Origin of the sequence: Roseateles puraquae (assembly GCF_002205845.1) — a bacterium.
In the GTDB taxonomy this organism is placed as follows: domain Bacteria; phylum Pseudomonadota; class Gammaproteobacteria; order Burkholderiales; family Burkholderiaceae_C; genus Pelomonas; species Pelomonas puraquae.
The window spans coordinates 1-224,554 of the sequence record NZ_NISI01000005.1 but is presented as its reverse complement, the minus strand read 5'-3'; the positions used below and the strand labels follow the sequence as shown (position 1 = coordinate 224,554).

Below are 224,554 nucleotides of genomic sequence, written 5' to 3'. Positions count from 1 at the left end.
TAGATGAGCGGGCTCATGCCGATGACGAAGCCCAGCGGAATGGCCACCAGCGCCGCCAGCAGATAGCCCAGGCCCACGCGACCGAGGGAGTAGGCCAGTTGCAGGCCCAGGCCCTTGTCATTGGGGCCGCGGTCGTAGAAGGGGTCGGCCAGTTGCCGCGCGATGGTCGCGCCCATCTGCGCCGGGGTTGGGAAGCCGCTCTTCGTGGTGGCGGGGACGGCATCCACCGGCTTGCCCATCAGCTTGGCGTACTCGATCTGCTCGGGCGTCATGGCCGCTGCAGGCGCGGCGCTGGCGCTGCTGCCCTGCGTGGCGAGCTGCCACAGGCCGAGCAGGCAGGCGAGCAGCAGCAGCGAGAGCAGTGCAGCGCGGAAGGTCAGGGACTTCTGCATGTCATGGAGGCGCTTGGCCTGTCGTGAGTCGGAAGAACACAGCCACAGAGGCACAGAGCCCCAGAGAGATCGGGCTGGTGGCACTGGTCCGAGCGCCTCTGAGCCTCTGTGTCTCTGTGGCTGTGTTTCATGGCTCGTGGCGACATGGTTCAGCTGCGCTTGATGGCAAAGCTGTCGATATAGGCCTGCGGTTTCGCTGGGTCGAAGGTCTTGCCCATGACGGTGAACTTCGGGTAGCCGCCCGCCTTGTCCTCGGGCACCGCCAGGTCCAGGGCCTTCATCTGCTTCTTCGCATCGGTCAGCAGGAAGACCTTCTCGGCGACGGCCTTGTAGTCGACGTCACCCTTGAGGTAGCCCCAACGCTTCATCTGCGTGAGCATCCACACGGCCATGCTCTGCCAGGGCATGGGGTCGAAGTCGGCGCGGTCGGGCACGACCTTGACGTTGCCCAGGCCATCGGCGAACTTGCCGGTGAGCACCTGCGCCACCACCGTCTCGGGCTGGTTGAGGTAGGCCTGCGGCGAGATCACCTTGGCGATCAGCTCACGGTTCCGCGCCTCGCGGGCCATGGCGGCGGCATTGAGCACCGCGCGGTAGAGCGCGATGAAGGTGTTCGGGTTCTTCTGGATGAAGTCCGCGCTGGTCCCAAACGCACAGCACGGGTGACCGTTCCAGAGGTCTTTGGTCAGTAGGTGGATGAAACCCACCTCCTCGAACACCGCGCGCTGGTTGAACGGGTCCGGCCCGAGGAAGCCGTCGATGTTGCCCGCGCGCAGGTTGGCCACCATCTCCGGCGGCGGCACCACGCGGATCTGGATGTCGCGGTCCGGGTCCAGGCCAGCTTCTGCCACGTAGTAGCGCAGCAGGAAGTTGTGCATCGAGTACTCGAAGGGCACGGCGAACTTGAAGCCCTTCCAGTCCTTCGGGTCGCGCTTGTCCTTGTGCTTGACCGCCAGCGTGATGGCCTGGCCATTGGTGTTCTGGATGGTGGCCACATGCATCGGCGTGGCCGGCGCGCCCAGGCCCAGGCTGATGGCCACCGGCATGGGGCTCAGGAAGTGCGTCGCGTCGTACTCCTTGTTGAGCATCTTGTCGCGAATCAGCGCCCAGCCCGCCGTTTTCACCACCTGCACGTCCAGGCCCTGCTTGCTGTAGAAGCCCAGCGGGTGGGCCATGATCAGCGGGGTGGCGCAGGTGATGGGGATGAAGCCGATCTTCAGGTCCTTCTTCTCCAGCGGCCCCTTCTCCGCCGCCATGGCCTGCAGGCTGGCCACCGGCAGCACGCTGGAGATGGCCGCCATGGCCGTGCCCCGGCCCACCGCCTTCAGGAAGCGACGGCGCACGGCGTCCTGCGGAAACAGGGCCTTCACCAGCGCCGCCTCGACGAACTGCCGCGACTCGGCCTCCACGTCGGCCTGCTCGCTGCGCGTCTTGAGCTCGGCCACCGCGTGCTCGGCAGCGCTGGCATGCCGGCCGCAGCTGCAGTGCATCAACAGGGGCCGGTCGGCGTCGTAGGGATCGTGGGACATGGGGATGCTCCTGAGGGTGACCGGACTCTAGGAGCCGGCGTCTCAGGCCGGAATCGAGCAGAGCCGCGACTTCCTGTAGTGCTGGCACTACGCAGCCGCAGCAACCGCTCGGCCCCAAATTTGGAAGCTTGGCCCCCGGCAAACGAAGTTCCGTCGACTCACCATCCCAAGGACGGAGGCAGCACCACAAACTTTTGGCAACTCACGGCCGACACCACCATGCGCAAGCTCTTCATCTCCCCGCTGATCTGCCTCCTCCTGCCTACCCTGGGCCACGCCGAATCCACCACCACCAGCAGCGCGGCTGCCGCCTCCACGGCCACAGCGCGGGTCGATTTCTCCATCACGGTGCCCGCCGTGCTGTTCCTGCGCATCGGCACGGGCAGCGGCGTCGGGGCCGCCAACAACACCACGGTCGACGGGCTCACCTTCACGGTGCCCGCCACCAACATCGGCGACGGCACCACGGTCGCCGCCTCCGCCGCCAGTGGCGACCTGACCAACGGCGCCGTCACCGTGCGGGTCTTCAGCAACGTGGGCAGCAACGTCACCCTCAATTCGAGCGTCACCGGCCAACTCAAGACAACGGCGGGCGACACCATCAACTGGTCCCAGATCGGCGTGACCGCCGCCGCATTGACCACCGGCACCGCCGGCTACACCAACGGCGCCATCACGCACCCGGCGTTCTCCGCCACCACCGGCTCGGGCACCGCCACCACTCTGACGGCGGCAAGCAAGCTGGTGCGGCAGGAGGGCCGCTGGACCTTCTCCTACCTGAACGCCAACACCGTGCCGGCGGGCACCTATGGCAGCACTGCGGCCAACAACGGCCGCGTGACCTACACCGCCACCCAGCTCTGACCCCTGGGCCGCCCGGGCTGCGCCGCCCACGCACTCTGTCCATCCCCCGCCTTCACGGAGCCTTCGCATGAAACCCTCGTTCGCTTCCACCACCCTCGCCGGCCTGCTGATCGGCGCGCTGCTGCTGACCCCGCTGGCCACCTTGGCCGAATCCACATCCACCACCTCCGCTGCCAGCGGCTCGACCGCCACCGCGCGCCTGGACTTCACCGTCGTCATTCCCGCCGTGCTGTACCTGCGGATCGGCACCGGCAGCGGCGTCGGGGCCACCAACAACACCACGGTCGACGCCATCAACTTCACCGTGCCCGCCGGCAATGTGGGCGATGGCACCGTCATCAATGCCGCCGCCGCGAGCGGTGACCTGACCAACGGCGCCGTGACGGTGCGCGTCTTCAGCAATGTGGGCAGCAATGTCACGCTGAACTCCAGCGTGTCGGGCCAGCTCTCCAACGGGTCGGGCGACACCATTCCCTGGGCCCAGATCGGTGTGGCCGCCGCGGCCTTGACCACCGGCACCTCCGGCTACACCAACGGCGCCATCACCCACCCGACCTTCTCGGCCACCACGGGTGCAGGCACCGCCACCACCCTCACGGCTGCGAGCAAGCTGGTGCGCCAGGAAGGCCGCTGGACCTTCACCTACACCAATGCCAACGTCGTGCCGGCCGGCACCTATGGCGCCACCGTCGCCAACAACGGCCGCGTCACCTACACCGCCACGCAGCTCTGACGGTCACGCCCCACGATGACCGGCTCGCCCGCCGCCCTGCGCCGCCGTGCCGGGTGGCTCATCGCCAGCATCGCTTGCGCCGCCTCGCACGCGCAGGCTTTCACGGTGAACATCTCCTCCGGCTCGCGGTCGCTCTACATGGTGGTGGGCAACGGCAACATCACCGCGCGCTATGACCAGGGCGGCACGCCGGGCAACAACGCGACCATCAACACCGTCTCCACCAGCGTGAGCGCGGCCAACCTCGGCGGGGGCCCGGTGGCCATGACCACCAACAGCAGCACCACCAACAGCCTGTACGACAACTTCGTCTTCTGCTCGGTGCCCGCCGAGGTCTACGTGGCCGGCTTCTTTCGCGGCCCGGGCAATGCCGGCTCGGCCAGCCTGACGGTGACCGCGCCGGCCAATCTGGTGAGCGGCAGCAACACGCTGCCGTTCAACACCATTTCGTGGCAGTCCGGCGGCATTGGTGACGTGACGCCCACCATTCCGAGCGGCAGCTTCGTCGGCGGAGCCTCGCAGACCTTGCTGGCCGTGCCGGCCAACACCTGGTTCGAATCGTGCCTTGCCTTCCGCTACGCCAACAACAGCATGCCCGCCGCCGGCACCTACACGGGCCGTGCCACCTACACCATGACGGCGCCATGAGCCCAGGCTCGGTGGCGCGGTGGCACCGCAAGAGGGCCTTCTGGTGGCAAAGCCGCGCCGCCGCATGCAGCCTCGTCCTGCTGGCTGCGGCAGGCCCCGCGACGGCGCTTTCCACGCCCGTGCGGGTGGACGACCAAGGCACCGTCGTCGCCCGGCCGGTCACACCCATGCAGTGGCGCCAGCCCGTGCCTGGGCGGCAGACCGATGCCACGCTGCAAGGCGCCGTGGAGGTGCGTGTCCGCCTGAACACGGCGCCGTGGCTGGGAAAACCGGTGCGGCTGTACCTGGCGCTGGCGCCCTTGCCGGGCCGCCGCGTGCAGGCGAGTTGGGCGGGCGCGGGCCTGCTGCTGCCCGGCACGCTGGTCTCCGGGCAGCGAGCCCTGGTCTTCACAGGCGTGATGCGCACGCCGGTGCTGACCGACACCCTCGCCCTGCAGTTGCTGGCCGACGGGCGCACCTGGGACGGCACCAGCCCGCTGGCCTTCCACTTCGAGGCCGAGGCCGCATGACGCCGCGCCAGACCTGGATGACCCTGACCGCAGCCCTGCTCTTGACGGGCATGCCTGCCGCCCGGGCCGATTTCGCCATCGCGATCTCGCCGCCGCGCTTCGAGGTCGAGGGCCGGGCCGGCCAGGTTTCGCGGCATGCGCTCACCCTGAACAACGGCAGCGCCCTGACCACCGTCCTGCAGGTGTCCACGGCCGACTGGCGCCTGGCCCCTGATGGCACCGCCGCCTTCACCGACGAACTCGCCCCCGACAGCTGCCGCCCGTGGGTGGCCATCGAACGCCGCAGCGTGAGCCTGGCACCCGGCGGCCAGTACAAGTTCCGGTTCGAGGTCACGCCACCCGCCGACACCCCGGCCCGCGAATGCCGCTTCGCGCTGATGTTCGGGGGTGATGGCGGCGCCGCGGATGTGAACGGCCTGCGCCTGCCGATCGCGGCCCAGGTGGCGGTGATCGTGTACCTGCGCGTGGGGGACGCCCGCCCGGTGCTGCGGGTTGCCGGCAGCACCACCGGCACCTTGAACCAGCTCGGCACGCCTGCCCTGCTCGTGCGCAACGACGGCCTGGCGCACGGGCGCGTGGCGGGCTTTCTGAGCGGCACCGATGCCGCCGGCACGCCGCTGGACTACCAACCCGCCACCACCCCCATCCTGCCGGGCGAGACCCGTGTGATCCCGCTGGTGCCTTCACGCCAAGGCGGCGGTGGCCAGCAGGTGGCGGTGCGCTTCCCGGTCACGGTGAAGGGCCGCCTGGAGCTCAGCGAGGCCCCGCCGGCAGACCTCGACCTGCGCATCGGGCCGTGAGCCGGCGCGGCTGGCCTTCGCCGGCCCCGCGCCGGGCCGCCCACCGACTCACCGTACGGGCTCGCGGGCTGCTGGTCACGCTGCTGGGCCTGGCGATGGCTGAGCGCGCGTGGGCACAAGCGGCTGTCGCGCCGGCGGCGCCGGCGCCCTATGTGGACCGTGTGCTCGACGACGGTCCGCAACCCGACCCCGCCCCGGGCGCCGGTGCCGACGCACGCAGCGGCTGGCCGCGAGGCGTGGTGATGGACTATGCGTTGACCCAGGCCACGGGGCTGAATGCGCCCGCGCAGTCGCTGTCCTTGCGCGCCTACCTGGAGCCACCCGGCTACGGCGCCTTGTCGCTGGCCTGCCTGGCCGAGTTCGGCCGCGCCGATCGCCGCCAGGCGGGTTGCGCCAAGGCCCGCTTCGACTGGCGCCGCGTGCCGATGGATGCCGACGCCTGGGCCGACCTGGCTGCCGGGGACATCCTGGCCCTCGCACCCGACGTGGGCCAAGGCTATGCCCGCGTGCTGGCGCCCCCGTTGCCGCTCACCGGTGCCTCGGCGCAGTGGCATCGGGGTGAAACGGCGAGCTTGAACCTGGCGGCCGGCCGGGCATCGTCACCCACGGCATTCAGCCCCATCAGCGCCTGGGCGGGCAGCGATGAGGCCGCCGGGTGGCCCCTCGCCGTGCGGCGTGCCCGTGTCGTCAGCGGTGGTGGGCAACTCCGCCTGGGCGACCCGTCGCCCGGCGCCACGCACCTGGACCTCGCGGCGCAGCTGCTCGACGCCCGGGACGTGCCCGCCGACACGAGCGGCCAGAACCGCCCTGGTCTCGCGCGCACCCGGGCCGTCTGGGTGACGGCAGCCTGGGAAGGCAACGCGCCCTGGAGCGGCACGGCGGCATCGGCCGAGCTGCCGCCGGCGGAGCGGCCGGGGGGCATGCGCGTTCAGGCCAGCCTGCTGCGCAGCCAGACCTCCGCGGCGCTCGACCGCGCCCGCGCGGCGCCCTGGGGCGGGTGGCTCGAAGCCGACTGGCGCACGGAACGACTGAGCCACAACGCCGGCGTTTACCACCTGCAACCGGGCCTGCAGTGGGGCACCGCACCCGTGCTCGCCGACCTGCAAGGCGGGTACTGGCGAGCCCGCATGCAGACCCGGCGCTGGTTCGCCGGCTGGACGGTGGAGGCCAGTCGCCCAACCACGCGAGCGACGGCCGGCAGCCGCTACGCGAGCGCCTACGGCAGCTGGCGGCTCGACGCCCGCCAGTCCGTGGGCGCGACCGTGAGCGCCCGCGACGGCAGTGGCCGCGGGCAGTCCCTGCAGCTGCGCTGGGATGCGCTGTCCTCCTGGGGCCAGACGACGGCCCGCCTGGAGCGCCTGGACACCGCCGTCGGCCGAACCCAGTTCATCGGCGCTGACCACGCCTGGCACAGCACCACCACGCGCCTGCTCACCACGTCGCTCGGCTGGCAGCACAGCGGCATCGCGGGCAACACCGGGGGTGAATGGAGCTGGGGTGTGCTGTTCAGCGATGCGCCGCTGTCGCGCCTGCAGATCGACCTCTCCCTGACCGGCACCCTCGGGCCGCAGCGGCGCACCTGGTTCGCGGATGTCGCCGCGCAGTGGCAGCTGCACCCCGACTGGTCGCTGGCGCTGCGATACGCCCGCACCGGCACCATCAGCAACGCCCCAACGGTGACGTCACCGTTGGAGACCGCATTGACCCCGGCCGCCACGTCGACCCAACAACACTTTGCCCAGGTGCTGCTGCGCTTCCAGGCCCAGGCAGGCCTCGCCGTCGCGCCGCTGGGCGGCCGGGCGGGCGATGGCGCGGGCGACATCCAGGGCACGGTCTACCTCGACGCCGATGCCAACGGGCGGCAGGACGCCGGCGAACACGGCGCGGCCGACGTGGTGGTCGTGCTCGACGGCCGCTACCTGACCCGGACCGACGGCGCCGGGCAGTTCAGCTTCGGCCCGGTGGCGGCCGGCCGTCACACCCTGCAGGTGCAAACCGAGACCGTGCCGCTGCCCTGGGCACCGCCCCAGCCCAGCCTGCAGACCGTCTGGGTGCCGGTGCGCAGCGTGGCGCGGGTGCCGCTCGGGCTGCCGCCCTTGCGCTAGCGAGGCAAGCGTGGGCCGGGCTCAGCCGGCCGCTCGGGTGATCTGCACCCGCACCTCGCCCACGCCGGCAAACACGTGCCGCGACTGCTGGCCAATGCGGATGTCGTGCACGCCGGTGATCATGCCGGTCGAGATCACATCACCCGCCTTGAGCACCGCCCCTTGCTGCGCGCGCTTGTTCAGCGTGAAGGCCAAGGCACCCAGCGGGCCCGGCTTGATGACGGCCTTGCCGGTGCCGACAGAAACGCCATCGATGAAGGTCTCGGCCTCGATCGTCTCCAGCTCGCGCCAGTTCGGGATCTCGGGCCCGACTACCACGCCCCAGTTGTTGCCGAAGTCGGAGATGACCGCACCGGGGCCGATGTCGTTGAGCGTGGCCAGCGGGCTGCTCGCGACTTCCACGCCGATGTGCATGGACTGGACGAAGGGCAGCACGGTGTCTGCCGTCCAGTCGGCCTTGCCGACCGGCGCATCTTGCGCGACGACGATGACGATCTCGGCCTCGACCGCGGCGAATCCGCCCTCGAACACCGGGCAGGAGGCGACGGCGCCCACCGCAGGACGGTGGATGTTGGGCGCAAAGGCCGGGCCGATCAGGCGCTCTTCCGGAAACTGCGTCGCGAAAGCCGGGCCCACGCGGGCGACCTTCCAGCCCGCCACCGCGTCGGGCCAGCGCGCGATGGCCGCGGCCTGCACCGCATACGCCTCAGCCAGGGTGGCGGGCGGCGTACCCGGGTAGGCGGGCAGCGACCGGCCCGCTGCGCGCGCGGCCGTGAACTGGGCAGAGATCTCTTGGGGGTTGCTCATGATGTGTCTGGCTGCGCCGCGGCGCCCGGTGAGTTGCGGCGGGCAATGTAGCGCGAACGGTGCCGCTCCCGGCTTTGCATCTGATCAAGCCGGTGATCGCTCGACCAGCGGGCGCGGCATGTCAGGCGGGGCCCGCCGACTGCTCCAGCCGCACCGCGAACAGGGCGAGCTCCACGTCGTTGCGCACGCCGATCTTCTCCAGCACGCGCGCACGGTAGGTGGACACGGTGTTCGGCGACAGCACGAGTTGCTCCGCGATCTCTCCCACGCTGCGACCCGCGGCCAGCAGCTGGTAGACCTGGTGCTCCCGGTGCGACAGGCGCTCATGCAGCGGCTGCGCGTCGTCCACCGCATGGCGCCCACCGGCCCCCACGGCACCGGCCAGCAGCTCGGCCACGCTCGGCGTGATGAAGAGCTGGCCTCGCGCGACCTGGCGGATGGCGTCGATCATCTGCTCACTGTCAGCACTCTTGTTGAGGTAGCCCGCGGCGCCCAGCTTCAGGCTGCGTACCGCGTACTGACGGTCGGGGTAGGTCGACAGCATCAGCACGGGCAGCTTCGGGAACTCGCTCTTCAAGGCCTTCAGCACATCCAGCCCGTCGCGCTGGGGCATGGCGATATCCAACAGCACCACGTCCGGCCCCTGCCCGGCCTCGCGGCCGGCTCGCACGCCGCGCAGGGCATCGGCACCGTTGGCCGCCTCGCCCACCACGCGCAGGTCTTCCGCTTCCGCCAGGATCTGCTTGATGCCCTCACGGACGATGAGGTGGTCGTCACAGATGAGCACGCGGATCATGGCGCGTCACCAATCGGCATCACCAGCCGCACCGTCGTGCCCCGGCCCGGCGCGCTGTCGATGCCCAGGCGCCCGCCGAACTGGGCGGCACGCTCTCGTATGCCCATCACGCCATAGCTGCGCGGGTCGGCCAGCGCCTCGGGCGGCGCGCCCCGGCCATCGTCGCGCACCTGCAGATAGAGCACCGGCGCCGGCGGCGCATCGACGTCGATCCGAATGGCCACCTGGCGCGCCTGCGCATGCCGGGCGATGTTGGACAGCACCTCCTGGAAGATGCGGAACACCGCGATCGCGAGGCCGCCGCCAGGTGGCGCCACGTCGGCGGCCACATGCATCTTGAAATCGACCGCCGTGTCGTCACTGCAGGCGCTCTCGAACTCCTGCGCCTGCCACTCCAGGGCTGCCCACAGGCCTTGATGGTCGAGGATGCTCGGGCGCAGGTCGGTGATGATGCGCCCGACCGCATCCACCGCCGTGTCGACCAGGCCGCCCATGCGATGGCACTTGGCCTGCATGGCCTCACGCTGGGCTGCGTCGCCGACGCGGCGCTCCAGCCAGTTCACATCCATCTTGAGGGCCACCAGGATGGAACCCAGCTCGTCGTGGATCTCGCGGGCGATGCGCTTGCGCTCGGTCTCGCGCATCGCCTCCAGGTGATGCGCCAGCTCCCGGATCTCCGCGGTGCGCTCGGCCACCCGACGCTCCAGCTCGTCGTGGCTGGCCCGCAGCAGCGCCTCGGCCTGCTTGCGAGCGGTGATGTCGACAAAGCTCGCCACAGCCCCCTGCACCACGCCGTTCTCGACGATGGGGTGGCTCGCGTACTCCACCGCGAACGGCGTGCCGTCAGCCCGCCAGATCACCTCGTCGTCGATGCGGCAGGGCATGCCGCGGCGGAACGCGTTGAAGATCGGGCAGTCGCACTCGGGGTAGTGCCGGCCGTCGGCATAGGAGTGGTGGATGAGCTCGTGCATGTTCCGCCCGAGCACCTCCTCGGTGCGCCAGCCGAGCATCTCGCAGGCCGCGCGATTCACGAAGGTGCATGCACCGCTCATGTCCACGCCGAAGATGCCCTCGCCGGTGCTTTCCAGCAGCAGGGCCAAACGGCGCGCGGCGTCGTGGGGCGGGAGGTCGATGACGGCGGCAGGCATGCCCCGTTGCAGTGCAAGGGGCGTGCCATCCGCGCGCGCGGCCGTCATCGGCCGCATCCACGCCGATCAGTTCAATGCCGGCCCAGGGGCCCGACCTGCGCCAGCGGATGCTCGCGCGGGAAGATGATCAGGTTGTTGCCCATGAACCCATCCTTCTGGCCGAAGTTCTGCGGCGCGGCGTGGATGTCGGGCTGGAAGCTGTCCATCGGCACCCAGGCGCCCGAGAACCAGAACCAGGCGCAGTAGCCCTTGTCGAGCACGAAGGAGAACTCCTCCTGGATGGGCTTGTCGTACTTGAGCGGGTAGACCTCGATCAGGATGATCGGCCGGCATCTCTCGATCGTCGCCAGGCCGCCACGCAAGACTTCGCGCTCGTGCTGTTCGACGTCGATCTTGATGAACCCGACGTCGCCCAGCGCCTCGGAATCGATCGTGATGCACTGGACCGGAAACTGCCGCACCTGCCCCGAGAAGGCCTGGGCCACGCTGCCCAGCTCATGGCTGGGCCGGCCTGCTTCATCGACCGGCACCGAGAACATCAGCTCGGCCGGCTTGTCCGACAGCGCCACCTGCCGCACCTTGACCGTCGGCATGGCCTGCCTGAGCGCGGCCGCCAGATCCGGGTTGGGCTCGTAGGCAAACACCTCGGCGGCGTACTTGCGCAGAAAGTAGGAGTAGGTGCCGATGTTCGCGCCGGCATCGATGGCCGGCCGCTTGGGATCGACCAGTGTCTTGAGCAGCCTCAGCTCGGGCTCGCCGTTGAAGTAATGGTCCAGCGCCTTCAGGTGCATCACCGTGGACGGCGCAAGGTGGTCAAGGAGCTTGTGCTTGATCGACTTCATGAGACCCCGGTGCAAGACACTCCGACTCGGGCAGAACGCCAAGTCAGCGTCGGAAACCTGCCGTCAAGCGCTACTCCCTGATGCATCAAAAAGCGCGCACAACGGCACCCCGCCGGGCACTCTGCCAGCGGTTCGAGCCCGTGGCAATCCGGGTTCCTCTGATCGGGCCATCGTCCCTGGCCTGCCCCGTCGGCGACGGGCCTTCAAAACGCCAGCAGGACGCCTTCGGCGCCACCAGCTGCCTGCGCCGCAGCCCTGAACGACGCCAGGCGCTGCGCATACGGGTCCAGCACATCCGGATCGCGCCCCAGGGCCAAGCCGGTGACCTGCGCAAAGCGCGTCGGCGTCATCTGCCCCTGGCGCAGCAGTTCATCCACCAGGCCCAGCAGCTCGCGCCGGTGCCCCCGCAGCAGCCGCAGCGCGCGTTCATGTTCGACCTGAAGCAAGGCCTCGATGGGCGCATTGCTTGCCTCCACGTCGGTACACAGGTTGTCTTCGCTCGCGCAGGACACGTCGGTCCGGCCGATGCGCTCCCCGTGGCCCAGGTGCCGCAGCATGCGCGCCGCCGACTCGGTCGCCTTGCGCAGGTCGCTCTCCGCGCCGCTGGAGGCCATGCCGGGGCCGAACACCAGCAGCTCCGCCGCGCGGCCGGCCAGGCTCGTGCAGATCGAGTCCAGCTGGTTCTGGCGCGACCAGACCTTGCGCGAGCTGTAGGCGTTGTAGCCACCCTCGAAGCTCGCCACATGGATCTTGATCTCGGTCGGCGCACGCCTGAACAACAGCGCATGCACCAGCCCGTGACCCGCCTCGTGCACGGCGAGCAATGCGCGGAAGTCAGGGTTGTTGCGCTGGCGCAGCCGCGTGATCTCGAACGGCGCTGCAATGGACTGCATACGGTCGCGCCACTGCACGACGACGGCACGCTCGTCGGCCGTCAGCGCCACAAGATCGCCCGGCGCGGCGCCCTGCTCCATGGCCCACAGCGCCGCCTTGGGCAGGGTGGCACCGAGGATGGCGTGCAGCGACGAAAACAGCGGCCGCGTGCCCTGCGCCGGAAAGACGCCATTCGCATAGATCTGCTCCCGCACGCTCGCACCCACGTCGATCTGCAGACCGCAGCGCTCGCCCGTGTCGCGGGCGTAGCGCATGCAGCCCTGCTCGATCAACTGCTCATAGGCACGACGTGACAACGACGGATACACCACATGCTCATTGCCCAACCGGGCCACCTGTTCCGGCTTGAAGCGCTGGTTCAGCGCCTGCTTCACGTCGATGACGCTGAGCTTGGCCGTCATGGCGTGGAAGGTGTCTGCGTCGCTGTCGCAGTCGTCCACGCTGGTGGCGAGGTCCTCGTACATTTCATCGAGGTTGCCGCACACGAAAACCAGCAGCCGGCTGTAGTCGGTTTCCCATTGCTGCTGGCCGCTGTCGCGAAACTCTCGCAGTCGCTGCTGCAGCTGCTCGGGCGTCCACGCCATGATTTCCATCAGCGGCAGGTCCAGCTTCAGGTTGCGCTGCAGTTCCTGGGCCTCCCAGGGGCGCAGGCGAAAGCGGTGCCGCGACTCGTCGGCATCGGCCCGTTCGGCATCGAAGGCCGCATCGGCCAGTGACGCCTCGATATCGCCCAGCAGAGACAGCGAAGGTGGCAGCCGGCCGTCCGACAGCAGCGCCCAGACATCCTGAAATCGCTCCACGCGCATCTCGTTGCGCTTGCCGTCGATGGTGCGAAAACGCTGGAACTCGTCGAGGGCCAGGATGCCGGGTTCACCCTCCCGCACCCCCGACTGCGACAGCATGCCGGAGATGCTCTGCGCGCCGCGCCAGGACGCGCCGTGCGAGAAGCCGTCCATCTGCACCTCGACGAAACGGTCATAGAAACCCAGCAGCTGCGCGAGGCGCCGCACCAGCTGGGTCTTGCCGGTGCCGGTCAGGCCCCACAGGCAGACGATGACGGGCCGCGTCACGAGTTCGGGCATCACCACCCAGGCGCGCACGGCGTCGATGACGCGGTCGATGATGGCATCGATGCCGAACAGCTCGCGCTTGAGCTGCGCGGCTACCTCCTGCAGATGCCGGTTCTTGTGCGCGAGCTTGGCGCGCAGTTCGTGTCGGGAATCACTCATCCCAGTCCTTTCGTCGCAGCAGCGCCTGCAGCGCGATGCGGTCGGCGCGGCGCTGGGCGCCGCGGCTCTGGATGTGCTCGCCCGCACCTCGCAGGCCACGTGAACGCAGGGCGCGGGCGACGGGGTCGCGCGCACCGGTGCTCGTCTCGAGCACCAGCGTCATGGGTTGCTTCATGCGGCGCAGCGCCTTGACCCGGCCTTCTTGCAAGGCGCGGGAGCGGAGTTGGTCACTCATTCGGTTTCCGAAAAGCAAAAGCCCCGGCTCATGGGAGCGCACGGGGCTTTGGCTGCCGCGCGGTCTGAGGCCGTATCTGTGAACAGACACGGTTCAGCCGGGGCTCGGGAACCGTGTTCAGTCGATCGTCGAGATGAACAGGGAGGACATAGCAGGGATCTCCAACATGCGGGCGCTGTCGTGGGCGCCTTCAGCAAGGGCGCGAATGATGGGGGCGTTAGCAACCGTACGCAAGCGCGTCGGCAACGGGGCGTTGCGGCGCACCAACGCCCCTGTCGAGCTCAGAACCGCCAGCTCGCCCCCACCGTCAGGTAGCGGCCGACGGCGCCCTCCTGGTGCAGCGACGGGTTGTAGTGCGCTCCGCCCGACGACACGCCGCCGCCCGTGGAGCCCGATGCAAAGGCGTCGATGGGCGCCGTGCGGTCGAACAGATTCGTGACCGACGCGCGCAGGCTCAAGCCCGGGGTGACCTGCCAGCTGGCGTTGAGGTTGAAGGTGGTGAAGGACGGCACGCGGCACAGCGGCGAGCCGCCCGCGGGCAAGCCGTTGGGGTAGATCGTGGAGAGGGCCGCGGCGCAGTCGGGCAGGTTGTAGCTGCTGTCTTCCACCTTCATGCCGCTGATGTAGTTCAGCGTGCCGCTGAGTTCCACCGGCCCGCGCGACCAGGCCAGGCCCAGCGAGGCGCGGTCCTTGGGCGTGCCCGTGTTGGTGGAGACGAAGCTGGGGCCGTGCGTGCCCGCCATCTCGTAGACCTGGCCGGGGCCGCGGTCGATGGTGTAGCGGATCATGTGCGACCACTGCAGCTGCGGCGTGAACTCGCCCCAGGCCCCGGCGTTGAGCTTCATGCGCAGGTCCACGTCCACGCCGCTGGTGCGGGCGCTGCCGAGGTTGATGAAGGGATAGGTGCCGTAGAGGATGGTGTCGTCGGCGCTCGTCGGCGCGGCATTCGGCGTGGTGGGGCTGTTCACGCGGTAGAGCTTGGTGCCGTAGGCATCGGGCGTATCGATCTGGCCCTGGCCGAACAGGCCCACCGAGACGATCTGGTTGCGGATCTTGATGTCGTAGTAGTCGACCGACACGTTCATGGTCGGCACCGGCTCCAGGATGAAGCCGAGCGTCATCGAGCGCGACTTCTCCGGCTTCAGGTCCTTGCCTGGCAGTTGCAGCTGGGTGCCGCCCACGCCGATGTCGCAGGGCTGGCCCGGCTTGACGAGGTTGCACAAGGCGGTGTCCACCAGCGGCGGCAGGTAGCCCGCGCTCGACCCGCTGGTGCCGATCTCCACCGGGTTGGGCGCGCGAAAGCCCCCTGCCCAGGTGCCGCGCAGCGTGAGCTCCTTGATCGGCACGTACTTGGCGCCGACCTTGGGCGTGACGGACGAGCCGTAGGTGTCGTAATGGTCCACGCGCGCTGCGGCGTCGACCTCCAGTTGCCGGGTCAGCGGCGCTGCCAGCTCCACATAGGCGGCCGAGATGGTCTGCTTGCCCACACCGAAGGCGTAGATGTTGCTGGCCTGCGCACCGCTGGAGAAGCCGTCGGGGAAGCGCTCGTCCAGAGACCGCTTGCTGAATTCGACGCCCGTGCCGAGCGCCAGGTTGCCACCGCCGAGCTTCATCAGGTCGCGGCTGGCGCGCAGCGAGATGAAGTTCAGCGTGTTGGTGGACGTGGACCGGCCTTCAGGCGTAAGGCTGGCCAGCACGGTGGCCGGGTTGTTGGCGCCGATGACGTACTTGCCACTGTTCAAGGCGGCTTGCAGCGCGGGCAGGCTGATGAAGTGCTTCAGCGTGAGGTCGGTCGCCACGCGCGTGAGGCCGAGCGTGGCCTGCACATCCCAGCCGCCAATGCCACCGGACAGCTCGGCCACCAGGCGCTGGGATTGCGTGGACGTCTGTGAGCGCTGGGCCGGCAGGTCGCCGAACTCGTTGTCCACCGGGCTGCCGGTGGCCGGGTCGATGACATTCGTGCCGTTCAGCGCCGTGGGCTGCGGGTTCGGGTGGTTGGGGCCGAAGTTGAAGGTCGTGATGCCGCCCTCGGGCGACACCCAGTTGAGCAGGCCCACCTGCGTGGCCCGGCTGCCCAGCACCGACGCGGCGACCGACAGCGTCCAGTCCTGCGGCAGCAGGGCAGTCACCTTGCCGAGCAGGCTGTAGGTGCGGGTCTCGGGCGCCACCTGCAGCTCGGGGTTGGCCACGAGGCCCAGGTCTTCGCCCCCGTAGCGCGTCCAGTCAGAACCGCCCAGCGCCGGCCGGTCGCTCAGCAGCACGCTGCCCTGGCGCCGGAACCCTGCGCTGAGATAACCCGCCACGCCGTCGCGCGTCAGGTCGCCAAAGCCGCGGATGCCTGACACCTTCACCATGCGCCCGTCGCCGCGCGAGGAGCTGCCGATCTCGGCCTGCAGCGCCGTGCCCTCGTGGCTGCGCTTGAGGATGACGTTGACCACACCGGCCATGGCGTCAGAGCCATAGATGGCCGAGGCACCGTCTTTCAGCACCTCCACCCGCTCCACCGCCTCGACCGGGATGGACGCGATGTCGACGAAGTCCCGCTGGCCGTCGTCCGGCAGCGGGTACGACGCCATGCGGTGGCCGTCGATCAGCACCAGCGTGGCGCCCACCGTCAGGCCGCGCAGCGAGATGCCGCTGCCGCCCGCACCGAAGGCGCCGGGCGTGGCCTGGCCGAGCGAGCCCATGTTGTTGGCCGACAGGTGCTGCAGCACCTCGCCCAGCGTGCTGTAGCCGGTGCGGGCGATGTCGGCCGCGGTCAGGTTCTGCACCGGGCTGGGCGTCTCGGCGCTGGCGCGCCGGATGTTGGAACCCGTGACCGTGACCCGCGCGAGCGACGCCTTGTCGGCTCCTTCACCACCCGCCGCACCATCACCGCTCGTGGCCTGGGCCCACAGGGCCGGGGAGAAACAGGTCAGCAGGGCTGCGGCCAGCGGCAGCAGGGGCAGGCGGCGGGTCGTGTTCACAGTGGAGTCACCTCGTCGGGTTAAGGAAGCGAGAAAAAGTGCGCGATTCTGGAACCAGCAAGAACTGCGCCGCACACCGCGCCGCACGAAAAACCCGAAGCGTCGGCTGGCCGCAACAGGCCGGGCGCCGCTAGCATCGGCCCGACCCATCTCGGGAGGTGTGCATGCGACCAGAGTCCCTTTTCCAGGCGCTGGGTGGCCTGCCGGGCGTGCAGCGGTTGGCCCAGGCCTGGCACCGGCGCGTGCTGGCCGACGAGATCGTGGCGCACGCCTTCAGCCACGGCTATCACCCGGCGCATACCGAACGGCTCGCGGCCTATTGGAGCGAGGCCTGGGGCGGACCGCCGCTCTACACCGCCGCCCTCGGCGACGAGAGCCGTGTCGTGCGCATGCACAGCGGCAATGGCGAGCACGACGAGATGGACCGCCGAGCCGTTGCCTGCTTCACCCAGGCCCTGGACGACGCCGGTGTGCAGGACATCGCGCTGCGCGAGGCCTTGTCCCGCTACTTCGCGTGGGCGACACACGAACGGATGACGGCCTACCCCCGCAGCCCCAGAGACGTGCCCCCGGGGCTGAAGATCGTGCGCTGGGGCTGGCACGGCCCCATGCCGGCCCCCGACGGCAACGCTCAGGCGCCGACGATCCAGCCTTCCAGCGGGTCCACGCCCGCCGGCCAGCCATAGCGCGGCTGCTGGGCCGCCCACGCGGCCTGCACCATGGCGAGCACGGCATCCAGCGCGTCGCCGCTGGCGTCGGCCACCAGTTCGTCACGCTGGGCATGGCTGAGCTTGAGCCGCAGGCCGAGCCGCGTGCGGCCCTGCTCCAGCGCGTCGACCATGTCTTTGCGCGCGATCAGCCGCTCGGGCGTCTGCGCGGCCTTGGTGTCGCTCTTGTATGAGCGCCTGCCGATCAGCTCGCGCGCCAACAGGCCCGGGTAGGCCTCCAGCGCGATGCGCGAGTCGGTGCCCGGCAGATGCCCGGGCAGCTGCACGCCGGCAGCCAGCAGACGCGGTACGCCGGCATGCAGCATGAAAGCCACCGGCGGATTGACCCATTTCATGCTTGGGCTGGACCCCGCCGGCCCGTCGCAGGCCCGATGGGCGAACTTGCCGCCCGCGGGTCGCGCATCGCAAAAGGCAGCGAAGCGCTCGCGGATCTCATCGCGGCCCAGCGCGGCGTAGTGGGCCATCAAGGCGGCGTAGTCGGTCGGCCACCCCAGGTGCTCGACCAGCTCGCGCGGCAGCCCGAAGGGCAGGTCGAAACCGCCCACCCAGGGCCCCGGCGTGGACAGCCAGGCAGAAAAATCCTCCAGCGTGAGGTGCGCTACCACTCCGCCCAGCCGAACGACGGCACCGTGGCGCAGGCCTTCGGCCACCCGGATCGGCTTGGCCCGGCGGGGCGCACTCGTGAAGTCGACCCCAAAAACCCGAATATCAGACATGGCCGGCATTCTGGGGCTGGGCAAGAATCCTGGCTCCCATGGCAGTTCTGCTTGAACACCCCTCAGCACGCGGAGACGACGCCGGCTTCGATGCGGCAGCCTTCGACGCCGCCTTGCTGACCGAGCGCCAGCGCGCTGCCGCGGGCGGCTATCAAGCGTCCTGCGATGCGCTGGAGGCCCTGCTGCTGACCTGCCCGCCCAGCCAGGCAGCCCGCCGCGCCGAGGTGCTGGCCCTGCTGGCGCACCAGTACCCGCGGCTGGGCAAGTTGACCTCCAGCGCCCGCTGCGCCACTGAAGCCCTGACCCTGGCCGAGCGGCTCAACGACGATGGCCTGCGCGCCGACGCGCTGACGAGCCAGTGCTATGTCTATGCCCAGCTGCTGATGGGCCGCGAGGCGCTGGAATCGGGCATGCGGGCGCTGTCCGCCGCGCGCCGCCTGGCCGACCCGGTGCGCGAGGCCTGGGCCCTCAACCGCGTGGCTGCGGCCTACTGCAGCCTGGAGAACCCGACGCAGGCTTGCGCCTCGGTGCAGCAGGCCATGGAGATCGCCGCGCTGGGCGACTCGCAGGAAGTGCGCTTTTCCTGCTGCAACAACCTGGCCTACTTCTGGCTGCGCCGGGTGGATGAAGCCAAGACGCTGGGCGGCGACAGCACGATGCTGGCCGCCGCGCTGGCCAATGCCCGCCGCACTGCCGAGCGGGCGCTGGACCTGGCCCGCGAGGCCGGCAGTCCCTTCCAGGTGGCGGTGGCCCTGTCCAACCTCGTCAATGCCCTGCTGGCCGGCGACCTGCTGGACGACGCCATGCCGCTGCTCAACGAGTTCGGCCACATCGCGCACGACAACGCCTACCGCAGCCTGGCCATCGAGGCGGATGCGCAGCGCGCCGTGTTCCTCGGCCGCAAGGGCTCACCGCTGCAAGCCGCGCAGATGCTCGAAGCCCTGCTGCACGCCAGCAGTGAACCGCCGCCGCAATTGCGACGGCTGCTGCTACGCAGCCTCTACGAAACCTACAAGGCCAGCGCCCAGTACCGCCAGGCCCTGGCCTCGCTGGAAGAACTGGTCGCGCTGGACCGCCAGATCGCCCGCGACAACCTCGTGCTGCAGACCGAGGTGATCCTGATCCGCGACCAGGTCGAGCAGGCCCAGGCGCGGGCCGACAGCGCCGTGGCCGACGCCCGCCGCGAGCGCGCCCGCGCGGCCCACCTGGAGAGCGAGCAGCAACGCCTGCGGGAGCACGCCATGGCCCTGGATCGCGCTGCCCATGAAGACGTGCTGACGGGGCTGCACAACCGCCGCCATGCGGAGTTCGCGCTGCCGCTGCTGATCGAAGGCGCCCGCGTGGCCGGTCAGGTCATCAGCGTGGCGGCGCTGGACGTCGACCACTTCAAGAAGATCAACGACACCCACGGCCACGCGGTGGGCGACGCGGTGCTGCAGCAGCTCGCCCAGCTGCTGCGCCACCGCCTGCGCAGCGCCGACCTGCTGGGCCGCATCGGCGGCGAGGAGTTCGTGGCGGTGCTGGTGGGCATCGCCGCACCGCAGGCCGCCGAGATCTGCGAGCGGCTGCGGCTGGCCGTGGTGGAACACGACTGGGCGGCCATCACGCCGGGCCTGGTGGTGCGCATCAGCGTGGGCATTGCCGGCGGCTCGCCCCAACAGCACCTGCCGGGCGACACCCTGCTGCACCGCGCCGACCGGGCGCTGTATGCGGCCAAGCGCGGCGGGCGCAACCGGGTGCACGTGGACTGAAGCCGGTGGCGCGTCAGTCGCGCAGCCGGCGGTACAGGGTGTTGGGTTCGGGCGACAAGGGAAGGGGCGCCCCAGCGGGCAGGTCCACGACACGCACCCCGCGAGGCAGCGCCTGCGCGGCCGACGCAGGCTCCGAGCCGATCGTCGGCAGCCCACGCAGTTCAAGCACGCGGGTGTCCCCCACCTGGCGGACCGACAGCGGCAACGCCCTGCCCGGCACCGCGGCAGCGGCCTCCTCACGCCCCGCTGCCATCAGCACATTGCCGTTCTGGACGAGCTTCAGCCCCGCGGGCACCGTCGCGGTCGCGCTCGCGGTGCGGGCAGCCGAAGTGGCCGGCAAGCCTCCATCGCCCGGCAAGCGCTTGATCAACGACCCGTCGGGCGTGCGCACGACCTGGAGACCCGGCGGGTCGGGCAGGGGACGCGGTGCTGGTTGGTCGGGCGAGGGCAGCACAATCTGCGCGCTGCACAGGCAAGGCAGCAGGGACGCGGCCATCAGCCAGCTCAGACCTGCGACCCGGCGACAGGGAATGGTTCTCATGACCCACTCCTCAGGGGGTGATGGTGTGTCCGGTCACCGTGGCCCGGCAGCTCGGGCGGGCCGTGAAATCGGAGTGGAAGATGTTCACGTAGACGGCCCCGGACCCATCGGGGTTGAACCCGTTGGCGTCCGAGTAGGCCTTGAGGATCGTGTGGCTCGTCCAGACGGCGCCGCCGAAGGCGCCGGGCCCGGTGCGCACCAGAGGCGAAAGGCTGAGGGTGTAGCCGACCGACGACGAGCTGGTGGTCATCTTCAGCACCGACAAGTAGGCCTGCGGAAAGCTGTCGGACGTGGACGGCGAGGCGCACGAGAGGTTCACGTTCTCGATCACATAGCGCTTGCCGGGTGGCGTCGGCAGCTGGATGAAGTTGTTCTGGAAGTTGAGGTCGATCTGCATGGACCCGCTCTCCATGTAGGGCGAGCGGTCCGGGTTCTCGACATCACGCATGGGCGTGGAGTACTGGGCGAAGGCCGACAGCGGCAGCAGGCAGGCGGCCAGGGCTGCGCGGCGAGCGAGGCAGGTGTAGTGGCTCATGGCGAGGTCTCCGGTCAATGGAATGAGGAAGCAGGAAAGCGGCATCGGCTCAGTGCGAGCCGCGCCGGGCGCGCACGCCAGCCGCCCAGGCCAGCGCAAGGGCCAGCAGCAGTGCAGGCGTGGCCGGCTCGGGCACGGTGTTGCCACCGCCCCCGCCCTCGCCAGCTCCGCCGCCGCCACCGGCTGCAGGCCCGATCGCCAGCCCGGCATTCAGGAAGCCGAAGCCGAAGCTGCCCCCCAGTGCGGTCAGGCTGGCCGAGCCGGTCAGGTCAAAGCTCATCAGCGTGCTCGTCGCCACCGCGTCGTTGGCAATCACGTTGAAAAGGTCGGCCTGGTCGTCGTACGCCAAACCGCCGTTTAAGCTGACGCTGCCATCGCCGAGGCGAAAGAGCTCCACATCGCTGACGCCACCGCCCAAGCTGATGCGCCGCACCGAGCGGCCGATGCCGAACTCGTCGGCAGCGATGCCGTAGAGCAGACCGTCGTCGGCATCGAAGGTCAGGCCGGTGTACAGGGCCCCGCTGAGCGCGCCCAGCAGCGTGAGGCTGCCGCCGGTGAGGTCCAGGCTGTAGAGCGAACTGCTGCCGTTGAAGTCGGTGCTGACCGCATACAACGTGCTGCCCGCCAGGGCCAACCCACCGGTGAAGCCGCCGACCGACAGGCCCTGGTTCAGCGTGAAGGTCCCAGGCGCGGCGGCGCTGAACGACACCAGGCTGGAGTTACCCAGCCCGTCGTTGCCGATGGCGAAGAAGCTGCCCGTGGCGCCGCGGTACACCAGGCCGCCGTTGAACGCCACGCTGCCATCACCCAGCGTGGCGAGTGAGGTGGAAGTGCCGGGTGCGACCGTGCTGAAGACACGGCCGATGCCGAAGCCATCGGGGCCGAAGCTGTAGGTCGGCGCGGCCTGGACCGACGTCGCTGCGCAGGTGAGCAAAGCCCAGGCGAGACTGCAGGCCGAGAGTGCACGGGTCAGTGTCATGGCGCCCCTTCGAATGGTGGTTCGTTCGCTGCCGGGCTTGGTGCCGGCTGCAGTCGATTGGGACAGGTCCACGTCCACCGCACAATGCGCCGGCGCCCACGACTTAGGGACGGCCCCCGCGACCGGGTCATGCCTGGCCTGCGAGCTGTGGAAGACCCCCGCAGTCGGGGCGGGCGCCGTCATCAAGCTATCGGAGACCCCTGTGGCCAACCCCGTCCTGATCGAAGTCCTGCGCGGCACCGCCGTCGAGTCTTGCCACACTGGCGCCATCGCCGTCGTCGACGCCTCCGGTGCCGTGCACACCGCCCTTGGCGACATCGACCGCCCCGTCTTCCCGCGATCGGCCGTGAAGATGCTGCAGGCCCTGCCCTTGGTGGCCAGCGGCGCGGCCGACACCTTCGCGCTGACCGATGCCGAGCTGGCGCTGGCCTGCGCCTCGCACAGCGGGGAGCCCGAGCACGTGGCGACCGCAGCGGGCGTGCTGGCCAAGCTCGGGCTGGACGCCACTGCGCTGGAGTGCGGCACCCAGTGGCCCAGCCGCGAGCCGGTGCTGCGCGCCATGGCGGCCCGCGGCGAGCAGGCCACGCCGCTGCACAACAACTGCTCCGGCAAGCACAGCGGCTTCGTCTGCCTGGCCTGCCTGATGGCGCGCCACGCGGGCGCCGAGCCCGCCGCTTTCGCGCGCGGCTACGTGGCGGCCGAACACCCGGTGATGCGCGAAGTGACGGCGGCCCTGTCGGCCACGACCGGCGTCGACGCCGACAACGCGCCCCGGGGCACGGACGGTTGCTCCATCCCGACCTATGCCCTGCCCTTGCGGTCGCTGGCCCTGGCCTTCGCCCGCTGCGGCACGGGCGTGGGCCTGTCCGAGGGCCACGCGCGGGCGGCCCGCCGGCTGCGTCAGGCGGCGGCCGCGGCGCCCTTCATGGTGGGCGGCACCGACCGATTCGACACCCGCGTGATGCAGGCCTGGGGCGAGCGCCTGTTCTGCAAGATCGGGGCCGAGGGCGTGTACTGCGCGGCCCTGCCTGAACTCGGCCTCGGCGTGGCCCTCAAGATCGACGACGGCGCTGCCCGCGCCGCTGAAGCCGCCATGGCCGCCGTGGCGGCGGCCTTGCTGAAGAGCGACGACGACCTGCTCGCCAGCTACAGCCACCTGCGCCTGCGCAACTGGCGCGGGCTGGATGTCGGCTCCCTTCGACCCGCCCTGACGCTCGCGATCAGGGCCTGAGGCCGCGGTTGTGCCGGGATTGGCGACAAGCCCGCGCGCTACACACGCTCCACGCGCCGGCGAGGACTGCAAAACAAACCAAGCAAGCGCTTGGTTGGTCTGCTACAGTCCGCCGCCATGCCCGCCCCGCGCCCTCCATCCGCCGCCGTTGACGCGCCGCTGCCGCCGCGCGAGCGCCTGTTGCTTGAAGCCATGCGCCTGTTCGGCGAACGCGGCGTGGACGCGGTGCCCACGCGCGAGATCTGCGCAGCGGCCGGGGTGAATCCTGGCGCCATCCACTACCACTTCGGTGACAAGGATGGCCTGTACGCCGAGGTGCTGCGCCAGCCCGTGCAGGAGCTGAAGGCACAACTTGAAGGCTTCGATGATCCGGCCCTGAGCCTGCACGAGTCCATCTGCCGCTTCCTGCGCCCCTTCCTGTTTGAGGATGACGGCTGCCACGGACTGCTGTTCTTTCGCGAAATGCAGGCACCAAGCACGGTCTTCATGCAGACGGTGGCGCAGGAGGTGGGCCCGCTGTTCGACCGCTTCGCCCGCCTGCTGGCGCGGCATGCAGGCCTGGACGAACCGACTCCCGCCCTGCATCAGTTGGCCATGGGCCTGCAGACCATGGCGCACGACTACTCCATGTCGCGCCCCCTGCTGAACGCCTTCCACCCCGAGTTGCTGGCCGACGACCCGCAGCTCGAGAAAACCTGCGTGCGCCTGGCTGACTGGGGCTGTGCCCTGGTGGCCTACGAACGCGAACGCCACGCCCAGCCCCGATGACTCCACGCGCCCTCCTGGCCGCGCCGCTGCTGGCGCTCCTGACCGCCTGCATGACACCGCCCCCGGCGCCCCCCAAGCCACCGGCAGCGGTGCCTGCTGCGTGGCGCTCGCCGCTGCCGCATGACGGCAGCAGCACCGCCCTGCAGGCCTGGTGGCAGGCTTTCGATGACCCGCAACTGGCCCGACTGATCGCGCGTGCCGAAGCCGCCAGCCCGACGCTGGCCCAGGCGGCCGCGCGCCGCCGCCAGGCCGAGGCGAGCGCCGCACAGGCCCGCGCCGGCCTGCTGCCGCAAGGCGGCATCGGCGCCCAGGTGCAACGCGGCCGCGCGCTCAACGGCGTGGCGGGTGACAGCACCCAGGCCAGCGTGCAGTTCAGTGCCAGTTGGGAGATCGACCTCTTCGGCGGCCAGCGGGCTGCCGCTGAAGCCGCCGCCGCCCAGGCCACGGCCGCCTCGGCCGACTGGCACGCCGCCCGTGTCAGTCTGGCTGCCGACGTGGCCCAGGCCTACGTGCAGCTGCGTCTGGCGCAGGCGCGCGAGGAGTCCGCCGAGCTGGACCTGCGCTTCGCCGAGCAGATCGCGCAGTGGGGCCGCCAGCAACGCGAGGCAGGCCTCATCAGCAGCAGCGATGCCGCGCTGCTCAACACCGACCGCGCCGCAGCTTCGGCCGCCCGCAGCCAGTGGCGCGCCGAAGCGCAGATTGCGCTGCACAGCCTGGCCCAGCTCTGTGCCGAACGCGCTGACGCCCTGGCCGCCGAACTCGCACCGCCACCCGTGGTGGCCGAAGGCTTCGAGCTGCGACGCACACAGCCCCACGCCCCGGGCTTCGACGTGACGGCCCTGCCGGCCCATCTGCTGGCGCAGCGCCCCGACCTGGCAGCCGCCCACCAGCGCTGGCTGGCCGCCGTGCAGCAGATCCGCAGCGTGGACGCGCAACGCTACCCCCAGCTGAGTCTGGCGGCCATGGCGGGCGACACCCGGCTGCGCGTTGGCGGCAAGACCACCCAGGGGTCGACCTGGTCGTTCGGACCGAGCCTCACGTTGCCGATCTTCGATGGTGGGGCGCTCGTGGCTGCGGGCGACAGCGCCCGGGCCGCCGCCGACGAGGCTGCCGCGGCTCTGCAGGCGCAGTGGCTGCTGGCCGTGACCGAGGTGGAGGACGCCCTGCAACGCCTCGCCGCCAGTGCCGAGCGAGCCCGCGAGATCGAGGCCGTGCGCCGCGAATGGGAAGGCATCGCCCGACGCAGCTTCGCCCAGGCCCAGGCCGGACTGCAAAGCGGCGTGCAGCGCAACACCACCTTCCGCAACGCCCTGGCCGCCAACGATGCGGTGCTCAGCGTGCGCGCCGAGCAGGCGCAGGCCTGGATACGCCTGTACCGCAGCCTGGGTGGCGGCTGGAACGCCGACACCCTCACGAACCCCGCCCCGAACCCGCCTGCCGCCCGCTGACCATGAAGACCCGACTGCCCTCCCTGCCCACGGTCCTGACCGCTGCCGCCCTGACGCTCGCCCTGGCGGCTGCCTGCGTGCTGGCTCTCTCCGGCCCGGCCACCGCGCAAGCCCCGGCGGCCAGCGCCGGACCGAAGCCTGCCCTGACCGTGAAGCAGGTGCTCGCCCAGAGCAGCACCTGGCCCCAGACGCTCTCTGCCACCGGCTCGATCGCCGCCTGGCAGGAGGTCATCATTGGCGCCGAAATTGGGGGCCAACGTCTGGCCGAGCTGAAGGTGGACGTCGGCGACCGGGTGAAGAAGGGCCAGCTGCTCGCCCGGCTCAGCCCCGGTACGCTGGAGACCGACCTGGCGGCCAGCAAAGCCGCACTGCTGGAAGCCGAGGCCTCGGCGCGCGAGGCGCGCCAGACCGCCGAGCGCGTGAAGACGCTGCAGGGTAGCGACGCCCTGTCACCCCAGGCCATCGACCAGGCGCTCGCCGCCGATGCGGCCGCGCAGGCGCGGGTGGCTGCGGCCCGAGCGCGCGTGCAGGCCGACCAACTGCGGCTGGCCTACACCCAGATCACCGCGCCTGACGACGGGGTCGTCAACGCCCGCCTCGCCACGCCCGGCGCCCTGGTGCAGCCGGGCCAGGAGTTGTTCCGGCTGCAGCGCCAGGGACGACTGGAATGGCGCGCCGAAGTGCCGGGGCCTGAGCTGGCCCGGCTGAAGGCCGGCCAGCTCGTGCGGCTTGCGCCCAGTGGTGCACCCGCCGTCGAGGGCCGCGTCCGCCGCGTGTCTCCGCAGATCGACACCCAGACCCGCAACGGCCTGGTCTACGTCGACCTCAAGGCGGGTGAGGCGCTGCGCGCCGGCCTGTTCGCCCGCGGCGACTTTGTGCTCGGCGAGAGCCCGGCCCTGACCCTGCCTCAGACCGCCGTGCTGCTGCGCGACGGCTTCAGCTACGTGTTCCGGATCGACGGCAGCAAGGTGCGCCAGACCAAGGTACAGGTGGGCCGCCGGGAAGCGGACCGGGTCGAGATCCGCAGCGGCCTGAGCGCTGGCGCGGCGGTCGTCGAGTCCGGCGTGGGCTTCCTGGCGGACGGCGACACCGTGCAGGTCCAGAAGTAAGCCGGGAGCCGCCATGTTCAACGTCTCCCGCTGGTCGATCGCCAACCCGGTGCCGGCCATCATGCTGTTCATCATGCTGACCGCAGCCGGCCTGCACGGCTTCAGCAAGATGAAGATCCAGCAGTTCCCCGATATCGAGCTGCCCACCATCGTCGTCACCGCCTCGCTGCCGGGCGCGGCACCCGCGCAGATGGAAACCGAGGTGGCCCGCAAGATCGAGAACTCGCTGGCCTCGGCCCAGGGCCTCAAGCATCTCTACAGCAAGGTGCAGGACGGCACGGCCACCATCACGGCCGAGTTCCGGCTTGAGAAGCCGCTGCAGGAAGCACTGGACGACACGCGCGATGCGGTCAGCCGCATCCGCGCCGACCTGCCGGCCGACCTGCGCGACCCGGTCATCACCAAGATGAACCTGTCGGGCGCTCCCATCCTGACCTACACCGTCGCCAGCAACCGCATGGACGACGAGGCCCTGTCATGGTTCGTCGACAACCAGGTGACCAAGCGCCTGCTGTCGGTCCGTGGGGTCGGCTCGGTGGCTCGCGTGGGCGGCGTGAGTCGCGAGCTGCGCGTGGAGCTCGACCCGTCGCGCCTGCTGGCGCTGGGCGTCACGGCCGCCGAGGTCTCGCGCCAGCTCAAGCAGGTGCAGCAGGAAGCCCCGGGCGGGCGGGCTACGCTGGGCGGCGCCGAGCAGTCGCTGCGCACCATCGCCACGGTGCAAAGCGCCGAGCAGCTCGCGGCCATGGACATCCCGCTGACCGATGGCCGCCGGGTGCGGCTGGACCAGGTCGCGACCGTCAGCGACACGGTGGCCGAGACGCGCTCCGGCGCCTTCCTGGACGGCAAGCCGGTGGTGGGCTTCGAGATCGTGCGGGCCAAGGGTGCCGGCGAGATCGAGGTGACCGAACGCATCCGCGCCGCGCTGGAGGAGCTCAAGGCCGCCCACCCTGACATCACCGTGACCGAGGCCTACAACTTCGTGGACCCGGTCATCGAGAACTACCACGGCAGCGTCTACCTGCTGCTGGAAGGCGCCTTCCTGGCCGTGGTGGTGGTGTGGTTCTTCCTGCGCGATTGGCGGGCCACGGTGGTGAGCGCGGTGGCTCTGCCGCTGTCGGCCATCCCGACCTTCTGGATCATCGAGATGATGGGCTTCACGCTCAACGTCGTGACGCTGCTGTCGCTGTCCCTCGTCATCGGCGTGCTGGTGGACGATGCCATCGTCGAGATCGAGAACATCATGCGCCACCTCACCATGGGCAAGACGCCCCTGGAAGCAGCGCGCGAGGCGGCTGACGAGATCGGCATGGCCGTCATCGCCACCACCTTCACGCTGATTGCGGTCTTCCTGCCGACTGCCTTCATGAGCGGGGTCGTGGGCAAGTTCTTCGTGCAGTTCGGCTGGACGGCGTCGATCGCGGTGTTCTTCTCCCTTGTGGTGGCACGACTGCTCACGCCGATGATGGCGGCCTACCTGCTGCGCGCCCCCAAGCGCGAGCACAAGGAGCCGTTCTGGATGCCGGCTTACCTGCGCGCGGCCCGCTGGGCCTTCACGCACAAGGGCAAGACGATGGCCATCACCGCGGCGCTCAGCATGGCCGCCTGCTCGCCGCTCTTCCTGGGGAAGATTCCCGGCGCCTTCCTGCCGCCGGACGACCTGAGCCAGACCCAGATCAACCTGGAGCTGCCGCCGGGCAGCACGTACGCCGAGACCCTGGCCGTGGCCAAGCAGGCCTATGCCATGGCTGCGGCCCACCCGCATGTGAAGCTGGTCTATACCGCCATCGGCGGCGGTAGCGCCGGCGCCGACCCCTTCGCCATGGGAGGTGCGCCCGAAGCCCGCAAGGCCGCCCTCACGATCAACCTGACGCCCCGCAAGGAACGCCGCGGCACCAGCAAGCAGCAGATTGAGCAGGAGTTGCGCGAGAAGCTCGCCGGCATTGCGGGCGCCCGCATCAAGGTGAGCCTCGCGGGCTCCAACAACAAGTACCAGCTCGTTCTGGCCGGCGAGGACGGGGAGCAGCTGTCAGCGCACGCAGCCAAGGTTGAACAGGAGTTGCGCACCCTGCGCGGCATCGGCCAGGTCACCAGCAGTTCGAGCCTGCAGCGGCCCGAACTCATCATCCGGCCGGATGCCGCGCGGGCGGCGGATCTCGGCGTGTCGACGGCCTCGATTGCCGACACCCTTCGCATCGCCACCGCGGGCGACTACGACCAGTTCCTGCCGAAGCTCAACCTGGCCCAGCGACAGGTGCCGATCGTGGTTCGCCTGCCCGACCACGCACGGGCTGACCTGGCCCTGCTCGGCGAGCTGACCGTGCCTGGCGCGCGCGGCCCGGTACCGGTGCGCCAGGTTGCCGAGCTGAGCCTGACCAGCGGCCCCGCGCAGATCGACCGCTACGACCGCTTGCGCAACGTGACCTTCGAGATTGAGCTCAACGGCCAGCCGCTGTCCGAAGTGCAGGCGGCCGCCAACGCGCTGCCCAGCGTGGTGAACCTGCCGCCGGGCGTCAGCAAGGCGGAGATCGGCGATGCCGAGGCCTTTGCCGAGCTCGGCCAGGGCTTCGCGCTGGCCATGGGCACTGGCGTGGCCTGCATCTACATCGTGCTCGTGCTGCTCTTCCATGCCTGGGTGCAGCCGGTCACCATCCTCGGGGCGCTGGTGCTGTCCATCCCCGGCGCCATCCTGGCCTTGTTCGTGACGCAGACCGACCTCAGCATGCCGGCCATGATCGGCATGATCATGCTGATGGGCATCGCGACCAAGAACTCCATCCTGCTGGTCGAGTACGCCATCGTTGCCCAGCGCGATCACGGCCTGTCACGCCTGGACGCGCTGCTGGATGCCTGCCACAAGCGCGCCCGGCCCATCGTGATGACGACTTTGGCCATGGGCGCAGGCATGCTGCCGATCGCGCTGGGCTTCGGCACGGACCCGAGCTTCCGTGCCGCGATGGCAATCGTCGTGATCGGCGGGCTGATCACCAGCACCTTCCTGAGCCTGCTGGTGATTCCGGTGCTCTACGAGATCGTCGACGACCTGATCCAGCGCTTCAGCCGCAAGCGCCGCCTCGCGCCGGGCAAGACGACAGCGGCATGACGCCGGGGGCCGTGCCGGCCCTGGCCCTCAGCGCTTCTGCAGCGCCGCCATCTCGGCGTTGAGCAGCCGTTCGCGCACGCCCGTGCCCATGAGGCTGGCCAGCGTGCCCACGCCGTGGGCGAGCAGGCCGATGCCCCAGCCCCACACCGGGTAGGGCACCTGGAAGCTGCCGCGGGACAGGAGGTGAAACAGCGCCAGCCCGCCGTTGACGGCCGCGAACACGCAAAGGTGGCCGATGAAGCCCATCTTGATGTCCACGCGGCGTTGGGCGAGGGCGCGCAGGTCGGTGTCGGGGGTCGAGGTGTTCATGAGGGGCTCCGTGGGGTTGTCAATGAGCGCATCGTGCGCCGCACCCCGCCCCGCCGCGAGCGGCTGGCGACGAATGGCCAAGCCGGGCGCCGAATCGACAGCCGGCGGCGTGGACGGCGGGCTCCGAGCCCCCTCACCCGCTCCCCCAGGCGCCCTTTCAACCCAGGCGGAACACCGCGACCGAGCGGGACAGCTCGTCGGCCTGCTGCTGCAGGCTTTGCGCCGCCGCGGCAGATTCCTCGACCAGCGCCGCGTTTTGCTGGGTCATCTGGTCGAGGTTGGCGATCGCCTGGCCGATCTGGTTGATGCCGGTGCTCTGCTCGCCGGTCGCGTGGCTGATCTCGCTGACGATGCTGCTGACCCGCGCAATCGCCGAGATGATCTCGTGCATGGTCTCGCCCGCCTTGGCCACCAGCGTCGTGCCGCTTTCCACGCTCTCGGCGCTGCTGAGGATGAGGGACTTGATCTCCTTGGCCGCCTCGGCTGACCGCTGCGCCAGCGTGCGCACCTCGCTGGCCACCACAGCAAAGCCGCGCCCCTGCTCGCCGGCCCGCGCGGCTTCCACCGCGGCGTTGAGCGCGAGGATGTTGGTCTGGAAGGCGATGCCGTCGATCACCGAGATGATGTCGCCGATCTTGCTGGACGAAGCGCTGATGCGGCCCATGGTCTGCACCACTTCATCCACCACCGCACCACCGCGCCGCGCCACTTCGGCCGCGTCGGTGGCCAGCTGGTTGGCCTGGCGGGCCGACTCGGCGTTGTGCGTGACGCTCGCCGTGAGCTGCTCCATGGCCGACGCGGTCTCCTCCAGGTTGGACGCGGCCTGCTCGGTACGGTCGCTCAGGTCCTGGCTGCCGACCGCGACTTCGCGCGAGGCGTGGGCGATGCTGTCGGTGCTGCGCCGCACGCCGCCGACGATGCCTGAGAGCGCCGTCTGCATGGCCTCCACGCCCCGCATCAGCGCCGCCGTCTCGTCGCGCCCCTCGACCCGCACCGGCTCGCTCAGGTCCTGGCCGGCGATGCGATCGGTGGTGCGCACCGCATACGCCAGCGGCGCCAGGATGGAGCGGATGTTCACCGCCGTGTAGCCCACCAGCAGCAGCACCGCCACGATCACCACCAGCACCAGGTTGCGCCGGATGGCCTGCTCGTGCTCGTCCAGCGCGGCCACCTGGGTGTCGGAATGCTTGTCGATCAGCGTCGTCATCTCGCCCAGCGTCTTGTCGACCGCCCGCACCGGGCCCTTCACCGGCTCCATGGCCTGGTTGGCCGCGGCCGTGTCGGCGAACTCGCCCTTGGCCAGGCGCTCGACCAGCGCCGAGAAGCCGCTGCGGTAGTCCTGCAGGGATTTCTGCAGTTCCGGGGGCATGCGCTGGATATCCGGCGGCAGATCGAGCTTGCCCATGCGGGCGAGGCTCTCGTCGACCTTGGCGAAGGTCTCGGTCCAGTCCTTGCGGTAGCGCTCCACGGCCTTGGCATCCGCCAGGTTGATGAGGAGGTCCTTCTCGTAGCGTCGCAGATTGCCCACACCAGCCCGCACGCCCGCAAGCTGAGTCAGAGCCGCGACGTCGTTGTCGACGTAGTGCACGAACTCGGCCTTGGATTGGGCCAGGCTGCGCAGCCCCTGGATGCCCACCACCCCCATCGCCAGCACCGCCAGGGCGGCCAGCGCGAGCAGCCGCGCCTTGATCGTGAAATCGCTCAGCCTCATCGCACCCTCCGCAGATGTTGTGCGCAAAGCCTAGCCGCGTCGGGCTGGATCGCCAAGCTCAGGTGGGTGGAGTGCCGCCTGCGCACCACAGCGCCCGCATCGCCGCTTCGAAGGCGTCACCCACGCGCTGTGGCGCCCGCCAGGGGCGCGCCCGGCCGGCCACCCAGACGGACTGCCAGGGCGAGCCGTTGCTGCCGAAAACGACGGCATCCAGCAAGGTGTCGTCGGGCAGGCCGCGCAGCGCATCGGCTTCACGGTTCAGCACGATGAAGTCGGCCCGGGCGCCAGCCTTCAGGCCCCAGGCCGCGAAGCCCGCCGCGGCGGCACCGCCGGCGACCGCCGCGTCGAACAAGCGCGCGCCGCTGGACGGCTGCTGCTCCGGCAAGGACGCCACGTTGCGCTGGCGCAGCACCAGGCGCTGGCCATATTCCATCCAGCGCAGCTCTTCCACCCAGCCGCGGGTGACCTGGCTGTCGGAGCCCACCGTGAGCGGCACCCCCGCGGCCAGCCAGCGTGGCAGGTCGGGCAGGCCGTCGCCGAGGTTGGCTTCGGTGCCGGGGCAGATGACGATGCCGGCGCCGCGGGCCGCCACCGCGTCGATCTCCGCAGGTTCGGCATGCGTGGCGTGCACCAGTTGCCAACGGGCATCCAGGTGGCCGGCTTCGGCCAGCCACTGCAGCGGGCGCTTGCCCGTGGCGGCCAGGCAGTCCGCCACCTCGGCCGTCTGCTCGGCGATGTGCATATGCACCGGCACGTCATGGCTGCCGACCTGCTGCAGCAGCCGGGTGATGTCCTCAGGGGAGGCGCCGCGCAGGGAATGCAGCGCGACGCCGGCGTTCACCCGCGGCACACCGGCGGCCAGCACGCGCTGGCAGGCACGCCAGGCCCAGTCGGCGCTGGCTGAAAAGCGATGCTGGTCAGGCCGCAGGCCTGCCGCGCCGAAGCCGCTGCGCGTGTAGACCACCGGCAGCAACGTGAGGCCGATGCCCGCGTCCTGCGCGGCCTCGACCAGAGCCCAGGCCATGTCGAGTTCGTCTTCGAAGGCCTGGCCCTCCGCGGGATGGTGCAGGTAATGGAATTCGCACACCTGGGTGTAGCCACCGCGCAGCAGCTCGGCATACAGCTGGGTGGCCACGGCGCGCAGTTGCTCGGGCGAGATGCGCAGCGCCAGCGCATACATGCGGTCGCGCCAACTCCAGAAGTCGTCCTGCCCGGCCTCGCGGCGCTCCGCCATGCCGACGAAGGCGCGCTGGAAGGCGTGGCTGTGCGCATTCACCAGGCTCGGAATGACCGGCCCGGCGAGCTTTTCGGCGTCGGGCGCCGCCGGCTGGTCGGCCGCAATCTCCGACCAGAGCCCCGTGGCGTCGACCGTCAGCAGGACATTGCGTTGCCAGCGGCCGTCCAGCCAGGCCAGTGGCGCGTGCAGGCGTTTCAGGGATGCCATGCGAGCATCTCCTGCAGCAGCTGTTCGATGACGGGCAGCACCTGGGCCGCCCGGGCTTCGTCGTAGGCACCGGCGGGGTCGGCGGCCTCGTCCATGTAGCAGCGCTGGCACATCTCGAGCTGCACCGCATGCAGGCCGTCACCGGGCCGACCGTAGTGGCGCGTGATGAAGCCGCCCTTGAAACGGCCGTTGACCACATGGCTGTACTGCGCCTGCCCGGCCAGCACACCAGCCAGTCGAGCCGTCATGCCCGGGTCGCAGGCGTCGCCGTCGGCGGTGCCTAGATTGAGGGCCGGCAGCTCGCCCTCGAAGAGCCAGGGCAGCTCGGAGCGGATGCTGTGGCCATCGAACAGCAGGCCACGGCCATGGCGGTCACGCAGGCGCATCAGCTCGGACTGCAGCGCGTAGTGGTAGGGCTGCCAGTAGGTCTCGCGGCGGGCGGCCACTTCGTCGGCCGCGGGCTCGGCGCCGGCGCGGTACAGGGGGTCGTCGGTGAAGAAGCGCGTGGGCACGAGGCCCGTGCCGCCGCTGGCGCCGGGGTAGAGCGGTGCATCGTTGGGTGGCCGGTTCAGGTCGATGACGTAGCGGCTGTAGCGCGGCACGATGAGGCTGGCGCCGAGCTTCTCGGCCAGGGGCGCATACAGGCGCTCCAGATGCCAGTCGGTGTCCTCGCTGGCCAGGGCCCGGGGCACGAGGCGGTCGTGCAGCTCGGGCGGAATCTCGGTGCCGACATGCGGCAGGCTGATCAGCAAGGGTCCGCGGCCCTGCTGGAGGCGAAAGACGCTCATGGTTCTCCCTGTGGAGCCTGTTCGGCCTGACAGACCCGTTCTATCAGCGGGTTGTGCCCGAAGCATGCAGCCAGCTCGCGTGGGTGTCCAGCCGCCCAAATACAGAAATCGGCACGTTGACCTGCGACCAATTGCCCCCTCTCATGCAGCCCGAGCGCGCGTGCGCCGTTGACCGTCAGGCCCCGCAACGCCTCCTCCGGCGTCAGGCCGAACAGCACGCAGGCCATGTTCAGCATCAGCAGCGGCGACAGCGTAGGCGAGCTGCCCGGGTTGTGGTCGGTGGCCAGGGCCATGGGCACGCCGGCAGCGCGCAAGGCATCGATGGGTGGCAGCTTCGTTTCGCGCAGCGCGTAGAAGGCACCGGGCAACAGCACCGCCACCGTCCCGGCGGCGGCCATGGCCTGCACGCCGGAGGGGCTCAGGTACTCGAGGTGATCGCAGCTCAAGGCGCCATAACGCGCTGCCAGAGCGGCGCCACCCTGGTCGCTCAACTGCTCGGCATGCAGCTTGACCGGCAGGCCGAGGCGCCGCGCCGCCTCAAACACGCAGGCGACCTGGGCCGGGCTGAAGGCCAGGTGCTCGCAGAAGGCATCGACCGCGTCGACCAGGCCGGCCGCGTGCAGCTCTGGGAGCCAGGCACAGACGGCGTCGATGTAGGCCTGCGCGTCGGTGAACTCGGCCGGCAGCGCATGCGCGCCCAGGAAGGTGGTGCGCACGTCAACACCGAGCGCACCGAGCTGCCGGGCTACGCGCAGCATGCGTGCCTCGGTGGCCGCCTCCAGGCCATAACCGGATTTGACCTCCAGCGTCGTCACGCCTTCGGCCAGCAGCGCTCTCGCACGCCGCTGGGCTGACGCCAGCAGCTCCGCCTCGCCGGCCGCCCGCGTGGCCGCCACCGTGGACTTGATGCCGCCGCCGGCCCGGGCGATGTCGGCATAACTGACGCCCTGCAGGCGCTGCTCGAACTCGTGCGCGCGGTTGCCGCCATAGACCAGGTGGGTGTGGCAATCGACCAACCCGGGCGTGACCAGCGCGCCCTGCAACTCCACCACCTCCGCCGCCGCCGGCGCCTCGGCGCTGGGCCCGACCCAGGCGAGCCGACCGGCGTCGTCCACCAGCAGGGCGCCGTCCGGGATGAGGCCCCAGCCGCTGTCGCCTGCCAGGGTGGCGAGCAGACCGCCGCGCCAGAGCTTCATGGCCTCACGCCTCATCGCTCCAGGTCAACCACCAGGCATTGCCCTCGCCGGTGAACACGCAGCTCTGCGCCACCGGGTTCTCGCACCAGGCCAGGGTCAGCGGCGCCATGGGCATGGCGCGGTGACCGTGCTCCAGCAAGCCACCGCTGACGGTGAAGAGCCCCACCCAGGGCGTGCGCGGCAGCAGCACGTGGTGGGCTGACTCGACTTCCAGGTTGCCGCGTCGCTCCATCACGTTGAACACGTCGGTCTCGCCGCGAATCAGCTCCGCCTCCGGCGCCAGGCCGCCGTCAAAGCGCAGGGGCTCGTCACCCACCGACTGCGGCCAGTCGAACAGGCGCAGGCCGGCGCCGCGGATCACGGCCATCCAGCGGTGCACGCCGGGGTAGGCCGAAAACGGCCCATTGCGTTCCACACGCGCGACGCTGATGCGCAGCGCCCAGTCATGGGCATGGGGCCACGCGAGCAACTCGCGGGTCGTGCCACCCTGGTTCTTCCAGGCCTGCGGCGCTACGTCAGCCGCGATGACCCTGCTCCAACTCATGTTCTTGTCCTTGCGCTCTTGGCTGTACAGGCAACCGCACATTGTCCGCAGCTCCGTGCGGATCAGCTCATGCCGAGAAGCTCCCTTGCAATTGGTAACGTGCGCCAGGGTGGGTCAATTTCACGGAAGTGACGGCCACGCCACGGCTGTAGGTGATGCGCTTGACCACCAGGCAGGGGTCGCGCCGGGCGATACCCAGCAGCCGCGCCTCCACCTCACCGGGCAGCGCGGCCTCGATCATGTAACGCGCCTCGGACAGCGGCGCCACCTCCAGCAGGTAGTGCGTGGGGGTGATGCGGGTGAAGTCCTGCGACAGGTAGTCGGGCGCACAGGCCGGGTTCACCGCCCGCTCCTCGCACTGGATGGGCACGCCGTTCTCCAGGTGCACGATCAGGCTCAAAAACACCGGCGCGCCCCGCTTAAGGCCCAGTTCCGCCGCCTGCTGCGGCGTGGCCTTGCCGCGCACCAGGGCCTGCAGCACCGCCTCGTGCTGGCCGCCGCGCTCGACGATCTCCTCATGCACATCGCGCACGTTCAGTGTGCTGGAGATGCGGTGCAACTGGGCCACGAAGCTGCCCACGCCCTGCACGCGGTCGATCAGCCCCTCCTGCACCAGCTCGCGCAGCGCGCGGTTCACCGTCATGCGGCTGACCTCGAACTGCGTGACGAGTGCGCCCTCGCTGGGCAGCAGGTCGCCCGCCACCCAGTGGCCGCTGGCAATGCCTTCGCGCAGATGGTTCTTGACCTTGAGGTACTGCGGCTCGGGAGACGTGGCTCTGGACATGGGCCGGATGCTAGTTGACCTTACTTGTATAGACAAGTAGAGTCCCCCGACCTTCCAGGAGACGTCATGACCGCCCTGCCCCGCCCCGTGAAAGCCCCCACCGGCAGCCAGCTGCACTGCAAGAGCTGGCTCACCGAAGCCGCCTACCGCATGCTGCAGAACAACCTCGACCCGGACGTGGCCGAGAACCCCGACGCGCTGGTGGTCTACGGCGGCATCGGCAAGGCGGCGCGCAACTGGGACGCCTTCGAGGCCATCCTGAAGAGCCTGCGCGAGCTGAACGACGACGAAACCCTGCTGGTGCAATCGGGCAAGCCGGTGGGCGTGTTCCGCACGCACCCCGATGCGCCGCGCGTGCTGCTGGCCAACTCCAACCTGGTGCCCGCCTGGGCCACGTGGGAGCACTTCCACGAGCTCGATCGCAAGGGCCTCATGATGTACGGCCAGATGACGGCTGGCAGCTGGATCTACATCGGCAGCCAGGGCATCGTGCAGGGCACCTATGAGACCTTTGCCGAAGCCGCGCGCCAGCACTTCGGCGGCATCGCCAAGGGCAAGTGGATCCTCACGGCCGGCCTGGGCGGCATGGGCGGGGCGCAGCCGCTGGCCGCCACGTTCGCGGGCTTCTGCTCGCTGAACATCGAGTGCCAGCAAAGCCGCATCGATTTCCGCCTCAAGACCCGCTATGTCGACGAGCAGGCAACGGACCTCGACGATGCGCTGGCCCGCATCGCCGCGCACACCGCGGCGGGGCGGGCGGTGTCGGTCGCGCTGCTGGGCAATGCGGCCGAAGTGCTGCCGGAATTGGTCAAGCGCGGTGTGAAGCCGGACCTCGTCACCGACCAGACCTCGGCGCATGACCTCATCCACGGCTACTGCCCGCCGGGCTGGACGGTCGAACAATGGAAGACCGCCGCCGCCGACCCGGCCCGCCACGCCGAATTGAAGGCCGCAGCCGCCGCAGGCTGTGCCACCCATGTGCGCGCCATGCTGGCCTTCAAGGCCCAGGGTATCCCGACGGTGGACTACGGCAACAACATCCGCCAGGTCGCCAAGGATCAGGGCGTGACCAACGCCTTCGACTTCCCCGGCTTCGTACCAGCCTACGTGCGCCCGCTGTTCTGCGAGGGCAAGGGCCCGTTCCGCTGGGTGGCGCTCTCGGGCGACCCCGAGGACATCCGCAAGACCGACGCCAAGCTTAAGGAACTCTTCCCGCACCACGCGGCCCTGCACCGCTGGCTCGACATGGCGGCCGAGCGCATCGCCTTCCAGGGCCTGCCGGCGCGCATCTGCTGGCTGGGCCTGGGCGAGCGCCACCTGGCCGGCCTGGCCTTCAACGAGATGGTGAAACGCGGCGAGCTCAAGGCGCCCATCGTCATCGGCCGCGACCACCTCGACAGCGGCTCGGTGGCCAGCCCCAACCGCGAGACCGAAGGCATGCGCGACGGGTCCGACGCCGTCTCCGACTGGCCGCTGCTCAACGCCCTGCTCAACACCGCCGGCGGCGCCACCTGGGTGAGCCTGCATCATGGGGGTGGCGTGGGCATGGGCTACTCGCAACACTCGGGCGTGGTCATCGTGTGCGATGGCACCGACGCCGCCGCGCAGCGCCTGTCGCGCGTGCTCTGGAACGACCCCGCCACCGGCGTGATGCGCCATGCGGACGCCGGCTACGACACCGCCCAAGCCTGCGCCCGCCAGCACGAACTGAACCTGCCCTCGCTATGAAGCTCATCCCCGGACACCTCACCCTGGCCCAACTGGCCGACATCGCCGCCGGCCAGGCGCGGCTCGAACTGGACGACTGGTCCGCCGTGGATGCCAGCGCCGCGCGCGTGGCCACGGCCGCTGCGGGCGATGCCCCGGTCTACGGCGTCAACACCGGCTTCGGCAAGCTGGCCAGCACCCGCATCGCGAAGGACCAGCTCGCCGCGCTGCAGCTCAACCTGATCCGCAGCCACGCCGTGGGCGTGGGTGCACCGATGTCGCCCGACGTGGTGCGGCTGATGCTGGCCACCAAGGCCGCCAGCCTGGCGCGCGGCTACTCGGGCGTGCGCGGCGTGGTGGTGCAGTCGCTGCTGGACGCCTTCAATGCCGGCTTCATCCCCTACGTGCCCGCGCAGGGCTCGGTGGGCGCCAGCGGTGACCTCGCGCCCCTGGCCCACCTGACGCTGGCGCTGATGGGTGAAGGCGAAGCGCTGGTGAAGGGCCAGCGCATGCCAGCCCGCGGCGAGCTGGACCGCCTGGGCCTGGCACCCCTCACGCTGGCTGCCAAGGAAGGCCTGGCCCTCATCAACGGCACGCAGGCCAGCACCGCGCTCGCGCTGCATGCGCTGCTGCGCTTCGAGGGCCTGTTCGCCACGGCCCTGGCCAGCGGCGCAATGACGCTGGACGCCGCCCGTGGCAGTGACGGCCCGTTCGATGCGCGCATCCACGCGGTGCGGGGCCAGCCGGGCCAGATCGAAGTGGCGGCTGTGTACCGTGAGCTACTGGCCGGCAGCGCCATCCGGGCCAGCCATCGCGAGGGCGACGAGCGGGTGCAGGACCCCTACTGCCTGCGCTGCCAGCCCCAGGTCATGGGCGCTGCGCTGGACCAGGCCCGCCACGCCGCCCAGGTGCTGATCCGCGAGGCGAATGCGGTAACGGACAACCCGCTGGTGTTTGACGACACCATGATCAGCGGGGGCAACTTCCACGCCGAGCCCGTCGCCTTCGCGGCCGACAACCTCGCCCTGGCCATCGCCGAGGTCGGCGCCATCGCCGAGCGCCGCATCGCCATGCTGATCGACCCGGGCATCTCGCGCCTGCCGCCTTTCCTGACGGCCGATGCCGGCCTGCACAGCGGCTTCATGATCGCCCACGTCACCGCGGCCGCCCTGGCCAGCGAGAACAAGAGCCTGGCCCACCCGGCCAGCGTCGACAGCCTGCCCACCAGCGCCAACCAGGAGGACCATGTCTCCATGGCCACCTTCGCGGCACGGCGGCTGCACGCGATGATCGACAACACGGCGCACATCGTCGCCATCGAGCTGCTGGCGGCGGCCCAGGGCATCGACTTCCTGCGGCCGCTGCAAAGCTCCGCGCCCGTGGAAGCCCTGCACACCCGGCTGCGGGCCGATTGCGCCAGCATGCCGGCCGACCACTACCTGGCCCCCGACATCGAGCGCGCCGCGGCGCTGGTGCAGGCCGGCGTGCTGAAGGCCCCGGGCGCACCAGGGTTCGGGGGGTGAGGCTGCCAGCGGCGGCCTGAGCGGCGCAGAATCGGCGCGGCACCTGCCGCTGTCCCATGCTGCGCCACCTCCTGCCCGCCCTGCTCAGCGCCTTGCTCAGCGCCATGATGGCCGCGCCGGCGCCGCTGCGGGCGCAGGAGGCCGTGATGCCCGTGCAGCACATCCCGCTGCCAGGCAGCGGCCCGGACGGCACGCCCCCACTGCCGATGGCCGGCCGCACCACGGTCTGGGCCCAACGGGCGGGGCTGGCGCTGACCTGGGAGGCCGTGCCGCTCAAGCGCAGCCTGCAGGAGCTGGCGCGCAATGAGCGCCCGTTCTGCGTGCTCGGCCTGTTCGACACCCCGGAGCGCCGCCGTTTTGCGCGCTTCTCCCTGCCCATCCACCAGGAGGAGCAGCAGGTGTTCATCGCGGCGCGGCGGGCCGAGGCGACGTTGCGTTCGATCGGCAGCGCCCGCGAGGCCGTGCTGTCTGCGCCACTGAGCTTGCTCGTCTACGACGGCGTGGCCTACGGGGGCCCGCTGGACGACTGGATCGCCCAGCGCCGCCCACCGCCGGTGCGAGCGAGCGCCGGGGCCTCGCGGCTGTCGACCATGCTGGCCCGCGGGCATGCCGACTTCTCGATCGGCGTGGCCTCGGAGCTGCGCGATCTGCAGCGCCAGGGCGTGGCTGACGCGGGAGACTTGGTCAGCGTGCTGCTGCCCGGCATGCCGCCGCCGCCGCGCCGCCACCTGGCCTGCAGCCTGAAGGTGCCGCCGGCCTGGCTGCAGCGCTTCGACGCCCAGGTGCGCGCCAGCCCGCCCCCATGACGGCTGGCATGCCGGCCGGCGCGGCGTAGGCTTGCGCGCATGCGACACCTTGCCACCGCCCTGCTCGCCGCCGCTTTCTCAGCCGCCGCGTGGGCAGACACCACCCTGGTCTTCGACCTCGACCTGCGCGCCGAGATCGCTGCCGGCCGCTTCGACCCCGCGCGAGACCGCATCGGCCTGCGCGGCGGTGCGGCGCCACTGTCCTGGGACCGCCCGCTGCTGGCGTCACCGGCTGGCAGCGCCGGCCGCTACACCCTGCGGCTGACCCTGCCTGACGATGCCGCCGGCGGCCAGCCGCTGGCCTACAAGTTCCGCATCGAGCGCGGCGCCGGCCAGGACATGAGCGACGGCTGGGAGCCCGGCCGCAACCATGCCGTGCTGCTGAGCGGCGGCGAGGTGCGCGTGACGCGAGCCTTCGGACCGCCGGCGAGCGACGCTCCCATCGTGCGCACCGGCCGCATCGAGCAGCTGGGCACCGTGTCCTCGAAACACGTGCGGCCCCGCGAGGTTCAGGTGTGGCTGCCGCCCGGCTACGAAGCGCAGCCGCAGGCACGCTACCCCGTGCTCTACCTACATGACGGCCAGAACGTGTTCGACGCCCAGGCCGCCGGCGCCGAATGGCAGGTCGACGAGGCCGCCCAGCAAGGCGTGCTCGCGGGTCGACTGCGCGCCTTCATCGTGGTGGCCGTGGCCAGCACCGGCACCCGCACGCTGGACTACACGCCCTCGCCCATGGGGCCGCCGACCGACCGCCAGGGCGGCGGCGTGGCGGCGTACGGGCGCTTTCTGGCGGAGGAGCTCAAGCCGCAGATCGACGCCCGCTTCCGCACGCGCCCCGGCCCGGCGGACACCACCATCGGCGGCTCGTCCTTCGGCGGCATCGCTTCGCTGTGGCTGGCCCTGCACCGGCCCGAGACCTTCGGCAGCGCGCTCGTGGTGTCGCCCTCGGTGTGGTGGGACGACGGCTGGGTGCTGCGCGACGTGGCCGCCACCTCGCCCCAGCCGCGCCCCCGGCTGTGGGTGGACATGGGCGCCCAGGAAGGCGAGCAGGCCGTGCAGCTCGCGCGGGCGCTGGAGCAGGCCCTGCGCCGCCGCGGCTGGCCGGCCGATCAGCTGCGCTTCGTGGAAGACCCCCGCGGCAGCCATGACGAAGCCAGCTGGGCGCGCCGCGTCCCGGCGATGCTGGACTTCCTCTACGGCAGCGCTCAGTAGCGCCCCGCCGCCCCGGCCACGCGCAGGAAGACGTAGGCAAACCAGGCCACCACGGCGCGGCGCAGCATCGCGCGCAGCCCGCTGCCACCGGCCTTGCTGACCCGCTGCGACACCGCGATGGCCGTGTCGATCTCACCCGCCAGATGAGCCGCGAAGGCGGTGTCCAGCACCACCACGTTGGCTTCCAGGTTCACCAGCAGGGACAGCGGGTCGATGTTGGAGCTGCCCACCGTGGCCCACACGCCGTCCACCACCGCCACCTTGGCGTGCAGGAAGGCCGGCGTGTACTCATAGATTTCCACACCATGGCCCAGCAGCTCCGCATACAGCGCCTGTGCGGCCCAGCCGGCAATGCGGTAGTCGAGCTTGCCCTGCAGCAGCAGGCGCACCCGCACGCCGCGGTCGGCCGCGCGGCGCAGCGCGTGGCGGATGCGCTGGCCCGGGTAGAAGTAGGGGCAGATGATGTCGACGCTGCGGCGGGCCTCGTTGATGGCGTCGGCATAGGCGTGTTCGATGGTGCGGCGGCGGCGCAGGTTGTCGCGCAGCACGAAAGCCGCGCACATGGGCGCCAGCCGCGGGTCGGGCTCATCCAGGTCCTGGCGCAGCCGCTGCGGGCCGCGCCAGACCTGGGTCAGCCACAGGCCCAGGCGGCGGCGCAGCGGCACGTAGTCAAGCAACGCATCGTCGAAGTCGCGCCCCAGCCAGGCGCGCGACCAGATGGCGCGCACGCTCTGGCCGACGAGGTCGACCAGGCCGCCCCGCAGCGCCACCGCGAAATCCAGCCGCGGCTGCTCGGTGCGGCCGTGGTGCAGGTCGAACCGGTCGTCGATGACGTTGATGCCCCCCACGAAGGCCACCTCGCTGTCGACCATGCAGAGCTTCTGGTGCAGCCGCCGCAGCTGCCCGGGCTGCAGCCATCGCCACCAGCGGTCCATGGGCCGGAACACCGCCATCGCGACGCCGCTGCCGGAAAAGCGCGCCTGCAGTTCGCGCAGGCTGGCATTGCTGCCGAAGCCGTCGATCACCAGCCGCACGCGCACGCCGCGGCGGTCGGCGGCGATGAGCGCATCGGCCAGGGCCATCGAGGTGGCGTCGCTGTGGAAGATGTAGGTCGCCAGCCAGACTTCATTGCGCGCGTGGCGGATGGCCGCCTGCATGCGCGGGAAGAGCTGGTCCCCGCCGCGCAGCAGCTCGACCTCGTTGCCGCCGGTGAAGCCGCTGTCCTGGGCCGCATGGCGGCGCCGCCGCAACCGGCGCGGGAGCGCGAGTCGCCTCATTCCAGCGCCAGCTCCACCAGCAGCGGCAGGTGGTCGGACATGCGCGCCCAGCTCGGGCCGCGCGGCACCTGCACGCCCACGCAACGCAGGCCGACGGTGTAGACGCGGTCCAGCGAGAACACCGGCAACCGCGACGGGAAGGTGGGCGCCCGCGGCCGGCCGACCGGCGGCGCTGCGCGGTGCAGGCCATGGGCGCGCATCGGCACGTCCAGGCGCTCGCCCCAGTCGTTGAAGTCGCCCGCCACCAAGGCTGGCGCGCCGGCCGGCACGTGTTCGCGCAGGAAGGCTGCCAGCCGGTCGACCTGGCGCATGCGGCTCGAATGAATCAGCCCGAAATGCGCCACCACCACGTGCACCACCGTGCCCCGCCACTGCACCGGCACATGCAGCAGACCGCGCTGCTCGAAGGCGTGGTCCGACACATCGTGGTGGCCGATGTCGCCCAGCGGCCAGCGCGACAGCAGCGCGTTGCCGTGCTCGCCGTACTTGGTCTTGGCATTGGTGCGGTAGGCCACCTCGTAGCCCGCGGGCGCGAGGAACTCGGCCTGGCCCTTCTCGGGCCAGCCGAACCAGGTGTGGTCGAAGAAGGCCGCCTCACGGTGGTGGAAGAGCCGCACCTCCTGCAAGCACACCAGGTCGGCGTCCAGCGCCTGCACGCCCATCTGCAGGTTGTGGATCTCCAGCCGCTTGGCCGGGCCCAGGCCTCGCACGCCCTTGTGGATGTTGTAGGTGGCCACACGCAACACGTCGCCGGGGGCGTGGGGCGTCGGGCGGGCAACGGATCTCATGTCGGGACGGGGCTGAAGCGGGACAGTTGCAGTACGGCTTCGGCGTTGGACGGCGAGAAGCAGCGATCGGCCGCCTCATGCCAGGGCAGCCAGACCCAGGATAAGTGCTCGCGCGGCGCCAGCGTCGGCACCAGGGGCGCGGGCAGCTGTAGGCCGAAGACGTGTTCGGTGTTGCGCGTCACGCCCGGCGCGTAGCGGTGGCGCCAGTGCGGGTAGATCTCGTAGACGTTGGCCAGCTGCCAATCGCGCAGCTCGCCCCCGACCGCCTCGATGTCGAAGCCCGTTTCCTCCAGCACCTCGCGGCGGGCCGTGGTGGCCAGCGGCTCGTCCGGCGTGTCCTTGGAGCCGGTGACGCTCTGCCAGTAGCCCGGATGGTCGGCCCGCTCGATCAGCAGCACCTGCAGATCGGGCGTGTGGATGACGACGAGGACCGATTCGGGAATCTTGTACGGCTTGGCGGCGGTCATGCAGGAAGCATAGCCGCGCGCCCGGGCACCGCAGGACGTCAGGGCTTGGACGCCTCCAGACTGGCCGCCGTGAACTCCGGGTAGCCCGCAGGCCGGTAGGTGTTCAGGTTGGTCAGGAAGTTGTTGTCGCGCAGCGGGATGGTGGCCGAACCGTAGTCGTAGGCATTGAGCTTGTTGCGCATCTGCTCGTTGGTCAGGCCGTCCCCGCGCAGCTCGTACCAGCTGATGATCGTGGGCGTGACGAACTGGCCGTAGCCGTTCTCGGCCACCTCGCCGGCCTTGGCCATGCGCATCGCGTGGGTGGTCACGCCGTCCTTGTGATAGACGATCTTGACGTGGCCGTACTGCGGGGGCAGCTGCGCCACCTCGACGTTGTAGAGCTTGCCGTGTGCGCTGTAGCCGGCGTGCGTGACCACGCCGTTCTTCGTCCAGACCGCCGCATGCTCCCAGTCGTGCCGGTGACCACCGCCGAGCACGGTGGCCTGATCCTTCAGGAAGTACAGCGCGTAGAAGTGCCCGCAGTAGGTGTCAGTGCCGCTGCGCAGGCAGGCGTGGCGGTGCAGGGTGTTGGAGAGGTCCAGAAAGTTGCCAGCACGGCAGCCGCCGGTGATGCTGCCGGTGGGCTTGAGGCCGCTGTTTTGCCGGCCGTCTCGGGCGATGCCGGCACTGGGCAGGCAGCCATCGGTGTCGAAATCAAACACCGGGTAGGTGCTTCGGATGTCGACCGTGCGAGGCAGCGCCTCTTCCAGGCGAGGAAAGTCGTCTCCACGGGCGGCAGAAACCAGAATCAACGGCAGCGTGAGCGCGGCGAAGGCCTTCATCGATGTCTCCGGCAAGGTCAAAACCAGCCGGCACTCTGGCAGCGCCGCGTGTCGAGTGCGTGTCGGCGCCGTGACCGCGCCGCGAGGGTCAGCCGCCTTGCGCCTTGCGCGTGGCCACTGGCGGCGGCAGGGCCTTGGCCTGCAGCTCGCGCACCTGGGCGACGAGCTGGTTGTGCGCGTCCAGGAAGGCGGCCGCGATCACCTTGCCTTCGTTGGAGTTGCTCCACCCCGCGCCGGCCGCGCCGCCGAGCTTGCCCACCACGGCGCCGCCCACGCCGAGGTCGGCCACTTCCACCGAGCCGGTGGCGGCGGCGATCTGCTCGGTGGTCTCGTTGTCGGTCAGCAGCAGCGCGGCCTGGGCCTGCTTGAGCTTCACATGCTCCGCCGCCCCGACGAGCTTGTTCAGGAAGGGAATGGCCTGCATCAGCCCGCCGATCTGGCGCCCGGCGTCCTGCTCGCTGAAGGTGAGGCTCGGGGTGAGGCTGTACTGCGCCTCGTAGCCCTTGCCCTTGTGCACCGTGTTGCCCTCCTGGCGCAGGATGCCCGCCTCCTTCAGCTCCTGCTCCCGCACGGTGGCCTTCAGGCCAGCGGCACGGTCCACCACGCGAAAGCACCCGCTCTGCTGCGCCAGCAAACGCACCAGCGGCACCGGGCTGGAGGGCAGCTGGTAGCTGCTGGAATAGCTGTAGCCATTGGGGTTCTCGACCAGGGCCATCGTCGCCACCGGCGCATCGCACTTCACCAGCTCACGGCTGGCCTTGTGCGCGCCTGCAGGGCCGGCCGAGCCGCTGATGACGGAGCCGCCTTCGCCGAGCGAGGTGGACGATTTGCCGCAGGCGGTGAGGAGGGCGGCAAGGCCGATGAGGGCGAGGGGGCGGAGGGTCATGCGGGTCATGTCGGTGAAACCGGACCGAAGTCTGCCTCGGGCGTCGGCCGCGCTTGACCTCGGAAGAAGGGACAGGGCGGCGTGAGTTTCACCCTCGACTGGGTGGGGGCCTCCAAGAACGAAAAACCCCGCCGAAGCGGGGTTCTCGTCAGGCAGCGGCGGTTTACTGCGCGGCCGGCTGCACGTTGCGCAGGCGGATGTGAAGTTCGCGCAGCTGCTTCTCGTCGACCAGCGACGGGGCGCCGGTCAGCAGGCACTGGGCACGCTGGGTCTTGGGGAAGGCGATCACGTCCCGGATGGACTCGGCCTTGGTCATCAGCGTGACCAGGCGATCCAGGCCGAAGGCCAGGCCGCCGTGCGGGGGCGCGCCGTACTGCAGTGCGTCCAGCAGGAAGCCGAACTTGATGCGCTGGTCTTCCGGGCCGATGTTCAGCGCGTCGAACACCTTGGCCTGCACTTCGGCGCGGTGGATACGCACCGAGCCGCCGCCCAGCTCCCAGCCGTTGAGCACCATGTCGTAGGCCTTGGCCACGCACTTGCCGGGGTCGGTGGTCATGAAGTCTTCATGGCCGTCCTTCGGCGCGGTGAACGGGTGGTGCACGGCGTTCCAGCGGTTGGCTTCGTCGTCGAACTCGAACATCGGGAAGTCGACCACCCACAGCGGCGCCCAGCGGTCGTCGAACAGGCCGGCTGCCTTGCCGAACTCGCTGTGGCCGATCTTCAGGCGCAGCGCGCCAATGGCGTCGTTGACGATCTTGGCCTTGTCGGCACCGAAGAACAGTAGGTCGCCGTCCTGGGCGCCGGTGCGCTTGAGCACCTCGGCCACGGCCTCGTCGTGCAGGTTCTTGACGATGGGCGACTGCAGGCCTTCGCGGCCCTTGGCCACTTCGTTGACCTTGATCCAGGCCAGGCCCTTGGCGCCGTAGATCTTCACGAACTCGGTGTAGGCGTCGATCTCGCCACGGCTCATGGCGGCGCCACCCGGCACGCGCAGGGCCACGACACGGCCGCCCGGCGTGGTGGCCGGGCCGCTGAACACCTTGAAGTCGACGGTGGTCATGGCGTCGGTCAGCTCGGTGAACTCGAGCTTCACGCGCAGGTCGGGCTTGTCCGAACCGAAGCGGTGCATGGCCTCGGCGTACTTCATGACCGGGTAGTCGCCCAGCTCGACGTTCATCGTCTTGCGGAAGACGTGGCGGATCATGCCCTCGAACATCGAGCGGATCTCTTCTTCGGTCAGGAAGGAGGTCTCGATATCGATCTGCGTGAACTCGGGCTGGCGGTCAGCGCGCAGGTCCTCGTCGCGGAAGCACTTGGTGATCTGGTAGTAGCGGTCGAAGCCCGCCACCATCAGCAGCTGCTTGAAGAGCTGGGGCGACTGCGGCAGCGCGAAGAAGTGGCCGTCATGCACGCGGCTGGGCACGAGGTAGTCGCGCGCGCCTTCGGGCGTGCTCTTGGTGAGCATGGGCGTCTCGATGTCGACGAAGCCGTGCTCATCCAGGAACTTGCGCACCTCCATCGCCACCTTGTAGCGCAGCATGAGGTTGTTCTGCATGTAGGGGCGGCGCAGGTCCAGCACGCGGTGCGTGAGGCGGGTCGTCTCGGAGAGGTTGTCCTCGTCGATCTGGAAGGGAATGGGCACCGACGGGTTCAGCACCTCGATCTCGTGGCACAGCACCTCGACCTTGCCGGACACGAGGTTGGCGTTCTCGGTGCCGGCCGGGCGCGCGCGCACCTTGCCGACGATCTTCAGGCAGAACTCGCTGCGCACGTCTTCCGCCACCTTGAACATGTCAGGGCGGTCGGGGTCGCAGACGACCTGGACGAGGCCTTCGCGGTCGCGCAGGTCGATGAAGATGACGCCGCCGTGGTCACGGCGACGGTGGGCCCAGCCCATCAGGGTCACGGTCTGGTCGAGCAGCTTCTCGCTGACTTGGCCGGCATAGCAGGTACGCATGGAATTACTCCGGATTCTTCTTGGGGGATGTTTTTGAGGAGGCGCGGATGAGCTCGTTCGGCTCTCAGGATTGGACGCGGGCCGGGGCGTCCAACCCTAGGGATTTCGGCCCGCGTCTGCCGGCGCGCAGGGCGTGTCGGGCTGGGTCAGCGGCGCCACCGTGCCCATGGAGATGATGTATTTCAAGGCCTCGTCCACCGACATCTGCAGCGGCCGGATGTCGGCCGTGGGGACGATGAGGAAGAAACCGGAGGTGGGGTTGGGCGTGGTGGGCACGTACACGCTGGTGTGCTCGCCGTCGAGGTGGCAGGCCACCTCGCCGCTGGGCGTGCCGGTCACGAAGGCGATGGTCCAGCTGCCGGCGCGCGGGTACTGCACGAGCACCGCCTCGCGGAAGGCATTGCCGCTGCTCGAGAACAGGGTGTCCGAGACCTGCTTGACCGAGCTGTAGATGCTCTTGACGATGGGAATGTGGGACATCAGGCGGTCCCACTGCGTCAGCAGCCACTGGCCGAAGATGTTGGCCACGAACACGCCGGTGGCCAGCAAGCCGCCGGCCACGATGACCAAACCCAGGCCGGGCACATGCTGCAGGCCGAGCAGCCCTTCGCGCCAGGAGCTCGGCAGCACCAGGGTCAGGGCCGTCAGCAGGGAACCAAAGACGCCGTTGACGACGTCCAGGGCCTGGCCCAGCACCCACACGGTGATGGCCAGCGGCAGCCAGACCAGCAGGCCGGCAACGAGGTATTTGCGAAGGGAAGCGCCCACGTCGACCCGATTCAGTGGCAAGCGCAGGAGCCGCCGCAGGGCGTAGACGACGAGGTGGAGGCCTCACTCGCGCTGCTGGTGCTGGACTCCGACTTGGCCGGCTCGGCACTGGCCGCCGGGGCGGCCGCGCCTGTGGCGGCGGCGGCTCCGCCGCTGCCGCCGCGGAAGTCGGTCACATACCAGCCGGAGCCCTTGAGCTGGAAGCCGGCGGCCGTCACCTGCTTGCCGAAGGCGTCCGCGCCACAGGCGGGGCAGGTGGTCAGCGGGGCATCAGAAAGCTTTTGCAGCACGTCCTTGGCATGGCCACAGGCGCTGCAGCGATAGGCGTAGATGGGCATGGTGGTGCAAAAGGTGGGTTGGGCAAAACCCGCGATTTTAGGGCCACCGGGCCGGCTTCAAGCCCCGGCAGCCCAAATGAGGCGCGCCCGTGTCATCGGGCCGAGCGCCGGGCCGCCCCAAGCCGGCCCGGCCGGCGATGTGCGAGCGGCTAGAGGCCGCGAGCATCGCCGCCCCCTCGGGGGGCGGGCCAAGGTACGCCTTGGCCCGGGGGCCAACAGTTCACGGATGCGGCTGCAGATGGTGGCTGACGTGCTCGTGGCGGTTGGTCAGGATCTGCGGCATCAGCGAGCCGACCAGCATGCCGATCAGGGCCGCGATGAGGCCGGCCAGCTGGCCCGGAAAGAACTCACCCCAGGTGGTGACCTGCGGGAAGTAGGCCACCCAGACCGCGATGCCGGCAAAGATCGAGAAGATGGCGCCTTGGGTCGTGGCGCGCGACCAGTACAGCCCGAACACCAGCGGCACGAACGCCGCCACCAGCGTCACCTGGTAGGCCGCGCTCACCATTTCATAGATGGGCGTGCCCTGCAGCGCGATGGAGTAGGCCAGCACGCAGGCCGCGAAGATGACCAGCGTCACCCGCATGGCCACCAGCTGCTGGCGGTCGCTCATGCCGGGGCGGATCTGCTTCAGGATGTTCTCGACGAAGCTGGTGGTGGGCGCCAGCAGCGTGGCCGACGAGGTGCTCTTGATGGCCGACAGCAGCGCGCCGAAGAAGAGGATCTGCATCAGCAGCGGCATGTGGCCCATGATGAAGGTGGGCAGCACGCGCTGGTAGTCGTTCTGGGCCAGGTCCAGCGCCTTGTCGCCCATGACGGCCACGGCGGCCAGCACGATGAACATTGGCACGAAGGCGAAGGCGATGTAGCTGAAGCCGCCGATGATGGCGCCGCGCTGGGCGGTCTTGGCGTCCTTGGCGGACATGACGCGCTGGAACACGTCCTGCTGCGGGATGGAGCCCAGCATCATGGTCAGCGCCGCGCCCAGGAACATCGCGATCTGCGTGAAGCTGGGTTCGGGCAGGAACTTGCCCAGGTCCTTGGAGGCCGCCAGGTTCAGCACCACACCGGCGCCGCCAGCGAGGTCGGCCGAGAACACCGCGATGACGCTCAGCCCGATGACCAGCACGATCATCTGGATGAAGTCGGTCCAGGCCACGGCCAGGAAGCCGCCGATGACCACGTAGATCAGCACCGCCAGCAGGCCGACGATCATGCCGGTCTGCGGGCTCATGGCGCCGTTGGTCAGGATGTTGAACACCAGGCCCAGGGCCGTCACCTGTGCGGCCACCCAGCCGAGGTAGCTCAGGATGATGGCCAGGGAGCAGAAGATCTCGACGCCCTTGCCGTAGCGCTGGCGGTAGAAGTCGCCGATGGTCAGCAGGTTCTTCTGGTAGAGCTTGGCGGCAAAGAAGGCACCCACCAGCACCAGGCACAGGCCGGCGCCGAAGGGGTCTTCGATGATGGCGTTCAGGCCGCCCTGCACGAACTTGGCCGGGATGCCCATCACGGTCTCGGCACCAAACCAGGTCGCGAAGGTGGTCGTGATGACCATGATCAGCGGCAGGCTGCGGCCGGCCACCGCGAAATCGCTGGTGTTCTTGACCCGGGTGCCGGCCCAGACGCCGATGGCGAGCGTGCCGAGCAGGTAGAGCACGACGAAAACGATCAGCGTGGTGTTCATGGCGTCAGGACGAGGGGGCCGGAAAATTAGGCGCGGATTATGAAGGCCCCGCCGCCCTGCGGCCCGGCCAGGATCTAGAGGCCCAGATTCAGAAAGCGCAGTGCAAGCCAAGCAAGGGTGATGCCCAGCGCAAAGCCGCCAGCGCCCCACAGCAGGCTGGACAGCAGCCGGTTGGTGCTGCGCAACTCGCGCACCAGCGCGCGCAGTTCATCGTCGCCACCGCGGCGGGCCTGCTGCTTCAGGGCGTCGTGCAGCAGGCGCGGCAGTTCGGGAATGAGCTGGGCGAAGCGCGGCGCTTCTTTCATGATCTGGCGGTTGAAGGCGGGCCAGCCCACCTGCTCCTGCATCCAGCGCTCCAGGAAAGGCTTGGCCGTGGCCCAGAGGTCCAGCTCGGGGTCGAGCTGGCGGCCCAGGCCCTCGACGTTGAGCAGCGTCTTTTGCAGCAGCACGAGCTGCGGCTGGATCTCGACATTGAAGCGGCGTGAGGTCTGGAACAGCCGCATCAGCACCTGGCCGAGGGAGATGTCCTTCAGCGGGCGGTCGAAATGCGGCTCGCACACCGCCCGCACAGCGCTCTCCAGTGCATCCACGCGGGTCTCGGGCGGCACCCAGCCCGAGGCGATGTGGAGCTCGGCCACACGCTTGTAGTCGCGCTGGAAGAAGGCAATGAAGTTCTGCGCGAGGTAGTCCTTGTCCACCTCGGTCAGCGTGCCGATGATGCCGAAGTCCAGCGCGATGTAGCGGCCAAAGGTCTCGGGCGCCAGGCTCACCTGGATGTTGCCCGGGTGCATGTCGGCGTGAAAGAACCCGTCGCGGAAGACCTGGGTGAAGAAGATGGTCACGCCGTCGCGCGCCAGCTTCTTGATGTCGATGCCCGCTTCCTCCAGCACGGCGCGCTGGGAGATGGGCACCCCCTTCATGCGCTCCATGACGATGACGGCCGGGCTGCACAGGTCCCAGTGCATCTCGGGCACCATGACGAGGTTCAAGCCGTCCATGTTGCGGCGCAGCTGGGCCGCGTTGGCGGCCTCGCGCACCAGGTCGAGTTCGTCGTGCAGGTAGATGTCGAACTCGGCGACCACCTCGCGGGGCTTCAGGCGCCGGCCGTCGCTGGAGAAGCGCTCGATCCACACCGCCAGCTGACGCATCAGGGCCAGGTCGTCGTCGATGACGTCCAGCATGCCTGGGCGCAGCACCTTCACGGCGACTTCGCGGCCGTCCTGCAGGGTGGCGAAATGCACCTGGGCGATGCTGGCGCTGGCCACCGGCTCGGCATCAAACGTCGCAAACAGCGCCTCCAGCGGCCGGCCGAAGGCACGCTCCACCAACTCGCGAGACAGCGCGGCCGGGAAAGGCGGCACGCGGTCCTGCAGCTTGGCCAGCTCCAGGGCCACGTCCTCGGGCAGCAGGTCGCGCCGGGTGGACAGCACCTGGCCAAACTTCACGAAGATGGGGCCCAGGCCTTCCAGCGCCAGGCGAAGGCGCACGCCACGCGGCTCCTGCCAGCGCCGCCCCAGGCGAGTCAGGCGCCTCAGGATCTGGAAACGCCGGTGGCTCAGCCCCGACAGCGCCAGGTCATCCAGGCCGAAGCGCCAGACCGTCCAGAGGATGAACAGCAGCCGCGAGACGAACCTCATGCGCCGCTGCCGGGGGTCGTGGCGGTCGCAAAACGGGCGGCCACGCCCGACAGGCTGCGGCGCAGCGCGCGCCCGAACTGGGCCAGCTGGCGCGCCGGCATCGGGCCGACGATGCCGGCCAGGTCGTCCTCGATGTCCCAGCGCAGGTTGTCCATCAACCAGTGCATCTCGCCTGCGAAGGCGGCATCACCCTGGACGCTGACCGAGGGGGCATCCCCGCTCAGGGCCCCCAGCGCCAGACGTGCCGGGTTGGAGGCGTCGATCTCCACGCGCAGCCCCCCCGCGCCCGGCGGCGGCACTTCCAGCCGCTCGAACAGGCCGGCCGCTGTCACACCCAGTATCAAATCCGGCGCAGGCGGCAACAGCCCCGGCCAGCCGGCCAGATGGACCGTCAGGCCCCGCCCCGCCAGGGGCCGCAGGCGCTGCGCGGCAATCGGCTCGCGCGACACCACATGGTTGATCAGCAGCACGAGGCGGTCCTGCAGGGCCGGCATCAGCAGCGGCGACAGAGACGGCAAGGGAGGCAGGGGCCAGGGTGAAGACATGCGCAAGATTGTAGGCAGCGGACCCTGAACAAGGGACGTCGTCACCATGTTCCCCAATATTGTTGGTACAGAATCCCCCCTCGTTTCCCCTGCCCCTGCCCCTGCTCCGCACCGCGGGCCCGAGGCTCAAATGACCCGCCACGATGTTTGAGGACCGCAGCTACAAGAGGACGTTCTACAGCGCACCGCAGTCGGTCGAGTCCCTCATTGCCGCCTTTCTTGAGCCCGGCATCATCGTCCTGACCTTTCTGCTGGTGAACGGGCACTTCGAAGAGCCGGTCATGCGCCCGGCGCTGACGCTGTGCCTGCTGGTGTTCGCCCTGACCTTCCCGGGGCGCAACCGGTTTGGTGACCATCCGGCCAGCGCGCTGGTGGACGTGCTGTCGTCCTGGCTGGTGCTGCTGGGCATCCTGATGCTGTGCGGCTATGCCACGAGCAGCCTGCACTATTTCGACGACCAGGTCCTGATCTGGTGGAGCATCGTCACGCCGATCGCGCAGATCGCCGCCATCGAGATCGGGCGGCGCATCCAGAAGTGGCGTGCCAGCGACCCGAGCGCCCGCCGCACGGCGGTCATCGTGGGCGCCGGGCCGCTGGGCCACAAGGTGGCAAGAGCCCTGCGCGAAGCCCAGGGCGTGATCTGCCTGGGCTATTTCGACGACCGCAGCCGTGACCGGCTCCACCCGGAGGCAGGTTCAGCCCTGCTCGGCACCCTGGCGCAGCTGAGCGACTTCGTGCGGGACAACGGCGTGCGCGAGGTCTACATCACCCTGCCGCTGGGCTCGCAGCCGCGCATCGTGCAGCTGCTGGAGCAGGTGCAGGGCACCACCGCCTCCCTGTTCTTCGTGCCCGACGTGTTCGGCATCAGCATCATCCAGGGCCGGCTGCAGGACATGAACGGCGTGCCCGTGGTGGGCATCTGCGAAACCCCGTTCACGGGCACCAACCAGCTGGTGAAGCGCCTGAGCGACATCGTGCTGGCCTCAATCATCCTGGTGCTGATCTCGCCCGTGCTGCTGGCGGTGGCGATCGGCGTGAAGCTGAGCTCGCCCGGCCCCATCATCTTCAAGCAGCGCCGCAACGGCCTGGACGGCGAAGAGATCATCGTCTACAAGTTCCGCTCGATGCGCTCGCTGGACAACGGCAGCGTGGTCAAGCAGGCCACCAAGGGCGACCCGCGCATCACCCGCTTCGGCGCGTTCATCCGCCGCACCTCGCTGGATGAACTGCCGCAGTTCATCAACGTGTTGCAAGGCCGCATGAGCATCGTGGGCCCGCGCCCGCATGCGGTCGCGCACAACGAGGAATACCGCAAGCTCATCAAGGCCTACATGGTGCGCCACAAGGTCAAGCCGGGCATCACGGGCTGGGCGCAGGTCAACGGCCTGCGCGGCGAGACCGACACCATCGACAAGATGAAGGCACGTGTCGAATACGATCTGGAATACCTGCGCAACTGGTCGCTGGCCCTGGACCTGCAGATCATCCTGCGCACCGTCAGGCTGGTGGCTTTTGACCGACATGCGTACTGAGCTGCTCCGCCTCCCCCGCCCTCACCCGCGTGTCGCAGCGCTCGTGTGCCTGATGGCGGTTGCGTCGGGCGCCAGGGCCCAGACCGATGACGCCGCGCCGTTCTACACCGGCGTCTCGGTCGGCGTGACGCATGTGTCCAATGTCTACCGCGTGGGCGGCGCCACCGCGCTGCCGGAAGGCACCACCAACAGCGACAACGTCACCACGGCGGCCCTGCTCGCCGGGCTGAACACGCGCCTGGGCCGGCAGCGCCTGAGCTTCGACGGCTCGCTGCAGGACAACCGCTACGCCAACAACAGCACGCTGAACAACAGTGCCTACTCCCTGCGCGGCGCGCTCGACTGGGAGACCGTGGGCGATCTCTCCGGCACGCTGAACGCGCAAGCCAGCCGCTCGCTCGCGCAGTTCAACCTCGGCAACGGTGCCGAACTCGTGACCCAGAAGAACCTGGAGCGCAGCCGGGAAGTCAATGCGGTGGCCCGGCTCGGCGCCAACTTGCGTTACTCGCTGGAGGCCGGCCTGAACCACCGCTCGCGCGACTACACCGCCGAGCAGTACGACCGCTTCGTCTACTCCCAGAACACCGCCACCCTGGGCGCGTATGCGCGACCGGGTGGCAATGTGCGCCTGGGCCTCGTGGCACGGCGCACCGAGGGCGAGTACCCGCGCTACCCGATCTATATCTCGATCTTCCGGGTCGGCAGCCAGACCATCGACTACCGCCGCAACGACGTCGACCTGACGGCCAACTGGACCACCGGCGGCAGCAGCCAGCTCTTCACCCGCATCAGCACCAGCCGGGTGCACCACGACCCGGTCAACGGGCCGCTGCGCGACTTCCATGGCACCACCGGGGCCGTCAACTGGACGTGGCAGCCCACCGGCAAGATCAACCTCGGCGTGCAACTGGTGCGCGATACCGGCCAGGAGACTCTCCTGAGCACCACCAATGTCAACCGCGTGGGCACCAGCTGGCAGCTCAACGGCGTCTACGCGCTGACCGGCAAGCTCAGCTTCAACGCCACCGCCACCGGCAGCCGCAGCGAGCGCGACGACGGCGGCTTCGACAGCGAACGCACCCAAGGCATCGGCCTGCGCTGGGCCTACTCGCGCGGCCTGAGCCTGGCCTGCCAGTACAACCACGCCAGCCGCGACAGCAGCGTGCTGCAGTACGTGTACACCGCCAGCAGCTACGGCTGCACCGGGCAGGCCCTCTTCTTCTGATGAACACCATCCTGCTGACCGGCGCGGCCGGCTACATCGCCTCCCACACCTGGCTGGCCCTGCAGCAGGCGGGCTACCGCGTCGTGGGCGTGGACAACTTCGCCAACAGCTCGCCCGTGGTGCTGGAGCGCCTGGCCGAGCTGGCAGCCGCCCCCATCGAGTTCGAGCGCGCCGACGTGTCTGACGCGGCCGCGCTGGACGCCGTGTTCGCGCGCTACCAGCCCGCCGCGGTGGTGCACTTCGCCGCCTTCAAGGCCGTGGGCGAATCGGTGGCCCAGCCGCTGGCCTACTACCGCAACAACCTGGGCGGCCTCGTCAACACCTGCGAGACCATGCAGCGCCATGGCTGCAGGCGCATGGTGTTCAGCTCCAGCGCCACGGTCTACGGTGCCCCCGAGACCCTGCCGCTGCGCGAAGACGCCCCCACGTCGGCCACCAACCCCTACGGCGCCACCAAGCTGATGGGCGAGCAGATCCTGCGCGACCTCGGCGTGAGTGACCCGGCCTGGCAGACCGCCTGCCTGCGCTACTTCAACCCGGTGGGCGCGCATGACAGCGGCCGCATCGGCGAAGACCCGCGCGGCACGCCCAACAACCTGATGCCCTACGTCGCCCAGGTGGCCGTGGGCCGGCGCGAGAAGCTCTCGGTGTTCGGGGGCGACTACCCCACGCCCGACGGCACCGGCGTGCGCGACTACATCCACGTGACCGACCTGGCCGAGGGCCACGTCGCAGCGCTGAACCGCCTGCTCGGCCAGCCCGGCTCGCTGACCGTCAACCTCGGCACCGGCCAGGGCTACAGCGTGCTCGATCTCGTGCGCGCCTACGAAATGGCCAGCGGCCGCCCGGTGCCCTACGAGATCGTCGCGCGCCGCCCCGGCGACGTGGCCGCCTGCTGGGCCGACCCATCCGCCGCCCGCGAACAACTGGGCTGGACAGCGAAACTCGACCTGGCCCGCATGTGCGAGGACAGCTGGCGCTGGCAGCAACTCAATCCCCTTGGCTTCAACCCCTCCTGACAACATGATCCAGGTCCAACCCGTCATCATGGCCGGCGGTTCCGGCACGCGCCTGTGGCCGCTGTCCCGTGCAGGCTACCCGAAGCAGTTCCTCGTGCTCGCGGGCAACGAGAGCCTGTTCCAGCTGGCTGCGCGCCGCCTGGCCGCCCTGGGTGGACCGGGGCTGGAGCTGGCCGCGCCCTGCATCGTCGGCAACGAGGAGCACCGCTTCCTGGTGCTCGACCAGCTGCGCGAGACCAAGCTCGAACCCAGCAGCGTGCTGCTGGAGCCCTTGGGCCGCAACACCGCACCGGCCCTGACGCTGGCTGCGCTGGCGGCCCTGGAAGGCGGGCGCGACCCGGTGCTGGTCGTCACCCCGGCCGACCAGACAGTCACGCAGCCCGCAGCCTTCACCGCGGCCTTGCAAGACGCCATCCGCATCGCGGCCGACGGCGCGATCGCCATCCTGGGCATCACGCCGGACCGCCCGGAGACCGGCTACGGCTACATCCGCACCACCGCCGACGCGGGCGGCCTGGCAGTCGCCCAGTTCGTCGAGAAGCCCAACCTCGAGACCGCCGAGCGGTATCTCGCCGAAGGCGGCTACTACTGGAACAGCGGCATGTTCGTGCTGCGCGCCAGCGTCTGGATGAAGGCGCTGGAGCGCTTCCGCCCCGACATCGCCACCGCCACCCGCGCGGCGTGGGACGCCCGCAAGGTCGACAGCGTGTTCGTGCGCCCCGGCAAGGCCGAGTTCGCCGGCGTGCCGAGCGAGTCGGTCGACTACGCCGTCATGGAACGCTGCCCCGGCACCGACCTCCCGCTGCGCATGGTGGCCCTGGACGCCGGCTGGAACGACCTCGGCGCCTGGGAGGCCGTCTGGCAGGTGGCCGACAAGGACGATGCCGGCAATGCGTCCGTGGGTGACGCGCTGATCGCCGACTGCAAGGACACCCTGGTGCATGCCACCAGTCGCCTGGTCGGCGTCGTCGGCCTGACCGACATCGTCGTGGTCGAGACGCCCGATGCCGTGCTGGTCAGCGACCGAGCCCGCAGCCAGGAGGTCAAGCAGATCGTCAACCGGCTGGGCGCCGAGCAGCGCGGCGAACAGGCCCTGCACCGCAAGGTGCACCGTCCCTGGGGCTGGTATGACAGCATCGACAACGGCCCGCGCCACCAAGTCAAGCGCATCATGGTCAAGCCGGGCGCGTCCCTGAGCCTGCAGATGCACCACCACCGCGCGGAGCACTGGATCGTGGTGAGTGGCACCGCCGAGATCGTCAACGGCGACAAGACCATCCTGCTCACCGAGAACCAGTCCACCTACATCCCGCTGGGCCAGACCCACCGCCTGGCCAACCCGGGCAAGGTACCGCTGGAGATCATCGAGGTGCAGTCGGGCTCCTACCTCGGCGAAGACGACATCGTCCGCTTCGAAGACACCTACGGGCGGGCTTGACCCCCTGATTTCCGGGCATCGCGGGGGGCGAGCGGCGTCTACGATGGCAGCTTGAGCCCTACGAGAACGACAAGATGACGATCCTGGTCACCGGCGGCGCCGGCTTCATTGGCAGCAACTTCGTGCTCGACTGGCTGCGCCAGTCGGACGAACCCGTCGTCAACCTCGACGCGCTCACGTACGCGGGCAACCTCGAGAACCTGGCCGCACTGCAGGGTGATGCCCGGCATGTGTTCGTGAAGGGCGACATTGGCGACCGGGCGCTGGTGGACCGCCTGCTGGCCGAACACCGCCCGCGCGCCGTGGTGCACTTCGCGGCCGAGAGCCATGTGGACCGCTCCATCCACGGCCCCGGCGCCTTCATGAAGACCAACGTCGAAGGCACCTTCACGCTGCTGGAAGCCAGCCGCGCCTACTGGGGCGCACTGGCAGACGACGCCCGCGCGGCCTTCCGCTTCCACCATGTCTCGACCGACGAGGTCTACGGCTCCCTGAAGCCCGAAGACCCGCCCTTCGCCGAGACCCACCCCTACGAGCCCAACAGCCCCTACAGCGCCAGCAAGGCCGCCAGCGACCACCTGGTGCGCGCCTGGCACCACACCTACGGGCTGCCGGTGGTCACCACCAACTGCTCCAACAACTACGGGCCCTATCACTTCCCCGAGAAGCTGATCCCGCTGATGATCGTCAACGCGCTGGCCGGCAAGCCGCTGCCCGTCTACGGCGATGGCCAGCAGATCCGCGACTGGCTCTACGTGACCGACCACTGCAGCGGCATCCGCGCGGTGCTGGCCGGCGGCCGTGTAGGCGAGACCTACAACATCGGCGGCTGGAACGAGAAGGCCAACATCGACATCGTCAAGACCGTCTGCGCCTTGCTCGACGAACTCCGGCCCTCGGCCGACGGCCCCTACGCGCGCCTCATCACCTACGTGAAGGACCGCCCCGGCCACGACCGCCGCTACGCCATCGACGCCCGCAAGATCGAGCGCGAACTGGGCTGGCGCCCGGCCGAGACCTTCGAGACCGGCATCCGCAAGACCGTGCAGTGGTACCTCGACCATCCCGAGTGGGTGGCCCGCGTGCAAAGCGGCGCCTACCGCGAGTGGCTGGACAAGCAATACGGCTGAACGATGAAGATCCTGCTGCTCGGCAAGAACGGCCAGCTCGGCTGGGAACTGCAGCGCTCGCTGGCCGTGGCCGGCGAGGTGGTCGCGCTCGGGCATGAGGACGGCGGTGATTTCAACCAGCCCGACGCGCTGCTGGCGCGCGTGCAGGCGGTCGCGCCGCAGGTCATCGTCAATGCGGCGGCCTACACCGCGGTCGACAAGGCCGAGAGCGAGGCCGAGGTTGCGCGGCAGGTCAATGCCCTCACGCCCGCGCTGCTGGCCATCGAGGCCAAGCGCACCGGCGCGCTGCTGGTGCACTACTCCACCGACTACGTGTTCGACGGCAGCGGCAGCCAGCCGCGCGACGAAGACGCCGCCATCGCCCCGCTCAATGTCTACGGCAGCACCAAGGCCGAGGGCGAAGACGCCATCCGCGCCAGCGGCTGCCAGCACCTCATCCTGCGCACCAGCTGGGTCTACGCGGCCCGCGGCGGCAACTTCGCCAAGACCATGCTGCGGCTGGCGCAGGAGCGCGAGCAGCTCAAGGTGATCGCCGACCAGATCGGCGCGCCCACCGGTGCCGACCTGCTGGCCGACCTGACCGTGCCCATGCTGCGCGCCGCGCGCGTGAACCCGGCACTCGTCGGCACCTACCACGCGGTGGCGGGCGGCGAAACCAGCTGGCATGACTACGCCCGCTACGTCATCGAGTTCGCGCGCAGTCGCGGTGTGAACATCCGCGTCGCCTCGGACCTGATCCTCGCCATCCCGACGACCGACTACCCCACGCCCGCCCGGCGCCCGCTCAACTCGCGCCTGTCGACCACCAAGCTGCAGCAGCGCTTCGGCCTGCACCTGCCGCACTGGCAGCAAGGCGTCGAACGCATGCTGATGGAGACGCTATGACCCAGGCCCGCAAAGGCATCATCCTCGCCGGCGGCTCCGGCACACGGCTGCACCCGGCCACGCTGGCCATCAGCAAGCAGCTGCTGCCGGTGTACGACAAGCCCATGGTCTATTACCCCCTGAGCACGTTGATGCTCTCGGGCATTCGGGACATCCTGCTCATCAGCACGCCGCAAGACGTGCCGCGCTTCGAGGCCCTGCTGGGCGACGGCGCGCGCTGGGGCCTGAACATCCAGTACTGCGTGCAGCCCAGCCCCGACGGCCTGGCGCAGGCCTTCATCCTCGGGCGTGACTTCATCGATGGTGCGCCGAGCGCCCTGGTGCTGGGTGACAACATCTTCTACGGCCATGACTTCGCCGCCCTGCTCGGCAGCGCCACCGCGCGCACCGACGGCGCCAGCGTGTTCGCCTACCACGTGACCGACCCCGAGCGCTACGGCGTCGTCGAGTTCGACGCTGACCGCCGGGCGCTGTCCATCGAAGAAAAGCCCAAGGTCCCGAAGAGCAACTACGCCGTCACCGGCCTGTACTTCTACGACCAACAGGTGTGCGACATCGCTGCCAGCATCAAGCCCAGCGCCCGGGGCGAGCTGGAGATCACCGACGTGAACGCCCAATACCTGCGCCAGGGCGAACTGAATGTCGAGATCATGGGCCGCGGCTATGCCTGGCTCGACACCGGCACGCACGACAGCCTGCTGGAGGCCGGCCAGTTCATCGCCACGCTGGAAAAGCGCCAGGGCCTGAAGGTGGCCTGCCCCGAAGAAATCGCCTTCCGCGCCGGCTGGATCAACGCCGAACAACTCGAAGCCCTGGCGCGGCCCCTGGCCAAGAACGGCTACGGTCAGTACCTGCTCAAGCTGCTCAACGACAAAGCCTTCTGATGAAAGTCACCGCCACCGCCCTGCCCGAAGTCCTGCTGATCGAACCCCAGGTCTTCGGTGACGCGCGCGGCTTCTTCATGGAGAGCTGGAACGAGGCGCGCTTCAACGCCGCCGTCGGTCACGACGTCCATTTCGTGCAGGACAACCATTCCCGCTCCGCCAAGGGCGTGCTGCGCGGTCTGCACTACCAGCTCGCGCCTCATGCACAAGGCAAGCTCGTGCGCTGCGTGAGCGGCGCGGTGTTCGACGTGGCCGTGGACATGCGCCGCAGCAGCCCCCACTTCGGGCGCTGGGTGGGCTTTGAGCTCTCGGCCGAGAACCAGCGGCAGATGTGGATCCCACCAGGCTTTGCGCACGGCTTCCTGGTCATCAGCGACACCGCGGACTTCCTCTACAAGACCAGCGGCCGCTACGCCCCCGAGTGCGAAGGCGCTGTGCGCTGGGATGACCCCACCCTCGGCGTGGCCTGGCCGCTGGGCGGCGAAGCACCCAAGCTCTCGGCCAAGGACGTCGACGCGCCGCTGCTGGCCGACGCCAAGACCTTCGACTGACCCCGCCCGCCGGCCGCAGCCGGCGGCCAGGCGTCAGGCGCCGCGGCCGATGCCGCTGTAGCTGATGCCCAGGGCCTTCATCAGCTTGGGGTCGTAGAGGTTGCGGCCATCCAGGATGACCGGCTGCTTGAGCGCCGCCTTGATGGCATCGAAGTCCGGCGTGCGGAACTCCTTCCACTCGGTCACGATCAGCAACGCGTCGGCGCCCTGCAGGGCCGACTCGGCGCGCTCCACCAGCTTCACGTCGTCACGCGGGCCGAGCACGCGGGCGGCCTCGGTTGCAGCCACCGGGTCGTAGGCGGCCACGGTGGCGCCGCGGCGCGTCAGTTCGTCGATCACCACCAGCGACGGCGCCTCGCGCATGTCATCGGTGTTGGGCTTGAAGGCCAGGCCCCAGATCGCAAAGTGCCGGCCCTTCAAGTCGTTGCCGAAGCGTGCCGTGACCTTGTCCACCAGCACGCGCTTCTGGCGCTCGTTGGCGGCCTCGACGGCAGTGAGCACCTGCAGCGGCAGGCCTTCATCGGCCGCCGCCTTCACCAGCGCCTTCACATCCTTGGGGAAGCAGGAGCCGCCATAGCCGGCACCGGCGTACAGGAACTGGTAGCCGATGCGCGGGTCCGAGCCGATGCCACGGCGCACCAGCTCGATGTCGGCGCCCACCTTCTCGGCCAGCAGGGCCAGCTCGTTCATGAAGCTGATGCGGGTGGCGAGCATCGCGTTGGCGGCGTACTTGGTGAACTCGGCGCTGCGCACGTCCATCACCAGCATGCGGTCCTGGGTGCGGTTGAAGGGGGCGTACAGCGCGCGCATCAGCAGCGTGGCCTGTTCGTCGTCAGAGCCCACGATGATGCGGTCGGGCTTCATGAAGTCTTCAACCGCCGCACCTTCCTTCAGGAACTCGGGGTTGGACACCACCGCGTACGACATGCTGCCCAGGCCGCGCTTGACCAGCTCTTCCTGGATCGCCTCGCGCACCCGGTCGGCCGTGCCCACGGGCACCGTGCTCTTGTCGACGATGACCTTGTAGTCGGTCATGCGCTGGCCGATGGAGCGCGCCGCGGCCACCACGTATTGCAGGTCGGCCGAGCCGTCCTCATCGGGTGGCGTGCCCACGCCGATGAACAGCAGCGTGCCGTGCTGCACGGCCTTGTCCACGTCGGTCGTGAACTGCAGGCGGCCCGCCGCCACATTGCGGCGCACCACCTCCAGCAAGCCCGGCTCGTGGATGGGGATGTCACCGTCGTTGAGGATGCGGATCTTGTCCGGATTCACATCCAGACACACCACGTGATTGCCCATCTCGGCCAGGCAGGCGCCTGTGACCAGACCGACGTAACCGGTCCCGATGGCGGTGACTTTCATGCTTCGTACCCGTTCATTTGCAGATCACGCCTTTGTAATGCACCTGCATGACGGCACGATGCAAATCAGACCTTGTAGTAGTCCCTGTACCAGGCGACAAAGCGCTGAATACCGTCGGGCACAGGCATCGCCGGGCGGAAGCCTGTCCATTCGGCCAGCTCTTCCACGTCGGCATGCGTGGCGGGCACGTCGCCGTCCTGCATGGGCATGAAGTTCTTGATCGCCTCGCGGCCGACTGACTTCTCGATGGCCTCGATGAAGCTCATCAGCTGGATGGGCGCGTGGTTGCCGATGTTGAACACGCGGTAGGGCGCGCTGGAGCGGGCCGGGTCGGCCGTGGCGGGGTCGTAGGCCGGGTCGGCGGTGGCGGTACGGTCGAGCACGCGCACCACGCCTTCGGCGATGTCATCGATGTAGGTGAAGTCGCGGATCATCTTGCCGTGGTTGAACACGTTGATGGCCCGGCCTTCGATGATGGCCTTGGTGAACAGGAACAGCGCCATGTCCGGCCGGCCCCACGGGCCGTACACCGTAAAGAAGCGCAGGCCCGTGGTGGGCAGGCGGAACAGGTGCGAGTAGGTGTGCGCCATCAGCTCGTTGGCCTTCTTGGTGGCCGCGTACAGGCTGATGGGGTGGTCGACGCTGTGATGCTCCGAGAAAGGCATCAGCGTATTGCCGCCGTACACGCTGGAGCTGGAGGCATAGGCCAGGTGCTGCACGCCGCTGTGACGGCAGCCTTCCAGGATGTTGGTGAAACCGACGATGTTGCTGTCGATGTAGGCGTGCGGGTTCTCGATGGAATAGCGCACCCCGGCCTGCGCGGCCAGGTGCACCACGCGGTCGAAGCGCTCGGCGGCAAACAGTTTGGCCATGCCATCACGGTCAGCCACGTCCATCTGCACGAAGCGGAAGCCCGGCTTGGGCGTGAGGCGCGCCAGGCGGTCGTGCTTGAGCTGCACGCTGTAGTAGTCGTTCAGGTTGTCCAGGCCCACGACCTCGTCGCCGCGCGCGAGCAGGATATGGCTGACATGCATGCCGATGAAGCCGGCTGCGCCGGTGACGAGAACTTTCACTGCGGTGACCCTCCGAATATCAGCGCCGGATTGTCGCCGCTTCAACCACGCAGGAGTTGTCTCGCGGCCCCCCAGATGAAGAGGCTGTTCGTCACCAGATAGCGCCGCCACAGGCGCCGCGGCTCGCTCAGCAGGCGGTGAAGCCACTCCAGGCCCGACCGCTGCATCCAGGGCGGCGCCCGGCGGATGGTGCCGGCGTGATAGTCGAAGGCCGCACCCACGCCGATCATCACGGCCTGCACCCGGCCACGCTGCGCCGCCATCCACAACTCCTGCTTGGGGCAGCCCAGCGACACCCAGACCGTACCGGCGCCGGAGGCATTGATGGCCTCGATGTCCCGCGCCAGCTCGTCAGCCGTGAGCTTGCGAAATGGGGGCGACACCGCGCCGGCGATCACCAACCCCGGGAAGGCCGCGCGCAGGCGCGGCTGCAGCAGGGCAAGGGTCTCGTCGGTGCCGCCGTACAGATAGATGCTTTCGCCGCGCGCCGCCGCCAGCGCGCAATAACGCCACATCAGATCGGGCCCGTTGATGCGCTGCTGCCCGGGCGCGCCCAGGCGGCGCATCATCCAGGCCACCGGCGCGCCATCCGACGTGACCATGTCGGCCTCGCGCAGCACCGCGCCAAAAGCGGGGTCCTGGCTGCCGGTCACCACCGAGTGTGCATTGCTGATGCACACATAGCGGCTTTCCCGCCGGGCCGCCCAGGCGCTGACGCGACCGAGGGCGTCGTCCCAGCTCAGCACATCCAGCAACTGGCCGAGCACGGCAATGCGGCGTCGCTCAGTCACGGCGCGGGCCCTCCTCGATGGCGGACTGGTAGATGGACATCAGCTGAGCGTGATTGCGGTCGGCGGTGTAACGCGCCTCGTACACCCGCCGCGCGGCGCGCCCCATGGTGAGCATCGCTTCGGGATGCTCCTGCGCCCAGGTCAGCCGCTGAGCCAGGGCCTGCGCGTCACCAGGCGGAAATGCCAACCCGGTCACGCCGTCCTGCACGATCTCCATCATGGGTTCCATTGCGCTGCAGATGGCGGGCAGACCGCAAGCCATGCCCTCGATAAGGGTGCGCGGCCCGCCTTCCAGCCACACGCTTGCCACCACCTGAGCGGATGCGGTGCACATTCGGGCATACACCTCCTGCAGGGGCAACGCGCCATGCAGGATCAGCCCCGCCGACGCCCGCAGCACCTCCTCGAGCGGGCCGCGCCCCACGACATCGATCGGCACGCCGCTCAAGGCACTCGCCTGAGCAATCGTCGGCCAGCCCTTTTCCTCGGAGAGTCGCCCCACCGCGAGCACGCCTGCCCGAGAGGTGTCCCGGGGCTCCGGCAGGTCGACGAAGTTCTGCTTCACCACGAAACGCTCAGCTGGGAAGCCCGCCGCAACGAAGCGGCTCCGATACGCCTCGTTCAGCACGATGAATCGATTCACACGCCGCTGCCACGTGCCCTTGGCCCGATGCAGCATCAGCATGCCGGCGAGCACGGAACTCTGGGCGACCGAGCCCCGGTAGCAGCCCCGGACCGCACCACGCCACGGCACGCGGCCGACGCAGTCTTCACAAACCTGGCCTTCTCGCAACAACATGGCCTGCGGGCACACGAGACGAAAGTTGTGCAGGGTCTGCACGACCGGCACACCCGCCTCCTGCGCGGCCCAGTGGATGGACGGCGACAGCAACGGAAAGCTGTTGTGCACATGCACTACATCGGGGCGAAACCGCTCGCACAACCGCCGCATCTCGGTAGCCGCCGGGTGCGACCACAGCGTGCGGCCCAGCAAGTCCAATCGCCCCATGCCGCCAATGTCATCGTTGCTGGCGTGAAAGAGCTCGACCTCAGCACCGCGAGCCCGCAGCAGGGCCACCTCGTCGTCCACCACACTGTCTTCACCACCCCGCTGTTGATAGGCGTTGTGGGCGACAAGAATCTTCATCGTCAGCCTCTGCGGATAGGGGCTGCCAGCGCCGCCACCACGCCCTGCGTGAAGTGCCTGGACATCTGCTCAATCGTGTAACGCGCCCCATCGGCCAGGCAGGCCGCGCGCATTGCCTCCCGGGCGCTGCGGTCTTGCAGCAACGCGGCCGACGCCTGCACAAACGCGTCGAGCGAGTCGGCCGTCATCACGCCGTTGCGGCCCGACGCCAGGTAGGCGATCTCGGGCGAATGCAGGCCACAGTCGGTCGTGATCATGGGGGTGCCGCCGACGAAACTGTCGAGGATGTTCAACCCCACCAGCCCCGGGTTCAGCATCACATCAGCCAGTGAGGCGGCCAGCGCCTTGTCGGCCCCTTTGCGAATGCCGAGGACCTTGATCCACGAGGCGCCCTGCGCCGCAGCATCCACCAGATGCTGCTGCGGCCCTCCCCCGATGATCAGCAGCTGAAAGCCGGGCACGCGCTGCCGCAACGCACGCGCGGCTTCAAGCAGGAACTCGATCCGCTTTTCTGTGTACAGCGAGCCCACGTAAAGGCCGACTGGGCCCTCCGTCAGGCCCAACTCGGCCCGGAGCCGCTGCTGCGCCTGCGGCGTCACCGCCTGGAACTGCGCACTGAGCTCCGCCGTGTCGACCGCGTTCTGCAGCACCGTGATGCGATCAGAAGGAAACCCGAGGGCTCGAACCAAGTCCCGGCTCATGTCGGTGTAAGCCAGCCACCAGTCGGCGCGCAACGCGACGCGCGCCTTGAAGCGCTCGCGCAGGCTGTCGCGATTGCCCTGAAGGTTGGCACCGTGACCCCACAGCAGGACGCGGCGGTTGCGCGCCAGGAACTGCTCACCCAGGTTGCAGAGCATCTTGTTCTCAGCCGTGATCACGGTCACGGCCGCATCGCGCGCGAGGTGCCCAAACGGTTGCCAGCAGATGCGGCCGTCGAGGAAGTAGCGCGTCGGCAACCGAACGGCCCAACTCAGCTCACCACTGTCCCGTTTGGTGGCCTCCTGCGCCGTGGGCTCGCCGTGCGCCAGGCACAGCTCCAGGCCCGCATCGCGCAGGTCGCGGCGCAGCAATTCAAAGAAGGGGACACGGTAGTGGGTGAGCCGCCGTTGGACGACGAGAACCCGTCGCGCGACGGCGGAGGTCATGGACATGAAATGGGGCTTCCTGAGGCGCCAAGAGTGTAGGACTGCCGGTTTGCGACTTTCGGTTACACGCGTGAGTTCGTGTCCCTGTGTGAGGCTTCACAAGTCGACTCTCACGGTGCATCGACAGCCGGCTTGTGCATCGCAACAATGCCAAGCGTTGTACCCCGCTGACCTGAGGATCTTCATGAAACTGCCCCCCGCCCCCCTGCCCCTGACCCTGGGGGTGCTCCTCTCGGCAGCGATGACCGCCTGCGGCGGCGGTGCCAGCGGCGACAAGCCCTCCGCCTCGGCCCTCGTCACGCCCGTGTCCGACCCCGCCAGCGCCGTGGTGGCCGCGGCTGTGAGTGCCGATGCTGCGAGCATCCCGGCCAGCGCGGCCAGTGGGGCCGACAGCGCCTCGGCCTCCGCCTCTGCCGCAGAGGCCGGCCCGACGGCAGCAGCCCTTGCGCTCAAGCGAGCCGCGTTGCCCCCGCCGCCCGTGTCCCCGGCCCCTTCCGCTGCGCCAGCCACGGCCACGACCGCAGCGCCGGCGCCCACCCCCAAGACCGAGAACGCGGCGGGTGTTGCGACCGTCGTGACGGCAGCCGCCACCACCGCCCCGGCTCCCGCCACGGCCATCTCGGCGGTGGCCCCCAGCCCAGCGCCCAGTCCTGCCACGGCTACGGCCACGGTCAGCGCCACGGCCGCCGCCGCCCCCAGCCCTGACCGCACCATCCTGGGTGCCTCGGCCGACATCGTCGGCCTGCAATCGACCCTCCTCACCAGCACCACCACCCCCGGCGTGTCCCTGCTGACCGCCGCGGCCGCCGCCACGCCGCCGGCCACCAATGTGCTCACCGCCACCACCACCACCAGCACGGCCAACGCCAGCTGCAAGGTGTCGTACGCCGTGCCCGCCAGCCTCACCACCACCACGCCGGCGCCACGGCCTTCGGTCGGTGGCGTGTTCTACACGAACGCTGAGCTGGCGGTCTGGAAACAGCGCCTGGCCAGCGGCCCCTTCCTGAAGGCGAACGATTTCACGAAGGGCTCGCCGGGCGACTGGGAGCGCATCAGCCAGAACGCTGCCGACTTCATCAAGAACGGCGACAAGGGCCCCTTGACCACGTCCGCTGCTGACGAGTACTCACGTCTCGGCACCGGTGCCCGCGACGCCGCCTTCCTGTTCCTGATGACCGCCGACGGCAATGCCTTCACGGCCGTCAAGACCTACCTGCTGGCCCAGGTCAAGAACCCCGTGGTGGACTTCCCGGCCCGGCTGTGCCTGACCGACAACAGCAACTGGAACCCCGACAGCTACTACTACCAGGCCAGCTGGCTGCTGCGTTATGTGGCCACCTACGACTTCGTGCGCAGCGCGCTGTCCAGCGCCGACCGCGTGACGGTGGAGAACTTCATCCGCCGCAACGCCTACATGCTGGCCACGCAGATGGATGCGGCGCTGGCCAACCTCTTCCCCAATCGGCTGAAGGGCGACTACAGCAAGAAGCTCTGGGTCGCCACGGCCACCAACGGCATCGTGTCATGGTGGTCCAAGCGCTACGACACCAATGGCGACTGCAAGGTCGACAGCAGCGATATGGCCAGCGCGGCACCGGTCTATGCCTATGTGCGGGCCGATGGCGTGGTGGGGCCGCGCATCACCGAGCTCTCGCAGTTCTACAACAACCGCCGGGCCGCGACTGCGCTCACCTTCGGCGCGGCGGGCCTGGTGTTGGGCGATGCCGTGCTCATCAGCAGCGCCAAGCGCTACGTGTTCGAGTGGCTGACATATGGCGTCTGGCCGGACGGGAGCCAAGGCGAGTACGCCCGCAATGGCGACTACTGCATCCCGCAGCAGGGGGTGATCTACAGCGCCGCGAACACGGCCAGCGCCGCGCTGCTGGCCACCCTGCTCTCGCGCCAGAACGACACCACCCTCACCGCCTTCAAGACCCGCGACGGCCTATTTGGCAGCGAGAGCACCGGCACCGCCCCAGACAAGACGCTCGCCCTCGCCGTGCAGACGCAGCTCGGCCTGATCAATGGCACGATCAAGTGGTACTACCACAAGCCCTGGCTGCCGAAGCAGACGCCGGTGGAAGCCGATGCCATGACGGGCTTTCGCAGCTATTACATGAAATCCACCAAGCCGCTGGAGAACTACCAGGAGCTGGGCCTGCTGCCTGCCGCGAAGATCCTGCCGAGCACCAACATCGCCGGCATCGCGCTGCGCGACAAGGCCGTCACGAGCCTGCCCTTCCCCGGCGCCACGGGCAACTCCGTGACCACCGGCTGGGGCAACTGGAACGACCCGTTCAACGCCCTGCCCGCCGCGCTGCTGATTCGCCCCTGAGGCCGCCTCGCTCGGCCCAGCCCCGCCACTTGCGGGCAGGGTCAGGCGTTGACGATGCCCTGCTGGCGCATCCAGATCTCGGCATTCATGAAACGCCACACCGGGAAGCCTCGCGCCGCCGCCTGAGGGTCGAGCAGCGTCTTGGCCAGCCGGTCGGCGTTCCAGATGCGGCGCGAGCGAAACTCGGGCGAGTGCACCAGGGCGGCCACCATGGCGCGGCTGGACGGCTCCCGCATCCAGCGGTCAAACGGCGTGGCGAAGCCGATCTTGTTGTGGTTGTGCAAGATGCTGGCCGGCAGCCGGTGCGCAAAGGCCTCGCGCAGCACGCGCTTGGTGATGCCGCCGCTGAACAGCGCGTCGTCGGGCAGCGAGAAGGCGAACTCCATCAACCGGTAGTCGATGAAAGGCGAGCGGATCTCGACCGACTCGCTCATCGACGACTGATCTTCGTAATGCAGGATCTGGTTGAAGCCAAAACTCAGCAGCTGTGAGCGCAGGTGGTGGCGCAGGTTGGCGCCGCCACGCTGCATGGTGACCTCGGGCAGGCGCCCGTGGTGGCTGGCATGGAAGGCACCGTCCAGCACCGTGGAGGCCCGCTCCACATAGCGCGCGCGGTAGGCGGATGCGGCGCGCCGGCCCAGCATGGCCTTGGCCGTCTGCATGGCCAGCTGCGTGAAGCCCATGCCCATCAGGCGCTGCATGGCGCGGGCTTCGTTCAGGGCGGCGGCGGGGCGGGTCTGCAGCAGGTCGAGCAGCCGGTAACCCACGATGTAGCGGCCGTAGCCGGCCAGCGCCTCGTCGGCCCCTTGCCCATTGATGACGACCTTGATGCCCTGTTGGCGAATGGCCGCCATCAGTTGCTGGTGCACGAAGGACGTGGAGCTGGCCACCGGCTCCTGCATCCGGCGCACGAAATCCTCCATGCCGGTGCTCAGGCTCTTGCCACCGGGCGTGAGCAGCACCGAGCGCACATGGCCGCAAGTGGCCATCAGGTCCTTGACGGCCGCGCTTTCATCCTGCGGCTGGCCGGGATAGACGGCGGTGAAGGCCGTGACGTCGGTCTGCGCGAGATGACCCGCGTCGATTGCATCGTTCACGGTGGCGCAGATGGCCGACGAATCCAGCCCGCCGCTTTGCAGCAGCGCCACCGGCACATCGCTGCGAAAGCGCAGGCGCACCGCGTCAGTCAGCAGGGCCCGGTAGGCCTCGGCGCGCTCGGCCGGCGGCGGCGCGGCCTGGCTGCCGCGCTGCGGCAGCTCCCAGTGCGGCCAGCTGCGAAACTGCCCGGCGGCATTGAGCACGCCGCTGTGGCCCGGCAGCAGCTCCTGCACACCGTCAAAGAAGGTGTCACCGTCGGAGATGCGGTAGCCGTAGGCCAGGTAGGCATGCAGCTTGGTGAGGTTGGCCTGGCCGTTCATGCAGCCGGCCGCCTTCAGGCCGGCGGGCTCGCTGGAGAAGCTGAAGGCCTGCGGCGACTGATGAAAGTAGAACGGCTTGACGCCGAAACGATCGCGCGAGACGAACAACTGCTGCGCGCGGCGGTCCCACAGCGCAAAGGCCCACATGCCGTTGAAGCGCCGCACACACTCAGCGCCCCACTGCTCGTAGGCGTGCAGGATGACCTCGGAGTCGCTCTGCGAGCGAAAGACATGACCCGCCGCCTTCAGCTCGGGCATCAGCTCCAGGTAGTTGTAGATCTCGCCGTTGAACACGAGGGCCAGCGAGCGGTCCTCGTTGAACATGGGCTGGTTGCCCGCATCGGACAAGTCGAGGATGGACAGCCGGCGATGGCCCAGGCCCACACGGGCTTCGTCAATGAACGCCCCGTCGCCATCGGGCCCACGGTGCGCCAAGGCATCGTTCATGCGCCGAATCAGCGCTTCGAGCGGTACGCCGTCTGACCTGCCTTGCAGGCGCACCACCCCATTGATTCCGCACACGTGACACGCCCCCCCGAAGCAACTCAGCGGACGCGACTCAGGCCTCGCACCCCCTCGAACAACACCTTGACGTAGGGCCATGCGAAATAGGCGGGCCAGCGCCATCCCCCATGGCGTCGTGTCAACACCAACCAGGAGCGCCAAGGCAATCCCTTACGCCCCAACAGGTGTAACCAACGTTTGCTCAATGGTAAAGAAACATCCTTGAAAGTTCCGTTAACCGGGTTGTTACTGCAAGCCCCCTGAAAGCCAGGGGCCAGGAGCAGGCGCACGCCCAGGCGGCGGGCGCGCAGGCCGTAGTCGATGTCGCCCATGGCGTGCTCGAAGGCGGGGTCGAGCAGACCCACCTGCTGCACCACGGGCCGCGGCAGCAGCACCACGTTGCCGTTGAAGGTTTCCACCTCCTGGGCTTCATCGGTGGGCGGCACCAGCACGAAGGACAACGGGCGGCCAGGCGCACGCACCCGTTCGCCACCGTAGCTGTGCCGCCCCGTGGCAGCGTCTTGCGTGCTGCCCACAACGATCACGCCGCCCGGCTGGCTGGCGGCGGGTAAGCAGCTGAACATCACGGCCAGAGCCTGCTCGTAGAGCATGGTGTCGTCATTGAGCAGCAGCAGGTAGTCGGCCGGCGTCTGCAGCCCGAGTTCCATGGCGCGGTGCATACCGCGGCACCAGAACAGCGGCGTGCCCCGGTTGACCTCCACCGTCACCCACGGATAGCGCTCGCGCACCTGCTCGGCCGTGCCGTCATTGCTGCCGTCGTCCACCAGCACGGCCGACAGCTCGACGCCGGCACGGGCGGCCGACACCTGCAGCGCGGCCAGGCTGGCCAGGGTCTTGTCGGCGCGGTTGAAGCAGGTGAGCAGCGCGCACAGGCGTGGTGCGGCAACTGGGGTTCCTCGGTCATTCATCGGAAGGTTCATGCGGGGCGGGGTTTGTAGGTCGCGTAGGGCGGATGGCCCACCGGGCGGGCGGCCGGCCGCAAACCCGCCACTGCGGCGATCGCCATGCCCAGCACCAGCAACTGCATGAAGTCCACCGCGTAAGCCACGTAGTAAGCCATCTGCACGGCCAGCAGCATCAGCAGCAGGGCCGCCCAGTCGGCGTCGCCGCCGTCTGAGCGTCGGCAGGCGCGCCACAAGCCGCGCAGGGCGCTGCCCAAGGCCCACAGCAGGCCGGCAAAGCCGAGCACGCCGGTGCCCACCAGTTGGCTGACGTAGTTGTTGTGGGCGCCGAAGCCGATGCGCACCAGCCGGCCGTCCTTGTCGGCCACCAGCCGCGTGGTGTCACCTCCCAGCGGCTTGCCCACCAGGATGTGCCGCAGGCCGCCCTGCCGCCAGTCGGTCAAGGTGGCACGCCAGTTCTCGAATCGCGCCTGGACGGTGCCCTCGCCCGCGGCCGCCCGCTGGGCACTGCTCACCACCTCCTGGCTGACGCGCCCGCCCACAGACAGACCGCCCACCACCAGCAGCGCCATCACGCCCAGCGCGCCGAGTTGCTGCCAGACCGGCATGCGCTCCGCACGGGCCAACAAGATGCTCACGCCCACGCCCACCATCGTGGCCAGCCACACCGAACGGTGCTGCAGCGCCACCACCAGCCCCAGCATCAGCGGCAGCATGACGCGCAGCACGACACCGGCACCGCTGATGTGGGCAAAGTACAGCCCCAGCAGCAGGGCCTGCGCCAGCAGAAGTGTGTGCTGCGATCCGATGACACGAATGGCTCCGTCGATGTTGTAAGTGCCTCCCGGCGGGAGCAGGTCCGAGATCTGCAGGTAGTACACACACCACCGGTAGACCGTGAGGGTGGCCAGGCCCACGGCAAGCCACGCCAGCGCCCGCACCAGCAACCGCACTTGCGGCCGGGCCATCGGGAAGCTCATCGCATAGCTGGCGGCAACGATGGCATAGAAATCGCCCCGTGCCTGCACACCGGCCGCCGTCCCCTGCGTGGCCAGGCCCCAGGCCAGGTTGCCCAGAAAGACCAACACGTAAAGCACCCAGCCGGGGTGGCGCCAGGGCACGTCTTTGGCCACCAGCCAACGCAGGCCGGTCACCGCCCCCAGCAGGATCAACGGCACGTCGGCCACATAGAGCCGCACGCCGAGCTGAAGCACCGGCGCCGACTGCGTGGACGCATCCAGCCACGACGTCACGGCCAGCAGCGCCAGGCCGAAGCCGAAGCTGCGATAGCTGCCCAGGAAGAGCACGATGAGGCTGACGGCGGCCAGGAAGGCCACCACGTAGGGCAAGGTCTGAAGCGCCCAATAGAGTATTTGCATCAGATCCCTCTCATTTCCAACGACGGTCCACCCCGAGGCCTTAGTGTCCCGCGGCGGCGCGTGCCGGCAAACCGGCCTGCGTCCCGGCGAGCAGCGACGCATAGTGCGCCGCATAAGCCTGTGCCACGCTGGCCGCCGAAAAATTGGCGGCGACCCGCTGCACGCCCAGCGCCGACCGCTCGCCATAGCCAGGCCCGAAAGCCTGCGTCAGCCCGTCCACGATCGCGGGCACGGAACGCACATCGACCAGAATGCCCGGTGCGCGAGCGTCACCCGGACGGGGGCCGAGGACCCACGGCACCGCGCCGCTGTGCCGCCCGGCCACCACGTTCAGCCCCATGCCCATCGCCTCGGCCAGGACGACACCAAATGATTCCTCTAGGGCGGGGTGCAGCAGCACATCCATCTGCGCGACTTGCTCCAACAAGCGCGCATGCGGGCACGGGCCATGGAAGACGAATCGCCCGGCCAGTCCCTGCGCGGTCACCCACTGATCCGCCTCCTGCCCGGGGCCGAAGCCGTGACCGAACAAGTGGAACTCCGCCGCCGGCTCAACAACGGCAAAGGCAGCACACGCCTGCAGCCCAAGTCGCGGGTTCTTGAGATCGTCCCAGCCGTTGAAAACCATGGCGACCCGGCGGGAGATGGGCGCAGGCCGCACACGTCGGCGGTCCATGACACCTGCGGCGACCGGGTTCGGCACCACACCGATCCCGTGCGTTGTGTAGGACTGCAATGCCTCGGCCAGGTAGGGTGACACGGCCGTGAAATATCGCCCCCGCCGGAAGACCTCGCGCGCCATCACATAGCGCACCGCGCGATAGACGCTCCGGGTGTGGCGCAACACAGCCGCCGGTGCGTCGTGACAGGTCAGCAGCGTGGGCAGGCCCGCATCCAGGCTGCCGAGGGCGAACTCATACGTCCAATGCGCATGCACCACGTCGGGGGCAGCCGCCTGGACGGCATCGCGCACGGCCTGGCGTTCCAGTGCAAAGGCGTCCACAGCACGGCCCAGTCGCCACCCGCCGGGCTCCGCCTCCACGCGGTTGGGGCGCCAGGCACGGCGGCGGGCAGCAGCCACAACGTACTCGAACCTTGGGCCCGTCAGCCGCACTGGCGCACTGCCCAGCGGCAAGGCCGAGTCGGTGGTGATGGCCGTCACGCGGTGCCCGAGTTGCAACAACTCGCGCACCAGCACGCCCATCAAGGGCGCGCCGGTATAGCCCGTGGGAACGGCCCCCTGGCCCGGATCGAGCAGCCCAGCGACGTCTGCGCCCGCCACATGCCCCACGATGGCCACATGCAGGCTCATGCGGCCTCCACGGGCACCACACCGTAGCGCACCAGATCCGTGGCGCGTCGCGCCGACCGCGCGGCGAGTTGCTCGATGGCTGCGGCAGGTACCGCACCTTCAGCGGGCACCGCCCAGGCGCGGGTCGGCGCGGGCCGCACCCCTCCCCGCGCACGCACCAGCGCCTGCAAAGTGGGCGACCCCGGTGCCTGCTGGCCCGGCTCATGCCCCCAGATCGACCCCCATCCCTCGTCATGCAGGCTCAGATTGGGGCCGTACCAGAGGTAGGGCGCATCGGTCAGGAAGGCGGCCCAGACGCTGTACGACGACACCGAACACACCAGCAGGTCGCAACGCGCCAGCGCGAGCAGGTCGGAGCAGTCAGCATCTGCCAGGTCTGAGGTGTAGACACACTGCAGCCCGGCCATCAGCCCGCGCAGGCGGTCGGCAGGCGCGTCAGACACCACCAGAAACTGCACCTGGCCCTGCATCTGCTCTTGGATGCTCCAGGCCACATCCCGGTACCACTGCGGCGGCAGGGCGACATTAAATCTGCCACGGTAGGCGTCGGGCGCGAGCGGCTCACCGAAATCGCCCATGCGCACATGGATGCCCACCACCGGCAGCGACGGCTGCAGCCGGTGGCGCACGGCAACGAGGTTGTGCGCGGCAAAGCGACTGCGGTAAAGCGTGCTGAGCGCGAAATCGCGCGCCGCGTCGATGTGCCCGAGGCCACCCCACATGCCCTGGGTGGTCAGCAGCCATGTCGAACGCTGAGACAGGCCGCGATCCTCGCCAAATCGCTTGATCGCCAGGGTCACGTCGCCGCCACCGTGGGCCAGATAGTCCGCCTCGGTGAACTCCACATGCGGCAACACCGCCCGCAAGACACGGTGGCCGAGCCAGTCAAACCGGGAGGTGCCGAAATGCCGACGGTAATTGCGCTGGTTCAGGCCGAACGCCGGCGGTAGGCATCGGGCTCCCAGCACCTGTGCAGCCAGGAAGGCGCGACACCAGGGCACCAGCTCATTGCCGAGGCCCGCGCCGCGGCCATGCACCCAAGGAAGGCACAGCTTCAGCATACGACCTCCAACTTCAACAGCCGGCAAAGCCGCTTCAAGGCGGGCACGCGAGTGGCGTGCTCTTGCAGCAGGCCGGCGAGCGGTCCCAGGAGAAACCGCGCTTGCCAACGTAGCAGGACAAGCCAGACTGGAAGCCCGACAACCACGGTCACAAGCAGCACAGCCCACGTCTGAGGTAGCCGTTGCGACTGCCACGCCAAAAGGCCCGCAAGGCATGTCAAAAGAAGGCCTCCCCGCAGTGCCCGCAGCACGTGCATCAGCGACACACCCAGAGCTTGCGCCAGACGCGCCGTCTGCCACAGGCTGCGGGCGAGATAGGCGGGCAGCACGACCCAGGCAGCCTGATGAAGTGGCAACGCCGAGAAGAACCAAAGACCTGCCAGCAAGAGCACCACGGTCAACAGCTGGCCCTGAAGGTCTGCTCCCACCGCGTTGATGGCCCACAGCAACGGTCCCGCAACGCCGAGAAGCGTCATGGGCAGCAGCGCCAAACTGAAGATGGCGAACAGGGGCCCCGCATCAGACCAACGATGCCCGTACAACAGCGAAATGATGAGGTCTGCGTGCACTGCCATGGCAACGAAGATGGGCCAGGTGAACAGGCTCACGCCGGCCACCATACCCAGGAAAACACTGGCGAGGCGATCTCGCGAATCTTGCAATCGCGCAGCCGAAGCAAAGGCGACCGACTGCAGCGAGCCCAACAGAAAACCCGCTGGCGCACGCGAAAGATTCGCTGCGGCACCGTACGCGCCCAGGGCAGCACTCCCCCAGAAACGAGAGACCAACATGCGGTCCACGTTCTCGGTCGCCCAGTTCGCCATATTCGCCAGGGTCACCTTCAGGCCGAAGCTGCGCAAACCACCATCGCCTCTCAGGCTCGGGCGCAACGGGCAACGAGTGATCCAGCAACCGACAACCAGCCCGAACAGACTGTGAACGCCGAATGCTGCGATCAAGGCCCAGGGGCCTGCCCCCAGCCACGCCGAGGGTAGGCCCACGGCGCCATAGGCGACCGCATAGCCGGTCAGGTACATGGCCTGCGCCCGCTTGGCATCCAGATTGCGACGCATCAGGCTGGAAGGAATGTTGGACACCGCCTGGATGGGGATCAGCGCGCCTGCCGCGGCGAGCAGCGGCCAGGCGTGGGCGTCACCCAACCAGCGGGCGCACCACGGTGCCGCCAGTGCGATACAGGCACCGGCCAGCACAGACGCGAGCAGCACCCAGCCCAGCGCGAACCGGATGTCCTGCGCGCTGATCTCGGACTTCTGAATCAGGGCCGAGCCAAAACCAGCCTCCGACAGGATCCATCCGAAGCCCAGCACGATGAGCGCCAGCGATGCCTGCCCGAAAGCCTCCGGGCCCAGCAGCCGCGCCAGCAGCAGTTGGAACACCAACTGCAGCAACACGCGGCCTACGGCACCGGCATAGGTCCAGACCAGCGCCGCCAGCGTGCGGCGGCCGAGATCAGCCTTCGGCGTCATGGGCGCCGCCGGAGATGGCGAGACGAGCTGCACTCACCTCACGCGCCGGCCGCGCCAGCGGCGAATCGCTGCTTGAAATCAGCGTAAGCCAGCGCGATGCCCTCGCGCAACGCGGTGCTCGCCTTCCAGCCCCGGCTCGCCAACAGGCTCACGTCCATCAGCTTGCGCGGTGTGCCGTCCGGCTTGCTGGTGTCAAACACCAACTCGCCGCCAAAGCCCACCACCTCGCACACCAGCTGCGCCAGGTCGCGGATGCTCACGTCCTCACCCACGCCCACGTTCACAAGCACGTCTTCAGCGCCGGTTTCCATCAGGTGCACGCAGGCGTCGGCCAGGTCGTCCACGTACAGGAACTCGCGCAGCGGCGTGCCCGTGCCCCAGACGACGAGCTCTTTGTCGCCGCGCTGCTTGGCCTCGTGGGCCTTGCGGATGAGCGCCGGCAGCACGTGGCTGTTGTTGAGGTCGTAGTTGTCGTTGGGGCCGTAGAGGTTGGTCGGCATTGCGCTGACGTACTGCCGGCCGTACTGGCGGTTATAGCTTTCGCAGAGCTTGATGCCAGCGATCTTGGCGATGGCGTAGGGCTCGTTGGTGGGTTCCAGCGGGCCGGTGAGCAGGCTGTCTTCACGCAGCGGCTGCGGTGCCAGCTTGGGATAGATGCAGGAACTGCCCAGGAACATCAGCCGCTGCACGCCGGCCAGGTGGGCGCCATGGATGAGGTTGGCCTCGATCATCAGGTTCTGATAGAGGAACTCGGCGCGGTAGACGTTGTTGGCCTGGATGCCGCCCACCTTGGCCGCGGCGATGAAGAGGTAGTCGGGCTTCTTGGCTTGCAGCCAGTCATGCACGGCGCGCTGGTCCAGCAAGTCCAGCTCCTGGCGGGAGGCGGTCAGCACCTGGGTGTAACCGCCTGCCTGCAAACGGCGCACGAGCGCCGAGCCGACCATGCCGCGATGGCCGGCGACGAAGATGGAGGCGTCTTTGTTCATGTTGATCACGGCAATCCGTTCAATGTTCTTCCGGGCTGTGGGTAGCACTCAGCCGCTCTTGTTTGATGCGCGCAACCAGCCCGGCGCCCGTGGCGGAGCCCACCTTGCGAACGAAGTATTTGTCGGAGGCAGACAGCGTTGGCCAGTCGTCTTCAATGAACCACCGCTGCAGAGAGGGATCGATCACGTGGAGATTGGCCATGCGATAGGTGCCCACCCCCTCGAAGGGCTGCAGCCCATCCGCGGCCGCGGCAAAGGGCGAGTTGCCGACGATGGTGTGGAAGAAGTGCTCATCCGGAGAAAAGCTCAAACGGTTCGCCTCGACAAACTCGGGGTGGCGACCGACAAAGTCCAATACGTACCGACAGCAGTCCGCCGTGAGCGCCCACCACTGCGAGCCGAAATAGGGCACGACACCTTCAGGCCACGCATTGGGCAGTCGAAGCATGTTGCCCACGCGACGCACGGCCTTGTCGAGCAGCACCAGGGGCCTGACACGACCTCGGTACATCGGCCGCTTGAACCAGCGACGGTTGATGTGCCGCATGTAGTGCGTCGCACTCTCGCGCATGTCCAAATAGCGGATCACCTGCCGACCGGGGGTGCGGGCCAGGTGGCGGTTCAGTTCCTCCAGAGGCCTGAGCGGAAAACACGAACCAGACAGCAGGACGAGATACGCGTACGGCGTGGACGCAGCCAAGGCGTCGCGCATCAGTCCCAGCGTAGCCTCCACCATCGAGAAGCCCGCCCAATCGATGGCGTGCCTGTGCGTGGCAAAGCGCACCCCAGGCATCTCTTTCAACGCGGCGAACGACGACAGATCGGCCTTGGCATCGATGTGCAGGTACACATCACCCGCCGGCACGAGCTGCGCCACGAGGGCCTGCAGGTGTGCCGCGTCGGCGTGGGCCAGCACGAGAAAAGCAAGGCGACTCATCGGAACTGCAACGCTCGGGCCTCGGCGCGAACGCTCACTCGTTGTAGTCGTAGGCCTGGAAGCCCGCCAGCTTCACAAGGCTGTCGCGGCGGGCAGAGGTGTAGTCGGCCTCGACCATCTCGGCCACCAGCTCGCGCAGGGTGGTCTTGGGCGTCCAGCCGAGCTTTTCCTTGGCCTTGGTGGGGTCGCCCAGCAGGGTTTCGACTTCGGTGGGGCGGTAGTAGCGCGGGTCCACGCGCACGATGACGTCGCCGACCTTGCACTTGGCCTTGTCGCCCTCGACCTTGGCCACGCGGCCGATCTCCTGCTCGCCGTGGCCCTCGAAGGCCACGGTCACGCCCAGCTCGGCCGCCGCGAACTCGACGAACTGGCGCACGCTGTACTGCACGCCGGTGGCGATGACGAAGTCTTCGGCCTGCTCCTGCTGCAGCATCATCCACTGCATCTCGACGTAGTCCTTGGCGTGGCCCCAGTCGCGCAGCGCGCTGAGGTTGCCGAGGTACAGGCAGTCCTGCAGGCCCAGCGCAATGCGGGCGATGGCGCGGGTGATCTTGCGGGTGACGAAGGTCTCGCCGCGCAGCGGGCTCTCGTGATTGAACAGGATGCCGTTGCAGGCGTACATGCCGTAGGCCTCGCGGTAGTTCACCGTGATCCAGTAGGCGTACATCTTGGCCACCGCGTAGGGGCTGCGCGGGTAGAAGGGCGTGGTCTCCTTCTGCGGGATCTCCTGCACCAGGCCATACAGCTCGGAGGTGGAGGCCTGGTAGAAGCGGGTCTTCTTCTGCAGGCCCAGGATGCGGATGGCTTCCAGCAGGCGCAGGGTGCCGATGCCGTCGGCGTCGGCGGCGTATTCGGGCTGGTCGAAGCTCACGGCCACATGGCTCATGGCGCCGAGGTTGTAGATCTCGTCGGGCTGCGTCTCCTGGACGATGCGGATGAGGTTGGTGGAGTCGGTCAGGTCGCCGTAGTGCAGCTTGAAGCGCTGGTTGTCGACGTGGGGGTCTTGGTAGAGGTGGTCGACGCGGTCGGTGTTGAACAGGCTGCTGCGACGCTTGATGCCGTGGACCTCGTAGCCCTTGGACAGCAGGAGTTCGGCGAGATAGGCGCCGTCTTGGCCGGTAACGCCGGTGATCAGGGCGGTCTTGGTCATGGGATGAACAACTTCGGTGGGGGGATGGGAAACGGGGGGCGAGCCGGACCTCAACGCCCGCTCACGGCGCTGCCGAAGGCCAGCGTCCGGTCTTCGGGCCGCATGGCGGCGTAGAGGTCGTTGATGAATCTCGTCTGCAGGCGGTAGCCGGCTTCGGGATCCAGGTCGATGGACGAGACGCGCATCAACAGGCCATCCGGAATCAGCCCGCGCATGCTGTAGCGCAGCTCGGCGTATTTCTGCTGCGGGCTGGTGGTGGCGACGTACTCGCCCACCACGAACCAGAAGGTGACGGGCTCATGCCGCTGGCCGAGCTTGGCAAACATGTGCCGCACCGACAGCTCGCCTTGCCCGACACGCAGGCTGGCATCGTCGTTGGCCAGGATCTGGAAGCCCTGCACCGGGTAGCACACGTCAGGCCGGTGCGCCCGCGTGGCCTCGGACTGGTCGCCGCCGTAGGCCACCGACAGCATGATGCGCTCCCCCTGGGGGCCGATGTAGGTGCGCGACACGGTCTGCGCATACAGCAGCTTGAGCAGCTCGGCCTGGTCGGGCGAGACGATGGTGACGGGGCGGTTGGGGTCTTGCTGCCAGCCGTTGAAGCTGGCGGGGAAGATCTGTTCCAGGTCGACCTTGGGGTGCAGGTCAGCCAGGTGCTTGGTGGGCTTGGTGGCCTCGGCCAGCACCGAGGCGCTGAGCAGCAGCGCCAGCGCCAGCAAGGCACGCAGCCGCACGCCAGTCAGCCAGGCCGTCATGCCTGCGCCCCCCGCTCCGACTTGAAGAAGAAGCCCAGCACGCGGTCGGCGGCGAGCATCAGCATCAGCGCCAGCATGAACAGCACCATGCCGGCAAAGCCATGCACGAAGCCCTGCCCTGCCGCGTCACCGAAGAAGTAGGTGACAAGCACGAGGATGATCACGCGGCCGATGTTGGCCGCGAAGGCGATGGGCACGAGAAGCAGGGCCAGCGTGACGTTGCGGGCCACCGAGGTGTAGCGCATGAGGTTCATGTACAGCATGCCCAGCGCTTCGAGGGTGAACATGGAGTTCAAGCCAGCGCAGGCGTCGGCCACCAGGAGCTGGTACTGGCCAACGGTCAGCATGACGCCTGAACGACCGATGGGCAATCCCATGTTGTAGAGCAGGCCGCTGGCCACGTAGGAGACCGCGGTCTTGAGTGGCGCCGTGACGGCCGCGACGAGGGCCTCGGGCAGCGGCACCATGAAGAGCATGAAGAACAGCGGGAACCAGATCAGCCGCAGGCCGCGCCAGCCCTTGAAGATCAGGGCCAGGCCGGCCAGCACCCAGATCTGCGAGCCGATGGAGAAGATCCAGATGCTCTGCGAGCGGCCGAAGGCGTAGAGCAACGCACCGAACGCAAGCACCAGGCTGCCGCTGATCGTGGCGGGCCGGCTGTCCAGCTCGGCCAGCTTGTGGCGCTGCTTGAAGAGCAGCCACAGCGAGACCGCAAAGATGATGGGGCCGTGCCCTTGCTCATCGGTTCGCCACAGGCCGCGAAAGAGCTCTGCGTACTCGGGCACGTAGACGACCAGCAACCCCAGCAGCACCAGCAGCAGGGACGGCAGGTCGACACGTGCGGGCAAAAGGGCCGGACGGCCTGCCTCAGGTGCAGTTGCAGACATCACGGCACCGCTCGGGCTCAGAACTCGTTGACGACCGCGCCCAGCAGTTGCACCGAACTGCCGGCCATGCTGGCCACGAGGTCCTGCAGACCCGACACCTTGTTCTTGTGCTTGCGCGTGAGCACCAGGGCCGCGCCGCACTTGGCGGCCACCACGCAGGCGTCTGACCCCAGCGAGCCGGCGGCCGTGTCGATGACGACATGGTCGAACTTGGCCGTGAGCTCGCGCACCAGCAGCCCGAAGGCCGGGCGCTCGATCAGCTCCAGCGGGTTGGGCGGGATGGGGCCGCAGGGCAGCACGAACAGGCCCGGCACCCCTTCCACCGACTGGATGACCTGGGACTCGGTGCGGCCCGACAGCAGCGACGACAGGCCGGCTGCGTTGCTGACCTTGAACACCTCGTGCTGGCGCGGGCCGCGCAGGTCGGCATCCACCAGCAGGGTGCGCCCACCCAACTGGGCCAGGGCCACCGCGAGGTTGGCGGCGAAGTAGGTCTTGCCGTCGCCGGTGTCGGGGCTGATGACGGCCAGGGCCTGGCGGGGCGCGTCGGCCTTGGTCAGGCGCATGGTGACCTGGCTGCGCACCGCGCGGATGGCCTCGGCCTGCACCGAGAAGGGCTGCAGCAGCGTGACCAGCTCGGGGCTGGCGATGCGGCGCTCGGCGTTGGCCAGCGGGTAGTGGAACTGCTGGGCAAGTGCGTTGAGCACATCGTCGGGGCTGGCCAGGCCGAGCGTGACCGCGGCTTCACCGAAGCGCACGCCATGCTGGCGCTGGTAGCTCAGCACCTTTTCAACTTCAGCGGCGCTCAGGTTGCGCGCATCACGGATCAGATCGCCAATCGGGCGGTCATGCAGGTCGGCAGCGTTCACGGAAGCTCCAGAGGTGGGGGCGTTCATCGGCGCGGGCTCACTTGCCCGACGCCTGGCCGAGCAGGCGCTGCTGCATCAGGTTGGCCGACGTGGCCTTGCCGAACAGGCGGCGCGCGGTGGGCGAAGGCAGCACGCCCAGGACGGGCAGGGCCACCGCCTGGGCCACGTCCTCGGCGCTGCGCACGCGGCGGTCGAGCATTTCCATCGCGATGACCAGGGCCACCGCCAGCAGCGTGCCAGCAAACACGGCCACGGCCATGTTCAGGGTCAGGCGCGGCGAGGTCGGCGTGATGGGCGCGACCGCCTGCGACAGCACCGACACATTGCTCTGCGTGGCGAGGCTCTCCATGGTGGACTGGTTCAGCCGGGTCATGACCTGGTCGTAGGTGCGTTGGGCGTTCTCGACGTCGCGCACGAGCACGGCGCCGTCATCGCGCACGGCCTTCATCTGCAGCACCTTGGCGCGCTGCGCCTCCAGCTGCGCCTTGATCTCGCCAGCGCGCTGCTGGTTGATGCTGTTGGCGATGCCCAGGGAGCTGCCGACCTTGACGGTCTCGCTGTCGATGCGGGTCTTGAGCTCGGCGAGGTTGGCGCGCGTCTCGATGACCTGCGGGTTCTTGTCGCCGAGCTTGGCGGTCAGCTCCTGCAGCTTGGCTTCCAGGCGCGCCTGGTCGGCCTTGAGGCCGGCGATCAGCGGGTTGTTGAGCACTTCCTGCATGCGGTCGGCACCGTTGCCGCGCGCGGCGGCCTGGCGGCTGACCGAGTCGGAGGCCAGCGATTGCAGGCCGACGTACTGGCTGGACAGCTCGGTCAGGCGGGCGTTCTCGACGTCCAGGCGCTCATCGGTGGCGATGATGCCTTTTTCCTTCTGGAACTCGGACAGGCGGCTCTGGGCCTTTTCGAGCACGTCACGGGCTTCCTTGGCGCGCTGGTCGAAGAAGGACGAATACAGGCGCGCCGGCTCGACCTTCATCTCGATGTTGGTCTCGAGGTAGGCCTGCACGAAGGCGTTGGCCAGGGCTGCGGCGAACTTGGGGTCGGCCGCCTTGTAGGTGACCGTGACCACGTTGGACTCGCGCGAGGGTTTCACGTCCAGCGCGCGCTGGAACACGGTGCCCAGCCACTGCTCGATGGAGCCTTCGCCCTTGGTGGCGTCTTGCCACTGTTCGCGGATCTGCGGGTTCTCGGTGAGCTTGAGGTTGCGCACGACCTTGAAGGCCACGCGGTCGCTCTGGATCACGTCGATCTGCGTGGCGATCACGCTGGGGTTCATGCCGCCGGGGTAGAGCACGGCGGCCAGCGGGTCAGGCTTGGAGGCATCGATGACGACCGAGGCCGACGCGGTGTAGCTCTTGGGCCAGACCAGGCTGAGCACGAGAGCCACCAGCACGATGACGCCGAACACGCCGAGCGCCAGCTTGTAGCGCGCTCGCAGGATGGCCAGGAATTGGACGAAGTTCATTGCAGGGCCCTCGGGTTCAGAACAGGCTTTCCTTGACGTACACGACGTCGCCGTCCTTCAGGCTGTCGTCCATGCCGGGTTGCATGACCTGGACCTTGCCGTCAGCGCCCTTGCGGTGCACGCGGATGCCGCGCTCGGTGCCGCGCGGGTTCAGGCCGCCGCCGGTGGCCAGGGCCTGCATGAGCGTCATGCCGCGCTCCAGGCGCATCGGGCCGGGGCGCTGCACTTCGCCGTAGATGTAGACGATGGGGGCGCGGTCGACCCAGAGCACGTCGCCGTTCTGGATGATGACGTCGTTGGCCCGGCCAGCGTCAGCCGTGGGACCGAAGACGCTGGGCAGGTCGACTTCCAGCCGGTAGGGCTTGCCGTTGCGGGTGCCGCTGAGCACGAGGATGTCGCCGCCGCTCGTGGCCACGCCGCCGGCATTGGCCAGCAGGTCGGTCAGGCGCATGTCGGTCGTCTCGATGGGGTAGCGGCCCGGGCGGTTGACCTGGCCCAGCACGCTGGCCTGGTTGCCCTTGATCTGCAACAGGATGAGGGTGACCTGGGGCGACTTCACGAAGCTGCCGTTCTTCAGGCCGTCGGCGATCAGCTTTTCAGCAGCGCTGACCGCCAGCCCGCCGATGCGCACACTGCCCAGCAGCGGGTAGCTGATGACCCCGGTCTCGGAGACGCGCGTCTCCAGCGTGAGGTCGGGGTTCTGGTAGACGACGATGCGCACCACGTCGCCGGCGCCCAGCCGGTACTCGGCATTGGCATTGGCGTTGGCCGCCGCCGCAGAAGGCTGGGCCTGGGCCTGTACGCCGAGGGCTGCGAGCCCGAGCGTGGCGGCGATGAGCAGGTGAGGGAGTCGGATCATTTCAGGCCCATGCCCTTGGAGATGGAAGCGGGGTCGAGCCCGCTGGCGGCCGGCGCGGCAGGCGCGGCGGCATCGGTGGCGGCCGGCAGCACGGGCGCCGAGGCGGCACCGGCGGGTGCCGGCTGGGCGAACTTGCCCACGTATTCGATCTTGGAGCTCTCGCGCAGGGCCTTGAGGTCCTTCTGGATGGCTTCGGCCTTGCGCTGGTTCAGCAGGAAGGCTTCGATGGCGGGGCGCGCGCGCGACTCGTCGACCGGTTCGCTGCGCGAGCCCACCAGGAACAGCACTGTCAGGCCCGCCGGGTTGGCGCTGATCATGGAGTCGCCGTCCTTCATGCGCGAGATCGCGTCGACGCTGGCCAGCGGCAGCTGCTCGGCGGCACGCACGGCCTGGTTGCCGCTGAAGCGCAGGTCGGCCGACTTGAGGTACTCGGCGAACTCGTTGAGGCTCTTGGCCCCGGCCAGCTTGGCGCGGATGGCCTCGAACTGCTCGGGCTTGGCCTGGATCTGCAGCTCTTGCAGGCTGTAGATGCGGCGTTCCTTGAACAGGGCGGGCTTGTCGTTGTAGTACTTGCTGACCTCTTCCGCGCTGGGCTTGGTGACGGTCTCACCGACGCGCTCGGCGTAGGCGCGGGCGATGATCTCGCGCTTGGCGGCTTCGATCTGCTGCACGACGCGCGGGTCGCGGTCGACCTTCTGCTCCTGGGCCTTCTGCACGGCCAGTTCCTGGTCGATCAGGCGCTCCAGCACCTGGCGGCTCGCGGCTTCGGCCTGCTCGGGCTTGAGACCTTGCTGGCGCTGCAGCACGAAGTTGATCTGGTGGACGGTGATCTCTTCCTTGTTGACCTTGGCGGCCGTCTGCGACGCCTTGTCGCCCTTGTCGCCACCACAGGCCGCGAGCATTGCCGCCGCGGCAACGATGGCCAGCAGCAGAGGGGCCCGGTGGTTGATCAGTCGCGTTGCCATCTTTTGTCGGTCCTTGTTATGGAGAAGAGGGCTCCTTGCCCATAGGAGCAAACCAGTGTAGCGGGGGCATATGTCGGGTCTGGGGCACGCACGAACCCATAACAGGGGGCGTGCGCAGCCGCATTCAGCCGACCGCGGTTAGAGCGATTTCAAGACGTAAGTTCCGCAGGCCCCCACGTTCTTGGGGGATGCCATCGCCGGCGGATGAGGATATCGCCGTCCCGGCGTGCGGCCTAACCCCTGGGCAGGGGTGGTCAGGGCCCGCGGGCGGCGCCCCGGGCCGGTGCATCAGCGCCGCACGGCGCGGCGGGTCAGCACTTGATGCCGGCGTGCAGCGCGACGATGCCGGCGCTGAGGTTGTGCACGTCCACGTGGCCGAAGCCGGCCGTCTTCATCATGGCCTTGAGGGTGGCCTGGTCGGGGTGCATGCGGATGGACTCCGCGAGGTAGCGGTAGCTGTCGGCGTCGCCCGCGAACAGCGACCCGAGCTTGGGCAGGATGTTGAAGGAGTACCAGTCGTAAGGCTTACGCAGCGGCTCCGCGATGCGCGAGAACTCCAGCACCAGCAGCCGCCCGCCCGGCTTCAGCACCCGGCACATCTCGGCCAGGGCCAGGTCCTTGTGGGTCATGTTGCGCAGGCCGAAGGCCACGCTCACCAGGTCGAAGCTCTCGTCCTTGAACGGCAGCTTCTCGGCGTCGGCGAGGCTCGTGGGCAGGATGAGGCCTTCGTCCAGCAGCCGGTCACGGCCCTGGCGCAGCATGGCTTCGTTGATGTCGGTGTGCACGACCATGCCCGTGTCACCCACCTTGCGCGCAAAGGCGCGGGACAGGTCGCCCGTGCCGCCCGCGATGTCCAGCGCCCGCTCGCCCGGCTTGAGGTTGGCCACCTGCACGGTATAGGCCTTCCAGGCCCGGTGCAGGCCGGCCGACATCACGTCGTTCATGAGGTCGTACTTGGACGCGACCGAGTCGAACACGCCCCGCACCTTGCGGGCCTTCTCGTTCTCGTCGACCTGCTGGAAACCGAAATGGGTGGTGCTCATGGTTCAGTGCGAATGGCAGCTGCCGCCGCTCTTGTCGGGCATGGGGTCGTCGCGGCCCTTGCCGGCGGCGGCGAGGCGGGCTTCGTAGTCGCGCCAGAGGGCGTCCTGCTGGCTGCCGAGCTTGTAGAGGTAGTCCCAGGCGAACAGGCCGCTGGCGTGGCCGTCGGAGAACTCCGGGCGCACCGCGTAGTGACCCACCGCCTCAAGGTTGGTGATCACGACGTCGCGCTTGCCGGTCTGCAGCACTTCCTGGCCCGGGCCGTGGCCCATGACCTCGGCCGAGGGGCTGTAGACGCGCATCAGCTCGAACGGGATGCGAAAGCGCGCGCCGTCGTCGAAGGCGATCTCGAGCACGCGCGACTGCTGGTGGACGGTGAGTTCGGTAGGCGCTGGCATGGCGGGAGTGTCCCTCAGAACGACTGGTACACCGGCAGCGCGCCATCCCGCGGCTTGACCTGCGTGAAGCGTCCGGCCAGGCGCGACTGCACGCTCACCGGCAGCGGCGCAAAGCCCGTGCCGCGGGTGAGGTCGTCTCCGTGCATGAAGCACCAGTACAGGAACTTGAGCGCGCCCTGCACCTGGGCGCCCTGGGCCGGCTCGGCGTCCACCAGCACGAAGCTGGTGAGGGTGATGGGCCAGGCCTCGGGGCCCGGGCGGTCCAGCAACGTGGCGAGGTCATCGCCCGAGCGGTGCATGTCGCTCTCCAGCACCGCCACGGCAAAGCCGCGCTCGGAGGGCAGCACAAAGCGGCCCGCCGCGTTGCGCAGCTTGACGGCGGCGAGCTTGTCGCGCAGCACGCGGTCGTAGGAGACATAGGCGATGCCGCCGGACGTGGCGCGCAGGGTCTGCACCATGCCGTCGTTGCCTTCGGCCTTCAGCGGCTCGCCCGGCCAGGCCGGCGCCTGGCTGGCGCCCACCTCGGCCTTGAACGCGGGGGAGACGCCCGAAAGGTAGCGGCTGAAGCCGTCGCTCGTGCCCGATTTCTCGGCACGCACGATGCGCTTGATGGGCTGGGCCGGCAGGCTCAGCCCGGGGTTGAGTGCGGCGATGCGGCCGTCGTTCCAGAACTTGATGCGGCCCAGGAAGATGTCGGCCAGCGCGGGGCCGTCCAGCTGCACCGCGCCGCCCAGGCCGGGCAGGTTGACCACCGGCACCACGCCGCCCACGAGCATGGGGATCTGCACCAGATGCTGCTTGGCCAGCTCGGCCGGCGGCAGGGGGGAGTCCGTGCCGCCAAAGTCAACCTTGCGGGCGGTGATCTGCTTGATGCCGTCACCCGAGCCGGTGCCCTTGTACAGAACGGCCACGCCGCCCGCCTTGGCGAAGGCCTTGGCCCAGGTCTCGTAGACCTTGGACGGGAAGGTCGCGCCCTGCCCTTGCACGGTCTGCGCGGTGGCGCCCCAGGTCAGGGTCAGGGGGACGGCGAGGCACAGGGCAGCGCGCAGGAGACGCAGGGAACGGAACATGGCCGGTACAGCAGGCTTGGTGAAAACCCGTAATCATGCCCTGTGTCTTCCGTCCCCTGGGTTGAGGGGCCGGTCTAATCGCACGTTCTTCCTGCCATCTGCCTGTCACCCCATGACCCGATTCGCCCGCCACCGCCTCGCCGCCGCAGCGACCCTGCTGGGCCTGGCTGCCACCGCCCACGCCCTGGACCTGAAGGGCCTGTCCAAGGAGGTCCAGCCCTGTGACGACTTCTACAGCTTCGTCAACGGCAACTGGGAGGCCGCCACCGAGCTGCCGGCCAGCCGCGCCCGCATCGGCAGCTTCGAGCAGCTGCGACAGGCCAACGACGAGCTGCTGAACCGGGCGCTGAAGGAACTGGCCGACCAGCCCCGGCTGCAGACCACGCCGGGCCTGAAGCTCATCGCCGCCTACTACGCCTCCGGCATGGACGAAGCCGCCATCGAGGCACGCGGCCTGACGTCGGTCACGCCGCTGCTCAACCGCATCGACAGCCTGCAGCGCCGCGAAGACCTGCCCACGCTGCTCGCCCTGCTCGCCCGCAGCGGCGTGGCCGCGCCGCTGGGCTACGGCGTGTCGCCCGACCGCAAGGACACCCGGCGCAATGTGCTGAACCTCGGCCAGTCGGGCCTGGGCCTGCCTGACCGGGACGACTACTTCCGCACCGATGACCGCACCCGCGGCCTGACCACCGCCTACCGCCAGTTCGCCAAGACCGTGCTGGCCGCGGCCGGCCGCCCAGCCGCCGACGCCGACCTGGACGCGCTGATGGCGTTCGAGACCCAGCTGGCCGAAGCCTCGCGCGAGCGCGCCAAGCTGCGAGACCCCAATGCCAACTACAACCCCATGAGCGCGGCCGATCTGGCCACCGCGGCCCCGGGTCTGGACTGGAACGCCTACCTCGCGGTGCTGACGGCAGGCGCCAAGCTGCCACAGCGCTTCATCGTGGCGCAGCCCGAGTTCGCCACCCGCGTGGCCAAGCTGGCCGCTGACACGCCGCTGGCGGTGTGGCGCAGCTACCTGGCCGTGCGGGTGCTCGATGCCGCCGCGCCGCGCCTGCCCAAGGCCTTCGCCGATGCGTCGTTCGAGTACCGCGGCAAGGCCATCACCGGCCTGCAGGCGCCGGCGCCTCGCAATGAAGAGGTCATCCAGCAGATCGGCGGCCGCTACGGCAACGAGCCCGTGGCGCTGGCCCTGGGCGAGCTGTTCGTGGCCCGTGCCTTCTCGCCCGAGGCGCAGAAGCGATCGCTGCAACTGGTGGAAGACGTGCGCGCCGCCATGAAAGCCCGCATCGAGAAGCTCTCGTGGATGACCGCGCCCACCAAAGCCAAGGCCCTGGAGAAACTTGCGCAGATGCAGCCCATGATCGGCGCGCCCGCCAAGTGGCCGCAGTATGAAGGCCTGCAGCTCAGCGCCAACGACTACGCGGGCAACTGGCTGAAGGTCGCGCTGTGGCACAGCGACCGCCAGATCAAGGACCTGGACGCGCCCGTGGAGCGCAACCGCTGGCGCACCAGCCCGCACATCGTCAACGCCTTTGCCGGCGGCCTGAACCAGATCACCTTCCCGGCCGGCATCCTGCAGCCGCCCTTCTTCGACGCCAAGGCCGACGACGCCAGCAACTACGGCGGCATCGGCATGGTGATCGGCCACGAGATCACCCACCACTTCGACGACAGCGGCCGCAACTTCGACGCCACCGGCTCTCTGACCGACTGGTGGACGCCCGCGGACGCCGAGGGCTACAAGGCCCGCGCCGACAAGGTCGCCGAGCGCTACAGCGCCATCTCGCCCCTGCCCGGCTACAACATCAACGGCCGCCTGACGCTGGGCGAGAACATCTCCGACATGTCGGGCCTGCCCATCGCCTACGAGGGCCTGCAGCTGGCGCTGAAGCGCACCGGCGGCGCGGACCGGAAGATCGACGGCTACACCCCGGCGCAGCGCTTCTTCATCAGCAATGCGCTGGTGTGGCGCAACAAGGTGCGCACCGAGTTCCTGATCAACCAGCTGCGCACCGACTCCCACTCACCGGCCAAGTACCGCGTGCTGACGCCGATGAGCAACTCGCCCTACTTTGCGCAGGCGTTTTCGTGCAAGGCGGGGAGTGCGATGGTGGCGACGGATCCGATCACGGTGTGGTGATCGGGTTGCAAGCGTTGGTTTGAGAACGGGGCTGCGGCCCCGTTTTTGCTGGGCTTGCACTTGGTCCTGAACCGTAGGCTTTGCCAAGAGCCTTTGGCACTCGGTGCACCGTGCCGGGAGTTCTGCCTTGCCGCTTGCAAGCGGCAAGGCCTTCGCCAGGCACAGGACAGCCCGCAGTGGGCTGTCCTGTGTCCGGGCTCAGCCCCGGCGGGCGGGTAACTTTCTTCTGCTGCGCCAGAAGAAAGTCACCAAAGAAGAGGCGCTGAACCGCAAGTCGCCGCTGGCCTGCGACGGACATCGCGCGAAAACGAACGCTCGAAGCCTCAGCCGAAGCGAGCCGCTGCGCTCTCGCTGCTGTCCCTGTCCAGAGACCGAGTCATCCGCCGCTTGTGCGGTCAACGTCGGCTACACGCCGAACTCACGAGTTGAAAACCAAGCGCCGTCGACGGCGCGTCGTGCGGGTTGGTGCCTTCACTGGTGAGCCCGGCGTGCAGCCGGCGTTAACGGGCGTGAAGGTGCGATGGATGGTGCTCGTGACAGGGACAGCAGCGAGAGCGCAGCGGGTCGCTTCTTCGCACACGCTGAGCGCGAGTTTTCGCGCGTGAGCTTCAGCACCAGCCCGATGGCTTGCGGTTCAGCGCCTCTCTTTTGGTGACTTTTCTCTGGCGCGACAGAGAAAAGTTACTCGCCCGCCGGGGCGAACTCCCGGCACGGTGCACCGAACGACTAAGGCTTCTGGCAAAAGCCTCCAAACAGGAGCTCTCCGCCAATGCAAAAGGGGCAAGGCCCAAAGCCCTGCCCCTTCCTCAATGCGGCAAGCCGCTCATCACCATTGCAGCTTCAGCGTATACGCCCCCGTACCGCTGTACCGCAGCACCTGCACATACAACGTGACCGAGGTCGAGCCGCCGTTGGCGTAGGTGGTGCTGTCCGCCTGGCCCGCCGACTTCTCGCTCTGGGCCAGCGTCGTGCCCGAGCTGTTCTTCACGTACAGGTCGAAGTCGTTGCTGGTGCTGGCCGCGGTCAGCGTGGCCGTCAGCGTCTTGCCGGCCGGCAGCACGACCTTGAAGTAGTCGGTGTCGCTGGTGGAGCCGATGCTGCCCGACACGTTCGACGGGGCCGAGACGGTGTTGGCCGTGGCGATGCTGCCGTTGGACTCGGTCTCGTTGAAGGTCGGCAGCGTGCCGGTGCCCGAGCCGGTGATCGCGGTGATCGCCGCAGCTGCATCCAGGATGCCCGAGCCGCACTGCGAGCAGGTGCCCGGGAAGGCGCGCGCGCTGCTCTGCAGGGCGGCCTTGATCTGGTCCGGTGTGGCGCTCGGCTTGGCGCTCAGCATCAGGGCGACCACGCCGGCCACGTGAGGCGTGGCCATCGAGGTACCCTGGTAGTACGCGTAGCTGTCAGCCCCCGGCGACTTCGTGCCGGCATTGAGCGTGCTCAGGATGCCATTGCTGCTGCTGGAGCGCACATCACCACCGGGCGCGGCCAGGGTCACGACCGAACCGTAGTTGGAGTAGTAGGCACGCGCGCCGTTGCGGTCGGTGGCCGCCACGGTGATGACGCCCGAGCAGTTGGCGGGGCTGGAGTTGCTGGCGTTCTGGTTTTCGTTGCCGGCAGCCACCACCACCACGGTGCCGCGCGAGCGGGCACCGTTGATGGCCGTCTGCGTGGCCGTGTCGCAGGCCCCGCCGCCGCCCAGCGACATGTTGATCACCCGGGACGGCGTGGCATTGACGGCACTCAGGCCCGAGACGGTGCCGCCCGAGGCCCAGGTGATGCCGTCGGCGATGTCGGAGGTGTAGCCGCCGCACTTGCCCAGCGCACGCACGGGCTGGATCTTGGCGTTGAAGGCGATGCCGGCGATGCCCGCCGAGTTGTTGGTCTTGGCGGCGATGGTGCCGGCCACGTGGGTGCCGTGCCAGCTGGAGTTGCTGGCGGGGTCGCCCGCGGCGCATTCATTGGCGGCGGTCCAGTCGCCGGGGTCGCTCGGGTCGCTGTCGCGCGCATTGCCGTCGTTGGCCACCGTCGCGTCGTTGATCATGTCGTAGCCGGCCACCGTCTGGCCCGACAGGTCGGCGTGCGGACGGATACCGGTGTCAATGACCGCCACCACGATGCCCGTGCCGGTGGCCAGGTCCCAGGCGGCCGGGGCGCGGATGCCGCCGGTGGTCTCGTAGAGGTCCCACTGCGAGCTGTAGCTCGTGTCGTTGGGCGTCATCATCGGGTACATCTTGCGGTCGGGCTCGGCGTAGGCGATGTTGGCGTCAGCCGCCTTGAGGTCGCTCGCCACGCGCTGCAGCTCGGCCAGCGTGAAAGCCTTGTCCAGCTTGAACACATGGCCGCCGGTGCCCATCTGGCGCAGCACGCGCGCCTTGGCGCCGCGCAGGGCCAAGGCAGCGTTGAGGGCGCCGAGGCGGTTGTCGAGCGTTGCCGCGTTGACGGTCACGGCGCGCAACACGGTCGCGTCGCGAGCGTCAGCCTGGGCGGCATCGCGGTAGCCAATGATCAGGCGGTCGGTGGTGCTACCGCGCTGCAGCAGGCTGGTGACGCCGCTGTCGACCTGCGCCGTGGAGACGCCGGCCTGACCAACGCTGGCGGCGAGCAGGCCGCAAACCAGGGCAACGGCCCGGCGGCGATTCGTGGAGGAGAAATGCATAAGGGTGATTCCGTGAGTTCGCCGTGGCGGACGGCATGCCGGCTCGGCCCATGGGATCTCCACGCGAAGCGCCGCCGTGTCGACAGCTGGCCGGCGGCGCCCGTCTTCCCAACGACGTGAGCAGCGCACCGGCCGGGCGCATTCCGAAGCGGGACCGAGTGTGGACAAAGCGGCGCCAGACGCCTGTCACCCACCGCAGTGACGGAGGCCACCCTAAGGGGCAAGCCCTGATTGGCAGACACCGTGACGAGTGGCACGGGCAGGTCGCCGTGCATGCCATTTCGGCACTTGCAGTTCAGCCGCGGTTTTCTGCGGATCGTCGCAAGCCACCCGCAGCTCATCGCTTGCGCCTTGGGTGCGCTCGGTCAGGCGCCTAGCCTGACGACAGGTCGACGCGATGGGCGCCGACTTCAGCCCACCACCCACAGGAGCTCGTCATGTCCACTCGCTACTCGATCGCGCAACGCACCCCGCTGCTCAACAGCCTCTTCGCGGGCCTGGCCTGCGCCGCCACACTGGCCCTGACCGCCGGCCCGGCGATGGCCTCACCCGACAGCCTTGAACGCGTGGAAGTGCGCGGTCGTGTCATCGAGGCACCAGTGCGTTTTGACGTGACCGCCTCCTGCGCCGGCATCGAGCATCAGCTGCAGGACGCGCTGCAAACCACCTGGCTGCGCGAGCGCATGGCCGGCCGCGTGCGCGTGCAGTTCGTCATGCAGGACGGCGAGATCGAGACGGTGCGCGCCCGCGGTTGGGGCAACAAGGTCGAACGGTCGGTTCGCGATGCCGTGCGCGCGCTGAACTGCGGCCCACAGGCGTCCGCCGATGCGCGCATCTACCGCTTCAACATCGACTTCATCGACCCCTACGACCCGAACTACCGCGCCGCACCGTCGGGCACGGCCACGGCCGCCGCTCAACCGAGCGTGCGCGTGGCGCTGGCCAAGGACTGAGCGATTGCCGCGTCCACCTCGGCCAGCGGCCGGGCGAGCGCAGGCACGGTGTCGCGCTGGGCGGCCGCCCAGACCGGTGCCGGAAAGTGCGAGTCACCTTCGAAGCGGGCAATGACGTGCCAGTGCAGATGCGGCACGACGTTGCCCAGCGAGGCGAGGTTCACCTTGGTCGGCGACAGCAAAGACCTCAGAACCCGCTCGATCTCGGTGACAGCCTCCATGCACGCGTGACGATCCGTGACCGAAAGGTCACTGAACTCGGCGACATGCGTGGCCCAGATGAGTCGGTAGAACGCCGGAAAGCGGCGGGCTTCGTCGCCGTCCACCACCCGCACCACGCGGAATTGCGGCGCGCGGGCGACAACGAGACCACCGTCGGTGGCGCAAAGCGGGCAGGTCATGTCGGTCGGTCCTTCAGCACCCAGCCCACCGACAGCACATAGCGGCTGCCGCCCTCGACACGCGTCACGCTGTGTTCGCAGGCGTCGGGCCGGAAGAACTTGATACGTCGGCTTTGCCAGATCGGCGTCGCGCAGATGAACTCACCGCCGCGCGGTGAGGCCTTCACGACGATGTTGAGCCGGTAATGGCGCCCCGTCTGCACGGGGTCGGTATGCGGCGGGATGGCGCTGCCCTCGGGGTAGCGGATCAGGTAGCTGTCGAACGGCAGCGGCCAGCGGGCGGTGAGCAGCAGCATCTTGTCGTAGCCGCTGCCCTGGCGCCCTCGCTGCCACCGGAAGGCGGTGCGCAGGTAGCCGCTGAGCGTCGTCATACCAGCACGCGCTCGATGCCTCCGGCGTTGGCCTTGGCCACGTAGTCGGGCATCCAGTTCTCGCCCAGGATCTGCCGCGCCATCTCGACGACGATGTAGTCGGCTTCCAGCAGGCCGTTCTGCAGGTCATTGCCGTAGCGGCTCAGGCCCTGCAGGCAGCTCGGGCAGGAGGTGAGGATCTTGAGGTTGTCCTCCGCGCCCACCTTGCCGCTCGCGCGCAGCTGCGCCTCGGTCTTGCGCAGCTCCTCCTCCTTGCGGAAGCGAACCTGCGTGGAGACGTCAGGCCGCGTGACGGCCAGCGTGCCGCTCTCGCCGCAGCAGCGGTCACTCTTGACGACGTTCTCACCCACCAGCGCCTTGACCGTCTTCATCGGCTCCTGCTGCTTCATGGGCGAATGGCAGGGGTCGTGATAGAGGTAGCTCTGCTTGGCGCCCAGCGTGATGCCCTTCTCCAGCAGGTACTCGTGGATGTCGATGATGCGGCAGCCCGGGAAGATGTCTTCGAACTTGTAGCCCTGCAATTGGTCGAAGCAGGTGCCGCAACTGACCACCACGGTCTTGATGTCGAGGTAGTTCAGCGTGTTGGCGACGCGGTGGAAGAGCACCCGGTTGTCGGTGATCATCTTCTCGGCCTTGTCGAACTGGCCCGAGCCGCGCTGCGGGTAGCCGCAGCACAGGTACCCAGGCGGCAACACGGTCTGCACGCCGGCATGCCAGAGCATGGCCTGCGTGGCCAGGCCCACCTGGCTGAACAGGCGCTCCGAGCCGCAGCCCGGGAAATAGAACACGGCCTCGGTCTCGCTCGGCGTGGCGGGCGGCCGGATGATGGGCACGTAGTCCTTGTCCTCGATGTCCAGCAGCGCGCGAGCGGTCTTCTTGGGCAGGCCACCCGGCAACTTCTTGTTGATGAAGTGGATGACCTGTTCCTTGACCGGCGCTGCGCCGACGGTGGCCGGCGGTGCGCTCGACTGCTTGCGGCCGGCGGGCTTGAAGAGGTCGACCGCCAGACGCTGGGCCTTGTAGCCGATGCCCACCACCGCACTTCGCGCGAGCTTGATCGTCTCGGGGTTGGTGGCGTTGAGCATGAACATGGCCGCGGCATTGCCGGGCCGCCAGGTCTTCTGGCCCATCTTGCGCAACAGGTTGCGCATGTTCATCGTCACGTCGCCGAAGTCGATCTTCACCGGGCAGGGCGAGGCGCACTTGTGGCAGACCGTGCAGTGGTCGGCCACGTCCTCGAACTCCTGCCAGTGCTTGATCGACACGCCACGGCGCGTCTGCTCCTCGTACAAAAAGGCCTCCACCAGCAGCGAGGTGGCCAGGATCTTGTTGCGCGGGCTGTAGAGCAGGTTGGCGCGCGGTACGTGCGTGGCGCACACCGGCTTGCACTTGCCGCAGCGCAGGCAGTCCTTGATGGAGTCGCTGATCGCGCCGATGTCGCTCTGCTGCATGATGAGCGACTCATGCCCCATCAGGCCGAAGGACGGCGTGTAGGCATTGCGCAGGTCAGCCGGCAGGCTCGCGTCTTTCAGCAGCTTGCCCTTGTTGAAGCGACCTTCCGGGTCCACACGCTTCTTGTACGCCGTGAAGTTGGCCAGTTCGTCATCACTCAGGAACTCGATCTTGGTGATGCCGATGCCATGTTCGCCCGAGATCACGCCGTCGAGCGAGCGCGCCAGCGTCATGATGCGGGCCACGGCCTCGTGGGCCGTCTGCAGCATGGCGTAGTTGTCGCTGTTGACGGGGATGTTGGTGTGCACATTGCCGTCGCCGGCATGCATGTGCAGGGCCACCCACACCCGGCCGCGCAGCACGTCCTTGTGGATGCGGCGGCACTCGGTGAGCAACGGCTCGAAGGCGGCGCCACTGAAGATGGCCTGCAGGGGCTTCAGGATCTGCGTCTTCCAGGACGCGCGCAGCTCATGCGTCTGCAACTGCTCGAAGAAGCCCGCGTCCAGGCCGTCCAGCCATTGCTGCCACAGCGCGCCGACCTCGCGCAGCAGCGCCAGGGCCTGCTGCACGCGGTCTTCCAGCAGCTCAGCGCTCGGGATGTCGCCCGCGTCGTCCGTCTTGCCCAGCGGCAGCTTGCCGGTGGTGAAGAGGGCCTGCAGCGCGCTGACGAGTTCGAGCTTGTTGCGCAAGCTGAGCTCGATGTTGATGCGCTCGATGCCCAGCGTGTACTCGCCCATGCGCGGCAGCGGGATCACGACGTCCTCGTTCACCTTGAACGCGTTCGTGTGCTTGCTGATGGCCGCGGTGCGCTTGCGGTCGAGCCAGAACTTCTTGCGCGCATCGGCGCTGACGGCCACGAAGCCCTCGCCCGAGCGGCCATTGGCCAGGCGCACCACCTCGCTGGTGGCGCGGGCCACCGCATCGGGGTCGTCGCCGACGATGTCGCCGATCAGCACCATCTTCGGGAAGCCACCGCGCTTGCTCTTGGTGGCGTAGCCCACGGCCTTGAGGTAGCGGTCGTCCAGGTGCTCCAGGCCCGCCAGCAGCACACCGGTGGACGCGATCGAGAACATGTAGTCCTTGATGTCCACGATGCTCGGCACGCAGTCGCGCGGGTTGCCGAAGAACTCCAGGCAGACGGTGCGGGTGTGCGCCGGCATGCGGTGCACGATCCAGCGGGCGCTGGTGATCAGGCCGTCGCAGCCTTCCTTCTGGATGCCCGGCAGGCCGGCGAGGAACTTGTCGGTCACGTCCTTGCCCAGGCCCTCCTTGCGGAAGACACGGCCCGGGATGTCCAGCCGCTCGGTCTTCTCCAGCGTCTTGCCCGAGGCATCGAAGTAGCGCAGCTCGAAGCTCGCCATCTCCACGTCGTGGATCTTGCCCAGGTTGTGGTTCAGGCGCACGACCTCCAGCCACTTGGCTTCGGGCGTGACCATGCGCCAGCTGGCCAGGTTGTCCAGCGCCGTGCCCCACAGCACGGCCTTCTTGCCGCCGGCGTTCATGGCCACGTTGCCGCCGATGCAGCTGGCCTCGGCCGAGGTCGGGTCCACCGCGAACACGAAGCCGTTCGCCTCGGCCAGGTCGGCCACGCGCTGCGTGACGACGCCGGCTTCGCTGAAGATGGTCGGCACCTCGCGGTCCAGGCCTGGCAGCTGCAGCATCTCGACGCCGCGCAGGGCTTCGAGCTTCTCGGTGTTGATGACGGCGCTGTTCCACACCAGCGGCACGGCGCCGCCGGTGTAGCCGGTGCCGCCGCCGCGCGGGATGACGGTCAGGCCCAGCTCGAAGCAGGCGCCCACCAGGCCGGCCATCTCAGCCTCGGTGTCTGGCGTGAGCACGACGAAGGGGTACTCCACGCGCCAGTCGGTCGCGTCCGTCACGTGGCTCACGCGGGCCAGGCCGTCGAACTTGATGTTGTCCTTGGCGGTATGGCGGGCCAGGGTCTTGGCGGCGCGCTTGCGCAGCGCTGCCGTGCTGTCGAAGAACTTGGCGAACTCGGCCACGGCGCCGCGCGCCGCCTCCAGCAGTTCGCCCACGGCCGCGTCGCGCACCGGGTCGCTGGCGGGGTCGCGGCGCTTTTGCACCTCGGCCAGGCGGTGGTGCAGGGCCTCGATCAGCAGCGCGCGGCGCTTGGGGTTGTCCAGCAGGTCGTCCTGCAGGTAGGGGTTGCGCTGCACCACCCAGATGTCGCCCAGCACCTCGTACAGCATGCGCGCGGATCGACCCGTGCGGCGCTCCAGCCGGAGCTGGTCCAGCAGCGCCCAGGATCGCGCACCCAACAGGCGGATGACGATCTCACGGTCGGAGAACGACGTGTAGTTGTACGGAATCTCGCGCAGGCGGGGGGCGTCGCGCGAATCGTGGACATCGGCTGCGGCAGCGGCAGCCGGCATCAGGGGATGCGGGGCGTTCATAGAGGAGCGGGATCGTATCGCAGGGGGGGTTTTGCACCGATTGCCCTCAGAATCCGAAGGATGAAGCCCTGGCCCTATCCGCTGTGGCTGGCGCACCGCGGCGCCGGCAAGCTTGCCCCGGAGAACACCCTGGCCGCCTTCCGCGTGGGGGCCGGCTTCGGGTATCGAGCCTTCGAATGCGATGTGAAGCTCAGCCGCGACGGCGAAGCCTTTTTGCTGCATGACGACACCCTGGACCGCACGACAAGCGGCCAGGGCTCTCCCGCCGAACAGGACTGGGCGGCGCTGGCCCGGCTGGATGGCGGCGCCTGGCACAGCCCGCCTTACACCGGCGAGCCCCTGCCCCGTTTTGCCCAGATCGCTGCGTTCTGCCAGGCCAATGGCTGCGCGCTGAACATCGAGATCAAACCCTGCCCCGGCGAGGACGCCCGCACCGGCGCGGCGGTCGCACGCGAGGCCGCGCGCCTGTGGGCAGGCGCCGCCGTGCCGCCGCTGCTGAGCAGCTTCCAGCCCGACGCGTTGGCCGCCGCCCGCGACACCGAGCCCACCCTGCCCCGCGGCCTGCTGCTGGACGAACTCTGGGCCGGCTGGCAAGAGGCGGCCGAGGCCCTGGGCGTGGTGGCCGTCATCACGAACTGGCGGCTGATGGACCGTTCACTGATTGAGCAGCTGCACGCCCGCGGCTGGCGGGCGCTGGTCTACACCGTCAACGACGCCGCCGTGGCCGAGCGGCTGATCGCCGACGGCATCGACGGGATCATCACCGACGCGGTGGACCGGCTGGGGCCGGGTGCGATGGCCTAGGAGGCTGCGCGGCCTCTCGCCCCGGCGCGGATGCCACGCTCTGCCGCGCGGACTCCTAGGGCCGGTTGATGATGTCCCGGTACATCGGCGCCAGGCGCGCCAGCATCGCATTCTGGGCAGCGAACGGGATGCCCTTGGCCTCCATGCTCTGCTGCAGCACCTCCACCAGTGCATTGAAGTCACGCCGGCCGATGTCCATCGATTCGTGGGCCTCCTTCATGGGCACGCCCTTGTAGGTGCAAGGCCCGCCGGACTGCTGGCAGAGCTGCTCGGTGAGCTGCGTGACGAGGTGCTCGCGGTTGGCGTTCTTGAAGAACGGCGCCATGCGGGCATCGGCCTGCAGACGGGTGACGAAGTCCTGCATCACGGCCTGGATGCCGGCCTTCTCGCCCCAGGCGCGGTAGACGCTGTCGTCAGCGGTGCCCTGGGCATGGGCGGTGGACAGCAGCAGGGTGACGCCGAAGGCAGCCAGGGCACGGGTCATGCGGGTCATGAACATCTCCTTGAAATACGCGCGCAGCCTCAGAAGGCCAGTTGGGCAGAAAGGTAGGCGCCGGTCTGGCGGCGCGGCTGGACGGCGGGGGCGATGCGGCCGAGGTCGACATAGGCGGCGGTGAGCGACACCTGCTTGGTGGGCGCCCAGGCCACGAAGACGTCGAACCAGGCGTTCTCCTTCAGCGCGCCCTCGCCCAGCACGGAGCGGTTCAGGTTGTCGGGCTTGGCGCGGAACTCGGCGCCCACCGCGACCCGGCTGGACAGGAGCTTGGCCACCGAGATCTCCGGCTTGAGCTGGTAGCCGCGGCCCTGGGCGCCACCGAAGCCCAGCAGGCCGTTCTGGTTGGCCTTGGTGGCCCGCAGGGTGCCGTTGACCAGGATGCCGGGCGCGAGAAAGAGCTTGGTGGCGCTGACATACACATCGGTGCCGGAGCGGCTTGCGCCCAGCGGCCCGAACAGCGTGGGGCCCAGCGCGCCGGCATGCGTCATCTTGTGTTCCAGGCCGATGGCCACCTGGGGCATCCAGGTGTCGGCGTCCAGCACCGCGTCGCCGGCCACGCGCAGCTTGGCGCCGAGGATGTCCTGCTTCAGGTGCAGGCCTGGCAGGCCCAGCGGCGCGAGGTTGTCGCGGGTGTCCAGGTCCTGCCGGGCCAGGGACAGCTCGAAGCGGTCTTCCCAGCTCACCGCCACGCCAAAGGTGCGCAGCGCGTAGTCGCCGGTCTTCACGCCCGTCAGGAACGCCGTGCCGCCGACCTCGCCCGAGGTCGCGTAGCTGCCCGTCACGGCCCACGGCGTCAGGCCGCCCCCGGCAGCCCCGTCGATGGAGCTGACCCCGCCGGTCAGCAGCAGCTTGCCGTCGGCCGCATGCGCGCCCGTGGCGGCCAGCGTGGCGGTCAGGGCAGTCAGGGCGGTGAGGGCATTGAAGCCCCGGGAAACTCTCGGCGTCATGGGTCGGCTCCTGAAGGAATCAGCGGTCATGGGTCCAGCTACGCCGCCGCCGAACAAATGGATGCAAAATTTTTTTGGAGCAAGCCCTGCATCCGTGAAGAAGCCGGCGACGTAGCTGGGTCATGGCCGTCCTTTCTGTTCCCGGTGCCCGCCATGGCGTCAACAATCGGCCCCGAGCGCGGGCCCCCGTCCGTGCCGCTGCCCGCCCCGCCCTCATGACCGACACACCCCGCCCCGGTGATGCTGCCGCCGAAGCCCTGGACACCTGGATGGCCCGCACGGCCCTGGGCGACCGCCAAGCGTTCGAAGCTCTCTACAAGGCCACCAGCGGCACCTTGCTGGCCGTCATCGCCCGCCTGGTGGGCGACCGCGGCCAGGCTGAAGAAATCCTGCAGGAGGTCTACGTCACCGTCTGGCGATCGGCCTCCGGCTACAACCCTGCGCTGGCGCGGCCCATGACGTGGCTGATGAGCATTGCCCGCAACCGCGCCATCGACGGCCTGCGCCGCCGCAGCCGCGAGCCCGAGACCGTGAGCCGCTACGCCGGCAGCCCCGACGGCGATGCCGAGACCGACCTGCTGGACCAGGTGCCCGACACCGCCGCCGGCCCGCTGGCGCTACTGGAGCAGGCCAGCACCCAGCACACGCTGGAGCGCTGCATGGAACACCTGGTGGAACGCCAGCGCGCCAGCCTGGCGCTGGCCTACTACGACGGCCTGTCGCATGCCGAGGTGGCCGGCCAGATGGCCCAACCCCTGGGCACCGTGAAGAGCTGGATCCGCCGCGGGCTGCAGAGCCTGCGCGACTGCCTGGACCGCGCCGCGCGCGGCAGCCAACCCCAGGCCGGAGCGCACTGATGGACTACAGCAAGCGAGAACTGGCCGACCGACTGGCCGCCGAATACGCCCTGGGCACCCTGCGCGGCGGTGCGCGCCGCCGCCTGCAGCAGCTGCTGCCCGCCCACCCGGCCCTGGCCGCCGCAGTACGCGGCTGGGAAGCCCGCATGCAGACCCTGGCGGCCCCGTTGCCGGAGATGGCCCCGAGCCCCCGGGTGTGGCAGCAGGTGCAAGCCACGTTGTTCACGCCCGCCGGGGCGCCGCAGCGTTGGTGGCAGGGCCTGGCGGTCTGGCGTGGCTTGTCGGCCGTGGCGGTCGCTGCGACGCTGGCGCTGGCCGTCGTGGTGGTGCAGCCGCCGCCGGTGCAGCCACCGCTGGTGGTGGTGCTCAACGGCACACCGGATGGCGCCGCGCTGGTGTCGGCGGGCTTCGTGGCGAGCATCAGTGCCGACGGGCGCGCGCTGGTGCTCAAGCCCCTGGGCACCGCCCAGGTGGCGGACGGCCGGGCGCTGGAGCTCTGGGCCGTGCCGTCGGGCGCAGCACCCCGCTCGCTGGGGCTGGTGTCGGCCCAGGGCTCGACCACGGTGCTGCGCAACGAGATCCTGAAAGGCGCCCAGGCGCTGGCCGTCAGCCTGGAGCCGGCTGGCGGCTCGCCCACCGGCGCTCCGACGGGGCCCATCGTCTCGGTCGGGTCCATCTGAGCGGCGGCGACAGCTCGCGGGCATCGGCATGCATCCAGATGCGCGCGGCGGGCGTAGGTCTCGGTCATCGTCTGACCGGAGCCTTCCGATGCGCCCCCTGCCCTGTGTGCATGCCTTTCTGACCGCCAGCCTGTTGGTGCTGGCCACCGCCACCCCGGCCGCCGACCTGTCGGTGCGGGTGCTCGATAAATCGGGCCAGCCCCTGGCGGATGCCGTCGTGCTGGTGGACAGCACGGTGCCCGGCAGCCAGCCCCCGCCCGTGATGGAAGCCACCATCCGCCAGGAAAAGATGCGCTTCAAGCCCTATGTGACCGTGGTTCACACCGGCGCCCGCGTCAGCTTCACCAACCTGGATGCCTGGGACCACCACGTCATCCTCGGCCCGGTCGGCCCGGGCGGCTTCTATCTCGATGCGACCCAGAACCAGCAGATGCGCCTGGCCGGCAAGGTTGGCGAGACGGTCGCGCGCGACAGCCGCGTCGTGGCCAAGCCCGGCGCCTACCTGCTGGGCTGCCATCTGCACAGCTCCATGCGGGGGCATCTGTACGTGGCCGACAGCCCCTGGTCCAGGGTCAGCGAGGCCGACGGCCAGGCGGTGCTGACGGGTTTGCCCGCCGGGCCGGCGCGGGTCCGGATCTGGCACCCCGATCAGGTGCTGGAAGGGGCGCCGACCGCCGTGGAGGTCAGTGCCGGCGGCAGCGCCGTGACGGTCAATACAGCCATCATCACCGCCAGACGCCGGTAAGCCAGGCAGGTGATCCCGCCGCTGTTTCGGCATAGCATCCGGCGCCGCCTGCAACGCCGCTGCGGCGCGGCCCACCTGCTGCTGAAGCGACTGCAACCCGTCATGACACGCTCCGCCAGACGCGATGAACCGACCACCCCGCCCGGTGCCGGGCACCGGCTGCTGGCCATCGGCGCCTCGATCCTCATGGGGCTCGTCGCGTCATCCGCGGCGGCGGCGGAATGCTCGGAGGCGAGCCCCGAGACCTTCAGCGCCTTCCTGTCCATCTTCTCGACCAGCCCGGCATTCGTGCTGAGCCGCACCGAGTTCCCGCTGCATGAGCGCCAGTGGGCCGACGACGACTGGCTCGAAGATTCGCCGGCCTACACCGAGCGCTGGATCGCCCGGGATGCCTACGCCCGGCGCCCATCGCTTCAAGCCCAGGCCCAACAGAGCGGCTTGACGATCGACGTGGCGGCGTCGACTCGCACCTCGGCCACCGTCGAGTTGCGAGACCACCTGCGCTTCCCGGTCCGGGCCTACCACTTCAGCATGGACCGGGGCTGCTGGCGGCTCACGGACGAAGACGTCTTCGAGCACCGCTGATCGCCAGCGCCCCCGTCAGGCGTCGGCGCGCGCGAACTCGTAGCGGTTCCGGAAGCTCTCGCGGCCGTCCGCCTCGACTTCGAATTTCTCGATGTGCAGCGTCTTGGGCCCCAGCCGCAGTCGCTGGCGATAGGTCTTGCCGTCCTGAAGCCGGGTCAGCAACACGGCCGTCTCGCCCGCCGCAGCGGGCATGGGCGTGAGGTCGTACGTTGACGTGTCCTTGCCTGAAGCCCACGCGAACGTGTCACCGGCCTCGCTGACCGTCCAGCGGTCGTAGGAGTGCACCACCTTGCCCGGGCCATCCTGGAACACGAAATACAAGCTGGCCTGCGAGGGCGAGTTCAAGGCCACGAACAACTCGCAGGGCAGCGACACGAGGGCATGCGGTGGGCTCCAGTCCCGGTAGGTGAGCGACCCGCGCCAGCGGCCCGGCAGGCTCCTGAAGAGCGCCATCGGCTCCGGTTCATACAGGGCCCGCGCCTGCGGGCTGAGGATCGCGACCAGCGATCCCAACAGGTGACGACGATTCATGGCGGCTCATGTTCTGGCAAAGGGAGGACTCATCCTCGGCCCGCCGCCCCATCGCCCGTGGCGCCATGCGACCACCTGATGCCCCGAGGGGTTGAATTGATGAATCCGGACGCTGACCTCAGGGCCCCGCCAGCAGCAGCCGGCCGATGGCCGTCTGACGGTCGGCAACGGCCCGATTCAGCGCGGGCACGAGGTCCGCCAGCGCCGACCCGCGGCGGGCCGCGATGTAGACCGGAAGTTCCTTCAGCGCCCGCCGGCCGATGGCGAGTCTGTCGGGGTCGAACCCGGCATCACGGACCCGACGCAGCAGCAAGGCCGGCTCGTCATTGAAGTGCGTCACGAGCAGCACATCGCAGCGACCCGCCTCCAGCATGCGCAGCCGGCTGCCGAGATCACCTGGCGCCGCATGCAGTTGAAAGTCCCGCCCGGCAGCCATGTCCAGTTCGGCGCCCAGACGCGCAGGCCGTACGGCACAGACCTTCCGACCCTTCAACCCCGCCACGCTGGTGATGGGTCCATCGCCCGCGGCGCGCCCGATGGCCCACACGCCCGAGCGAAAGACCGGCTCGCTGAACACCAACTGTGCCTCGCGCTCCCGCGACGGCGACACGCCGAAGCCGAACGCCTCACCTGCTTCCGCCATGCGCAGCACCCGCGAGAAGGGGACGCGGCTGACCTGCCAGCGCCAGCCCGCGGCCTCGGCCAGCTCGCGCAGCAGGGCCTCGGCAAACGGCTGGTTCAAGCCGTCCGACAGGGCCATGGGCACCACGGGCACCGTCGCGAAGGCACCGGGCGTCGCCATCAGCAGTGATTGCACAAGCCAGGCCCGGCGTTGCCACGGCCTGCCAGCCATCCCCTCACCCACCTTGCCGCCTTCCATGGGCCGGATGATGGCCGAAGCCACCGCCTGCGGGAACCCCGCTTCGTTTCAAATGTCATCCAGCCTGCAGGCAGGGTGTTGATGCTGCAACAGCCCGGGCGGAGCATCCCGGCATGGACCTGCTCCGGCTCTGGCGCGACCGCCACACGGCTCCCCTTCCGCCCCCTGGGCGGGCAGCCGGGATGCACGCACGGGCGCGCGTCGCAACTTCGGCGCTGTCGGCGGCGCTGGTGGCGGCGCTGGTGGCGGCGCTGTTTGCGGCGTTGTGGGCAGCCCTGTTGGCAGCCAGCCTGGGCGCACTGCCCGCGCAGGCGGCCGTGCTGAGTGCAGCGCCCGCCGCCAGCGCAGCGCCCGGGGCTTCGGCCCGGCAGGTGTTGCACGAGTCCCGCGGCGCTGCGGCCGAGCCCGCGGCGCACCCGGCCGCACCGCCTGCATGGCAACGCTGGGGCGAACGGCTGCTCGCGCTCGGGGTGGGCGCCGGGGTCGGCTGGTTGTTGCTGCGCCTGGGCCGCGAAGGCGACGGCGCACGCACCGGCCCCGCCGACCCGGGATGAGCCCGACGGCGTCAGTACAGGGTGTCGACCTGCGTGTCGAAACGGTAGCCGGCACCGCGCTCGGTGACGATCAGGGACGGCTGGAGCCCGTCGCTGCCGAGCTTGCGGCGCAGGCGCAGCACCTGCACGTCAACGGTACGGTCGTACACCTCGGCGCTGTGCATGCGCGTCATGGTGAGCAGCTGGTCCCGGCTCAACACATGCTGCGGCGCGCTGCAAAACGCCACCAGCAGGCTGAACTCATGGTTGCTCAGGTCCACCAGGCGGCCGTCGGGCGCGGTGAGCCGGCGGGTGCGCAGGTTCAGCTCCCAGCCAGCGAAGCGAAAGGCGCGGCGCTTGTCGTCCTGGGGGTCGAGTTCCACCTTGACCTGGTAGCGCCGCAGCACGGCGCGCAAGCGCGCCAGCAGCTCGCGGTTGCTGAAGGGCTTGGTGACGTAGTCGTCGGCGCCGAGCTCCAGGCCCATCACGCGGTCGGCCTCCTCGGCGCGGCCGGTGAGCATCACGATCGGCACGGTCGCCCGCTCGCGCAGCGCTCGCGCCAGTTGCAGGCCGTCCTCGCCGGGCAGCCGCATGTCGAGGATGACGATGTCGATGGCCTCTCGGTCGAAGGCTTCGCTCATTTCAGCCCCGCTGGCCACGGCCGTGACGCGCATGTCATTGCTGCTGAGGTAGTCGGTCAGCAGGTCGCGGATGGCGGGGTCGTCATCCACCACCAGCACATGGGGCGGAGCCTGGTGAGTCTCGGTCGGGGCCATGAGGGGTTGCGCTCTAATCCAGCGATGGTCATTCGCTCTTGCGGGCTGGCGACTTTAGCGCGCACATGCCCCTGACAACCTTGCGCCCAGGCTGGCTGCGCGTGCTGCTGGCCGCCGAACTCGTCTTTGCCGTGCTGGTGGCTGGCGGCCTGTGGCTGCTGCGTGAGCAGGCGCTGGCCGCCGAAGCCCGCATGCTGGACGCACTGGCCGATGCCATGGCCCGCCAGGCCGAGCGCAGCCTGGACATCGGCCAGGTGGTGCTCACCACCACCACCGACGAACTCGCCCGCGGGATCATGCCGGCCACCGGGCCGCAGGTGACGGCGGTGCTGCGCGAGCGCGCCCGTCTGCTGCCGGGCTACCGGGCCATCAGCATCTTCGGTGCCGACGGCCGGCGCCTGGCCACCTCGCGCGACAGCACGGCCGACCTGCCCACCAGCGTCGCGGAGCGCGACTTCTTTGCCGCCGCCCAGCAGGAGGGGCCGCCGCGGCTGTTCCTGAGCGAGCCCTACATCGCCTCGGGCGACGGGCTGCCGGCCATTGGTGTGTCCATGGGCTGGCGGGATGCGGCCGACCGCTTTGCCGGCGTGGTGGTGCTGGTGGCCGACCCCGACTTTCTGGCCGGTGGCCCGGCCCGGCTCGCGCGAGACCGCGATGTGCAGCAGGCCCTGCTGCGGCCCAGTGCCGATGGCCGCTCGCTGATGCCGCTGGCGCCGCGCCAGGCCCAGGCCGTCCCGGAGGCGTTGCGTCAGGCACTGGGCCCACCGAAGGAAGGCGCGCGCGCACCGGGCGCCCGGCGCAGCCAGGGTGTGGACGGCCTGTTGGTGGCGACTGCCCCGCTGCGACCCTACCCGCTGCTGCAAGCGGTATGGCGGGAGCAAGGCGCGGTGCTGTCGAGCTGGAACGAGCTGGCCTGGCTGGTCGGCGCCTTCGTGCTGGCCATGCTGGCGGTCACGTTGGCCGTGGGCTGGCGCATGGCGCGCGAGCAATTGCGCGTGGAGGCCCTGCAGCAACGCCTGACCCGTGCCCGCAAGCTCGAAGCCCTGGGGCATCTGGCCGGTGGCGTGGCACACGACTTCAACAACGTGCTCGCGGCGCTGGTGGGCTTTGGCGAGATGGCCCGGCAGGCCGCTGCCGACGGCAGCCGGCAGGCCCGACATCTGGACCACGTGCTGCAAGCGGCCGAACGCGGTCGGCAGCAGGTGGAGCGCATCCTGGCCTTCAGCCGCGGCCAGCCCCGTCGCAGCGTGAGCTTTGCGCTGCAGCCGCTGGTGCAGGAGGTGCTCGACCACCTGGCCGGTGCCATGCCGGCGGCCGTGCAACTGCAATCGTCGCTGCAGGCCCCGGCGCTCGCCGTGCGCGGTGACCCCACGGCCACCTACCAAGCCGTGATGAACCTGTGCACCAACGCACTGCAGGCCATGACCGAGGGCGGCCTGCTGAGCGTGAGCCTCGACGCCTTGCAGCTGTCTCGCCCACAGCAGGCCTACGACGAGATCCTGCCGGCGGGCCGCTACCTGCGCCTGCAGGTCCAGGACACAGGGCTCGGCATGGGGCCGGACGTGGTGGCGCATCTGTTCGAGCCCTTCTTCACCACCAAAGGCCGCCAGGGCGGCTCGGGCATCGGCTTGGCCGTGGTGCATGGGGTGGTGAAGGATCTGGGCGGCGCCATCGACGTGAACAGCGCACCGGGCCGCGGCAGTCGATTCACGCTGTGGCTGCCGGTCTGCGATGACCCGCCGGAAGACCGCGCCCTCGAACGGCAGGAACTGCCTCAAGGCCAGGGTCAGACCGTGCTCGTCGTCGATGACGACCCAGCCCTGGTTGAACTGGCCGAAGACCTGCTCGCCGAGCTGGGCTACGAGCCACGGGGCACGGTGTCCGCCCAGGCGGCGCTGCAGGCCCTGCGCGACGACGGGCAGGCCTTCGACCTGCTGCTGACCGACGAAGTCATGCCCGACATGACCGGCACCACACTCGCCCGCGAGGCACGCGCCTTGCGACCGGGGCTGCCGGTGGTGCTGTACAGCGGTTACGGTGGCGACGACTTCGAGGCCCGCGCTGCGCAGGCCGGTGTGAGCGCGGTGCTCCGCAAGCCGCTCACCACGCGGGAGCTCGCGCTGGCCCTGCAGCGCGTGTTGCGCGCTTCGTTGCAGTCGTAATCTGCCGACGCGCGCGAGTCATCGGAACTCGCAACAGCCCTCAGAGACTGGCTCCATCGCGGCACTGCGCCGCGACTGGAACCTGATCTCGAAAGGACTCAAGATGCAGTACCCCCGCCTGACCCGCCCCGCCCTGGCTCTCGCCCTCATGGCCGCCATGGCCGGCGCACATGCTGAAGGCCTTTACGTGGGTGGCGCCCTCGGCGCGCCGCAGTACAGCAACACCATCAACGGCTACGGCAGCGGTGACGGTGGCGGCCGCGGCGTCGCTACCAAGCTCTATGGCGGCTACCAGCTCACGCCCAACTTCGCGATCGAAGGCAACGCCTTCCACCTCGGCCGCAGCACGACCACCGGCGACGGGTCCGCACGCATCTACGGCGTCGGTGTGGACGGGGTGGCCAGCCTGCCGGTGGCGCAAGGCTGGTCGCTGCTGGGCAGTGTCGGCGTGGCCGAGGCGCGGCTGACCACGCCCACCGCACGTGACACCAGCCCGGCCTTGAAGGCCGGTGTGGGTGTGCAGTACGACCTCAACAGCGCCATGGCCCTGCGCGTGGGCTACGACCGCTATCACTTCACCAATGCCTTCGACAGCAAGCCCAACGTGGGCGCGACCTTCGTCGGCCTGAAGCTGAATTACTGAGTGTTGCCACTCGCGGCGTGGCCTGGGCGGCGCGCCGTGATTGACCGCAAAGGCGCAACAGTGCGTTCCAGCACCGACGCCTTTTGATCCGGCTGACGCCCCCGATGTGCTGACCCGTGCGGTAGCCCATCGGTACCGCCAGCCATTGAAGGACATGTTCATGAAGACCAAGACTTTCGCTCTTTCCGCCCTGGCCCTGGCTGCCAGCTCTGCCGCCTTCGCCCAGTCCTCGGGCCAGGTCACCCTCTACGGCACGGTCGACGCCAACGTGCAGGTGCTCGACGGTGCCGCCACGCAGACCCGCGTGCAGTCCGGCGGCCTTTCGGGCTCGCGCCTCGGCGTGCGTGGCCAGGAAGACCTCGGTGGCGGCCTGCGCGCCTTCTTCACGCTCGAGTCGGGCCTGAACCTCGATGACGGCACTTACGGCCAAGGCACCTTCTGGGGCCGCCAGGCGTATGTGGGCCTGGGCACGCCCTACGGCAATGTGTCGCTCGGCCGCCAGTACAGCAGCCTCTACACCCTGACCGACCAGTTCAGCCAGTTCTCCAACGTCGCCAGCGGCGCGAGCACCGCCGTGATCGGCGGCTTCGGCGGCTATGAGCCCGTGCGCGGCAGCACCAGCTCCGCCACCGGCAACGGCGGCCCGGCACGGGTCAACAACTCGGTCAAGCTCGAATCAGCCAACTACGGCGGCTTCAGCGCCGGCGCCCTGTGGGGCATGGGCGAAGTGACGGGCGGCACCAAGGGCAACCGCGTGGCCGACATCTATGGCCGCTACACCGGCTACGGCGTCGATGCCATGGTCTCGATGGTCGACGACAAGGCCGATGTGCTGGGCCAGAACCGCCGCACCGTGTCGGCCGCCGCCGCCTATGACTGGAACAGCTTCCGCTTCAACGGCGGCGTGATGGAAGTCAACGACCGCAGCGTGGCCAACCAAGACGGCAAGGGCTACTGGCTGGGCGCCAGCTACCGCCTGGGCCAGCACCAGTTCAAGGGCCAGTACGTCGAGAGCAAGAACGCCGGCGCGCTGCCTGACGGCAAGACCCAGGCCTTCGGTGTGGGCTACCAGTACGACCTGTCCAAGCGCACCGCGCTGTACAGCTCGGTCACGCGCTTCAAGAACGACGGCATTGGCTATGTCGATCGCGCCGCGGGCACCATCCCCGTTGGCCTGACCGATGCCAACAACCGCAACCTGACCGAGTTCGTGGCCGGCATCCGCCACAGCTTCTGATCGACGCACCGTAGCTCTCCTGTCCTCCTAGGCACGCGATCCCATCCCCGCGTTCCTTTGGCCCACCTCGATGAGGTGGGCCTTTTTTATGCTTGGTCTCGCCGCGCGCGGTAGCGGCCCGGGGTCATGCCGAACACTTGTCGGAACGCAGCGCCGAAGCCCGCCAGGCTCTGCCAACCTGCATCGCCCGCGGCCTCGGTGACGCTGGCGCCTTCGGCCAGAAGTGCAGCGGCATGGAGCAAACTGGCCTTGCTGCGCCAAGCCTCGATGGGCAGGCCAGTCTCGCGAGCGAAAGCCCGTTGCAGAGTTCGCAGGCTGGCACCGACGTTGTCTGCCAATGCAGCCAGCGCGACGCGCTCACCGGGCTGCGCCAGCAGTCGGTCTGCCAGCGCACGGGCACGCGGATCGGCCGGCATCGGCAACTGCAGGTCGACGGCACCGGCCTGCGCCACCAAGTCCACCAGCACTTGAGCCAGCCGCGCCTGCGCTGGCTGGCTACCCACCAGCATGCCCAAGGACAAGATGTGCAGCACCAGCTCGCGCAGCAACGGCGACACCTCGCGCACGCTCGGCTGCGCTGGCAGGGCCTGCGACAGCGGCTCGGCAAGATAGAGGGTGCGCAGCGCCACCTCGGCCCCCACGGCACACAACCGATGCGGCACGCCTGCGGGCAACCACAGCGCCCGCGTGGGGGGCGTAATCCACACCTGACTCACTGCGGTCACGCGCATGGCGCCACGGGCCACCACGACCAGTTGACCCCAGCGATGGCGATGCTCAGCGATCGTCGTGCCCGAACGGAAGGTGACGGCCAGCGACCGCACCACGAGGTCGGACGCGAGCGCGGTCAATCGAAGAAGCCGGGCACGTACTGCATTGCGCCGGCCAGATTGCCTTCGGTGTCTTCGAAGAAGATCAGTTCGCCCACACCGTCGATGCGATAGGGCTGCATGACGATGCGACCACCCGCGGTCATGATGGCCTGGATGGTGGCCTGCAGGTCCTCGACGCCGAAACTGGCTTCGAACCCGAACATCGGCTTGCCCGCAACGATCTCGCGGCGTGCCTGCAAGGCACCCAGCAAGCCTTGGCCCGCATCCTTCACTTGATAGAAATCAGGCGGACCCCAGGGCTCGATGCGCCAACCGAATACCGCCTCATAAAAGGCCTTGGCACGGTCGACGTCGGCGGCATTGATTGCGAAATGGCGCAAGGGCGCGGGCATGGGCAACTCCAGCTCGAGACGAGGCCCCGAGCGTAGATCCATGCCCGCCGCCACGCGCCCGCGCAAACGACAGTTTTCAACGCCCACGCGACAGCCGCCGGCCGTCAGCGGGGCTCGTTCGGCCGCTCGTGATGCTCGCGGTGTTCGTGCTCGGGATGCGCATGCGGTGCCTCCGCCGGGCGCGGCGGCTCGGCGCGGTGGGGCGGCTGCGGGTGCACCGGCTGCGGGGGTGCGACGGCATGCGGCGGCGTCACGTCGCGCATCGCATGCACCGGATGAGCGGGTTCGTGCGGCGGTTCATGCAGCGGTTCGTGATCCGGCATCCGCCGGGGCATCGGGGCCAGCCCCGGCGCAGCGGGATTCACAGCTTGCGCATGGCTTGTCGACTGCGGCATCGGGTGCAACTGCGGTGGCGGCACCTGCTGAACCTCCGGGGGATGCCCTTCCGCCTGCGCCATGGCCATGGCCTGGGCCGGTGGATGCGGCATGCCCGGCGCCGCCGTCATCGCGACGGGCACCGCATGCTCGGCCACATGCTGGTGCGCCTGCAGCGCCTGCACCGGCAGGCTGGTGACCGCACGCGGGTTGGCCGCGAAAGCCAGTTGACGGCCGGCCACCGTGCCGGCCGTGGGCGCGGCCACGCGCTGCTGGTTCACCACGCGCGTGACGTTCTCGATCTCGGTGATGTTGGTGACGTGGGTGATGTTGACGTTGCGCACATAGGTGTTGGACACCGCGTACGGCGGCACGTACACCTCGCGCGGCGCCAGCGGCACCCAGCCCACGTTGCTGCCCACGCTGATGCTCAGCGACACGCCCGGCGCCGGCACCGCGCTCGTCCAGGCCACCAGGGCCGGCGCATACACCGGCCGCGCGACGTAGGTGCCCGGCACCCACGCCCAGCGGCCCTGCCACATCGCCCAGCGGCCGTAGTGGAAGGGTGCGAAGCCCCAGGGCGCATCGTCCACCCAGGTCCAGCCCCAGGGCGACACCCAGGACCAATGGCCGTAGCGGTAGGGCGCCCAGTCGGCCGCCACCTGCGGCACCCAGACCGGCCCGTAGTCAGGGCTGCTGGTCCATTGGCCATAGCTGTCCAGCGTGTCGGCGCCGGTCATCGCGGGCGACACATAGCGGCTGGCCGCCACCACCGGCCGGGCGCCGGCGCGGGCCTGCACGAAGTGCTGGAAGTCGTCGGGCCGCGCATCCAGCAGCTGCATGCTCAGGCCGCTGCCTGCCTGGCCGAGGCGTGCATGCTGGCCTTGCGTGAAGGTGTAGCTCGCACCGCTGTCGGCAGTGAAGTTCACGTTGCCCCGCCAGGCCGTGCCGTCCACCGACGGGCCGTTCACGTCCACGCGCAACTGCGCCGGCTGCGGCTCGGTGAAGCGGCCCAGCGGTGTCTGCACGACCAGCATGGTGGCGTCCTGCGGGTCGCTGACGCGCACGGCCACGCTGCCGCGCATCACGCGCAGGCGCATCTGGGCGTCGTCGAGCTGCTCCACGTCCACCTCGGTGCCCACGTCCAGGTCGATGGCGGTGGAGCCGATCGTGACCTCCGCCCGGCCCGAAGGCCCGGTGCTGAGCACATTGCCCGTGGTCACCGGCCAGTTCAGCGCGGCGCTGCCGGGGGCCGCGCCAGGTTCGGTGGCCAGCGACACGTCGCCCGCCACCCAGGCCACCCGCCCCACGCGGGCGGGCGGGTCGGCCCAGGCGCTGCCGGCCAGCAGCACGGCCGCGACGGCCAGGGCCGTCTGATGCAAGGCCGGCCGGCGCCGGCGCACAGGAACAAGGCGATTCATGGCGTTCTCCTGGGCAGCAGGGGGCTCAGGCCCGATCAAGGATGCCGTGGTCCAGGCGCACCCGCTCACCGGTGCGCAGGCCATTCAGGCCGCGGTAGTCGAAGCTGCGCTGGCTGCCGTCGTCAAAGCGCACATGCACCCGATAGACCACGCTGGAGGCGGCCGCCGCGTTGTTGCGCTCGATGTTGTCGCCCACGACGGCGCCGCCGAAGATGCCCAGGCCCGTGGCGGCAGCACGGCCCATGCCGTGGCCGATGGTGTTGCCCACCACGCCGCCGATCACGGCACCCAGCACGGCCCCGCCGCCGCTGTCGCCCACATGCGTGCTGATCTCTTCAATGCGGCTCACCGTGCCGTATTGCAAGTAGGTGGCCGAGGCCACCGGCGGATAGCCCGGCGCATCGATGACACGCGAAGTGCGCGTGACCGGCACGGCGCAGGCCGACAGGAGGGCAGCAGAGATGGCAGCGCAGCCCAGGGCGCGCCAGCCACGCGGGAGGGTTTGCAGGGTCGAGGTCATGGTGTGCTCCTATCACTGCATCGACTCGCCGTTGCCACCCTATCGCGGCAGGTGGGCGGCCGATGTCATGGCTTCATGCTCGGCGACCCAGATTGCACAGACGCGACGTGCGCCGACGGCTTCGTTTCAATCGACACGAAAGCGGGGCGTCAGGCCCACAGGCGCGGCGCCGACCGACGCCGCAGCGCGGTGCTGGCCTACAGCGATGGCGCGGCTACAGCTCGGCGGAGGGGCGCGCTGGCAGCACGCGGTGCAGTTCGTCCGCCAGCGCCTGCATGTCCATGGGCTTGCTCAGGTAGCCATCCATGCCCGCATGCCGGCAGGCATCGCGCCGGCTGTCACTGTCGCCCGCGGTGGACGCGACGATGGGAAACGGCGGGAGGGTGCCGATGCGTTGCAGGGCGCGCAGGTGCTCGCTCGCCTCCAGGCCGTCCATGACGGGCATGTCCACGTCCATCAGCACCATGTCGGGCGGTGCGTCGCAGCAGGAGTCCAGGGCCTCGATGCCGTCGGCCGCCACCACCACTTCGTAGCCCAGCGCCTCCAGCTGGCCGCGGGCGACGATCTGGTTGACCTCGTTGTCGTCCACCACCAGCACACGGCGGCTTTCGTGCAGGTACAGCGGCGAGGGCGAGGTCATGCGCGACAGCGCGGTCGAGGTGCGCGTGTCGACATGCGCCGTGAAGCGGTCCAGCTCCAGCGGGCTGAACGGCAGCACCCGGATGTCCACCGACGAATGCCGGCGCGCGCGCAGCGTGGGCGAGCCCGACACGACGGCCAGCACCGGCCACAACCCTGGCCGCCCCTGGGCGAGGCGCTCCAGCCCGGGCAGCTCGTCGGCGTCGTGCTCGGTGGCAATCAGCAGCGAAGGCGAAGCCGCGTCCATCAAGGCCGCCTCGGCGGCGGCCAGGCTGTCGAACGTTTGCACCTGCCAGCCCAGCTGGCGCAGGCGAATCTCGACCGAGTCGAGCGTGCCGGCGGGTTGGCTGACCAGCCAGGCGACGGCACCCGCCGCATCCGGCGTGTGATCGACCGGCAACTCCAGTGCCGCCACATCGCCACTCAAGGAAATGACCAGCCCGTCCCGGCCGGCATCCACGAACTGCACTTCGCCGCCGGTGGCCGGGCAGCTGCCGTAGGCCTCAGGCACCAGGCGCGGGTCGGCATCGACTTCTTCGACCAATTGCAGGCGCTGCAGCACGGCCATCACGTCGGCCGGCTGGGCCCGACCCGTGCCTGCGGCATGGATAACGATGCGGCTGCGGCCGTACACCGGCGGTGCGGCATCCACGCTGAACATGCAAAAGCCCGACTCGAAACAATCGACGATGCCGAGCAACACCCGGTAGATGCCCGCCTTCAGGAAAGGGCCCGGGTCATCCAGCTCCAGGCGCGGGCCGCGGTAGTCGACGTAGGTCACCAGGCCTTTTCGGCGGGCGTGAGGCAGCACGTCGCGCGCGCACTGGGTGAACAGCTCTGAAAACTCCATGGGACACAACTTTTCGCTGGACCTCAGCGTAGGGCCTGAACCGCCTTTGCTGGGTTTCCAAATGTGGCGGCGCTTACCTTTGGACGCTGCCGCGCACGTGGGCACCCTGGCGAACTCACCTTGCGCACAATTGCCGAAATCTGAAATATCATATTTATCGCTTCAATCGTTTTCAACCTAGAGTTCAGGCTTCGCTCGCTCCCATGCCCGCAGAGCACCGGACTGTCGCAGTCCGCCATGCGCGGGTCAGCCCCGGGACTGGGCTCGGCCTCACCCGGTCGGGCCGAGCCCGCCTCACCGCACGCCATGAATCACTGGACTCTGAAAAAGAAGCTCTTCGCGACCTTCGCCTCGCTGCTGGCCGTTGCCGGCCTCCTCATCACCATCGCCCTCGTCAACACGCATCGGCTGCTGGACACCGTGAAGTGGAACAACCACACCTACGAGGTCCTGACGAAGTCCGAGAAGATGCTGCTGAGCATGGTCAACATCGAGACCGGCCTGCGTGGCTTTGTGGCCAGCGGCAACGACAAGTTCCTGGAGCCCTTCAACATGGGCAAGAAGGAGTTCTCCCAGCACTTTGACGAAGCCAAGTCGCTGACCTCCGACAACCCCGCACAGCAGGACCGGCTGAGCAAGCTGATGAGTCACCACAAGGCCTTCCTCGAGGTGGCCGAGGGGCTGGCGGCCAAGCGGCGCGAAGTCACGCTGGGCAAGCTGCCGGCCGAAGCGCTGTTCACGGAGTTCGAGCAAGGCAAGGACAAGGCCGCCATGGACGCTTTCCGCGCCGGCATTGCCGAGTTCGCCCAGGCTGAATCGACCCTGCTGGGGCAGCGCTCCCAGCAGCTGACGGATTCCGGCACCAGCACCACGGCCACGCTGGTGTTCGGTGGCCTGGCCCTGTGCGGCCTGGCCGTCACACTGGGCGTGCTGCTGACGCGCAGCCTGTTCGCCCAGCTCGGCGCCGAACCGGGTCTGGCCGTGGCCGTGGCCGAGCGCGTGGCGCGCGGCGACCTCAGTGTCGATGTGAGCGTCAAGTCGGGCGACACGTCGAGCCTGATGGCCAACCTGGCCAAGATGCAGACCAGCCTCTCGCAAGTCGTGGCCAACGTGCGCCAGAACTCGGAGAGCGTGGCCACCGCCAGCGCCCAGATCGCGCAAGGCAATCAGGACCTCTCCAGCCGTACCGAGCAGCAGGCCAGCGCGTTGCAACAGACCGCAGCCACCATGGAAGAACTCGGCACCACGGTGCGCCATAACGCCGACAGCGCGCAGCAGGCCAACCAGCTGGCCCAGAGCGCGTCGGCCGTGGCCGCGCAGGGCGGGCAGGTGGTCGGCAAGGTCGTGACCACCATGCAGGGCATCACCGACAGCAGTCGCAAGATCGGCGACATCATCGGCGTCATCGACGGCATCGCCTTCCAGACCAACATCCTGGCGCTCAATGCCGCCGTGGAAGCTGCACGCGCCGGTGAGCAGGGCCGCGGCTTCGCGGTGGTGGCTTCGGAAGTGCGCAGCCTCGCGCAGCGCAGCGCCGAGGCCGCCAAGGAGATCAAGACCCTGATCGGCCGCAGCGTCGAGCAAGTGGAACAGGGCACGCTGCTGGTCGACCAGGCCGGCAAGACCATGGGCGACATCGTCGGCTCCATCCAGCGCGTCAGTGACATCGTGGCGGAGATCACCTCCGCCAGCACAGAGCAGAGCACGGGCGTGCAGCAGGTTGGCGAAGCCGTCACGGCGATGGACCAGGCCACGCAGCAGAACGCGGCGCTCGTCGAGGAAAGCGCCGCTGCGGCGGAAAGCCTGCGCAGCCAGGCCCAGCAGCTGGTGCAGGCGGTAGCGGTGTTCAAGCTGTCCTCTGGCGACGTGTCGGCCTGGGCTGGCCGGCCGGCCGCAGCCCCGGCGACCGCGCCTGCCCGGGCTCCCCAGGTCCGTGCGCCGGCTCGCCCCGCAGCTGCCAAGCCCGCAACCGCCCCTTCGCCACGCCCCGCGCCCGGCCCGTCAGCAGCCACCGCTGATGCCGCCAGCGACGAGTGGGCCACCTTCTGAGCCGCGCCCCTCGGCACGACGCCTCCCCACCGCCAAGCCCAACTGCCAAGCCCAACCGCCATGAGTCTCGTCAGCGAAACCCATCACGCCACACCGCCGCACGGCCCCTTGGCCACCCTCCCGGCCGCCCCGTACGCCCATGCGCTGACCGCTGGGGGCGCAGTGCCGCGCGAGGTCCTCAGCTTCCGCCTGGGCGCGGAGGAATACGGCATCGACATCCTGCGAGTGCAGGAGATCCGCAGCTACGAGGCCCCCACCCGCATCGCCAATGCCCCCCGCTTCGTGATGGGCGTGGTGAACCTGCGCGGTGTCATCGTGCCCATCATCGACCTGCGCCTGAAACTCGGCTGCAGCAGCGTGCAGTACAACGAGTTCACGGTCGTCATCGTGTTGACGGTGCTGGACCGGGTCATCGGCATCGTGGTGGATTCGGTCTCCGACGTGTTGGAGGTCCCGCCGGAGCAGGTCAAGCCAGCGCCGCCGCTGGCTTCCGCCATCGACGCCGGCCACATCCTCGGCATGGGCTGCGTGAGGCAGGGCGACACCGAGCGCATGCTCATCCTGACCGACATCCAGGCCCTGCTGGCCGGCGCCGACATGGGGCTGTTCGACCCGCCTCAGGCCCTGACGGCCTGAGGCGCCCCACTCAGCGCGCGCTGGGCGGCCGCATGCCCGCGATGCCGGGCATGGCTTGGCGCATGGCGTCCACAAAGCTGCGCAGCCGCGCCGGATACAGGCGCGCATAGGGGTAGACAATGCGTACCGGCAAGGGTGAAGCCTCCCAGTCCGGCACGAGCTGGCAGAGGCGGCCGCTGGCGAGGTCGTCGGCCACCAGCCAGGCCGACACCAGCGCCGCACCCACGCCGGCCCGCACGGCACTGCGGGCGGCATACAGGCTGTCGGTGCGCAGGCGCGGCGTGAGCCGCACGGCTTCGCGGCGGCCGGTGCCGAGCTGGTGAAGATCGAGTTCGTCGCGATAGAACTGCGGCAGCGACAGCCACGGCAACTCGCGGAGCGCTGCCGGCGTGCGTGGCGGCGGGCCCTCGCCCCACAGACCTGGCCGCGCCACCAGGATGCGCGGCACCTCCGCCACATGCACCGCCACCAGCGCCGGGTCTTCCACCTCGCCCACCCGAATGGCGCAATCGATGCCCTCGGCGATCAGGTTCACCTCGCGGTCGTGCAGGAACCAGTCCACGCTGACCTCCGGGTGCGCCGCCAGGTAGCGCGCCAGGGGTTCCACCAGCGCCTCCTGCCCGAAGGCATGCGGCGCCAGCACCCGCAGCTGGCCGCGCGGCTGGTCCTGGGCGCCGCGCAGGTCCGCCTCCACCGCCGCCCAGCTTTCCAGCAGCGACTTGGCGTGGGCATAGCAGCGCTCGCCGTCCTCGGTCAGCCGCATGGCGTGCGTGGAGCGCTGCAGCAGGCGCAGGCCCAGCATCTTTTCCAGCCACTGCAGCCGGCGGCTGATGGTGGGTTGGGTGCTGCCCATCTGGGCCGCGGCGGCCGACAGGCTGCCGGCTTCCACGATGCGCACAAAGGTTTGCATCAGGGCCAGTCGGTCCAGCGCGGGTGAAGTCGGCTCTTTCATACACAGCGTGTATAGCCGATGTGCAATTGAGCCGTCTACACCGATCTTTCATGCAAGGAAAGAATTGCCAGCAACCCAACCCCTTGGAGTTGCCTCATGAACTCGATCACCGCTCGACAGGCGCCTGCCACGCCCACCCGGCATGCCGCCCTCTCCCGCCCGCTGGTGCTGCTGCTGGCCAGCGGCGCCGGCCTGGCCGTGGCCTCGATCTACTACAGCCAGCCCATGCTCGGTGTGCTGGGCGGGGCCTTGGGCGCCAGCGCCCGCGACACCGGCTTCGTGCCCACGCTGACGCAGCTGGGCTACGCGCTGGGGATCCTGTTGCTGGCACCGCTGGGCGACCGTTTCGACCGCCGTCACCTCATCCTGCTCAAGACCGTGCTGCTCGCCGTCGCCCTGCTGGCCAGCGGCTTGGCGCCGGGGTTGCCCGCGTTGCTGGTGGCCAGCCTGGTGGTCGGCCTCACGGCCACGCTGGCGCAGGACATCGTGCCCGCCGCCGCCACGCTGGCGCCCGAGTCAAGCCGCGGCAAGACCGTCGGCACCGTCATGACCGGGCTGCTGCTGGGCATCCTGCTGTCGCGCGTGGCCAGCGGCTTCATCGCGGAGCGCTGGGGCTGGCGTGCCGTGTATGAACTGGCGGCCCTCAGCCTGGTGGTGTTCGGCGTGGCTGCGTGGCGCGGACTGCCGCGGCTGCCAGCCACAAGCCGCATGCGGTACGCCCACCTGATGGGGTCGCTGGCGCAACTCTGGCGCCAGCATGGCGAGCTCCGCCGCGCCGCGCTGGCCCAGGGCCTGCTGTCCATGGGCTTCAGCGCCTTCTGGTCGACGCTGGCCGTCATGCTGCACCACCAGTACCAGATGGGCAGCGAAGCAGCGGGCGCCTTCGGCCTGGCAGGTGCCGCCGGCGCGTTGGCGGCCCCGCTGGCCGGCCGGCTGGCCGACAAGCGCGGGCCCGAGCTGGTGACGCGGCTGGGCGCCGGCCTCGCGATGGCGTCGTTTGCCGTCATGGGCCTGGGCGTGCTGCTGCCCGGCGACGCGCAGATCGGGCTCATCGTGGCCGCCACGGTCGGCTTCGACTTCGGTGTGCAGGCCACGCTGGTGGCGCACCAGACCGTGGTCTACAGCCTCGACCCCGCCGCGCGCAGCCGGCTCAACGCGCTGCTCTTCACCGGCATGTTCATCGGCATGTCGGCCGGTGCAGCGCTTGGCAGCCTGGTGCTGGCGCAGTGGGGCTGGATGGGCGTGGTGGCCCTGGCCACGGCCACGTCGGGCGCGTCGCTGGCGGTGCGGCTGTCGCGTCGCCGCGGAGCGCGGTAACGCACCCTCCGAGACGCGACATGAACGCTGCATTGGCCCTGACGCGCCACGCCGCACGCGTCGTGTGGACCGCATGCGCCCTGGCCCTCCATGCCGTGCCCGCCGCGGCGAGCCCCGAGGCGCTGCGCTTCGTCACCAAGCAGTTCCCGCCCTACGCCTACACCGATGCCTCCGGGCAAGCCGCCGGGCCGATGGTGGACGTGCTGAAGGCGGTCTGCAGCCGCGCGGCGTGGCAGTGCCATGTCGAGGTCCTCCCCTGGCGACGGGCCTACCAGCGCATCGAGGCCGGCGAAGCCGACGGGATCTTCCCCTTCGTCAACACCCCTGAACGTCGACAGCAGTACGTGATGAGCCCGAACGTCGTGCAAGGCCGCTACGTGCTGATCGGCAAGCCTGGCGGCCCCGGGCGCGAGCAGGGTCAGCCACCCTCTGGGCGCACCATCGCCGCCTTCGGCCCGTCAGAGGCCAGCCGCACGCTGGCGTCGGTGGTCAGACAACACCCGGGCACTCGGGCACACATCGAAGCCGATCCGAGTGCCGTGGTACGCAAGCTCCTGGCCGGGCGCTACGGGCAAGACGGCCTGGGCCTCGTCAATGAGGCTGTCGCCCGCTGGCAGCTCGCCGCGACACCGCCCGGCAGCTTGCAAACCGTGGAGGTGGTGCGGGAATTCAACTACGGCTTCGCCTTGCTGCGCCGGCCCGGCCACGAAGCCCTGGCCCGGCAAATGACCGAAGCCATCCAAGCCCTGTGCCGCAGCGGCGAAATCAGGCGGCGGCTCGAGCCCTATGGCTTGCAAGCGGCCGATTGCGCGTCGAGCGCCGCGGCCCTGCAGCCAGCCAGCCGCTTGCCACGACGCCCCTGAGACTCGCGGCTCGCGCTGCTTTCGCTGGCGTGCGCGGGCTGTCGGTGTGGCCTGATGTGAAGCACGGCGGCGGTTTTGGCCTTTGGCGAAGGGCGGCATCGGAGCGTCCCAGGCCGGGCACGGAGGGGATGCAAACTCACCCTGCCCGGCTAGAAGCACTACTGAGTCAACGGCAGCCACGTCATCGATACGCGGGGCTTGCGCACTTCAGCCCCGATGCCGCGCCGAGACCCTCGCCGCCACTTTCCAGGACGTAAAGGCCCTCGCCCAGCAATGCGACTACCGCCACGATCCGGAACCCGGCCGCGTCGTACGCGGCAGCATCGACACCGCTTGGCTGGAGAACTGCAAACGACCGCTTCGCAACGCCGAACGCGGCGACATTAAGTGGCCTCCGCGCACCGAACAACGCGGCAAATGGAGGTCTGGGCAACGGGGGAGCCAACGGGCGAACGGGAAGAGGGATTGAGGCTGCCCAGTGCCGTTAGCGGATGGTGACGGTCCGGCTGTGCACAAACGCCAGAACGTCCCCTATCCGTTTACGCTGCGATTCAGCCATCGGGAGTTCCAATACGGCATCGAGCGCCACCCAGCGCGCATCGGTGGATTCATCGTCCAGCGAGACCTTGCCCGCGACGGGGCGACAGTGGAACAGGATAGAGAACTCCCGCCGGACCTCGCCGTCGGAGTAGGCGATGCGTGTCTCGGGATCGGTGTAGGTCCCAATGATGCCTTCAACTGACACATCGATGGAGGTCTCCTCCAAAACCTCACGCCGGACGCAGGACGCGACGCTGTCGGTCATCTCCATCGTGCCCCCTGGCATGGACCACTTGCCACTGTCACGCCGCTGGACCATCAACAGGCGTCCTTCGTCGTCGATGATCGCGGCCGCCGTAGCCGGGACGAGCGAATTGGCCGCAGGCGCGTCAGCGCCTTTCAGGTCTAGCCGCTCAACCCGCAGCCGTTCGTGCGCCCACGCAAGCAGTTCCTCGCCGGCCTCCTCCAGCACCTTGTCGTTCCCTGCCGGAAGCTTGGCAAACAGGATTCTGCTGTTCTGCTTCACCCGTTGGATGTACTTCGTGCCCGGGTAGATGACGTAGAAGTCACCAGCACAGAACCGATGGACTTCCCCGCTGTCCAGATCCCGGTACTCCGTCATGCCTTTGAGCACGTACTGAAACTCCCTCGCGCGTACATGCGAGTGTGCTGCCTCCCAGTCGTAATCAGGATAGTCCGAGATGCCGAACTCGATGTCTTCGTCTGGAATATGGGCGAGCTCCTGAGGCAGCTCGAGATTTCCGGCAAGGTACTGGCGATGGGTGCCTGAAAAACTGGCATCGATGGCTGAACGCCGCAGGAACTGGAAGCCCATGCTTACTCCTTACATACACGCGATCGCCGGAAGGCGGTGGGGCGCCGCTGCGTTGAGCCTTTCCACGATCTGGGCGTCGCGAATATAGCCGGCGCTGCGCAGGGCATTCGCGTGTCCGGCAGCCCCGGCCCAATCAGCCAGTGGAACGCCGGACAGCGCATTCGCGCACAGTGAAATGGTCTCACACTGAAGGCGGCCCCACAGATGATTGGTGCGCGCGTAGAAGCCAGTCGCCTTGGCGAGCGCGGCCTGGACTGAGTTGACTTCCGCGAGGTCAAGATGCACGGCGGCCTCAAGCAAATGCGTGTGGCCCAGCCAGCCGTCGAGATTGTCACGTGCGAGCCGTTCGCGAACAGGTTCGAGTTCCGCCAATGCTTCGCGGGTGCGTCCTTCGAGTCGCAATTGGTCGATCATGGTCACCCGCAGATAGCTCAGATATCGAGGCACATTGAGCTGCTCGCCCAGGGCGAGCCCCCTCTCCAACGCTCGCCTCGAACGCTTGACGTCTCCGTTGATTCGATAGAGGTCGCTGGCCTTGCGGAGGATTCGAACCTTCAGCACGTCGTCCCGATTGCGCCATGCTCGCTTGATGGCCTCGGCAAGCCACGGGCGCGCATCCTCAACGACGCCACGCGCCGCACCCAGGTTCCCGCCAAGCAGGAACAGCAGTTCGTCAAACGCGCGTTGGTGGCGCGCGGGGTCCAGGCGGGCCCAGAAGCCCTCAGCTTCCTGCCAGACGGCCTCGATGGGCACGAACATCATGGAATGGTGCATCCGGCGCACGTTGGCGAAGGCCAACTCGTCGCTGAGCGTTGGATCACCACCGCCCGCCGCGATCTGCTCCTGGAGCATCTCGACGGAGCGCTGGTACTGACCGACCAGATGCGTGACATCCGCATAAGCCGTCAACACGGAGCTTGGCCAGTTGCGCATCTGCACGACCTCGCCGATCGTGTCCAGCGTTGCGAGAACTGGGCCTGTCGCCGCTCTCTGCTGCAATAGCGCAATGGCCCGCGATCCGGTGGATTCCAGCCACGTCCTGGCTGCCAATGGATCCTTCAGCTCACTTAGCTGGCGCGCGCACTCCTGGAACGGCGCCACGATCTCATGATCAGCGCTGCCGGGGCGTGCCTTTGTAAGGCGTTCGGTGAAATGCGCCACCGCGAAGCCTCGTACTTCGCGTGTAGTCGCGACGTCCGTGTTTTCGAGCAGGCTGCGCCGCATGAGTTCATGGATCGTCCAGGCGTGGCCGTGTGGCTTGACGAAAGAAAAGCGCTGATGTGCCTGAATCTGATCGTCGTTGAGCCCGATGTTGAAGTGCCGCACGGCCGCCCGGGCGTACTGGTCGTCGTACGAGGCAAGCGGCGCAAGGCGCTTTAGGAAGGCAAGCTCTTGCGAACTCAGACTCCTGGCGAAGCGCTCAAACAGCGCCGGCCTGGACTCCGGCCAGCGCGAAGGTGCACACCCACCTTCCTGTGCGAGCATGTCAAGGCACAGATCCAGATAATAGGGATGCCCCAAGGCCGTTGCCGAGATCTGTTTGATCGTGCCGGGATCGCTGATACCGGCAGACCTGAGAAACTGCTCAACGTCATCCTCGGACAACTGTTCGAGACCAAGCGTCCGCACCAGACCTTTCCATTCCTCTGAATAGTTTTCCCACAACAGTTGCTCGCGCCCGGCGATGACGACCAGGCAGTTCTGCATCGACTCGACAAGTCGGCGCAGCCAATGGTCACGGACAAACCGCTCCTTGTCGTCGGTGTGGTTGTTCCAAAGTGCTTCGTACGTGTCGACGAACAGCACCAGCGGCTCAAGCGGCTGCTTACGCGTGTTCAAGTCGAAGGCAAGGAACTCGGGCAGCACTTCATCGATCTGCCGCTCAGACATCGAGCGCGTTGCTTTGAGGGCTTCCTTGGCTTCGTCGGGAATGGTGAGGCTGTCAATGCGCCGATGGATCTGCTCAACAAGGCCCTTGATGGCGCCAACAATCCCGAATCCGTCTATTGCGGCGATGACGTCGCCGACGACACCCGCTTCTTCAAGGAATGGGAGCTCACGCTTCTTGATCTCGATATCAGGATTGCGCATCGCAAAGTGGAGCGCGTACGCGATATCGAATGCCTGAAAGCGCAAACCTCTGGCGCCCTTGACGCTCTGGCGAATCCTCAGCAGCGCGTGATGAGGCTGGCGGACGGAGCTGTCGTCGAAGTCCACCGACACGACGGCCGCATCGGGATGCGCCTGCCGGAAAACAGATTCGAGTTCACTGAGCAGTCGCGACTTGCCGACGCCGCCGACGCCATAGAACTGCAGGACCCGTGCTCGCGTCGGACCTGATCGGGCTGCGTCCGCTATGGCGTAGACAGCTGCTCTGAAGACGTCCTGCGGCTCGTCGCGGTCTGTGAAATCCGCTCGCTTGCGAGGCTTGAGAAAGGAGAACGGGAACGAGGAAATGGGCAGCTCCCTGTTGTAACCAACCATGCTAGTGGATACGTTGTGCCGCCATCCTGGCGGACTTCTGCGGCGGCCGCCGACCCTGACGCGCGGCGGTCACTTTGGCGGCCCCTTCGGCCGCCAGTGCCGGTTGCCTCATCATCAATGTTGTGGGCGAACGGCCAGCCTTGCGTCAAGCGGTAGCTAGCAGGTGCCGCGACCAAAAGTCGCCGCGTCGATGGCGCCGATATTCGGTTGCGAAACTTGACCGGCAGCAAACAGGCTCATCCAGTCACCCCCGGCCCCAGCAACCACCACGCCCTGAATCCGCACACGCGCCAGAACCGACCTGTTTCGGCTGTAACACGACCCGCGCCGCGCGTAGCAACCGCGCCATGAGCCGCGCCGAGAGTGAAGGCACCGGATCTCGTATCCCTTGCCTGCGAAGGAGCTCACATGAACAACCCCTCCGACACCCTGGCTGCCACCGCCGCGATGGTGAGCACGGTCAACAGCTCGCATGCGCCGGGCCTGCGCCCGGTCGTCGACCACGACACCGCCACCGCGGCGCTGCGTGAAGCGCAGGTCGAGCTCTATTGCGGCCATGACGCCGCGGCGATGACGGCCCTTCGCGAGGCGCGCCGGGCGCTGTCGGGCCTGCCCAGCGAGGCCGCGGCGCTCGCCACGATGGAGTCGGCCGCCTGGCACATCCGCCGCCACGAATCGCGCGAAGCACAGCGCGACATGGCGCTCGCCCACCAACTGCTCGCCTGAGGGCCACACCACGGCCCCGGCCATTCGTTCATCCCTGACTGGAGAACCTCATGCGCACCTTGACCTCACGTCTTCTGGGTTCGACCCTGGTCGCGCTGGCTGCCGCCGCTGCTGGCGGCGCCTGGGCCGACCCGCTGCCACCGATGCACCACCAAGGCAGCGTGCAGTACCTGTCCGGCGGCATCGGCAAGGATGAAGCCCGCGCTGTGCAGGCGGCCGCGCCAGCCTGGCCCGCCGTGCTGGAGTTCGTTGCCCATGACCCTCAGGCCAAGGCCGACGAGTTCCTCGCGAACGTATCGGTCCAGGTGCGCGATGCGCATCAGCACACCGTGCTGGCCACCGTGAGCGAGGGCCCGTTCGTGCTGGCCAAGCTGGCGCCGGGGCGCTATGAAGTGCAGGCGACGGTTGAGGGGCGCACCCTGACCCGGGCCATCACCGTCCCTGCGCAGGGTTCCAGCCGCGAGGTGTTCGTGTGGACGGGCCGCAGCGCCCGGCCGCTGGCTTGAGCGTGGCCGCTCAGGGCGCGGCCCGGTAGCAGCGCTGCAAGGCGGCCACGTCGTAGAAGCGACTGCCCGGGCGCAGCCGGGCACCCTCGCAGGCCGGCTTGAAGTCGGCCTGCGCCTCGTTGACCAGCATGCGCACCAGGCGCCGCCCTTGCGGGCCCTGCCAGACGTCCCACTGCACATTGGCCGCCATCGGAATCACGCGCTCGGTGCGCCACGGGTGCGTGGCCGCGTCGTAAGGCTGGCTGGCCGGCAGCGGCTGATGCACCCCCGCCACGCCGATGGCCGAGACCAGCGGCGCCACGATCTCCGCATGGCTGAAACGCAGCACCGCGCCCTGCCCGGTGGCGAGGCGGTCGAGCATGTCGTCGAGCAGTTGGGTGGCCATGTCGTAGGTCACGGGCGCCGTCTCCTGCAGGCCCGGGCCCTTGCGGTAGAAGTCTTCGGCGTCGTCGGCCGCCATGAACACCGCGGCCACCTCCTCGGGCACGAAAGACTCCGCTTCACCGCCCAGCTCCAGCCGCAAGCCGGCCATCGCGCCGCGCACGTCCATGACCTCGCGCGCCGCCTCCAGCGGGTCAGCCAGACGATCCACGAACCCGGGCTGGTACAGGCCGAGCAGCAAACGCCGGGCCGCCTGCGGCAGGCGCGGGTCAGCGTCGATGCGGCGCTGCAGCTCGGCCAGCCGCGGGCTGCGCAACCAGGCCTGGTAAGCCAGGCTGCGCTGCAGCGTGGCCTGGCGCGCGGGCGTGTCGGCCGTGTCGCGGCGAGCGTCGAGCCGGTGGAAATAGAGCAGAAAGCGGTCTGCCCCCCAGCTGGCCGGCACTTGCGCCTGCGGTGCCTCACGCTGCAGCGCGGCGACGAAGCTGCGTGAGCTGTCCACCGCGCGGTCCACGCCCGAGCTGAGCACGCTCACCGGCGTCGAGCCCGCAAACAGCGCGGGCAGCCGCGCCACCAGGCGCTGCGCCAGCTGCTTTTGCTCCACCACGCCGAGCTGGCTGAGGTTGCCATAGCCGAGCTGCCGCTGGGCCGCAATGAAGCGCTGCAGCGCGGCACCGAAGCGCACACCGAGCGGCGTCAACGCGCCGGCCGCCTCGGCCTCGCGCCAGCGCTTGAGCGCGGCTTCATCCGGGCCGGGCTTGGTCAGGCCCCGGCTGCCGTGCCGCGCCACGAGCTGCACCGCCACCGGCGTATAGCCCGCGGGTGCGGCTTCGTAGCGGTCGGCGCTCTGTTGCGGTGCATAGGGCGTCTTCGAGCCCAGCTCACTGCTGGCTTGAACCGCCGAGCCCGTCAGCAGTGCAAGGGCGGCCAGCCACAGGGGCAGGCGCCGGCGAGTCATGTCATCGGGGATTCGCATTGGCTTCCTACGCTGCGCGGTTTTGTGCATCTGACCGAAAGCCTAGCCATGTTCCGTGACAGTCCGTCATTCCCACTGACCGCGCTCGCCGTCGCGATGCTGGCCCTGCCCGCCCAGGCGCAGCAGTTGCCAACCGAGAAGGTGGAAGGCGTGGTGGTGTCCGGCCAGGCGTCGAGCCTGCGCAAGTCCCTGAAGATGCAGGCCCAGGCGGACAACATCGTCAGCGCCGTGGTGGCCGACGACATCGGCGCCCTGCCCGATGTGAATGCCGCCGAAGCCCTGGCCCGCCTGCCTGGCGTGGCCGTGCAGCGCGACCAGGGCGAAGGCCGGTACGTGGTCGTGCGCGGCCTCGGGCCGGACATGAACACCGTCACCATCAACGGCTCGCTGGTGCCGTCGCCCGAGGCCAGCCGCCGCGGCGTGAGCATGGACGTGCTGCCCTCGGGGCTGATCCGCTCGCTGGAGGTCATCAAGTCGCTCACGCCCGACATGGATGCCAACTCGCTGGGTGGCACGGTCGATGTGAAAACCCTGTCGGCCTTCGACCTGCCGCGCAGCCTGCTGAGCGTGGGCGCGTCGGCCAGCCGCGACTCGCTGTCACGCCAGACCAGCCCCGCCGCCAGCCTGCTGGGCGCGACACGGCTGATGGACGGCACCCTCGGCATCGCTGCCGCGCTGAACGTGGACCGCCGCAAGTTTGGCTCCGAAGACGTCGAGACCGATGGCGCCTGGAGCGCGGGCAAGCTCACCGGTGTGGAGCTTCGCCACTACCGCCCCAACCGCGACCGCGCTGCCTTCGCCGCCAATGTCGACTACAAGCCCTCCGCCGAGCAGAGCTACTCGCTGCATCTGCTGCTGGCCCGCTTCAGCGACGACGAGGAACGCGACCGGCTGACGATCAGCAACATCACCGGCGGCTCGGTGGCCGAAGGCGCCACCGCCACCGTGCGGGCGGAGCGCCGGCTGCGCGCCCGCAAGTACACCCGCGAGATTGGCTCGCTGGTGCTGGGCACCGAGCAGGACCTCGGCGACTGGCTGCTGGAAGCCAACCTGGGCCTGGGCCGCGGCACCGAGCGCACGCCCGAGCAGCTCAACGATGCGCGCTTTCGCCAGAACAACGTGGCCGGCGTGTCGTTCACCGACACGGTCAAGCCGCTGGTCACCGGCCCGGCGGCGCTCTACGACGCGAGCAAATACAACCTCAACAGCTTCACGCTGCAAAAGCGCAAGAGCGATGACGATGAACACAATGGCCGCGTGGACCTGAGCCGCAGCTTTGCGCTGGCCGACGGCATGAAGGCCAGCGTGAAGTTCGGCGCCAAGCTGAGCCGGCGCGAGAAGCGCAACGACACCGACCAGTGGTCCTACAGCAGCAGCTCGGCCACCAGCCCCAACTACTGGGGCACCGGCCCGACCACGCTGGCGAGCTTCGTCACGGGCAGCGCGCTCGACTTCTCGATGGGCACCATGGGCCCGGCCATGGATTCAGCGGCCATCCGCGCGCGCCTGGCCGCCCTGCCACGCGACGCGGCCAAGGTGGCGGGCGCCTCGGCGCTGGCCGACTACACGCTCCACGAGAACATCGATGCCGGCTATGCGCAGGCCAGCCTGGACCTGAGCCCGGCCTGGAACGTGCTGGCCGGCGTGCGGGTGGAGCGCACCCGGTTCGACGCGGCCGGCTTCCAGAGCTCGGTGGCCGGTGCGCTGTCGCCCACCCAGTTCGCGAAGGGCTACAGCCACTGGCTGCCGGGCCTGCACACCCGCTACAAGCTCGACCGCGACACCAGCCTGCGCGCGGCCTGGACCAACACCGTGGTGCGTCCCAACTTCGACCAGCTCTCACCGGCCGTCACGCTCGCCAGCACGACGGAAGCTTCGCTCGGCAACCCGGCGCTCAACCCGATGCGGGCGCACAACCTGGACGTGGGCGTGGAACAGCTGCTGGGCAACGACGGGGCGGTGTCAGCCTACGTCTTCCACAAGGACATCAAGGACTTCACCTACGCCACCAACCTCGCCGGCACTGGCCCGTGGACGGGCTACACCAGCGTGACCGGCTATGCCAATGGCCCCAAGGCGCGGGTGCAGGGGCTGGAGCTGTCGTGGCAACAGCCGCTGCGCATGCTGCCGGGCTGGATGAGCGGTTTCATCGTCGGCGCCAACGCCGCCTTCACGCATTCGACCGCGGACGTCAGCCGCTACGACACCGCCAGCCAAGCGAATCTTGTGCGCAGCAGCCGCATGCCGGGGCAGTCGGACACCACCGTCAACCTGATGCTGGGCTACGAAGCCGGACCGCTGAGCACGCGGCTGGCGGTCAACCACAAGTCCAAATACCTGCTGCAGTTCGGCAGCGACGTGACCAATCCGGCGCAGGACCAGATCGTCGCGGCCCAGCGCCAGGTGGACCTGTCGGTGGCGTACAAGATCACGCCGTCGGTGCAGCTCACCTTCGAAGGCGTGAACCTCAACAACGAGCACTACTACACCTACGTGGGCGTGCCCCAGTTGAACTACCAGTACGAGCAGTACGGCCGCACCTACAAGGTGGGCGTGAAGGTGGCGCTCTTCTAAGCCCCGGAGGCCGGCCGGGCCACCTGCGCGTACACGCAGGTGTCGCGCGGCCGGCCGTCCACGCCGAGGCTGTCGCAGCGCAGCACGCCTTCAAGCGCGAAGCCGCAACGCTCGGCCACTGCGCGGCTGCGGGTGTTGCGCGTGTCGCAGCGGATTTCCACCCGACGCGCATCCAGCGGGCCGAAGGCCAGCATGGTCAGCAGGCGCACCGCTTCAGTCACATGCCCCTGGCCTGCGGCCTCGGGGCGGATCCAGTACCCGACCTCGAACTTGCGCACGGCCCAGTCGATGCGGTGCAGGCCGGTGCCGCCCAGCATCCGGCCCGCACTGCCGTCGGGCCGCCGCGCGTAGATCTGGAAGCACAGGTCGCGCCGGGCGATGAAGTCGGCCTGCATGCGCCGCACCACCAGCTCGGCGCTCTCGGCGCTGGGCGCGTCCTGCGCCCAGGGCATCCAGGGGCGCAGGTGGGCCAGCGACTGCGTGATGACGACCGCCATCTCCGCGCCCAGCCCGGCGCGGGGCGCGAGCAGCACGGTCCGCTCGCCGTCCAGGCGCTCGGGGATGTCGAGCAGCAGCGGATCGAGGCTCATGCCGTCGCCACTTCGACAGGCTTGGGCAGCTCGCGCACGCCGCGAATGACCGGATGCCGCCAGGCCACCGCCGCCAACAGGCAGGCTCCGACGCCCGCAAAAGCCAGCGCGGCCCGCAGCCCTACATGCTCACCCAGCCAACCCCCGATGAGGGCGCCCGGCCCGGCCGGCAGCAGGATGAGCCAGCGCATGGTGCTCGTCATGCGGCCCAGCATGGGCGCCGGCGTGACGGCCTGGCGCAGCGACAGGAAGTTGATGAAGATCAGCACCGCCCCCACGCCGAAGGCGAACAGCATCACGCCGAAGCTGGCGACGCCGAACTGACCGGCCGGCACCAGCGCCAGCTGCAGCCAGCCCACGCCGCAGGCGGCATAGCCCAGCACCAGACAGGGCCCGGGGCCGATGCGGCGGCTGATGCGATGGCCAAAGATGCTGGCCAGCACCGTGCCGGCGCCGAGGGCAACATACGACAGACCCACGGTCTGCGGGCTCAGGTGCAGCTCGCGCGTGGCGAACAGGATCTGCACCACCAGCGCCGCGTTGTGGAAGAGCTGCCAGGTGCCGGTGGCCGTGGCCAGGCTCACGAGCAGCTTGCGCTCGCGCACGAAGCGCAGGCCGGCCTTGAGCTCCTGCCAGAAGTGCTGATCGCGCCGCTCGGCCAGCGTCTCCTTGACCTGCACACCGCGCAGGATGGCTGCAGACACCAGCAGCAGCAGCGCGTCGACCGCCAGTGCCAGCGGCGCCCCCAGCAGCTTGATGAGCGCCCCGGCCAGCCCAGGCCCGGCGACTTCCGCGCCCGACGAGGCGAGCGCGTTCTTGGCATGCGCCTCCACCAGCCGCTCGCGCGGCACGACCTGCGTCAGCACGATCTGCGCCGCACTGCCGGCCACCGTGTAGACGCAGCCCAGCACGAAGCCGACCACGTAGAGCCAGCCCATGCCCAGCCAGCCCATCCAGGCGGCCAGCGGCACCGTGGCCACGGCCACCGCCAGCAGGCTCTCACCCGCGATGTAGACCGGCAGCTTGCGCACGCGGTCCAACAGCACGCCGGCCGGCAGCGAGAACAGCACGAAGGGCAGGATCTCCATGGCCTGCAGCAGGCCCATCTGCGTGGGGCTGGCATTGAGCAGCACCGCCGCGGTGAGCGGCAGAGCCAGCATGGTGATCTGGCCGCCGAGCGACGAGATCAGGATGGACGACCACAGCCGCCGGTAGACGGCGTCACGCAGCAGGTCGCCGGGGGCGAGGGTGAAGTACTGGATCAGGCGAGACCACATGGTTTGGCTCTACTCAAGACGACTCGACACGCGGGCTGTCGCCCGCGCAGCAGGGATACGACACACGCCGTGCGGCGCGGTCAGTCGAGGTCGAGGAGCTTGGTCATGCGCCGCATGCTAGCAGCGCGGGCACGCGGCGTCGCGTGCCGGCGGTCACGGTTTGAGGATGACCAGCTCGGTGTAGCCGGTGGCGGCATCCGGCTCGCGCGTCAGGCTGCCAGGCTGAAGCGGTGCGATCAACAACTCGGCCGTCGTGAGCACCTCGCAACCCGCGCAGACATGCCCACCCGTCACCCGCCCTTGCGCATCGGACACGCTGGCATGCAGATGCACGCCGGCCGGCGTCAGGCTGCCGCTGAGGGTCAGGATCTCCAGCGGGCCGTCCAGGTGCGTGGGCCCGGGCGCACCGGCCAGGCGAAGCTCGGCATGACGCAGGCTGCCAATGCCCGCGACGACGAAGCCTGTGCGCCCCGCGAGCGTCAGGCGCAGGTCGTCGCCCGGCAACAGCCGCATCGGCTCGAACATCACCAGCCCACCGCCGCGCCATCCCGGCGCGGGTCGCTCGCGGCCACATAGCCGTCCACCGCCGGGTCGCCCTGGCGCCAGATGAACTGCCCGGCGCCGAAGTCCTGGTAGCTGTCGTGGATGTCGCCAATCTCATGCCCACGAGCGCGCAGGGCCTCGATGGTGGCCGCGGGCATGTGCGGTTCGATGTTGATCGACAGGCCCTCGTTGAAACGCCAGCGCGGGGCGTCACAAGCCGCCTGCGGGTTCTGCCCGTAGCAGAGCATGCGCACGAGCGTTTGCATGTGGCCCTGCGGCTGCATATTGCCGCCCATCACGCCGAAGCTCATGACCGGCGCCCCGTCCTTCGTCAGGAACGCGGGGATGATGGTGTGGAACGGGCGCTTGCCTGGAGCGACTTGATTCGGATGGCCTGGCTCCAGCGTGAAGCAGTGCCCACGGTTCTGCAGGCTCACACCGTACCCGGGCAGCACGAGGCCGGAGCCGAAGCCCATGTAGTTGCTCTGGATGAAGCTGACCATCATGCCGCGCTCGTCTGCCGCGGTCAGGTAGATGGTGCCGCCCTTGACGGGGTTGCCGGCCCCGAAGACCTGGGCGCGCGCCGGGTCGATGAGGCGGGCGCGCTCGGCCAGGTAGCCGTCATCCAGCAACTGGGCCGCGCTTACCGTCATGGCGGCAGGCTCGGCCACGAAACGGTAGACGTCGGCGAAGGCGAGCTTCATCGCCTCGATCATCAGGTGCTGGGCCTCAGGGCTGTCCACCGCATGGTCGGTCACGCGGCAGTGCGACAGCAGGCCCAGCGCCATCTGCGCCGCGATGCCCTGGCCATTCGGCGGAATCTCATGCAGGGTGTGGCCGGCAAAGTCCTTGGCCAGTGGCGTGACCCATTCGGGCCGGTAGCCGGCAAGGTCGGCTTCGGTCAGCGCGCCGCCAGTCTCGCGCGCAAAGCGGGCGAGTGCAGCCGCAATCTCGCCGCGGTAGAAGGCTTCGCCGCGGGTCTCGGCGATCAGCTTGAGGCTGCGTGCGGCGTCGGCGAAGGTGAAGCGCTCGCCCACCGCCGGCGCCCGGCCGTGCGGCAGGAAAGCCTGGGCGAAACCGGGCTGCGAGGTGATCTCGTCCAGGGCGGCCGCCATCGCCCACTTGCCCTGCACGATGGGCGGCACCGCATAGCCGCGCTCCGCGACCTCGATGGCCGGCTGCATCAGTTCAGCAAACGGCAGCCGGCCGAAGCGCTCGCTCAAGGCCATCCAGCCGCCCACCGCGCCGGGCACCGTGACCGAACCCCAGCCGCGCCGGGGCATGACCTGACCCTGGAAGTACGCGGGCGTCCAGGCGGCTGGTGCCGGGCCCGAGGCATTGAGGCCGTGCAACTGCTGGCCATCCCACAAGATGCAGAAGGCATCGGACCCGAGACCGTTGCTGCAGGGCTCCACCAGCGTCATGCAGGCGGCTGCGGCGATGGCCGCGTCGACGGCATTGCCACCGGCCTGCATCACCCGCAACCCGGCCTGGGCCGCCAGGGGGTGCGAGGTCGACACGATGTTGCGCGCGAAGAGCGGGCTGCGGCGGCTCGGGTAGCCGGCCGTCCAGTCGAAGCGATGGGGCGTGTTCATGCGCCTGATTCTGCCGTTGTAAGGCTTTGCAACGGGGTCAACGGGGCATGCAAAGGCGTCGTTGTGGACACAAGCTTTGCGCGAAGCCGATCGAAACCCGAAACCACCCTGGAGCCCTCAAGATGAACACGCTGAAGACCACCCTCGCTACCGCCCTCATCACGCTCGCCTCGGGCGTGGCCCTGGCGCAAAGCCCGACCCCGGCCACCACCACGGCCGCTCCCGCCGCGAAGGCCACGGTTGTCGCCCAGGCCGCCACGCCGGCCGCAACGCCCTCGACCACCGCGGCACCGGCCCCGGCCGTGAAGGCAGCGCACGCAGCCGCCACCGCCACGGCCGCCGCCCCGGCTGAAGCCGCCAGCGCTGCCAAGCATGCCGGCAAGAAGCATCACGCCAAGAAGCACGCCGAAGCCAAGACGGGCGAGGCTGCGCCTGCCGCCACCCCGGCCAAGACCGAGACCAAGACGCAGTAAGCGCCACAGCGCTCCGCGCAGGCCGCAGACCTTCACAGGCTGCGGCCTTTTTCATGGCCCTCTTGAGCCCGCCGCGCCGGCACGGCATTCAGCGAGCTGACTGCCCACAACATTGAGGGTGGCACCATGCGGCCGCCTTGTTAGCGTTCGGTTCAGCGGCTGGCATCACCAGCCGCCCTCCCACCCCGGGCCGGGGTGGCCCAGCCTGTGTGGCGCATGCCTTGGAGGGTGCCGTGCCGATCGAACGGGTTTTGGTCAAGCGGATGCTGGCCTTGGCGGCTGCCCTGGCCTTGCCGTGGCTGCCGGTCTCGACGGCGGCGCAAGCACCATCCGCGCCCGTCCCGCTGGTGCAGGACGGCCAACCGGTGGACTGGTGGTTCGTCTTCAAGTTCAACGCCAAGTCCTTCCCGCAATGCCCGGCGGGCGCGCAGATGCAGTGCCCCTTCGGCGCCACGGCACAGAACTACCCGCGCGGGCAGACCTTCGTGTTTGCCAGCAACACCCAGCCCCAGCTGGCCATGGGCAGCACCTGTGTGGGCGAGACGGGCGCCGACCCGCTGGGCGCCACCTTTGGCGACATCGTCCATGGCAAGCGCTTTTACGTGGTCTGGAACGACCAGTTCTACGGCGACCCCGAGCTGCCCGGCTGCAGCGACTCGTGCTCGGCGCCGTGGGGTCACGCCAAGGGCGTGCTGGCCTGGGACGCCAGCGGCAGTGGCGTGCTCATCCAGGTCACCACGCCCTCATGGCCGGGGGCCGGGCGGCTCTCGCCGGCACGTTCGAGCGGCAACACGCTGGGCTGCATTCCCCGCCCCGACAACGTCCTCGTCAGCCAGTCGTTCTTCTCCGTCAAGCTGACCGCTGCGGACGTGCTGCAGGTGCTGCGGGCGCTGGCCAATGCCAGCGTCGTGACGGCCCCGGGCAACGCCCAGCTCGTGAACAACGGCGGCCCTCAGGACATCCAGGACGCCGTCAAGGCGCTGGGCATCAAGTCCAAGAGCACCCAGGTCCTCAAGGCGCAGCTCTCTTCAGGCGTGATCCTGCTGTCCAAACCGTCCAAGTTGCTGGTGCCGCCCTGGCAGCTCGTGTCGTCGCAGCTGGACGGCGTGTCGCTTCGCGTCGCGACCTGGTGGGCCAACCCGGCAATCCCCTCGACCCGTGCCAACACGCCCATCGATTGCTGGGACGCCAGCCTGCCCAAGCCCGGCGCCGTGCAGATCGCGACCTCCGGCAGCTGGAAAGGCACAGGCTTCGGGCTCAAGGGCGGCGCCGGGCCCGACTTCAACCACGCCAAGGTCGGCGTGTCCACGTCAGGGGCCCGTCACTTCGTCATCTTCGGAGACATGAACCAGCAGGGCTCGCTGTCCACGCCCAAGTGCGGCAGCAGCCAGAACGGCAGGGGCGGCCTGTTCTTCATCCTGGACAACGAGCCGCTGTGGAGAAGCGTGACCGAGCTGCTCGACGGCAAGAGCGCGCCCCTCGCGGGTCAATGAACGGCGCCATGGCGGCGCAAGGGAGGTCCTGTGTCCAAGTCATTTACCGGCGCGGCGATGCTGTCGCTGATCGCGATCCCGGTCGTCGGCTGGTGGGGCGTCACCGCGCACAGTGAGCGCGCCGCCTGGCTGGGCATCGCTCTGCTGATGACCCTCTTCGTGGCCATCAGCGGCAAGTCCATCATCGGGCGCTGGCCAGGCATCCTGGTCAATGAGCGCAACGTGATGAGCCTGGCGCGGTTCCAGATGACGGTGTGGACGCTCGTGCTGGTGTCAGCCTACCTGACGGCAGCGTTCTACAACATCTACATCGGCGTGGACGAGCCCCTGGCCATCGGCGTGCCGCAGGAACTGTGGCTCGCCCTGGGCATCAGCACCACCTCGCTGGTCGGAAGTCCTCTGGTGCTGGCGCAAAAGAAGAGCCAGGCCCCCGACCCCGCCGCGCTGGCTGCGACACGCGCTCAGCTGGTGCTGCTCGCCCAGCCCGGCGGTGACACGAACCAGGGGCGGCTGCTGGGCAACAGCCAACCGGACATGGCCGTCTGGAGCGACATGGTGACAGGCGACGAGACCAGCAACGGCGCCCATGTCGACCTGGCCAAGGTGCAGATGCTGTTCTTCACGATCGCGATCGTCGCGGCCTATGCCTTTGCGCTGTGGCGCACCTTCAAGTTTGCCCAGCCCGACGGCATCACCGACTTCCCGGCGCTGGACGACAGCACGATCGCATTGCTGGGCATCAGCCACGCGGGCTATCTGATGAACAAGGCCGTGCCGCGGCCCTGAAGCCGGCCGCCGCGAAGCCTTGGCGCTGCACACCCGGGGCCGAACCCGGGCCGGTTCACGGTCCCTCAGCGCAGCGCCGGCACCTCACGCAGCGCCTTCACCGCACCCGCGCCCATGGCTGCACCGAAGCGCTTGGCCAGCCGCTCGGCGACGTTGTCGCGCGGGGTGTAGTCGATGACGTCCTCGGCCTTGACCACCTCGCGGGCGACGTAGTCCAAATTGCCGAAATGGTCGGCCAGCCCCATCGCCACGGCCTGTTCGCCGTTCCAGAAGAGGCCGGAGAAGGTCTCCGAGGTTTCCTTCAGGCGCTTGCCACGGCCCTCGCGCACGACGGCGATGAACTGGGCGTGGATCTGGTCCAGCATGGCCTGTGCGTAGGCACGCTGCTTGGGCGAGACCGGGCTGAACGGGTCGAGCATGCCTTTGTTCTCGCCCGCGGTCAGCAGGCGGCGCTCGACACCCAGCTTGTCCATCAAGCCGGTGAAGCCGAAGCCGTCCATCAGCACCCCGATGGAGCCGACCACCGAGGCCTTGTCGACATAGATCTCGTCGGCCGCCGCCGCGATGTAGTACGCACCGGAGGCGCACATCTCCTCCACCACCGCATAGACCGGCTTGTCGTACTGCTTCTTCAGCCGGTTGATCTCGTCGTAGACGATGCCGGCCTGGACGGGGCTGCCGCCGGGTGAGTTGATGCGCAGCACGACCGCCTGCGCCCCATCGTCCTTGAAGGCGTCCTTGAGCGCGGCCAGCAGCAACTCGGCGCTCGCCTCGGTGTCCGCCGCGATCTCGCCGCGCACTTCCACCAGCGCCGTGTGCGGCGTGGTGCTGGGCGCGACATGCCGCCCCTGCATCCACAGGCTGTAGACCAGCGCGCCGGCCAGCAGCAACCAGAACAGACGGAACACCACCCGCCAGCGCCGCTCCGCGCGGCGTTCGCGCAGGAACTCGCGGGCCAGTTCGGCCAGCACGGGCTCATGGGCCGGCGCCACCACGGGCGGCACGCCGACGGGTTCTTGCATGGGAGGCGGCAGGTCGTCGCTGGGGGTGCTCATGGTTCAGTCTTCAAAGGCGGGTCGGGTGTCGCGCGTGGGGTGCCAGAACACCTCGCCCTCGCGCTCGGTCAGTTCGATCTTGGTCAGGCGGCCGCGGGTGCAGGGGCCCATCAGGCAGCGGCCGGTCAGCGGGTCATAGACGGCGCCGTGGATGCTGCACATGATGTAGCGCTTGTCGCCATCGAGGAACTCGCCTTCCTGCCAGTCCATCTCGGTGGGCACATGCGCGCAGCGGTTCAGGTAGGCCACGGCCTGCCCATCAAAGCGCAGCGCGAAGGCACGCACGGGCTCGCGCCACTGGATCACGTCAAAGCTCACGGCCTTGCCGCGCTCGGCCAGGTCCGCCGAGGCGCACAGCCGCTGGGGCGGCGGCAGTTCGGTGTCAGGCATGGGTGATCAGCCAGTCGTGCAGTTCGCGCGTGGAATGGGCGACGAAGAGCGGCTGGTGTTCCGCAAACGTCTCGTGGTCATGCGCGCCGAAGCTCACGCCGACACTGGCCACGCCGGCGTTGCTGGCCAGCAGCAGGTCGTGCGTGGTGTCCCCGATCATCAATGTGCGCTCGGGCTCCACACCGAACTCGCGCATCAGCTCCAGCAGCATCTGCGGATGGGGCTTGGAGCGGGTTTCGTCGGCGGTGCGGGTGGCGTCGAACATCTTCGTGAGCTCGGCATGGGCGAGCACCCGGTCCAGGCCCACGCGGTTCTTGCCCGTAGCCACAGCCAGCCAGTGATGCCGCGCCTTGAGGGCCTGCAGCATTTCCAGTGTGCCGTCGAACAGCGAAACGTCGTTCTCCGACGCGAGGTAGTGATGGCGGTAGCGCAGGCCCAGGTCGCCATAACGCTCGGGTGCCAGGCCGGGCACCACATGCTCCAGCGCGTCACGCAGGCCCAGGCCGATGACGTACTTGGCGCGCTCGAACTCGGGCTCGGGCAGGCCGATGTCCACCGCGGCGCGCTGGATGCTGCGGGCGATCAGGGCGGTGGAGTCGAACAGGGTGCCGTCCCAGTCGAAGGCGATGAGGTCGAAACGTTGGGGTCTCATGGGTGGGTCAGCTTCGCACAGTCAGGAGGCAGGGGGGCTTCCACGGTGATTTCTTCCCCGGTGGCCGGGTGGTTGAAACGCAGCCGGCGCGCATGCAGGAACATGCGGTCGAACTTGGCCGGCCCCCGCGCCAGCGCTCGGTTCTTCTCGAAGTCGCCGTACTTGGGGTCGCCCACGATGGGATGGCCCGCCTGCTGCAGGTGCACGCGGATCTGGTGCGTGCGGCCGGTCTTGATGGTCACGTCCAGCAGGCTGAACTCGGGTGTACGGCGCAACACTTTGACCAGGCTGATGGAACGCTTGGCCTCGGGCTCGTCGGCCTGGCCCGGGCGCACCCAGCGCTCACCATCGCTGCCGACGAACTTGACCAGCGGCACGTCGATGACCTTGAGCTTGTCCGGCCAATCGCCCCAGACAAGGGCGGCGTAGGTCTTGCCGGTTTCGCGGTCGCGGAGTTGGTCCTGCAGGTTCACCAGGGCGCTGCGCTTCTTGGCAATCATGAGCAGGCCCGAGGTTTCCTTGTCGAGCCGGTGCACCAGCTCCAGAAACTTGGCAGCGGGCCGCGCGCGGCGCAGTGCCTCGATGACGCCGTAGCTCACGCCCGAGCCGCCATGCACGGCCACGCCGGCCGGCTTGTCGATGACGAGCAGGTGCTCATCCTCAAAGATGACCGGAAACTCGCGAGCCGGCGCCTCGGGCACCGCTGCCTTTTCAGGCACGCGCACCGGCGGGATGCGCACTTCATCGCCCACTTCCAGCCGCGTATCGGCCTGCGCACGTCCCTTGTTGACCCGCACCTCGCCCGCGCGGATCACCCGGTAGACATGGGTCTTGGGCACGCCCTTGAGTTCGCGCAGCAGGAAGTTGTCCAGCCGCTGGCCGGCCGATCCTTCGTCCACGATGACGCGCCGAACCGAGGGTTTGTCCGTACTCACGGCGGTGGTCGACCCCGTGGCAGGGGCCGCAGGGCCTGCCCCTATAATCCTTTTCACCACGTTGCTGCCGTAAGTGTTTGATTTTTTTGATTTTAGCGGCGGTAACGGGGCGCTCGCGGGGCCCAGCCCCTGAGCACAACCAGGCGATGCAACGCATCCCGAGATTGGCAGGCGGTTTCCCCAAGTGAAACGGCGGTCGGTCGCGCGATGCGGCAGAGCGATGACACCCGGAACCCACCGGCGCCTCTTCAGAAGTCAACAAGCGAGAAGAGCGCCGGTTGCCAGAACAAGGTTTTCACGGTGCGAGAGCGCGCGGTCAGTTCAACGACCCGACCGCAAAAGCTCGCGCCAGCGTCCAGCAGTCCTCCGCGGATGAGCACTTCCCTCCCCTACCCGCTGCGCCCTGCCGCACGACCCCAGCCAGAAGCTGCGGTGGTCGTCCGGCCCGGCGCCCTTGCATGCGGCCAGGTCGAGGCGGCGCTTTCCTGCGGCATGACGGCCCGGTCGCATGCGCCAACGCCGCTCGACGTCTGACCTGCGTCAGAAACCCGAGCGGTCCAGGGCACTCCTTCCACGGTTCCACGCCGTCGCTCGTGCGTCTTGAACGCCACCTCCGGGTGGCTTGACGTGGCGCGTGCCCGGCCCCAGGCCGGCATGCGCGAGGAGTGATGACATGAAACGCATGCTGATCAATGCGACGCAGCCGGAAGAGCGGCGCCTCGCGATCGTCGACGGCCAGAAGCTGCTCGACTTCGAGACCGAAATCGAAGGCCGGGAACAGCGCAAGGGCAACATCTACAAGGCGGTCGTGACGCGGGTCGAGCCTTCGCTCGAAGCCTGCTTCGTCGACTACGGCGAGGACCGCCACGGCTTCCTGCCGTTCAAGGAAATCTCGCGCCAGTTCTTCCGCGAGGGTGCCGACGTCAAGAACGCGACCATCAAGGACGCGATCAAGGAAGGCCAGGAGCTTCTCGTCCAGGTCGAGAAGGAAGAGCGCGGCAACAAGGGCGCGGCGCTGACCACCTTCATCAGCCTGGCCGGGCGCTACCTCGTGCTGATGCCCAACAACCCGCGCGGCGGTGGCGTGAGCCGCCGCATCGAGGGCGAAGACCGGGAAGAGCTGAAGGAAAACCTCGACCAGCTCGAGTACCCCAAGGGCATGAGCCTGATCGCCCGCACTGCCGGCATCGGCCGTTCCGCCGCCGAGCTGCAGTGGGACCTGAACTACATGCTCAAGCTCTGGACCGCCATCGACGAGGCGTCCAAGGGCGGCAAAGGTGCCTTCCTGATCTACCAGGAGTCGTCGCTGGTCATCCGCGCCATCCGCGACTACTTCACGTCGGACATCGGCGAGATCCTGATCGACACGGACGACCTGTTCGAGCAGGCCCACCAGTTCATGAACCACGTGATGCCCGACCAGGGCCATCGCGTGAAGCGCTACCGTGACGACGCGCCGCTGTTCAGCCGCTTCCAGATCGAGCACCAGATCGAGACGGCCCACAGCCGCACGGTGAACCTGCCCTCGGGCGGCGCCATCGTCATCGACCACACCGAAGCCCTGGTCTCGGTGGACGTCAACTCCGCCCGAGCCACGCGCGGCGGCGACATCGAAGAGACAGCCACCCGCACCAACCTCGAAGCGGCCGACGAAATCGCCCGCCAGATGCGCCTGCGCGACCTGGGCGGCCTGATCGTGGTGGACTTCATCGACATGGAGGAGTCCAAGAACCGCCGTGACGTGGAACAGCGCCTGCGCGACGCCCTGCGCAATGACCGCGCCCGCGTGCAGTTCGCCTCCATCAGCAAGTTCGGCCTGCTGGAGATGAGCCGCCAGCGCCTGCGCCCGGCGCTCAGCGAAGGCAACCACATCACCTGCCCGCGCTGCAACGGCACCGGCCACATCCGCGACACCGAAAGCTCGGCGCTGCAGATCCTGCGCATGGTCCAGGAAGAGGCCATGAAGGACAACACCGCCGCCGTGCATGTGCAGGTGCCGGTGGAGGTCACCTCGTTCCTGCTGAACGAGAAGCGCACCGAGATCACCAAGATCGAACTCAAGCAGCGCGTGACCGTGCTGCTGGTGCCCAACAAGCACCTGGAGACGCCCAACTACAAGCTGGAGCGTCTGCGCCACGATGACCCGCGCCTGGAGAACCTGCAGGCCAGCTACACGATGATCGAGGAGCCGGACGACGAGGTGGGCATCACCCGCCGCGGCGACACGGAAAAGAAGAACAAGCAGGAACCCGTCATCAAGGGCATCCTGCCGGAACAGCCGGCCCCGATGCCGGCCCCCGCGCCCGCCCCGGTGGCGGCCCCGGCTCCCGTGGTGGCCCCGCCGCCGCCGGCACCGGCGCCGGCCCCCGAATCCAAGGGCTTCTTCGGCTGGATCAAGAGCCTGTTCGGCGGCGCGCCGGCACCGGCACCCGCCCCGGCTGTCGAGGCGCCCGCCACGACGCCGGCCACCACCGACAAGCCCAAGCGCGAGGGGGGCCGTGACGGTCGCCGCGACGGCCGCCGCGGTGAGCGTGGCGAACGCGGTGAGCGCAACGAGCAGCGCGGCCAGGGTGGCCGCCGCGATGGCAAGCCCGGTGAAGGCCGTGGTGATCGCGCCGAGCGTGGTGAGCGCAACAAGCGCGCCGAAGGCACCGACAAGCCTGAGCAGCAGCAACAGCCGCGCGCCGAGCGCGGTGAGCGTGGCGAGCGCGGCGATCGTCCGGAGCGCGGTGAACGCGCAGAACGAGGCGAGCGTGGTGAGCGTGGTGAGCGCCGCCCGCGCGGTGAGCGCCAGGAGCGCCCGCCGGTCGAGGCCGCAGCCGCAGTGCCGACGGCCGCACTGAGCGACGACCTCGCCGCCGTGCATGACGCGCCGCCCGCCTTTGTCGACAGCCAGGCCGAAGGCGCGCTGCCGCCGACCGGTGATGTGCCGGCCGGCGAAGAACGCCAGGGCCGCGGCCGCCGCCGCCGCCGTGGTGGCCGCGACCGTGACGACCAAGCCGTGAGCACCGACACGCCGGCCGATAGCGCTGACGCGCCGGCCACGGACGCGGCGGTCGACGCCGGCGCCGATGCTGCCGCACCCGCTGAAGGTGACGACACCGCCGAAGGCCCGGCCCGCGAAGGACGCCGCCGCGGTGGCCGTGGTCGCAACCGCAACCGCCGTGAAGAAGGCGCTGCGGAAGCATCCACCGAGGCGTCCACTGACGCTGAGGCGCCGGCCCCGACCGATGCCGCCGCACCCGCCCCGGTTCAAGCCTCGCTGATCGAGGAGGCCATGGCTGCCGCTGCACCGGCACCGGTCGCTGCCTCGGTGGCCGCGCCGGTGGCCGCGCCTGCTCCGGCGCCCGCGCCCGTCATCCAGGCCTTCACGCTGCCGATCGACGACCTGCAGGCCATTGCGGCCGGCGCAGGCCTGCAGTGGGTCAACTCCGATGCCGACAAGATCGCCGCCGCCCAGGCCGCGATTGCCGCCGAGCCAGCACTCGCACCGCTGGGCCGCGAGCCGGCCCCGGTGGTCGTCATCGACGAGGGCCCGCTGGTGCTCGTCGAGACCCGCAAGGACCTGAGCCAGGTGAAGCTGCCTTTCGAGGCCTGACCCTGAACGGCTGACCCCGCCCCAACAAACGCCGCCGGCCACAAGCCGAGCGGCGTTTTCCATTCCCGAGCTTCACCGAGGCTGACCCATGACCGCCACGACCGCGACACCCGACGCATCCACCGCACCGGCCCGGATGCCCGCCCAGATCCCCTACATCATCGGCAACGAAGGTTGCGAGCGCTTCAGCTTCTACGGCATGCGCAACATCCTGACCGTCTTCCTGATGACGAGCCTGCTGATGTCCGTGCCGGAGGAGCTGCGCAAGGGCGAGGCCAAGGCCGTGTTCCACACCTTCGTGATCGGTGTGTACTTCTTCCCGCTGCTGGGCGGCTGGCTGTCGGACCGCTTCTTCGGCAAGTACAACACCATCTTCTGGCTGAGCCTGCTGTACTGCTGCGGCCATGCCTGCCTGGCGATCTTCGAGAACAACCTCCGGGGCTTTTACTTCGGCCTGTTCCTGATCTCGCTCGGCTCGGGCGGCATCAAGCCGCTGGTGACAAGTTTCGTGGGCGACCAGTTCGACAAGAGCAACCGGTCACTCGCGCAGAAGGTCTATGACGCCTTCTACTGGATCATCAACTTCGGCAGCTTCTTCGCATCCCTGCTGATGCCGGTGCTGCTCAAGCAGTTCGGCGCGAGCGTGGCCTTCGGCGTGCCGGGCGTGCTGATGGCGCTGGCCACGCTGATTTTCTGGAGCGGCCGCAAGACCTATGTGCACGTGCCCCCTCGCGGCGCCAATCCGCACAGCTTCCTGAAGGTGGTGTGGACCGCGCTGAAGGCCGGCGGCCTGGGCCTGGCCGTCGCGGCGCTCGGCGTCCTTGGCGCGGTGGTCAGCCTGAGCCAGATCGGCAGCCTCGGCTTCGTGGCGGCGGTGTGCCTGGCCCTGGTGTTGGTCATGGGCTTCGGCGGCGTGGGCGCGTCGCTGCAACTCGACCGAGCCCGCGGCGTGCATCCCGACGAAGCCGTCGACGGCGTGCGCGCCGTGCTGCGTGTGCTGGTGCTGTTTGCGCTGGTCACGCCGTTCTGGTCGCTGTTCGATCAGAAGGCCTCGACCTGGGTGCTGCAAGCCGACCAGATGGCCAAGCCCGAATGGTTCCAGTCGTCCATGATGCAGGCGCTGAACCCGGCGCTGGTGATGATCCTCATCCCGTTCAACAACCTGGTGCTGTACCCGCTGCTGGAGCGCGCCGGTGTGAAGGTGACGGCCCTGCGCCGCATGGGCGCCGGCATCGCGCTGGCGGGCGCCGCCTGGATCGTGGCCGGCATGCTGCAGCTGTGGCTGGACGCGGGCGACACGGTCAGCATCGTCTGGCAGATGCTGCCGTATGCGCTGCTGACGCTGGGCGAGGTGCTGGTGTCGGCCACCGGCCTGGAGTTCGCCTACAGCCAGGCACCGCTGGCCATGAAGGGCACCATCATGAGCTTTTGGAACCTGTCGGTGACGGTGGGCAACCTGTGGGTGCTGCTGTCCAACGTCAGCGTGAAGAGCCCCACGGCCCTGGCAGCCATCCAGTCGACCGGCTACAGCGAGACGGCCTGCCTGATGTTCTTCTTCGCCGGCTTTGCCTTGGTGGCCGCGCTGCTGTTCGCGCTGGCAGCACGCCGCTACCCGCTGCAGGACAACTACCGCGGCTGACGCGTTCATCGGTGGCAGGCTTCGCGCGCGACTGATTTCACGCCCGCGCGGCGCCGAGGGTGAAATTCCCCCTTCGCGAGGATGCGCCCTCCCTGCTGGCGGCTCTAGGATGCGGCCCGGCTGCCCGACCGGGCTGCATTTTTTCTTGGTCGCCGGATGCAGAATCGCCCGTATATCGATCCGACTTCGGCGGCTGCCGAAGCCCTTGGCCCCAAGCCGCCCGCAGAGCCCCCTGCGGCCTGGCAGCAGGCCTCGAACCGCCCGCGCCCCAAGCCAGGCCGGGTCGCGCCCCGACCCGTCGTCAAGTCGAGCCACGGCTACTTCAAGGCCCATTGGCTGGGCGAGCACAGTCTGCCGCGCAGCTACTGGCTGAACAACTTCCTGGTGGCCACACCACTGGCCATGGCCCTGACCGGGCTGATGAGCTGGATCAGCGTCAAGGGTGATTCGCTGCAGATCAGCGCCATCGTGGTGCTGATCGGCTTTCCGCTGCTGATCGCGCTGAATGTGTGGTGTCTGGTGGGCGCCTGGCGGTCGGCGCGCAACTACCTGCAGGAGCGCGGCTCGGCGCTGTGGGGCTGGCTGGCCCGCATCAGCCTGGTGCTGGGCACGGCGCAGCTGGCGGCATCGGTGCTGTTCGGCTTCCTGCCGAGCCTGGGCGAGTACGCGCAGATGGCCCGCGGCATCGATCCCATCGGCCAGGCCAAGTTCACGCTGTCCCCGGACGGCCGCAGCCTGCGGCTGGAGGGCGTGATCGGCATGGGCGACGGCGAACGCCTGCGCAGCCTGCTGGCCAGCGAGGCCGCCCAGGGCCTGAAGCGCGTGGAGCTGGTTTCCCCCGGCGGCCGCGTCCGCGAGGCCGAGCGCATGGCCGAGGCGCTGAAGGCGCGACACCAGGGCGCGCGCGCCGTGGGCACCTGCGCCAGCGCCTGCACGCTGGTGTTCCTGGCGGGCAGCCCGCGCCATCTGTCCCCCGAGGGCCAGCTGGGTTTTCATCGCGCCTCCACCGGCACCTACAACCCGGTCTTCGAGGAACTGGCGAACCAGGAGTTGGCCAAGACCTATCGCCGGCTCGGCCTGCCGGAGTCCATGATCGACAAGACGCTGAACACGCCATCGCGCAGCATGTGGTACGTGCCGCGTGAGGAGCTGCAGCGCTATGAGCTCATCGCCCCCTCGCCCCGCACGCTGGCCATTGCGTTGCCGGCAGCCGGCGCTCCGCTGCCCGACTACGAGGATGCCTTGCGCGTGCATCCGGTCTGGGCGGCGCTGGACAAGCGCACGCCCGGCCTGATCGACACGCTGGCACAGCGCATGGTGGCCGCCCGGGCGGCCGGCGGCGACGACGACACCGTGCAGGCCACCGTCTGGTCGCCGCTGGCGACGCAGATGCCCGGCATCATCCAGGGCACCGATGGCGTGCTGCGGCGGCGTTATGTCCAGCTGGTGTCAGACCAGCTGAAGACCCTGCGCACACCCGCGCAACCCGGCACTCGCCCGGGCTGCCGCGATCTCCTCGACGGCCGGGTGGCCGTGCGCGGCCAGCTCCCCCTGGAGCTGCAGGCACGGGAGGCCAGCTGGCTGCTGGACGTGGCCAACAGTGCGCCGCCACGCTGGCTGCCCAAGCCACCGACACCGATCGAGGTCGAAGTGCTCGACCGCTCGGTGGGTTCGGCAGCCATGGGCATGTTGTCGCGCCTGTGGGTCGATGCGCCCGACGCACCGGCCGCCGCTGCCGGCGCCTCCTGCGATCCCGTCATCGCGCTGCTGGACCGCCTGCCGAAGCAGACACCGGCCCGGCGCGAGCTGGCGGACCGCCTGCTCTTTCACGCGCGCTGACCGGCCGGCCCCCGCGCCCGGGCGGGAAAATCACCCGCGCGTTGCATACGCTTTCCTGATGCACCAGCGCCTAGGATGACCGCCAGTCGCCAAACCGGCGACGTCGCTTCCAGGAGCTGTTCCGTGACCACCCTGCCCTTCCTGCGCCCCACTCTGCTGGGCGCCCTCCTCGGCCTGCAGATCGCTGCGCAGGCCGCACCCACGGCACCCGCCGAGGTCCGCTTCGACACGACGCCGCGCGCTGGCATGCACCAGCGCCAGACGATGGACATGAAGTCCACGATGAGCATGCGGGTCGAGGCCGGGCCGGACGCCACCGAAGAGCAGCGCGCCAAGATCGCCCAGAAGGCCGGCCAGATGGCCGATGCCAGCAACATCAAGATGACGATGCGGCTGCAGCACACCACGCAGGTGGGCCAGCCCGACGTGGACGGCTGGTTGCCGCTGACCTTCACCTCGGGCAACCGGTCGGTCAGCATGGAAGTCGGCGGCAAGGCCATCCCGGTGCCGAACGCAGGCAATGCAGACATGCGCATGACCGCGCGCTTCGACCCGCGCAGCTTCGACATCGAGGTGCAGACGGCCGAGGGCGGCCCGCCGGGGTTCGGCGCACTGATGACGGCGCAAGGCAAGTCCATGCTGAACGACGCCTTCAAGCTGCAGAAGGCTCTGGCCCAGCGCACCTTGAAGGTGGGCGACAGCGTGGACGTGCCGCTCAGCATGAACCTGCCCGTGCCCCTGCCCGGCGCCGCGGGCGGCCTGCAGGGCCAGGTGCACTACACCCTCGTCAAGGTGACGGGTGGCGTGGCGTACTTCGACCTGAACCTGACGATGGACATCCAGATGAACACGCCGCTGCCGACGCCGCCCGAGGCCGCCGCCAGCGACGCGGCATCGGATGCCTCGGCCGCTGCCTCCGCCCCCGAGGCCACGCCGCCGCGCATGCTGCGCATGGTCATGAAGGGCAGCGGCAAGGGCACGAGCACGCTGCGCCTGGCCGACCAGCTGCCGCTGTCCACCCAACTTGCGATGAACATGCAGATGACGGTCGACGGCCCTGACAACAGCCGCATGCTGATGGACATGGTGATGGACACGACGTCCAAGGGCGAGAACCTGGCCAGGAAGCCGGCAGCTGCGCCCAAGAAGAAGAACTGAGGCCCGGCAGGCCAAGCTCAGGCGGGCGCCTGCTCCATGACGACGAAGCTGACCGCATAGTCGCTTTCGTCGCTCAGGGTCACCCACCCGCTCAGACGCCGCTGGGCGCACCAGTCGGCCAGCGGGCCGAGCAGGTTCAACACCGGCTTGCCGCTGGCCTCGTTCAGGATCTGGCAGTCGGGCAGCCGCATCGGTAGATGCAGGCCCAGCCCGATCGCCTTGCTGAACGACTCCTTGGCCGAAAACCGCGTGGCCAGATAGCGCAGCCCGCGGGCCTCCGACCGGGCGCGGCGGGCGCGAAAGACGCGCAGCTCATCCGGCCCGAGCACCTTCTCCGCAAAGCGCTCGCCACGCCGGGCCAGCGTGGCCTCGATGCGGCGGATGTCGCAGATGTCGGTGCCGATGCCGTAAATCATGTGTAGGCCGTGGCGATGACGCGCAGATAGCTGCGCACCGTCTCGGCATAGCCCAGCTCCAAGGCATCCGCGATCAGCGCATGGCCGATGGAGGCCTCCAGCACGCCGGGCACGTGGCGCAGGAAGACGCTCAGGTTGTCGCGATTCAGGTCGTGGCCGGCATTGATGCCCAGGCCCACCTTCAGCGCCGCCTCGGCCGTGGCGGTGAAGCCAGCCAGCACCTCGTCCTGGCGCGGTGTGCCGAAGGCGCTGGCGAAGGTCTCGGTGTAAAGCTCGATGCGGTCGGCGCCGAGTTCAGCCACCGCAGCCATGGCGGACGGGGTCGGGTCCATGAAGAGGCTGACGCGCACGCCCAGGTCCTGCGCTTCGCGGATGAGGGGCTTGAGGCGGTCTGCATCCTGCGGCAGGGTCCAGCCGTGGTCGGAGGTGAACTGGTCTTCGGCATCGGGCACGAAAGTGACCTGGTGCGGGCGGTGGCGGCGCACGAAGTCCATCAGGTTCTGCGTCGGGTTGCCTTCGATGTTGAACTCGGCCTGGGGCCAGTCCTTCAGGAAGGCCGCCAGGTCGTCGACATCGCCGCTGCGGATGTGGCGCGCATCCGGCCGCGGATGCACCGTGATGCCCTGGGCACCGGCCAGCAGGCAGTGCTCCGCAGCGCGCAGCACGCTCGGGATGCCCAGATGGCGCGTGTTGCGCAGCAGGGCCACCTTGTTGACATTGACCGACAGGGCGCAGCGGGCGCCGGCGGCGTGGGCAAGAGGATTCATGGCTTCAGCCGCCGTTCTCAGGCGTCGAGCAGTTGTTGGACGTCCATCAGCAGCGCGCGGGTGCGCAGCGGCTGGTGGCCAAGATGGTAGTGGAGCAGCCCGCGCAGCGTTGTCTTGAGCACTTGCGGCGCGGCTGCGCAGGCCTGGCGCAGAGCAGCCGGGCTGCCGTGCAGCAGAGCGGCCTGCAACTGGATCAGCAGCGAGCCGGCCAGGCTGGCGTCGGCCGTCGGGGGGATGACGCCGGACTCGGGCGACAGCTGGTAGCGCCGGGTCGGGTCGACCGCCGCCTGCGTGGGCGTGACGACGCTGAGGTCGGGCAGCAGGCCCAGCTCGGCCAGCAGCTTGAGCTCGAAGGCCCGCAGCGCAGCGTCGCCCTCGGTCAGATGGGCCAGCGTGTCGGCGTAGGCATCGAAGAGCTGCGGATGCGGGTCGTGCCGCGCCAGCAGCTTGAGCAGCAGCTCGTTCAGGTAGTAGCCACTGAAGAGCGCGGCACCGCTGGGCAGGGTGTTGCCGCCGCCCCATTCGGCGCTGCGCAGGGTTTGCACCTCGCCACCCTCGGCCTTGGCGGGCTTGCTCAACGACACGGTGATGCGCTGCAGCGGCAACAGCACGGCACGCAGTTGGGAGTACGGGCGCTTGGCCCCCTTGGCCGCCACCGCGACGCGACCCGATTCGCGCGTGAACAGGTCGAGGATGAGGCTCGACTCGCTCCAGTCGTGCTGGTGGAGCACGTAGGCCGGCTGGCTGGTCGGCGTGCGCAGTTTCATGGGAGAAGCCCAGGAACAAGGCCACCGAGGCAGGGAGGCACAGAGAAACTCAAACGCTATTCCTCTGTGCTCTGGACGTCTGTGGCTTGGCTTCCCTTGCGCTGCGGGTCACTCGTAGCCGTAGCTGCGCAGATGCTCTTCAGAATCAGCCCAGCCAGAACGCACCTTGACCCACAGCTCCAGGAACACGCGGCCGTCCATCAGGTGTTCGAGCTCCTGGCGCGACTCCGAACCGATACGCTTCAAGCGCTCGCCGCCCTGGCCAATGATCATGCCCTTGTGCGCATCGCGCTCGACGACGATGCTCGCGCTGATGCGGCGCAACTCGCCCTCGTCTTCCCATTTGTCGATGACGACGGTGGAGGTGTAGGGCAGCTCGTCGCCCGTGAGGCGGAAGAGCTTCTCGCGGATGATCTCGCTGGCGAGGAACTTCTCGCTGCGGTCGGTCAGCGCATCCTCGTCGTAGAACCAGCCCTGCTCGGGCAGGTAGGGCTTGAGGATCTTGAACAGGCGCGTGACGTCCGCCTCTTTTTTGGCCGACAACGGCACGAACTCCGCAAAGTTGCGGCGCTCCTGCATGCCCTTCAGCCAGGGGGCGAGCTCGGCGCGGCGATGCACGGCGTCGAGCTTGTTGGCGATCAGCACGACCGGCTTGTCTTCGGGCAGCAGGGCCAGCACCTTGGCGTCGTCCAGCCCGAAGCGGCCTGCCTCGACGACGAACAGCACCAGGTCCACGTCTGCCAACACGCCATGCACCGTGCGGTTCAAGGTGCGGTTGAGCGCGGCGTTGTGCTTGGTCTGGAAACCCGGCGTATCGACAAACACGAACTGCGCCTCATCGACGGTGCGCACGCCGGTGATGCGGTGGCGCGTGGTCTGGGCCTTGTCGGAGGTGATGCTGACCTTCTGGCCCACGAGGGCGTTCAGCAACGTGGACTTGCCCACGTTGGGCCGGCCGACGATGGCGATGAGGCCACAGCGCTGCGGGACGTCGGGAGCACTCGGCTCGGGCTTGGGCTCGGTCATGATTTGCCTCGTTCGGCGGTCAATCGGTCCAGCAGGCGGCGGGCAGCCTCCTGCTCAGCGGCGCGGCGGGATCGCCCCACGCCGAGTTCGGCCACATCCAGGGCCGGCACCGCGCATTCAACCTCAAAGGTCTGGGCATGGGCCTGGCCGCGGGTGGCGACGATGCGATAGCTGGGCACGGCGTAACGACGCGCCTGCAGCCACTCCTGCAGCGCCGTCTTCGCGTCCTTGGCGAAATCACCCGCGCTGCTGGAGGTGGCGATGGTGTCGCCAAGCAACCGGCGCACGATGCCGAGTGCAGCGTCATAGCCGGCATCGATGTAGGCAGCCCCCAGCAAAGCCTCGACGGCGTCGGCCAGGATGGACGGGCGCTGAGCGCCCCCTCCGCGGGCTTCGCCGTCGGACATCTTCAACACGGCCGGCAAGCCCAGGCCCAGCGCCAGCTTGTGCAGGCTGGCTTCGCGCACCAGATGGGCGCGCACGCGGGTGAGATCACCCTCGTCGGAGCCGGCATAGCGCTCGTAAAGCAGGCTGGACACGGCCAGGCTGAGCACCGCATCGCCCAGGAACTCCAGCCGCTCGTTGTGATCCGCCCCGTAACTGCGGTGCGTGAGCGCGCGGCTCAGCAGCTCCGGCCGCTGAAAGCGGTGGCCGAGACGGCGTTGCAGGTCTTCAAGGGCGGCGTTCATCGACGCGAGGCAGGCGTCAACGCGACCGGCCCTTGTACTTGATCAGCAGGTAGACCGGGCCGAACAGGTCGATCTCCTTGTCCCAGGCGAACTCGATGACGACTTTGTCGTTGGCGTCCTTGCTGACGATGAGGTCGGCCGCCTTGATGCTCTGGATGGAGTACTCGACCGTCGTGGCCTTCTCAAAATCCGCGCGCACGGCCGGCACGGTCGCCGGATTGCTGGCGGCGATGCGGTCGACCACCCGTTGCACGGTGTAGTACTCGAGCACGGTCGGGAAGACCTTCATGCCCACCACCGCCACGACGGCAATGATGGCGCCCCAGAAGAGCAGCCCGATGAGGGTGAGGCCCTGCTGATGGCGAGGAGAGGTCGGAGGACGGCGGCGGAAGCTCATCTGGGCATCAATCGAAGAAGGTACCGATGCGCTTGAGGTTACCGAAATTCATCCAGACCAAGAAGGCCTTGCCGACGATGTTTTCATCCGGCACGAAACCCCAATAGCGCGAATCCCGCGAGTTGTCGCGGTTGTCGCCCATCATGAAGTAGTTGCCGGCGGGCACCTTGCAGGTCACACCCTCGACCGTGTAACGGCAGTTTTCCTGGAAGGGGAAGGGGCCGTCGGCGCGGTCCGGGCGGAAGATGTGCTGAGCGTTGGGCTGCACCAGGATCTGGTGTTCCTTCTCGCCGAGCTTCTCGGTGAAGCGCGGACGGTAGACCCGCTGCAGGCCGCTGTCGTCGTAGAAGTTGTCCACGGGCTGGGTGGGCGCGAGCTGACCGTTGATGTAGAGCTTCTGGTTGATGTAGGCCACCTCGTCACCCGGCACGCCGACCACGCGCTTGATGAAGTCGGTCGTCGGGTCTTCGGGGTAGCGGAAGACCATCACGTCGCCGCGCTTGACGTCGTGGTTGGCGATGATCTTCTTGTTGATCACCGGCAGCCGGATGCCGTAGTGGAACTTGTTGACCAGGATGAGGTCCCCGACCAGCAGCGTCGGCACCATGGAGCCGGACGGGATCTTGAAGGGCTCGAACAGGAAGCTGCGCAGCAGGAAAACGACCAGGATCACCGGGAAGAGGCCGGCCGTCCAGTCCAGCCACCAGGGCTGCTGCAGGATCTGCTGGCGCGCCGGCTCGACGTTGCCGTCCACCTGGGTGATGCCCTGGGCGGCGAGCTGCTCGCGGCGCTTGGCGTCGTTGGCCAGCAGCGCATCGGCTGCGGCCCGGCGCGCCGGCGCGAAATGAAAGCGCTCGGCCAGCCAGTACAGCATGGTCACTGCAGTCAGGATGAACAGCAGCAGCGCGAAGTTGCCGCTCCAGTAGCCGGTGTACCAGCCGCCCAGGTAGGCCACCAGGGCCGCGTACAAAACACCGGTCAGAGCACTCATCGAGGAGGATTTCAAGGCAGAAGGGAGGGGTTCAGTCGTCGACTTGCAGGATGGCGAGGAAGGCTTCTTGCGGCACCTCGACCGAGCCGATCTGCTTCATGCGCTTCTTGCCGGCCTTTTGCTTTTCCAGCAGCTTGCGCTTGCGGGTGATGTCACCACCGTAGCATTTTGCCAGCACGTTCTTGCGCAGCGCCTTGATGTTCTCGCGGGCGATGATGTTGGCGCCGATGGCGGCCTGGATCGCCACGTCGTACATCTGGCGCGGGATCTGCTCGCGCATCTTGGCGGCCACCGCGCGGCCGCGGTACTGGCTCTGGCTGCGGTGCACGATCATGGCCAGCGGGTCGACCTTGTCGCCGTTGATCAGGATGTCGACCTTGACCACGTCGGCCGCACGGTACTCCTTGAACTCGTAGTCCATGGAGGCGTAGCCGCGCGAGGCGCTCTTGAGCTTGTCGAAGAAGTCCAGCACGATCTCGGCCAGCGGGATCTCGTAGGTCAGCATGACCTGCTTGCCGTGATAGGCCATGTTGAGCTGCACGCCACGCTTCTGGTTGGCCAGAGTCATCACGACGCCGACGTAATCCTGCGGCATGTAGAGATGCACGGTCACGATGGGCTCGCGGATCTCGCGGATGCGGCCCGGGTCGGGCATGCGCGACGGGTTCTCCACCTGCATCACCGTGCCATCGTTGAGCTCCACCTCGTAGATGACGCTCGGCGCGGTCGTGACGAGGTCCTGGTCGAACTCGCGCTCCAGGCGTTCCTGCACGATCTCCATGTGCAGCAGGCCCAGGAAGCCGCAGCGGAAGCCGAAGCCCAGCGCCTGGCTCACTTCCGGCTCGAAGCGCAGCGAGGAGTCATTCAGGCTGAGCTTCTCCAGCGCGTCGCGCAGCTGGTCGTACTCGCTGGCTTCGGTCGGGTACAGGCCCGCGAACACCTGCGGCTGGATTTCCTTGAAGCCTGGCAGGGCCTCGGTGGCCGGTCCGGCGTTGTTGGGCAGCTTCTTTTCCAGCGTGACCGTGTCGCCCACCTTCGCGGCGGCGAGTTCCTTGATGCCGCAGATGATGAAGCCCACCTCACCGGCCTTCAGACCCTCACGGTTCTCGCTCTTGGGCGTGAAGACGCCAAGGTGCTCGATCGGGTAGACCGAGTTGGTGGCCATCATGCGGATGCGCTCGCCCTTGCGCAGTTCGCCGTCCACGACCCGCACCAGCATGACCACGCCGACGTAGTTGTCGAACCAGGCATCGATGATCATCGCGCGCGGCGGCGCCTCCGGGTTGCCGCGCGGCGGCGGCATGCGGGCGATGACGGCTTCCAGGATCTCGTCGATGCCCATGCCGGTCTTGGCGGAGCAGGGGATCGCGTCTTCCGCGTCAATGCCGATGACGTCCTCGATCTCAGCCTTCGCGTTGTCGGGGTCCGCCGAGGGCAGGTCCATCTTGTTGAGGACCGGCACGACCTCGACGCCCAGGTCCAGCGCCGTGTAGCAATTCGCCACCGTCTGCGCCTCGACGCCTTGCGACGCATCGACCACCAGCAGCGCACCCTCGCAGGCCGACAGCGACCGGCTCACTTCATAAGAGAAGTCCACGTGGCCGGGCGTGTCGATGAGGTTGAGGTTGTAGACCTGGCCGTCCTTGGCCTTGTATTGGAGCGCTGCGGTCTGCGCCTTGATGGTGATGCCGCGCTCTCGCTCCAGGTCCATGGAGTCCAGCACCTGCGCTTCCATCTCACGATCACTCAGGCCGCCGCAGCGTTGGATGATTCGGTCGGCCAGCGTGCTCTTGCCGTGGTCGATGTGGGCAATGATGGAGAAGTTGCGGATGTGGTTCATGGAATCTTGTTCTGCGCTGCGACACGTTCAACACAAGGGCGAGCGCCCTTGCAGCGCAAGCTCATACGCGTGAGCCTGATGAGGCCGCAAAGCGGCGTGCTGAAGCTAAAAAAAAGGCACGTCGAAAGAGGCGACGTGCCTTCCAACAAAAGGTATGGCAACTGCTTGTTGGGCTTTCATTGTAGCCAAAAGGCCCTGCCGGGAAACCGCACCAGCATTGGTTTTCCGGCCGTTGCAGGCTGCCAACAAGGATTTTTAACCACAGGTTATCCACAACTTGCTGTGGATCGCCTGTGGATCAAATCCGGGCGTCGGCGAGGGCTCCTGATTCCCCCGCCAGACGCCGCAATCAGGGGCGCATCGAGCCTCGATTTTAGCGGCTGGCGCGAACAATCCACCGCCCGGGACATCAAGTTAGCCGGCGCCAACTTCAGAAACCGGTGGACAACCTCGGCCGTCCGCCTGGCTCTGCATGCCACATCGCGGAAAGCCCGAGCTGACAGCCGAGGCATCTGTGGCGTCAACGCACCGGCTTGAGGAGCACGAAGCTGACCACGTCGTCCCGGCGCACCACCAGGTTGATGACCTTGGCCTTGTCCTTGTCCGCCTTGGCGAGCTGCGCCTGGAAGGCCTTGACGGTGCTGACCTCCACGTTGTCCACCGACAGGATCAGGTCGCCCTCGCGCAGTCCGGCACGCGCGGCCACGCCGCTGACGCTGTCCACCTTCACGCCCGACTTCAGCTTGAGTTCCTTGCGCTGCGCGTCGGTGAGTTCCGAGACCTTGAGGCCCAGCGCGGCGCTGGCGTTCGCCGCCGGGCTTTCCTTGTCGGCCGTGCCGTCGCTGCCCGCCTTCGGGCGCTCGGCTTCACCGACGGTGACGACGAGGTCCTTGAAGCTGCCACGACGGAACACCGTCAAGGTCGCCTTGTTGCCCGGCTTGACGGCCGCGATCATGCGGCGCAGGTCCACAGCCTTCTCGACGACCTTGCCGTCGACCTTGGTGATGACGTCACCGCCTTCAACGCCGCCCTTCTCCGCCGGGCTGCCGGCATTGACGCTGCTGACCACGGCGCCCTGCGCCTTGCCCAGACCGAGCGCGTCGGCCTCTTCCTTGGTGATGTCGCGGGGCAGCACACCCAGGAAGCCGCGCACCACGCGGCCACCCGCGCGCAATTCGTCGGCCACCCGGACGGCCTCCACGATCGGAATGGCGAACGAGATGCCCATGTAGCCGCCGTTCTGGCTGTAGATCTGCGAGTTGATGCCGATCACCTCGCCGCGCATGTTCACCAGCGGGCCGCCCGAGTTGCCGGGGTTGATGGCCACGTCGGTCTGGATGAGCGGCAGCAGGTCACCGGTGTCGCGCTGCTTGGCGCTGATGATGCCGGCCGTGACCGTGTTCTCGAGGCCGAAAGGCGAGCCGATGGCCATCACCCATTCGCCCACGCGCGCCTTGTTGCTGTCGCCCACCTTCACGATCGGCAGGCCGCTGGCCTCGACCTTCACGACGGCGACGTCGGAGCGCTGGTCGGCACCGATGATCTTGGCCTTGAGTTCGCGCTTGTCGGTCAGCGTGACGATGACTTCGTCAGCTCCCTGCACCACGTGGGCGTTCGTCAACACGTAGCCGTCAGCGCTCAGGATGAAGCCGGAGCCGACGCCGCGGCGGGTGGGCGCATCGTCGTCAGGCGCGCCGCCCCGCGGCGCCCCGCGGCGCTGGTTGGGCACCGGGATGCCGAAGCGGCGGAAGAACTCCTGCATCTGCTCGTTCATCTCGGCCTGGTTGTCGGCCACCTTCACCTTCTCGGCGGTGCGGATGTTCACGACGGCCGGGCCGACACGCTCGACCAGTTCGGCGAAATCCGGCAGTTCACGGGGCTGGGCGAACGCGGGCGCCTGCCCCAGGGCAAGAGCGAACGCCAGAGTGGCGCTCGACAGCAGGAAGCGCGTGCGCGCAGGAGGGAGTCGGTTCTCAGCGTGCATTTCGGTGTTCCAGGACATCGACAGGAAGAAGGAGGGGGAAAGAAGCGGAGCAGATGGGTCGTCCACGCGCGGCTTCAAGAAGCTCGCCTCAGGGCAAAGGCCGCGAGGCGGCGGGCTCGGGCAAGGCCAGCCCCCAGTCGATGACTTCGGGACCTGCCTCCCCCGCGAGCGTACGGCCTGCCGCAGTCTGCGCAAAACTGAGCCCATTCAACCCTTGGGCGCGTGGTGTTGAGATCGGCGCAGCGGCCAAGACGGGCTCAGGCGCTGGCGCCGGTCGCAAGCTGCCGGCCACGATCGCCAGAGCAACGAAGCTGGCCGCCACCGCCAGCGGCGGCCCCCACTCTCGCCCGCGCAGGCGCGGCGCAACCGGCGCCGGCATTTGCCGGTGTAGTGCCGCCAGCAGCGCTTCAGGATCCTGCGCCAGCGGCATGAGCTCGGGCGCATGCAGGCCGTCCGACGCGGCCTGCCACAGCCGCCAGCGCTCGCGCAGCGCCGGATCGTTCGCCCACGCCGCCTGCACGCGAGCCCAGTCCGCTGCATCGGCGTGGCCGTCCATCACCGCAGACAGCGAAGCGTTCAGGGCCTCATCCACCGTCATCACCATCGCCGCCCTCCCCGGCCCTCCAGCAAGGGCAGCAGACGTGCTGCCACCGCCTCGCGCGCGCGGTAGATGCGCGAGCGCACGGTGCCTGGGGGGCAGCGCATCAGTTCACCGATCTCGTCGTAGCTCAAACCGTCGACCTCCCGCAGCAACAGGGCACGGCGCTGCTCCTCCACCAGGGATTCGACCGCCTCGTCCAGTTCACGCGCCAGTTGGCGACCCGCCAGCAGGGACTCCGGGGTCGCATCGTCGCTTGGAGTCGGCGCCGTGCCGAAAGTTCCCTCGCTGTCGTCCCAGGCTTGCACCTGCTGCAACCGAGGCTGCTGGCTCAGATGCCGCCGGGCGGCGTTGACGGCGATCCGGTAAAGCCAGGTGTAGAACGCGCTCTCGCCCCGGAAGCCAGGCAACGCGCGGTAGGCGGCGAGAAAGGTTTCCTGGGTCAGGTCCGCCACATCGGCGGCGTCGCGCACGCTGCGCGAGAGCAGCCGCTCGATGCGGCGCTGGTATTTGAGCACGAGCATGTCGAAGGCCGCGCGGCTGCCCGCCTGGGCCTGGCGCACCAGCAGCGCATCGGCGTCCGCCTCTGCCGCGGTCATGTGTCTGCAGCCCGCGCTGGCGCCGCGTAGAGCGTGGCACGCAACGCACCCCATGCCGAGGGCTGCTGATGGCGTGCGAGCGGCAGCCAGCAGAGGCCCGGCGTCGCACGCAGCAGCAACCAGCGGTCGAGGTCGATCACCACATCGAGTCGCACGAGGGTCTCGTCATCCGCACCCGGTGCGCTGAGCCACCAGGCCTCGCCGTCCCAGCGAAGGCGCCGCGGCAGCACCGCCGCCTGACGCCAGGCCCAGCGGGCGACCAGCGGCAGCGCCAGCACAAGGGGCGCCGCCACGCGGTCGTGATCGACGGCCCAGACGTACAGGCCCAAGGCAGTCAGGGTGGCGAGCAAGGCCACCATGGCCTGCACCCGCGGGTCGGGTCGAAGCTGCACGACAACCGGCGGCGTGCGTCGCATCGCCGGTAGCCGGGGTCAGACGCGCTTGAAGATCAGCGTGCCGTTGGTGCCGCCGAAGCCGAAGTTGTTCTTGGCAGCGACCTCGATCTTCATCGGCCGCGCCTCGTTGGCGCAGTAGTCCAGGTCGCACTCGGGGTCCTGGTTGAAGATGTTGATCGTCGGCGGGGCCACCTGGTCGCGCACGGCCAACGCCGTGAAGACCGACTCGATGCCGCCCGCGCCGCCCAGCAGGTGGCCAGTCATGGACTTGGTCGAGCTCACCACCATCTGCTTGGCATGGTCGCCAAAGGCCAGCTTGATGGCGTTGGTCTCGTTGACATCCCCCAGCGGCGTGGAGGTGCCGTGGGCGTTCATGTACTGGACCTGGTCGGGGTTCAGGCCCGCATTGCGCAGCGCCGCGCGCATCGAGCGCTTCGGGCCGTCGACGTTGGGCGCGGTCATGTGGTACGCGTCCGCACCCATGCCGAAGCCGGTCAGTTCGCAGTAGATCTTGGCGCCGCGCTTCTTGGCGTGCTCGTACTCTTCCAGCACCAGCACGCCGGCGCCCTCACCCAGCACGAAACCGTCGCGGTCCTTGTCCCAGGGGCGGGACGCGGTGGCGGGGTCGTCGTTGCGGGTCGACAAGGCACGTGCGGCCGCGAAGCCGCCGATGCCGAGCGGCGACACCGCGCCCTCGGCACCGCCCGCGATCATCACGTCGGCGTCGCCGTACTCGATGAGGCGGCCGGCCTCACCGATCGCATGCAGGCCTGTCGTGCAGGCCGTAACGATCGCCAGGTTGGGGCCCTGGAAGCCGAACTGGATGGAGACGTGGCCCGAGATCATGTTGATGATCGAGGCCGGGATGAAGAACGGCGAGATGCGCCGCGGGCCGCGGTTGATCAGCTCGGTCTTGGTTTCTTCGATGAGCGGCAGGCCGCCGATGCCGGAACCCACGAGCACGCCGATGCGCTCGGCCTGTTCTTCGGTCAGTTGATCTCGGGTCGGAATGCCGGAGTCCCGCACCGCCTGGATGGCCGCCGCCAAGCCGTAATGGATGAAATTGTCCATGTGCCGGGCTTCTTTGGCGGGGATGTAATCCTCGATGTTGAAGCCCTTGACCTCACCCGCGAAGTGGCATGCCAGGTTGCTGGCATCGAAGCGGGTGACGGTGGCAATGCCGGAACGGCCGGCCAGGATGTTGGCCCAGCCCTCGGCAACGGTATTGCCGACGGGACTGATCAGGCCAAGGCCGGTGACAACGACGCGGCGACGGGTCATGCGGTGCGGATCAGAGTTGAACAGGAGACAGGCCGATCAGGCCTTCTGGTGCTTGACGGCGTAGTCGATCGCCAGCTGCACGGTGGTGATCTTCTCGGCTTCTTCGTCCGGGATCTCGATGCCGAACTCGTCTTCGAGGGCCATCACCAGTTCCACGGTGTCCAGAGAATCGGCGCCCAGATCGGCGACGAAAGCCTTCTCATTCGTGACGTCGGCTTCCGCCACGCCGAGTTGCTCGGCAATGATCTTCTTCACTCGTGCTTCGATATCGCTCATGAACTCCTCCAGGAGAGGTTTGCAGAAAACAGCCCGGCATTCTACGGGCTCTAGATGGAGGCCCCTAAATCGAGGCATCCGGCCCGAAATCAGGCCATGTACATGCCGCCATTCACGTGCAGCTCCGTGCCCGTGATGTAAGCACCGCCCGGTGACGCCAGGAAGACGACGGCCGCGGCGATCTCCTCGGGCGCGCCCAGGCGGCCCAGCGGGATCTGCGACAGCAGCGCGGACTTCTGGGCCTCGGGCAGCACGTCGGTCATGTCGGTGGCGATGAATCCGGGCGCGACACAGTTGACGGTGATCCCGCGGCTGCCCAGTTCGCGAGCGAGCGAGCGGGTCAGGCCCGCCACACCGGCCTTGGCGGCTGCATAGTTGGCCTGGCCGGCATTGCCCGAGGCGCCCACGACCGAGGTGATGTTGATGATGCGGCCGGCGCGCTGCTTCATCATCGGCTTGGTGGCGGCACGGGCCATGCGGAAGACGGCCTTGAGGTTGGTGTCGAGCACCGCGTCCCAGTCCTCGTCTTTCATGCGCATGGACAACGTGTCACGCGTGATGCCGGCGTTGTTGACCAGCACGTGCAGGCCGCCTTCCTTGGCGACGAGGTCGTCCACGGCGGCCTGGCTGGCGGCGGCGTCCGTCACGTTGAGCACGATGCCGCGGCCGCCGTGGGCCGCCAGGGCTTCGGTGATGCCGGCGGCGCCGGATTCGGTCGTCGCGGTGCCGACGACGCGCCAGCCGTCGTTCGCGAGGGCCAGCGCAATCGCACGGCCGATGCCGCGGCTGGCGCCGGTGACGAGGGCGACGCCCTTGGGGGTGGATTCAGTCATGTCAGGCTCCCAGCAGGGTGCGGGCCTCGGCGAGCGAGGCGGGGTCGAAGACACAGGCGGCCTGCAGCTCGGCATCGATACGCTTGGCCATGCCGGTGAGCACCTTGCCCGGGCCGGCTTCGATCACGTGGCCGACGCCGCGCGACTTCAGCGCCTGCACTACCTCCACCCAGCGCACCGGACCGAAGGCCTGGCGGTAGAGCGCGTCGCGCAGCGCATCGGCCTGGTCGGTCACGGCCACGTCGATGTTGTTGATGACCGGGAAGGCGGCCGCCTGGAAATGGACGGTGGCCAGCTTCTCCTTCAGCCGCTCGGCAGCGGGCTTCATGAGGCTGGAGTGGAAGGGTGCGGACACCGGCAGCGGCAGCGCGCGCTTCGCGCCGGCGGCCTTCAGGAGCTCGGCGGCCTTCTCGGCACCGGCCTTGCTGCCCGCGATCACGGTCTGCTTGGGGTCGTTGAAGTTGACCGCCTCGATCGCCTCGCCGGTCTCGGCCGCGGCCTGGGCACAGCCAGCACGCACGGCATCGCCGTCCAGGCCCAGGATGGCATACATGGCACCAGCCCCGACCGGCACCGCCTCCTGCATCGCCTGGGCGCGGAAGCGCACCAGCGGCAGGGCATCGGCCAGGCTCAGCGCACCGGCGGCCACCAGGGCGGTGTACTCACCCAGCGAATGGCCCGCGGCCGCCACCGGCGCGAGGCCCGTCTCGGCCACGAAGGCGCGCCAGCAGGCGATGCCGGCGGTCAGCATGACGGGCTGGGTGTTGGTGGTGAGGTCGAGCTGCTCCTTGGGGCCGGCATGGATCAGGGCGGGGATGTCTTCGCCCAGGGCGGCGGAGGCTTCGTCGAGGGTGCGGCGCACTTCGGGATGGTCGCCCCAGGCGTCGAGCATGCCGACGGCCTGCGAGCCTTGGCCGGGAAAGACAACGGCGAAAGGTGCAGTCATAGGTTCAGTTCCAGTTCGAGAGCGTGCGGCGCCGGCAGACGGCCTGGCGCCGGGAAGAAAACTCAGTACTTCAACAGGGCCGCGCCCCAGGTGAAGCCACCGCCGACGCCTTCCAGCATGACGGTGTCGCCGCGCTGCACGCGGCCACTGCGCACCGCCACGTCCAGCGCCAACGGCACGGACGCAGCCGAGGTGTTGCCATGCTCATCGACGGTGACGATGAGCTTGTTCAGGTCCATCTTCAGCTTCTTGGCCGTGCCTTGCATGATGCGGATGTTGGCCTGGTGCGGAATGAGCCAGTCGATGTCGGCATCGGTCAGGCCCGCCTTGTCGAGCACCGAGCGGGCCACCTTCTCCAGCACGCCCACCGCGACCTTGAACACCGCCTGGCCGTCCATCTTCAGCAGGGGGCTGCCGAGCACCTGGCCGCCCGAGACCGTGCCGGGCGTGCAGAGGATGTCGACATGGCGGGAATCGGCATGCAGTTCGGTCGCCAGGATGCCCGGCTCACTGCTGGCACCCAGCACGACCGCGCCGGCACCGTCGCCGAACAGCACGCAGGTGGTGCGGTCCTTGAAGTCGAGGATGCGCGAGAACACTTCCGCACCGACCACCAGCGCCTTGTTGGCCGCGCCGCTGCGGATCATCGAGTCCGCCACGGTCAGCGCGTAGACGAAGCCCGAGCACACGGCCTGCACGTCAAACGCCGCGCAACCATGCACGCCGAGCTTGCGCTGCAGCAGGCAGGCGGTGGACGGGAAGACCATGTCCGGCGTGGACGTGGCGACGATGATGAGATCGATCTCTTCGGCCACCAGCCCGGCAGCCTCAAGGGCTGCCTGCGCGGCCGGGAAGGCCAGGTCGCTGGCCGCCTGGTCGGGCGCGGCGAAGTGGCGTGCGCGGATGCCGGTGCGCTCGACGATCCAGTCGTCGGAGGTCTCGATGCCGTCGGCCGCGAGGCGGTCGGCCAGGGCCTGGTTGGTCACGCGGTCGGCCGGCAGGAAGCTGCCCGTGCCGAGGATGCGCGAATAGCGGGGGGAAGAGCTTGCGGTGGAAATCAAGAAAGGGCCTCCGTGCTACGCAGGGCGGGCGCGAACGCCTTCGGCGGCCGTGCCGCGCTCACGCAGCCTGCGCGACGGTCGTCGCGTTGTCTCCGGCATCGCCCACCTTGGCCTGAAGCGTGGCGACGATGCGATCGTGCACCCGGTCCAGCAGCCGGTTGCGGGCGGCATCATAAGCGCGGGCCAGGGCCATCTCGAACGCAAAGGCGTCGGCCGAGCCATGGCTCTTGAACACCAGACCGCGCAGGCCCAGGAGTGCGGCGCCATTGAAGCGGCGGTGGTCGACGCGGTGCTTGAAGGCCTTCAGGACAGGCAACGCCAGCACGGCAGCAAGCTTGGTGAAGACGTTGCGGCCAAACTCTTCCTTGATGAAGGCACCGATCATGGTGGCCAGGCCTTCGGAGGTCTTGAGCATCACATTGCCGACAAAACCGTCGCAGACCACGATGTCGGTCGTGCCCTTGAAGATGTCGTTGCCCTCGACATTGCCGAAGAAGTTCAACTGGCCCGCCGCGCCGGCCGCGCGCAGCATTTCGCCGGCTTGCTTGATCGTCTCGCTGCCCTTGATGGCTTCTTCACCGATGTTGAGCAGGCCGACGCTGGGCTCCTCGTTGCCCTCCACCGCAGCCACCAGCGCGCTGCCCATCAGCGCGAACTGCAGCAGGTGCTCAGCGGTGCAATCGACATTCGCGCCCAGGTCAAGCACGGTGGTGAAGCGGCCGCGCTGGTTGGGCATGACGGTAGCGATGGCAGGCCGGTCGATGCCGTCCAGGGTCTTGAGCAGGTAGCGGGCCACGGCCATCAGCGCGCCGGTATTGCCGGCCGACACGCAGGCATGAGCCAGCGGCGCATTGCCGTCACGGTCGGCCTTCAATTGCTGGATGGCCACGCGCATGGAGGAATTGCGCTTGCGACGCAGGGCAACCTCGACCGGGTCGTCCATCGTGACCACCTCGCTGGCGGCCACGATGCGACAGCGAGGCCAAGCCGCCGCGGCCGTGAGGGCCTCGGGCTGGCCGACGAGCAGGAGTTCGGCGCCAGGATGCTTTTCAAGAAAGGCGCGGCAGGCGGGCAGCGTGACCGAGGGGCCGTGGTCGCCGCCCATGCAGTCGACGGCCAGGCGGATCGGCTCAGGCAGAGTGGCGGTCATGTGAGTGGTTTTCGTGAGCCACAAAGACCAAACCCGGCACTGCGCGGTACGCAGGCCGGGTCGGCAATATCTTCGATGGTGGAGCGCTGCACGGGAGCAGCGCCAGGCATCATCAGGCCGCGTCGGCCTTGCTCTTCAGCACCTTGCGACCACGGTAGAAACCGGTCGGGCTGATGTGGTGACGCAGGTGCACTTCGCCCGTCGTCGGCTCGATGGCCGTGCCCGGCGTGGTCAGGGCGTTGTGGGAACGGTGCATGCCGCGCTTGGACGGCGACTTCTTGTTTTGCTGAACGGCCATGAATTTCTCCGAAATCTGCGGGGGTTGGGCTTGCGACCCCGGGGAGTGAGATCAAAGCTCGAACTCCAGGCCGCAGAAAAGCCCGCGAGTGTAGCACCGGATCAGGAAAACACCAAGCCGCCGCGTGAGCACGTGCTGCTGCAGCGCGGTCAGCCATGGCATTCAGCTGTCGCGACGCTTGAGCGCGGCGAGCTTGGCGAAGGGGTTGGGGCGCTCCTCCACCTCGGGCGCCTCGTCCTCGGTGGCCTGTGGCAGCGGCTCGGGGCAGACCTCGTGGCGCGGCACCAGCGGCAAGGCCAGCAGCAGCTCGTCCTCGATCAGCTCGCGGGCATCCAGATGGCGCGGCAGGGCCAGCACGTCGTCATCGCTGTCGACGTCCAGTGCGGCGGCCTCCGCCTCGGTGTCGACGAAGCGAATCCAGCGGTCGATGTCGAGGTCTTCATGCACCGGCTTCAGGCAGCGCTGGCAGGTCAAGGCGACCTGTCCTGAGGCCGTGAGGTGCAGCCAGACCTGTGGCTTGCCACCCTTGGGCTGGCGGATCTCGCCGGCCAGGCGCCACTGCAAGGCCGGCCAGCCGCTGGCGGGCGCCTCGGGCGCGGCCGAATCGGCCAGGCGCTCCAGCGACACCGCGGGCCATTCACCGGCCAAGCTGGCGCCGTCATGGGCCAGGGCCGCCACGTCCAGCTTCTCGGGAACAAAGGCGCGGGTTTTCATGCCCTGGAGTTTAGGCGGGCGAGAATGCCTTGATGCCGCCGCTCATCCTTGCTTCCACCTCCCGCTACCGGCAGGAACTGCTGACCCGGCTGCGCCTGCCCTTCGAAGCCGTCGCGCCTGAAGTCGACGAAACCCCGCTGGCCGGTGAAGTCCCGGCCGCGTTGGCCGAGCGACTCGCGCTGGCCAAGGCGCGCGCCGTGGCCAGCCTGCATCCTCACGCGGTCGTGATCGGCTCGGATCAGGTGGCCGACCTGGACGGCGAGCCGCTCGGCAAGCCCGGCAGCCACGAGGCCGCACGGGCTCAACTGCAGCGCATGAGCGGGCGCGAGGTGGTGTTCCAGACCGCGGTCGCGGTAGTCGCTCCGGGCCTGGCCGCCATCGAACGGGCCGAGGTGCGGGTGCGCCTGCGCCCGCTGAGCGATCGCGAGATCGAGACCTACCTGCTCGCGGACCAGCCCTATGACTGCGCCGGCAGTGCCAAGGTCGAAAGCCTGGGTATCGCCCTGCTCGACGCCGTGGTGTCCGACGACCCGACCGCCCTCATCGGCCTGCCGCTGATCCGCACCTGCCAGTTGCTGCGCCGCGCTGGCCTGGAGCCGCTGGCATGAGTCGCGGGCGCCTGATCCTGATGCCCAACACGCTGGACTTCGGCGTGGACGACAGCCTGGACCTGCGCGACGTGCTGCCCCAGCGCGTCATAGAACAGGCGGCTCGACTGACGCACTGGGCGGCCGAGAACGCCAAGACCACACGCGCCTTGCTCAAGCGGGTCGACGCCATCGCGCCACTGGCCCAGCCGCTGCAGGCGCTGCAGATCTCAGAACTGCCGCGCCCCGCCAAGGGCGGCAAGCCGGCGGCTGACGACAGCCCGGCATGGCGCGCGCTGCTGGCACCGGCCCTGGCCGGTCATGACATTGGCCTGATCTCGGAAGCCGGGCTCCCCGCGGTGGCCGACCCCGGCGCCCGGCTCGTGGCACTGGCGCATGAGGCCGGCATCGAGGTGTTGCCTTTGTCGGGCCCGAGCTCGCTGCTGCTGGCCCTGGCAGCCAGCGGCCTGAACGGCCAGAGCTTTGCGTTCGTCGGCTATCTGCCGGTGGAGGCCGCAGCCCGCACGGCTCGCATCCGCGAGCTGGAGGGCTTGTCGGCCAAATCGCAGCAAACGCAGCTGTTGATCGAGACGCCCTACCGCAACGAGGCTTTGCGCCAGTCGCTGCTTGCCGCACTGCGACCCACGACACGGCTGTCGATCAGCGTGGGCCTGACGCTACCGGGCGGCTGGACGCGCACCGCGAGCGTGGCGGACTGGAAACGCCAGCCTGCCGCCCTGCCGGACCGCATTCCTGCGGTCTTCGCGCTGCTGGCTTAGCTTTCCGCCGAAGCCGGCTTCTTGGCACCAAACAGTGCCGCCACCTGACGCTTGGGCTTGATATAGCTCGACAGCCCCTTGCCCGCGGAGGGCGTGGCGGCCTTGGCCTTCTCCCAGGCCGGCGGCTCGGCGCTGGCGCTGGCCTCGTAAGGCTTGTCGAAGAAAGGGTCCTTGGGTGCAGCCGGCGGGCGGTAGGCCGGGCGGGCCGGGGCGCGCGACTCAACCGCCTCGCCTTCAGGCTCGCGACGACGCTCGAAGCGCGGAGGGCGGCTGTCCTGCAGCTCGAAGCTGTCCAGATCGATCTTGCGCTTGATCAGCTTCTCGATGTCGGCGATCAGGCGCGCATCTGACTTGGTGACCAAGGTCACCGCCAGGCCCGACGCGCCCGCGCGGCCGGTGCGGCCGATGCGGTGCACGTAGTCTTCGGCGTTGAAGGGCACGTCGTAGTTGAAGACCGCCGGCAGGTCGGCGATGTCCAGGCCGCGGGCCGCAACGTCGGTCGCGACCAGCACGTCCATGTCACCGCGCTTGAACGCTTCCAACGACTTCAGGCGCTCGTCCTGTGACTTGTCGCCGTGCAGGGCGGCCGTGCGCAGGCCATCGCGCTCGAAAGCGCGGGCCAGGCGAGCGACGCCGAGCTTGGAGTTGCCGAACACGATGGCCTGGCGGATGGCCCGGTCCTTCAGGATCTGGCGGATGACGCCGCGCTTGTCATCGTCGGTCACGCTGTAGAAGCGCTGCTCGACGGTGGAGGCCGTCTGGTTGGGGCGAGCGGTCTCGACCAGGATGGGGTCTTGCAGATAGCTCTGGGCCAGGCGCTTGATCTCGGGCGAGAAGGTGGCCGAGAACAGCAATGTCTGGCGCGCCTTGGGCAGGAAGCTCAGGATGCGCTGCAGGTCGGGCAGGAAACCGATGTCCAGCATCCGGTCGGCCTCGTCAAGCACCACGTACTCGACCTGGTTGAGCACGCAGTTCTTGGCCTCGATGTGGTCCAGCAAGCGGCCGGGGGTGGCGATCAGCACCTCGACGCCGGCCTTCAGGGCCGCGGTCTGGGGTTTCATGTCGACGCCGCCGAACACGACGACCGAGCGCAGCTGGGTGTGCTTGGCGTACTTCTTGACGTTGTCAGCGACCTGGTCGGCCAGCTCGCGCGTGGGCGCCAGCACGAGGGCGCGCACCGGATGGCGGGCGGGCGACACGCTGGGGTTCTCATGCTTGAGCATGCGCTGCAGCAGCGGGATCGAGAACGCCGCCGTCTTGCCGGTGCCGGTCTGCGCGGCGCCCATGACGTCGCGCCCCTGCAGCACGATGGGAATCGCCTTGGCCTGGATGGGCGTCATCGTCAGGTAGCCGGAATCGGCCACGGCACGAAGCAGCTTGGGATCCAGCGGCAGGGTGTCGAAACGGGCGGGCGCGGGCGCCTCTTCAGGCGCCGCGGCTGCGGACTCGGGGTTTTCTTGCATCCGGCGATTATCCCGGATGCAGCAAACCTACTCGGCGCGGCTCACCGGTGGCTGCGCATCGTCGCGCGAATTGAGCACCATCCAGCGCGGTGTACGGAAGCGCACGATGCGCCAGTAGAGCAACACATAGCCGGTCACGAACAGGCCCAGGATGATCTGCAGCATGACGGTGTCATCCCACCAGATGGTGGCGGGCACGACCGACAGGCTGCACAAGACCCACAGATACGGTGCCGTCAGGGCATTGGCGCGGGTCAGTACCGCCGCATCCTTACTGCCCAGGGCCCAGCGCATGAGGCGGCGGTAGATCAGGCTGTGCAGGTGGATGCCGTCGGGCATCCCGACGGGTCGCCCCCGCACCACCTTGCGCCGGTACATCGAGAACACGGTCTCCCAGACCGGATAGGCGCACAGCAGCAGCGGGAACATCGGCGAGACGTCAGGGTTGCGCACCAGCAGCAGGATCGCCAGCTCCGACAGCATGAAGCCGAGGAAATATGCACCGCCGTCACCCAAGAAAATCAGGCCGAACGGGTAGTTCCACATGAAGAAGCCCAGCACGGCGCCAATGACGGCGATGGCCATGGCCGCCACCAACTGGTCGCCCGCCTGCAGCGCCACATAGGCCAGGCCCGCCAGCATGATGGCCGAGCACATCGAGGCCAGGCCATTCATGCCGTCGATGATGTTGATGGAGTTGGACACGCCGCTGACCACCAGCAGGGCCAGCAGATAGCCGCCCACGGCCGTGCTGGCGATGAAGTCCAGCCCGGGGATGGCCGTTTCCTTGATCTGCGCGCCCAGCAGCCAGGCCCCCAGCGCGGCCGCAAGCAGCGTCGCCAGCATGCGGCGCAGCGGGCTGACGCGTTTGGTCAGGTCTTCAATGACGCCAGAAACAAAGGCTGGCACGCTGCACAGCAGCAGCAGCGCCGCGAGATGGCGCATGGCCGGGTAGCGCCAGGCCAGCACGGCTGTGCCCACGGAGAAGCCGCAGAAGATGGCCACGCCACCGATGCGCGGCACCGGGCGGGAGTGGAACTTCTGAGGGCCCGACAGGTCGTGGTCAGCCGACAGCGCCCCGTGCAGGTGCGATGACCGGATGATGAGCAGCGTCACCACGGCCGCCAGCGCAAAACTCAAAGCAAGGATGGGAAGCATGAAATTCGCGGGGTCGCGCAGGCGGGCGACAGGCCTGCCGGCGCTTGACCCGAGACCGGGGAGTGTAGCCAGCGACCCTGGCGCCCTCTCGGCACCCGACGCTCCCCGGCAGCCCCCCAGGGCCCTGGCTAGAATCCGCGCCGCTTCTGCCTGTCACGCTCCTGTGACGCGCAGTGACCGCCCAATCACACGAGCCCCGTCAATGAAACTCAGCGCGCCCGGACTGCACATTCCAGACTTGATGGGACACCCGCGCACCCGCAACCGCACCGTCGGATGGCTCAAGACGCTGGCCATGGCGATGGCCGCGGGGCTGTGCCTGCAAAGCCTGGCAGTGGCCGCGGACGACAACGAGACCAACCCGGTCGGCCCGGTGCGCCTGGTGGTGCCCAACCGCCTCAACAACAACAGCGCCGGCTCCGACGCCAACGCCCCTGCCCCGCTGACGCCATCGGAGCGTGAAAAGGTCATCCAGCAGCAACAGCAGATGCTGCTGCAGCAGCAGATGCTGCTCCAGCCCATCCCGGGCCAACCGCTGACGCGGGAGCAACTTGCGGCCCGCGCCGCCCAGCAGACCGAGTTCGAGCGCTATGTGCAGCGCGCCGTGGGCGACGACGTCGAGATCCGCCGCTTCGGCGCCGAGCTGATGACGCCGGTGGTGCCGCAGCCCTACGAAGTGCTCCAGCCCAGCGCCCGCCAGTCCCAGGCCAGCATGGGCGAGATCTCCAGCCAGGTGCCGTCGGATTACGTGGTCACCGTGGGCGATGAAGTCATCGTCAACATCTGGGGCGCGGTCGAGGCGGACCTTCGCTTGATCGTCGACCGCAGCGGTCGCATCACCATCCCGCGCGTCGGCCCGGTGCTCGTGGCCGGCGTTCGCTACGCCGACCTGAACAGCGCCATCGAGCAGCGCGTCAGCCAGGTGTTCCGCAACTACCGGCTCAATGCGTCACTGGGCAAGCTGCGCAGCATCCGCATCTACGTGACCGGCTTCACCCAGAAGCCGGGCGCCTACACGGTCAGCAGCCTGTCGACCATCGTCAACGCGATGATCCAGGCCGGCGGCCCGTCGGCATCGGGCAGCTTCCGCAACCTGGAGCTGCGCCGCGGCGGCAAGCTGGTCGGCACCTTCGACCTGTACGACCTGCTGCTGCGCGGCGACAGGAGCGGCGACCGCCTGCTGCAGGCTGACGACGTGGTGCACATCGGCCCGATCGGACCGCAAGTGGCGCTGATCGGCAGCGTCAACCGCCAAGCCATCTTCGAACTGAAACCTGGCGAGACCCTCAACGACCTGATGCTGATGGGGGGCGGCCTGAGCGCCGCCGCCGACCGCGGCCGGGTGGCGGTCGAACCCATGGACAAGCGCAACGACGGGCGGGTCATGGAGGCGAAGCTGCCCCAGCAAGGCAACCTCGCACTGCAGGGCGGCGACATCGTGCGCGCCCTCAACCTGATCGACACCGTGCTGCCGCAATACCGCCAGAACAAGCGCGTGCGCGTGGATGGTGAAGTGCAGCGCCCGGGCGAGTACATCCTGCCGCCCAACAGCACCCTCAGCGACGTGATCAAGGCCGCCGGTGGCCTGACGCCGGCAGCTTTCATCTACGGCTCGGAACTCAACCGCGAGAGTGTGCGCGTCGCCCAGCAGGCCCAGTACGAACGCGCGCTGCGCGACCTGGAAGGCGAGTTCGCCCGCGTGCAAGTCATGCCCAAGGCGTCCGTCACGGCCGACGACCCGACGGTGCAGAGCAACCGCGGCCAGGCCTCCAGCCGCCTGATCGACCGCCTGCGCGCCGTCAAGCTGACGGGCCGCGTGGTGATGCAGATCGCCCCGACCGCCACCAGCCTGCCGGACTTGGCCGTGGAGGACGGTGACCGCCTGACCATCCCGCCCCGTCCGACCACGGTCGGCGTCTGGGGCAGCGTCTACAACACCGGCAGCTACGCCTTCGCCCCAGGGGCCAGCGTCGACGACATGCTGCGCATGGCCGGCGGCCCGACGCGCGGCGCCGATGCCAGCAGCGCCTTCGTCTTGCGCGCGAACGGCGTGGTCGTGAGCTCGCGCCAGTACACCAGCGGCTGGTTCACGTCGTCCACGGGCCTGTCTTCGGTCAGCGCGCAGCCTGGCGACACGATCTTCGTCCCCGAAGACCTCACCAAGGTCACGCTCCGCCAGGATGCGAAGGAATGGACGCAGATCCTCTACCAGTTCGGCCTGGGTGCTGCAGCCCTGAAATCTCTCAAGTAATCGACCATGAACAGCACCTCTAGCCCGGCGTCGTCGAATCTGGCGGCGACGCAGGATGCGGCGCATGACCCCCATGTGGCGGACGAGTTCCCCGTCGGTGCCGTCTTCGCCGCCCTGTGGCGCCGGCGGCTGCTCATGGTGGGCGGTCCGCTGCTGGCGAGCGTCGTGGCCCTGGGCATCAGCTACCTGATCCCGCCCACCTTCACGGGGCGCGTGGCCTTCATGCCGCCCCAGCAACAGCAGAGCAGCGCTGCCAGCGCGCTCGCCTCCCTCGGCGCGCTGGCCGGCCTGGCTGGCGGCGGCGGCCCGCGCAACACAGGCGACCAGTACGCGGCGCTCGTGCAGAGCCAAACCGTGGCCGATCGCCTGGTGGAGCGTTTCGACCTGATCAACAAGTACGACCGCAAGTTCAAGATCGACGCGCGCAAGCAGTTGGCCGAGAACACCCGCGTCACGCTGGGTCGCAAGGACGGCATCATCACGCTGGAAGTTGACGACCACGACCCCAAGACCGCCGCCGACATGGCCACGGCCTACATCGAGGAGCTGCGCAGCCTCACGGCTCGCCTGGCGCTGACGGAGGCCCAGCAGCGGCGCGTCTTCTTCGAAAAGCAGTTGGCGCAGGTCAAGGAGAAGCTGATCGCTGCCCAGCAGGCCTTGGCCGCGACCGGCATCAGCATCAGCGCCCTCAAGGCCGAGCCCAAGGCCTCGGCGGAAGGTGTTGCCAAGCTCCAGGCCCAGCTGACCACGGCGGAAGTGAAGCTGCAGGTGCTGCGGCGCGCCATGTCGGACAACGCAGCCGAGGTGATGGCAGCGGCGGCCCAGGTCTCGGCGCTGCGCGGCGAACTGGACAAGCTCGGCCAGAACGAGCCCACCGGCAGCCAGGCGGGCTACATCACGGCCTACCGCGAGTACAAGTACCAGGAAGTGCTGTTCGAACAGCTCTCGCGCCAGTACGAGCTCGCCCGCATCGACGAAAGCCGGGATGGCGGCCAGCTCCAGGTCGTGGACCAGGCTGAAGTGCCTGAACGCAAGACCAAGCCCAAGCGCAGCTACTTCATGATCGCCGCCTTCGGCCTGGGCTTCATGGCTTGCGCGATCTGGGTGATGGTGCCGGTGCTACGCACCCAGCGTCGCCGCTGAAGGCGCGTGAAGGCGCGCATGGCACCGGGCCGGCCGGGCCTGCTGAGCCTTCCGATCAGGCCCCGTGAGGCTGCAGGCGCTGCGGGTCAGGCCTGGGGCTTGCGCCAGACCTTGCGGTTCACGAAACCGGTGTAGCTCAGGATGATGCGCAACACCTTGTCGGACACATTGGCCGGCGCGTAGTCGTTCACGAGACGCAGCAGTCGCTCGTCACCGCGCGGCTGGCTCTCCAGGATGCGCAGGCCGTCCAGCACGCGCTCGACGTCGAATCCGACCATCATCACCGCTCCTTCCTCGAAGCCCTCCGGGCGCTCGTGGACCTCGCGCAGGTTCAGTGCCGGGAAGTTGAGGATGGAAGACTCCTCGGTGATGGTGCCGCTGTCCGACAGCACCGCCCGCGCGCTGCACTGCAGCCGGACGTAGTCCAGGAAGCCGAAAGGCTTCATGAACTGGACTCGAGGATGCATCGCCTGCTGCGCCAGCAGCGCCTCCAGGCGCTTGCGGGTGCGAGGGTGCGTCGAGACGATGACGGGCTCGTCGTAGCGCTCGGCCAGGGTGTTGAGCACGTGCAGCAGGCGCTGCAGGTTCTCGGGAGCATCGACGTTCTCCTCGCGGTGCGAACTGACCACGAAGTAGCGCCCGGCCTCCAGGCCCTGGCGGGCCAACACATCGGAGGCCTCGATGCCGGGGCGGTAATGTTCGATCACCTCGCGCATCGGGCTGCCGGTCACGATCACCTGGTCGGGCGGAAAGCCTTCCCGCAGCAGATAGTCGCGGGCGATCTGGCTGTAGCTGAGGTTGATGTCGGCGGTGTGGTCGACGATGCGGCGGTTGATCTCCTCCGGCACCCGGAAATCGAAGCAGCGGTTGCCCGCCTCCATGTGAAAGATCGGCACCTTGCGGCGTTTGGCGGCGATGGCGGCGAGGCAGCTGTTGGTGTCTCCGAGGATGAGCAGTGCATCCGGCTGGGTCTGGGCCAGCACGCGGTCCACGTTCTGGATCACCTGCGCGATGGTCTCTGCCGCAGAGGCGCCCGCTGCCTCCAGGAAATGGTCGGGCTTGCGGATGCCGAGGTCACTGAAGAAGACCTCGTTGAGCTCGTAATCGTAGTTCTGGCCGGTGTGCACGAGCACATGCTCGCAATGCCGGTCCAGCTGCGCGATGACGCGGGACAGCCGGATGATCTCCGGCCGCGTGCCCACGACCGTCATGACCTTAAGCATTCACGGCCTCCCGGATGAGATCCAGCTGCAGCAGCACCTGCTTGACCTCCTCCACGTTGAGGCGACGGGTGTTGTGGGAGGTGTAGTCATCGATCTCGGAGATGGCTGTCTGACCCTCGACGAAATACTTGGCGTAGTTCAAGTCGCGCGAGTCGGCCGGGATGCGGTAGTAGCCACCGAGGTCTTCGGAGCGGGCCATCTCTTCTCGCGACACCAGCGATTCATACAGCTTCTCGCCATGGCGCGTGCCGATGATCTTGATCTCGTTGCTCTTGTGCAGGAGCTGGCGCATGGCTTCGGCCAGGTCGCCCACCGTCGAAGCCGGCGCCTTCTGAACGAAGATGTCGCCCGGGCGCGCATGCTCGAAGGCGTAGAGCACGAGGTCGACTGACTCTTCCAGCGACATCAGGAAGCGCGTCATCGTCGGGTCGGTGATGGTCAGCGGCTTGCCGTCCTGCAGCTGCTGCAGGAACAGCGGGATGACGGAGCCGCGCGAGGCCATCACGTTGCCGTAGCGCGTGGCCGACAGCACGGTCTTGCTCGGGTCGCACAGCCGCGACTTGGCCACCATGACCTTCTCCATCATGGCCTTGGACATGCCCATTGCATTGATGGGATAGACCGCCTTGTCGGTGGAGAGCACGACGACGCGGCTGACGCCCTGGGCGATGGCGGCCCGCATCACGTTCTCTGCACCGATGACGTTGGTCTTGACCGCTTCCATCGGATAGAACTCGCACGAGGGCACCTGCTTGAGCGCCGCCGCGTGGAAGACGTAGTCCACGCCGCTCAGGGCATCGTGCACGCTGTCGTAGTCGCGCACGTCGCCGATGTAGAACTTGACCTTGTCGCTCTTCAGCGCGATGCGCATGTCCTCCTGCTTCTTCTCGTCACGGCTGAAGATGCGGATCTCGGCGAAATCCGATTGCAGGAAGCGGCTCAGCACCGCATTGCCGAAGCTGCCGGTACCTCCGGTGATCAGCAGGACCTTGTCTTTGAACATGACACTCTTTCTTGTGGGGTTCAGCCGAAGGCGCGCATGCTGCGCACCAGATCGGGCCAGGAAGGCGGGGCATAGCCGGTGGCCGCACGGAAGCGGCTGGAGTCCAGCGACCGGTCGATGACCAGCTTGTCATCCGGCGAGATGAGGTTGTCGCGTCCGTACTCGGCGGCCACCAACTTGAGCAGGCTGTACTTGTCGATCGCTTCAGCCGACACATGCCAGGTGCCGCGCAGTTCGGGATGGGGCGCGACCACGTCCTTCATCACGCGCGCCAGCTCCACCGTGGGCAGGCCCGAGAACACCGCCTTCGTGAAGCCCCGCACCGGCCCCGTCTGTGACAGGAACCAGCCCACCAGCCCATGCGCGCTGGCCAGCTCGTGGCCGATGATGGAGGTGCGAAGCGTGACCGCGTTGTCGTAGTCCACCTCGCCCATCAGCTTGCTGCGGCCGTACAGATCCTGCGCATCGGCAGGGTCGGATTCCAGGTAGCCGCCCTTGGCGCCGGAGAAGACGCAGTCGGTGCTGACATGGATCAGCCGCGCGCCACACACCTGGGCCAGGCGGGCCAGGCGGTGCGGCAGCAGCGCGTTGATCGGAATGGCGGTCAGCGGGTCGTCTGCCTCGGCCAATTGCTTCACGATGCCGATGCAGTTGACCACCAGATCGGGCTTCACCTGGGCGAACAGGCGGGTCAGGCTGTCCAGGCTCTCCACATCCACGCCAGGCACGAAGCGGGCCGCGGGCGCATGCGACTGCAAGCGCGACACCACGCCTGCGCTGCGCACCGAGCCGTACACCTCGTAGCCCTCATCCGCTGCAAACACGCGCAGCACCGCATTGCCCAGCATGCCGCTGGCGCCCAGCACCAGCAGGCGTCGCTTGTTGGTCGTCATTGCACCTTCTTCTCTTGCCTGTTGCGCGCCGCGACGGCGCCTGTCAAATGTCCTACCAGCGCCCGGGCCAGCCGGTCGGGGTCGTAATGCTCGGCGTAATAGCGCCGCCCCGCCTCGCCCATGCGCTGTCGCGCCTCGGGTGGCAGGTCGCGCAGCGCCTGGGCGGCGGCGGCCAACGCCGCAGCATCTTCGGCGGCACACGCCAGACCCGCACCCGCCGCTTGCACCACCCGGGCGCCCTCCCCGTCCATCGAGGCCAGGATGGGCCGCCCGGCCGCCAGATAGGCCTGTATTTTGCTCGGAACCGTCCGGCTCAAGGCGGGCCCGCCGGTCAGGCTGACGAGCAGCGCATCCGCCTGCTCGAACACCGCCGGCATCTGCTCCGGCGGCAGCCGCCCGGCCAGTGTGACCTGCGTCAGGCCACGCGCCTTGACCTGATCCGCCAGCCAGCCGTCTCGCGCGCCGCTGCCCACCAGCACCCAGCGCACGCCACTGGGCGCGCCGAGGCGCTCGGCGGCATCGAGCACGCAGTCCAGCGATTGCACCGTACCCAGGTTGCCCGCAAAGACAATGTTGAAAGCTGTGCGCTCCAACTGCAGCGTGGTCGGCGCGAAGGCGGCGCTGGCGGATGCGCGATCGGCCGGGTTCTCGTGCACGGCCACCGGCGTGGGGCCGGCCATGGCCAGCACGGGCGCCATGAAGGCCGGCGACTGCACCAGCAGCAGATCACTGCGCCGGTAGATCCAGCGCACCACCACCGCCACGGCAGCCAGCAACCGACGGTTGCGCACGAAACCCGTGATCTCGAGGCTGTCCGGCCAGAGGTCCTGCACCCACACGACGAGCGCGGCCCGCTTGATCCACTTCAGCACGATGGCCGCGATGGCCTGCAGGATGGGGCTGGTGCCGTAGACGAAGATGGCATCAAAGCGCCGCCCCCGCAGGGCCCACGGCCCCAGCACCGAAGCCGCCGCCAGGAAGGACAGGTAGTTCAGCACCAGCCGGCGCGCGCCCCCCCGCCCGCGCGGCATCAGTGGCACACGGACGATCTCATAGCCCTCGTGGCGCTCCCTCTGCACACCCGCCACTTGGTAACCCGGGAAGATGTCGCCGTCCGGGTAATTGGGCTTGCCGGTGAGCACGGTCACCTCGCAGCCCTGCTCGACCAGCGACTGCGCCACCTCATTGATGCGGAACGACTCGGGCCAGAAGTGCTGGCTCAGCAGCAAGACCTTCATGCGTCCGGCGCGAGCAGGGCTTGCAGGAAGTCCGCGGCGAGCGCGGGCGCCAGGGGCGGCTCGGGTTGACCGAGAAAGCGTCGCACCGCGCGCGCGATGGAGACGGCCGAGGCCGGATCGAATGTCTGCGCCGGCGCGCAGACGTCGCGCACGAAGTCGAGCTCTCCCGCCAGGATGGGCAGGCCCGCCTGACGCGCTTCGATCAGCGGCAGGCCGAAGGATTCGCCCTTGGACGGGAAGACCAGGGCACCTGCGCAGCGGTACAGGGCCAGCACGTCCTCATGCGAACGCGGCCCGAGGTTGGTGATGCGCAGGCCGTGCTCGTCGGCCTGGCTCTGCACCCAGGCAGCCAAGCCGGCGTCGCGCGCCGACAAGGTGAGCGCCAGGCTCGGCCGCAGCCCCTGCGCAGCCAGCAGAACCCAGGCCTGCACCAGCGTCCGGTGGTTCTTGTGCGCCTCGCCGTCGGCGACGTAGATGAAATCCCACTGTCGAGGTGCTGGCGCTGACGAGGCCGGCGGTGCTGGCGGCGCAGGCGGTGCAGGTGGTGCGAAGGGCAACACACGGATGTCTGCCTCCTGCGGTCCGTACCAGGCCTGCACGGCGCGCGCCATCGACGGTGTCTGCACCCAATACCGGGCCACGCGATGCCGCAACCAGCGGCTGATGGATTGCTCGAAGCGCAAGCGCTGGCGCGTCTTGAAGCCGAAAGCGGCCAGCGGCACCTGGCCGAGATAGTTGCGGTTCTGCTGGAACAGCCAGACCGGCGCCTCAAGGCGGCGCAGCGGCGGCAAGCCATGGAAGCACAGCACGCGATCCTGCTTGCGCGCCGCGGCGGCCAGCGTGAACTCCGCCTTCAGCCGCGAGCCGGCGGAGGCCTGCACCCAGACCACCTCGGCCCGCCCCGGCAGCGTCAGCCGCGCGCGCGCCCGGTCATCCAGCCAGGCCACCAGAGGCTGGTCGCCCGGCCAGGCCGCGAGCAGGGCCTGCAACAGCACGAAGCCGCCGCCGGTGTGGACATTGGGCGCGTACAGCAGCAGGCGCCCGGCCTGCTGCGTCACGGCTTGGGGCCTTCGTAGACGTCCTTCTTGCCCAGGCCCTGCGGCACCAGCGCGCGCACGCCCTGGCGCAGCCCGTTGTCCACACGCGCCAGCAGGCGCAGCAGCGGTTGCTCGGGGCGGGCGCTGAACGATGTCACGTTGAAGTAGTCCTGCCCCGTGGGCGAACGCGGCGAGAAGTAGTAGTTGGAGACACAGCAGCGGGTGCCATCGGCCACCACCGGGCTGACGGAATGCCAGGATGTGGGCGTCGTCTCCATGATCGCCAGGCGATTGAAGCGGCTGACGATGGTGACGTTCTTGCGCACCCGTTCGTCCCACAGCTCGAGGTTGCCGCCGTTCTCCAGCGACCAGCCGGGCGTCACGTAGTACAGCAGGTTGAGCGTGCGGTAGTAGCGCCGCGAGGCCTCGTGCGAGTTGTCGATGTGCGGCCCCAGGTGATGGCCCTTGACCATGGCGCTCAGGCCACCCGCGTACAAGCTGGCGTCGGGAATCTGCTCGCGGATGCCGGTGATCTGCTCCACCACCTCCACGACACGCGGGTCCTGCACCGCGAACGTGATGTCCGCCATCAGCGGATCGAACTGGTCAAAGCTCTTCGACGTGTACTTGCGCTCCCGAAAGCTCTCCATCAGGCGCATGGCCGAGGGCTGCGGAAAGGCGCGGTGGATGCGTTCGGCGAGCTCTTGCGGCAGCAGATCATCGACGGCGCAGTAGCGCACGCCGACTTCGTTCTTGGAGGCCTGGAAGGCCGTCTTCAAGGCGTCCCGATCGGCCGACAGGCGGGCGACGATGAGTTGGACCAGTTCTTCCTTCATAACCCTTTATTCTCGCACCGCACGCGGCATCAGCCGTCGCCGCAGCACTCGTCCAGGCGCTTCAGCGCTCGCTGCGCGGCGCGCGGAAGGGCTCCACCAGCGACGTCACCAGGCGCAGTGCGGCCACCGAATCGACGACTTCACCATGTCGACGCGCCCACCCACCAGCGCGCGGCGCCAAGAGACGCGGCAAGACACGACGCAACGTGTGGGAGACCTCTTCCAACGCCGCGCGGGCCATGGCGGCCCGCATCGTGCCGCGACCGAACTGCAGGCCGCATTGCCTAACCGCCGCCATGATCTCGCGCCGGTAGCCAAAGCAGTACGCCAGGCAACGCACATAGATGCGCGCATAGGTCAAGGCCGTGACCGGCAAGCCGGCCGTCCGCATGCCCTCCACCATCGAGTAACCCCAGACGGTGTACGGCGAGAAGAACCGCGGCACCAGCGGGTTCCAGCGCAGGTTCTTGAACCGCTTGAGGTAGGGACTGTCATCAAACGACACCCGATCGGTGCGCGCAGCCCCCGAGCCGGCTTCACTGCGCGGCGAAGCTCCCGGGATGAAAAACGGGAAGTCCAGGAAGACGACGCGCCGCGCCACGCAGGCGATCAGGATGGCGCTGTAGATATCAGGACTCACGCCGCCGAAGAGCGCCCCGAAACGCGCACTGACCTCCGTCAGCGTGGAGCGCCGCACCAGACCGTGGTAGATGCGCGGCAGGAGCGCCAGGCCTCGGCCAACATGCTGCTCCGCATGCCGCAACTCTGACATGGGGTCGACCTCGCGGCGGTCCCCGGACGCCGACCAGACAAAGACTTTGCCGCTGTAGGCATCGCCAAAGTACTTGGAATCGACACCCGGCCAGTAGTAGGCGACACCAAAGCGGTTGCCGTAAGGCACCACGGCGTCGATGCCGTCGCGCGCGGCCCAGGCCGCCACGTCTTCAATCTGAGGGCCGACGACATCGTCGTCGCCGACGAAGATCACATACTCACCCACGCAATGGGTCAGCGCGAACTCGAAGTTCTCGACAACATTCGCGTCCTTCGGGCTGCGCCGGTAGTCCAGCCGCCCGGTGACCTGCGGCAACGTGGCGACATGGTCCTGCAGTTCGTTGCTGTCGCTTGAGTCGGCGATGACGATCTGCGCGTGCGGCGCAGCGAGGCGGCCCGCCGCAATGCAGGCACTCGCGCAGTCGAAACGATTGCGCGTCGGGATGACGATGGAAAGCAGGCAAGGGCCCGTGGAGGGTGAATTCATCGCAGGGGTGCTCATGCCTTCCCCTTGAGCGCGCGTGCGCACCAAAAGGCCATGAGACAGAAGTCGATGGCGCAACGCAGCGTCCAGGCCATGGCTGCGCCGACGGCGCCCCACTGGCTGGACAGCACCACGATCAGCACCAGAAAGACCGGAAACTCCGCGGCATGGATCTGCGCGGCGACCTTTTGCAAGCGCATGGCATGCAAGACCGTGAACGGCACAGCCGCAGCGCCGCCGAACACCATGCCCAGGCACAGGATGGACAACACCTGGTGAGAGGCGGCGGCGAACTCCTCGCCCACCCACAACGCCAGGATGGGGCGCGCCCAGACACCCAGCACCGTGCAGATGGGGATGACGAGCAACATCACGAGCGCCGCGGAGCGCCACAAGACGCGCCGGGCTGCATCGCCTTCGGCATGGGCCTTCACCATGGCGGGGAAGGTCGCCGTGACCACACTGGTCGGGAAGATCCAGAGCTTGGTCACGATCTCCTGGGAGACGGCGTAGTAGGCCACCACGGACGGTGTGGCCACATAAGCGAGCACAAAGCGGTCGACGTACCCCATGAAGGCGCTCAACAGGCTGCTCATCGACATCCAGCCGCCGGTTGTCGCGAGCCCCTTGAGCACCGACCTGTCACTTTGTGCGAGCCAGGCACGTGGTGACCAGGCCTCGCCAGACGCCAGCATGTAGGCCGCGAGATTGGCGAGTCGCCCCATGACCAGCGCCAGCGAAATCGCGACCAGCGAGGGGCCGAAGAGATAACAGACCGCCAGCGGGCCCGCAAACGTCCATATGCCGATCGGCACGCGCACGGCGTTGACCATCGAGAAATGCCCGTCGGCCTCCAGGATGCCCTTGTAGCCGTTGGACAGCACCAGCGCCGGGATGCCCATCAGCATGACCGCCCCGGCCCACAGCGCGTCGGTCTTCCAGGGCGTGGACTGAGCCTGCAGGCCGGCGCCGAGCAGCAGCAGTCCCGCAATGGCGATGATGAAGAGGCTCAGCAGCCCCAACAGCAGCATCGCGTTGCCCACCACCACCGGTCGCGGCAAGGGTGTACGACCGGGCGCTGGAGCAGATAACTCCTGGGTAACGACCTTGCCCAGTCCCAGGTCAAGCAGGCCTAGGTAGCTGGCCACCGCCCACAGCAAGGTCAGCACGCCAAAGCGGTCAGTGCCAAGCCCGTGGATCAGCGGCGGGATGCAGAAGAAGGCCGCCACCAGGGGCAGGCCAAAACCCAGCAGGTTAGCGGCCGAGTCCTTCAGCATGCGCGCCCGGCTCAGCATGACGGCTCCTCCGATGCGCGAGCCTTCTGACGCTCTGCGGCCTCTTCAGCGAGAACCCGCTGCAGGCACATGAGCCCGAAGAGCCCCGCGAGGAAGGGGCCGGAGAAGTAGCCGGTTCCGCGAATGAAGCTGCCCAACAACAACACGGCCACCATGCCCACCAGAAGCGCCACCGTCACACGACGCTCAGGTTTCACGCCATGCGCCAGTCGGCGCAGGAAGTGAACGAACACCAGCAGCATCACGCCCCACATGGCCGCGCCCAGCCAGCCGAGTTCGCTCAGCACCTTGGAAATGGTGAAGGAACCGTCGTTGTAGTTGGCATCGCCAAGGCCGAGCAGGTCGATGATGTCGGCGGTATCGGTAACCGGACGAGGTTCGCACCCCATGCGGTTGAAACCCAGCCCGAAGCCGCGGGTCACGTCCAGGTTTTCGATGGCGTGCTCCCAGCCCATCACGTAGATGATGCTGGATGCGTTGGAACTGGTGTCTGCCGCCTGCAAGCCGGCCTCCTGCACACCGGCAACGCGCGCTATGGCGTCGTCCCGGTAGGGCGATACCCACACGAGCGCCAGCACCGCGGCAACTGGCAAGACAAGCCGCGTCATCAAAGTCTTGACACGCCGGGCATGCCCCATGGCAACGGCAACGCAGGCCAGCGCCAGCAGCAGCAGCACGATGAGCGTGGAGGAACTTGAAAACAGCAACAGCACGGCGATGAAGGCCAGTGCCAACCCCGTGACCGCCGCTCGGCCACTGAAACCCAGGGCCACCAGCGCAGGCGTGAGTGCCAGTGCCAGGTGACTTGGTTCAGGGAAGATACCGCTGGCCCGCTCAAAAGCCGTGCGGCCGTTGATGAGCAGCAGGCCATGATGCAGGATGACGGTCACCGTCACCGTGGCCGACAACGCCGCCAGCGTGCGCAACAGGCGACGGTCATCGAGTTCGACGGCCCGTGCCAGTACGGCGAGCGCCCAGATCAGGGCAATGAACAGCACGAAGCTGCCCATGGACTTGCCGGTCAGGTCCTGACAGGGCGTGCTGAAGAGCGATCCCAGGAAATGGAGGCTCAACAACACGGTGGCCCCCGCCACCATGCGCCACCATCGCCCCGGTGCAAAGCCACGGCTGGCCTCCCAGCCGGCGAGCAACAGCAAGAACAGCACATGCGGGCCGACGGAGGAACCATACCCCTCACCAGCCGCGTAAGGCCCGAGCGCAAAGATCCACAGCAAAGCGCCGAACAACCAACGGCGGCGCACCGGCGCCGCATCCCATGACGCGGTGGCGCTCATCATCCCTGCGCCCTGCGAAAACGTCGAACGACCGACACGATGCCGAAGCACCAGAAGGCAAGGCCGAACAGAAAGGGCCGCCAACTCTGCGCCGACACGAGCAATCGGGGTGCCAGACGGAATGCCTCCAGCAGGCGCTTGGCCCCCAACCAGGGCCGGCCGGCCTGCGCATGGTTCTTGGCCGCAATGCACAGCGACTTGGCCATGGCAAGGTCCGCTTCGATACCGACCTGCCCTTGCCAGTACTGGCGCATGACCCCGCAGATCTCCTCGGCCCGGGCTTCAGGCATGGCCCGGAAAGACGCCGAGCGATCGTGGATGCGGTACTGCGCAAGCGGTTCCGGCACGCGAAGGAACGTGCCATGGGTGGCGGCGCGCAGCCAGAACTCGAAATCGGGAACCTGCCGGAGTTCGGCACGCCAGCCGCCCGTGCGATCGAAGACGGCACGACGGAAAAACGCCCCGGGGCCGGGCTGGCACACCAGATCGACTCGCAACCGGCGCAGATCAAAGTCCTCCGTCCGCACAGTACGGATGGCTGCGCCTCGGTGATCGATGAGCTCGAAGTCACAGTAGGCCACCACCACCTCGGGCTGCGACTGCAGAGCCTCAACCATGCGGCTGACCGCGTGGGGCGCCAGACAGTCGTCGGAACTGAGGTAAGCAAGGACGTCCCCGCGACTCAAACTCCAGCCACGGTTGAGGCTGGCCGCCTGGCCTGCATTGGCCTGCGTCAGCACGGTAACCCGACCCGGATGCGCATCGGCCACCCGACGCGCCACCTCCAACGAAGTGTCCGTGGACCCGTCGTCGATGACGATGTATTCGAGTGCGGGGTAGTCCTGAGCGAGCACGCTACGCATGGTCGCTTCCAGGTACTCCGCCTGGTTGAAGACCGACGTGACGATGCTGACGAGGGGCTGGGGCATGTAAGGGGCTGCTCGCAAGGCGCCTCACGCCTCAGAGATGCGATCGCGGCTTGGGCGACCATTGAACAGCGCGCGATTGTATGCACGCGAGTGCCCTGCCACGGAGGCCGCTGCGCACCGGGACGCGCCAGACCGGCCGGTGCCCGGCTGTTAACATCCCACCCAGCGTGCCAGCGTTACTGGTGTGCGTCTTCTGGCACTCTCCATGGTCGTCCTTCGTCAAGCCCTGTTGGTCCTGCTGGTGCTCCTTGCCACCATGGGTCACGCGCACGCCTACATCGATGGCGGCTCCGCTCATCTGTTGATCCAGGGCCTCATCGCCGGCGCGGTCGGGGTGCTGTACTACCTACGCAATCCGAAGCAGATCTGGCTGGCGATCAAGCGGCGCTTCAAACGCGACCGCTCCTGATGAGCCGAAGCTTTCGCGACCCGGCCGGCCAGGTCGAGGATGATGGGCGACGCATCCTCCGAGTCGTGCACGCTGCGGCACGGGCGGCCACGCAGGAACTGCTGGACTCCGACCTGTATGCCGGCCTCATCCGCGATGGCTTCCTCATTGAAGCGCGCAACGTGCGGCCTTCGGCCGACGGCGGCCTGGAGATCGATCATCCGCGGGTCGACATCCCCAGCTACCCTTTCGAATGGACGCCGGCCATGCTGGCCGATGCGGCGTTGCTCACGCTGGACGTGCAGACCCGCGCCTGGGTCGCGGGCTGGACGCTGAAGGACGCGCCAGCCAACAACGTGCTGTTCCAGGGCTCGCGGCCCGTGCTCTGCGACCTGCTGTCGTTGCAGAAGCGGCAGCCCGACGACGCGCCGGGCTGGCAGGCGTATGGCCAGTTCGTGCGTCACTTCGTGCTGCCACTGCTGGCGATTGCCCAGCATGGCCGCACGCCGCGGGACATCTTCCTGGCCCACCGGGACGGCCTGCGGGCGGCCGAGGTGGCGCCTTTCATTCCCTGGCATGCCCACCTGGGATTGGCTATGTGGCTGCATGTGCGCCTGCCCGCCCGGCTGGAGCGGCGTCGTATCGCCGGCAACACGGCGCGCGAGCACGCACCGGGCAAGACGCCTCACAACCCGAGGGCGGACGGCACCCCTTGGCTCCTGTCGAACCTGCGGGGCTTCATCCAACGCCTTGCGCGCAGCAGCCAGGCGGTGTCCACCTGGAGCGCCTACACCGGCAACCGCGATCACTATGCCGACGCTGAGCTGCAAGCCAAGCGCACCGCGGTCCAGGCCCTCGTCTCGGCCCGCCGCCCGCAGCGCGTGCTGGACATTGGCGCCAACAGCGGGGAGTTCTCCCTGCTCGCGGCCCTGGCCGGCGCCAAGGTGGTCGCGCTCGATGACGACATCAACGCCCTAGACCAGTTGCATCGCCATCTGCGCGACAACGGTTCGGACATCCAGTGCATTCACGCCAACTTCGCCCGGCCCACGCCCGCGACGGGCTGGCAACTGACTGAGACGCAGAGCCTTCCCACACGCCTGAGTGGCCGTTTCGATCTGGTGTTGATGCTCGCCGTGGTCCATCACCTGGCCGTGACGGAGCGCCTGCCCCTGCCGCAGCTGTTCGAGACGCTTGCGGACTGCTGCGCCGGCACTCTGTTGCTGGAGTTCGTCCCGCGGGACGACCCCCGCTTCGCCGAGATTGCAGCCGCCAACGCCAGCCTGTACGAGGGCTGGAGCCTTCAGACCCTGCTCGATGCGGCCAGGCCTTGGTTCGAACTGCGTGAACAGACACGGATCTCGTCTCACCGCACGCTGCTGCAATTGCAGCGACGTTGATCTCTCATGCCCACTTTCATGCGTTTCCTCGCGCAGGCGGCCCGTTACGCCGGGCTGACGCTCATCGCCCTGGCCAGCGCAGCGCTGGGTGACAGCCTGCTGCAAAGCCCCTCAGCCGTTTACGTCGCCTTCCAACCGGGCCTGTTTCTGCGCGAAGGCAGCACATTGCTGGCGTTGCTGCTGGTCGCTGCCCTGGCGGGCGGGTTGCTCGACCAGCCCCAGCGTCCCTGGCTGATCGCCGGCCTCGTGCGGGCCTTGCTGCTGGCATTGCTGTTCGTGGCCATCTTTCAAGTGCTGCGTCGGCCCCTGGCCGCCGCGCTGCCCCTGGGCGGTGCACTGAAGGCCGGCCTGCTACTGGGCTGCGTCGCCGCCGCCGGTTGGACCGCTTGGCGGGCGGCCCCAGCCTCGCAGTGGCGCATCGCCACTGCCTGCGGCCTCACGCTGGTGTCGATGTATCTGCTGCAGCCGGGCATGCCTGCCTACCTGGCCAGGCTCGTCACAGGGCCGTCGGTGACCTCGGTCACGCTGGCACCCTCCCAACAGCCCGCAAGCCCCGTGCGCAGAACGCTTGTCGTGATCCTGGACGAGTGGGATCAGGAAATCTCCATGCGGGAGCGCCTGTTCGACACGCCGCCGTTGCGCGACCTGCTTGCCCAGAGCTTTCAGGCGACCCAGGCCATGCCCGCAGGCACGAGCACGCTGAGCTCCATCCCAGGCATGACGCTCGGCCGACGCTTCGGCGCCGTCGCCAAGGGCGGCCCCGGCTACCTGATCGCCAACGACGGCAGCCGCTTCGACGCCGGCACGCCCACGCTGTTCACCGATCTGCAGGCACGGGGCCATGCCTACGCGGTCGTAGGCTTCTATCACGACTACTGCGCCGTGGTGCCCGCCCCACGGCGCTGCCATGCCGAGCCGGTGCGGTTCTTCCCGGGCTGGCAGGCATCGCTGGCGCGTGCCTTCCGCCAGCAGCGCGACTTCGACAATCCGTACACCGACTTCCTGCGCCAGTGGAGCGGCACGTATGCACGGCTGCGCGAGGCTGCGCTGAGCGCCGTCGCTGACCCGGCGAATACCGTCGTCTGGTTGCATCTGAACGTGCCGCACCCGCCGATCGCCGCGCCCGGTGTGACGCCCCGCACACTGATCGAGGACTACCGCGCCAACCTCGCGGAGATGTCCCGGCTGCTGGCCGACCTGCGCCAGACGGTGCAGCAGGCGGGCCCAGCCTCGGCCATGATCCTCACGTCCGACCATTGGCTGCGCGAAAAGGAAATGTGGGCGGCGATCTACGAGCAGCAGCGCGGCCCCGGCGCGGGAGCGGCGGGCAAGACCAACGACCAGCACGTGCCCTTCATCGTGTGGTTCAGCGACGCAACCAGCCCGGCCAAGCTGGATCAGCCCATCAGCACCACCGCGCTGCGCGACCTGGTACCCGCACTCGTGGAGCGCCGCCTGCAATCGCCGGCCGATGTCGCCACCTTCTTCCGCGGCCGCAGCGGCGACCCAGTGACGCCGTTCAAGATCCGATCAGACAGCGCCGCTGTTCATTGAGGTGATCGCCATCATCACCGAGACCATCAGCGCCCCGATCACCGCGCCGATGACGAGGATGGCCACCGGCTCGATCAAGGCCATGGCCTGACGCTGGCGCTCGCGCGCGGCCTCGGACTGCAGGCTGCCGAGCGAGGCCAGCATGGCGTCCAGGCTGCCCGCGCGTTCACCGACCTTGATGAGGTTCAGGCGGGCGGCCGGAATCCAGTGGGAATGGCGCAGGCTGTCGTAGAGCGTGCGACCCTGCTGAAGCTCGCGCGCGGTGGACGACACCAGCACACGGAACTCCTGCAGGCCGATGGCGCCCACCGACAGGCGCAGGGCGTCAAGCAAGGGCACCCGATTGCGCAACATGGTGCCCATCAGCGTCGCCCAGCGGCCCACCTCGGCATCCCGCAACCACGGGCCCACCACGGGTGCTGCGGCCAGCCGGTCCATCAGGGACTGGCGGAAGCCCGGGCGAGACAAGGCCACCGCCAGGGCCATCACCACGGCGCTGGCGCCGATGCCGAGCCACAGCACGTTGGCCTTCATGAACACGGCCGTCTCGATGACCCAGGCCGAGAACTCCGGCACCTGGCCGCGTGCCGACTTCAGCAGCGGCGCAAAACGCGGGATGACACCGATGAAGATGATCAGCACGGCCGCCAGGCCCGCCGTGACGAGCACCGTGGGGTAGATCAGCGCAGCACGCAGTTCGGAGAGTGTGCGGCGCGCCAGCTCCAGTTGCGAGGCGGCATCGGCCAGCGCGGCGGCCAACTGACCGCTGGCCTCGCCCACCTTGACCAGCGTGAGCAGATGCTCGGGCAGGCCCAGGCCGCTGTGCTCGATGGCTTCAAAGAGGCTGCGGCCGGCGCGCACCGACGTGAGTGCCCGCGACATGCACGCCCCCACCGGGCCGGTCGCATGGCCGACGGCGAGGGACTCCAGCGCCTCGTCCAACGGCACCCCCGCCTGCAGCAAGGTCGACAGCTCACGCAGGCCGACCTCCCGGTCCGCCAGCGTCAGCGACCGAGCCCGACCGGGGCTGGCCGCGGCGAGCACTGGCGTGGCGGACGTGAGCGACACCGGGCGCAGGCCCTGGCGCAGCAGCTCGCGGGCAGCGTCGCCTTCACTGACGCTGTCCAGCTGACCGGCCACGATGCGGCCGCTGGCGTCCTGCGCGCGGTAGCTGAAGGTCGGCATGGCCTTATTCGTCCTGGGCGCTCGCGGCGCGCAGCACTTCGTCGAAGGTGCTCTGGCCGCGAGCGGTCTTGATCAGGCCATCCTCCACCATCGAGCGGCGGCCGTCCTGCTGGGCCAGTGCGAGCAGCTGCTCCATGGCGGCGCCCTGGGCGATGGCGTGCTGCAACGGCGGCGTCACGGTGACGAGCTCATAGATGCCCACACGCCCGCGGAACCCCGTGCCCGAGCAGGCGTCGCAGCCCTTGGCCTTGAGCCACTGCGGCGCGGGCGGGATGTCGGCCAGGTCGGGTGCGCGGCGCAGCAGGTCGGCCCAGCGGGACTGCAGCGGCTGCACATCGTCATGCGGCTGCGCGCAGTTCGGGCACAGGCGGCGGATCAGCCGCTGGGCCATCACTGCGCGCAGGGCCGCGGCCACGAGGTAGGGCTCGACGCCCATGTCCACGAGCCGGTTCACGGCCGACAGCGCGTCGTTGGTGTGCAGCGTGGCCAGCACCAGGTGCCCGGTCAGCGCGGCCTGGATGGCGATCTCGGCGGTCTCGCGGTCGCGGATTTCGCCGACCATGATCACATCCGGGTCGTGGCGCAGGATGGATCGCAACGCCCGCGCGAAGGTGTAGCCGATCTCGGCCTGCGTCTGGATCTGCACGACGCCAGGCAGACGCAGTTCCACTGGGTCTTCAACCGTGATCAGCTTGCGGTCACCGTCGTTGATTTGCGAGAGCGCGCTGTACAGCGTCGTGCTCTTGCCCGAACCCGTCGGCCCCGTGACCAGCACCAGTCCGTTGGGCCACTGCAGCCAGTCCAGGAACAGGGCCTTGTGGTCGGGCTCCATGCCGATGCGGTGCATGCCGATGTCGCCGCGCTCCTTGGGCAGCAGGCGCAGCACCAACGATTCGCCATGCACGGCCGGGATGGATGAGATCCGGATATCGACCTCGCGGCCAGCCACCCGCGTGCCGATGCGGCCGTCCTGGGGCAGGCGCCGCTCCGCGATGTCCAGGCCGCCGATCAGCTTGATGCGGGAGGCGATCGCCGGATAGCGGTCCATCGGCAAGGTGCTGCGTGTGTGCAACACGCCGTCGATGCGAAAGCGCAGCGTGCATTCACGCTCGCCCGGCTCGACGTGGATGTCGCTCGCGCGCGCCTCCAGGGCCTGGGCCATCGTGTTGTTGACGAAGGCCACGACGGGTGCGTCTTCCGCAAGTTCACGCAGGGTGCGGGCGTCGAGGCTCCCGCCCATGCCGGCCTGCGACTCATGCCGCAGCCGCTGGGCCCAGGCCTCGGCGTCCATCGGCAAGAGCAGGTGCCAGCGCACATGGGCCCCCAGCGGCTCAGCCGCGAGCGCCTCACGCACATCCAGGTCCAGCGGATCGGCGCTGGCCACGCACAGGCCTTCGGGCACGGCCCAGAGCAGCACCTGGTGATCGAGCCACCACGAGGCGGGCAGCTTCAGCCGCGCCAGCGTGGCCCGGATGGCGGCCTCGTCCAGCTCGCGGGCATCGAGCAGGGGGGCCTGCAATTGCTCGGCAAGCACGCCGTAGAGCGAGTTGGTGGACACGGCACCCAGACGCACCAGCACCTCGCCGAGGCGGCCACCCTGGCGCGCCTGCACTTGCAGGGCGTTGTCGATCTCGCCGGGCTTCACCAGGCCGCGGGCCTGCAGCAGTTCACCCAGCAGGGGCGTGGTCACGGGCTCGGCCATGGGCTCAGGAGGCCGACTTCACAGCCTCGGGGGCCGAGGCAGGCGGGGCGGCCGGCGGGGTTGTCAACACGGGAGCCGGCGCAGGCGAAGGGGCCGGCAGGGGCGCCGGTGTCACAGGCGCCGCCGGCACGGTTGCCGGGGCCGGCGCCGTGGTGGGCGCGGCCCAGGGGCCGAGCATGCGCCGGAAGGCGTCGGTCATCGCCTCAGCATCGTGGCTGTCGTTCAGGATGTAGGGCGTGATCAGCACGACCAGCTCACGACGTGTCCCGGACTTGGTCTGGGTGCTGAACAGCGTGCCGAGGATGGGAATGTCCTTGAGCAGCGGGATGCCGGCCTGGCCCTTGCTGTCGTCGTTGGAGATCAGGCCGCCCATCAGCACGGTCGAGCCGTTGCGCAGCGTCAACTTGGTGTCGAGCTTGCGCGTGCTGAAGGTGGGCGAGTTGTTGACGCCGGTGTTGGTGGACGCCGCGGCGCTCACTTCCTGCTGCACTTCCAGGTCGATCTGATCGCCGGAATGGATGACGGGCTTGACCTTCAGGATCACACCCGTGTTGCGGTACTGGATGGTCTGCAGCACCGAGTTGGCCGTGGTGGTGCCGGTAACCACCGTGGAGCCCGTGGTCTGCTGGCTCGTGATGATGGGCACTTCCTGGCCGACCTGGATGGTGGCCGTCTCGCCATTGCGCGCCTGCACGCGCGGGCTGGAGAGGATGGTGGCCTGGTTGTTGGAGGCCAGCGCGTTGAGGGTGGCGCGCACGCCGCCCACGGTGTCGAGCACCTTGAACGTGGCACCGGCCGAACCGATGGACAAGCCGCCCGAAGTGCCCCCGATGATGGTGGCCCCGCTGCTCATCGCATGCGTGGCCAGCCATTCGACGCCAAGCTGGCTGGTGTCCGTCAAGGACAGCTCGGCCACCGTCACCTCGATCAGGGCCGCCTTGGCGGGCCGGTCCAGCGTTTGCAGCAGGGCGCTGATCTGCGAGTACTCATCGGCGGCAGCCTGGAAGATCAGCATGTTGCTGGACTGGTCCACCACCACGGAGGTGGCGCCTGTCGAAGTCGTGCCGGTGCCGGCCCCGCCCTGCCCCGACGCGCCGGCCGTCGCTGTGGCGGCGGCCGGACGCGCCTGACCCGAGAGCAGCTGCTCCAGCGTCTTGGCCAGCGCCCCGGCATCCTTGTGCTTGACCTGGTAGGTGAAGTAGTTCTTGCCGATGCCGCGCTCGTTGGGGCGGTCCAGTGTGCGGGCCCAGTTCTCGACGTGCTTGAGCACCTCGTCGGTCGCCGCGAACACGAAGATCTGGTTCGTGCCGGCCACCGGCAGCAACACCACCGGGTAGCGGACACCGCCTTGCTGGCTCAGCGAACCCAGCGGCGCCACGGCATAGCCCTGGGCCGTGAGCACCTCGTTCAAACGACGTGCCAGGTCGTCGACCGACCAGTAGGCGGGCGTCAGCGCAATGCTGCGGCGGCCGCTCATCAGCGGCTGGTCCAGCACGCGGATGGTCTCGAGTGCGGCCTGCATGTTGTCGGGCGAACCGCTCAACAGCAGCGCATTGCGGCCGATGTCTTCCTGCACCGTCACGCGCGAGCCGAACAACGTCTTGAGCCAGCCAGCCACGTCGGACTGCCGCACGGTCTGCATCTCCACCAGCTGGAACACCGGGCGCAGGGGCAGCGGCGTGTCCGGCGACAGCGTGCCGCGGCGCAGCTCGGGCAGGTTGCCAACCTGGGCGTTGTCGGGCACGACGCGCACGAGGCCGCCAACGTCGATGGCCGCCACGCCGTAGCTCTTGAGCAGCAGCTTCAGCGCATTGTCGAGTTGGGCCGCCGACTGCACGGCGCCCGAGCGGAACGTGACCGGCTCAGTGCGGCTGAGCACGGCCGGGTCGATGTTGACGTTGCGCTTCAGGATCTCGGCGTAGACGACCTGAATGAAGGTGCCCAGCGGCACCTGCTGCAGGTTGATGGCGGCAACGTCTTCCTGGGAGGCAGCCTGCTGGCGCAGCTCAGCCGCGTCTTGCGCGATGCGCTGCTGCTGCAGGCGCGAGGCCTGCGACTCGGGCGGCTGCGGCAACGGCGTGACCCGCAGGCTGCTGTTGCGCGCTGCCGTGGGGTCGATGCCTGCCGTACTGCCGCTGCCGGCCGGCAAGGGTAGCGACGGCGGGATGACAGGCTGCAGCGGCGCACAGGCCGCCAACGTAGCGGCCAGGGCCACAGCGGTCAGGCGCCACGGGGACAGGCGGTTCTCATTTCTCACGTTGTTCGACTCCAAAGCGCTCCACCTTCTTGCCCTTGCGCACGATCACTTCATTGCCCTCGACGGCCTGGATCAGCTCGCCGGTCGGGAGCTTGTCGCCGACCTTCAGGCGCTGCGGCGGCTTGGCCGGATCCTGGAACAGCACCAGCACGCCGCCCTGCTTGCCCCGCCCGTAAAGCCCGGCGATGCGCCAGCGGTCATTCTCGGCGGCCGAGGCGGCCGCTGCCGGCGGCTTGGCCTCCGCCCCCCAGACCGGCGCGCCCGCCACCTGCACCGCCAGCGTGGTGCCATCGCTGGCCAGCGGCAAGGTGACCAGTTGCCAAGCATCGCGTCGCGCCTGGACCAGCGGCTCGGCCGGCGGCTCGGCCGGGCCGGCATACCAGCCCAGCAAGCCGGCGGCCGCGTAGATCGTCAGGAGTTGGCGTGCACCCAGCGATCCGATCATGGCTTGGCCTCCGCGGTCTCATGCAGCACCCGGATCTCGAGTTCTGCACGAGGAGGCTGCGACTGCGGGCGGAACTTCAAGCTGTCCACCATCATCAACTTGGGCGAGCGGCCGATCTCCGACAGCAACCCCATCAGCGCCAGGCGCTGGTTGTACTCCACCACGAGCCGGGCACGGATGGCCTGCGTCGGGCCTGGCTTGCGCTCGGCGCCCGACAGGATGGCCAGCTCGCGCACGGTCACGCCCGACTTTTCGGCCAGGCTGCGCAGGGTGTCCTGCAGGCCGGCCTCCACGAGGCCAGGGCTGGGCGCCACCCACAGCATGCTGCGGGCGGCCTCCATGTGCAGGTGCGCGTCGTCAGAGCGCTGGTTCCACAAGGGGCCCGAGTTCTGGATGGGCCGCAAGCGGTCGAGTTCCGCACGCGCGGTCTCGGTCTCGGCGCGCCAGGCATCGGCCTGGTCTTGCGCGAGCAGCAACAGCCAGAGGAAGAACATGCCGACGATCAGCCATACGCCCCAGCGCAAGCGGGGGTTGGCACGCCACTCTTCGCGCGAGCGCTGCAGAGACTGCAGCCATGCCGGCCCCGCGTCTGCGGTCGGTTCGAGAACGGCGCTCATGGCAGCTTGGCTCCAGGCTTGGGCAGCGGCGAGATATCGACCGGCGGCGGTGGCGCCGCGACATCGGCGGCACTGCGTTTCAGGCCGGCATCGGCGTTGAGGGCACGCACGGGTGGCATCACGCCCGACAGTTTCATTTCCAGTGCCATGCCACTGCGAGGCATGCCGTCCTTCACTTCGCTGACCTGCGTAAACCAGCCACCGGCCAGCAACTCTTCGACCAACGTTGCCCGGGACACATCCGCGGGCAAGTCCAGCACGACACGCACGGCCAACTGGTTCAGGTCCAGCTCGCGCACCAGGCTGCCCTTGGGCAGTCGGCGAGCGAGTTCGTCCATGACTTCGAGCGGGCGCGGCGCCTGGAGCTGTGCGATGAGCGCCGACGAGCGATCGGCCAGCGACAAGGCTTTCTCACGCGCGGCCAGCAGCGGCTTGGCCTCCTCACGACGCGCCTCCAGCGCGGCCACGGCGGTGTCCCGCGCGGCGTGGGCATCCCAGGCTGCGCGCAGCGTCATGCCCCCGAAGACCACGAGCACCAGCGCGGCACCGCCCACGATCAGGCTCTCGCGCCCCCGCTCGCCCCGGCCCACCGAACCCATGGGCTGGATCGCACGGGCCGGCCGCACCCAGGCGGGGGACTCCAAAGCAGGCACCTCCTGCGCGAGTGCCGCGGCCACGCGAGACAGGCGCGCGAAGCTGGCCCATTCGGCGGCGTCAGGCGTCACAGCCCACCAGCGACTGGACCGCAGGCTCCCCCCAGACCAGACCTGACCCTCGACACCTTCCAGGCACTGCACGAGATGCAGTCCGTCAGGCAGGGGCGCGTGGCACAGGGTTTCAGGCCAGAGGCGTTCGGAGGCGACATTCGCCGACTGCAGCACATCGCGCGCCACGGCGAACACCTGGGCCTGGTCAGCCTGCAGGTCGATCAGCATCTCGCTGTCGGCAAACGGCTGCCACGCCAGCAGCTGCGCTCGCAAGGCGCCAGCTCGGTCTGCCGTGGGCAGGCCTGACAGGTCAATGCGGCGATAGCGCATCAACGCACGCGACAGCAGCACCGGCCCCTTGCGCGGCGCCCCTGCAGGCTGCTTCAGCCCGTCAAGGCGTAGGCTGGGCCAGCGTTCGGGATGGGGCGACGGCCTGACTCGGGACAGGAAACTTTTCAGTAGACGTCGTGGCATCGGGGGGGGCGTCAAGACGGTTGGACTGACGGACCTCATGGATCAGCCAGGGCGCGGTCGCCCCCGTCGGCAAGAGCAGAAGATTGTACTCAAGGGCCTGCGGCAGGCCCGGGGCCCAGACCTGCAGTCGGACGACGTTGCTCGCATGGAAGAGGAGCTGGTCACCCTGGAACGGGATACCGGTTGCGGCCGTGGCCGCAGCCGCCTCGGCGAAGGGGGCGCGACGGCGCAGCGTGTCGAAGAGCGTCCATTGCTCGGGCGCCACCTTGGGCCACATCGCACGCAGCAGGTCCAGCGGCGCCGTGTTCGGGTTGAACAGCTTGTCACGGCGAACACCCAGCCACGCCTGCACCTTGGCGCGAACCTCGGGCTGGCTGCGCCACACCGGCATGCGCTGCAGTTCGTCGGTCGACAGGATCCAGTCGTTGCGTGGTGGCGGCAGGCCCGCGTCACGGTACTCCGGCGCCTCGGCACCGTTCAGACGCTTGAGGCTGTCGGTGTCGACATAGTCCTCGACGATGTCGACCATGCTCATGGCATCAGGCAAGGTGGCGCCTGCTGCGGTGAGCATGTTGATGAAGGGCTCGCGGTCCGGCACATTGAGCGACAGCAGGCCTCGTTCATCCTGGAGGCTGACCACCGCGCCCTCGTCGGTGCGGTAGCGCCGGCTATCCAGCATCAGCGGTGCCTCATCCAGAAAGCCGCTGGCTGCCAGGCCCATCGGCCGCGTGCTCAGCCAGTACAGGGTGCGCGCCTTGGCGTTGTCGGCAAGCAGGCTGGCCTCGGCATAGCTCTGCATCGTCATGGCCTGCTGGCGAAGGTTGTCGATGCGAAACGCCAGGCGCGCTGCGACCACAGCCACCACGGTCAGCACCACGGTCACGAAGAGCAGGACATAGCCGCCCTCACCGTGGCGGGTGGCGGTGTGACGCCGGGCACGGGTCATCATGGCAAGGCCTCGACGGCGGCGCGTGTGCCCAGCGGCTCGCCCCGTGCGGCAGGCCGGGCGATGAGCAGCATGCCGCCCTGGCGCTCACCGCGGTCGATGGCCACGGCCTGGGGCAAGGCCCCTGGCACGCGCAGATCACCGTCCTGCGACGGCGGCCATTGGGGCTGCCAGCCTCCCGCGGAGTCCTGGTAGCGGATGACGCCGGCATCGCCGGGCCAACGGGCCAGCACCACGCCCGCGTCCAGCGACTGCGGTTCGACACCGCGGCTCAGGCGGAGCTCGGTCATGCCGGTATCGGCCTCGAACTGCAGGCTGAGTCGAACGGCCTGGGGGCCAAGGCCCTCGGCAGTGGGCACCAGCGTGCTCATGCCATTCAGGGAACGCGCATCGCCGCGAAAGCGCTCAGGCTTGTCCGGCGGGGCCGGCAGCAGCCCTTCCAGCGTCTGCTGAACCCAGAGCACGTGGAGGCGCTCGATCTGCGCCTGCAACTGCGCGCCGCCGAGGCGCTGCTCGATACGGGCGACCTGGAAGAGCCCTTCGGAGAGCAGCCCCGCCACCATCGCGACGATGACCAGCGTGACCAGCGTCTCCAGCAAGGTCATGCCACGCGCGGCGCGCATGGCGTGGGATCGGGTGAGGCGACTCAAGGGGGGTCACCTGCGGAAGACTTCTGCGCACCGGCGAGCGACTCCAGGCCCGTCTGCAGCATCTTGAAGGACGCTTGAGCACCGCTGACCTCGTCGGACGCCGACACGTCAACTTCATAGAGACCCACGCGCCAGCGTGTGATCTCCATCGGCTGCGTCGGCACGCTGGCCCGCAGCGGGGCCACCGGCTTGCTGCGCCATTGCACGCGGATGCTGCCCAGGCTGCGCGTACCCTCGGGTTCGGTGAAGGGGTTGATGGCCCCCATCAGGCCGCGCGCCGACATCTGGAGCGCCGTGCGCGCCTGAGCCGCCTCGATGCGCGCGGCGTCCTGCAGGTTCTGCGAGATCCATGCAAACAGCGCAGCGCCAGTGGCGGCCAGGATGGTGAGAGCGACGATCGCCTCCAGCAGGCCGAAGCCAAGGGCGCGAGAACGCCTGTTCGCCTGCCGGTTCAAGGCGTGATCTCGCCGGTAGAAGGCGCCACGCGCCAGCGCAGGCTCTTGCCATCCGCACTGCGCACCTGCACCACCCCGCCGGCAGCCACACCGGCGGCGCTGTAGCGCAACGGAGCGTCCAACTCGACCGCGGCGCCGGCAGGCAGCTGCTCGCGCAGCAGCTTCTGCAAGGCTGCGGCATCCAGCGCCAGCGGCTCGCCGGAGCGGAAGGCTCGCATCGGCAGCGCGGCCAGTTCTGCGCGCACCTCCTGCTGCCAGCCACGCTCTCGGGCCGAGGACAGCCAGCGAGAGGCGGAGGGCAGGATCAGGCCGGTCGTCAAGGCCACGATGCTCAAGACAACCAGCAGTTCGAGTAACGTGAAACCCCGGGTAACAAATTGCACCCGAAGCAGTTTGCGCATTATTTGTGAGTATCCCGGGCGAAATTGCAACCGTTTCGCCGGGCGAGGTATACCCACCCGGCGAGGCGGTTAGGGCGCCGCAGCCGGCAGCACACCGATGTCGGCGGCGTCGCCCGTTCCGCCACGCTTGCCATCAGCGCCGAGCGAGTAGAGGGCGAACGGCTGTCCGTCGGCGCCAGGCACGGCGTACTGGTACGGGTGCCCCCAAGGGTCGTCTGGCAGCGCACCATCGAGATAGGGGCCGCGCCAGCGGGCGGCTTGTGCGGGATCGGCCGGCGCCTTGGTCAGCAAAGAGATGCCTTCTTCTGGCGTGGGATAGCGACCGATGTCGAGATGAAGGCTCTCGATGGCGCTGCGCAGGGTCTTCGCCTGCGTCGCGGCCGTGGTGACCTTCGATTGCTCCACCTTGGAGAACAGGCGCGGTCCAACCAGGCCAGCCAACATACCGATGATGACGAGGACGACCAGCATCTCCAGCAGCGTGAAGCCGCGTGCGCGGAGGGTCGTTCGCAAAGCAGACTTGGGGTAGCAGGTCATCGTGATCAGCGCAGCCAGGCTGCGCCGGAGGTCCAGAAGCTCCGCATTCTAGAGGCAGCCCCGGTGCTTCATCCGTTCGGCATGGGCCACTCGCCACCTTGGCACGCTGGCGTCACTCAGACCCATCCACGGGTGTCGGGCCCACCAACGAAAAAAGGGCGCCTTGCGGCGCCCTTTCCGTGCTCTGGGAGCGAACTGATTAGTTCGTGCCCGGAACAACCATCACGTACGAGATCAGCGAGTTGGTCTTGCCGGTCGTCACGTCGTAGTTCATCACGTTGTACACGCCGTCGATGTTGGTGCGCGGGGCAGCAACGGTGACGGTCACGGCCAGACGGGTGCCGGCGTTGCTCAGGGCCGGGCAGATGTCCTTGACGTTGATGACCAGTTGCGACTTGGCCTTCAGCGTGGTGCTGTAGCCCGAGGTCGTGCAGGTCACGCCGTTTTCGGCGGTCACCGAGGCGGTCACGGCAGCGTCAGCACCGTAGCTGCTGTTCAGCACGACGCGCGACAGGTAGTCGGGGTGGATCGTGACGAACGGAGCAGTCAGGGTGGTGCCGTCGCGAGCGATGGCGCCCAGGGTCGTGGCAGCCGGGTCGGTCACGGTCGAGCCGGTACCAGCCGACGAGTTCACCGGGTTGAAGTCAACGCTGAACGTTTGAGCCGTCAGGGCCACCGGGGTGGTGTTGGTGACGGTGTCGTTCGTCACGCACAGCGACTTGTTGATCGCGGTGGTGCCCAGCGTGTAGCTGGCCGACAGCATGTTCGTAGCGATCGACGTCAGAGCCACGCCGTTGGCGCAGGTGCCGGTGTCGCCCAGACGCAGGTTCGTCGCGGTCGTGGCCGACTGCGTGAACGTGAAGTCGCCCGTGAAAGCAACCTTGGTGTTGGCGCCGACCAGCGAAGCCAGCGTAGCAGCAGCACCGGTGGCGTCGAAGGCGCCGGTCGTGCCGTAGTCGAATTGACCGACTTCGACAGGACCGTAAGAGCCGCTGAACTTCTTGTACGAGTCAGCAACGGTAGCGGTCGCGGTCTTGGTGGTGACCTTGAACTTGATACCGGTGCCGAACGTGAACAGAGCGCCCGACTGAGTCGACAGCGACTGGCCAGCCGTTTGGTTGGCAGCGGCGACAGCGTCAGCGTACAGAGCGTACGTCACGTTGACGGCGGAAGCGTTGCCGTTCGTCACGTTCAGGTTCGGCAGAACGATCGTGGTCAGGTCCGTAGCGGCATGGCCGCCAGCAGCGCCGGTCACTTGGTAGATGACATAGGCGTCGCCCACACCGCCGCCTTGCACAACGGCAACGTTCTGGAAGTTGTTAGCGGCAGCAGCAGCCGTCGTGTTGGTCACGTCAGCGCCAGCAGCGGCCACGGCCAGCTTGGCGCCGGTCAGGTCGATACGGATGAAACGGGTTTGGCCGGAAGAAACGCCGAAGCCCAGCTTGGTCTTCACGGTCTTGGCGCCGGAAATCGCGGTGCCAGTGGTAGCAGCGTAGTTCAGTTCCGAGGCAAAGGTATCCGTCGTAGCCACGAAGGGGCTAGCCGAGAAGTCGACGGACGCGACCGCAGCGCCTCCAACCAGCGCACCGATCGCCAGAGCGGTCGCCTTGATCACATATTTTTTCATTCGGTGAACTCCACAAAGGTTATGGAAAAAGACTCAATCAATGATTCGCGAATCACACGCGCCTGTTAGCACGCTCAAGCATTCTAGAGCACGCCAACTTGGCGACGTCAACGAATCAACGCATATTGCGGGTAAACACTTTCAATGCTGAGCTCAACCCACAACACTCTGCGCGGCCATCGTAGCGCGTGAGCAAGGCTTCCATCCCGCGAGCAAGCGTGCCTGTTGTGGCCTAACGACAACTTAGGGGCGAGGCCTGCTGCGCTTGATGCAGCACAAGGCCGCGCGCCTCCAGGAGACAAGCGTCACCAAACGTAGTGTCGTGTCGTTTAGAGAAGCCCCACCAACGATCGAGCTGCAGCTGTCACAGGGCAGTCAACACGCAGTCAACGCGCCTGAGGCAGGAACTCGCCTTGCAGGAGGCCGCGCAAGGCGGCGCGCACGGCGCCGCCTTGAAGCTGCGCATCAGCACAGGTCTGCAGGAGCCAGTCGCGCACCCGGGCGGCGGCAACGGCGTCTTCGAGCCGCGCCACGTTCAAGCGCGCAATCGCCGTGGGCTCCACGGTGTCGCTGTCGGCCAGCAGTTCTTCATAGAGCTTTTCGCCGGGGCGCAGGCCGCTGAACTCGATGCGCACATCCTCCAGCGCATGCCCACTCATGCGGATCATGTCGCGCGCCAGATCGACGATCTTCACGGGCTCGCCCATATCGAGCACGTACACCCGGCCGGTGTCGCCCAGGGCTGCGGCCTGCACGACCAGACGCGCGGCCTCGGGGATGGTCATGAAGTAGCGCGTGATCTCGGGATGGGTCACGGTCACGGGCCCACCCTTGGCGATCTGCTCCTTGAACTTCGGAATGACGCTGCCGCTGGACCCCAGCACGTTGCCGAACCGCACGGCCATGAAGCGCGTGACGTGGCCTTGCGCTGCCATGTGACTGACGACCAACTCGGCCGCGCGCTTGGTAGCGCCCATCACGTTGGTCGGGTTGACGGCCTTGTCGGTGCTGATCAGTACGAAGCGCTCCACGCCATGAGCGGCCGCCGCCTGGCAGACATGAAAGGTCCCGAGCGTGTTGTTGAGCAGACAGGCGCGCGCGTTGTCGTCTTCTTCCATCAGCGGCACATGCTTGAAGGCGGCGGCATGGAAGACGATCTGCGGCCGCCAGCGAGCGAAGACAGCCTGCAGGTGCGGCAGGTCCTTCACGTCGCCGATCAGGCGTACCAGCGCGATGTGCGGGAAGCTGACGCTGAGCTCTTGCTCGACGGTGTACAGCGCCAGCTCACTCAGCTCATACAGCACGATGCGCGAGGGCCCGTAGCGCGCGACCTGGCGGCAGATCTCGGAACCGATGGAGCCGCCGGCGCCCGTGATGAGCACGACCTTGCCGTTCAGGCACTCGTTGATGCCGCCTTCGTCGAGCTGCACGGGCGCGCGGCCCAGCAGGTCCTCGGGTTCGATGTCCCGCACTTCGTTCACGCGCCGGCCAGCCAACAGTTCGGTACTGCTGGGCACGGTGAGCACGGGCAGGCCCGTGGCGCCCGCGATGTCCAGCGCTCGGCGCCGCTGGCCCACAGTGGCCGCCGGCATGGCCACGATCAGGTGCGTGACGCCATGCAACTCCGCGAAGCGGCGCGCCTGCGACAGGTCGCCGAGCACCGGGAAGCCCGCCACGCGCCCGCCTTGCTTGGTGGGGTCGTCATCCAGAAAGCCCACCACGGCCCAGCCCTGGCTGTGCTGGATACCCGCCACCAGCAGGCGGCCGGCATCGCCCGCCCCCATCACCAGCGCCCGCCGCTGCTCCTGCGCGCTGCCGTTGATGCGGCTCCTCATGTGCTCGTAGAGCATGCGGTAGCCCATGCGCATCATGGCCAGCAGCATCAGCGTGAAGAGCGGGTGCAGGGCCAGCACGGCCCGGGGCACGGCCTGCAGGTGGGCCATGCGCACCACGGCCATGCCGATCAGGCCGGCCAGCAGGCAGGCCACGGCCAGCCGCTTGACCTCGCCGAAGCCCGAGAAGCGCCACATGCCCTTGGGCACGCGCAAGGCCCACAGCACCACGGCATAGACCGCGAGCAGGCCGAGCAGCACCCAACCGTCGTAGGCGGGCCGGGCCGTGAACCAGCGCTCGAAGCCGAGCCGAAAGAGGTAGGTCGCCTGCCAGGCCACGGCCACGACGAGGGCGTCCAGCAACAGGGCCAGCGCCTCGCGGTGGGGCCGCAGGCGCGTGAGCAGGGTGTCGAGCAACTGCCAGTTCATGGGGACGGGATTGTCAGCCGCGCAGCACGCGGCGCAGCGTGGCCAGAATGAGGCCGAGGTCGGTCAGCAGGCTGGCGCGGCTGGCGTAGTCTGCCGACAGCCGCAGCTTGGCCGGCAGGATGACCTCGCGGTACTCGCGCTCGGGGTCGGCGGCGGCGGCCAGCAACTCGGCCTCGTGGCTGAAGGCCAGCGACGCGGGGTCGGTGATGCCCGGTCGCACCGACAGCACGCGCTCACGCAACTCGGCCGGGTAGAGCTCGACGTACTTCGGCAGCTCCGGCCGCGGTCCCACCAGGCTCATCGCGCCGCGCAGCACGTCCCAGAGCTGGGGCAGCTCGTCGAGTTTGGTCTGGCGCAGCACCTGACCGGCGCGGGTGATGCGCGGGTCAGCACCCACGGTGATGGCCGCACCCGGCGCCACGCGCATGGTGCGGAACTTGTGGATGGTGAAGGGTACGCCCAACCGCCCGACGCGGGTCTGGCGGAACAGGGCCGGGCCGGGCGAATCCAGCTTCACCCACACGGCCGCCGCGAGCAGCACCGGCCACAGCAACAGCAGGCCCAGGCCCGCCGCGACGATGTCGAACAGACGCTTGACCAAGCCCGCGCTCACCCCAGCAGGCCGCGCACGGCCGCAATGACACGCTCGACGTCGGCATCGCTCATCGCGGTGTACAGCGGCAGGCTCACCATGCGCTCGTAGGCCTTCTGCGATTGCGGGAAGTGCTCGGGCGTCAGGCCATAGCGCTCACGCCAATAGGGGTGCAGGTGCAGTGGCACGTAATGCACGCTGCAGCCGATGCCGGCGGCGAACATGCCCTCGATGAAGGCGTCGCGGCTGATGCCCGCGTCGTCCGCCAGGCGCAGCACGTAAAGGTGCCAGGCGTGGGTGTCACCCTCCGGGGCGTCGGGCGGCAGGATGACCGGCAGATCGGCGAAGGCCTCGTGGTAGCGCGTGGCGATCTGCTCGCGGCGCTGCTGGAAGGCGGGCAGGCGCTTGAGCTGGTGCAGGCCGAGGGCGGCGGCGATGTCGGTCAAGTTGTACTTGAAGCCGGGCGCGACGATCTCGTAGTACCAGCTCGGCACCTTGGCGGTGAAGCGGTCGAAGGCATCGCGGCTCATGCCATGCAGGCGCATCACGCGGGCGCGCTTGGCGAGCTCCGGGTTGCGCGTGACCAGCATGCCGCCCTCGCCGGTGGTCATGGTCTTGTTGGCGTAGAAGCTGAACACCGAGGCGTCGCTGCCCAGCGTGCCAATGAGCTCCTTCTCCAGCGTGGTGGGCAGCGCGTGCGCGGCGTCTTCGACAACCCGCAGGCCATGGCGGCGCGCGATGTCCAGCACGCCCAGCATGTCGACCGCCAGACCTGCGTAATGCACCGGCATGATGACCTTGGTGCGCGGCGTGATGGCGGCTTCGATGGCGGCGACGTCGATGTTGAGCGTGGCCGGGTCGATGTCCACCAGCTTGACGTCCGCTCCCAGGTAGCGCACGACCTCGGCCGTGGCGGTGAAGGTGTGGGTCGTGGTGATGACCTCGTCCCCCGGGCCGATGCCGATGGCCTCCAGCGCCAGGTGCAGGCCAGCCGTGGCGGAGTTGACGGCGATGCATTCGATCTGCGGGTCGCCCAGGTACTCGGCGAATGCCTGCTCGAAGCGCTTGGCCTTGGGGCCGGTCGTGATCCATCCGGACTTCAGGGTGTCGACGACCTCGGCGATCTCATCGTCACCGATCTCGGGCAGGGCAAAAGGAAGGAAGGGCTGGGCAGTCATCGGCGGGATTTTCGGGGATCAGGGCTTCTCAATCAGAACAAGCCGGTGCGTGCGCAGCCACGGCACCGCGTTCAGCAAGCCATAGGCCGCGGGCAGCGCGCGGGCCAGCGGAGGGGCCAGGGTCACGCGCCGAGCCGTGAAGTGGCCCTGCGGGAACAACGCCCGCACCCGGCGCAGCGGCACGCCGCGCACGTCCGGGTTGCGCGGGTTGTTGACGGTGAAGTCGTACCAGACGACGGCGCCGCCCGGCTTGAGCCAGCGCCACATCGCGTCGGCCACCCGCTGTTGCAAGGCGTCGTCGAGGATGGACGAGAACACGGTGGACTGCAGCACCAGGTCCTGGCTGGCGGGCGCCACCGGTGCAGCAGAGGCATCGCCCGCCAGCAGCGTCACACCCTCGGGCAGCGCGGCCCGCGCGGCCGCCAGCCGCTCGGGCAGCAACTCGACCCCCGTGAGGTGCGCTGGCATCAGACCCAGGCGCAGCAGATCCAGCAGGTTGCCGCCGGCGCCGCAGCCCACCTCGGTGGCGCGCCAGTCGGCCGGCTGACCGGGGCGGCGGGCCAGCAGTTTCAGCAGCGCGCGCTGGCGCTCCTGCCACATTTGCCAGACCTCGGGGCGCAGCAGGCTGTAGCGGTCGCTCGCCTCGCGGCGTGCATAGCGTTCGGCAATGCGCTGGAGTTCGGTCATCGCAGGGCCTGGATGAAGCGCTCGGCCAGCACCGGATAGGCATGGTGGGCCATCGCGAATGCGCGGCCGCGCTGGCCCATGGCCTCGCGCTCGGCGGGCGCCAGGGCTGCCAGCTGGCGCAGGCCCTGGGCGACGGCGGCGGGGTCTTCCGGGGCGACGGTCAGGCCAGCGCCTGCCTCGGCGACCGGGTCGTTGCCCGCCTCCACCGAATGCAGCACGGCGCGGCCGGCCATCAGGTAGTCGATGAGCTTGTTGGGCGCGATGCCGAAGCGGTAGATGGGCGTGCGCTGCCAGCCGATGTAGGCGATGTCGAACTGCGCCAACAGTGTGGGAATCTGGGCCTTGGGAATCGGCGGGAAGAAGCGCACCCGCGCCAGCGCCTCCGTCTCGGCGCGGCGGGTCAGGCGCTCGGCCTCGTGGCCACTGCCAACCAGCACGAAGCTGATCGGGGTCTCACGCAGCCGGGCGGCGGCGTCCAGCAGCACGTCCAGCGCATTGGGCAGGCCCATGGAGCCCGCATAGCCGACAACCACGCGGCCGGCCGCGCGCTCGGCGGCCAGGTGTGCGGCGAGGGCTTCGCCCAGAGGCGCGCTGTCGCCCTGCCACTCTTCGGGCGCAAAGCCGTTGGGCACGATGTGCAGCCGGGCCAGGTCCAGCCCGCGCGAGGCCATGTGCTCCTGCACGCAGGGGAGCATGGAGACGACACGGTCGGCGTCGCGGTAGGCATCGGCCTCGGCCTTGCCGCACAACATCGCGAACGGATGGCGGGGCGACATGCCGGCCAGCTCGATCAGCGACAGCGGCCAGAGGTCGTGCACTTCGTACACCAGCTTGGCCTTGGCCAGGCGCGCCAGCTTGCGCGCCACCCACACGTCCATCGGGTACGTGCTGGACGCGATGACCGCGTCAGGCCGGAACTCGCGCGTGAGCCGGTAGGCGTCGCCCCGCAATTGGCGCAGGAAGGACAGGATGTTGCGCAGGCGCCCTACCCCGTTGCCTCCGTAATGCGGCGTGGGCAGCCAGCGGTAGCGGATGCCGTCGATGACCTCCTCGCGTGGCAGGCCACGCATCTCGGGTTGCACGGCCCGCACATGCGAATAGCTGGCCGCAACGATCAGCACCTCGTGCCCCGCCCGCACCCATTCGCGCGCGAGGTAGTACGGCCGGAACTCCATGCCGTGGGCCGGGGAGCCGGCGTAGTGGTTGACGAGCAGGATCCTCATACCGGAGAAAGGGCCTTGAGCCGGGTCAGGAAGCGTTGCACATGCGGCTCGAAGAGGCCGTTGGCGGCCACCCAGTCACGGTTGACCGCGGCCAGGCGCGCGGTGTCCAGGCTCGCCATGCGAGCGGGCAGGTCATCGAGCGACGTGGGGCTGCCGCTGATGATCAGGCCACGTGCGGAGTCGCCGATCAGCTCGCGGTTGGCCGGCAGTTCAGACAGCAGCGGCACGCAGCCGTGCGCCATCGCCTCCAGCACCGAGACCGACACCGAGTCGCTCTCTGGCAGGCTCAGGAACCAGGTCGAACGGGCGTAGTGCCCGGCTTGCGCGCCGGCATCAAGCCGGCCCACGAAGCTGACCCGCCCGGCCAGACCCCGGGCGGCCACGTCAGCCTGCAGCGCATCACGCAGCGACCCGTCGTTGGCCACCACCAACTGCGCCTCGGGCTGGGTCGCGGCGATGCGGGCAAAGGCGTCGATGACGAGCTGCGGCCGGTAGATCGGCTCCAGGCCCCGGTTGGCGAAGCACAACCACGGCTGCTTCTTGGCGTTCTGCTTGGGCAGCGCCTCCAGGCCGAAGGGGAAGACCATGACCTCGCCCGCGCCCAGCTCCCGCATGCGATCGGCCATGTGCTGAGAGTCCGACGTGGTGATCACGCAGCTGCGCAGGGCCTTCTTCGTGAGCCACTTCCAGCTGCCGCCGCGGTTCGGTGTCACGAGGATGTCGCTGCCCCAGGCCGAGCCCGCAATCTGCGCACGCAGCCGCCAGCCCAGCTTCGCCGCCCAGGCCAGCGTGCCGTGGGAGGTGAGGTAGTGCGCATGCAGCCAGTCGGCGTCGGTCTGCTGCAGCCAGGCGCCGACCTTGGGTAGTTGCTTGACCAGCGCGATATTGCCGCCGCCGTGCTCGGGCGCGGTGTTCAGCGCCAGCCGCTGGGCATCGGGCAGCAGCCGGTGGAACTCGGGCAGGAAGCCGCGCGAGGAGATGGCGTGCAGCTGCACCCGAGGCGCCAGCGCGCGTGCCCACTTCAGCAGATGCGGGCTCTCGCCGTCGCCGATCAGCACCAGCTTCAGGCCGCCGCTGAGGCCTGGCTGCCCCTTCGGTGCCGTCGTCATGGCGCCCTCCCCGCCCAGGCCTCATACGCCTCGCGCAATTCGGGGTGGCGGGCCAGCAATGCGGCGTCGCGCTCGCGGGTGTCACCCACCTGGCGCGCGGGCTGGCCGGCCATGATGGCGAAGTCGGGCGCGCTGCCGCGCAGTTGCGAATAAGCGCACAGCACGGCGCCCTTGCCAAGCACCGCGCCGGGCTCGATCAGGCTGTGCGGGCCGACGAAACTGTAGGCACCGAGGCGGATGGGCGCCTTCAGGTAGCCCGGCGGCTGGCCGCCCTGCTCGGCAAAGCGGCGGCCGTTCACGCGCAAGGCGTCGTGGGTGCTGTGGGTCACGATGGAACAGAAGTTGGTGATTTGCACGCCCTCCTCGATCACGAGGCCGGCGCCGGCATCGATGAAATTGAACTGGCCGATGAAGACATGGTCGGCCAGCTGCAGGCCGGCCTCACCCTCGATGCAGGTGCTGGGCGCGATGCGGGTGTGCGGCCGGTCCGGTTCTCCGAAGACCATGCGGAACAGCAGCGCGCGCGCCAGTCGGCGACGCCAGTGATTGAGCCAGGGGCGCATCATTCCCAAGTCCAGAGTGCCCAGAAAAAGTAGCCGAAGTAGAGCAGCATCGCGGCGGACACGCCCCAGCCTGCACCCGCCAGCCCACCCAGATGAAGCCCCGCAGCCAGGCCGCCGACGAACAGCACCTGCCCCACGAGCGCCAGCTTCAGCCCCCAGGCCTGGGCGCCCCAGGCCATCATGACCACGGACAGCGGCGACGCGATGAAGTGCAGCGCGACATACGGCGCCAGCGCACGCGCCAGCTCGCCCGCCGCGCGCCAGTCCGGCCCGAACACCGCCGCGAAGAGCCACGGGCCGAAGGCCAGCAGCACCAGCATCAGCGGCAACGCCAGCGCGGCGAGCAGCAGCAGGTTGCGCCGCACCAGGGCCCGGCCTTCGGCCAGCGTGGCCGCCTGCGTCAGGCGCGGGTAGAGGGCTTGCGACAGCGACCCGCCCACCAGCGAAGCCGGCGCCTTCAGGTAGCGCAGCGCCAGGGCCCAGGCGCCCGCCGCCGGCGCGCCCAGCCACGCCGTGAGCAGGGCCAGGGCCAGGGTGTCCTGCAGTGCGCCTGCAAACGCATGCGGTGTGTTGAGCAGCGGAAAGTCGCGGTGCCGCTGGGCCAGTTCTCGCAGGGGCTGGGGCGCCAGGAGTCGCCGCCAGCCGCCTTGCGGCGCAGGACGGGCCTGCAGCACCGCGGCGGCGGCGGCGCCCAGCGTGGCCCCGCCCATCAGCCCCCAGGGCCCGGCATGCACGAGGCCGAGACCGACCTGAGCGACTGCGCCACCGCCCCACTGCAACACCCGGGCCCATGCCAGGGCAGCGAATTCGCCGGCCCGTGCGGCCCATTGGCCAAGCGCCTGGCTGGCGGCCGCGGCCAACACGGCCATGGGCAGGGCAGCCGCCACGGGCAGGTCGGCCCAGAGCATCCAGGCCCCGCCCACCAGCACGGAGGCGGCGGTGACGGCCAGCAGCACGCGCAGGCAAAGCGCCAGCAGACGCGCCGCGCCCGCGTCATCGCGCTCCAGCGCCAGCGCGAACTCATAGCGCGCACAGCCCACGACGGCCAGGTTGCTGGCCACCGTCCAGACCAGCGAGAACTCGCCGTACGCCGCGGGGCTGTACAGGCGGGCGATCCATGGCCCCAGCAGCAGCGGGATGGCCTGGGCCAGCGCGCTGCCGGCCAGCAGGGTGAGAGTGGCGCGCGTCAGGCTCATAGAGGTGTTCGGGGCGCGGGATTCTAGAATCCCGGGTTCACCCAAGGCCCGCCATGAATCAAGCAGCTCCCACCCCGCCCACCGACGACAACCAACTGATCGCCGAGCGCCGCGCCAAACTGAGCGCGCTGCGGGCCACCACGGCGGTGCCCTTCCCCAACGATTTCAAGCCCGAGCACCGCGCCGCGCCCCTGCAGGCGCAGTACGCCGAGGTACCGAACGAGACCCTGGAGCCGCAGGCCATCAAGGTGAGCGTGGCTGGCCGCATGATGCTCAAGCGCATGATGGGCAAGGCGAGCTTCTGCACGCTGCAGGACGCCACCGGCCGCATCCAGCTGCGCGTGACGGTCGACAACGTTGGCCCCGAGGTCTATGACGCCTTCAAGCACTGGGACCTGGGCGACATCCTCGGCGGCGAGGGTGTGCTGATGAAGACCAAGACCGGCGAGCTGACGGTCACCGTCACGACGCTGCGCCTCTTGACCAAGAGCCTGCGCCCGCTGCCGGACAAGTTCCACGGCATGACCGACCAGGAGCAGAAGTACCGCCAGCGCTACGTCGACCTGATCACCGACGAAGACGCGCGCAAGCGGTTTGTCGCGCGCAGCCAGGGCGTGTCGGCGATTCGCAACTTCATGGTGCAGCACGGCTTCCTGGAAGTGGAGACCCCGATGCTCCACCCCATCCCCGGCGGCGCCAACGCCAAGCCCTTCATCACCCACCACAACGCGCTGGACCAGGAGATGTTCCTGCGCATCGCGCCCGAGCTCTACCTGAAGCGTCTGGTGGTGGGCGGCTTCGAGCGGGTGTTCGAGATCAACCGCAACTTCCGCAACGAAGGCATCTCGGTCCGCCACAACCCCGAGTTCACGATGATGGAGTTCTATGCGGCCTACTGGACGCATCACGACATCATGGACTTCACCGAAGCCGTGCTGCGCCACGCCGCCATTGCCGCCACGGGCAGCGCGGCCCTCACCTACGCCGGCAAGCCGGTCGCGCTGGACAAGCCCTTTGCCCGCATCTCGGTGCGCGACTCGCTGATCCAGTTCGCCGGCCTGACCGGCGAAGAGGCCGACAACCCCGAAGTCCTGCGCGCCCGGATCGTGGCCGCCGGCGAGCAGGCACCCGCCCGTTGGAGCCTGGCCGAGCTGCAGTTCGGCCTGTTCGAGGCGGTGGTGGAAGAGAAGCTCTGGGAGCCCACCTTCATCATCGACTACCCCGTCGAGGTCTCGCCGCTGGCCCGCGCGTCGGATGCAGACCCCAAGATCACCGAGCGCTTCGAGCTCTTCATCACCGGCCGCGAATACGCCAATGGCTTCTCGGAGCTGAACGACGCTGAAGACCAGGCCGCCCGCTTCCAGGCCCAGGTGGCCAACAAGGACGACGGCGACGAAGAGGCGATGTATTACGACGCCGACTTCATCCGCGCGCTGGAGTACGGCATGCCCCCGACCGGCGGCTGCGGCATCGGCATCGACCGCCTGATGATGCTGCTGACCGACTCGCCGTCGATCCGCGACGTGATCCTGTTCCCCGCACTGAGGCGCGAGCGAGATCAGTCCGCTGCGGACTGATCGACCCGCGCCGAAGGACCGGCGGCCTGCAAGCCGCCGGGCATGAGGCGGGAGGCCTGAGCGGCTCGCCTCGACCGAGAGGCGAATAACTTATTCGTCGACGGCAGCGCCGCCACTTCCTAGAGTGGCGGCATGCAGCATCCCAGGTTCTGCCGCAGCCGTCGCCGACGCTGCGGGCCTCACATCTCACGGCGCTCCGTCGCTCGGAGGCACGGTGTCGGTCAGCCGAACGTAGCTCCCGTCCGACAGCTGGAGGCGAACCCAGCGCATCCGACCCCTGTCGATCGGCATGTCCTGGTTCAGCGAGGCCTGCGTGTCGAACTCGATCGCCGCAGGCGCGGGCTCGAACCAGCCCAGCCGGTCGAGCTGGCCCTCCTGCTCGACGATCTGCGGCGTCGCATACCGCCACAGGCCCTGCCCGAGCAATTCAGCACCCGGCAATCGGCAACGCCGCTCTCGCGCCGGCGACAGAGCCAGCAGCCGGTGCGTGACATCGCAGACCAAGTGCATGGGCTCGCTGGAGCGCCGCACCAAGCGCGCCAGCGCGAAGTCTGCGGCGCTGTCCAGGCGCGCGGACATCAGCACGCGCAGCGCCTGCTGATCCAGCGGCGACGGGGTGGCCGTGCCGGCCTCCCACCGGGACACCGTCGCCTGCGACACCTTGAGCAGGTCGGCGGCTGCCGATTGCTTGAGGCGTCGCAGCGAGCGCCACAAGCGCAGGCTGCGCCCGATCTGGCGCGCATTGCTATCGGGAATCAGGCTTTGAACCATCGGCACCGCAGACCTTCATGACATCCAGGCAAGGCATTTTCCTTTACTACCTCTGCGGGGTCTTCGCCGCCAGCCAACTCGGCAAGCTGGCGGCGCTCGCGCCGCTGATTGCGCAAGAGCTTCAGGTAGGCCTGGCCGCGATGGCGGGCATCACCGCGCTGCTGGAAGTCTGCGGCGCCGTGCTGGGCGCAAGCGCCGGCCGCTGGCTGCCTCGCCTCGGCCTTCATCGCGCGCTGTTGCTAGCCGTGCTCGCGCTTGCGCTGGGGGCACTCGGGGCTTCGTTCGGCCACACCGCCTGGGCGCTGGCCGCCGGCCGGCTGCTGGAGAGCCTGGGCTACCTGGCCATCGTGGTCGCGGCCCCCGTGCTGATCGCACGAACCGCATCGCCCAGGAACCAGCCGGCAGCGATGGCGCTGTGGAGCACCTTCGTGCCGGTGGGCATGGCGGTGGGCGCATGGGCCTACGCCCAGGCTGCCGAGCTGACCGGCTGGCGCTGGGCACAGGGGCTGAGCGTGGTGTGCGGGAGCGCGCTCGCAGCCGGGCTGCACATGACGCGGCACTCGCCGCCGGCCCTCGCACACCAGGAGGCCGACCGACGCACGCAAGCCCGGCAGCCCACCGGGGCGCTCATCGGGTGCCTGGTCGCGGCCTTCGGCGCCTATGTGGTGGCAGAAGTCGGGCTGCTCGCCTTGCTGCCGAGCCTCTTGACGCAGTCCGGCATGAGCCTGGCTGCAGCAGGCACATGGACGGCTGCTGCGGCACTTGCCAACGTCCCGGCCAGCCTGTTCGCGGCTCGGTTGATGCGCCGCGGCACCGATCTCGCGGCCCCCTTGGGCGTGGCCCTGGGCGGCTCGGGTCTGCTGTACGTGCTGACCTACCACGAGGCCCTGCCGGCCGAGGCCCGGGCGGCGGCGGCGATCGCGGTCAACCTGTTCTCCGGCGTCTTCGCGACGCTGGTTTTCGCGCTGCTGCCCCGCGCGGCCGGCAGTGCCGACCGCATGGCGCTGGCCAGCGGCCGGTTGACCCAGTTCGGCGCCTCGGGCGCGCTCATCGGCCCGCCCTGGGTCGGCGCTTTCGCCGAGCACCTCGGATGGCAGGCCGCCGGCACGCTGAGCCTCGCCTTGTCGGCCCTGGCCATTCCGTTGGCCCTCTGGGCCTGGGGGGCGATGAAGCGCAAGCCGGTGGCCAACCCGGCTTCCATGTGAGCGTCTCCACGGTCACCCGAGCGCGCAACGGGTGGACCGCTGAAGACGCTACCGCGCGGCGGCCGGCGCCTTGCCCGCGATGATCATCGCCAGCACCTCGTCTTCCGTCACATCGGCGGTGCGGCAGGTGCCGACCACGCGGCCGGTCTTCATGACCGTCAGGCGGTGCGACAGCGCGAACACGTCCGGCATGTCGTGCGTGACCAGCAGGATGCCCACGCCTTCGGCTGAAAGGCGCCGGATGAGGTCGTGCACCATGGCGGTTTCGGCGGGGCCAAGTGCCGCGCACGGTTCGTCCATGATCAGCACGCGGGCCTTGAACTGCAGCGCGCGCGCGATGGCCACGACCTGGCGCTGGCCGCCGGACAGAGACATCACCGGGTCGCCAATGTTCTTGAAGTTGGGGTTGAGTCGCGCAAACAGCGGCACGGCGGCGGCGCGCATGGCGGCATCGTCCAACAGGCCGAAGCGGGTGCGCAGTTCACGGCCCAGGAAGAGGTTGGCCACCGAATCCAGGTTGTCGGCCAGGGCCAGCTTCTGGTGGATGGTCTCGATGCCCGCCGCGCGCGAGTCGGCCGGGCTCCCGAACTTCACGGCCTGGCCGTTGAGCCGCAGTTCGCCGCCGTCAAAGGGCAGCGCCCCGGCCAGCATCTGCATCAGCGTGGACTTGCCCGCGCCGTTGTGCCCCAGCACGGCCAGCACTTCGCCGGGCGCGAGGCTCAGCGAAACGCCATCGACCGCATGCACGCCGCCGAACGATTTGCGCGCCTCGCGCACTTCCAGCAAGGCCGTCATTTCTGCACCACGCGATCAAAGACGACGGCGGCCACCAGCACCTGGCCGAGCACGACCATGCGCCAGCCGATGGACACATCCGTCAGCAACAGGCCGCTGTCGATGCTCTGGATGATGAGCGCACCCAGCACCGTACCGGCCACACTGCCACTGCCGCCGGCCAGCGACACGCCCCCGATGACGGCCGCGGCGATGACGGTCAGCTCCATGCCGGTGCCCATCGAATTGGTGCCGGCGTTCAGCCGCGCCATGGCCACCACAGCCGCCAACGCGACGAGGGCGGCGAGCAGCAGGTTCAACTGGATCATCACGCGCCTGACGGGGATGCCCGCCAGTCGCGCCGCGTCAGGATTGCCGCCGATGGCGTAGACGTAGCGGCCGAAGCGCGTGTGCTTCGCCATGAAGCCCAGCGCGATCACGACGGCCGCCCAGATCACGAGCGGCAGTGGCAAGCCCTGCCCTTCGCCCTGGCCGTCGATCCGATAGGCATTGAAGACAGCCACCACGACGACCACCGCCAGCGTGCCGAGTGCGCCATGGATGAGGTCCGACCGGCTGTCGGGCGCCCCGCCGGCACGCAGGCACGCGCGCCGCTGCACGAACTGCCAGGCCCAGATCAGCGCGATCACCGCGGCCCCGAGCAGCCAGCTGCCGCGTTCACCGAGTGAACCGTCCAGGCCGCCGCCGAGGGCCAGCAGCCAGGGCTCGGTCACCGGCTGGGTCTTGCCGTCGGCCACCAGGAAGGCGACACCCCGCAGCGACACGAGGCCGCCGAGCGTCACGACGAACGACGGGATGCCGATGACGGCCGACAACCAGCCCTGGAACAGACCGACCGCCAACGCCAGCCCGAGCCCCGCGAACAGAGAGGCCACGACCGACCAGCCTTGGGTGTATTGCAGCCATGCCATCAACACGCCGACCGCGCCGAGCAGCGAACCGACGGCCAGGTCGATCTGGCGCGCGACGATGATCAGCGCCATGCCGCTGGCGACGATGCCGACGACTGCCGTCTGCTGCGCGATGTTGTAGAGGTTCTCCGCCGTCAGGAAGCTGCCGGTGAGCACATGAAAGCCGATGGCGATGGCCACCAGCACGGCCGCCATGACGGCAAGCCGCTGGGTCTGGGCATTCATCGGCAGCCTTACTTGCAGGCGGCGGGTGCCTTGGCGGCGTCCACACCCTTGCAGACCACGGCCTTGGGCGCCCACCCCGCGGCAATGACCTCGCCGAGGTTGGCTTGCGTGATGGCGACAGGTGCGAGGAACTTGGCTTGCAGGCTCACCTTGCGTTCGCCGCCGGCCCAAGGCGCGGCACCCGGCACCTTCTGGCCAGCGGCCAACTGCACGGCAGCGGCAGCCGCTTCCTTGCCTAACGCACGGGAGTCTTTCCACACCGTCACGGTCTGCGTGCCCAGCGCGATGCGGTTGAGCGCCGCGTGGTCAGCGTCCTGGCCGCTGACCGGCACGCCCTTGATGCCCTTGCCCGACAGCGCGGCGATGGCACCACCCGCGGTACCGTCGTTGCTGGCGACAACAGCATCCACACCGCCTTTGAGCTTGGTGAGGATCTGCTCCATGTTCTTCTGGGCCACCTCGGGCTTCCAGCCGTCGGTGTACTCCTCGGCGACGATCTTCACGTCGCCCTTCTTCACGGCGTCGGCCAGGGCGTCTTGCTGCCCCGCACGCAGGAAGTCAGCGTTCGGATCGCTCGGAGAGCCCTTGATCATCACGTAGCGGCCCTGAGGCTTCACGGCCAGCACGGCCTTGGCTTGCAGGCGGCCGACCTCGCGGTTGTCGAACGTCAGGTAGAAGACCTCGGGCGCTTCGATGAGGCGGTCATACGCAAGCACCGGCACCTTGCGCGCCTTGGCTTTGTTCAGCGACGGGATGATGGCGTCCTTGTCCATGGCCAGGATGATCAGGACCTTGGCGCCTTTGGCCAGCAGGGATTCAACGTCGCCGATCTGCTTCTCGGGCGAGCCGCCGGCATCGGCGCTCACGTAGCTGGCACCGAGCCGTGCCAGCTCGGCCTTGATGGCCGCCTCGTCGGTCTTCCAGCGTTCCTCCTGGAAGTTGGACCAGCTCACACCGACCACAGGGCCCGCAGCCAACGCTGTCATCGAGGCCATCAGCAACGTCGCCGCTGCCCACATCTGCTGTTTGCGCATCTTGTCTCCATCGCCCTTCTGGCCATTTGTGCAGGCCGGGCGGCGGATTCTAGGAACGCGGGCAACAAAAAAGCGACCCTCGCGGGTCGCCTTTCAACAGCTTGAAACTCGTTTGTTTCAGCGAGCGGCCAGGGCCGAGGCGCGGCGCACGACCGGGGCCGGGAAATCACCCAGTTCACGGGCCGCGTTTTCACCGTGATCGGCCGCCAGGGCCGCGGCAGTCTTTTGGTCGACGACGGCATCCGTCGGCTTGACACTCAGCACGGCCTGACGCGGCAGCTTGGTGGTGGCGACGGCGGCAGCCTTGGCAGAAGCGGCGGTGGTCACTTCCACGCCCTTTTCGCCCTGGATGGCGGCCAGTTCACCGCTGTTGCGGGCGGCCACCAGGTCGGCGATGACTTGCTCGCGGGTCAGCGGGGCGGTGGTGGTTTGGGCCGACGCGGCACCAGCGGCAACGAGGGCAAGGGTGGCGATGACGGTAGACAGCTTGCTCATGACGGGCTCCTTCAGCGTGTTGCAGGAACGTCCTGCTTTCGGGTCATTCGGACATCGCGACCGCGGTGTCCATGGCCTGAACTGTAGGCAGCGAGCCTCAGTAGAAACACTAGGAAGCCAGGAAAGGACTATTTACAGCCCGCAAATAGTCATCCCTAAGTCGTCACCATCCCGCCACAAAACAAATCAATCAGCGGTGCTGGAAGGTCGGTGCCCGCTTCGCCAGGAAGGCCTCCATGCCTTCGCGCTGGTCATGGCTGCCGAAGAGCGCATGGAAGTAACGCCGCTCCACGGCCACGCCGTCGGTCAGGGGCCCCTGGTAGGCCAGGTTCACGAGTTCCTTGATGAGCATGACCGACGGGCCGCTGAAGCCGTTGATCGTCTCCGCCGCAGCCAGGGCCTCTTCGATCAACTTGTCAGCCGGCACCACGCGCGACACGAGCCCGCCGCGCTCGGCCTCCTCGGCCCCCATCATGCGGGCGGTCAGCAGCATGTCCATCGCCTTGCTCTTGCCGACCGCGCGCGGCAGGCGCTGGGTGCCGCCGGCGCCAGGCACGATGCCCAGCTTGATCTCGGGCTGGCCGAACTTGGCCGAGTCCGCCGCGATGATGAAGTCGCACATCATGGCCAACTCGCAGCCGCCCCCCAGCGCGAAGCCAGCCACCGCGGCGATGACCGGCTTGCGGACCTGCAGGATGGTTTCCCAGTTCTTGGAGATCAGCCCGCTCTTGAAGGCCGTGGCGAAGGTATGCGGCAGCATCGTCGGGATGTCCGCACCCGCCGCGAAGGCGCGCTCGGAGCCCGTCAGCACGATGCAGCCGATGCCGTCGTCGGCGTCAAAGGCGAGCAGGGCCTCGCCCAGCTCGTCCATCAACTGGTCGTTCAGGGCATTGAGGGCCTTGGGGCGGTTGAGGGTGATGAGCGCCGTCTTGCGCGGGCCGTCGCCGTGGACGGCGGTGAGGATGCATTCGTAGGTCATGACTAAGGTCTCCGGGGATGGCCTGAAGCCGCCGATTCTGGCGCGGCTTGCAAGGGCGCACGACGCAGCACGAGGTCGATGTGGGTTTCGGCGTCCTGGCGGATCAGGATGCGCACCGGCAGGTATTGGAGCGACGGGGCCAGCCACACCTCCGCCAGCAGGTCGCCCGGCGCAGCGGCACGTGCCGGCTTCAGGTGCCAGGTGGGCAGTGCGCCGAGCGGTGTCTCGATCAGCGCTTCACCCACCACGTCGTACTGCCAGGCGTACTGGCGGCGTGGCAGCACCAGCGGAAAGCGCACCGCGTGCCCGGCCTGGAGCGGCTCTCGCCCGGTGAGGAACAGCCAGGTCAGCTGCACGAACTGGCTGGCGGCATCCTGGGCGCCGCGCAGCACGGGCTCACGCACACCGGTGGTCAGCTGCACCTCACCCGGCTGGAACAGCACACGGGCGCGGCGCGGGTCCATCAGCACCAGCTTGGTCTCCTCGTCGTAGCGCTGCGGCGCGATGCCTTCGGGCGTCAGCACGCCCTGGCTGCTCATGCGCCGGCTGATGAGGCCAAGGTCCACGTCCAGATGCACCTGGTAGTCGCGCCCCTGGCGCAGCCACTCGACCTGCGCGGAGCCGTTGAGTGGGCCACGAAAGTAGCCGGTCAGCAGATAGCTCAGCCGGGTGGACAGCGGCCACTCGGGCCCAGGGTCGTCGCCTGCGACGGCGGACGCCGGGGCTGAAGGCGCGGCCGCGGTCAGCACGTCAGAGGCCGCGGGTGCGGCGGGCTCGGCGGCCTCTGGCGGAACCGCCGCAGTGGCGGACGCCCCAGATGCCGGCTGCACGAGGGGCTCCTGCTGCGCCTCGGACGCGGCTGGCGCCGGCGTGGCGGCCGGGTGAGGTGCCCCGGGCGCGGGCCGCGGGCGGGCCACGAAGGGCGAGGGCGGGGGCGAATGCAGCGCCATCTCGCGCACGAAGTCCACCTGCATGCGCGGCGGGGGTGGTGGAAGCGCCGCGTCCCGCAGCCAGCCTTCATGCAGACGCTGCACTTCATGCGCGCCCAGCAGATGCAGCAACAACACGACCAGCACCAGCAGGCCAGGCGGCCGCGGCGCCTTCATGCGCGACTCAGGCGCCGAGCCAGCGCTGGCGAGCGGGTGACGCCGCGTCGGCAGGGGCCAGCGCCACGGCCGCGGCCTGCGCGGCGGGCAAGTCGACCGAGAGCTCGACCATGCGCTGGTCACGGCTCACCAGCAGTCGCAGGGTCGTGCAGCCCGCGGTCAGCAAGGCGGGCAGGTCGTCCAGTCGCCGCAGGCGCCAGCCATTCGCGGCCAGGATCTCGTCGCGCGCATGGCAGCCGCCAGCTTGCGCAGCACCGCCGGCCAGCACGTGGGTGACGGTGATGCCGGTCAGGGCACTCTCACGAACCCGCAGACCCAGGCGTTGCGCCACCGTCTGCCGCCCCTCGTCACGCCAGTCGACGCCTGCGCTCGTGAGCAGTTCTCGCAGGGGCAATTCATCCGTGCCATGCACCCAGGTGTGCAGCGCCGCTGCCACAGGGTCGCCCCCCAGCGCGCGAACGGCCGAGATGATGTCCGCCTCGCTGACCGGGCCGCCGGCCGTCGTCTGCCAGAGGCGGGCCATCAATTGGTCCAGGCTGGCGCCCTGCTCGCGAAGCGACAGGTCCAGGCACAGGGCCACCAGCGCGCCCTGCGCGTAGTAATTGCTCGTGGCGTTCGGGCTGTTCTCGTCGGGGCGGTAGTACTTGGTCCAGGCCTCGAAGCTGGCCTGGGCCAGCGGCTGCACCCGGCGGCCGGGGCTGGCGAGCACGCCATTGACCGACGCGGCCAGCAGCTTCAGGTAGCGCGGCGCATCCACCAGGCCTGCGCGCAGCAGCATCAGCTCGTCGTAGTAGCTCGTGAAGCCTTCGAAGAACCACAGCAGCTCGGTGTAGTTCTCGCGCTGATAGTCAAAGCGCGCGAACTCGGAGGGACGCAGGCGCTTGACGTTCCAGGCATGGAAATACTCATGGCTGAACAGCCCCAGCAAGCGGACATAGCCTTCACTGGGCGCGGTGGGTTCGGCCACGGTGGGCAACTCGCGCCGCGCGCAGATGAGGGCGGTGCTGGCGCGGTGCTCGAGCCCCCCGTGGCCGTCTTCAACGGCCCAGAGCATGAAGGTGTAGCGCTTGAACGGCGCCTCGCCCCAAAACGCGATCTGGGCTTCGCAGATGCGCTGCACGTCGGCCAGCAGGCGCTGCCCGTCAAAGCTCGGCCAGGCGCCCGCCACGACGATGCCATGCACGATGCCTGCAGCCTCGAACTCGCCCTGCCAATGCGGGCCGATCTCGAAGGGGTGGTCCAGCAGTTCGTCGTAGTCAGCCGCGTGCCAACCCTCGGCCTGAGGCGACATTTCGGTGGCGACATGCCAGCCTGCTGGCACGCCCGCCAGCTGGACCTGATGCGCCTGAAGCTCAAAGCCGTGCGCGCGCAGGCACAGGCTGCTCGGATTGAAAAAGGCGCGTTCGTCGTCCAGCCATGCGGTGCGCACCGAAGCGTCGAAGGCATACACGTCGTAGCTGAGCATGAGCGCCCCGGCATCCGGTTGGCAATCGACTTGCCAACTGGCCTTGTCGAGCTGCGCCACGTTGACGGCGTGATCGCCCTGGACCGCCATCAAGCCACTCAGGTGCTTGGCGAACTCCCGCACCAGGTAGCTGCCGGGAATCCACACCGGCAGGCTGAACCGCTGATGGGCCGCTGGCTCCGGTAGCGTCAACGTGACGCGGTAGCGATGGGCCGAGCGATCGGCCAGCTCGATGCGGTAGTGCGGGCCGGGCGCCATCAGCTGCCCGCCGCCGCCAGGAAGCAACTGAGCGACGAGACCGCCGTGAGCCGGAATCGAAGCGTCAGCCAGTCCGCCGCGCCGAGCTGCGGGTACAAGCGCCGGTCGAGCACATAACAGGCGATCAGCACGCCGCCGTGCAGGCCCAGCCCACCATACGGGGCCAGCAAGGCGCCCAGCCACCCTAGCAACGACGCCGAGATACCCCAGAGCAGGGCCCCTTTTGAGCCCGTGCTGCTAACGAAGCTCATCCCCCAGTGAATGCCACCGAGGAAAGAGATGATCAAACCGGCATACGCCGACAGGGCGAGCGTGACCCAGTAATGCTGTTCAACATGCTGGCCATCGCCGAACAGCCATATGAGGGTGCATCCCAGCACAAAGGGGATCAGGCCGGCGTAGCCCAGGCGGTGGGCGAGTTGGCGGTTGTCGGGGCTCATCAGGGTGGGGTCAGGACTTGCTCGGGTTGAGTGCCTGCAGACGGCGTTCCAGTTCGACGGCACTCACGGCCCCGGGGATGCGGTTGCCGTCTTCCAGCAGGATGGCGGGCGTGCCGTTGACATGGATCTTGCGCGACAGCGCCAGGTTGCGCTCGATGGCGCCGTCGTCGCAACCGGCCGGCGCCTTCGGGGGTTGCTCGCCCTTGAGCATCCACGCCTGCCAGGTCGCGGTGCTGTCCTTGGCGCACCAGATGGCACGCGACTTGTCCGGGGAGTCGCCACCCAGGATGGGAATCAGGAAGGTGTAGACGGTGACGTCCTTCATGTCCTGCAGCCCCTTTTCGAAGCGCTTGCAATAGCCGCAGTTCGGGTCCGCAAACACGGCGATGCGGCGCTTGCCGGTGCCCGTCTTCCAGACGAGGGCGTCCTTGAGCGGCAAGGACGCGAAGTCGATGCGATTGAGCTGGGTGACGCGCTCTTCCGTGAGGTTCTTCTTGGCCTTGAGATCGATGAGCTCGCCTTCGATCAGGTAGGTGCCGGTGGGGTCGGTATAGCGGATTTCGTTCCCGATCCGGATCTCCCACAGCCCCGGCATGGGCGCGGGCCGAATCTCGTCGATCTTGGGTGCATTGGGCATGCGCTCGGCGATGGCCTTGCGGATGGCGGCCTCATTGGCTTGGGCTGGAAATGCAGCCGCAACCAGGGCGGTGAACAGGGCGGCGGTCGGGAGCAGGCGATGCAGCACGGAGGCGTCCAATCGTAGGTTCGGCAAGAGGGGGTCAAAGACCCATGGCGCGCTGCGTCAGCCAGCGCTTCAGGGGCGTGAGTTGGTCCAATGCGTCCAGGCCGCGATTGCGCAGCCCGCGAACGGCAGGCGAAGCGTTGGCAAAGACGCGCTGCAACGCATCGGTCAGTTCGCCCATCGCGAGTGTCGGCACCGCGCGCTCTCTGGCGTAACGGCGCAGCAAGCGCTCGTCACCGAGCGGCCGCCAGGTTTCTCGCGCAGCGATCACGCGGGACAAGGCCGCCACATCGCCCAGCCCCAGGTTCAGCCCCTGGCCCGCGAGCGGGTGAACCACATGCGCTGCATCGCCGAGCAAGACCCACCCGGGGCCGCTGACCGCGTCTGCACGGGCCAGGGCCAGGGGCCAACCGGCGCGTGTGCCGCCCAGCGACAGCAAGCCCGCAGCACCACCAGTGGCTTCGTTCAGCGCACGCTCGAAGTCGGCCTCGGGAAGCGCGAGCAATGCATTGGCCTTGTCTTGATGACAGGACCAGACCAGGCCGTAAGACTGACCCGGGCTCGGGCGGTCGAAAGGCAGCAACGCCAACACTTCGCCTCCCGCGGCAAACCACTGGCGGGCGACGCCTTGATGGGGACGGTCAGCCACCAGTCGGCTCGCAACGGCGCTGTGGCCGTAGGGCTTGGCGTCAAACCCGACCCCCAATGCGGCGCGGGCCGCAGATTCGCGCCCTTCACACAACGCGGTCAGGCCGGCCGGGGTGTCTGCAGAGACGTTGCGCACATGCGGCGAAAAGCGCAAGGCCGTGGCGAGCTGCTGGTCCAGTGCCGCAGCGTCGACGATGACCGCCAACTCGCGCAAGCCTTGCTGCCAGGCCGAGAAACTGAGGCGGCCCGAGGGCTGGTCGTCACTGGCGTCACCGCAGATGACCATGTCATACACAGGACAGGCCGCATCGGGCGGCAGGCTGTCCCAGACCTTGAGTTCCGTCAGCAACTGCACGGAGGCCGCGTTGAGCGCATAGGTCCGAATGTCGTCGGCGCGTACTGCCGGGGCCGACTCGGCCATGCCAACGGTCAGGCCCTGGGCGGCAAGGCTCAACGCCAGAGCACTGCCGACGGCACCGCGCCCTTTGACCAACACGTCCACACTTTGCATGCCTTCATTGTAGGCAGGGGGTTTGACCCCGTCGCCGCGTGGGGCGCCGGAAGCGGGGGCCGACTAAAATCACGCGCTTCGACCGCCGCGCTGGCTGGCGGTCTCCCCTCCAGAAAGTACCGCCATGAGCCTGAAATGCGGCATCGTGGGCCTGCCGAACGTCGGCAAGTCCACGCTCTTCAATGCCTTGACCAAAGCCGGCATCGCCGCCGAGAACTACCCGTTCTGCACCATCGAACCGAACGTCGGCATCGTGGAGTTGCCGGATCCGCGCTTGGCAGCACTTGCTGAGATCGTGAAGCCCGAGCGGGTCATGCCCGCCGTGGTCGAGTTCGTGGACATCGCGGGCTTGGTGGCGGGCGCCAGCAAGGGCGAAGGCCTGGGCAACCAGTTTCTCTCGCACATTCGCGAGACCGACGCGATCGTCAACGTGCTGCGCTGCTTTGAAGACCCGAACGTCATCCATGTGAATGGCCGCGTGGACCCCATCGCAGACATTGAAGTCATCCAAACGGAGCTCTGCCTGGCCGACCTGGGCACGGTCGAGAAGAGCCTTCAGCGCTATAGCAAGGTCGCAAAGGCCGGCGGCGACAAAGACGCCGCGCGGCTTGTGGAAGTACTGAAGAAGTGCCAGGTCGCTCTCGATGAAGCCAAGCCCGTGCGGTCGATCGAGTTCAGCAAGGAGGAACTGGCCGTCTTGAAGCCGCTTTGCCTGATCACTGCCAAGCCGGCCATGTTCGTGGGCAACGTGTCGGAAGATGGTTTCGAGAACAACCCGTTCCTCGATCGGCTTCGCGAGTACGCGGCCAGCCAGAACGCGCCTGTCGTCGCGATTTGCGCCAAGACCGAAGCCGATCTCGCCGACATGAGCGACGAAGACCGCACCTTGTTCCTGGCAGAAATGGGCCAGGATGAACCGGGCCTGAACCGCCTGATTCGTGCGGCCTTCAAGTTGCTCGGTCTGCAGACCTACTTCACGGCTGGCGTGAAGGAAGTGCGCGCATGGACGATCCGCATCGGCGACACCGGGCCGCAAGCAGCGGGCGTCATCCACACCGACTTCGAACGCGGCTACATCCGCGCCCAGACGATCTCGTACGAAGACTTCATTCAGTACAAGGGAGAACAGGGCGCCAAGGACGCAGGAAAGATGCGCGCCGAAGGCAAGGAATACGTCGTCAAGGATGGCGACGTGCTGCACTTCCTTTTCAACGTTTGATACTGCTGGTGACCTGCCCCCAGTACCGGTGCCAGACGTTGTGAGGAATCCGCTGAGTTTGACCCTGTCCCCGTTTCAGTACCGCTCGGAAGCAGAACTTTCCGGCTCCTCTGACATCGCCGCAGCCGCCTGCAGGCGGCTGCGGCGGGCGAATTCGGTTGGCGTGGACCAGTCCAACGCCGAGTGGGGGCGGTTCTCGTTGTAGTCCCGTCGTCAAGCCTCGATCTTGGCCCGCGCATCGTCCAGTGACAAGAACCAATGCTCGTTCAGGCACTCTTGGCGCAGTCGCCCGTTGAAGCTCTCGACCGTCGCGTTGTCCGTCGGTTTGCCTGGCCGGCTGAAGTCCAGTTCGACGCCCCGCTCGTACGCCCACTTGTCCATGGCCTTGGAGATGAACTCGCTGCCGTTGTCGGTCTTGATCGTTTGCGGCAGCCCACGGTGCAAGACGATGCTACGGAGAACGCGCACGACGTCTTCGCCCTTCAAGCTCTGGCCCACGTCGATCGCCAGGCACTCGCGTGTGTACAGGTCAACCACGGTAAGCATGCGCAACTTGCGGCGGTCGAACAAGTTGTCGGCGACAAAGTCCATGCTCCAGATTTCGTTGATGGCATGTGCCAGCTGCTTGGGCTGTCGCAACTGGGCAGCCTTGTTCCTCTTCGGTCGCTTGAGCCGCAATGACAGCCCTTCGTCCCGATAGAGGCGGTACACGCGCTTGACGTTGTCCGGGTGGCCTTCACGGCGCAGCAGCACGTGAACACGGCGATAGCCGTAATGCACGCGTGTGCTGGTGATCTCCTTGATGCGCATGCGCAGCGCGGTCTCGTCCTTCTTGACCGGCTTGTAGAAGAAGCTGCCCGGCGACACGTTGGCCACGCGCATGGCATTGCGCTGGCTGCAGCCGAACAAGCGCACCAGCTCTGGCACCAGCTCTCGCCGCCGCGAAGGCCCTAGGCTTTTTTTGCGACGATGTGCTGCAGCATCGCCTTGTCCAGGCTCAGGTCCGCAACAATCTGCTTGAGCTTGCGGTTCTCCTCCTCGAGCTGGCGCATGCGGCGCAGCTCCGACGGCCCGACGCCGGCGTACTTCTGGCGCCACTTGTAGAAGGTCGCGCTGCTGATGCCCATCTTGCGGCAGACCTCCTCGACGCTGATGCCCAGCTCAGCTTGCTTGAGCGCGTAGGCCATCTGCTCCTCGGTGAACTTGCTCTTCCTCATGGCATGAACTCCTGACCCCTTCCAGGGCCTCTTCATGCCGGTCCATTCTGTTACCGAACGGTACGGAAACCTGGGACAGGGTCAGTCGCGGGCACTGGTTGCTTAGGAAGGTTAAGCGCGAGCTGACCTGGCGGCCGAGGGGCGGTGCAGGGTTACGAGGCGGCGACGGGACCGCATGAGCTGCCGCCTCTGTTTGCCACCCCGAGCGATCTTCATGCTGCAGTAATCGCGGGCACCAAGCCCCTGCGGTTAGCAGCAGCATTTGGTCGAACACCGCAGCCGGTATACATGCCGCAGTTATTGCGACCTACAAAAGCAAAACCCCCACCGTCTTGAGACGATGGGGGTTGGCTTCAATAAATAGCCTGACGATGACCTACTTTCACACGGGAATCCGCACTATCATCGGCGCTGACTCGTTTCACTGTCCTGTTCGGGATGGGAAGGAGTGGGACCAAGTCGCTATGGTCGTCAGGCTTGACGGGTTGGTTTACTGGCTTGGCCAATAAACCCAATTCGTAGAGTCAGCAGACGGTGTCTGCACACCGCTGATGTTCAGCGGCGGAATCAGTATTTTGATTGCGTCTTCAGTACTTCGAAGAACGACATAACTTGAACACTTACCTTGATCTGCAGCTTGCAGTCAAAGTTATAGG

The 224,554-nt window shown here is 68.6% G+C and carries 204 protein-coding genes, 1 rRNA gene and 1 pseudogene (1 of these 206 cut by a window edge); 61 read left to right on the top strand and 145 right to left on the bottom strand.

Going from position 1 to position 224,554, the window contains the following annotated elements:
- Together ntrB and CDO81_RS13605 are read right to left on the bottom strand one after the other, a co-directional pair.
- On the bottom strand, positions 1–392 hold the start of the coding sequence (gene ntrB, locus CDO81_RS13610; protein WP_088483765.1) for a nitrate ABC transporter permease. 481 nt of this gene lie to the left of the window's left edge; only the first 392 of its 873 coding nucleotides appear in the window; the start codon lies at positions 390–392; its stop codon lies beyond the left edge, outside the window.
- 149 nt (positions 393–541) lie between these two features.
- Positions 542–1,921: a CmpA/NrtA family ABC transporter substrate-binding protein gene (locus tag CDO81_RS13605; protein ID WP_088483764.1), complete on the bottom strand. Its 1,380-nt coding sequence runs from the start codon at positions 1,919–1,921 to the stop codon at positions 542–544.
- Between the two features lie 219 nt (positions 1,922–2,140).
- Here CDO81_RS13605 and CDO81_RS13600 point away from each other — a divergent pair, with 219 nt between their 5' ends.
- From CDO81_RS13600 to CDO81_RS13575, 6 genes are all read left to right on the top strand, one after another.
- Positions 2,141–2,785 (top strand): hypothetical protein, encoded by a 645-nt coding sequence (locus CDO81_RS13600; RefSeq protein WP_088483763.1) that lies wholly within the window; start codon positions 2,141–2,143, stop codon positions 2,783–2,785.
- A gap of 67 nt (positions 2,786–2,852) precedes the next feature.
- The gene (locus tag CDO81_RS29140) at positions 2,853–3,518 is read left to right on the top strand and encodes a hypothetical protein (protein ID WP_088483762.1); all 666 of its coding nucleotides are present in this window, start codon (positions 2,853–2,855) and stop codon (positions 3,516–3,518) included.
- Positions 3,519–3,533: 15 nt separating this feature from the next.
- Positions 3,534–4,166 (top strand): hypothetical protein, encoded by a 633-nt coding sequence (locus CDO81_RS13590; protein ID WP_088483761.1) that lies wholly within the window; start codon positions 3,534–3,536, stop codon positions 4,164–4,166.
- Positions 4,163–4,675 carry a hypothetical protein gene (locus CDO81_RS13585; protein WP_088483760.1) on the top strand — a complete coding sequence of 171 codons (513 nt, stop codon included), beginning with the start codon at positions 4,163–4,165 and terminating at the stop codon, positions 4,673–4,675. Before CDO81_RS13590 ends, CDO81_RS13585 begins: the two co-directional genes overlap by 4 nt.
- Complete coding sequence (locus CDO81_RS13580; RefSeq protein WP_088483759.1) at positions 4,672–5,475, top strand: fimbrial biogenesis chaperone; 804 nt, start codon at positions 4,672–4,674, stop codon at positions 5,473–5,475. The genes CDO81_RS13585 and CDO81_RS13580 overlap by 4 nt, the downstream gene beginning before the upstream one ends.
- Positions 5,472–7,580, top strand: a complete 2,109-nt coding sequence (locus tag CDO81_RS13575; protein ID WP_088483758.1) for an SdrD B-like domain-containing protein — start codon at positions 5,472–5,474, stop codon at positions 7,578–7,580. Before CDO81_RS13580 ends, CDO81_RS13575 begins: the two co-directional genes overlap by 4 nt.
- 21 nt (positions 7,581–7,601) lie before the next feature.
- Here CDO81_RS13575 and CDO81_RS13570 read toward each other — a convergent pair whose 3' ends face one another.
- The 7 genes from CDO81_RS13570 to CDO81_RS28085 form a co-directional block, all read right to left on the bottom strand.
- Positions 7,602–8,387 (bottom strand): 2-keto-4-pentenoate hydratase, encoded by a 786-nt coding sequence (locus CDO81_RS13570; protein ID WP_088483757.1) that lies wholly within the window; start codon positions 8,385–8,387, stop codon positions 7,602–7,604.
- Positions 8,388–8,508: 121 nt separating this feature from the next.
- On the bottom strand, positions 8,509–9,183 hold the full coding sequence (locus CDO81_RS13565; protein WP_088483756.1) for a response regulator: 675 nt from the start codon (positions 9,181–9,183) through the stop codon (positions 8,509–8,511).
- Positions 9,180–10,331: a PAS domain-containing sensor histidine kinase gene (locus tag CDO81_RS13560; RefSeq protein ID WP_088484047.1), complete on the bottom strand. Its 1,152-nt coding sequence runs from the start codon at positions 10,329–10,331 to the stop codon at positions 9,180–9,182. The genes CDO81_RS13565 and CDO81_RS13560 overlap by 4 nt, the downstream gene beginning before the upstream one ends.
- A gap of 71 nt (positions 10,332–10,402) precedes the next feature.
- Complete coding sequence (locus tag CDO81_RS13555; RefSeq protein ID WP_088483755.1) at positions 10,403–11,173, bottom strand: FkbM family methyltransferase; 771 nt, start codon at positions 11,171–11,173, stop codon at positions 10,403–10,405.
- Between the two features lie 203 nt (positions 11,174–11,376).
- Positions 11,377–13,296 (bottom strand): AAA family ATPase, encoded by a 1,920-nt coding sequence (locus tag CDO81_RS13550; RefSeq protein ID WP_088483754.1) that lies wholly within the window; start codon positions 13,294–13,296, stop codon positions 11,377–11,379.
- Positions 13,289–13,531, bottom strand: a complete 243-nt coding sequence (locus CDO81_RS13545; RefSeq protein ID WP_088483753.1) for a hypothetical protein — start codon at positions 13,529–13,531, stop codon at positions 13,289–13,291. The genes CDO81_RS13550 and CDO81_RS13545 overlap by 8 nt, the downstream gene beginning before the upstream one ends.
- Positions 13,532–13,812: 281 nt before the next feature.
- Positions 13,813–16,497, bottom strand: coding sequence for a TonB-dependent receptor (locus tag CDO81_RS28085; protein ID WP_206602101.1), 2,685 nt, complete (start codon positions 16,495–16,497; stop codon positions 13,813–13,815).
- A gap of 164 nt (positions 16,498–16,661) precedes the next feature.
- Between CDO81_RS28085 and CDO81_RS13535 the strand changes: the two genes are divergently transcribed.
- The gene (locus tag CDO81_RS13535; protein WP_088483751.1) at positions 16,662–17,183 is read left to right on the top strand and encodes a group II truncated hemoglobin; all 522 of its coding nucleotides are present in this window, start codon (positions 16,662–16,664) and stop codon (positions 17,181–17,183) included.
- Here the strand turns inward: CDO81_RS13535 and CDO81_RS13530 are convergent.
- Entirely contained in the window at positions 17,129–17,941 is an 813-nt protein-coding gene (locus CDO81_RS13530; RefSeq protein WP_241516994.1) for a DUF429 domain-containing protein, read from the bottom strand. The genes CDO81_RS13535 and CDO81_RS13530 overlap by 55 nt on opposite strands.
- 38 nt (positions 17,942–17,979) lie before the next feature.
- Between CDO81_RS13530 and CDO81_RS13525 the strand changes: the two genes are divergently transcribed.
- Complete coding sequence (locus CDO81_RS13525) at positions 17,980–19,692, top strand: GGDEF domain-containing protein (protein WP_088483749.1); 1,713 nt, start codon at positions 17,980–17,982, stop codon at positions 19,690–19,692.
- 13 nt (positions 19,693–19,705) lie between these two features.
- On the opposite strand, the gene CDO81_RS13520 is transcribed toward CDO81_RS13525, so the two are convergent.
- From CDO81_RS13520 to CDO81_RS13510, 3 genes are read right to left on the bottom strand one after another with little or no spacing between them, the layout of a single operon-like run.
- Positions 19,706–20,233 carry a hypothetical protein gene (locus CDO81_RS13520; RefSeq protein WP_144397241.1) on the bottom strand — a complete coding sequence of 176 codons (528 nt, stop codon included), beginning with the start codon at positions 20,231–20,233 and terminating at the stop codon, positions 19,706–19,708.
- A 10-nt stretch (positions 20,234–20,243) separates the two neighbouring features.
- The gene (locus CDO81_RS13515; protein ID WP_088483747.1) at positions 20,244–20,768 is read right to left on the bottom strand and encodes a hypothetical protein; all 525 of its coding nucleotides are present in this window, start codon (positions 20,766–20,768) and stop codon (positions 20,244–20,246) included.
- 49 nt (positions 20,769–20,817) lie between these two features.
- Positions 20,818–21,747, bottom strand: a complete 930-nt coding sequence (locus CDO81_RS13510) for a PEP-CTERM sorting domain-containing protein (protein ID WP_088483746.1) — start codon at positions 21,745–21,747, stop codon at positions 20,818–20,820.
- A gap of 202 nt (positions 21,748–21,949) precedes the next feature.
- Here CDO81_RS13510 and CDO81_RS13505 point away from each other — a divergent pair, with 202 nt between their 5' ends.
- The 5 genes from CDO81_RS13505 (at position 21,950) to CDO81_RS13485 (ending at position 29,403) form a co-directional block, all read left to right on the top strand.
- Positions 21,950–22,978 carry an asparaginase gene (locus CDO81_RS13505; RefSeq protein WP_241516993.1) on the top strand — a complete coding sequence of 343 codons (1,029 nt, stop codon included), beginning with the start codon at positions 21,950–21,952 and terminating at the stop codon, positions 22,976–22,978.
- Positions 22,979–23,095: 117 nt separating this feature from the next.
- Positions 23,096–23,746 (top strand): TetR/AcrR family transcriptional regulator, encoded by a 651-nt coding sequence (locus tag CDO81_RS13500; protein ID WP_088483744.1) that lies wholly within the window; start codon positions 23,096–23,098, stop codon positions 23,744–23,746.
- The gene (locus CDO81_RS13495) at positions 23,743–25,194 is read left to right on the top strand and encodes an efflux transporter outer membrane subunit (protein ID WP_088483743.1); all 1,452 of its coding nucleotides are present in this window, start codon (positions 23,743–23,745) and stop codon (positions 25,192–25,194) included. The genes CDO81_RS13500 and CDO81_RS13495 overlap by 4 nt, the downstream gene beginning before the upstream one ends.
- 2 nt (positions 25,195–25,196) lie before the next feature.
- Positions 25,197–26,303 carry an efflux RND transporter periplasmic adaptor subunit gene (locus CDO81_RS13490; RefSeq protein WP_088483742.1) on the top strand — a complete coding sequence of 369 codons (1,107 nt, stop codon included), beginning with the start codon at positions 25,197–25,199 and terminating at the stop codon, positions 26,301–26,303.
- Between the two features lie 13 nt (positions 26,304–26,316).
- Positions 26,317–29,403 (top strand): efflux RND transporter permease subunit, encoded by a 3,087-nt coding sequence (locus CDO81_RS13485; protein WP_088483741.1) that lies wholly within the window; start codon positions 26,317–26,319, stop codon positions 29,401–29,403.
- Positions 29,404–29,430: 27 nt separating this feature from the next.
- Here the strand turns inward: CDO81_RS13485 and CDO81_RS13480 are convergent, their stop codons facing one another.
- The 7 genes from CDO81_RS13480 to hutC all read right to left on the bottom strand — a co-directional run bounded on the left by CDO81_RS13480 (position 29,431) and on the right by hutC (position 36,179).
- Positions 29,431–29,712: a 2TM domain-containing protein gene (locus CDO81_RS13480; RefSeq protein ID WP_144397240.1), complete on the bottom strand. Its 282-nt coding sequence runs from the start codon at positions 29,710–29,712 to the stop codon at positions 29,431–29,433.
- Positions 29,713–29,869: 157 nt separating this feature from the next.
- A complete protein-coding gene (locus CDO81_RS29135; protein WP_088483739.1) occupies positions 29,870–31,423 on the bottom strand; it encodes a methyl-accepting chemotaxis protein in 1,554 nt (517 codons plus the stop codon).
- A gap of 58 nt (positions 31,424–31,481) precedes the next feature.
- On the bottom strand, positions 31,482–32,867 hold the full coding sequence (hutF, locus tag CDO81_RS13470; RefSeq protein ID WP_088483738.1) for a formimidoylglutamate deiminase: 1,386 nt from the start codon (positions 32,865–32,867) through the stop codon (positions 31,482–31,484).
- On the bottom strand, positions 32,855–33,655 hold the full coding sequence (gene hutG, locus CDO81_RS13465; RefSeq protein WP_088483737.1) for an N-formylglutamate deformylase: 801 nt from the start codon (positions 33,653–33,655) through the stop codon (positions 32,855–32,857). The genes hutF and hutG overlap by 13 nt, the downstream gene beginning before the upstream one ends.
- Positions 33,652–34,851 carry an imidazolonepropionase gene (gene hutI / locus CDO81_RS13460; RefSeq protein ID WP_241516992.1) on the bottom strand — a complete coding sequence of 400 codons (1,200 nt, stop codon included), beginning with the start codon at positions 34,849–34,851 and terminating at the stop codon, positions 33,652–33,654. The genes hutG and hutI overlap by 4 nt, the downstream gene beginning before the upstream one ends.
- A 4-nt stretch (positions 34,852–34,855) precedes the next feature.
- Positions 34,856–35,395, bottom strand: a complete 540-nt coding sequence (locus CDO81_RS13455) for a HutD/Ves family protein (RefSeq protein WP_158218271.1) — start codon at positions 35,393–35,395, stop codon at positions 34,856–34,858.
- 67 nt (positions 35,396–35,462) lie between these two features.
- A complete protein-coding gene (gene hutC, locus CDO81_RS13450) occupies positions 35,463–36,179 on the bottom strand; it encodes a histidine utilization repressor (RefSeq protein WP_088483734.1) in 717 nt (238 codons plus the stop codon).
- Positions 36,180–36,245: 66 nt separating this feature from the next.
- Between hutC and hutU the strand changes: the two genes are divergently transcribed.
- From hutU to CDO81_RS13430, 4 genes are read left to right on the top strand one after another with little or no spacing between them, the layout of a single operon-like run.
- Positions 36,246–37,907 (top strand): urocanate hydratase, encoded by a 1,662-nt coding sequence (gene hutU, locus CDO81_RS13445; protein ID WP_088483733.1) that lies wholly within the window; start codon positions 36,246–36,248, stop codon positions 37,905–37,907.
- Positions 37,904–39,409: a histidine ammonia-lyase gene (hutH, locus tag CDO81_RS13440; protein ID WP_088483732.1), complete on the top strand. Its 1,506-nt coding sequence runs from the start codon at positions 37,904–37,906 to the stop codon at positions 39,407–39,409. Before hutU ends, hutH begins: the two co-directional genes overlap by 4 nt.
- Positions 39,410–39,465: 56 nt before the next feature.
- Positions 39,466–40,215 carry a hypothetical protein gene (locus CDO81_RS13435; protein ID WP_088483731.1) on the top strand — a complete coding sequence of 250 codons (750 nt, stop codon included), beginning with the start codon at positions 39,466–39,468 and terminating at the stop codon, positions 40,213–40,215.
- 39 nt (positions 40,216–40,254) lie between these two features.
- The gene (locus tag CDO81_RS13430) at positions 40,255–41,427 is read left to right on the top strand and encodes an alpha/beta hydrolase (protein WP_088483730.1); all 1,173 of its coding nucleotides are present in this window, start codon (positions 40,255–40,257) and stop codon (positions 41,425–41,427) included.
- Here CDO81_RS13430 and clsB read toward each other — a convergent pair.
- The 11 genes from clsB to CDO81_RS13375 form a co-directional block, all read right to left on the bottom strand.
- On the bottom strand, positions 41,421–42,704 hold the full coding sequence (gene clsB / locus CDO81_RS13425) for a cardiolipin synthase ClsB (protein ID WP_088483729.1): 1,284 nt from the start codon (positions 42,702–42,704) through the stop codon (positions 41,421–41,423). The genes CDO81_RS13430 and clsB overlap by 7 nt on opposite strands.
- The gene (locus tag CDO81_RS13420; protein WP_088483728.1) at positions 42,701–43,492 is read right to left on the bottom strand and encodes an endonuclease/exonuclease/phosphatase family protein; all 792 of its coding nucleotides are present in this window, start codon (positions 43,490–43,492) and stop codon (positions 42,701–42,703) included. Before CDO81_RS13420 ends, clsB begins: the two co-directional genes overlap by 4 nt.
- On the bottom strand, positions 43,489–43,959 hold the full coding sequence (gene nudB / locus CDO81_RS13415) for a dihydroneopterin triphosphate diphosphatase (protein WP_088483727.1): 471 nt from the start codon (positions 43,957–43,959) through the stop codon (positions 43,489–43,491). The genes CDO81_RS13420 and nudB overlap by 4 nt, the downstream gene beginning before the upstream one ends.
- A gap of 38 nt (positions 43,960–43,997) precedes the next feature.
- Entirely contained in the window at positions 43,998–44,780 is a 783-nt protein-coding gene (locus CDO81_RS13410; RefSeq protein ID WP_088483726.1) for an NPP1 family protein, read from the bottom strand.
- A gap of 88 nt (positions 44,781–44,868) precedes the next feature.
- Complete coding sequence (locus CDO81_RS13405) at positions 44,869–45,666, bottom strand: CsgG/HfaB family protein (RefSeq protein WP_088484046.1); 798 nt, start codon at positions 45,664–45,666, stop codon at positions 44,869–44,871.
- A gap of 163 nt (positions 45,667–45,829) precedes the next feature.
- Positions 45,830–47,623 carry an aspartate--tRNA ligase gene (aspS, locus tag CDO81_RS13400; RefSeq protein ID WP_088483725.1) on the bottom strand — a complete coding sequence of 598 codons (1,794 nt, stop codon included), beginning with the start codon at positions 47,621–47,623 and terminating at the stop codon, positions 45,830–45,832.
- A gap of 96 nt (positions 47,624–47,719) precedes the next feature.
- On the bottom strand, positions 47,720–48,391 hold the full coding sequence (locus CDO81_RS13395; RefSeq protein ID WP_088483724.1) for a DUF502 domain-containing protein: 672 nt from the start codon (positions 48,389–48,391) through the stop codon (positions 47,720–47,722).
- A gap of 11 nt (positions 48,392–48,402) precedes the next feature.
- The gene (locus CDO81_RS13390; protein ID WP_088483723.1) at positions 48,403–48,729 is read right to left on the bottom strand and encodes an FmdB family zinc ribbon protein; all 327 of its coding nucleotides are present in this window, start codon (positions 48,727–48,729) and stop codon (positions 48,403–48,405) included.
- A 220-nt stretch (positions 48,730–48,949) separates the two neighbouring features.
- The gene (locus tag CDO81_RS13385; RefSeq protein ID WP_088483722.1) at positions 48,950–50,413 is read right to left on the bottom strand and encodes a high affinity choline transporter 1; all 1,464 of its coding nucleotides are present in this window, start codon (positions 50,411–50,413) and stop codon (positions 48,950–48,952) included.
- Positions 50,414–50,487: 74 nt separating this feature from the next.
- Entirely contained in the window at positions 50,488–52,050 is a 1,563-nt protein-coding gene (gene ubiB, locus CDO81_RS13380) for a ubiquinone biosynthesis regulatory protein kinase UbiB (protein WP_088483721.1), read from the bottom strand.
- Entirely contained in the window at positions 52,047–52,595 is a 549-nt protein-coding gene (locus CDO81_RS13375; RefSeq protein ID WP_144397239.1) for a hypothetical protein, read from the bottom strand. Before CDO81_RS13375 ends, ubiB begins: the two co-directional genes overlap by 4 nt.
- 143 nt (positions 52,596–52,738) lie before the next feature.
- Between CDO81_RS13375 and CDO81_RS13370 the strand changes: the two genes are divergently transcribed.
- The 8 genes from CDO81_RS13370 to rfbC all read left to right on the top strand — a co-directional run bounded on the left by CDO81_RS13370 (position 52,739) and on the right by rfbC (position 61,259).
- On the top strand, positions 52,739–54,127 hold the full coding sequence (locus tag CDO81_RS13370) for an undecaprenyl-phosphate glucose phosphotransferase (protein ID WP_088483719.1): 1,389 nt from the start codon (positions 52,739–52,741) through the stop codon (positions 54,125–54,127).
- A 52-nt stretch (positions 54,128–54,179) separates the two neighbouring features.
- Complete coding sequence (locus CDO81_RS13365) at positions 54,180–55,352, top strand: porin family protein (protein WP_088483718.1); 1,173 nt, start codon at positions 54,180–54,182, stop codon at positions 55,350–55,352.
- Complete coding sequence (gene galE, locus CDO81_RS13360) at positions 55,349–56,371, top strand: UDP-glucose 4-epimerase GalE (protein ID WP_088484045.1); 1,023 nt, start codon at positions 55,349–55,351, stop codon at positions 56,369–56,371. The genes CDO81_RS13365 and galE overlap by 4 nt, the downstream gene beginning before the upstream one ends.
- 4 nt (positions 56,372–56,375) lie before the next feature.
- The gene (locus CDO81_RS13355) at positions 56,376–57,809 is read left to right on the top strand and encodes a mannose-1-phosphate guanylyltransferase/mannose-6-phosphate isomerase (RefSeq protein WP_241516991.1); all 1,434 of its coding nucleotides are present in this window, start codon (positions 56,376–56,378) and stop codon (positions 57,807–57,809) included.
- Positions 57,810–57,883: 74 nt separating this feature from the next.
- The gene (gene rfbB, locus CDO81_RS13350; protein WP_088483717.1) at positions 57,884–58,939 is read left to right on the top strand and encodes a dTDP-glucose 4,6-dehydratase; all 1,056 of its coding nucleotides are present in this window, start codon (positions 57,884–57,886) and stop codon (positions 58,937–58,939) included.
- 3 nt (positions 58,940–58,942) lie between these two features.
- Complete coding sequence (gene rfbD, locus CDO81_RS13345) at positions 58,943–59,824, top strand: dTDP-4-dehydrorhamnose reductase (protein ID WP_088483716.1); 882 nt, start codon at positions 58,943–58,945, stop codon at positions 59,822–59,824.
- Complete coding sequence (gene rfbA, locus CDO81_RS13340) at positions 59,821–60,708, top strand: glucose-1-phosphate thymidylyltransferase RfbA (RefSeq protein ID WP_088483715.1); 888 nt, start codon at positions 59,821–59,823, stop codon at positions 60,706–60,708. Before rfbD ends, rfbA begins: the two co-directional genes overlap by 4 nt.
- A complete protein-coding gene (gene rfbC / locus CDO81_RS13335; protein WP_088483714.1) occupies positions 60,708–61,259 on the top strand; it encodes a dTDP-4-dehydrorhamnose 3,5-epimerase in 552 nt (183 codons plus the stop codon). Before rfbA ends, rfbC begins: the two co-directional genes overlap by 1 nt.
- 33 nt (positions 61,260–61,292) lie before the next feature.
- On the opposite strand, the gene CDO81_RS13330 is transcribed toward rfbC, so the two are convergent.
- The 5 genes from CDO81_RS13330 to CDO81_RS13310 form a co-directional block, all read right to left on the bottom strand.
- The gene (locus CDO81_RS13330; protein WP_088483713.1) at positions 61,293–62,621 is read right to left on the bottom strand and encodes a UDP-glucose dehydrogenase family protein; all 1,329 of its coding nucleotides are present in this window, start codon (positions 62,619–62,621) and stop codon (positions 61,293–61,295) included.
- A 65-nt stretch (positions 62,622–62,686) separates the two neighbouring features.
- Positions 62,687–63,694: an NAD-dependent epimerase gene (locus CDO81_RS13325; protein ID WP_088483712.1), complete on the bottom strand. Its 1,008-nt coding sequence runs from the start codon at positions 63,692–63,694 to the stop codon at positions 62,687–62,689.
- A 41-nt stretch (positions 63,695–63,735) separates the two neighbouring features.
- Positions 63,736–64,485: a WecB/TagA/CpsF family glycosyltransferase gene (locus tag CDO81_RS13320; RefSeq protein ID WP_241516990.1), complete on the bottom strand. Its 750-nt coding sequence runs from the start codon at positions 64,483–64,485 to the stop codon at positions 63,736–63,738.
- Positions 64,478–65,632, bottom strand: coding sequence for a glycosyltransferase family 4 protein (locus CDO81_RS13315; protein WP_088483711.1), 1,155 nt, complete (start codon positions 65,630–65,632; stop codon positions 64,478–64,480). The genes CDO81_RS13320 and CDO81_RS13315 overlap by 8 nt, the downstream gene beginning before the upstream one ends.
- Before the next feature lie 2 nt (positions 65,633–65,634).
- Entirely contained in the window at positions 65,635–66,777 is a 1,143-nt protein-coding gene (locus CDO81_RS13310) for a glycosyltransferase family 4 protein (protein WP_158218270.1), read from the bottom strand.
- 184 nt (positions 66,778–66,961) lie between these two features.
- Between CDO81_RS13310 and CDO81_RS29130 the strand changes: the two genes are divergently transcribed.
- Positions 66,962–69,112: a hypothetical protein gene (locus tag CDO81_RS29130; protein ID WP_158218269.1), complete on the top strand. Its 2,151-nt coding sequence runs from the start codon at positions 66,962–66,964 to the stop codon at positions 69,110–69,112.
- A gap of 41 nt (positions 69,113–69,153) precedes the next feature.
- Here the strand turns inward: CDO81_RS29130 and asnB are convergent, their stop codons facing one another.
- The 18 genes from asnB to pstS form a co-directional block, all read right to left on the bottom strand.
- Entirely contained in the window at positions 69,154–71,052 is a 1,899-nt protein-coding gene (asnB, locus tag CDO81_RS13295; protein WP_420893059.1) for an asparagine synthase (glutamine-hydrolyzing), read from the bottom strand.
- A gap of 23 nt (positions 71,053–71,075) precedes the next feature.
- Positions 71,076–71,963, bottom strand: coding sequence for a glycosyltransferase family 2 protein (locus CDO81_RS13290; RefSeq protein WP_088483706.1), 888 nt, complete (start codon positions 71,961–71,963; stop codon positions 71,076–71,078).
- An 8-nt stretch (positions 71,964–71,971) separates the two neighbouring features.
- Positions 71,972–73,336, bottom strand: a complete 1,365-nt coding sequence (locus tag CDO81_RS13285; protein ID WP_088483705.1) for an O-antigen ligase family protein — start codon at positions 73,334–73,336, stop codon at positions 71,972–71,974.
- A gap of 40 nt (positions 73,337–73,376) precedes the next feature.
- On the bottom strand, positions 73,377–74,648 hold the full coding sequence (locus CDO81_RS13280; protein WP_088483704.1) for a glycosyltransferase: 1,272 nt from the start codon (positions 74,646–74,648) through the stop codon (positions 73,377–73,379).
- Positions 74,645–75,709, bottom strand: a complete 1,065-nt coding sequence (locus CDO81_RS13275) for an O-fucosyltransferase family protein (protein ID WP_088483703.1) — start codon at positions 75,707–75,709, stop codon at positions 74,645–74,647. Before CDO81_RS13275 ends, CDO81_RS13280 begins: the two co-directional genes overlap by 4 nt.
- Entirely contained in the window at positions 75,703–77,196 is a 1,494-nt protein-coding gene (locus CDO81_RS13270) for an oligosaccharide flippase family protein (protein ID WP_088483702.1), read from the bottom strand. Before CDO81_RS13270 ends, CDO81_RS13275 begins: the two co-directional genes overlap by 7 nt.
- A gap of 38 nt (positions 77,197–77,234) precedes the next feature.
- Positions 77,235–78,182, bottom strand: a complete 948-nt coding sequence (gene fcl / locus CDO81_RS13265; RefSeq protein WP_088484042.1) for a GDP-L-fucose synthase — start codon at positions 78,180–78,182, stop codon at positions 77,235–77,237.
- Positions 78,183–78,201: 19 nt separating this feature from the next.
- Positions 78,202–79,119, bottom strand: coding sequence for a beta-1,6-N-acetylglucosaminyltransferase (locus CDO81_RS13260; protein ID WP_088483701.1), 918 nt, complete (start codon positions 79,117–79,119; stop codon positions 78,202–78,204).
- Positions 79,120–79,153: 34 nt separating this feature from the next.
- The gene (gmd, locus tag CDO81_RS13255; protein ID WP_088483700.1) at positions 79,154–80,269 is read right to left on the bottom strand and encodes a GDP-mannose 4,6-dehydratase; all 1,116 of its coding nucleotides are present in this window, start codon (positions 80,267–80,269) and stop codon (positions 79,154–79,156) included.
- A 50-nt stretch (positions 80,270–80,319) separates the two neighbouring features.
- The gene (epsI, locus tag CDO81_RS13250; RefSeq protein ID WP_088483699.1) at positions 80,320–81,024 is read right to left on the bottom strand and encodes an exosortase-associated protein EpsI, B-type; all 705 of its coding nucleotides are present in this window, start codon (positions 81,022–81,024) and stop codon (positions 80,320–80,322) included.
- Entirely contained in the window at positions 81,021–81,911 is an 891-nt protein-coding gene (xrtB, locus tag CDO81_RS13245; RefSeq protein ID WP_088483698.1) for an exosortase B, read from the bottom strand. Before xrtB ends, epsI begins: the two co-directional genes overlap by 4 nt.
- 17 nt (positions 81,912–81,928) lie before the next feature.
- Positions 81,929–82,780, bottom strand: coding sequence for a CpsD/CapB family tyrosine-protein kinase (locus CDO81_RS13240; protein ID WP_241516987.1), 852 nt, complete (start codon positions 82,778–82,780; stop codon positions 81,929–81,931).
- Positions 82,781–82,817: 37 nt separating this feature from the next.
- Positions 82,818–84,242: a chain length determinant protein EpsF gene (gene epsF, locus CDO81_RS13235; RefSeq protein ID WP_088483696.1), complete on the bottom strand. Its 1,425-nt coding sequence runs from the start codon at positions 84,240–84,242 to the stop codon at positions 82,818–82,820.
- Positions 84,243–84,258: 16 nt separating this feature from the next.
- Positions 84,259–85,101: a polysaccharide export protein EpsE gene (epsE, locus tag CDO81_RS13230; protein ID WP_088483695.1), complete on the bottom strand. Its 843-nt coding sequence runs from the start codon at positions 85,099–85,101 to the stop codon at positions 84,259–84,261.
- A complete protein-coding gene (locus CDO81_RS13225) occupies positions 85,098–86,066 on the bottom strand; it encodes an EpsD family peptidyl-prolyl cis-trans isomerase (protein WP_088483694.1) in 969 nt (322 codons plus the stop codon). The genes epsE and CDO81_RS13225 overlap by 4 nt, the downstream gene beginning before the upstream one ends.
- Positions 86,067–86,377: 311 nt before the next feature.
- Positions 86,378–87,109: a bifunctional demethylmenaquinone methyltransferase/2-methoxy-6-polyprenyl-1,4-benzoquinol methylase UbiE gene (gene ubiE / locus CDO81_RS13220; RefSeq protein WP_088483693.1), complete on the bottom strand. Its 732-nt coding sequence runs from the start codon at positions 87,107–87,109 to the stop codon at positions 86,378–86,380.
- Positions 87,110–87,112: 3 nt separating this feature from the next.
- Positions 87,113–87,505, bottom strand: coding sequence for a gamma-butyrobetaine hydroxylase family protein (locus CDO81_RS13215; RefSeq protein ID WP_088483692.1), 393 nt, complete (start codon positions 87,503–87,505; stop codon positions 87,113–87,115).
- 14 nt (positions 87,506–87,519) lie between these two features.
- On the bottom strand, positions 87,520–88,575 hold the full coding sequence (gene pstS, locus CDO81_RS13210; protein ID WP_088483691.1) for a phosphate ABC transporter substrate-binding protein PstS: 1,056 nt from the start codon (positions 88,573–88,575) through the stop codon (positions 87,520–87,522).
- A gap of 112 nt (positions 88,576–88,687) precedes the next feature.
- Here pstS and CDO81_RS13205 point away from each other — a divergent pair, with 112 nt between their 5' ends.
- Complete coding sequence (locus CDO81_RS13205; RefSeq protein WP_144397237.1) at positions 88,688–90,718, top strand: M13 family metallopeptidase; 2,031 nt, start codon at positions 88,688–88,690, stop codon at positions 90,716–90,718.
- 826 nt (positions 90,719–91,544) lie between these two features.
- Here the strand turns inward: CDO81_RS13205 and CDO81_RS13200 are convergent.
- Positions 91,545–93,374: a S8 family peptidase gene (locus CDO81_RS13200; protein WP_088483689.1), complete on the bottom strand. Its 1,830-nt coding sequence runs from the start codon at positions 93,372–93,374 to the stop codon at positions 91,545–91,547.
- A gap of 437 nt (positions 93,375–93,811) precedes the next feature.
- Between CDO81_RS13200 and CDO81_RS13195 the strand changes: the two genes are divergently transcribed.
- Positions 93,812–94,327: a hypothetical protein gene (locus CDO81_RS13195; RefSeq protein WP_088483688.1), complete on the top strand. Its 516-nt coding sequence runs from the start codon at positions 93,812–93,814 to the stop codon at positions 94,325–94,327.
- On the opposite strand, the gene CDO81_RS13190 is transcribed toward CDO81_RS13195, so the two are convergent.
- The 3 genes from CDO81_RS13190 to CDO81_RS13180 are packed head-to-tail and all read right to left on the bottom strand — an operon-like array spanning position 94,291 to position 98,965.
- Positions 94,291–94,728, bottom strand: a complete 438-nt coding sequence (locus CDO81_RS13190) for an HIT family protein (protein WP_088483687.1) — start codon at positions 94,726–94,728, stop codon at positions 94,291–94,293. The two genes, CDO81_RS13195 and CDO81_RS13190, sit on opposite strands and share 37 nt — an antisense overlap.
- A complete protein-coding gene (locus tag CDO81_RS13185; protein ID WP_088483686.1) occupies positions 94,725–95,099 on the bottom strand; it encodes a 2OG-Fe(II) oxygenase family protein in 375 nt (124 codons plus the stop codon). The genes CDO81_RS13190 and CDO81_RS13185 overlap by 4 nt, the downstream gene beginning before the upstream one ends.
- Positions 95,096–98,965: a DUF3683 domain-containing protein gene (locus CDO81_RS13180; RefSeq protein ID WP_193466499.1), complete on the bottom strand. Its 3,870-nt coding sequence runs from the start codon at positions 98,963–98,965 to the stop codon at positions 95,096–95,098. Before CDO81_RS13180 ends, CDO81_RS13185 begins: the two co-directional genes overlap by 4 nt.
- Positions 98,966–99,025: 60 nt before the next feature.
- On the opposite strand from CDO81_RS13180, the gene ugpQ reads away from it, so the two are divergent.
- Complete coding sequence (gene ugpQ, locus CDO81_RS13175) at positions 99,026–99,769, top strand: glycerophosphodiester phosphodiesterase (protein ID WP_088483685.1); 744 nt, start codon at positions 99,026–99,028, stop codon at positions 99,767–99,769.
- 55 nt (positions 99,770–99,824) lie between these two features.
- Here ugpQ and CDO81_RS13170 read toward each other — a convergent pair whose 3' ends face one another.
- Together CDO81_RS13170 and CDO81_RS13165 are read right to left on the bottom strand one after the other, a co-directional pair.
- Entirely contained in the window at positions 99,825–100,262 is a 438-nt protein-coding gene (locus CDO81_RS13170; RefSeq protein ID WP_241516986.1) for a group I truncated hemoglobin, read from the bottom strand.
- Positions 100,263–100,291: 29 nt separating this feature from the next.
- Complete coding sequence (locus CDO81_RS13165) at positions 100,292–101,212, bottom strand: DUF3034 family protein (protein WP_088483683.1); 921 nt, start codon at positions 101,210–101,212, stop codon at positions 100,292–100,294.
- 215 nt (positions 101,213–101,427) lie between these two features.
- On the opposite strand from CDO81_RS13165, the gene CDO81_RS13160 reads away from it, so the two are divergent.
- From CDO81_RS13160 to CDO81_RS13145, 4 genes are all read left to right on the top strand, one after another.
- Positions 101,428–102,069: a sigma-70 family RNA polymerase sigma factor gene (locus CDO81_RS13160; RefSeq protein ID WP_088483682.1), complete on the top strand. Its 642-nt coding sequence runs from the start codon at positions 101,428–101,430 to the stop codon at positions 102,067–102,069.
- Positions 102,069–102,749, top strand: a complete 681-nt coding sequence (locus CDO81_RS13155) for an anti-sigma factor (RefSeq protein ID WP_088483681.1) — start codon at positions 102,069–102,071, stop codon at positions 102,747–102,749. Before CDO81_RS13160 ends, CDO81_RS13155 begins: the two co-directional genes overlap by 1 nt.
- An 88-nt stretch (positions 102,750–102,837) precedes the next feature.
- Entirely contained in the window at positions 102,838–103,494 is a 657-nt protein-coding gene (locus tag CDO81_RS13150; protein WP_088483680.1) for a cupredoxin domain-containing protein, read from the top strand.
- A 102-nt stretch (positions 103,495–103,596) separates the two neighbouring features.
- Complete coding sequence (locus tag CDO81_RS13145) at positions 103,597–104,079, top strand: hypothetical protein (RefSeq protein WP_144397236.1); 483 nt, start codon at positions 103,597–103,599, stop codon at positions 104,077–104,079.
- A 15-nt stretch (positions 104,080–104,094) separates the two neighbouring features.
- Here the strand turns inward: CDO81_RS13145 and CDO81_RS13140 are convergent, their stop codons facing one another.
- Together CDO81_RS13140 and CDO81_RS13135 are read right to left on the bottom strand one after the other, a co-directional pair.
- Positions 104,095–104,610, bottom strand: coding sequence for a hypothetical protein (locus CDO81_RS13140; RefSeq protein WP_144397235.1), 516 nt, complete (start codon positions 104,608–104,610; stop codon positions 104,095–104,097).
- Positions 104,611–104,728: 118 nt separating this feature from the next.
- A complete protein-coding gene (locus CDO81_RS13135; protein WP_158218267.1) occupies positions 104,729–105,412 on the bottom strand; it encodes a substrate-binding periplasmic protein in 684 nt (227 codons plus the stop codon).
- A 191-nt stretch (positions 105,413–105,603) separates the two neighbouring features.
- Here CDO81_RS13135 and CDO81_RS13130 point away from each other — a divergent pair, with 191 nt between their 5' ends.
- A complete protein-coding gene (locus CDO81_RS13130) occupies positions 105,604–106,044 on the top strand; it encodes a hypothetical protein (protein ID WP_144397233.1) in 441 nt (146 codons plus the stop codon).
- Positions 106,045–106,055: 11 nt separating this feature from the next.
- Here the strand turns inward: CDO81_RS13130 and CDO81_RS13125 are convergent, their stop codons facing one another.
- Entirely contained in the window at positions 106,056–106,799 is a 744-nt protein-coding gene (locus CDO81_RS13125) for a response regulator (protein WP_088483675.1), read from the bottom strand.
- Positions 106,800–106,864: 65 nt separating this feature from the next.
- On the opposite strand from CDO81_RS13125, the gene CDO81_RS13120 reads away from it, so the two are divergent.
- The 3 genes from CDO81_RS13120 (at position 106,865) to CDO81_RS13110 (ending at position 110,841) form a co-directional block, all read left to right on the top strand.
- Positions 106,865–108,961 carry an ATP-binding protein gene (locus CDO81_RS13120; RefSeq protein WP_088483674.1) on the top strand — a complete coding sequence of 699 codons (2,097 nt, stop codon included), beginning with the start codon at positions 106,865–106,867 and terminating at the stop codon, positions 108,959–108,961.
- A 103-nt stretch (positions 108,962–109,064) separates the two neighbouring features.
- The gene (locus CDO81_RS13115) at positions 109,065–109,604 is read left to right on the top strand and encodes an outer membrane beta-barrel protein (protein WP_088483673.1); all 540 of its coding nucleotides are present in this window, start codon (positions 109,065–109,067) and stop codon (positions 109,602–109,604) included.
- 160 nt (positions 109,605–109,764) lie between these two features.
- Positions 109,765–110,841: a porin gene (locus CDO81_RS13110; protein WP_158218266.1), complete on the top strand. Its 1,077-nt coding sequence runs from the start codon at positions 109,765–109,767 to the stop codon at positions 110,839–110,841.
- A gap of 86 nt (positions 110,842–110,927) precedes the next feature.
- Here the strand turns inward: CDO81_RS13110 and CDO81_RS13105 are convergent, their stop codons facing one another.
- The 5 genes from CDO81_RS13105 to CDO81_RS13085 all read right to left on the bottom strand — a co-directional run bounded on the left by CDO81_RS13105 (position 110,928) and on the right by CDO81_RS13085 (position 115,871).
- Complete coding sequence (locus tag CDO81_RS13105) at positions 110,928–111,692, bottom strand: AraC family transcriptional regulator (RefSeq protein ID WP_088483671.1); 765 nt, start codon at positions 111,690–111,692, stop codon at positions 110,928–110,930.
- Positions 111,689–112,153: a VOC family protein gene (locus tag CDO81_RS13100; protein ID WP_206602100.1), complete on the bottom strand. Its 465-nt coding sequence runs from the start codon at positions 112,151–112,153 to the stop codon at positions 111,689–111,691. Before CDO81_RS13100 ends, CDO81_RS13105 begins: the two co-directional genes overlap by 4 nt.
- A gap of 17 nt (positions 112,154–112,170) precedes the next feature.
- Positions 112,171–113,862, bottom strand: a complete 1,692-nt coding sequence (locus tag CDO81_RS28075; protein WP_158218265.1) for a DUF6600 domain-containing protein — start codon at positions 113,860–113,862, stop codon at positions 112,171–112,173.
- A gap of 25 nt (positions 113,863–113,887) precedes the next feature.
- On the bottom strand, positions 113,888–114,382 hold the full coding sequence (locus CDO81_RS13090; protein WP_088483668.1) for an outer membrane lipoprotein: 495 nt from the start codon (positions 114,380–114,382) through the stop codon (positions 113,888–113,890).
- A gap of 214 nt (positions 114,383–114,596) precedes the next feature.
- The gene (locus CDO81_RS13085; protein ID WP_088483667.1) at positions 114,597–115,871 is read right to left on the bottom strand and encodes a response regulator; all 1,275 of its coding nucleotides are present in this window, start codon (positions 115,869–115,871) and stop codon (positions 114,597–114,599) included.
- A gap of 306 nt (positions 115,872–116,177) precedes the next feature.
- Between CDO81_RS13085 and CDO81_RS29125 the strand changes: the two genes are divergently transcribed.
- Both CDO81_RS29125 and CDO81_RS13075 read left to right on the top strand, forming a co-directional pair.
- Positions 116,178–117,920: a methyl-accepting chemotaxis protein gene (locus tag CDO81_RS29125; protein WP_088483666.1), complete on the top strand. Its 1,743-nt coding sequence runs from the start codon at positions 116,178–116,180 to the stop codon at positions 117,918–117,920.
- Positions 117,921–117,980: 60 nt separating this feature from the next.
- Entirely contained in the window at positions 117,981–118,556 is a 576-nt protein-coding gene (locus CDO81_RS13075; RefSeq protein WP_088483665.1) for a chemotaxis protein CheW, read from the top strand.
- Positions 118,557–118,566: 10 nt separating this feature from the next.
- Here CDO81_RS13075 and CDO81_RS13070 read toward each other — a convergent pair whose 3' ends face one another.
- Complete coding sequence (locus CDO81_RS13070) at positions 118,567–119,508, bottom strand: LysR family transcriptional regulator (RefSeq protein WP_088483664.1); 942 nt, start codon at positions 119,506–119,508, stop codon at positions 118,567–118,569.
- Between the two features lie 96 nt (positions 119,509–119,604).
- On the opposite strand from CDO81_RS13070, the gene CDO81_RS13065 reads away from it, so the two are divergent.
- Together CDO81_RS13065 and CDO81_RS13060 are read left to right on the top strand one after the other, a co-directional pair.
- Complete coding sequence (locus tag CDO81_RS13065) at positions 119,605–120,825, top strand: MFS transporter (protein WP_088483663.1); 1,221 nt, start codon at positions 119,605–119,607, stop codon at positions 120,823–120,825.
- A gap of 20 nt (positions 120,826–120,845) precedes the next feature.
- A complete protein-coding gene (locus tag CDO81_RS13060; protein ID WP_088483662.1) occupies positions 120,846–121,688 on the top strand; it encodes a substrate-binding periplasmic protein in 843 nt (280 codons plus the stop codon).
- Positions 121,689–122,172: 484 nt separating this feature from the next.
- On the opposite strand, the gene CDO81_RS13055 is transcribed toward CDO81_RS13060, so the two are convergent.
- On the bottom strand, positions 122,173–123,063 hold the full coding sequence (locus tag CDO81_RS13055) for an NUDIX domain-containing protein (RefSeq protein WP_193466498.1): 891 nt from the start codon (positions 123,061–123,063) through the stop codon (positions 122,173–122,175).
- A 9-nt stretch (positions 123,064–123,072) separates the two neighbouring features.
- Positions 123,073–125,547, bottom strand: coding sequence for a hypothetical protein (locus tag CDO81_RS13050; protein ID WP_088483661.1), 2,475 nt, complete (start codon positions 125,545–125,547; stop codon positions 123,073–123,075).
- 408 nt (positions 125,548–125,955) lie between these two features.
- Between CDO81_RS13050 and CDO81_RS13045 the strand changes: the two genes are divergently transcribed.
- Positions 125,956–126,273 carry a hypothetical protein gene (locus tag CDO81_RS13045; protein ID WP_088483660.1) on the top strand — a complete coding sequence of 106 codons (318 nt, stop codon included), beginning with the start codon at positions 125,956–125,958 and terminating at the stop codon, positions 126,271–126,273.
- A 50-nt stretch (positions 126,274–126,323) separates the two neighbouring features.
- A complete protein-coding gene (locus CDO81_RS13040) occupies positions 126,324–126,779 on the top strand; it encodes a carboxypeptidase-like regulatory domain-containing protein (RefSeq protein ID WP_088483659.1) in 456 nt (151 codons plus the stop codon).
- A 10-nt stretch (positions 126,780–126,789) separates the two neighbouring features.
- Here the strand turns inward: CDO81_RS13040 and CDO81_RS13035 are convergent, their stop codons facing one another.
- On the bottom strand, positions 126,790–128,115 hold the full coding sequence (locus CDO81_RS13035) for a histidine-type phosphatase (protein WP_158218264.1): 1,326 nt from the start codon (positions 128,113–128,115) through the stop codon (positions 126,790–126,792).
- Positions 128,116–128,181: 66 nt separating this feature from the next.
- Here CDO81_RS13035 and CDO81_RS13030 point away from each other — a divergent pair, with 66 nt between their 5' ends.
- On the top strand, positions 128,182–130,707 hold the full coding sequence (locus CDO81_RS13030) for a TonB-dependent receptor (protein ID WP_088483657.1): 2,526 nt from the start codon (positions 128,182–128,184) through the stop codon (positions 130,705–130,707).
- On the opposite strand, the gene CDO81_RS13025 is transcribed toward CDO81_RS13030, so the two are convergent.
- The 4 genes from CDO81_RS13025 to CDO81_RS13010 all read right to left on the bottom strand — a co-directional run bounded on the left by CDO81_RS13025 (position 130,704) and on the right by CDO81_RS13010 (position 134,712).
- Positions 130,704–131,297, bottom strand: a complete 594-nt coding sequence (locus CDO81_RS13025) for a GNAT family N-acetyltransferase (RefSeq protein ID WP_088483656.1) — start codon at positions 131,295–131,297, stop codon at positions 130,704–130,706. The genes CDO81_RS13030 and CDO81_RS13025 overlap by 4 nt on opposite strands.
- Entirely contained in the window at positions 131,294–132,574 is a 1,281-nt protein-coding gene (locus CDO81_RS13020) for an MFS transporter (RefSeq protein WP_088483655.1), read from the bottom strand. Before CDO81_RS13020 ends, CDO81_RS13025 begins: the two co-directional genes overlap by 4 nt.
- Positions 132,575–132,727: 153 nt before the next feature.
- The gene (locus CDO81_RS13015; protein WP_420917029.1) at positions 132,728–133,102 is read right to left on the bottom strand and encodes a PPC domain-containing DNA-binding protein; all 375 of its coding nucleotides are present in this window, start codon (positions 133,100–133,102) and stop codon (positions 132,728–132,730) included.
- Positions 133,099–134,712, bottom strand: a complete 1,614-nt coding sequence (locus tag CDO81_RS13010; RefSeq protein WP_088483653.1) for a gamma-glutamyltransferase family protein — start codon at positions 134,710–134,712, stop codon at positions 133,099–133,101. The genes CDO81_RS13015 and CDO81_RS13010 overlap by 4 nt, the downstream gene beginning before the upstream one ends.
- Before the next feature lie 122 nt (positions 134,713–134,834).
- Between CDO81_RS13010 and CDO81_RS13005 the strand changes: the two genes are divergently transcribed.
- The 3 genes from CDO81_RS13005 (at position 134,835) to CDO81_RS12995 (ending at position 137,464) form a co-directional block, all read left to right on the top strand.
- Positions 134,835–135,185 carry a hypothetical protein gene (locus CDO81_RS13005; protein WP_088483652.1) on the top strand — a complete coding sequence of 117 codons (351 nt, stop codon included), beginning with the start codon at positions 134,835–134,837 and terminating at the stop codon, positions 135,183–135,185.
- Positions 135,186–135,418: 233 nt separating this feature from the next.
- Positions 135,419–136,678 carry a deoxyribonuclease II family protein gene (locus CDO81_RS13000; protein WP_144397232.1) on the top strand — a complete coding sequence of 420 codons (1,260 nt, stop codon included), beginning with the start codon at positions 135,419–135,421 and terminating at the stop codon, positions 136,676–136,678.
- A 30-nt stretch (positions 136,679–136,708) separates the two neighbouring features.
- Positions 136,709–137,464 (top strand): hypothetical protein, encoded by a 756-nt coding sequence (locus CDO81_RS12995; RefSeq protein WP_144397231.1) that lies wholly within the window; start codon positions 136,709–136,711, stop codon positions 137,462–137,464.
- Positions 137,465–137,529: 65 nt separating this feature from the next.
- Here the strand turns inward: CDO81_RS12995 and CDO81_RS12990 are convergent, their stop codons facing one another.
- Genes CDO81_RS12990 through CDO81_RS12975 form a run of 4 tightly spaced genes read right to left on the bottom strand, consistent with a single transcriptional unit; the run spans position 137,530 to position 140,496 of the window.
- A complete protein-coding gene (locus tag CDO81_RS12990; protein WP_088483649.1) occupies positions 137,530–138,519 on the bottom strand; it encodes a S49 family peptidase in 990 nt (329 codons plus the stop codon).
- A gap of 3 nt (positions 138,520–138,522) precedes the next feature.
- On the bottom strand, positions 138,523–138,909 hold the full coding sequence (locus tag CDO81_RS12985; protein WP_088483648.1) for a Rieske (2Fe-2S) protein: 387 nt from the start codon (positions 138,907–138,909) through the stop codon (positions 138,523–138,525).
- Positions 138,902–139,561 carry an HAD family hydrolase gene (locus CDO81_RS12980; protein WP_088483647.1) on the bottom strand — a complete coding sequence of 220 codons (660 nt, stop codon included), beginning with the start codon at positions 139,559–139,561 and terminating at the stop codon, positions 138,902–138,904. The genes CDO81_RS12985 and CDO81_RS12980 overlap by 8 nt, the downstream gene beginning before the upstream one ends.
- The gene (locus CDO81_RS12975) at positions 139,558–140,496 is read right to left on the bottom strand and encodes an RluA family pseudouridine synthase (protein WP_088483646.1); all 939 of its coding nucleotides are present in this window, start codon (positions 140,494–140,496) and stop codon (positions 139,558–139,560) included. Before CDO81_RS12975 ends, CDO81_RS12980 begins: the two co-directional genes overlap by 4 nt.
- 673 nt (positions 140,497–141,169) lie before the next feature.
- On the opposite strand from CDO81_RS12975, the gene CDO81_RS12970 reads away from it, so the two are divergent.
- The 4 genes from CDO81_RS12970 to CDO81_RS12955 all read left to right on the top strand — a co-directional run bounded on the left by CDO81_RS12970 (position 141,170) and on the right by CDO81_RS12955 (position 148,730).
- Positions 141,170–144,094, top strand: coding sequence for an Rne/Rng family ribonuclease (locus CDO81_RS12970; protein WP_088483645.1), 2,925 nt, complete (start codon positions 141,170–141,172; stop codon positions 144,092–144,094).
- Positions 144,095–144,182: 88 nt separating this feature from the next.
- Positions 144,183–145,733, top strand: coding sequence for a POT-type proton-dependent oligopeptide transporter (locus tag CDO81_RS12965; RefSeq protein ID WP_088483644.1), 1,551 nt, complete (start codon positions 144,183–144,185; stop codon positions 145,731–145,733).
- Positions 145,734–145,889: 156 nt separating this feature from the next.
- Positions 145,890–147,572: a COG3904 family protein gene (locus CDO81_RS12960; RefSeq protein ID WP_088483643.1), complete on the top strand. Its 1,683-nt coding sequence runs from the start codon at positions 145,890–145,892 to the stop codon at positions 147,570–147,572.
- Positions 147,573–147,695: 123 nt separating this feature from the next.
- Positions 147,696–148,730 carry a hypothetical protein gene (locus tag CDO81_RS12955; RefSeq protein ID WP_088483642.1) on the top strand — a complete coding sequence of 345 codons (1,035 nt, stop codon included), beginning with the start codon at positions 147,696–147,698 and terminating at the stop codon, positions 148,728–148,730.
- A 17-nt stretch (positions 148,731–148,747) separates the two neighbouring features.
- Here CDO81_RS12955 and acpS read toward each other — a convergent pair whose 3' ends face one another.
- From acpS to CDO81_RS12855, 20 genes are all read right to left on the bottom strand, one after another.
- Positions 148,748–149,146 carry a holo-ACP synthase gene (gene acpS, locus CDO81_RS12950; protein ID WP_088483641.1) on the bottom strand — a complete coding sequence of 133 codons (399 nt, stop codon included), beginning with the start codon at positions 149,144–149,146 and terminating at the stop codon, positions 148,748–148,750.
- The gene (locus tag CDO81_RS12945) at positions 149,143–149,913 is read right to left on the bottom strand and encodes a pyridoxine 5'-phosphate synthase (RefSeq protein WP_088483640.1); all 771 of its coding nucleotides are present in this window, start codon (positions 149,911–149,913) and stop codon (positions 149,143–149,145) included. The genes acpS and CDO81_RS12945 overlap by 4 nt, the downstream gene beginning before the upstream one ends.
- Before the next feature lie 17 nt (positions 149,914–149,930).
- Positions 149,931–150,680 (bottom strand): DNA repair protein RecO, encoded by a 750-nt coding sequence (recO, locus tag CDO81_RS12940; RefSeq protein WP_088483639.1) that lies wholly within the window; start codon positions 150,678–150,680, stop codon positions 149,931–149,933.
- Between the two features lie 108 nt (positions 150,681–150,788).
- Complete coding sequence (gene era / locus CDO81_RS12935) at positions 150,789–151,706, bottom strand: GTPase Era (RefSeq protein WP_088483638.1); 918 nt, start codon at positions 151,704–151,706, stop codon at positions 150,789–150,791.
- Entirely contained in the window at positions 151,703–152,395 is a 693-nt protein-coding gene (gene rnc / locus CDO81_RS12930) for a ribonuclease III (protein WP_088483637.1), read from the bottom strand. Before rnc ends, era begins: the two co-directional genes overlap by 4 nt.
- A 16-nt stretch (positions 152,396–152,411) precedes the next feature.
- Positions 152,412–152,792 carry a DUF4845 domain-containing protein gene (locus CDO81_RS12925; RefSeq protein ID WP_088483636.1) on the bottom strand — a complete coding sequence of 127 codons (381 nt, stop codon included), beginning with the start codon at positions 152,790–152,792 and terminating at the stop codon, positions 152,412–152,414.
- Positions 152,793–152,799: 7 nt separating this feature from the next.
- A complete protein-coding gene (gene lepB, locus CDO81_RS12920; RefSeq protein ID WP_088483635.1) occupies positions 152,800–153,783 on the bottom strand; it encodes a signal peptidase I in 984 nt (327 codons plus the stop codon).
- A 31-nt stretch (positions 153,784–153,814) separates the two neighbouring features.
- Positions 153,815–155,623: a translation elongation factor 4 gene (gene lepA, locus CDO81_RS12915; RefSeq protein ID WP_088483634.1), complete on the bottom strand. Its 1,809-nt coding sequence runs from the start codon at positions 155,621–155,623 to the stop codon at positions 153,815–153,817.
- Between the two features lie 520 nt (positions 155,624–156,143).
- Positions 156,144–157,607 (bottom strand): DegQ family serine endoprotease, encoded by a 1,464-nt coding sequence (locus CDO81_RS12910; protein WP_088483633.1) that lies wholly within the window; start codon positions 157,605–157,607, stop codon positions 156,144–156,146.
- Between the two features lie 88 nt (positions 157,608–157,695).
- Positions 157,696–158,211 (bottom strand): hypothetical protein, encoded by a 516-nt coding sequence (locus tag CDO81_RS12905; RefSeq protein ID WP_088483632.1) that lies wholly within the window; start codon positions 158,209–158,211, stop codon positions 157,696–157,698.
- On the bottom strand, positions 158,205–158,804 hold the full coding sequence (locus CDO81_RS12900; RefSeq protein WP_088483631.1) for a sigma-70 family RNA polymerase sigma factor: 600 nt from the start codon (positions 158,802–158,804) through the stop codon (positions 158,205–158,207). Before CDO81_RS12900 ends, CDO81_RS12905 begins: the two co-directional genes overlap by 7 nt.
- Complete coding sequence (locus CDO81_RS12895) at positions 158,801–159,220, bottom strand: hypothetical protein (RefSeq protein ID WP_088483630.1); 420 nt, start codon at positions 159,218–159,220, stop codon at positions 158,801–158,803. Before CDO81_RS12895 ends, CDO81_RS12900 begins: the two co-directional genes overlap by 4 nt.
- 15 nt (positions 159,221–159,235) lie before the next feature.
- Positions 159,236–160,480: a beta-ketoacyl-ACP synthase II gene (fabF, locus tag CDO81_RS12890; RefSeq protein ID WP_088483629.1), complete on the bottom strand. Its 1,245-nt coding sequence runs from the start codon at positions 160,478–160,480 to the stop codon at positions 159,236–159,238.
- Between the two features lie 36 nt (positions 160,481–160,516).
- Positions 160,517–160,756: an acyl carrier protein gene (gene acpP, locus CDO81_RS12885; RefSeq protein WP_056204266.1), complete on the bottom strand. Its 240-nt coding sequence runs from the start codon at positions 160,754–160,756 to the stop codon at positions 160,517–160,519.
- Positions 160,757–160,845: 89 nt separating this feature from the next.
- The gene (gene fabG, locus CDO81_RS12880; RefSeq protein ID WP_088483628.1) at positions 160,846–161,589 is read right to left on the bottom strand and encodes a 3-oxoacyl-ACP reductase FabG; all 744 of its coding nucleotides are present in this window, start codon (positions 161,587–161,589) and stop codon (positions 160,846–160,848) included.
- A 1-nt stretch (position 161,590) separates the two neighbouring features.
- Positions 161,591–162,535 carry an ACP S-malonyltransferase gene (fabD, locus tag CDO81_RS12875; protein ID WP_088483627.1) on the bottom strand — a complete coding sequence of 315 codons (945 nt, stop codon included), beginning with the start codon at positions 162,533–162,535 and terminating at the stop codon, positions 161,591–161,593.
- A gap of 62 nt (positions 162,536–162,597) precedes the next feature.
- Positions 162,598–163,593 carry a beta-ketoacyl-ACP synthase III gene (locus CDO81_RS12870; RefSeq protein ID WP_088484039.1) on the bottom strand — a complete coding sequence of 332 codons (996 nt, stop codon included), beginning with the start codon at positions 163,591–163,593 and terminating at the stop codon, positions 162,598–162,600.
- Between the two features lie 61 nt (positions 163,594–163,654).
- Positions 163,655–164,746 (bottom strand): phosphate acyltransferase PlsX, encoded by a 1,092-nt coding sequence (gene plsX / locus CDO81_RS12865; protein WP_088483626.1) that lies wholly within the window; start codon positions 164,744–164,746, stop codon positions 163,655–163,657.
- A 112-nt stretch (positions 164,747–164,858) separates the two neighbouring features.
- On the bottom strand, positions 164,859–165,044 hold the full coding sequence (gene rpmF / locus CDO81_RS12860) for a 50S ribosomal protein L32 (RefSeq protein ID WP_088483625.1): 186 nt from the start codon (positions 165,042–165,044) through the stop codon (positions 164,859–164,861).
- A gap of 162 nt (positions 165,045–165,206) precedes the next feature.
- Positions 165,207–165,758: a YceD family protein gene (locus tag CDO81_RS12855; RefSeq protein WP_088483624.1), complete on the bottom strand. Its 552-nt coding sequence runs from the start codon at positions 165,756–165,758 to the stop codon at positions 165,207–165,209.
- Between the two features lie 32 nt (positions 165,759–165,790).
- Between CDO81_RS12855 and CDO81_RS12850 the strand changes: the two genes are divergently transcribed.
- Positions 165,791–166,366 carry a Maf family nucleotide pyrophosphatase gene (locus tag CDO81_RS12850; protein WP_088483623.1) on the top strand — a complete coding sequence of 192 codons (576 nt, stop codon included), beginning with the start codon at positions 165,791–165,793 and terminating at the stop codon, positions 166,364–166,366.
- Positions 166,363–167,124, top strand: coding sequence for an SAM-dependent methyltransferase (locus CDO81_RS12845; protein WP_088483622.1), 762 nt, complete (start codon positions 166,363–166,365; stop codon positions 167,122–167,124). The genes CDO81_RS12850 and CDO81_RS12845 overlap by 4 nt, the downstream gene beginning before the upstream one ends.
- Here CDO81_RS12845 and CDO81_RS12840 read toward each other — a convergent pair.
- A complete protein-coding gene (locus CDO81_RS12840; protein ID WP_088483621.1) occupies positions 167,121–168,587 on the bottom strand; it encodes a DEAD/DEAH box helicase in 1,467 nt (488 codons plus the stop codon). The two genes, CDO81_RS12845 and CDO81_RS12840, sit on opposite strands and share 4 nt — an antisense overlap.
- A gap of 27 nt (positions 168,588–168,614) precedes the next feature.
- Positions 168,615–169,745: an MraY family glycosyltransferase gene (locus tag CDO81_RS12835; protein ID WP_088484038.1), complete on the bottom strand. Its 1,131-nt coding sequence runs from the start codon at positions 169,743–169,745 to the stop codon at positions 168,615–168,617.
- Between the two features lie 241 nt (positions 169,746–169,986).
- Between CDO81_RS12835 and CDO81_RS12830 the strand changes: the two genes are divergently transcribed.
- Positions 169,987–171,996 (top strand): SLBB domain-containing protein, encoded by a 2,010-nt coding sequence (locus tag CDO81_RS12830; protein ID WP_144397228.1) that lies wholly within the window; start codon positions 169,987–169,989, stop codon positions 171,994–171,996.
- Between the two features lie 6 nt (positions 171,997–172,002).
- Positions 172,003–173,139 carry a GNVR domain-containing protein gene (locus CDO81_RS12825; protein WP_088483619.1) on the top strand — a complete coding sequence of 379 codons (1,137 nt, stop codon included), beginning with the start codon at positions 172,003–172,005 and terminating at the stop codon, positions 173,137–173,139.
- 86 nt (positions 173,140–173,225) lie between these two features.
- Here the strand turns inward: CDO81_RS12825 and wecB are convergent, their stop codons facing one another.
- From wecB to CDO81_RS12775, 10 genes are all read right to left on the bottom strand, one after another.
- The gene (gene wecB / locus CDO81_RS12820) at positions 173,226–174,362 is read right to left on the bottom strand and encodes a non-hydrolyzing UDP-N-acetylglucosamine 2-epimerase (protein ID WP_088483618.1); all 1,137 of its coding nucleotides are present in this window, start codon (positions 174,360–174,362) and stop codon (positions 173,226–173,228) included.
- On the bottom strand, positions 174,355–175,365 hold the full coding sequence (locus tag CDO81_RS12815) for a polysaccharide biosynthesis protein (RefSeq protein ID WP_088483617.1): 1,011 nt from the start codon (positions 175,363–175,365) through the stop codon (positions 174,355–174,357). The genes wecB and CDO81_RS12815 overlap by 8 nt, the downstream gene beginning before the upstream one ends.
- A gap of 20 nt (positions 175,366–175,385) precedes the next feature.
- The gene (locus CDO81_RS12810) at positions 175,386–176,258 is read right to left on the bottom strand and encodes a dTDP-4-dehydrorhamnose reductase family protein (protein ID WP_088483616.1); all 873 of its coding nucleotides are present in this window, start codon (positions 176,256–176,258) and stop codon (positions 175,386–175,388) included.
- Positions 176,255–177,496, bottom strand: a complete 1,242-nt coding sequence (locus tag CDO81_RS12805) for a glycosyltransferase family 4 protein (RefSeq protein WP_088483615.1) — start codon at positions 177,494–177,496, stop codon at positions 176,255–176,257. Before CDO81_RS12805 ends, CDO81_RS12810 begins: the two co-directional genes overlap by 4 nt.
- Positions 177,493–178,554 (bottom strand): glycosyltransferase, encoded by a 1,062-nt coding sequence (locus CDO81_RS12800; RefSeq protein ID WP_088483614.1) that lies wholly within the window; start codon positions 178,552–178,554, stop codon positions 177,493–177,495. The genes CDO81_RS12805 and CDO81_RS12800 overlap by 4 nt, the downstream gene beginning before the upstream one ends.
- The gene (locus tag CDO81_RS12795) at positions 178,551–179,369 is read right to left on the bottom strand and encodes a 2OG-Fe(II) oxygenase (RefSeq protein WP_088483613.1); all 819 of its coding nucleotides are present in this window, start codon (positions 179,367–179,369) and stop codon (positions 178,551–178,553) included. The genes CDO81_RS12800 and CDO81_RS12795 overlap by 4 nt, the downstream gene beginning before the upstream one ends.
- A gap of 61 nt (positions 179,370–179,430) precedes the next feature.
- Positions 179,431–180,645 (bottom strand): glycosyltransferase, encoded by a 1,215-nt coding sequence (locus CDO81_RS12790; RefSeq protein ID WP_088483612.1) that lies wholly within the window; start codon positions 180,643–180,645, stop codon positions 179,431–179,433.
- Positions 180,642–181,922 (bottom strand): oligosaccharide flippase family protein, encoded by a 1,281-nt coding sequence (locus CDO81_RS12785; RefSeq protein ID WP_088483611.1) that lies wholly within the window; start codon positions 181,920–181,922, stop codon positions 180,642–180,644. Before CDO81_RS12785 ends, CDO81_RS12790 begins: the two co-directional genes overlap by 4 nt.
- Positions 181,916–183,220, bottom strand: coding sequence for a hypothetical protein (locus tag CDO81_RS12780; RefSeq protein ID WP_144397227.1), 1,305 nt, complete (start codon positions 183,218–183,220; stop codon positions 181,916–181,918). The genes CDO81_RS12785 and CDO81_RS12780 overlap by 7 nt, the downstream gene beginning before the upstream one ends.
- Positions 183,217–184,146, bottom strand: coding sequence for a glycosyltransferase family 2 protein (locus tag CDO81_RS12775; RefSeq protein WP_088483609.1), 930 nt, complete (start codon positions 184,144–184,146; stop codon positions 183,217–183,219). Before CDO81_RS12775 ends, CDO81_RS12780 begins: the two co-directional genes overlap by 4 nt.
- 205 nt (positions 184,147–184,351) lie before the next feature.
- On the opposite strand from CDO81_RS12775, the gene CDO81_RS12770 reads away from it, so the two are divergent.
- The 3 genes from CDO81_RS12770 to CDO81_RS12760 are packed head-to-tail and all read left to right on the top strand — an operon-like array spanning position 184,352 to position 187,488.
- The gene (locus CDO81_RS12770) at positions 184,352–184,555 is read left to right on the top strand and encodes a hypothetical protein (protein ID WP_088483608.1); all 204 of its coding nucleotides are present in this window, start codon (positions 184,352–184,354) and stop codon (positions 184,553–184,555) included.
- Entirely contained in the window at positions 184,555–185,934 is a 1,380-nt protein-coding gene (locus tag CDO81_RS12765; RefSeq protein ID WP_088483607.1) for a class I SAM-dependent methyltransferase, read from the top strand. Before CDO81_RS12770 ends, CDO81_RS12765 begins: the two co-directional genes overlap by 1 nt.
- Positions 185,935–185,952: 18 nt before the next feature.
- Complete coding sequence (locus CDO81_RS12760; protein ID WP_158218263.1) at positions 185,953–187,488, top strand: sulfatase-like hydrolase/transferase; 1,536 nt, start codon at positions 185,953–185,955, stop codon at positions 187,486–187,488.
- On the opposite strand, the gene CDO81_RS12755 is transcribed toward CDO81_RS12760, so the two are convergent.
- The 20 genes from CDO81_RS12755 to CDO81_RS12660 form a co-directional block, all read right to left on the bottom strand.
- Positions 187,465–188,673, bottom strand: a complete 1,209-nt coding sequence (locus CDO81_RS12755; RefSeq protein ID WP_088483605.1) for a type II secretion system F family protein — start codon at positions 188,671–188,673, stop codon at positions 187,465–187,467. The two genes, CDO81_RS12760 and CDO81_RS12755, sit on opposite strands and share 24 nt — an antisense overlap.
- Positions 188,674–188,677: 4 nt before the next feature.
- On the bottom strand, positions 188,678–190,375 hold the full coding sequence (locus CDO81_RS12750; protein ID WP_088483604.1) for a GspE/PulE family protein: 1,698 nt from the start codon (positions 190,373–190,375) through the stop codon (positions 188,678–188,680).
- Between the two features lie 4 nt (positions 190,376–190,379).
- A complete protein-coding gene (locus CDO81_RS12745; protein ID WP_144397226.1) occupies positions 190,380–192,632 on the bottom strand; it encodes a secretin N-terminal domain-containing protein in 2,253 nt (750 codons plus the stop codon).
- Positions 192,622–193,077: a DNA utilization family protein gene (locus CDO81_RS12740; RefSeq protein ID WP_088483602.1), complete on the bottom strand. Its 456-nt coding sequence runs from the start codon at positions 193,075–193,077 to the stop codon at positions 192,622–192,624. Before CDO81_RS12740 ends, CDO81_RS12745 begins: the two co-directional genes overlap by 11 nt.
- On the bottom strand, positions 193,074–193,694 hold the full coding sequence (locus tag CDO81_RS12735) for a GspMb/PilO family protein (protein WP_088483601.1): 621 nt from the start codon (positions 193,692–193,694) through the stop codon (positions 193,074–193,076). The genes CDO81_RS12740 and CDO81_RS12735 overlap by 4 nt, the downstream gene beginning before the upstream one ends.
- On the bottom strand, positions 193,691–194,752 hold the full coding sequence (locus CDO81_RS12730; RefSeq protein ID WP_088483600.1) for a hypothetical protein: 1,062 nt from the start codon (positions 194,750–194,752) through the stop codon (positions 193,691–193,693). The genes CDO81_RS12735 and CDO81_RS12730 overlap by 4 nt, the downstream gene beginning before the upstream one ends.
- A gap of 40 nt (positions 194,753–194,792) precedes the next feature.
- Positions 194,793–195,824: a type II secretion system protein GspK gene (locus CDO81_RS12725; protein WP_088483599.1), complete on the bottom strand. Its 1,032-nt coding sequence runs from the start codon at positions 195,822–195,824 to the stop codon at positions 194,793–194,795.
- Complete coding sequence (locus tag CDO81_RS12720) at positions 195,821–196,471, bottom strand: type II secretion system protein (protein WP_158218262.1); 651 nt, start codon at positions 196,469–196,471, stop codon at positions 195,821–195,823. Before CDO81_RS12720 ends, CDO81_RS12725 begins: the two co-directional genes overlap by 4 nt.
- A complete protein-coding gene (locus tag CDO81_RS12715) occupies positions 196,468–196,926 on the bottom strand; it encodes a type II secretion system protein (RefSeq protein ID WP_088483597.1) in 459 nt (152 codons plus the stop codon). Before CDO81_RS12715 ends, CDO81_RS12720 begins: the two co-directional genes overlap by 4 nt.
- On the bottom strand, positions 196,923–197,327 hold the full coding sequence (locus CDO81_RS12710) for a pilus assembly FimT family protein (RefSeq protein ID WP_088483596.1): 405 nt from the start codon (positions 197,325–197,327) through the stop codon (positions 196,923–196,925). The genes CDO81_RS12715 and CDO81_RS12710 overlap by 4 nt, the downstream gene beginning before the upstream one ends.
- 69 nt (positions 197,328–197,396) lie before the next feature.
- Positions 197,397–197,864: a type II secretion system major pseudopilin GspG gene (gene gspG / locus CDO81_RS12705; protein WP_088483595.1), complete on the bottom strand. Its 468-nt coding sequence runs from the start codon at positions 197,862–197,864 to the stop codon at positions 197,397–197,399.
- Positions 197,865–198,063: 199 nt separating this feature from the next.
- Positions 198,064–199,491: a hypothetical protein gene (locus tag CDO81_RS12700; RefSeq protein WP_144397225.1), complete on the bottom strand. Its 1,428-nt coding sequence runs from the start codon at positions 199,489–199,491 to the stop codon at positions 198,064–198,066.
- A gap of 386 nt (positions 199,492–199,877) precedes the next feature.
- Entirely contained in the window at positions 199,878–201,752 is a 1,875-nt protein-coding gene (locus CDO81_RS12695; RefSeq protein ID WP_088483593.1) for a polysaccharide biosynthesis protein, read from the bottom strand.
- Positions 201,753–201,765: 13 nt separating this feature from the next.
- Positions 201,766–202,353: a sugar transferase gene (locus CDO81_RS12690; protein WP_088484037.1), complete on the bottom strand. Its 588-nt coding sequence runs from the start codon at positions 202,351–202,353 to the stop codon at positions 201,766–201,768.
- 8 nt (positions 202,354–202,361) lie between these two features.
- Complete coding sequence (locus CDO81_RS12685; RefSeq protein ID WP_088483592.1) at positions 202,362–203,522, bottom strand: DegT/DnrJ/EryC1/StrS family aminotransferase; 1,161 nt, start codon at positions 203,520–203,522, stop codon at positions 202,362–202,364.
- An 18-nt stretch (positions 203,523–203,540) separates the two neighbouring features.
- A complete protein-coding gene (locus tag CDO81_RS12680; RefSeq protein WP_088483591.1) occupies positions 203,541–204,209 on the bottom strand; it encodes a methyltransferase domain-containing protein in 669 nt (222 codons plus the stop codon).
- Entirely contained in the window at positions 204,206–205,432 is a 1,227-nt protein-coding gene (locus CDO81_RS12675; RefSeq protein ID WP_088483590.1) for a glycosyltransferase family 4 protein, read from the bottom strand. Before CDO81_RS12675 ends, CDO81_RS12680 begins: the two co-directional genes overlap by 4 nt.
- The gene (locus tag CDO81_RS12670; RefSeq protein WP_088483589.1) at positions 205,429–206,541 is read right to left on the bottom strand and encodes a glycosyltransferase; all 1,113 of its coding nucleotides are present in this window, start codon (positions 206,539–206,541) and stop codon (positions 205,429–205,431) included. Before CDO81_RS12670 ends, CDO81_RS12675 begins: the two co-directional genes overlap by 4 nt.
- Positions 206,538–207,107, bottom strand: a complete 570-nt coding sequence (locus tag CDO81_RS12665) for an acyltransferase (protein WP_420893074.1) — start codon at positions 207,105–207,107, stop codon at positions 206,538–206,540. Before CDO81_RS12665 ends, CDO81_RS12670 begins: the two co-directional genes overlap by 4 nt.
- Complete coding sequence (locus CDO81_RS12660) at positions 207,104–208,300, bottom strand: lipopolysaccharide biosynthesis protein (protein ID WP_088483588.1); 1,197 nt, start codon at positions 208,298–208,300, stop codon at positions 207,104–207,106. The genes CDO81_RS12665 and CDO81_RS12660 overlap by 4 nt, the downstream gene beginning before the upstream one ends.
- Before the next feature lie 53 nt (positions 208,301–208,353).
- On the opposite strand from CDO81_RS12660, the gene lysS reads away from it, so the two are divergent.
- A complete protein-coding gene (gene lysS, locus CDO81_RS12655) occupies positions 208,354–209,877 on the top strand; it encodes a lysine--tRNA ligase (RefSeq protein WP_088483587.1) in 1,524 nt (507 codons plus the stop codon).
- 186 nt (positions 209,878–210,063) lie between these two features.
- Here the strand turns inward: lysS and CDO81_RS12650 are convergent, their stop codons facing one another.
- Positions 210,064–210,648 carry a helix-turn-helix domain-containing protein gene (locus tag CDO81_RS12650; RefSeq protein WP_193466497.1) on the bottom strand — a complete coding sequence of 195 codons (585 nt, stop codon included), beginning with the start codon at positions 210,646–210,648 and terminating at the stop codon, positions 210,064–210,066.
- Positions 210,649–210,665: 17 nt separating this feature from the next.
- On the opposite strand from CDO81_RS12650, the gene CDO81_RS12645 reads away from it, so the two are divergent.
- The gene (locus CDO81_RS12645) at positions 210,666–211,853 is read left to right on the top strand and encodes an MFS transporter (protein WP_088483586.1); all 1,188 of its coding nucleotides are present in this window, start codon (positions 210,666–210,668) and stop codon (positions 211,851–211,853) included.
- Positions 211,854–211,901: 48 nt separating this feature from the next.
- Here the strand turns inward: CDO81_RS12645 and CDO81_RS12640 are convergent, their stop codons facing one another.
- The 10 genes from CDO81_RS12640 to CDO81_RS12595 form a co-directional block, all read right to left on the bottom strand.
- Positions 211,902–212,648 (bottom strand): ATP-binding cassette domain-containing protein, encoded by a 747-nt coding sequence (locus CDO81_RS12640; RefSeq protein ID WP_088483585.1) that lies wholly within the window; start codon positions 212,646–212,648, stop codon positions 211,902–211,904.
- Positions 212,645–213,784, bottom strand: a complete 1,140-nt coding sequence (locus CDO81_RS12635; protein WP_088483584.1) for a sugar ABC transporter permease — start codon at positions 213,782–213,784, stop codon at positions 212,645–212,647. The genes CDO81_RS12640 and CDO81_RS12635 overlap by 4 nt, the downstream gene beginning before the upstream one ends.
- 8 nt (positions 213,785–213,792) lie before the next feature.
- Positions 213,793–214,818: a substrate-binding domain-containing protein gene (locus tag CDO81_RS12630; RefSeq protein ID WP_088483583.1), complete on the bottom strand. Its 1,026-nt coding sequence runs from the start codon at positions 214,816–214,818 to the stop codon at positions 213,793–213,795.
- Between the two features lie 117 nt (positions 214,819–214,935).
- Complete coding sequence (locus CDO81_RS12625; protein WP_088483582.1) at positions 214,936–215,313, bottom strand: DUF4148 domain-containing protein; 378 nt, start codon at positions 215,311–215,313, stop codon at positions 214,936–214,938.
- A gap of 190 nt (positions 215,314–215,503) precedes the next feature.
- The gene (locus CDO81_RS12620) at positions 215,504–216,292 is read right to left on the bottom strand and encodes an enoyl-CoA hydratase (protein ID WP_088483581.1); all 789 of its coding nucleotides are present in this window, start codon (positions 216,290–216,292) and stop codon (positions 215,504–215,506) included.
- A 2-nt stretch (positions 216,293–216,294) separates the two neighbouring features.
- Positions 216,295–217,398 (bottom strand): DUF3108 domain-containing protein, encoded by a 1,104-nt coding sequence (locus tag CDO81_RS12615; protein ID WP_088483580.1) that lies wholly within the window; start codon positions 217,396–217,398, stop codon positions 216,295–216,297.
- A gap of 7 nt (positions 217,399–217,405) precedes the next feature.
- Entirely contained in the window at positions 217,406–219,121 is a 1,716-nt protein-coding gene (locus CDO81_RS12610) for a M61 family metallopeptidase (RefSeq protein ID WP_088484034.1), read from the bottom strand.
- The gene (locus CDO81_RS12605) at positions 219,121–219,561 is read right to left on the bottom strand and encodes a DUF3429 domain-containing protein (protein ID WP_088483579.1); all 441 of its coding nucleotides are present in this window, start codon (positions 219,559–219,561) and stop codon (positions 219,121–219,123) included. Before CDO81_RS12605 ends, CDO81_RS12610 begins: the two co-directional genes overlap by 1 nt.
- A gap of 10 nt (positions 219,562–219,571) precedes the next feature.
- Positions 219,572–220,306 (bottom strand): DsbC family protein, encoded by a 735-nt coding sequence (locus CDO81_RS12600; protein WP_338139988.1) that lies wholly within the window; start codon positions 220,304–220,306, stop codon positions 219,572–219,574.
- 34 nt (positions 220,307–220,340) lie between these two features.
- Positions 220,341–221,462: an FAD-dependent monooxygenase gene (locus CDO81_RS12595; protein WP_088483577.1), complete on the bottom strand. Its 1,122-nt coding sequence runs from the start codon at positions 221,460–221,462 to the stop codon at positions 220,341–220,343.
- A gap of 124 nt (positions 221,463–221,586) precedes the next feature.
- Between CDO81_RS12595 and ychF the strand changes: the two genes are divergently transcribed.
- Positions 221,587–222,681 (top strand): redox-regulated ATPase YchF, encoded by a 1,095-nt coding sequence (ychF, locus tag CDO81_RS12590; RefSeq protein ID WP_088483576.1) that lies wholly within the window; start codon positions 221,587–221,589, stop codon positions 222,679–222,681.
- Between the two features lie 75 nt (positions 222,682–222,756).
- Here ychF and CDO81_RS12585 read toward each other — a convergent pair.
- Together CDO81_RS12585 and rrf are read right to left on the bottom strand one after the other, a co-directional pair.
- Positions 222,757–223,898 (bottom strand): annotated as a pseudogene (locus CDO81_RS12585) (IS3 family transposase).
- A gap of 363 nt (positions 223,899–224,261) precedes the next feature.
- A 5S ribosomal RNA gene (gene rrf / locus CDO81_RS12580) occupies positions 224,262–224,374 on the bottom strand.
- Positions 224,375–224,554 lie beyond the last annotated feature (180 nt).

What these genes read in the sequence shown, in the direction of transcription:
- CDO81_RS13205 (WP_144397237.1), top strand. Translation starts at nt 88,688, where the DNA reads ATGACCCGATTCGCCCGCCACCGCCTCGCCGCCGCAGCGACCCTGCTG.
- CDO81_RS13045 (WP_088483660.1), top strand. Translation starts at nt 125,956, where the DNA reads ATGAACAACCCCTCCGACACCCTGGCTGCCACCGCCGCGATGGTGAGC.
- CDO81_RS12625 (WP_088483582.1), bottom strand. Translation starts at nt 215,313, where the DNA reads ATGAGCAAGCTGTCTACCGTCATCGCCACCCTTGCCCTCGTTGCCGCT.
- CDO81_RS12605 (WP_088483579.1), bottom strand. Translation starts at nt 219,561, where the DNA reads ATGAGCCCCGACAACCGCCAACTCGCCCACCGCCTGGGCTACGCCGGC.
- lepA (WP_088483634.1), bottom strand. Translation starts at nt 155,623, where the DNA reads ATGAACCACATCCGCAACTTCTCCATCATTGCCCACATCGACCACGGC.
- CDO81_RS13530 (WP_241516994.1), bottom strand. Translation starts at nt 17,941, where the DNA reads ATGTCTGATATTCGGGTTTTTGGGGTCGACTTCACGAGTGCGCCCCGC.
- CDO81_RS12595 (WP_088483577.1), bottom strand. Translation starts at nt 221,462, where the DNA reads ATGCAAAGTGTGGACGTGTTGGTCAAAGGGCGCGGTGCCGTCGGCAGT.
- CDO81_RS29125 (WP_088483666.1), top strand. Translation starts at nt 116,178, where the DNA reads ATGAATCACTGGACTCTGAAAAAGAAGCTCTTCGCGACCTTCGCCTCG.
- era (WP_088483638.1), bottom strand. Translation starts at nt 151,706, where the DNA reads ATGACCGAGCCCAAGCCCGAGCCGAGTGCTCCCGACGTCCCGCAGCGC.
- CDO81_RS12755 (WP_088483605.1), bottom strand. Translation starts at nt 188,673, where the DNA reads ATGCCGACCTTCAGCTACCGCGCGCAGGACGCCAGCGGCCGCATCGTG.
- CDO81_RS13430 (WP_088483730.1), top strand. Translation starts at nt 40,255, where the DNA reads ATGCGACACCTTGCCACCGCCCTGCTCGCCGCCGCTTTCTCAGCCGCC.
- CDO81_RS13075 (WP_088483665.1), top strand. Translation starts at nt 117,981, where the DNA reads ATGAGTCTCGTCAGCGAAACCCATCACGCCACACCGCCGCACGGCCCC.
- CDO81_RS13500 (WP_088483744.1), top strand. Translation starts at nt 23,096, where the DNA reads ATGCCCGCCCCGCGCCCTCCATCCGCCGCCGTTGACGCGCCGCTGCCG.
- epsE (WP_088483695.1), bottom strand. Translation starts at nt 85,101, where the DNA reads ATGATCCGACTCCCTCACCTGCTCATCGCCGCCACGCTCGGGCTCGCA.
- CDO81_RS12635 (WP_088483584.1), bottom strand. Translation starts at nt 213,784, where the DNA reads ATGAATGCCCAGACCCAGCGGCTTGCCGTCATGGCGGCCGTGCTGGTG.
- CDO81_RS13040 (WP_088483659.1), top strand. Translation starts at nt 126,324, where the DNA reads ATGCGCACCTTGACCTCACGTCTTCTGGGTTCGACCCTGGTCGCGCTG.
- CDO81_RS12785 (WP_088483611.1), bottom strand. Translation starts at nt 181,922, where the DNA reads ATGCTGAGCCGGGCGCGCATGCTGAAGGACTCGGCCGCTAACCTGCTG.
- CDO81_RS13455 (WP_158218271.1), bottom strand. Translation starts at nt 35,395, where the DNA reads ATGAGTTGGAGCAGGGTCATCGCGGCTGACGTAGCGCCGCAGGCCTGG.
- recO (WP_088483639.1), bottom strand. Translation starts at nt 150,680, where the DNA reads ATGAAACTGCGCACGCCGACCAGCCAGCCGGCCTACGTGCTCCACCAG.
- CDO81_RS13545 (WP_088483753.1), bottom strand. Translation starts at nt 13,531, where the DNA reads ATGAGTGACCAACTCCGCTCCCGCGCCTTGCAAGAAGGCCGGGTCAAG.
- CDO81_RS12615 (WP_088483580.1), bottom strand. Translation starts at nt 217,398, where the DNA reads ATGAAGGCGCCGCGGCCGCCTGGCCTGCTGGTGCTGGTCGTGTTGTTG.
- CDO81_RS13330 (WP_088483713.1), bottom strand. Translation starts at nt 62,621, where the DNA reads ATGAAAGTCACCGCCATCGGGACCGGTTACGTCGGTCTGGTCACAGGC.
- CDO81_RS13560 (WP_088484047.1), bottom strand. Translation starts at nt 10,331, where the DNA reads ATGCCTGCCGCCGTCATCGACCTCCCGCCCCACGACGCCGCGCGCCGT.
- CDO81_RS12640 (WP_088483585.1), bottom strand. Translation starts at nt 212,648, where the DNA reads ATGACGGCCTTGCTGGAAGTGCGCGAGGCGCGCAAATCGTTCGGCGGC.
- CDO81_RS13225 (WP_088483694.1), bottom strand. Translation starts at nt 86,066, where the DNA reads ATGGCAACGCGACTGATCAACCACCGGGCCCCTCTGCTGCTGGCCATC.
- CDO81_RS12775 (WP_088483609.1), bottom strand. Translation starts at nt 184,146, where the DNA reads ATGCCCCAGCCCCTCGTCAGCATCGTCACGTCGGTCTTCAACCAGGCG.
- CDO81_RS13140 (WP_144397235.1), bottom strand. Translation starts at nt 104,610, where the DNA reads ATGAATCGTCGTCACCTGTTGGGATCGCTGGTCGCGATCCTCAGCCCG.
- fabF (WP_088483629.1), bottom strand. Translation starts at nt 160,480, where the DNA reads ATGACCCGTCGCCGCGTCGTTGTCACCGGCCTTGGCCTGATCAGTCCC.
- CDO81_RS13185 (WP_088483686.1), bottom strand. Translation starts at nt 95,099, where the DNA reads ATGACGACGCTCAGCGGCTACCTGCGCACCGCCTTCCGGTGGCAGCGA.
- rfbC (WP_088483714.1), top strand. Translation starts at nt 60,708, where the DNA reads ATGAAAGTCACCGCCACCGCCCTGCCCGAAGTCCTGCTGATCGAACCC.
- CDO81_RS12735 (WP_088483601.1), bottom strand. Translation starts at nt 193,694, where the DNA reads ATGAGCGCCGTTCTCGAACCGACCGCAGACGCGGGGCCGGCATGGCTG.
- CDO81_RS13570 (WP_088483757.1), bottom strand. Translation starts at nt 8,387, where the DNA reads ATGAGCAACCCCCAAGAGATCTCTGCCCAGTTCACGGCCGCGCGCGCA.
- hutU (WP_088483733.1), top strand. Translation starts at nt 36,246, where the DNA reads ATGACCGCCCTGCCCCGCCCCGTGAAAGCCCCCACCGGCAGCCAGCTG.
- CDO81_RS13170 (WP_241516986.1), bottom strand. Translation starts at nt 100,262, where the DNA reads ATGACCCGCATGACCCGTGCCCTGGCTGCCTTCGGCGTCACCCTGCTG.
- CDO81_RS13605 (WP_088483764.1), bottom strand. Translation starts at nt 1,921, where the DNA reads ATGTCCCACGATCCCTACGACGCCGACCGGCCCCTGTTGATGCACTGC.
- CDO81_RS13510 (WP_088483746.1), bottom strand. Translation starts at nt 21,747, where the DNA reads ATGACACTGACCCGTGCACTCTCGGCCTGCAGTCTCGCCTGGGCTTTG.
- ubiE (WP_088483693.1), bottom strand. Translation starts at nt 87,109, where the DNA reads ATGAGCACCACCCATTTCGGTTTCCAGCAGGTCGACGAGAACGAGAAG.
- CDO81_RS12965 (WP_088483644.1), top strand. Translation starts at nt 144,183, where the DNA reads ATGACCGCCACGACCGCGACACCCGACGCATCCACCGCACCGGCCCGG.
- CDO81_RS12740 (WP_088483602.1), bottom strand. Translation starts at nt 193,077, where the DNA reads ATGATCGGATCGCTGGGTGCACGCCAACTCCTGACGATCTACGCGGCC.
- CDO81_RS12630 (WP_088483583.1), bottom strand. Translation starts at nt 214,818, where the DNA reads ATGCGCAAACAGCAGATGTGGGCAGCGGCGACGTTGCTGATGGCCTCG.
- CDO81_RS12780 (WP_144397227.1), bottom strand. Translation starts at nt 183,220, where the DNA reads ATGATGAGCGCCACCGCGTCATGGGATGCGGCGCCGGTGCGCCGCCGT.
- CDO81_RS12905 (WP_088483632.1), bottom strand. Translation starts at nt 158,211, where the DNA reads ATGGTGATGACGGTGGATGAGGCCCTGAACGCTTCGCTGTCTGCGGTG.
- hutH (WP_088483732.1), top strand. Translation starts at nt 37,904, where the DNA reads ATGAAGCTCATCCCCGGACACCTCACCCTGGCCCAACTGGCCGACATC.
- gmd (WP_088483700.1), bottom strand. Translation starts at nt 80,269, where the DNA reads ATGACCAAGACCGCCCTGATCACCGGCGTTACCGGCCAAGACGGCGCC.
- CDO81_RS13060 (WP_088483662.1), top strand. Translation starts at nt 120,846, where the DNA reads ATGAACGCTGCATTGGCCCTGACGCGCCACGCCGCACGCGTCGTGTGG.
- CDO81_RS12610 (WP_088484034.1), bottom strand. Translation starts at nt 219,121, where the DNA reads ATGGCGCCCGGCCCGCACTACCGCATCGAGCTGGCCGATCGCTCGGCC.
- CDO81_RS29130 (WP_158218269.1), top strand. Translation starts at nt 66,962, where the DNA reads ATGAAACTGCCCCCCGCCCCCCTGCCCCTGACCCTGGGGGTGCTCCTC.
- CDO81_RS13005 (WP_088483652.1), top strand. Translation starts at nt 134,835, where the DNA reads ATGAACACGCTGAAGACCACCCTCGCTACCGCCCTCATCACGCTCGCC.
- clsB (WP_088483729.1), bottom strand. Translation starts at nt 42,704, where the DNA reads ATGAGGCGACTCGCGCTCCCGCGCCGGTTGCGGCGGCGCCGCCATGCG.
- CDO81_RS13085 (WP_088483667.1), bottom strand. Translation starts at nt 115,871, where the DNA reads ATGGAGTTTTCAGAGCTGTTCACCCAGTGCGCGCGCGACGTGCTGCCT.
- CDO81_RS13160 (WP_088483682.1), top strand. Translation starts at nt 101,428, where the DNA reads ATGACCGACACACCCCGCCCCGGTGATGCTGCCGCCGAAGCCCTGGAC.
- rfbA (WP_088483715.1), top strand. Translation starts at nt 59,821, where the DNA reads ATGACCCAGGCCCGCAAAGGCATCATCCTCGCCGGCGGCTCCGGCACA.
- CDO81_RS13555 (WP_088483755.1), bottom strand. Translation starts at nt 11,173, where the DNA reads ATGAAGTCGATCAAGCACAAGCTCCTTGACCACCTTGCGCCGTCCACG.
- CDO81_RS13495 (WP_088483743.1), top strand. Translation starts at nt 23,743, where the DNA reads ATGACTCCACGCGCCCTCCTGGCCGCGCCGCTGCTGGCGCTCCTGACC.
- CDO81_RS12680 (WP_088483591.1), bottom strand. Translation starts at nt 204,209, where the DNA reads ATGACCGAACTCCAGCGCATTGCCGAACGCTATGCACGCCGCGAGGCG.
- CDO81_RS13410 (WP_088483726.1), bottom strand. Translation starts at nt 44,780, where the DNA reads ATGAAGGCCTTCGCCGCGCTCACGCTGCCGTTGATTCTGGTTTCTGCC.
- hutF (WP_088483738.1), bottom strand. Translation starts at nt 32,867, where the DNA reads ATGGCATCCCTGAAACGCCTGCACGCGCCACTGGCCTGGCTGGACGGC.
- CDO81_RS12810 (WP_088483616.1), bottom strand. Translation starts at nt 176,258, where the DNA reads ATGACGACCAACAAGCGACGCCTGCTGGTGCTGGGCGCCAGCGGCATG.
- CDO81_RS13115 (WP_088483673.1), top strand. Translation starts at nt 109,065, where the DNA reads ATGCAGTACCCCCGCCTGACCCGCCCCGCCCTGGCTCTCGCCCTCATG.
- CDO81_RS13565 (WP_088483756.1), bottom strand. Translation starts at nt 9,183, where the DNA reads ATGATCCGCGTGCTCATCTGTGACGACCACCTCATCGTCCGTGAGGGC.
- CDO81_RS12725 (WP_088483599.1), bottom strand. Translation starts at nt 195,824, where the DNA reads ATGATGACCCGTGCCCGGCGTCACACCGCCACCCGCCACGGTGAGGGC.
- fcl (WP_088484042.1), bottom strand. Translation starts at nt 78,182, where the DNA reads ATGAACAAAGACGCCTCCATCTTCGTCGCCGGCCATCGCGGCATGGTC.
- CDO81_RS13090 (WP_088483668.1), bottom strand. Translation starts at nt 114,382, where the DNA reads ATGACCTCGACCCTGCAAACCCTCCCGCGTGGCTGGCGCGCCCTGGGC.
- CDO81_RS13260 (WP_088483701.1), bottom strand. Translation starts at nt 79,119, where the DNA reads ATGAGTCGCCTTGCTTTTCTCGTGCTGGCCCACGCCGACGCGGCACAC.
- CDO81_RS13165 (WP_088483683.1), bottom strand. Translation starts at nt 101,212, where the DNA reads ATGACGCCGAGAGTTTCCCGGGGCTTCAATGCCCTCACCGCCCTGACT.
- ubiB (WP_088483721.1), bottom strand. Translation starts at nt 52,050, where the DNA reads ATGAGGTTCGTCTCGCGGCTGCTGTTCATCCTCTGGACGGTCTGGCGC.
- nudB (WP_088483727.1), bottom strand. Translation starts at nt 43,959, where the DNA reads ATGACCGCCGCCAAGCCGTACAAGATTCCCGAATCGGTCCTCGTCGTC.
- CDO81_RS13065 (WP_088483663.1), top strand. Translation starts at nt 119,605, where the DNA reads ATGAACTCGATCACCGCTCGACAGGCGCCTGCCACGCCCACCCGGCAT.
- CDO81_RS13535 (WP_088483751.1), top strand. Translation starts at nt 16,662, where the DNA reads ATGCGACCAGAGTCCCTTTTCCAGGCGCTGGGTGGCCTGCCGGGCGTG.
- CDO81_RS12795 (WP_088483613.1), bottom strand. Translation starts at nt 179,369, where the DNA reads ATGAAGGAAGAACTGGTCCAACTCATCGTCGCCCGCCTGTCGGCCGAT.
- CDO81_RS13310 (WP_158218270.1), bottom strand. Translation starts at nt 66,777, where the DNA reads ATGACCTCCGCCGTCGCGCGACGGGTTCTCGTCGTCCAACGGCGGCTC.
- CDO81_RS29140 (WP_088483762.1), top strand. Translation starts at nt 2,853, where the DNA reads ATGAAACCCTCGTTCGCTTCCACCACCCTCGCCGGCCTGCTGATCGGC.
- rnc (WP_088483637.1), bottom strand. Translation starts at nt 152,395, where the DNA reads ATGAACGCCGCCCTTGAAGACCTGCAACGCCGTCTCGGCCACCGCTTT.
- CDO81_RS13150 (WP_088483680.1), top strand. Translation starts at nt 102,838, where the DNA reads ATGCGCCCCCTGCCCTGTGTGCATGCCTTTCTGACCGCCAGCCTGTTG.
- CDO81_RS12840 (WP_088483621.1), bottom strand. Translation starts at nt 168,587, where the DNA reads ATGCAAGAAAACCCCGAGTCCGCAGCCGCGGCGCCTGAAGAGGCGCCC.
- hutG (WP_088483737.1), bottom strand. Translation starts at nt 33,655, where the DNA reads ATGAGCGTCTTTCGCCTCCAGCAGGGCCGCGGACCCTTGCTGATCAGC.
- CDO81_RS13390 (WP_088483723.1), bottom strand. Translation starts at nt 48,729, where the DNA reads ATGCCCATCTACGCCTATCGCTGCAGCGCCTGTGGCCATGCCAAGGAC.
- CDO81_RS13035 (WP_158218264.1), bottom strand. Translation starts at nt 128,115, where the DNA reads ATGACTCGCCGGCGCCTGCCCCTGTGGCTGGCCGCCCTTGCACTGCTG.
- CDO81_RS13590 (WP_088483761.1), top strand. Translation starts at nt 3,534, where the DNA reads ATGACCGGCTCGCCCGCCGCCCTGCGCCGCCGTGCCGGGTGGCTCATC.
- CDO81_RS13120 (WP_088483674.1), top strand. Translation starts at nt 106,865, where the DNA reads ATGCCCCTGACAACCTTGCGCCCAGGCTGGCTGCGCGTGCTGCTGGCC.
- CDO81_RS12845 (WP_088483622.1), top strand. Translation starts at nt 166,363, where the DNA reads ATGAGTCGCGGGCGCCTGATCCTGATGCCCAACACGCTGGACTTCGGC.
- CDO81_RS29135 (WP_088483739.1), bottom strand. Translation starts at nt 31,423, where the DNA reads ATGAGGCTGAGCGATTTCACGATCAAGGCGCGGCTGCTCGCGCTGGCC.
- CDO81_RS12910 (WP_088483633.1), bottom strand. Translation starts at nt 157,607, where the DNA reads ATGCACGCTGAGAACCGACTCCCTCCTGCGCGCACGCGCTTCCTGCTG.
- CDO81_RS13365 (WP_088483718.1), top strand. Translation starts at nt 54,180, where the DNA reads ATGGCGGTTGCGTCGGGCGCCAGGGCCCAGACCGATGACGCCGCGCCG.
- CDO81_RS12650 (WP_193466497.1), bottom strand. Translation starts at nt 210,648, where the DNA reads ATGGTTCAAAGCCTGATTCCCGATAGCAATGCGCGCCAGATCGGGCGC.
- CDO81_RS12770 (WP_088483608.1), top strand. Translation starts at nt 184,352, where the DNA reads ATGGTCGTCCTTCGTCAAGCCCTGTTGGTCCTGCTGGTGCTCCTTGCC.
- CDO81_RS13480 (WP_144397240.1), bottom strand. Translation starts at nt 29,712, where the DNA reads ATGAACACCTCGACCCCCGACACCGACCTGCGCGCCCTCGCCCAACGC.
- CDO81_RS13285 (WP_088483705.1), bottom strand. Translation starts at nt 73,336, where the DNA reads ATGCAAATACTCTATTGGGCGCTTCAGACCTTGCCCTACGTGGTGGCC.
- hutI (WP_241516992.1), bottom strand. Translation starts at nt 34,851, where the DNA reads ATGAAGCTCTGGCGCGGCGGTCTGCTCGCCACCCTGGCAGGCGACAGC.
- CDO81_RS13600 (WP_088483763.1), top strand. Translation starts at nt 2,141, where the DNA reads ATGCGCAAGCTCTTCATCTCCCCGCTGATCTGCCTCCTCCTGCCTACC.
- CDO81_RS13375 (WP_144397239.1), bottom strand. Translation starts at nt 52,595, where the DNA reads ATGTCTTCACCCTGGCCCCTGCCTCCCTTGCCGTCTCTGTCGCCGCTG.
- CDO81_RS13405 (WP_088484046.1), bottom strand. Translation starts at nt 45,666, where the DNA reads ATGACCCTCCGCCCCCTCGCCCTCATCGGCCTTGCCGCCCTCCTCACC.
- CDO81_RS12925 (WP_088483636.1), bottom strand. Translation starts at nt 152,792, where the DNA reads ATGAGCTTCCGCCGCCGTCCTCCGACCTCTCCTCGCCATCAGCAGGGC.
- CDO81_RS12665 (WP_420893074.1), bottom strand. Translation starts at nt 207,107, where the DNA reads ATGATGCGCCCCTGGCTCAATCACTGGCGTCGCCGACTGGCGCGCGCG.
- CDO81_RS12985 (WP_088483648.1), bottom strand. Translation starts at nt 138,909, where the DNA reads ATGCCTGACACCGAACTGCCGCCGCCCCAGCGGCTGTGCGCCTCGGCG.
- lysS (WP_088483587.1), top strand. Translation starts at nt 208,354, where the DNA reads ATGAATCAAGCAGCTCCCACCCCGCCCACCGACGACAACCAACTGATC.
- CDO81_RS12645 (WP_088483586.1), top strand. Translation starts at nt 210,666, where the DNA reads ATGACATCCAGGCAAGGCATTTTCCTTTACTACCTCTGCGGGGTCTTC.
- CDO81_RS12990 (WP_088483649.1), bottom strand. Translation starts at nt 138,519, where the DNA reads ATGAGCACCCCCAGCGACGACCTGCCGCCTCCCATGCAAGAACCCGTC.
- CDO81_RS13145 (WP_144397236.1), top strand. Translation starts at nt 103,597, where the DNA reads ATGACACGCTCCGCCAGACGCGATGAACCGACCACCCCGCCCGGTGCC.
- CDO81_RS12620 (WP_088483581.1), bottom strand. Translation starts at nt 216,292, where the DNA reads ATGACCTACGAATGCATCCTCACCGCCGTCCACGGCGACGGCCCGCGC.
- CDO81_RS12685 (WP_088483592.1), bottom strand. Translation starts at nt 203,522, where the DNA reads ATGACTGCCCAGCCCTTCCTTCCTTTTGCCCTGCCCGAGATCGGTGAC.
- acpP (WP_056204266.1), bottom strand. Translation starts at nt 160,756, where the DNA reads ATGAGCGATATCGAAGCACGAGTGAAGAAGATCATTGCCGAGCAACTC.
- CDO81_RS13215 (WP_088483692.1), bottom strand. Translation starts at nt 87,505, where the DNA reads ATGCCAGCGCCTACCGAACTCACCGTCCACCAGCAGTCGCGCGTGCTC.
- epsI (WP_088483699.1), bottom strand. Translation starts at nt 81,024, where the DNA reads ATGACGGCCTGGCTGACTGGCGTGCGGCTGCGTGCCTTGCTGGCGCTG.
- CDO81_RS13290 (WP_088483706.1), bottom strand. Translation starts at nt 71,963, where the DNA reads ATGAATGACCGAGGAACCCCAGTTGCCGCACCACGCCTGTGCGCGCTG.
- CDO81_RS28075 (WP_158218265.1), bottom strand. Translation starts at nt 113,862, where the DNA reads ATGAATCGCCTTGTTCCTGTGCGCCGGCGCCGGCCGGCCTTGCATCAG.
- CDO81_RS13155 (WP_088483681.1), top strand. Translation starts at nt 102,069, where the DNA reads ATGGACTACAGCAAGCGAGAACTGGCCGACCGACTGGCCGCCGAATAC.
- CDO81_RS13190 (WP_088483687.1), bottom strand. Translation starts at nt 94,728, where the DNA reads ATGACCTGCCCGCTTTGCGCCACCGACGGTGGTCTCGTTGTCGCCCGC.
- CDO81_RS13585 (WP_088483760.1), top strand. Translation starts at nt 4,163, where the DNA reads ATGAGCCCAGGCTCGGTGGCGCGGTGGCACCGCAAGAGGGCCTTCTGG.
- CDO81_RS13490 (WP_088483742.1), top strand. Translation starts at nt 25,197, where the DNA reads ATGAAGACCCGACTGCCCTCCCTGCCCACGGTCCTGACCGCTGCCGCC.
- lepB (WP_088483635.1), bottom strand. Translation starts at nt 153,783, where the DNA reads ATGAGTGCTCTGACCGGTGTTTTGTACGCGGCCCTGGTGGCCTACCTG.
- CDO81_RS13050 (WP_088483661.1), bottom strand. Translation starts at nt 125,547, where the DNA reads ATGGTTGGTTACAACAGGGAGCTGCCCATTTCCTCGTTCCCGTTCTCC.
- ychF (WP_088483576.1), top strand. Translation starts at nt 221,587, where the DNA reads ATGAGCCTGAAATGCGGCATCGTGGGCCTGCCGAACGTCGGCAAGTCC.
- CDO81_RS13275 (WP_088483703.1), bottom strand. Translation starts at nt 75,709, where the DNA reads ATGCTGAAGCTGTGCCTTCCTTGGGTGCATGGCCGCGGCGCGGGCCTC.
- acpS (WP_088483641.1), bottom strand. Translation starts at nt 149,146, where the DNA reads ATGATTTACGGCATCGGCACCGACATCTGCGACATCCGCCGCATCGAG.
- CDO81_RS13435 (WP_088483731.1), top strand. Translation starts at nt 39,466, where the DNA reads ATGCTGCGCCACCTCCTGCCCGCCCTGCTCAGCGCCTTGCTCAGCGCC.
- CDO81_RS12980 (WP_088483647.1), bottom strand. Translation starts at nt 139,561, where the DNA reads ATGAGACCCCAACGTTTCGACCTCATCGCCTTCGACTGGGACGGCACC.
- CDO81_RS12825 (WP_088483619.1), top strand. Translation starts at nt 172,003, where the DNA reads ATGAACAGCACCTCTAGCCCGGCGTCGTCGAATCTGGCGGCGACGCAG.
- CDO81_RS12835 (WP_088484038.1), bottom strand. Translation starts at nt 169,745, where the DNA reads ATGCTTCCCATCCTTGCTTTGAGTTTTGCGCTGGCGGCCGTGGTGACG.
- CDO81_RS12750 (WP_088483604.1), bottom strand. Translation starts at nt 190,375, where the DNA reads ATGGCCGAGCCCGTGACCACGCCCCTGCTGGGTGAACTGCTGCAGGCC.
- gspG (WP_088483595.1), bottom strand. Translation starts at nt 197,864, where the DNA reads ATGACCTGCTACCCCAAGTCTGCTTTGCGAACGACCCTCCGCGCACGC.
- CDO81_RS12670 (WP_088483589.1), bottom strand. Translation starts at nt 206,541, where the DNA reads ATGACGACGGCACCGAAGGGGCAGCCAGGCCTCAGCGGCGGCCTGAAG.
- CDO81_RS12675 (WP_088483590.1), bottom strand. Translation starts at nt 205,432, where the DNA reads ATGAGGATCCTGCTCGTCAACCACTACGCCGGCTCCCCGGCCCACGGC.
- CDO81_RS12970 (WP_088483645.1), top strand. Translation starts at nt 141,170, where the DNA reads ATGAAACGCATGCTGATCAATGCGACGCAGCCGGAAGAGCGGCGCCTC.
- CDO81_RS13520 (WP_144397241.1), bottom strand. Translation starts at nt 20,233, where the DNA reads ATGAGAACCATTCCCTGTCGCCGGGTCGCAGGTCTGAGCTGGCTGATG.
- rpmF (WP_088483625.1), bottom strand. Translation starts at nt 165,044, where the DNA reads ATGGCCGTTCAGCAAAACAAGAAGTCGCCGTCCAAGCGCGGCATGCAC.
- CDO81_RS13315 (WP_088483711.1), bottom strand. Translation starts at nt 65,632, where the DNA reads ATGAAGATTCTTGTCGCCCACAACGCCTATCAACAGCGGGGTGGTGAA.
- CDO81_RS13025 (WP_088483656.1), bottom strand. Translation starts at nt 131,297, where the DNA reads ATGAGCCTCGATCCGCTGCTGCTCGACATCCCCGAGCGCCTGGACGGC.
- CDO81_RS13580 (WP_088483759.1), top strand. Translation starts at nt 4,672, where the DNA reads ATGACGCCGCGCCAGACCTGGATGACCCTGACCGCAGCCCTGCTCTTG.
- CDO81_RS13525 (WP_088483749.1), top strand. Translation starts at nt 17,980, where the DNA reads ATGGCAGTTCTGCTTGAACACCCCTCAGCACGCGGAGACGACGCCGGC.
- CDO81_RS12790 (WP_088483612.1), bottom strand. Translation starts at nt 180,645, where the DNA reads ATGAGCACCCCTGCGATGAATTCACCCTCCACGGGCCCTTGCCTGCTT.
- fabG (WP_088483628.1), bottom strand. Translation starts at nt 161,589, where the DNA reads ATGACTGAATCCACCCCCAAGGGCGTCGCCCTCGTCACCGGCGCCAGC.
- CDO81_RS13030 (WP_088483657.1), top strand. Translation starts at nt 128,182, where the DNA reads ATGTTCCGTGACAGTCCGTCATTCCCACTGACCGCGCTCGCCGTCGCG.
- CDO81_RS12830 (WP_144397228.1), top strand. Translation starts at nt 169,987, where the DNA reads ATGGGACACCCGCGCACCCGCAACCGCACCGTCGGATGGCTCAAGACG.
- rfbB (WP_088483717.1), top strand. Translation starts at nt 57,884, where the DNA reads ATGACGATCCTGGTCACCGGCGGCGCCGGCTTCATTGGCAGCAACTTC.
- CDO81_RS13055 (WP_193466498.1), bottom strand. Translation starts at nt 123,063, where the DNA reads ATGGGCTTCCAGTTCCTGCGGCGTTCAGCCATCGATGCCAGTTTTTCA.
- CDO81_RS12960 (WP_088483643.1), top strand. Translation starts at nt 145,890, where the DNA reads ATGCAGAATCGCCCGTATATCGATCCGACTTCGGCGGCTGCCGAAGCC.
- CDO81_RS13110 (WP_158218266.1), top strand. Translation starts at nt 109,765, where the DNA reads ATGAAGACCAAGACTTTCGCTCTTTCCGCCCTGGCCCTGGCTGCCAGC.
- CDO81_RS13125 (WP_088483675.1), bottom strand. Translation starts at nt 106,799, where the DNA reads ATGGCCCCGACCGAGACTCACCAGGCTCCGCCCCATGTGCTGGTGGTG.
- CDO81_RS12815 (WP_088483617.1), bottom strand. Translation starts at nt 175,365, where the DNA reads ATGTTCAAAGACAAGGTCCTGCTGATCACCGGAGGTACCGGCAGCTTC.
- CDO81_RS13550 (WP_088483754.1), bottom strand. Translation starts at nt 13,296, where the DNA reads ATGAGTGATTCCCGACACGAACTGCGCGCCAAGCTCGCGCACAAGAAC.
- CDO81_RS12945 (WP_088483640.1), bottom strand. Translation starts at nt 149,913, where the DNA reads ATGAATCCTCTTGCCCACGCCGCCGGCGCCCGCTGCGCCCTGTCGGTC.
- CDO81_RS13270 (WP_088483702.1), bottom strand. Translation starts at nt 77,196, where the DNA reads ATGACGCCGAAGGCTGATCTCGGCCGCCGCACGCTGGCGGCGCTGGTC.
- CDO81_RS12765 (WP_088483607.1), top strand. Translation starts at nt 184,555, where the DNA reads ATGAGCCGAAGCTTTCGCGACCCGGCCGGCCAGGTCGAGGATGATGGG.
- CDO81_RS12760 (WP_158218263.1), top strand. Translation starts at nt 185,953, where the DNA reads ATGCGTTTCCTCGCGCAGGCGGCCCGTTACGCCGGGCTGACGCTCATC.
- CDO81_RS13180 (WP_193466499.1), bottom strand. Translation starts at nt 98,965, where the DNA reads ATGAACGCCCCGCATCCCCTGATGCCGGCTGCCGCTGCCGCAGCCGAT.
- plsX (WP_088483626.1), bottom strand. Translation starts at nt 164,746, where the DNA reads ATGACCGCCACTCTGCCTGAGCCGATCCGCCTGGCCGTCGACTGCATG.
- rfbD (WP_088483716.1), top strand. Translation starts at nt 58,943, where the DNA reads ATGAAGATCCTGCTGCTCGGCAAGAACGGCCAGCTCGGCTGGGAACTG.
- CDO81_RS12855 (WP_088483624.1), bottom strand. Translation starts at nt 165,758, where the DNA reads ATGAAAACCCGCGCCTTTGTTCCCGAGAAGCTGGACGTGGCGGCCCTG.
- CDO81_RS13200 (WP_088483689.1), bottom strand. Translation starts at nt 93,374, where the DNA reads ATGCATTTCTCCTCCACGAATCGCCGCCGGGCCGTTGCCCTGGTTTGC.
- ugpQ (WP_088483685.1), top strand. Translation starts at nt 99,026, where the DNA reads ATGAAGCCCTGGCCCTATCCGCTGTGGCTGGCGCACCGCGGCGCCGGC.
- CDO81_RS12700 (WP_144397225.1), bottom strand. Translation starts at nt 199,491, where the DNA reads ATGAAAAAATATGTGATCAAGGCGACCGCTCTGGCGATCGGTGCGCTG.
- CDO81_RS13010 (WP_088483653.1), bottom strand. Translation starts at nt 134,712, where the DNA reads ATGAACACGCCCCATCGCTTCGACTGGACGGCCGGCTACCCGAGCCGC.
- CDO81_RS13420 (WP_088483728.1), bottom strand. Translation starts at nt 43,492, where the DNA reads ATGAGATCCGTTGCCCGCCCGACGCCCCACGCCCCCGGCGACGTGTTG.
- aspS (WP_088483725.1), bottom strand. Translation starts at nt 47,623, where the DNA reads ATGCGTACCTGCTATGCCGGCCAAGTCAGCGAGAAGCTGCTCGACCAG.
- CDO81_RS13280 (WP_088483704.1), bottom strand. Translation starts at nt 74,648, where the DNA reads ATGAGCCTGCATGTGGCCATCGTGGGGCATGTGGCGGGCGCAGACGTC.
- CDO81_RS12805 (WP_088483615.1), bottom strand. Translation starts at nt 177,496, where the DNA reads ATGAAGGTCTTGCTGCTGAGCCAGCACTTCTGGCCCGAGTCGTTCCGC.
- pstS (WP_088483691.1), bottom strand. Translation starts at nt 88,575, where the DNA reads ATGTTCCGTTCCCTGCGTCTCCTGCGCGCTGCCCTGTGCCTCGCCGTC.
- CDO81_RS12710 (WP_088483596.1), bottom strand. Translation starts at nt 197,327, where the DNA reads ATGCGCAAACTGCTTCGGGTGCAATTTGTTACCCGGGGTTTCACGTTA.
- CDO81_RS13130 (WP_144397233.1), top strand. Translation starts at nt 105,604, where the DNA reads ATGGACCTGCTCCGGCTCTGGCGCGACCGCCACACGGCTCCCCTTCCG.
- CDO81_RS12895 (WP_088483630.1), bottom strand. Translation starts at nt 159,220, where the DNA reads ATGCGACGCACGCCGCCGGTTGTCGTGCAGCTTCGACCCGACCCGCGG.
- CDO81_RS13195 (WP_088483688.1), top strand. Translation starts at nt 93,812, where the DNA reads ATGTCCACTCGCTACTCGATCGCGCAACGCACCCCGCTGCTCAACAGC.
- CDO81_RS13355 (WP_241516991.1), top strand. Translation starts at nt 56,376, where the DNA reads ATGATCCAGGTCCAACCCGTCATCATGGCCGGCGGTTCCGGCACGCGC.
- wecB (WP_088483618.1), bottom strand. Translation starts at nt 174,362, where the DNA reads ATGCTTAAGGTCATGACGGTCGTGGGCACGCGGCCGGAGATCATCCGG.
- hutC (WP_088483734.1), bottom strand. Translation starts at nt 36,179, where the DNA reads ATGTCCAGAGCCACGTCTCCCGAGCCGCAGTACCTCAAGGTCAAGAAC.
- CDO81_RS13385 (WP_088483722.1), bottom strand. Translation starts at nt 50,413, where the DNA reads ATGAACACCACGCTGATCGTTTTCGTCGTGCTCTACCTGCTCGGCACG.
- CDO81_RS12660 (WP_088483588.1), bottom strand. Translation starts at nt 208,300, where the DNA reads ATGAGCCTGACGCGCGCCACTCTCACCCTGCTGGCCGGCAGCGCGCTG.
- fabD (WP_088483627.1), bottom strand. Translation starts at nt 162,535, where the DNA reads ATGACTGCACCTTTCGCCGTTGTCTTTCCCGGCCAAGGCTCGCAGGCC.
- CDO81_RS13515 (WP_088483747.1), bottom strand. Translation starts at nt 20,768, where the DNA reads ATGAGCCACTACACCTGCCTCGCTCGCCGCGCAGCCCTGGCCGCCTGC.
- xrtB (WP_088483698.1), bottom strand. Translation starts at nt 81,911, where the DNA reads ATGTCTGCAACTGCACCTGAGGCAGGCCGTCCGGCCCTTTTGCCCGCA.
- CDO81_RS13485 (WP_088483741.1), top strand. Translation starts at nt 26,317, where the DNA reads ATGTTCAACGTCTCCCGCTGGTCGATCGCCAACCCGGTGCCGGCCATC.
- CDO81_RS12695 (WP_088483593.1), bottom strand. Translation starts at nt 201,752, where the DNA reads ATGAACTGGCAGTTGCTCGACACCCTGCTCACGCGCCTGCGGCCCCAC.
- CDO81_RS12900 (WP_088483631.1), bottom strand. Translation starts at nt 158,804, where the DNA reads ATGACCGCGGCAGAGGCGGACGCCGATGCGCTGCTGGTGCGCCAGGCC.
- CDO81_RS12850 (WP_088483623.1), top strand. Translation starts at nt 165,791, where the DNA reads ATGCCGCCGCTCATCCTTGCTTCCACCTCCCGCTACCGGCAGGAACTG.
- CDO81_RS13370 (WP_088483719.1), top strand. Translation starts at nt 52,739, where the DNA reads ATGTTTGAGGACCGCAGCTACAAGAGGACGTTCTACAGCGCACCGCAG.
- CDO81_RS13135 (WP_158218267.1), bottom strand. Translation starts at nt 105,412, where the DNA reads ATGGCGACGCCCGGTGCCTTCGCGACGGTGCCCGTGGTGCCCATGGCC.
- CDO81_RS13020 (WP_088483655.1), bottom strand. Translation starts at nt 132,574, where the DNA reads ATGTGGTCTCGCCTGATCCAGTACTTCACCCTCGCCCCCGGCGACCTG.
- epsF (WP_088483696.1), bottom strand. Translation starts at nt 84,242, where the DNA reads ATGAACTTCGTCCAATTCCTGGCCATCCTGCGAGCGCGCTACAAGCTG.
- CDO81_RS13070 (WP_088483664.1), bottom strand. Translation starts at nt 119,508, where the DNA reads ATGAAAGAGCCGACTTCACCCGCGCTGGACCGACTGGCCCTGATGCAA.